The 165,668-nt window shown below is 45.8% G+C and carries 148 protein-coding genes, 1 tRNA gene, 1 pseudogene and 1 riboswitch (1 of these 151 only partly in view); of the genes and pseudogenes, 62 read left to right on the top strand and 88 right to left on the bottom strand.

Features of this window, described 5'->3' with window-relative positions; genetic code table 11:
• Positions 1 to 316, bottom strand: a 316-nt coding sequence (locus ATB78_RS12645; RefSeq protein ID WP_179946996.1) for a transposase, incomplete at its 3' end; no start/stop codon positions are given.
• Between the two features lie 149 nt (positions 317 to 465).
• Between ATB78_RS12645 and ATB78_RS12640 the strand changes: the two genes are divergently transcribed.
• From ATB78_RS12640 to ATB78_RS12630, 3 genes are all read left to right on the top strand, one after another.
• Complete coding sequence (locus tag ATB78_RS12640; RefSeq protein ID WP_061008824.1) at positions 466 to 942, top strand: three component ABC system middle component; 477 nt, start codon at positions 466 to 468, stop codon at positions 940 to 942.
• Positions 939 to 2,894, top strand: coding sequence for a DUF3732 domain-containing protein (locus ATB78_RS12635; protein ID WP_061008823.1), 1,956 nt, complete (start codon positions 939 to 941; stop codon positions 2,892 to 2,894). Before ATB78_RS12640 ends, ATB78_RS12635 begins: the two co-directional genes overlap by 4 nt.
• Before the next feature lie 178 nt (positions 2,895 to 3,072).
• Positions 3,073 to 3,687: a 3'-5' exonuclease gene (locus ATB78_RS12630; protein WP_061008822.1), complete on the top strand. Its 615-nt coding sequence runs from the start codon at positions 3,073 to 3,075 to the stop codon at positions 3,685 to 3,687.
• A 55-nt stretch (positions 3,688 to 3,742) separates the two neighbouring features.
• Here the strand turns inward: ATB78_RS12630 and ATB78_RS12625 are convergent, their stop codons facing one another.
• From ATB78_RS12625 to ATB78_RS12585, 9 genes are all read right to left on the bottom strand, one after another.
• Positions 3,743 to 4,435, bottom strand: a complete 693-nt coding sequence (locus tag ATB78_RS12625; protein WP_010447408.1) for an ABC transporter ATP-binding protein — start codon at positions 4,433 to 4,435, stop codon at positions 3,743 to 3,745.
• Positions 4,436 to 4,457: 22 nt separating this feature from the next.
• The gene (locus ATB78_RS12620) at positions 4,458 to 5,741 is read right to left on the bottom strand and encodes an ABC transporter permease (protein ID WP_061008821.1); all 1,284 of its coding nucleotides are present in this window, start codon (positions 5,739 to 5,741) and stop codon (positions 4,458 to 4,460) included.
• 2 nt (positions 5,742 to 5,743) lie between these two features.
• Complete coding sequence (locus tag ATB78_RS12615; protein ID WP_020197208.1) at positions 5,744 to 6,958, bottom strand: ABC transporter permease; 1,215 nt, start codon at positions 6,956 to 6,958, stop codon at positions 5,744 to 5,746.
• Positions 6,955 to 8,226 (bottom strand): TolC family protein, encoded by a 1,272-nt coding sequence (locus tag ATB78_RS12610; RefSeq protein WP_061008820.1) that lies wholly within the window; start codon positions 8,224 to 8,226, stop codon positions 6,955 to 6,957. The genes ATB78_RS12615 and ATB78_RS12610 overlap by 4 nt, the downstream gene beginning before the upstream one ends.
• Positions 8,219 to 9,355, bottom strand: coding sequence for an efflux RND transporter periplasmic adaptor subunit (locus tag ATB78_RS12605; protein ID WP_061008819.1), 1,137 nt, complete (start codon positions 9,353 to 9,355; stop codon positions 8,219 to 8,221). Before ATB78_RS12605 ends, ATB78_RS12610 begins: the two co-directional genes overlap by 8 nt.
• A 407-nt stretch (positions 9,356 to 9,762) precedes the next feature.
• Complete coding sequence (locus ATB78_RS12600; protein WP_061008818.1) at positions 9,763 to 10,218, bottom strand: GNAT family N-acetyltransferase; 456 nt, start codon at positions 10,216 to 10,218, stop codon at positions 9,763 to 9,765.
• 50 nt (positions 10,219 to 10,268) lie between these two features.
• Positions 10,269 to 10,739, bottom strand: coding sequence for a GNAT family N-acetyltransferase (locus ATB78_RS12595; protein WP_061008817.1), 471 nt, complete (start codon positions 10,737 to 10,739; stop codon positions 10,269 to 10,271).
• A 39-nt stretch (positions 10,740 to 10,778) separates the two neighbouring features.
• On the bottom strand, positions 10,779 to 11,243 hold the full coding sequence (locus ATB78_RS12590) for an acyltransferase (RefSeq protein ID WP_039984293.1): 465 nt from the start codon (positions 11,241 to 11,243) through the stop codon (positions 10,779 to 10,781).
• A 30-nt stretch (positions 11,244 to 11,273) separates the two neighbouring features.
• Positions 11,274 to 12,122: an MBL fold metallo-hydrolase gene (locus tag ATB78_RS12585; protein ID WP_061008816.1), complete on the bottom strand. Its 849-nt coding sequence runs from the start codon at positions 12,120 to 12,122 to the stop codon at positions 11,274 to 11,276.
• Between the two features lie 257 nt (positions 12,123 to 12,379).
• On the opposite strand from ATB78_RS12585, the gene ATB78_RS12580 reads away from it, so the two are divergent.
• Both ATB78_RS12580 and ATB78_RS12575 read left to right on the top strand, forming a co-directional pair.
• Positions 12,380 to 12,919: a TetR/AcrR family transcriptional regulator gene (locus ATB78_RS12580; protein ID WP_039984296.1), complete on the top strand. Its 540-nt coding sequence runs from the start codon at positions 12,380 to 12,382 to the stop codon at positions 12,917 to 12,919.
• 107 nt (positions 12,920 to 13,026) lie between these two features.
• The gene (locus ATB78_RS12575) at positions 13,027 to 13,536 is read left to right on the top strand and encodes a GNAT family N-acetyltransferase (protein WP_045497078.1); all 510 of its coding nucleotides are present in this window, start codon (positions 13,027 to 13,029) and stop codon (positions 13,534 to 13,536) included.
• 60 nt (positions 13,537 to 13,596) lie between these two features.
• Here ATB78_RS12575 and ATB78_RS12570 read toward each other — a convergent pair whose 3' ends face one another.
• The 6 genes from ATB78_RS12570 to ATB78_RS12545 form a co-directional block, all read right to left on the bottom strand.
• On the bottom strand, positions 13,597 to 13,920 hold the full coding sequence (locus ATB78_RS12570; RefSeq protein ID WP_061008815.1) for a helix-turn-helix transcriptional regulator: 324 nt from the start codon (positions 13,918 to 13,920) through the stop codon (positions 13,597 to 13,599).
• A 4-nt stretch (positions 13,921 to 13,924) separates the two neighbouring features.
• Positions 13,925 to 14,293, bottom strand: a complete 369-nt coding sequence (locus ATB78_RS12565; protein ID WP_041058168.1) for a hypothetical protein — start codon at positions 14,291 to 14,293, stop codon at positions 13,925 to 13,927.
• Between the two features lie 249 nt (positions 14,294 to 14,542).
• Entirely contained in the window at positions 14,543 to 15,172 is a 630-nt protein-coding gene (locus tag ATB78_RS12560; protein WP_061008814.1) for a class I SAM-dependent methyltransferase, read from the bottom strand.
• 106 nt (positions 15,173 to 15,278) lie between these two features.
• The gene (locus tag ATB78_RS12555; RefSeq protein ID WP_038885079.1) at positions 15,279 to 15,791 is read right to left on the bottom strand and encodes a protein disulfide oxidoreductase; all 513 of its coding nucleotides are present in this window, start codon (positions 15,789 to 15,791) and stop codon (positions 15,279 to 15,281) included.
• Entirely contained in the window at positions 15,788 to 17,899 is a 2,112-nt protein-coding gene (locus ATB78_RS12550) for a protein-disulfide reductase DsbD domain-containing protein (RefSeq protein WP_061008813.1), read from the bottom strand. The genes ATB78_RS12555 and ATB78_RS12550 overlap by 4 nt, the downstream gene beginning before the upstream one ends.
• Positions 17,900 to 17,960: 61 nt before the next feature.
• The gene (locus tag ATB78_RS12545; protein WP_005438907.1) at positions 17,961 to 18,359 is read right to left on the bottom strand and encodes a hypothetical protein; all 399 of its coding nucleotides are present in this window, start codon (positions 18,357 to 18,359) and stop codon (positions 17,961 to 17,963) included.
• 139 nt (positions 18,360 to 18,498) lie between these two features.
• Here ATB78_RS12545 and ATB78_RS12540 point away from each other — a divergent pair, with 139 nt between their 5' ends.
• A complete protein-coding gene (locus ATB78_RS12540) occupies positions 18,499 to 19,404 on the top strand; it encodes a LysR family transcriptional regulator (RefSeq protein WP_061008812.1) in 906 nt (301 codons plus the stop codon).
• A gap of 66 nt (positions 19,405 to 19,470) precedes the next feature.
• Here ATB78_RS12540 and ATB78_RS12535 read toward each other — a convergent pair whose 3' ends face one another.
• The 4 genes from ATB78_RS12535 to ATB78_RS12525 all read right to left on the bottom strand — a co-directional run bounded on the left by ATB78_RS12535 (position 19,471) and on the right by ATB78_RS12525 (position 26,668).
• Positions 19,471 to 21,651: an HD domain-containing phosphohydrolase gene (locus ATB78_RS12535; RefSeq protein WP_240537396.1), complete on the bottom strand. Its 2,181-nt coding sequence runs from the start codon at positions 21,649 to 21,651 to the stop codon at positions 19,471 to 19,473.
• A gap of 10 nt (positions 21,652 to 21,661) precedes the next feature.
• Positions 21,662 to 22,603 (bottom strand): hypothetical protein, encoded by a 942-nt coding sequence (locus tag ATB78_RS30105; protein ID WP_240537395.1) that lies wholly within the window; start codon positions 22,601 to 22,603, stop codon positions 21,662 to 21,664.
• A 178-nt stretch (positions 22,604 to 22,781) separates the two neighbouring features.
• Positions 22,782 to 24,155, bottom strand: a complete 1,374-nt coding sequence (gene melB / locus ATB78_RS12530; RefSeq protein ID WP_005438913.1) for a melibiose:sodium transporter MelB — start codon at positions 24,153 to 24,155, stop codon at positions 22,782 to 22,784.
• A 395-nt stretch (positions 24,156 to 24,550) separates the two neighbouring features.
• Entirely contained in the window at positions 24,551 to 26,668 is a 2,118-nt protein-coding gene (locus tag ATB78_RS12525) for an alpha-galactosidase (RefSeq protein WP_061008811.1), read from the bottom strand.
• 838 nt (positions 26,669 to 27,506) lie between these two features.
• Between ATB78_RS12525 and ATB78_RS12520 the strand changes: the two genes are divergently transcribed.
• The 3 genes from ATB78_RS12520 to ATB78_RS12510 all read left to right on the top strand — a co-directional run bounded on the left by ATB78_RS12520 (position 27,507) and on the right by ATB78_RS12510 (position 32,876).
• On the top strand, positions 27,507 to 28,748 hold the full coding sequence (locus ATB78_RS12520) for a carbohydrate porin (RefSeq protein WP_061008810.1): 1,242 nt from the start codon (positions 27,507 to 27,509) through the stop codon (positions 28,746 to 28,748).
• 69 nt (positions 28,749 to 28,817) lie between these two features.
• A complete protein-coding gene (locus ATB78_RS12515; protein ID WP_061008809.1) occupies positions 28,818 to 29,693 on the top strand; it encodes a MalM family protein in 876 nt (291 codons plus the stop codon).
• 90 nt (positions 29,694 to 29,783) lie between these two features.
• Complete coding sequence (locus ATB78_RS12510) at positions 29,784 to 32,876, top strand: beta-galactosidase (RefSeq protein WP_061008808.1); 3,093 nt, start codon at positions 29,784 to 29,786, stop codon at positions 32,874 to 32,876.
• 97 nt (positions 32,877 to 32,973) lie between these two features.
• Here ATB78_RS12510 and ATB78_RS12505 read toward each other — a convergent pair whose 3' ends face one another.
• Both ATB78_RS12505 and ATB78_RS12500 read right to left on the bottom strand, forming a co-directional pair.
• A complete protein-coding gene (locus ATB78_RS12505; RefSeq protein ID WP_061008807.1) occupies positions 32,974 to 33,573 on the bottom strand; it encodes a response regulator in 600 nt (199 codons plus the stop codon).
• A complete protein-coding gene (locus ATB78_RS12500) occupies positions 33,566 to 35,458 on the bottom strand; it encodes a sensor histidine kinase (RefSeq protein ID WP_061008806.1) in 1,893 nt (630 codons plus the stop codon). The genes ATB78_RS12505 and ATB78_RS12500 overlap by 8 nt, the downstream gene beginning before the upstream one ends.
• Positions 35,459 to 35,629: 171 nt before the next feature.
• Between ATB78_RS12500 and dsrO the strand changes: the two genes are divergently transcribed.
• The 10 genes from dsrO to ATB78_RS12450 all read left to right on the top strand — a co-directional run bounded on the left by dsrO (position 35,630) and on the right by ATB78_RS12450 (position 47,955).
• A complete protein-coding gene (dsrO, locus tag ATB78_RS12495; protein ID WP_061008805.1) occupies positions 35,630 to 36,397 on the top strand; it encodes a sulfate reduction electron transfer complex DsrMKJOP subunit DsrO in 768 nt (255 codons plus the stop codon).
• A complete protein-coding gene (nrfD, locus tag ATB78_RS12490) occupies positions 36,394 to 37,491 on the top strand; it encodes an NrfD/PsrC family molybdoenzyme membrane anchor subunit (RefSeq protein WP_061008804.1) in 1,098 nt (365 codons plus the stop codon). The genes dsrO and nrfD overlap by 4 nt, the downstream gene beginning before the upstream one ends.
• A 17-nt stretch (positions 37,492 to 37,508) precedes the next feature.
• Entirely contained in the window at positions 37,509 to 40,601 is a 3,093-nt protein-coding gene (locus tag ATB78_RS12485) for a tetrathionate reductase subunit A (RefSeq protein ID WP_061008803.1), read from the top strand.
• Between the two features lie 176 nt (positions 40,602 to 40,777).
• Positions 40,778 to 41,401 (top strand): c-type cytochrome, encoded by a 624-nt coding sequence (locus ATB78_RS12480; protein WP_045405752.1) that lies wholly within the window; start codon positions 40,778 to 40,780, stop codon positions 41,399 to 41,401.
• Positions 41,398 to 42,459, top strand: coding sequence for a c-type cytochrome (locus tag ATB78_RS12475; protein ID WP_061008802.1), 1,062 nt, complete (start codon positions 41,398 to 41,400; stop codon positions 42,457 to 42,459). Before ATB78_RS12480 ends, ATB78_RS12475 begins: the two co-directional genes overlap by 4 nt.
• A 150-nt stretch (positions 42,460 to 42,609) precedes the next feature.
• Positions 42,610 to 43,614, top strand: a complete 1,005-nt coding sequence (locus tag ATB78_RS12470; protein ID WP_061008827.1) for a substrate-binding domain-containing protein — start codon at positions 42,610 to 42,612, stop codon at positions 43,612 to 43,614.
• A 133-nt stretch (positions 43,615 to 43,747) separates the two neighbouring features.
• A complete protein-coding gene (locus ATB78_RS12465) occupies positions 43,748 to 45,079 on the top strand; it encodes a paraquat-inducible protein A (protein ID WP_005438939.1) in 1,332 nt (443 codons plus the stop codon).
• Positions 45,072 to 46,718: an intermembrane transport protein PqiB gene (pqiB, locus tag ATB78_RS12460; protein ID WP_061008801.1), complete on the top strand. Its 1,647-nt coding sequence runs from the start codon at positions 45,072 to 45,074 to the stop codon at positions 46,716 to 46,718. Before ATB78_RS12465 ends, pqiB begins: the two co-directional genes overlap by 8 nt.
• Positions 46,718 to 47,287, top strand: coding sequence for an ABC-type transport auxiliary lipoprotein family protein (locus tag ATB78_RS12455; RefSeq protein WP_009707000.1), 570 nt, complete (start codon positions 46,718 to 46,720; stop codon positions 47,285 to 47,287). Before pqiB ends, ATB78_RS12455 begins: the two co-directional genes overlap by 1 nt.
• A 95-nt stretch (positions 47,288 to 47,382) precedes the next feature.
• The gene (locus ATB78_RS12450; RefSeq protein WP_061008800.1) at positions 47,383 to 47,955 is read left to right on the top strand and encodes a TetR/AcrR family transcriptional regulator; all 573 of its coding nucleotides are present in this window, start codon (positions 47,383 to 47,385) and stop codon (positions 47,953 to 47,955) included.
• 118 nt (positions 47,956 to 48,073) lie between these two features.
• Here the strand turns inward: ATB78_RS12450 and ATB78_RS12445 are convergent, their stop codons facing one another.
• Together ATB78_RS12445 and ATB78_RS12440 are read right to left on the bottom strand one after the other, a co-directional pair.
• Positions 48,074 to 49,576 carry an arylsulfatase gene (locus ATB78_RS12445; protein ID WP_061008799.1) on the bottom strand — a complete coding sequence of 501 codons (1,503 nt, stop codon included), beginning with the start codon at positions 49,574 to 49,576 and terminating at the stop codon, positions 48,074 to 48,076.
• 9 nt (positions 49,577 to 49,585) lie between these two features.
• Positions 49,586 to 49,972 (bottom strand): DUF4345 domain-containing protein, encoded by a 387-nt coding sequence (locus ATB78_RS12440; protein ID WP_039984351.1) that lies wholly within the window; start codon positions 49,970 to 49,972, stop codon positions 49,586 to 49,588.
• A gap of 438 nt (positions 49,973 to 50,410) precedes the next feature.
• On the opposite strand from ATB78_RS12440, the gene ATB78_RS12435 reads away from it, so the two are divergent.
• From ATB78_RS12435 to ATB78_RS12420, 4 genes are all read left to right on the top strand, one after another.
• Positions 50,411 to 51,190, top strand: a complete 780-nt coding sequence (locus ATB78_RS12435) for a hypothetical protein (protein ID WP_061008826.1) — start codon at positions 50,411 to 50,413, stop codon at positions 51,188 to 51,190.
• Positions 51,191 to 51,272: 82 nt separating this feature from the next.
• Positions 51,273 to 51,755, top strand: a complete 483-nt coding sequence (locus ATB78_RS12430; RefSeq protein ID WP_061008798.1) for an SRPBCC domain-containing protein — start codon at positions 51,273 to 51,275, stop codon at positions 51,753 to 51,755.
• Positions 51,756 to 51,911: 156 nt separating this feature from the next.
• Positions 51,912 to 52,151 (top strand): hypothetical protein, encoded by a 240-nt coding sequence (locus ATB78_RS12425; RefSeq protein ID WP_020197184.1) that lies wholly within the window; start codon positions 51,912 to 51,914, stop codon positions 52,149 to 52,151.
• 107 nt (positions 52,152 to 52,258) lie between these two features.
• Positions 52,259 to 52,711 carry a hypothetical protein gene (locus ATB78_RS12420; protein ID WP_061008797.1) on the top strand — a complete coding sequence of 151 codons (453 nt, stop codon included), beginning with the start codon at positions 52,259 to 52,261 and terminating at the stop codon, positions 52,709 to 52,711.
• 82 nt (positions 52,712 to 52,793) lie between these two features.
• Here the strand turns inward: ATB78_RS12420 and ATB78_RS12415 are convergent, their stop codons facing one another.
• A complete protein-coding gene (locus ATB78_RS12415) occupies positions 52,794 to 53,156 on the bottom strand; it encodes an HMA2 domain-containing protein (RefSeq protein WP_020197182.1) in 363 nt (120 codons plus the stop codon).
• A gap of 140 nt (positions 53,157 to 53,296) precedes the next feature.
• Here ATB78_RS12415 and ATB78_RS12410 point away from each other — a divergent pair, with 140 nt between their 5' ends.
• From ATB78_RS12410 to ATB78_RS12390, 5 genes are read left to right on the top strand one after another with little or no spacing between them, the layout of a single operon-like run.
• A complete protein-coding gene (locus tag ATB78_RS12410; protein WP_081096591.1) occupies positions 53,297 to 53,629 on the top strand; it encodes an HMA2 domain-containing protein in 333 nt (110 codons plus the stop codon).
• Positions 53,626 to 54,393 (top strand): YtxH domain-containing protein, encoded by a 768-nt coding sequence (locus tag ATB78_RS12405; protein ID WP_038870539.1) that lies wholly within the window; start codon positions 53,626 to 53,628, stop codon positions 54,391 to 54,393. The genes ATB78_RS12410 and ATB78_RS12405 overlap by 4 nt, the downstream gene beginning before the upstream one ends.
• Positions 54,386 to 54,691: a magnetosome protein MamC gene (locus ATB78_RS12400; protein WP_020197179.1), complete on the top strand. Its 306-nt coding sequence runs from the start codon at positions 54,386 to 54,388 to the stop codon at positions 54,689 to 54,691. The genes ATB78_RS12405 and ATB78_RS12400 overlap by 8 nt, the downstream gene beginning before the upstream one ends.
• Complete coding sequence (locus ATB78_RS12395; RefSeq protein WP_038895316.1) at positions 54,681 to 54,995, top strand: hypothetical protein; 315 nt, start codon at positions 54,681 to 54,683, stop codon at positions 54,993 to 54,995. Before ATB78_RS12400 ends, ATB78_RS12395 begins: the two co-directional genes overlap by 11 nt.
• Complete coding sequence (locus ATB78_RS12390) at positions 54,992 to 57,052, top strand: heavy metal translocating P-type ATPase (protein WP_061008796.1); 2,061 nt, start codon at positions 54,992 to 54,994, stop codon at positions 57,050 to 57,052. Before ATB78_RS12395 ends, ATB78_RS12390 begins: the two co-directional genes overlap by 4 nt.
• Before the next feature lie 84 nt (positions 57,053 to 57,136).
• Here ATB78_RS12390 and ATB78_RS12385 read toward each other — a convergent pair whose 3' ends face one another.
• The 7 genes from ATB78_RS12385 to cmk all read right to left on the bottom strand — a co-directional run bounded on the left by ATB78_RS12385 (position 57,137) and on the right by cmk (position 64,780).
• The gene (locus ATB78_RS12385) at positions 57,137 to 58,984 is read right to left on the bottom strand and encodes an extracellular solute-binding protein (protein WP_061008795.1); all 1,848 of its coding nucleotides are present in this window, start codon (positions 58,982 to 58,984) and stop codon (positions 57,137 to 57,139) included.
• Between the two features lie 423 nt (positions 58,985 to 59,407).
• Positions 59,408 to 60,109 carry an orotidine-5'-phosphate decarboxylase gene (gene pyrF / locus ATB78_RS12380; RefSeq protein WP_005438963.1) on the bottom strand — a complete coding sequence of 234 codons (702 nt, stop codon included), beginning with the start codon at positions 60,107 to 60,109 and terminating at the stop codon, positions 59,408 to 59,410.
• An 83-nt stretch (positions 60,110 to 60,192) separates the two neighbouring features.
• On the bottom strand, positions 60,193 to 61,368 hold the full coding sequence (lapB, locus tag ATB78_RS12375; RefSeq protein ID WP_005438965.1) for a lipopolysaccharide assembly protein LapB: 1,176 nt from the start codon (positions 61,366 to 61,368) through the stop codon (positions 60,193 to 60,195).
• A gap of 18 nt (positions 61,369 to 61,386) precedes the next feature.
• Positions 61,387 to 61,680 (bottom strand): lipopolysaccharide assembly protein LapA domain-containing protein, encoded by a 294-nt coding sequence (locus ATB78_RS12370; RefSeq protein ID WP_061008794.1) that lies wholly within the window; start codon positions 61,678 to 61,680, stop codon positions 61,387 to 61,389.
• Positions 61,681 to 61,820: 140 nt separating this feature from the next.
• On the bottom strand, positions 61,821 to 62,105 hold the full coding sequence (gene ihfB, locus ATB78_RS12365; protein WP_005438967.1) for an integration host factor subunit beta: 285 nt from the start codon (positions 62,103 to 62,105) through the stop codon (positions 61,821 to 61,823).
• Positions 62,106 to 62,318: 213 nt separating this feature from the next.
• On the bottom strand, positions 62,319 to 63,989 hold the full coding sequence (gene rpsA / locus ATB78_RS12360; RefSeq protein ID WP_005438969.1) for a 30S ribosomal protein S1: 1,671 nt from the start codon (positions 63,987 to 63,989) through the stop codon (positions 62,319 to 62,321).
• Positions 63,990 to 64,099: 110 nt separating this feature from the next.
• Positions 64,100 to 64,780: a (d)CMP kinase gene (gene cmk, locus ATB78_RS12355; protein WP_005438973.1), complete on the bottom strand. Its 681-nt coding sequence runs from the start codon at positions 64,778 to 64,780 to the stop codon at positions 64,100 to 64,102.
• A 293-nt stretch (positions 64,781 to 65,073) separates the two neighbouring features.
• Between cmk and ATB78_RS12350 the strand changes: the two genes are divergently transcribed.
• The gene (locus tag ATB78_RS12350; RefSeq protein ID WP_039842231.1) at positions 65,074 to 66,117 is read left to right on the top strand and encodes a polysaccharide lyase family 7 protein; all 1,044 of its coding nucleotides are present in this window, start codon (positions 65,074 to 65,076) and stop codon (positions 66,115 to 66,117) included.
• Between the two features lie 81 nt (positions 66,118 to 66,198).
• Here ATB78_RS12350 and sohB read toward each other — a convergent pair whose 3' ends face one another.
• Positions 66,199 to 67,260 carry a protease SohB gene (gene sohB / locus ATB78_RS12345; protein ID WP_005439550.1) on the bottom strand — a complete coding sequence of 354 codons (1,062 nt, stop codon included), beginning with the start codon at positions 67,258 to 67,260 and terminating at the stop codon, positions 66,199 to 66,201.
• 274 nt (positions 67,261 to 67,534) lie between these two features.
• Between sohB and ATB78_RS12340 the strand changes: the two genes are divergently transcribed.
• The 4 genes from ATB78_RS12340 to ATB78_RS12325 all read left to right on the top strand — a co-directional run bounded on the left by ATB78_RS12340 (position 67,535) and on the right by ATB78_RS12325 (position 73,615).
• Positions 67,535 to 68,281, top strand: coding sequence for a YciK family oxidoreductase (locus ATB78_RS12340; protein WP_061008793.1), 747 nt, complete (start codon positions 67,535 to 67,537; stop codon positions 68,279 to 68,281).
• 131 nt (positions 68,282 to 68,412) lie between these two features.
• The gene (imuA, locus tag ATB78_RS12335; protein WP_061008792.1) at positions 68,413 to 69,105 is read left to right on the top strand and encodes a translesion DNA synthesis-associated protein ImuA; all 693 of its coding nucleotides are present in this window, start codon (positions 68,413 to 68,415) and stop codon (positions 69,103 to 69,105) included.
• 4 nt (positions 69,106 to 69,109) lie between these two features.
• Entirely contained in the window at positions 69,110 to 70,513 is a 1,404-nt protein-coding gene (locus ATB78_RS12330) for a DNA polymerase Y family protein (protein ID WP_061008791.1), read from the top strand.
• A 27-nt stretch (positions 70,514 to 70,540) separates the two neighbouring features.
• Positions 70,541 to 73,615: an error-prone DNA polymerase gene (locus ATB78_RS12325; RefSeq protein ID WP_061008790.1), complete on the top strand. Its 3,075-nt coding sequence runs from the start codon at positions 70,541 to 70,543 to the stop codon at positions 73,613 to 73,615.
• A 316-nt stretch (positions 73,616 to 73,931) separates the two neighbouring features.
• Here ATB78_RS12325 and ATB78_RS12320 read toward each other — a convergent pair whose 3' ends face one another.
• Both ATB78_RS12320 and ATB78_RS12315 read right to left on the bottom strand, forming a co-directional pair.
• Positions 73,932 to 74,888, bottom strand: a complete 957-nt coding sequence (locus ATB78_RS12320) for a chemotaxis protein CheV (RefSeq protein WP_005439567.1) — start codon at positions 74,886 to 74,888, stop codon at positions 73,932 to 73,934.
• A 231-nt stretch (positions 74,889 to 75,119) separates the two neighbouring features.
• On the bottom strand, positions 75,120 to 76,337 hold the full coding sequence (locus tag ATB78_RS12315; protein WP_009707015.1) for an ROK family protein: 1,218 nt from the start codon (positions 76,335 to 76,337) through the stop codon (positions 75,120 to 75,122).
• A 319-nt stretch (positions 76,338 to 76,656) separates the two neighbouring features.
• On the opposite strand from ATB78_RS12315, the gene pyk reads away from it, so the two are divergent.
• The gene (gene pyk / locus ATB78_RS12310) at positions 76,657 to 78,099 is read left to right on the top strand and encodes a pyruvate kinase (RefSeq protein WP_009707016.1); all 1,443 of its coding nucleotides are present in this window, start codon (positions 76,657 to 76,659) and stop codon (positions 78,097 to 78,099) included.
• A gap of 67 nt (positions 78,100 to 78,166) precedes the next feature.
• On the opposite strand, the gene ATB78_RS12305 is transcribed toward pyk, so the two are convergent.
• Both ATB78_RS12305 and ATB78_RS29420 read right to left on the bottom strand, forming a co-directional pair.
• Positions 78,167 to 79,312, bottom strand: a complete 1,146-nt coding sequence (locus ATB78_RS12305) for a patatin-like phospholipase family protein (RefSeq protein ID WP_061008789.1) — start codon at positions 79,310 to 79,312, stop codon at positions 78,167 to 78,169.
• Between the two features lie 18 nt (positions 79,313 to 79,330).
• A complete protein-coding gene (locus tag ATB78_RS29420) occupies positions 79,331 to 79,423 on the bottom strand; it encodes a YnhF family membrane protein (RefSeq protein WP_005444835.1) in 93 nt (30 codons plus the stop codon).
• 127 nt (positions 79,424 to 79,550) lie between these two features.
• Here ATB78_RS29420 and ATB78_RS12300 point away from each other — a divergent pair, with 127 nt between their 5' ends.
• The 3 genes and pseudogenes from ATB78_RS12300 (at position 79,551) to ATB78_RS29415 (ending at position 82,180) form a co-directional block, all read left to right on the top strand.
• Complete coding sequence (locus tag ATB78_RS12300; protein ID WP_009707019.1) at positions 79,551 to 80,141, top strand: outer membrane beta-barrel protein; 591 nt, start codon at positions 79,551 to 79,553, stop codon at positions 80,139 to 80,141.
• A 481-nt stretch (positions 80,142 to 80,622) separates the two neighbouring features.
• Positions 80,623 to 82,082 (top strand): annotated as a pseudogene (locus ATB78_RS12295) (sodium-dependent transporter).
• Positions 82,082 to 82,180: a MetS family NSS transporter small subunit gene (locus tag ATB78_RS29415; protein WP_005536518.1), complete on the top strand. Its 99-nt coding sequence runs from the start codon at positions 82,082 to 82,084 to the stop codon at positions 82,178 to 82,180. The pseudogene ATB78_RS12295 and the gene ATB78_RS29415 overlap by 1 nt, the downstream one beginning before the upstream one ends.
• Before the next feature lie 69 nt (positions 82,181 to 82,249).
• Here the strand turns inward: ATB78_RS29415 and ATB78_RS12290 are convergent, their stop codons facing one another.
• From ATB78_RS12290 to yceD, 15 genes are all read right to left on the bottom strand, one after another.
• Positions 82,250 to 82,651, bottom strand: coding sequence for a hypothetical protein (locus tag ATB78_RS12290; RefSeq protein WP_009707021.1), 402 nt, complete (start codon positions 82,649 to 82,651; stop codon positions 82,250 to 82,252).
• 251 nt (positions 82,652 to 82,902) lie between these two features.
• Positions 82,903 to 84,333: a PTS glucose transporter subunit IIBC gene (ptsG, locus tag ATB78_RS12285; protein ID WP_005439576.1), complete on the bottom strand. Its 1,431-nt coding sequence runs from the start codon at positions 84,331 to 84,333 to the stop codon at positions 82,903 to 82,905.
• A gap of 445 nt (positions 84,334 to 84,778) precedes the next feature.
• Positions 84,779 to 85,546, bottom strand: a complete 768-nt coding sequence (locus tag ATB78_RS12280) for a YchF/TatD family DNA exonuclease (RefSeq protein ID WP_005439577.1) — start codon at positions 85,544 to 85,546, stop codon at positions 84,779 to 84,781.
• Complete coding sequence (locus ATB78_RS12275; RefSeq protein WP_005439578.1) at positions 85,537 to 86,499, bottom strand: DNA polymerase III subunit delta'; 963 nt, start codon at positions 86,497 to 86,499, stop codon at positions 85,537 to 85,539. Before ATB78_RS12275 ends, ATB78_RS12280 begins: the two co-directional genes overlap by 10 nt.
• A 24-nt stretch (positions 86,500 to 86,523) precedes the next feature.
• Positions 86,524 to 87,156 (bottom strand): dTMP kinase, encoded by a 633-nt coding sequence (tmk, locus tag ATB78_RS12270; protein WP_045411765.1) that lies wholly within the window; start codon positions 87,154 to 87,156, stop codon positions 86,524 to 86,526.
• Entirely contained in the window at positions 87,153 to 88,169 is a 1,017-nt protein-coding gene (mltG, locus tag ATB78_RS12265) for an endolytic transglycosylase MltG (RefSeq protein ID WP_020196398.1), read from the bottom strand. The genes tmk and mltG overlap by 4 nt, the downstream gene beginning before the upstream one ends.
• Positions 88,166 to 88,981, bottom strand: a complete 816-nt coding sequence (gene pabC / locus ATB78_RS12260) for an aminodeoxychorismate lyase (RefSeq protein WP_061008788.1) — start codon at positions 88,979 to 88,981, stop codon at positions 88,166 to 88,168. The genes mltG and pabC overlap by 4 nt, the downstream gene beginning before the upstream one ends.
• A 107-nt stretch (positions 88,982 to 89,088) precedes the next feature.
• Complete coding sequence (gene fabF / locus ATB78_RS12255; protein ID WP_061008787.1) at positions 89,089 to 90,336, bottom strand: beta-ketoacyl-ACP synthase II; 1,248 nt, start codon at positions 90,334 to 90,336, stop codon at positions 89,089 to 89,091.
• Between the two features lie 93 nt (positions 90,337 to 90,429).
• Entirely contained in the window at positions 90,430 to 90,663 is a 234-nt protein-coding gene (acpP, locus tag ATB78_RS12250) for an acyl carrier protein (RefSeq protein WP_004406112.1), read from the bottom strand.
• 245 nt (positions 90,664 to 90,908) lie between these two features.
• On the bottom strand, positions 90,909 to 91,643 hold the full coding sequence (fabG, locus tag ATB78_RS12245; RefSeq protein WP_005444803.1) for a 3-oxoacyl-ACP reductase FabG: 735 nt from the start codon (positions 91,641 to 91,643) through the stop codon (positions 90,909 to 90,911).
• A 34-nt stretch (positions 91,644 to 91,677) separates the two neighbouring features.
• Positions 91,678 to 92,601 carry an ACP S-malonyltransferase gene (gene fabD, locus ATB78_RS12240; RefSeq protein ID WP_009707028.1) on the bottom strand — a complete coding sequence of 308 codons (924 nt, stop codon included), beginning with the start codon at positions 92,599 to 92,601 and terminating at the stop codon, positions 91,678 to 91,680.
• A gap of 75 nt (positions 92,602 to 92,676) precedes the next feature.
• Positions 92,677 to 93,627, bottom strand: a complete 951-nt coding sequence (locus tag ATB78_RS12235) for a beta-ketoacyl-ACP synthase III (RefSeq protein ID WP_009707029.1) — start codon at positions 93,625 to 93,627, stop codon at positions 92,677 to 92,679.
• A gap of 5 nt (positions 93,628 to 93,632) precedes the next feature.
• Entirely contained in the window at positions 93,633 to 94,658 is a 1,026-nt protein-coding gene (gene plsX, locus ATB78_RS12230; protein WP_061008786.1) for a phosphate acyltransferase PlsX, read from the bottom strand.
• Positions 94,659 to 94,668: 10 nt separating this feature from the next.
• A complete protein-coding gene (gene rpmF / locus ATB78_RS12225; protein ID WP_005396978.1) occupies positions 94,669 to 94,839 on the bottom strand; it encodes a 50S ribosomal protein L32 in 171 nt (56 codons plus the stop codon).
• Between the two features lie 59 nt (positions 94,840 to 94,898).
• Complete coding sequence (gene yceD, locus ATB78_RS12220; protein ID WP_005439592.1) at positions 94,899 to 95,423, bottom strand: 23S rRNA accumulation protein YceD; 525 nt, start codon at positions 95,421 to 95,423, stop codon at positions 94,899 to 94,901.
• Between the two features lie 149 nt (positions 95,424 to 95,572).
• On the opposite strand from yceD, the gene ATB78_RS12215 reads away from it, so the two are divergent.
• Entirely contained in the window at positions 95,573 to 96,154 is a 582-nt protein-coding gene (locus ATB78_RS12215) for a nucleoside triphosphate pyrophosphatase (protein WP_061008785.1), read from the top strand.
• Positions 96,155 to 96,531: 377 nt separating this feature from the next.
• On the opposite strand, the gene rluC is transcribed toward ATB78_RS12215, so the two are convergent.
• Positions 96,532 to 97,476, bottom strand: coding sequence for a 23S rRNA pseudouridine(955/2504/2580) synthase RluC (gene rluC, locus ATB78_RS12210; RefSeq protein WP_009707033.1), 945 nt, complete (start codon positions 97,474 to 97,476; stop codon positions 96,532 to 96,534).
• 638 nt (positions 97,477 to 98,114) lie between these two features.
• On the opposite strand from rluC, the gene rne reads away from it, so the two are divergent.
• Positions 98,115 to 101,123, top strand: a complete 3,009-nt coding sequence (gene rne / locus ATB78_RS12205) for a ribonuclease E (RefSeq protein ID WP_061008784.1) — start codon at positions 98,115 to 98,117, stop codon at positions 101,121 to 101,123.
• A gap of 325 nt (positions 101,124 to 101,448) precedes the next feature.
• A complete protein-coding gene (locus ATB78_RS12195) occupies positions 101,449 to 103,008 on the top strand; it encodes a SulP family inorganic anion transporter (protein WP_005439600.1) in 1,560 nt (519 codons plus the stop codon).
• A gap of 80 nt (positions 103,009 to 103,088) precedes the next feature.
• Here the strand turns inward: ATB78_RS12195 and ATB78_RS12190 are convergent, their stop codons facing one another.
• Positions 103,089 to 103,538, bottom strand: a complete 450-nt coding sequence (locus ATB78_RS12190) for a low molecular weight protein-tyrosine-phosphatase (protein WP_061008783.1) — start codon at positions 103,536 to 103,538, stop codon at positions 103,089 to 103,091.
• Positions 103,539 to 103,655: 117 nt separating this feature from the next.
• Between ATB78_RS12190 and cobO the strand changes: the two genes are divergently transcribed.
• Positions 103,656 to 104,261 (top strand): cob(I)yrinic acid a,c-diamide adenosyltransferase, encoded by a 606-nt coding sequence (gene cobO / locus ATB78_RS12185; RefSeq protein WP_038896040.1) that lies wholly within the window; start codon positions 103,656 to 103,658, stop codon positions 104,259 to 104,261.
• Positions 104,262 to 104,336: 75 nt separating this feature from the next.
• On the opposite strand, the gene ATB78_RS12180 is transcribed toward cobO, so the two are convergent.
• From ATB78_RS12180 to apbC, 3 genes are all read right to left on the bottom strand, one after another.
• Positions 104,337 to 106,427: an AsmA family protein gene (locus tag ATB78_RS12180; protein WP_061008782.1), complete on the bottom strand. Its 2,091-nt coding sequence runs from the start codon at positions 106,425 to 106,427 to the stop codon at positions 104,337 to 104,339.
• 189 nt (positions 106,428 to 106,616) lie between these two features.
• Entirely contained in the window at positions 106,617 to 107,258 is a 642-nt protein-coding gene (gene udk, locus ATB78_RS12175) for a uridine kinase (RefSeq protein ID WP_005439612.1), read from the bottom strand.
• 181 nt (positions 107,259 to 107,439) lie between these two features.
• Positions 107,440 to 108,516: an iron-sulfur cluster carrier protein ApbC gene (gene apbC / locus ATB78_RS12170; RefSeq protein ID WP_061008781.1), complete on the bottom strand. Its 1,077-nt coding sequence runs from the start codon at positions 108,514 to 108,516 to the stop codon at positions 107,440 to 107,442.
• 157 nt (positions 108,517 to 108,673) lie between these two features.
• On the opposite strand from apbC, the gene metG reads away from it, so the two are divergent.
• Together metG and ATB78_RS12160 are read left to right on the top strand one after the other, a co-directional pair.
• Positions 108,674 to 110,734: a methionine--tRNA ligase gene (gene metG / locus ATB78_RS12165; RefSeq protein WP_005439615.1), complete on the top strand. Its 2,061-nt coding sequence runs from the start codon at positions 108,674 to 108,676 to the stop codon at positions 110,732 to 110,734.
• Positions 110,735 to 110,946: 212 nt separating this feature from the next.
• The gene (locus tag ATB78_RS12160; RefSeq protein WP_041058032.1) at positions 110,947 to 111,753 is read left to right on the top strand and encodes a hypothetical protein; all 807 of its coding nucleotides are present in this window, start codon (positions 110,947 to 110,949) and stop codon (positions 111,751 to 111,753) included.
• Positions 111,754 to 111,838: 85 nt separating this feature from the next.
• Here ATB78_RS12160 and fadR read toward each other — a convergent pair whose 3' ends face one another.
• Positions 111,839 to 112,678 carry a fatty acid metabolism transcriptional regulator FadR gene (gene fadR / locus ATB78_RS12155; protein WP_005439619.1) on the bottom strand — a complete coding sequence of 280 codons (840 nt, stop codon included), beginning with the start codon at positions 112,676 to 112,678 and terminating at the stop codon, positions 111,839 to 111,841.
• Positions 112,679 to 113,317: 639 nt separating this feature from the next.
• On the opposite strand from fadR, the gene nhaB reads away from it, so the two are divergent.
• Both nhaB and dsbB read left to right on the top strand, forming a co-directional pair.
• The gene (gene nhaB / locus ATB78_RS12150) at positions 113,318 to 114,904 is read left to right on the top strand and encodes a Na(+)/H(+) antiporter NhaB (RefSeq protein ID WP_005439621.1); all 1,587 of its coding nucleotides are present in this window, start codon (positions 113,318 to 113,320) and stop codon (positions 114,902 to 114,904) included.
• 86 nt (positions 114,905 to 114,990) lie between these two features.
• Positions 114,991 to 115,527: a disulfide bond formation protein DsbB gene (gene dsbB, locus ATB78_RS12145; protein ID WP_061008780.1), complete on the top strand. Its 537-nt coding sequence runs from the start codon at positions 114,991 to 114,993 to the stop codon at positions 115,525 to 115,527.
• A gap of 83 nt (positions 115,528 to 115,610) precedes the next feature.
• On the opposite strand, the gene ATB78_RS12140 is transcribed toward dsbB, so the two are convergent.
• The gene (locus tag ATB78_RS12140; RefSeq protein ID WP_061008779.1) at positions 115,611 to 116,219 is read right to left on the bottom strand and encodes an SEC-C metal-binding domain-containing protein; all 609 of its coding nucleotides are present in this window, start codon (positions 116,217 to 116,219) and stop codon (positions 115,611 to 115,613) included.
• A gap of 156 nt (positions 116,220 to 116,375) precedes the next feature.
• On the opposite strand from ATB78_RS12140, the gene dusC reads away from it, so the two are divergent.
• Entirely contained in the window at positions 116,376 to 117,335 is a 960-nt protein-coding gene (gene dusC, locus ATB78_RS12135; protein ID WP_061008778.1) for a tRNA dihydrouridine(16) synthase DusC, read from the top strand.
• Positions 117,336 to 117,402: 67 nt separating this feature from the next.
• On the opposite strand, the gene ATB78_RS12130 is transcribed toward dusC, so the two are convergent.
• The 6 genes from ATB78_RS12130 to yfbV all read right to left on the bottom strand — a co-directional run bounded on the left by ATB78_RS12130 (position 117,403) and on the right by yfbV (position 124,462).
• Entirely contained in the window at positions 117,403 to 118,863 is a 1,461-nt protein-coding gene (locus tag ATB78_RS12130; protein ID WP_061008777.1) for a GGDEF domain-containing protein, read from the bottom strand.
• Positions 118,864 to 118,977: 114 nt separating this feature from the next.
• Positions 118,978 to 120,804, bottom strand: coding sequence for a maltodextrin glucosidase (malZ, locus tag ATB78_RS12125; RefSeq protein WP_061008776.1), 1,827 nt, complete (start codon positions 120,802 to 120,804; stop codon positions 118,978 to 118,980).
• Positions 120,805 to 120,945: 141 nt separating this feature from the next.
• Positions 120,946 to 121,740, bottom strand: coding sequence for an ABC transporter ATP-binding protein (locus ATB78_RS12120; RefSeq protein WP_061008775.1), 795 nt, complete (start codon positions 121,738 to 121,740; stop codon positions 120,946 to 120,948).
• Positions 121,737 to 122,672: an ABC transporter permease gene (locus ATB78_RS12115; RefSeq protein WP_020196380.1), complete on the bottom strand. Its 936-nt coding sequence runs from the start codon at positions 122,670 to 122,672 to the stop codon at positions 121,737 to 121,739. The genes ATB78_RS12120 and ATB78_RS12115 overlap by 4 nt, the downstream gene beginning before the upstream one ends.
• Positions 122,673 to 122,727: 55 nt before the next feature.
• Positions 122,728 to 123,693 (bottom strand): ABC transporter substrate-binding protein, encoded by a 966-nt coding sequence (locus ATB78_RS12110; protein WP_009707271.1) that lies wholly within the window; start codon positions 123,691 to 123,693, stop codon positions 122,728 to 122,730.
• 316 nt (positions 123,694 to 124,009) lie between these two features.
• Positions 124,010 to 124,462 carry a terminus macrodomain insulation protein YfbV gene (yfbV, locus tag ATB78_RS12105; protein ID WP_005439638.1) on the bottom strand — a complete coding sequence of 151 codons (453 nt, stop codon included), beginning with the start codon at positions 124,460 to 124,462 and terminating at the stop codon, positions 124,010 to 124,012.
• 345 nt (positions 124,463 to 124,807) lie between these two features.
• Here yfbV and ATB78_RS12100 point away from each other — a divergent pair, with 345 nt between their 5' ends.
• Positions 124,808 to 126,004 (top strand): acetate kinase, encoded by a 1,197-nt coding sequence (locus ATB78_RS12100; protein ID WP_005439639.1) that lies wholly within the window; start codon positions 124,808 to 124,810, stop codon positions 126,002 to 126,004.
• 138 nt (positions 126,005 to 126,142) lie between these two features.
• Entirely contained in the window at positions 126,143 to 128,308 is a 2,166-nt protein-coding gene (pta, locus tag ATB78_RS12095; RefSeq protein WP_061008774.1) for a phosphate acetyltransferase, read from the top strand.
• Between the two features lie 60 nt (positions 128,309 to 128,368).
• Here the strand turns inward: pta and ATB78_RS12090 are convergent, their stop codons facing one another.
• The 13 genes from ATB78_RS12090 to moaA all read right to left on the bottom strand — a co-directional run bounded on the left by ATB78_RS12090 (position 128,369) and on the right by moaA (position 140,636).
• Positions 128,369 to 128,989, bottom strand: coding sequence for a hypothetical protein (locus ATB78_RS12090; protein ID WP_020196378.1), 621 nt, complete (start codon positions 128,987 to 128,989; stop codon positions 128,369 to 128,371).
• A gap of 160 nt (positions 128,990 to 129,149) precedes the next feature.
• A complete protein-coding gene (locus ATB78_RS12085) occupies positions 129,150 to 130,421 on the bottom strand; it encodes an MgtC/SapB family protein (protein ID WP_061008773.1) in 1,272 nt (423 codons plus the stop codon).
• Positions 130,422 to 130,556: 135 nt separating this feature from the next.
• On the bottom strand, positions 130,557 to 131,501 hold the full coding sequence (locus ATB78_RS12080; RefSeq protein ID WP_061008772.1) for a glutathione S-transferase family protein: 945 nt from the start codon (positions 131,499 to 131,501) through the stop codon (positions 130,557 to 130,559).
• A gap of 184 nt (positions 131,502 to 131,685) precedes the next feature.
• Positions 131,686 to 132,678 carry a murein tripeptide/oligopeptide ABC transporter ATP binding protein OppF gene (gene oppF, locus ATB78_RS12075; protein WP_005439644.1) on the bottom strand — a complete coding sequence of 331 codons (993 nt, stop codon included), beginning with the start codon at positions 132,676 to 132,678 and terminating at the stop codon, positions 131,686 to 131,688.
• A complete protein-coding gene (locus ATB78_RS12070) occupies positions 132,675 to 133,646 on the bottom strand; it encodes an ABC transporter ATP-binding protein (RefSeq protein ID WP_009707275.1) in 972 nt (323 codons plus the stop codon). The genes oppF and ATB78_RS12070 overlap by 4 nt, the downstream gene beginning before the upstream one ends.
• A 30-nt stretch (positions 133,647 to 133,676) precedes the next feature.
• Positions 133,677 to 134,579 carry an oligopeptide ABC transporter permease OppC gene (oppC, locus tag ATB78_RS12065; protein ID WP_020196374.1) on the bottom strand — a complete coding sequence of 301 codons (903 nt, stop codon included), beginning with the start codon at positions 134,577 to 134,579 and terminating at the stop codon, positions 133,677 to 133,679.
• Positions 134,580 to 134,594: 15 nt separating this feature from the next.
• A complete protein-coding gene (gene oppB, locus ATB78_RS12060) occupies positions 134,595 to 135,515 on the bottom strand; it encodes an oligopeptide ABC transporter permease OppB (protein WP_061008771.1) in 921 nt (306 codons plus the stop codon).
• 108 nt (positions 135,516 to 135,623) lie between these two features.
• Positions 135,624 to 137,255: an ABC transporter substrate-binding protein gene (locus tag ATB78_RS12055; RefSeq protein ID WP_009707278.1), complete on the bottom strand. Its 1,632-nt coding sequence runs from the start codon at positions 137,253 to 137,255 to the stop codon at positions 135,624 to 135,626.
• A 561-nt stretch (positions 137,256 to 137,816) separates the two neighbouring features.
• On the bottom strand, positions 137,817 to 138,272 hold the full coding sequence (gene moaE / locus ATB78_RS12050; protein WP_009707279.1) for a molybdopterin synthase catalytic subunit MoaE: 456 nt from the start codon (positions 138,270 to 138,272) through the stop codon (positions 137,817 to 137,819).
• Position 138,273: 1 nt separating this feature from the next.
• On the bottom strand, positions 138,274 to 138,531 hold the full coding sequence (gene moaD, locus ATB78_RS12045) for a molybdopterin synthase sulfur carrier subunit (RefSeq protein WP_009707280.1): 258 nt from the start codon (positions 138,529 to 138,531) through the stop codon (positions 138,274 to 138,276).
• A complete protein-coding gene (gene moaC / locus ATB78_RS12040) occupies positions 138,531 to 139,007 on the bottom strand; it encodes a cyclic pyranopterin monophosphate synthase MoaC (protein ID WP_061008770.1) in 477 nt (158 codons plus the stop codon). The genes moaD and moaC overlap by 1 nt, the downstream gene beginning before the upstream one ends.
• Before the next feature lie 26 nt (positions 139,008 to 139,033).
• Positions 139,034 to 139,546, bottom strand: a complete 513-nt coding sequence (moaB, locus tag ATB78_RS12035) for a molybdenum cofactor biosynthesis protein B (RefSeq protein ID WP_005433210.1) — start codon at positions 139,544 to 139,546, stop codon at positions 139,034 to 139,036.
• 100 nt (positions 139,547 to 139,646) lie between these two features.
• Positions 139,647 to 140,636 (bottom strand): GTP 3',8-cyclase MoaA, encoded by a 990-nt coding sequence (gene moaA / locus ATB78_RS12030; RefSeq protein ID WP_005439665.1) that lies wholly within the window; start codon positions 140,634 to 140,636, stop codon positions 139,647 to 139,649.
• Positions 140,625 to 140,758, bottom strand: a riboswitch (molybdenum cofactor riboswitch). (Overlaps the previous gene by 12 nt.)
• A gap of 175 nt (positions 140,759 to 140,933) precedes the next feature.
• Here moaA and ATB78_RS12025 point away from each other — a divergent pair.
• Entirely contained in the window at positions 140,934 to 141,827 is an 894-nt protein-coding gene (locus ATB78_RS12025) for a YvcK family protein (RefSeq protein ID WP_005439666.1), read from the top strand.
• Between the two features lie 97 nt (positions 141,828 to 141,924).
• Here ATB78_RS12025 and luxU read toward each other — a convergent pair whose 3' ends face one another.
• From luxU to uvrB, 3 genes are all read right to left on the bottom strand, one after another.
• Positions 141,925 to 142,269 carry a quorum-sensing phosphorelay protein LuxU gene (luxU, locus tag ATB78_RS12020; protein WP_039842196.1) on the bottom strand — a complete coding sequence of 115 codons (345 nt, stop codon included), beginning with the start codon at positions 142,267 to 142,269 and terminating at the stop codon, positions 141,925 to 141,927.
• Positions 142,266 to 143,669: a quorum-sensing sigma-54 dependent transcriptional regulator LuxO gene (gene luxO, locus ATB78_RS12015; protein WP_061008769.1), complete on the bottom strand. Its 1,404-nt coding sequence runs from the start codon at positions 143,667 to 143,669 to the stop codon at positions 142,266 to 142,268. The genes luxU and luxO overlap by 4 nt, the downstream gene beginning before the upstream one ends.
• Positions 143,670 to 143,994: 325 nt before the next feature.
• A complete protein-coding gene (uvrB, locus tag ATB78_RS12010; RefSeq protein ID WP_061008768.1) occupies positions 143,995 to 146,025 on the bottom strand; it encodes an excinuclease ABC subunit UvrB in 2,031 nt (676 codons plus the stop codon).
• A 559-nt stretch (positions 146,026 to 146,584) separates the two neighbouring features.
• Between uvrB and ATB78_RS12005 the strand changes: the two genes are divergently transcribed.
• From ATB78_RS12005 to ATB78_RS11955, 11 genes are all read left to right on the top strand, one after another.
• Positions 146,585 to 146,660: transfer RNA gene (locus ATB78_RS12005), tRNA-Asn, on the top strand.
• Between the two features lie 389 nt (positions 146,661 to 147,049).
• Positions 147,050 to 149,347, top strand: a complete 2,298-nt coding sequence (pflB, locus tag ATB78_RS12000) for a formate C-acetyltransferase (RefSeq protein WP_061008767.1) — start codon at positions 147,050 to 147,052, stop codon at positions 149,345 to 149,347.
• 311 nt (positions 149,348 to 149,658) lie between these two features.
• Positions 149,659 to 150,237 (top strand): electron transport complex subunit RsxA, encoded by a 579-nt coding sequence (rsxA, locus tag ATB78_RS11995; protein WP_005425202.1) that lies wholly within the window; start codon positions 149,659 to 149,661, stop codon positions 150,235 to 150,237.
• Between the two features lie 3 nt (positions 150,238 to 150,240).
• On the top strand, positions 150,241 to 150,834 hold the full coding sequence (gene rsxB / locus ATB78_RS11990; protein WP_029790465.1) for an electron transport complex subunit RsxB: 594 nt from the start codon (positions 150,241 to 150,243) through the stop codon (positions 150,832 to 150,834).
• Positions 150,835 to 150,842: 8 nt separating this feature from the next.
• Positions 150,843 to 153,686 carry an electron transport complex subunit RsxC gene (rsxC, locus tag ATB78_RS11985; RefSeq protein ID WP_061008766.1) on the top strand — a complete coding sequence of 948 codons (2,844 nt, stop codon included), beginning with the start codon at positions 150,843 to 150,845 and terminating at the stop codon, positions 153,684 to 153,686.
• Positions 153,686 to 154,732, top strand: coding sequence for an electron transport complex subunit RsxD (gene rsxD, locus ATB78_RS11980; RefSeq protein ID WP_009707287.1), 1,047 nt, complete (start codon positions 153,686 to 153,688; stop codon positions 154,730 to 154,732). The genes rsxC and rsxD overlap by 1 nt, the downstream gene beginning before the upstream one ends.
• A gap of 7 nt (positions 154,733 to 154,739) precedes the next feature.
• The gene (gene rsxG / locus ATB78_RS11975; RefSeq protein ID WP_005536427.1) at positions 154,740 to 155,378 is read left to right on the top strand and encodes an electron transport complex subunit RsxG; all 639 of its coding nucleotides are present in this window, start codon (positions 154,740 to 154,742) and stop codon (positions 155,376 to 155,378) included.
• Complete coding sequence (locus ATB78_RS11970) at positions 155,371 to 156,063, top strand: electron transport complex subunit E (RefSeq protein WP_005439683.1); 693 nt, start codon at positions 155,371 to 155,373, stop codon at positions 156,061 to 156,063. Before rsxG ends, ATB78_RS11970 begins: the two co-directional genes overlap by 8 nt.
• 79 nt (positions 156,064 to 156,142) lie before the next feature.
• Positions 156,143 to 156,784 (top strand): endonuclease III, encoded by a 642-nt coding sequence (nth, locus tag ATB78_RS11965; protein ID WP_005439684.1) that lies wholly within the window; start codon positions 156,143 to 156,145, stop codon positions 156,782 to 156,784.
• A 31-nt stretch (positions 156,785 to 156,815) separates the two neighbouring features.
• Complete coding sequence (gene gloA, locus ATB78_RS11960; protein WP_020196364.1) at positions 156,816 to 157,232, top strand: lactoylglutathione lyase; 417 nt, start codon at positions 156,816 to 156,818, stop codon at positions 157,230 to 157,232.
• Between the two features lie 150 nt (positions 157,233 to 157,382).
• On the top strand, positions 157,383 to 157,817 hold the full coding sequence (locus ATB78_RS11955) for a DUF2753 domain-containing protein (RefSeq protein WP_005439686.1): 435 nt from the start codon (positions 157,383 to 157,385) through the stop codon (positions 157,815 to 157,817).
• A gap of 103 nt (positions 157,818 to 157,920) precedes the next feature.
• Here ATB78_RS11955 and ATB78_RS11950 read toward each other — a convergent pair whose 3' ends face one another.
• The gene (locus ATB78_RS11950) at positions 157,921 to 158,802 is read right to left on the bottom strand and encodes an OmpA family protein (protein WP_009707290.1); all 882 of its coding nucleotides are present in this window, start codon (positions 158,800 to 158,802) and stop codon (positions 157,921 to 157,923) included.
• Positions 158,803 to 159,109: 307 nt separating this feature from the next.
• On the opposite strand from ATB78_RS11950, the gene rnt reads away from it, so the two are divergent.
• Positions 159,110 to 159,754 carry a ribonuclease T gene (gene rnt, locus ATB78_RS11945; RefSeq protein ID WP_005439693.1) on the top strand — a complete coding sequence of 215 codons (645 nt, stop codon included), beginning with the start codon at positions 159,110 to 159,112 and terminating at the stop codon, positions 159,752 to 159,754.
• 28 nt (positions 159,755 to 159,782) lie between these two features.
• Positions 159,783 to 161,108 carry a Na+/H+ antiporter family protein gene (locus tag ATB78_RS11940; RefSeq protein WP_005444668.1) on the top strand — a complete coding sequence of 442 codons (1,326 nt, stop codon included), beginning with the start codon at positions 159,783 to 159,785 and terminating at the stop codon, positions 161,106 to 161,108.
• 88 nt (positions 161,109 to 161,196) lie between these two features.
• On the opposite strand, the gene ATB78_RS11935 is transcribed toward ATB78_RS11940, so the two are convergent.
• The 6 genes from ATB78_RS11935 to ATB78_RS11905 all read right to left on the bottom strand — a co-directional run.
• Positions 161,197 to 161,826, bottom strand: coding sequence for a DsbA family protein (locus ATB78_RS11935; RefSeq protein WP_054824057.1), 630 nt, complete (start codon positions 161,824 to 161,826; stop codon positions 161,197 to 161,199).
• A gap of 971 nt (positions 161,827 to 162,797) precedes the next feature.
• Positions 162,798 to 162,995: a hypothetical protein gene (locus ATB78_RS11925; protein ID WP_061008764.1), complete on the bottom strand. Its 198-nt coding sequence runs from the start codon at positions 162,993 to 162,995 to the stop codon at positions 162,798 to 162,800.
• A 1-nt stretch (position 162,996) separates the two neighbouring features.
• Positions 162,997 to 163,692, bottom strand: a complete 696-nt coding sequence (locus ATB78_RS11920; RefSeq protein ID WP_061008763.1) for a hypothetical protein — start codon at positions 163,690 to 163,692, stop codon at positions 162,997 to 162,999.
• Positions 163,683 to 164,372 carry a hypothetical protein gene (locus ATB78_RS11915; RefSeq protein WP_061008762.1) on the bottom strand — a complete coding sequence of 230 codons (690 nt, stop codon included), beginning with the start codon at positions 164,370 to 164,372 and terminating at the stop codon, positions 163,683 to 163,685. Before ATB78_RS11915 ends, ATB78_RS11920 begins: the two co-directional genes overlap by 10 nt.
• Positions 164,373 to 164,381: 9 nt before the next feature.
• Positions 164,382 to 164,918: a hypothetical protein gene (locus tag ATB78_RS11910; RefSeq protein ID WP_061008761.1), complete on the bottom strand. Its 537-nt coding sequence runs from the start codon at positions 164,916 to 164,918 to the stop codon at positions 164,382 to 164,384.
• Between the two features lie 9 nt (positions 164,919 to 164,927).
• Positions 164,928 to 165,668, bottom strand: partial view of a phage tail protein gene (locus ATB78_RS11905; protein WP_061008760.1) — the 3' portion only. 1,833 nt of this gene lie beyond the right edge of the window; 741 of the gene's 2,574 nt are visible here — the last part of the coding sequence; the start codon falls outside the window, past its right edge; it ends in the stop codon at positions 164,928 to 164,930.

Below are 165,668 nucleotides of genomic sequence, written 5' to 3'. Positions count from 1 at the left end.
ATGAAACCTCAACTTCCTTAGCTCGGCGGCTTATACAGGTGTAGTGCGGGCAAACAAGCGGGATGTTAGCCAGCTTAAATACAGAGTCTAGAAAACCTTGTAGCGCTCTCAATGGCATAGAGAAAATGCGTTTCACCATCAGTGCGGTAGTAATGGCTAAGTCGCTGAATCGGCGAGGTCTACCACGCTTGCCTTGTTTGTTTTGTTTCCACTCAGCTATCGTTTCCTCATCAATCCAAAAGGTCAGAGAACCACGGTTGATTAAGGCTTTGTTGTACTGCTTCCAGTTAGTTGTTTTGTAACGAGGTTTAGGCATGAGGCTACGACGATTGATGGGGGTAGCCGATCAGATCGTAGCTTCTAGATTTAGTTCCATCGATTTAAGCAACAAAGCCTGTTTGGGAAGTCTTATTATGCAATAGAGAAAAATGAATTCAAGTGGACCTATGAAAAGGATGATCTGGAGTGATTAGCACAGAAGACATGGTTGATTTAGTTTATTCACCAGAGTTTGTGGCCAGAATAATACATCGATTTATTTCGGGAGCAATGAGTGTGTCTAATATAGGCATAAAATTTGAACTTGTATACTTTTTGCTACCTTTGGTTATGAACGAAAGCATCAGAAAACAACTTTTAAGGGTAAATAAAGCAAGCTATTTTGATAAAATCTCCGATTTAGAAGAAATGAAAGAGCAATTATTTAATTTGAAGGAAAATGTAGGTGAAACAAAAAAATTCACTTCAAATGGTATTATCTTTTTATCAAATATCCATAAATTAGAACTTGCCCCATATCTTTCAATAGATCAGACCGTAAGTTATAAAGATGAGAGTCAAAAAAAACAAGAGTATTACAGAGCATCGTATTACTTAGGTTTGTTATTTGCGAAAGAAAACCATATAGACATATTATTAAAACTAAGGCCAAATTGTAAATGAAAGCTATTATAAGTGAAATTGTACTTTTCTCACATCAAGGAGAAAGGAGAAGAATATCATTCAATCAAGGGCTTAACATAATAACTGGTGACTCTAAAACTGGTAAAAGTGCACTAATAGAAATAGTTGATTATTGTCTATTCTCTAAGAGGTCAACTATTCCTGTAGGAAAAGTTACTGATTGGACAGAAATATTTTGTGTCATATATCAATTAAATAATAAAAAACTAATTATTGCTAGACCCAAAAATACTCTACAAAAATGTTATTTCTCAGTAGAAACTGATTTTGATACCGAAAAATTATTGAATAGAAGTTACTTCGATAGCCAAAGTCTTAAAGATATCAATAAAGCTCAGTTGTCATTTGAGCAGCATTTGGGACTTTCTGTATCAACAACAAGAACATCTTCTGAACAGATGAGAACTTCACACTCAAAGGCAACCATTAGAGATGCTTCTAGCATCATGTTCCAACATCAAAACTTGATTGCAAATAAGCACAGTATTTTCTATCGATTTGATGATTACTATAAGCGTTCAAAAGTAATATCAGATTTTCCCATCCACCTAGGATGGGCTGACGGAGATTATTTTCTTTTAAAAAGAGAACAAGAAGAGATATTAAAAAAACTAAAGAGAAGGAAAAACAATAAGATTACTGAAAAGAAAGAAAGAGATTATCAAATCAATCTAATAAAGGAACCAATTGAGTTCTATTATAAGAGTCTTAACCTCGTACTAGATGAAAGCAATTTCAATTTAAAAAGATTAAAATTCATAGCTGAAAATCTGCCTAGTGTGCCTAACACTGCTTATGAGAACAGCGATATTGAGAATCAAGTATTATTTCTAAAGAAAGAGCGAGTTGAGCACCAAAAAGAATTAACTAAGCTTACTAAATATATAGACAGACTCTCATGTGGAACAAGTGACGCATTTGAATATGATAATACTCTAAGCACAATCCTAGATATTACACATCCAGAAATTCAAACTGAAAAAAAAGTATTTTGCCCACTTTGTGAAACAGAGTCAAAAGGCATCCAATTAGCCTTAAATAAAGTATCAGAATCTCATAATGTATTAAAGCAAGAGTTAGCTAGAATTGGTACGTTTAAGAGAGACAGCTCAGAATACTTAGAAAAGCTCCTGAAAGATAGACAAGAGACAAAAAGAAAAATTCGTTCAACCACATTAAAGATCAGACAGTTGGAAAACGCTCATGCAATAAGCAAGAATTCTGATCTATCCGCTACCTTATATACTCTTAGAGGTATGATAGCCTCTAATCTAAAAATAATCTTAGATGAAAGCAAAGAGAATTTAAAAGAAGAGCATGAAGAATCATCTTTAGCTGAAAGATTATTCAAAATAGAAGAAAGGATTGCGGGCTATGACCTAAAAGCTAAAATTCAAAAAGCGAATGAATTGATAAATACCACAATGGAATACTTAAAAGAAAAGCTAGATTTTGAAGAAGAGCTTCGAGACGGGGAAATGCGTTTTGATTTGAGCACTTTTGATTTCCATTACTTTTATAAAAAGAAAAAGATCATGCTCTCTGAGATGGGAAGTGGTGCTAACTGGTTAGCCTGTCACTTGGCCATATTTTTATCACTACTAAGATTGTCTGTTCGTGAAAAATCTTCACTTCCTGCAGTCTTATTCATTGACCAACCAAGCCAGGTTTATTTCCCAAAAGTACGAGAAACATTTTCTACAACACATAAAGATGAATTATTAATCGATGAGCAAGAAGAAAAGGTCGACGAAAATATTAAACAAGTTGTAAATATATTCACTGTAATCAATGATTTCCTTGACTACTTAGTAGATAAGGAAGGGTTGAAATACAAACCTCAAGTCATTGTACTTGAACACGCAGATGAACCGAGCTTATCTCCTTTCATTAGGGAGCGCTGGTCTAAGAATGGCCAAAAACTAATATAACATAATGCCCTTGAGTGAATACTTAAGGGCATTATGTAAAAATGTAAAAATATAGAATTATCTAAAACAAACATCTTCCATAATAAGTCACGCGTGCTTTATTATTTCAGGTGGAACCTTCCCTTTTCCACCACTTTCAACGATACTCTTGCGCCTTATTGTTCAGTTGGAAAACTTCATGCCTCAAGCTAACTCCGTTGTCGTACTCGACTTTGAAACCACAGGTCTGTCTCCGAATATGGGGGATCGCGCGATTGAAATCGGTGCGGTTAAGATCGTCGATGGTGAGGTGGTCGATAGTTTTCAGCAACTTATGAATCCTGGCTTTCGTGTTAGCTCATTTATTGAGGGGTACACAGGCATTACCAATAACATGCTGCGCACTGCGCCTAGCTGCGATGAAGTGATGGCTTCGTTCAGTGAGTTTATTGCGGGTGAGAATCTTATCGCGCACAACGCATCGTTCGATAAGCGATTTCTGGATGCTGAATTAGAGCGAATCGACTGCGGTTACTCTGGCGAGTTCGCTTGTTCTTTATTGGTAGCAAGACGCCTTATTCAAGATGCACCGTCACACAAGTTGGGTGAGTTGGTTCGTTACAAGAACATCGAAAACGACGGTGTATTCCACCGCGCGTTAGCCGATGCACAGGTAACGGCAAAGCTATGGTTGCTGATGGTGGAAGAGCTTGAGCAATCGGGCATTGCAGCGCCAAGCTTCAAGTTTATGCAGACGATAAGTAAGACAGCCAAAGGAAAAGTGGATCAGTTGCTGGCTAAAAGCCGCGCTTAATCCACTCGAGTATTCACGCTTTATCGTTCGAGAGATTATTTCCAACGCTGGAGCGTTATTGCGGCACTCTATCCGAAATCACCTTGCCATCTTTGATGGTGATGATGCGTTTGGTGCGCTCTGCTAGGGCGTTATCGTGCGTCACTATGATCAATGTTCTGCCTTCGGCGTGGAGTTGATTGAACAAGGCTTCAATCTCTGCGCCGGATTTCGAATCCAATGCCCCTGTAGGTTCATCCGCTAAGATGATTTGCGGATCGTTGACCAAGGCTCTTGCAATCGCGACCCTCTGTTTTTGACCGCCAGAAAGCTGGTTTGGTTTGTGGTCGAGACGATCCCCTAGCCCCACTTGTTCTAACAACTTCGCAGCACGTTGACGGCGCTCTTTGGCTTTGATGCCAGAGTAAACCAACGGCAGCGCCACGTTATCCAACGCTGTCGCGTATTCCAACAAGTTGAAGCTTTGGAAGACAAACCCTATCTTTTGGTTGCGAATACCCGCTAGGTCGTTCGCGCTTAAACTTGCCACGTTTTGACCACCCAGTTGGTACTCGCCATCGGTTGGTTTATCTAAGCAGCCGAGCATGTTCATCAACGTTGATTTGCCCGAACCAGATGGGCCAAGAATCGAAAGAAACTCACCTTGATTGATGGTTAAGTCAACGCCGTCTAGCGCACGAACTTCCGCCTCTCCGCTTGAGTAGTATTTGCAGATGTTGGTTAGCTCAACAAGTGGTTTGTTCGACATTTTCTCTCCAGAATTCTTATTATTATTCACTTTGCAGTGCCTCCAACGGGCTCACTTTGGCAGCTCGGTTTGCAGGCAACCAAGCGGATGCGACACCGATGATCACCAAGGTGGTAATCACAATCGCGACCACAATCCATGACAACTCTGGGACTGGCTTGCCAAGGTGCTCATAGAATACGTTACCTTCTAGGTTGATGGCGCTGATTGCCGATACCAACGCGTAAGTCACGCCTAATCCCAATACGCCACCTAACATCATGGTCATTAGTGATTGCACCAAGTAGTGCAAGCGAATCGCCGCTGGTGTAGCACCGACCGCCATTCGCACGCCGATATCTCGGGTTGAACGTTTCACAGTCGCGTACATAACGTTTGCGATCCCCACACCCGCTACGGCAAGGGTGACAAAGCCGATGATGCCAAGGAAACTTTGCAGGCCAATCAAGAACTGCTGCATGCTTTTCTGTTTGAGGAACATGTCTTCCACTTGCACCACTTGCTCATCGCTGACACTAGCACCATGTTTGCGAGCAATGACTTGACGAATGGTCTCTGCGAGCTTTTTGCGGTCAGTATTGGCTTGTGGCTCCACGTTGATGCCACCAATATCGCCATTGGTATGAAAGCGTTGCCACGTTGCTAACGGTACAAAGCTGGAATAGTTGATTTGGTCGCCCTGCTCAATCTCGGCGCTGCTCTTCTTCAATACACCAATCACGGTGAATTCTTCGCTGCCAATCTTGACCTTTTCCCCCACGGGATCGGTTTGCAGTGTCACTGGCGCGAACCAGCTAAAGTCATCGACAGGGTTGAACAAGTCAGCCGCGAGCGAATAACCCAGTACGACCACTTTACGCATCTGCTTTTGGTCGAGTGGATTTAGCCAACGTCCGCCATCCATTGGCGTTAGATTAGTCATTGACGCAAAGTCTGTGGTGACGGCTAATGGTTCTTGCCATGAACCTCGGTCGCCCACGGTAATGCGTTCATTCCAAATTGCGGTCGGTGCGACGCTCTTCACTTCTGGAAGGGCTTTAACCACATCGGTATCGTCGACTTTTAAGGTTAAGAATTTGCCTTGGTGAAAAGCGCCATAATCGACCGTCGCCATACCACCCGTTAGGTAAATCAGGTTCCCATTACCATTTTGCGCGGTTCTTAATACGCCCTGACGAATGCCCTCGCCCACGGCCAGCATTGCTGCGATACACAAGGTCGCCCATGCCACAGCAAGAATGGTTAAGCCTAAGCGAAGCTTTTCTGCAGCCATTTCCTGAAAGATTTGTCTCATTGGTAGCAACATGATTATGCCCTCGCGCTCAAAGCGATTACTGGAGTGAGTCGCGATGCTCGTCTCGCCGGGAAGTAAGACGCCAACAACGCCAGCACTAACGTCACCAACAGTGACCAAGCAATAGAATCCGGTGTGATAACAGGGAAACCTAGCCACTCCGGCAAAGTGATGGAGCCTAACAACGCGACCACCATATACGCGACTAATAAGCCAAGTGCCGTGCCAACAGCCACCAAGAACAAGCCCTCAAGAATGAACTGACTGAGGATGGATTTTTGTGTCGCGCCTATTGCCAAACGCACGCCGATTTCTCGCGTTCGCTCTGTCACTGAGAGGAACATAATGTTTGCGACGCCGAGCGCCCCAACGGCCATGGTCATTGCGCCACTTGCCCCAAGGAAGATTTGAATACCTCGGAAAATACCCGTGATTAACGCAGCGCCTTCACTAAAGTCCGGTAGGTTGATCGCTTCTTTATCGGTTGGGTCAAAGTGCAATTGCTTAGCGTAGAAGTTGACAATGGCTTGTCGGAAAGCGGGACCGTTCATGCCTTCAGTTGGCTTAAGCAATAACATCCACGGTTTGGCATCCCACAAATCGAGATATGTGGTTTGTGGAATAAAGACTTTGCGGCTGTCGCCAAATGAAATGCCTGCGTCTTCATCTTTGATGATACCAATCACCAAGAAAGGAATGCCGTTCACTTTGACCATTTGCCCAATGCCGATTTCACCCATCTTGGCAATTTGATCACCAAGCACGGCAACACGCGTGTGGTTAGCAATATCAGTTGGTGAAAGGTTGCGCGAGCCAGACTCCAACTTACGTTGAATGAGGGAGAAGTAAGACGGGTCAATACCGCTGACGTTACTGGTCAAGTTCTGCCCTTTGTCATTGGTGACGCTCGCGTCCCATTTGGCATAAACGCTCGATGCCGCTTCAACAAAACCAGACTGCTTAATCATATCGACTTTGTCTTGCGGGATCTGAATTTGACGCCTTGAAGGTAAGCCGTGCCATGGTTTGCTGGTGCTCGACGGAAACGCGATTTGCACGTTGTTGACCATAAACGACAACTGCTGGGTTTGATGGCGATAAAAACCCTCACCCAGTGCTATCAGCACCACCACGGATATCACGCCCCAAGCAATGGCAATGATGGCGAGCATGCTTTTCATGCGATGCGCCATCAGCGTTTGCCATGTTTGTTGCAATAAACTGGTCATGAATTAAAAGCTCGGGAGATCAGTGCCATGGTGTCGTCGTCTAGCTTGCCTGCGGTTTGCAGCAGACCGATGCGCTGACGCCAGTAGTTGTACAAGTTGCTTTGCAGGCTATTTTTGGCCTCGAACAAGTTGTTGTGGGCGCTAATGACTTCCGATACTTCTAACATACCTGCATCGTAAAGTTTCTCTTTGCTGCGCAGTACTTTCTCACGAGAGATAACGAGTTCGTTTGCCATCAAGACTTGGTTCCAGTTGATGTCGACTTGAGTAAACTGCTGGACAACGCGCTTTTGAATGTCGATTTCGACTCTGCGTAGATCTTGTTTGGCACTGAGGATATTCAAGGATGCTTCGTCGACTCTTGCGCGCGTTGCACCATTGAGATCGATCGGCACGCTTAGGGTAATACCCGCGTTGAACTCGCCGTCTTTGCGTCGGTCATCATCGTTGTAGCCGACGTTCCCTTTTACGGTTGGGTAGTAACCACCTTGAGCGGAGTCTTTGGCAAATTCACTGGCTTTCACATTTTGCGCAGCCACTAACAGCTCCGGGCTGCTATCTTTGGCAAGCTTTAACCATTGCTCTTGAGAGTCCACCATCATTGGCGGTTGAATAAGAGAATCGGTACGAATTTGGTCAACGCTTTGTGGGATCTGATTGATCAACGCAGCAAGCTCAGCACGTTTGACTTCCAAATCAGCTCTTGCGCTCAAGATCCCTGCTCTGTCTGCTACTTGAGTCGCACGGATCTCTTCGACATCAACGGATTTCACCTTACCGGCGCGGTAACGCTTCTCGATGATCTTCAGCAGTTTGTTGCCTTCTTCCAATTTGGATTGCGCCAATTGCAAATCGCCTTGTGCACTCGCAACATCCAAATACGATGAAAGCAGTCTTTGTGCTAATTCATTGTGCGATTGAGCCAGTTCTAATTGAGCCTTGATGTAGTTGGCATTGGCTTGGTCTAGATCGGACCACAAGCTGCTGTCCCAAATGGTTTGAGAAAGCGATGCACCGTAGCTGTTGGTGTTATCGGCCGATTCACTCCAATCCGCCGATGCCGTCGCACTCAAACCTGGCAGTAATGAACTGCGGCTCGCATCCACACCGACTTCACCGAGTTGCACGCCAATCTTGGCTTTCTCGTAATTTGGGTCACTCTGTTTCGCTTGTTGCCACGCTTGTTCAATCGAAATCGCATAGCTTGGTAAGCTAAGTGTTGCGGCTAATATCGCACAACCAATTTTAGACAAATGCAGCTTAGCCATGCGCGGCTCCCATCATCATACTGTTGTCGATGATCTCTTCGTTGAGCTCAACGCCATCCAAGACTTCTACATTGATGCCGTCTGACAAACCAAGCTTCACTTTCTGTTTGTGGAAGCCTTGTTCTGAACTATCTGGAATCAACACGTTGGGTGTATCGCCATCAAATTGCAGCGCACGCTCAGGCAGCGTTAATACGTTCTCTGATTTCTTCAGCGTGATTTGCGCATTGGATGAGAAGCCTGAGCGAAGCAGTACTTCTTGTGGGATCTTCAGCTCACCCACTTCCACTTCAAAGCCGTTATCAAAACTTTTTGCCGATGCGTTGCCTTCTGGCGAGTTTAGGTTCTCTGATTGAATCGCAACTTTAGTCAGCACGCCGGAGATTTCTGCATCTGGATACGGCGCAACGGTCAGTAATACCGGCATGCCCGGAGAAAGCTGCGCTGCATCATGCTCGCTCACGCTGCCTTTGAAGATCAGGCTGTTCATATCGGCCAGAGACATCATTTCTGTCGCGGCTTGGCTGGATTCGGTTGAGATGATTGGTTCACCTACTTCCACTTTGCGGTTCAATACTGTGCCGTCAATCGGTGCGTAGATGGTCGAGGTCAAACGCGCGTTACCGATCGATGCTTCACCACTGCGGATCAATTCGAGATTCTGGCGTTTTTGAAGCACGTTCGCTTGAGCCGATTTCACTGTCGAGCGCGCGCTAACGTATTCATCGTAGTTGCTTGGAATGATGTCTTGCTTCACCAAGCTCTCTAGGTTGGCGAGCTTTTGCTTAGCGGATTCGAGATCTGCTTCACTGCGCATCAAATCCGTAGATGCATCCGTAAGTGCCTGTGGGGTCGGGTTCGGACGAACCTTAATCAATGGCTGGCCTTGCTTCACTTTCTCGCCAACTTGAACGTAAATCTCGCCGACGATGCCGTCAATTTGCGACTTAATCGAAACTGAGTGTGCAGGGACAATGTTGCCGACTGCGACCGCTTGTTTCTCAATGGTTCCCTTTTCCACTGCCAGAGTCGGAAATGCCTCTGGTTGAGCTGAAGATTGCAGATAGAAATACGCACCGCCGCCAAGCAATGCAACGCTCACCGCAGCGACAAGCCAAGTTTTTGCCATCATTGATTCCAATTATTGTTTTGTAGTCTTGTGACCATCTCATGAACATTAAGTTCTAAGGATATCGTGGTTTGAAGCCGCTAAGATTGTCATATTTAGTAAGGTTTTGTCAGGGCGCTTTGACAATAAGCAGGATGAATAGCTGAAATCGGCGTTAAACGGTTAGATGTTGTACTTATTTGAACAAGATGGAACTCGCAGAGATGACGCTAACCTAGAACCTAGAAATAAAGAGGCAGAATAAAGAAAACCTCAAGCGCACGGATTAACGTGTGAAGGACTTGACCATATCGTACTGATGCAGCCCTTCGCCAAAGCCATTTTCAACAATGCTCACTGTGGTGAATCCGTATCGATTGAAGAGTTTTTCCATACCGTCGAGGCTTAACCATCTGGTTAGTAAGTATTTACAACGCCAGTTTGAAGCCTTCGTGCGTGGCCTTAAAACCCAACTTTTCATAGAAGCGCAGCGCATCAGGGCGTTGCTTATCACTGGTCAGTTGAACGAGTTGACAACCTTTGTCTTTCGCCTGCTTTATCGCGTATTCGAACATCTGCTCACCAAAGCCACGTCCGCGATAATCTTGATGAATTCGGACGCCTTCAATCAGGCAACGCCAACTGCCAATGTGGGTCAGATAAGGGATAAAAGTCAGCTGTAACATGCCAACCAAAGCACCCTCTAGTTCTACCACCAGCAATTGGTTGTTTGGGTCTTTGTCGATCGCTTCGAATGCAGCAAGATAAGCCTGATTCAGTGGCGAGCTTGCGTCTTCCCTCTTGCTTCCTAACGGGTCATTAGCCAGTAATGCAACCAAGCTGGTTAAGTCTTCAAATGTCGCGCTGCGGTATGTCAGTGGCATCGATTCTTCCTTGTATTTTTGCTTTTAGTGTTGTGTTAAGCGAGAGTGGCTTACTTCGTTCGTACCATTTGAGGAAAACCGCTTTGCGCGATTTCATAGGTGACGAATCCAAACTTCTCATACAGCTTTTGTGCGGCTTCATTTTTAGGATGAACGCCAAGACGAATACCATCACAAGCACCTTCTACTCTCTGTAATAGTGCTTTCATAAGTGCAGAAGCGACACCTTTACCACGATGGCTGGCATGAACCGCCATTGCCAATTCTGGATACTCAGCATATTGGACAGTTTGGCTCGATTTATAGCGAATCTGAACGATGCCAATTGGCTCATCGAATTGGTTTAATGCGAATAATCCGAGGTCGCCCGCTCTGCCCCATTCTTCAAAATAGGCTTTGATATGCGCCAGTTCGAGCACTTTTGGATCGTGGTCGGGTTCATCATCCGGCGTCCAAAGCGCCACCAACAATAGCTCTTTTTGCAGCGCTAAATCCGACGCTGTCACTTCTCTAAACTTCATTTTTTTCCGTGGATGTTCCGTGGATGCTCGTGTTCTTCGTCAGGGTAAATCTCTCAACTTCTTCGCTGGATTCCCTGCATAGATGCCTTTCTCTGTGATGTCTTTCGTCACCACGCTACCTGCGCCAATAACCACACCTTCACAAATTTTCACGGCAAGTATCGTGGCATTCGAGCCTATGGTTACGTTATTGCCAATAACGGTGCGCCCCCAGCTGTCTGGATTCGCGTCTGGTTTTCCGTCTTTGAACAGGTCGTTGGCAAACATTACCCCATGACCAACAAAACAATCACTGCCGATGGTCACGTATTCGCAAATAAAGGTATGAGATTGGATTTTGGTTCGCTCACCAATCACTGTGTTCTTCTGGATTTCGACAAAGGGACCAACGAATACGCCCTCTTTTAGCTCGCAGCCATAGACGTTTGCGGGTTCGATGATGGTGACGTTTTCACCACAAGTCACATCTTTGATTTGTGCGTGTAAGACTTTTGGACTGTACATCTATTCTCCAAAATAAAAATGAGCGATTGATTAGATTTCAACACGACGCCCAGTTGGTAAATGCTCTAAACGATCATCAAGTACTTCTTTCAGCAAATGATACGCTTTCATGCCCGTGCAGTGGCCCGTGTAAAACATTTCAACAGGGTATTCAGACAGGGCTTTACCTAATGCTTTTATGTCGTCTTTAGTACCGCCGATGCCATTAAATACAGGTAAGCCCACGAGATGAAAGCCCCCCACTACCGCTTTGATTCTGCAGTTTGGAAATAATTCAATGGCGGTTTCAATCATATTCAATACTCCGCTGTGCGCACATCCTGTGAACACAACCAAACCATCTTCTTCCTTGATCACCAAAAGTAACTCGTGTTCAAAAGCGTCTTGCTCACAACCGCCATCTTTCGATTGGGTATAGAGGTACTGATTTCCTTTGGGTTGTGGGTACTTGTCGCTGATCTTGGTAATCACATGAACATTCGGAGCAACTTGCGTCGTTTCGCTTACCTGCACTATGCGGTCATTGGTTGTGTCTAACAAAGCTTTGTCGATACCAACATCACTCTTGAAACCAAAAGCTCGAAAGTAATAGTCCTGATCTCCACACGATTTTAAATAGACTTTGGCTACATCGTTTTGCTCTAGAAAGTGAGAAGTACCGTTGCAATGGTCATGATGCCGATGAGAAATAACCGCGAGATCAACTTCTTGGATATCGATATTTAGTAAAGGCGCGTTGTCGCAAAACGTTCGCCCACTGCCCATATCGAACAACAGTTTGGTTCCTTCTGTATCGATATGCAGCGATAAACCGCGCTCAACACAGAGATCGGCTCGGTCCTCAACACGAGAATTATCAACGAGAGTGGTAACGATCATGGTGTCTCCTAATGACGTTGAACCGCTTTAGTGGATGAGACAATAACGAGGTTTGATGCTTGTAGAAAAAAGTAATGGTAATTGTGTGATTAGACAGAGGTTTACGGTATCCGTTTTCGATCGTGCTTGATTTTCGTTTCCCTCCTAAAACATCAATCAAGTGGTTTTGATCCTATTAAGACTTGACGGAAGATCAATAAACGCACTATCATTCGCAAAACTGACCAGTTGGTCAGTCGGTATGTAGAGTGAACACGATGGACAAACGACACCAGATCATTGAAGTTGCAACGCAGTTATTTGCGGAACACGGTTTTGAGAAAACGCCCGTCTCCACCATTTGTGAGAAGGCTGAGATTTCAAAGGGTTTGGTGTTTCATCACTTCAAAAATAAAAACGAACTGTTAAGAGAAGTTTTTGTTCATATCACTCAGATTATCGAAGAAGCCGACAAAAATGATGAACACGTAACAGAGAGTGATGATCGCCTAGAAGCCATGATCCACTCGATCTTCGATGGCATGACGGTTCCTGAACATCGCAAGATTTACCAGTTCAACTTTAGTGTGATGGTTCACCCGACAACCAGAGCGATTGTTGTCGACCTAATAGATGAACGTTACCAAGGTTTACAGACATCTACTGAAGAAGTCTTCCGCTCGCTAGGACACGCAAACCCGGCAGTGGTGACAAAAATGTTCATCGCAGAGATAGACGGCATTGCCATGAACTACTTACTGAATGAGGACTTCCCTATCGAAGAAATCAGACAAGAGTTCATCAAAAAGTACTGTTAGAAATACCAAAAATCATGCACATATCGATGCGTGATTTTTTTGGCCAAACACACTGACTGCACGGTCAGTCAGTGTGTTTGTTAAATTTAAAAACGAAGGAGAAACCAATGAATACACCTTATCAAATTCAATACGAAGCGTTCGCAAAAGCAGGTGGACTATACGACGAGAGACACGCCAAACTCTATGCAGAATTTGCCGACAATCTTATTGCAGATGGGAGCTTTTCCATCGTCTACGAAGGCGTGGCACACGCATGCTATACCCCTATCGTGATTGACGCAGCACCACACCTAAAATGCTATGTGCTTGCGCCACTAGCCGTACTACCTGAATACCAAGGCAAAGGCTACGCGACAAGATTGATGGAAGAAGCAGAAAAGCAGTTAGATGCTGACGTTATCTTTGTGATGGGTGAGCCGTTCCACTACGGAAACCGCTACAACACGCCGCACAATGTGTTGCCACCAGTAAGAACTCAAGCTCCTTTGGAGTGTTGGTTTGCACGTGAGCTTACACCAGGCGCACTAGATGGTATCGGCGAATCAACCTCATCCATCAAAGGTCCTTACGCAGAACCATTGATGTGGGGTCACCCAGACGAGCAAGTCGCCTAATATAAACATCAATCTGTCATGCCCAGAGCACACTGCTTTGGGCATGCAGCGTAACCCAGTTTATCTCAATAGAATCATTGCAAGCGCACCGACCAATACACCAAACGTAAACATCCCTACACCAATAAATATAAGGTTAGAAGAATTGCTAAAAGATGAGGGGTCATTACTCCCGTGGCTATCAGGTTTGGCATTTACCAAAAGTGCAGTGTATTCAGTATCAAATGCAGCCGCCAGAGAACGCCCCGTCTCCAAAGAAGCGCTTCCGTGAAGCTCAACACGTTGTATGGTGCGTAAACTTAAGCCACAGATATCAGCGAGTTGCTGTTGAGTCCATGCTTTGTGCTGCCTTAGGTGGCGGATTTTTGAGGTATCTAATTGCATCCATTCACCCTTTCCCACCAAAAAACACAGCAGTAGTTACAAAACCAACAATCAAACCACATGCAAAAGCAACACCAATGCCTTTGAGAATTTGGAGATGAGTTAACCCAAATTCATACTCATCAATACTTCGATAACCCTTTTTCAGGAAGACCGTTATCATCCACTTACCGTTTAAGCAAATTTGGACTTCCAATTTCTCTCCTTCAATCTCAATCATATGACTGGATTTAAAGTACCAATTGGACTTTTGGGATACGAGTTCGCCATCGACGTAAACCCACTCTTTACCACTTAACATTGAGATTTGAACAGTAATGTCATGTCCTTTCCATTCAAAGTAACTGGTTAAAATTGTTTTCCCTGTTTGCATCACATATCCCTATTCATTCAATGATGTTCACATCGTGCCGCAATATCGACGCTATAAAAACGACGCACAGACGACAGTCGCCTTTTTGTCATGTGACACCATGGCGACAATGGTATGACAGTTCTTTATTTTCAATAAGTTAATGAATTAATTGTAGGGCAATGTCTACTGTTTTCATTACTCCATATCTACTATTTGGGGCATAGAAAAACAACGCTTGTGCTTCTAGAAGCGCTCCATGAAAGTTGATTAACTTGGCTTTCTTAGCTCTAAGAGCAGGTAACGACATACATAACCTGCACCTGATGTGTAGCCGACGAGGTTTTCTAAAGACACCACTTCTAGCCCTGCATTTTGGCTGAATTCGCGGACTTCACTCTCGGTGTAAGCAGTATGCACAACGGTGCCACTGTAGGTATTTCTCGGTAGGTCTTTTCCATCTGGGTCGTGACATTGGAAACTGATAAAACAGCGTCCGTCAGCATTGAGCTTGTTTGCAACGCATTGAAGTAGCGACTGGGGATTGATAAGGAATTCCGTGAAACCGAGAGCGGTGATGATGTCGAAGGTTTGATTGAAAATCGGAGAGAAAGGTTGGTCAAGATTATGAACGTTGACGCTTTGATAGAAGTTTGTCTCGCGTGCTTTATCGACCATTTTGGATGAAATATCCAAGCCGTGAAGAGTAGCTTCTGGGTAATGCGTTTTGATGACCTCCCCGATACTGCCTGTGGCACAAGCCAAATCGAGAGCAGAGACTTGTTGGAGATTGAGCGTTTTTAGCTTTCCATCTATCCAGCGCGGACCAACGTATTGGCTGTCTTCGATTAATTTCTGATAGCGCTCAGATACGTCATCATACATTTTAGCAACGTCCATGATTCCTCCTTGATCTTTGAACGTTTGCCAATGTAGCACGCCATACTCACCTGCACACTTATGTCATTGTAAAAGCGTGAAAAAAGTCGACGTGCTACGCATTGATTTAGGCCATCCAGATCCTTGCCAGAATGCCCATTGGCGTTGTAACGCCTGTGGTAATTGAGCTCACTTCTCCATCTTTTAGTACATAGATGGTCGGAGTCACGCTGATGCTCCATTCTTGCATGATGGCGCTTTTCGGATCGTTGATGTTATCGAACTGGTAGTCTTTAGACTGCATGAACTTTTGCACCCGTTCTTGCGGGCCAGATGCGCCAGATACCGCAACCACTTCGTAGTAATCGCTTAACCAACTCACGCTTGGGCTAACAAACTTACACGCTGGACACCACGTTGCCCAAAAGTACACCACAACGGGTTCTTCATGGCTTTTGGCAATCACATCGACAAATTCGCCATCGGCCATGATCGCACTCAGAGGTGGTGCTTGCTCTTTAGGGATGTCTTTAGTGCGATACCAATCCATGGCGACCGAAATCACGGTCACCATAAGGACAAGTTGTAGCGCTTGACTGAGCCAGTATTTGAGCGACTTGCGCTTTTTTACTGTGTTCACTTAATAGCGCCTCCACTTGCTTGTTCGATTGCTTTCACCACTACATCGTCAGTCAGAATTACTGGCAGAGGAATGCCCTCTGGCGCTGCTGGGCCATACACGATGTTAAATGGCACACCAAAGCGACCGTGCGCACGCAAGAAATCGGTCACTGAGCCATTCGGATGTGTCCAATCGCCTTTCAGTGTCGCCACGTTCGGGCTTTGCAACAGTGAGTAAACCGGATCTTGCCAGATCACGCCGATCTTGTTGGCTTTACAGGTCACACACCAATCTGCCGTCACATCGACAAACACCACACGGCCATTTTTCACGTGATCTGCAATCGCTTCGTTTGACAGTTTTTCCCAAGCCAAATCTTCTGGCAATGGCGTCGCCCAATGATTTGCAGTCACACTGCCTAGTACCAGACCACCAGCAATCAGAATCAACGAAACCGTGCCAGAAATCGCCAACGCTTTATTGCCATAAATACGCTTAACACGCGCCATGATGACGATGAACGCAATAAGGCCAATCAGAATGACCCAAAATACCGGCAAGTGATTCGCCATCAATGACAACAACCACGCACTGGTTGCCAACATCATGATGCCGAATACGATTTTCACGACATTCATCCATTGGCCTGGCTTTGGTAGCTTGAGTGCAATCCCCGGGAAGATAGCCACTAAGATCCAAGGCAGTGCCATACCCAGAGCTAACGCAGTGAAGATAGCAAACAGAGTCACTACGTCTGCACCCAGTGCAAACGCCACCGCAGTGCCTAAGAAAGGTGCAGAACAAGGCGTTGCTAGCAGAGTCGCGAACATACCTTGAACGTAATGCCCAAGTAGTGAGTTATCCCCTTTGGAAGCTAGCCAAGTGTTCGTCCCCGAAGACAAGCGAATTTCAAACAAGCCAAGCATGTTGGCACCAAACAATCCGGTCACCAACAGCATTAGACCTAAGAACCAAGGGCTTTGGAATTGCACGCCCCAACCGATGGCGTTACCAGTGAGCTTCAACACTAAGATAAAGCCAGCCAGCAACCAGAACGAAGTAAGAATACCTAGCGAAGAAGCCACGAACTGAGTGCGAATCTGACGACGCTCAACCCCTTGCGCCGCTACGATGCTGCTTAACTTCATGCCGAGAACTGGCAATACACAAGGCATGATGTTGAGAATCAAACCACCGAGTAACGCGAACAAGAAAATGTTCACCAGTGATGTACTTGGTAAGGCTTCAGTAATCACACCCGCTTTGGCTTGCGCGGTTTCTTGCGCCAATAAGTTGTTGTCTTTGATTGAGACATAAACCGATTGGTTATCCAGCTCTACGTCACCCAACCAAGTATTCACTAGGTAGTTGGCCGTAAGCGTGTTGCCTTCTTGATGCAGCCCTTCCAATTTGAAGCTGTAATCGCTGGTTGTTTCGTCAACGCCATCAACCAACACTTCTGGTTTTTGCCAACCTTGTGAGTTAGTCAGTTTGATTTGCAGCTTAGATTGGTTTGCATCCCAGTTCGCTTCTGTCACTTCAACAAATGGTGAAGCTTGAGGCACACTGCTTACCGCTTGCGCGTAAGTGAACATCACATCTTCATCGACTTGTAGGTCGGAAGGTAGGAAAGACAGTTGAATGTGGTAATCCGTCAGGACACAAATCGTTGTACATGAAGACAGCGTCAGCGTCGCATCAATCGTGACTGGCTTGTTCATGTCTTCGACGTGCAGCGTCATTGGGAAGACAGTGTCACCTTTGTAACCGAGCGTCTCGATGCCAAGCAGTTCGTATTTCTGTGGGTACGGCCATTGCCAATCCACTTTGGTCAGGTTTTGTGATTTTTCCCAATCAATGGAAGGTGCAACACCGCCCTCACCTGGCGAGCGCCAATAGGTTTTCCAGTCACCGGTCAGTTTGACATCAAGGTAACCTGTGATGGTGTTGGTATTCGGGTCTTGCTGTCCGGTTAAGACAAATCGTGTCTGCACAGGTGGGTGCTGAGGATTGGTCAGCCAACCTGTGTCCGTCGTTTGTGCCTGGGCAAACAGTGAGAATAAGCTCAGTGCCAACGTCATGATGAGCATCAACGCGGCTTGAGTCGTTTTTTTCATGTGGTTCATAGTTATTCCTAGTTAAAACAAGTGTAGAAAATCGCTGACGAAACTCGTCAGAAATCACTTGTCATTCGCGGAATACACACAAGGTGAGATGGACTCGATACTTTCGGGCTATCGGTTCGGTCCATTGCCTTTTGCTGGCGAACGCACAGCAGCGCCACACGACCAGCGCGAGGATGCCAACAAACAAAACAACGACCAAGGTTTCCAGTTGTTGCTGAGCAAATTGAATCAGCTTTTCAGACAACTCACATTTGCCAGATTTGTGTCCACTCTCTGCTTTTACGATTTTGACTTCATCGCCAACGACCGCAGAAGTAGAGCTCGCGTCATATTGCATGGCACAACTGAACATCAAGCCAGAATTTTTCATCAGACACACCACGATCACCCAGCCAATTAACGCTAGGAGCCATTTGCCCTGTTGTCGTGACGCAGCAGATTGTGAGGTGGATGAATGCATTCTAACTTCGATAAATGTGGAAACGCCGGAAATCATACGCAAGTTAGCATAAACCTCAAGTGGTATGATTTTTTGCGTCGCTCTCATTAGTAACTAATTATGATAGTCTTATGACTACCGTTTCCGTAAATAATTCAACATGCTCAATAAAGTTAATCTTGCTGATATTCGCTCGTTCGTTTTGATCGCTCAACTGGGTAACTTCACCAAAGCGGCAGAAGCCCTTTCGGTGTCGCGTTCTCATGTCTCTCGCCAAATCAGTGGGCTTGAAGCGCAAATGGGCGTGACCTTGCTAACTCGCACGACAAGAACACTGCGCCTGACTCATGCTGGAGAGCGTTTCTACCAAGAATGTGAGAAGGCACTGCACGATATCGACCAAGCGTTGATCGCCGCGGTCGACGACACTCAAGAAGTGCGCGGTTTGATTCGCGTAAACTGCGTGGGTGGTTATATCGGTGAAGACATCATTGCTAAATACGTCAATGAGTTCATGTTGGAATACCCGAACATTACGGTCGATCTCGACTTCTCTTCGCCACGCATTGATTTGATTGAAGATCAGTTCGACGTTGCGATTCGTATGGGTGAGTTGGAAGACGCAGGCTTTGTCGCACGTAAGCTGATGATGATTGATATGGTGACGCTTGCAAGCCCGAGATACTTGAAGACTTACGGCGAGCCAGTCACCCCAAAAGAGTTGGCGAAACATCGCACGCTAACGGGCTCAGTCACTCGCTGGAGTTACCGTAACGTTGCCAATCCAAAAGAGCACAGTGACGTAATTGTGAAAGGCAATCTGCGTTGCAAGAACGGCCGCGCACTTGTGATGGGCGCACTACACGGTAACGGAATTATTCGTGTGCCATTGAGTTACTGTGACGAGGAAGTCGAGCAAGGCCAACTGGTTAAAGTGATGTCGGAATGGGAGATCCCGTCTGTGCCGCTGTCCGCCATTTTCCATCGTGATCGCTACCAACCTAAACGTCTTCGTACCTTCATCGATTTCGTCAAAACCAAATTTGAGCAAGACTTTGATGTTTAAGTTTGGCGCATAAAAAAGTGCGTAAGAACCGAAGCGCTTACGCACATTATGCAAACTTGATAAAAGCTAAGATAGCTTCTCTAAATAGCCCTCAATATCGACATCATCAATCAACGCTTCCGGCAAGTATTGCTTCGCATAACGCAAATACGTTCCACTAGTAAGCAAAAGTCGGAACACGTCTTTATCGATGTGCCCACCCATCGCCATTTTAGACATGATATCGATCGCCTCACTCAGCGTTTTGGCTTTCTTGTAAGGTCGATCCGCCGCGGTTAACGCTTCGAAAATGTCTGCTACTGCCAGAATGCGTTCAGGGATCGATAGTTCCTCTCCCATCAAACCTCTCGGATAGCCGAAGCCTTCCATCGCCTCATGGTGAGTCGTGGCATAACGAGGAACGCGCTCAAGTTCGGGTGGGAACGGTATGCTTTCGAGCATCTTGATTCCGCTGATCATGTGCTCATTAATCTTAAAGCGCTCTTCTGCTGACAACGTACCGCGCTGCACGGCCAAGTTATACAGTTCACCATGGTTGTAGAGCTTCTCTGGCACTTTCATATTGATGCCAAATTCAGGGTCTATCTCAAATGCCTGCTCACGCTCAATCACATGCTCAGGACGATCAGAAAGCAGCTTCTCCGTTGCTGGCGTTGGTTGTGGTTGATAACGCGTTTCTTCTAATGGCGATAAACCAAGTCCGCAATCGAAGTAACGCGTCCACTCTTTCTCAGCCAACTTGTGTAGACGTTCGATGTCTTGATCTGACATAAACTCCGCCCCCACGTTCGCATTGGCGACAAATTCGAACTCTTCTTTCAGCTCCGCAAATTCTTGTTCCAATGCTTTCTCGGGTTGCTCATCGACACCCATCGTTTTTAGCTTTTTGAGTAGATATTGAACCTGCGCGTCTCGCCACAGCACCTCGAATCGCATGCGAACTTCGTGAATGCGGTTGTAGTTGGTTTCTAGCTTACTGCCTTTATCAACCACATACTCAGGCGTCGCGATCTTGCCACAATCATGAAGCCAAGCAGCGATGCGGAACTCACGACGCTCTTCATCGCTTTCAAAAGCAAACGACTCAAACGCCCCTTGATCTGACTTCTCGGCTTCTTCCGCCAGCATCAAAGCAATCTCCGGCACACGGTTACAGTGCCCCGCCGTATACGGAGACTTTTCATCGATCGCGCGTGCGATAAGCTGAATGACAGATTCAAAGAACTCATTTTGTCTTTGTTCAAACTGCTTAAGCGAGTTGCTGCCTCGCATCACTGAAAGACCAAGTTGGTGAATCTCTTCAATGCGTGAGTGAACACGCTGCACTTTGTCGTATTCGCGATCGCGTACAAACCTGACTTGCTTTCTCAAGGCATTAATGGGCTCGGAGATCGGTTTCGCCATCGTCCAGGCCACAGGAATCAGTAGCGCAAGCACAAACAGGGAAGCGCCAACCGCGTACAAAGTCACCTCATTAACCCCTGACATCACATAAGCTTCTGGTATCACTACGGCAAAATAACGTTCTTCTTTGTGGGTCAGTTTAGCCACGTAAACATACTTATCGATGCCATTCACTCGAACAAGGCGTACCGAATTGATGAATGTTGGATCCTGCGTGAACGCCACCAGCTCTTCATAAGGCATAAAGGTATAGGTGGATTGCGCTGCCCCGCCCTCAAACCATTTATGGCGAAGTTCTTTACGTTGTTCTGGTGTAATCGACTTAATCGCATGGTTAATGATCTCGACATACGCCTCTTGCCCTTTATTCATCAAATAGTAAAAAGCAGTCGGTAGATGAGCATCAGTGACTTGGCTAATCGTAAGATGCTGACGAAACTTCTCTCTCACCTTATTCATTAAGATTTGTTCAAGATCGAGCACAGCGACGACGTCATCGTTCAGCACCCCATCAATCGCATCATGAAGCGAGCTGTACGAAATGATGGTCATCTCTGGGTAGGCTTCTCTGAGATCGTCTTGGATACTCCAACCTTTCAACAAGCCAATTTTGTCCTGTTTCACTTGTTCTATCGTTGTGATGTGATGGTTCTCCTCCTTGGTTAAGAGGGCAAATTTCCCGTTGTACATTGGGGTGCCAACAACACTGAAGTTGGAAAGATCATCTTTATCGGCGATAGATTGAAGAATATCGATATTGCCTTTTCGAAAGTCTGCGACGAGCTCATTCCAGGTTCTTCCGTTTACAAACTTAAACCTAAGCCCGGTCATCTCGGAAATCATCTTAAACAAGTCAATCGTGAAACCATTTGGTCGGCCACCAACCGTGTAATCCAGAGGCCCAGTTATTTTGGTTTGAAACTTTTAACTCCGGCGCACGCGCAATTAATGCTCGTTGCTCATTGGTCAATTTCAAAGAAGACACCAAAGGCAATCGCTCTTCAATGTCGACCATTTTGTTGGTAGCAATTAAGCGACCATTCGCCTGAAAAATAAAGGCTTCTGCCGCTGGATCATTTTTGTTTTCAACAAAACGATTGGTCAATTGCTGTTCTAATGAAGAGAGTAAAATGTCCACGCCAACAACGGTGTCAGAGTCTGGCACCTTGATTGAGAACGTTTCTCCCGAGAGTTTCAGCGTGTTAAACAAATAAGGGGCTGTGTTGTACACCTCATCGTACTGCGCATTTTCGTACCAACTACGTTGAGTCGGAATGAAATTACTGAATTCTATGGCCGAGTGCCTAGGGACAAAGTTCGCATCGTAATAGATGCCCGACTTTCGGCGATTCTGCTTATCTCCACTGTGCACAACAAGCAGCCATTGGTCGCCTTTTCTCGCCTTTACCCGTGCTCGAATGTCATCTGATGTTAGGCTAATCAGTTGGAAGAAATCGTTATTCGCTTTTGCAACGAAAATACTGTGTAGATTGGAATCCCTTGCCAATAACTTGGACAACGGAATAACAATGCTTTCTTCAGGTGTATCAACGTCAATAAGGGAAACCAATTGAGCACCGCTTCGCGTTACGCTCTCGGCTAAACTTTGTAAATTAGAGAGGTGAGATGAGACACCCGTAGCAATGGCTTGATATCGAGTGAGGGTGTGTTGCAACTCAGCTTTTCTTGCAAAATGGTATTGCAAAGTTATCGCCACACCTGCTGTCACTAGGGTACAGAAGACAAACATCAACCCTAGCACTGTCCTTAACGAAATGCGTTTACGTTTTTTCATCGTTTTACCTTGGAGTAATCCAAGCGCCTTAATCCTTTAACCAACTGAAATTATTGTCTAAAAAATGGATTTCAGCCAATCAAGATATTTTATCGAAGCAAACAAAAACGCCTCCATTTGGAGGCGCTTTATCTTAGTGACTAAATTGAGTTGGGGTACTTAAGTGAAAACGCAACGATTATGCTTGTGCTGGTACGCTTTCAACTTGAGTTTGTTGCTCAGCTTCTTCTTTGTTGAAGCCTTCGTGCAGATGGTAGTAACGTTGGTAAATCACGCCACTGATGGTCATCATGATTGCAGGTAGACCAATCATCATAAATTCTAAGCCCATAATGGTGCTTGCTGATTGCTCTACGTTTGGTACGTAACCCACAACAGACAGACCAACACCCACGATGAAGCCACCTGCTGCGCCTGCGAATTTCACAAGCATGGTTTGTACTGAGAAGATAACGCTTTCGCTACGACGACCTGTTTTGTGCTCGCCGTAGTCCACAACGTCAGCCAGCATTACAGTTTGCAGCGCGTTCGCGATACCCACACCAAATTTAATTGCCGCACCCGCCATACCAATCATTAGCGCATTTGCTGGAGCGATGAAGCCCATCAATAGAAGAAGTACACAAGACAGAATTGGGAAGCCACAAGCGATAGGCCATAGAAGCTTACGTGGTAATAGAGAAGCGATACGAGGGAACAAGAACACGCCCGCCACTTCTGCTGCACCTGCAACCGCCATGTAAACTGGGAATAGTTCTGCGTTGCCCAGTGCGTAAGAGAAGTAGTAAATAGCGAAGCCACCAACCAATAGGTTCGCAATTTGGAAAGACAGAACCGTGCCGATTAGCGCTTTAAGCTGGTCGTTTTTACCGATGATAGTTAAAACGTCTTTGAAGCTGAATTTCTCTGCTGGTTTTGCGTTAGCTGGTGCTGCTTTCTCTTTTACGTTACGAGCAATCAAGAATGCACTCATTACAAACAGAACCGCAATCAGCATCGCAACATTGAAGAAACCGTCGCCTTGGTTGCCGTTACCTAGTTCGCCCACGATGTGCAGACCGTAAGTACCAGTAATGAACCATGCAAGGCTCGCGAACAGACGTGGCCACACCACCAACTTTTCACGTTCTTGGCGAGAGCTTGATAGCGCCGGAATCATTGACCAGTAAGGGATATCCATAATGGTGTACGTTAGACCCCAAAGGATGTATGCCGCTGCTGCGTAGATGTAAAGCGTAGTACCTTCAAACATGTGAGTACTGAAAAGGCCAACCAGTACTACTGCGTTTAATAACGTACCAATCACAATCCAAGGACGGAATTTACCGAATTTTGATCGCGTGTTGTCCACGATCACACCCATCATTGGGTCAGTAATCGCATCAATAATACGAGCGGCTAAGAAGATGGTACCAACGAAAGCAGCAGACAAGCCGGCTACGTCAGTGAAGTAGAACATTAAGAAGATGTAGATAGGTGCACAGGCAAAGTCTTTACCGAGTGCGCCAAGACCGTAGGACAGCTTGGTTTGTAGCGTAATTTTATCAGACATAATAGTTCCTTAGTGTCGTACTGCTATTCATTCCCCTAACTAGAATTCATAACGTCGACGTCTTTTATTTATATTTCGATGCTAATGCTACTCACACACTGAATGCCTTACTGTGATCAAAAACCGCTTTATGGAAACGTTTACAGGCAAGTTTTCAAAATGAGACATCGAACAATATTTAGACCTATTAATGCGAGGAGATCGTGTTATTTACGCCATTTTATCAACACTTTACGCTCATTAAGCATGAGAACGATTTCAAAACGGCCATTTAAAACCAACGCAAAAAGCCGTACAAACCTGATGTCTGTACGGCGATAGAAAACCAATGAGAAACGATGAAATCGTCTAAATAGCTATGATTCTAAATAGGCAAGGTTCTAAATAGATATGGCTTAGTGGATACGTTCGAATTTCACCAACATGGCACTTTCAGCGTCAAGGATTGGCATGGTTAAGCCAACCTCTTCACACCATGCGCCAGATAGCTCACAACCCGATTCAGTCCAAGGCGGTTGGTAATTCACGATGTCATCGTAGTTAGACGGTTTATCCAATACCGTCACTCGATATGTTGCTTGTGGATCCAAGCCCGGTACACGCAAATGCCCACTTAAAGAGTTCGTTGGCATCGCGAGCTGAGCGATCATCACCACGGCTTCCGATTGATCGTTTGAGACAACCGCATGAATTTGATGTGCTTTATCGTCCGTTGGGATTCGCCAAGTTCTGCCGCTGTGTAGCAATGGGCGCAGCATCTTGTGCAGCTTGATGTAGCGCTCAAAGCCTTCTTTTTCCGCTTGTTCTTCTTTCACTGGGTCAAGCTCAATCCCCATATGACCGAACAGTGCCGTAAGCCCACGGAACTCGATGCTGTGACGACGGCGCGTGCTATGACAATGGCTTGCACCAATATGGCTGCCCATCACTTCTGGCGGGAAGAAGTAGCTCATACCGCGTTGAATGGTTTGACGCTCAAGTGCGTCGTTATTGTCTGAAGCCCAGAATCGATGCGTGCGTTTCAGAACCTCAAAATCAATACGACCACCACCTGCCGCACAAGATTCAATCTCCACTTTCGGGTGCTTTTCACGAACTTTATCAACTAACTGGTAGTAACGTTGGGTTTGATTATGCGCCGCAGCCTGACCTAAGTGCGCTGGCTGAACGACTTCACGGTTCATATCCCACTTGATGTAAGCGATATTGTAAGTCGAGAGGAAATGATCCAATCGCTCAAACAGGAAGTTAAACGCATCATCGTTTTGTAAGTTGATCACGTATTGGTTGCGACCGGTTGGCTGATCGTAACCGTTTACAGCCAATAACCAATCAGGATGCGTACGGAACAATTCGGAATCTTTGTTGATCATCTCCGGCTCAAACCACAAACCAAATTCCATGCCCAATTTGTTTACGTGTTCCACAATCGGGTGCAAGCCATTTGGGTACTTAGCTTCACACAGGAACCAATCCCCTAGCCCTGCTTTGTCACCGTTACGCCCTTTGAACCAGCCATCATCAATGATAAAGCGTTCTACACCCATCTCTGCCGACTGAGTTGCCAACGACATGATGTATTCTGGATCGTGGTCGAAGTAGATGCCTTCCCACGTGTTGAGGTGGATTGGGCGAGGTTTGTCCGTGAAATCACTCGGCAAAATCATTTCGCGTACATGAGAGTGGAAGTGATGGCTCATACCATTCAAACCACAATGACTGTGGCTCGCGTACAGCCAAGGCGTTGTAATACTTTCCCCTTCTTTTAGCGCCACTTCACCAGGCAAGTAAATGACTTCAGCCTGCATGTAACGGCGGCCATCGGCTTTCACGTCTACACGCAATCTGTGGTTGCCACTCCATGCGAAATGGAAGCCCCACACATCGCCATTCATTTCATCAAAGTGAGTCGTGCCGGCAACAAGCGCAGGATAGTGCTCATGAGAAGTACGTCCACGACGGTTTTCTTGTTGGTAGCCGCCTTGCAGCAATGGCTGGCGCACCGTTTGGAACTCATGAACCCAGCGGCCGTAGTAAGTCATCAACTCATTCGCACGAGCTGGCAAAGGCAACGTATTGGCAAGACGGTTCACATGATAAACGCCTGCTTTTTTGTTGGTGAGCGTATGACGCGTTTTCACCACATCGTTGCTATCAAGCTTAAGCTCGGTTTGTAAACGAAGACCTGCGATTGCATCTTCGCTCTCAATCACAATACTGTCTTGCTGTTGTTCAATATGGGAGATGACAAACACTGGAGCCCAATCTTGACCATCGCGATGCCCTTCCACACCAGGGCTGCTGAAAACGCCACGACCAAGCTCTGGGTGTAGAGTCATGGATACGTCGCTGTCCAAACGACCGTATGGCACGGGACGATGTAAAGCCATGCGGAAACCACTAAGGTCACCAACTACTTTTTGTCCCCAATGCAGAATCTCTGCATATTCGCCCAACTCTACAATCAATTGAGTTTGCTGACCGGTTAGCTCAATCAGTGTTTTGTCCGTCATCTTGTCTTACCTTGAAACTGGAAATTACGCTGCATCATAATGAAAAAAACAAAAGAATCTGTGAGCCACTCCAAAATCATGGAAACGTTTACAGTTAATTTTCCAAACTTGTGCCATCGCCCGCTACGCCTTATTCCTTCTTATATTACGCAGCGATCAGCTCCTCAAACCTCAGATTCTTTGGTAACTGAGCTCTTTAAAGTACTGCACGTAAATTCGAATACTAAACTGATTTATAAAGGATTTTTCGTTATTTAATTCATTACCTTACAACAACAAAATCATAAATAAGGTTACAGACCGCTCAGTTGAACTCCTCACCTCTTGAAGTGGTTAACCGACAACCGTATTCTTGAGGCTTCGAGATTCTTTATGAAGTGTCTCTCTTGGGTCCTAACTCAAAATCCCAGTTTGACGATACCGCAAATGCTCGTGTGCAGTGCGCCCGCGAACCACTTGTTGTATATACTTCCTTGTCTCACATGCCCAGTTGATTTCAATTGGGCTCTCTTTCCTCTTCTTCCTAATAACTTCCTTTTCTTAGAAAAAATCCAATTTAAATCATCACCTTAAATAACATCTAGCCCATTATCCAAACCCAAACACTGCCCAACCAAAGTAAACGATTCCAACTTGCGTGGTTAGAAATCAATCTAAAATCGCGCTTAAAACCTCAATTTAAGAGATCATAATCACACAAAATAGTAATAACCCCCTCATTACGACAAAAATGCCAACCTCATCATGAAAACGTTTCCAGAGTTTATTTACACTGCGCAGCGAGTTAGGACTCAAACCAATAAAAAATAAATCCATAAAAATAGAATGGAGACACTTCATGAAACAAAAGACGCTTGTAAGAGCGCTTGGGTTAACCCTCGCCCTAGCACCGCTTGCTGGTATGGCTGCAGTGGAGAACATCACTTACTTCGGCTACGCCAAGTGGGGCAACATTTACACCGATAACGATGAACACAATGGTGGCAAAGGCGAACGCAACGATGTGATTCGTGCTGGTCAAAGTTACGGTAACTACCGTTTGGGTAACGAACTGAACTGGTGGGAAGCGGGCCTCAAAGCCGACGTTTGGCAACAAGGCGACGCGTACTTTGATACCACTCTTTACCTTGGTAGTGGCGAAAGCTGGGGTGACGTTAGCTTGATCCAAATGTGGTCAGCAGGTCATGGTCTGTTTGAAGGCCAAGCGGATGCCACCGTTTGGGCGGGCGAACGTTTTTACCGCCGTCATGAAGTGCACATGATCGACATTAAATACTGGGACACATCGAGCACAGGTATCGGTATTGAAAACTGGGATCTTGGCTTTGCTAAAGGTCACATCGCATGGATGGCGCCAAACTCTAGCGCAGATGGCCGCAGCTTACACAACATTGACGCACGTTTAAGCGGCATTGAACTGAGCGACAGCGCAGATCTTACGGTCGGTTTGAACTACGTGTTCACGCAAAACTCTAGTTATGACGAAAGTGACATCACCACTTCTGGCGCCATGCTTTCTGCACTTTACCGTCAAGCTTGGAACTATGGTTCAAACACATTCGCTTTCCAATACGGTACGGATGCGCTTGCGGGCGGCTTGATGAGTGCTGAAGGCGGCTCAAACCGTAAATACAACACAGGCGTTGAGCACGATGGTTACAGCTGGCGTATTTTCAACTCTGGCGATCTTAACGTGAATGAAGATTTCCAAGTGATGTACTCCATCGCTTACCAAGACAAAAATCTGGATAACAACGAAGGTGAGAAATGGTTCAGCGTGGGCGCTCGTCCTCAGTACAGCTGGACAGAATACATGGCAACCGCACTTGAAGTTGGCTACGAATCAGTCGAAGCACAAAACGGCGCTGGCACCAACGACATGTACAAAGTGACGGTGGCGCAAATGTTCCAAGCAGGCAAAGGCGTTTGGGCTCGTCCATCATTGCGCTTGTTCGCGACCTACTCAGAGAAAACCGATGAGTGGAACCGTGGTGGCGAAGTCTACGGCCATGCTCGCAGTACTGGTGGACAAAACGTCGACGAAATCACCTTCGGCTTTAACGTCGAAACATGGTGGTAATCCAAACCCGCTACTATTTATGAACCCAACGGGGTGAGTAATACGCTCACCCCACAAAGGACAACGCAGATGAAACTAAAACCGCTAGCAACTCTATTCATGGCTCTGTCTCTTGGCGCGTGCAGTGGATTACCAGAGCAAACCTTTAATACCGATTTGAGCCAGCCACAATGTTGCTCAACGTTAGATGCTTTGCCTCTGACCGCCCTATCGATTCCTTTCCACCAGCAGGTGGTTATGGATGCAAATCTGCCAAGTATGAGCAGTGCGGTTTTACTTTCTTCAGATTCTGCTTCATCCAAACCGCTCCCAGTGATGAGCTATCAAATCACTTCTGACGCACCATTTTCGCTGCTTGTTCGCTCTTATGTTGATAACAATGCGCTATTTGCTGCGAACGTTCTTATTTATGACGCGAAATGGCAGCTTCTAACCGATTACTCAGCAAAAGACTTTAGCTACCACACAACGGGCATGCGCGGCTTAGAACGTGTTGAACAAGTGATCACGGTGAACCCACAACTTAATGGCGCGAAATACGTGGTCATCGCTTCAGATTCGACACTGCTTGGCACCGAATTGACTCGCAAGCACCCAGAAGAAGTCTACGCAGAAACACAAAACGTTATTGGCAGTAAACAGCTTCCGCTCACTGCTCAGTTCCAACCTTTTGGCGTTATTGATGTCACGGCGAGCGCCTCCGACAACAACGCGGTGTTAACGCTTTTGGCGGAATTGGGCACACAAACCAACGACACCGCAAAAGCAGAGTTAACCCCTGCCGCATCACCTGAAGCACAAGATGAATGGACGTTGTACCAATCTCAAATCGATGCAGCGCTCAAAGACAACGACGTAAAACAAGCTGCGGCGATTGCCAACCAAGCAGCTGAGCAAGGCTTTACCCAAGCAAAAGATTATCTCGTGAAGCAATTAGCGAAATAACGCTTCACAACAAGACGAAAGACACTCTCGCTGCGGATTCAAGTTCCGTAGCGAAACAAAATTAGAAACAAAAAGTTAAGTAGGAAAACCATGAAGGCATTTTCAGAAATTCTCCAAAGACGCGACTGGGAAAACCCGCAATCAGTGAACATTCACTGTCTTAAGGCTCACAGCCCTCTTTCCAGTTTCCGCGATATTGACCATGCCCGCGAAGGTATTCAAGCCCAGCGTCAATCGCTGAACGGACAATGGAAATTCAAACTGTTTGATACGCCAGAGCAAGTTGACGGCGAGTTCATCGAGTCACAATTCAATGACAAAGACTGGGATGAGATTACTGTCCCTTCAAACTGGCAAATGCAAGGTTACGACAAGCCTATCTACGCCAACGTGAAATACCCATTCGAAGTAAACCCGCCGTTTGTACCAAGTGATAACCCAACGGGTTGCTACCGCACTACCGTGTCACTTTCAGCAGAAGATTTAGCCAATACGCAGCGCATTATCTTTGATGGCGTGAACTCGGCTTTCCACCTTTGGTGTAACGGCACTTGGGTTGGCTACAGTCAAGATAGCCGTCTGCCTTCTGAATTCGACCTAACGCCTTACCTTGTGGCGGGTGACAACAGCCTAGCCGTCATGGTGATTCGTTGGAGTGATGGCAGCTACCTAGAAGACCAAGATATGTGGTGGTTAAGTGGTATCTTTCGCGACGTGACTTTGCTGTCTAAACCACAACACTGCATTGAAGATGTGTTCATCACACCGGATTTAGACGCGTGTTACCGCGATGGTTCACTGTCGGTTGTGACTTCGATTTCTGCGCCGGACACCTACCAAGTTCAAGTGCAGCTGTTTGATGGCGAACAAGCCGTGACAGAGCCACGCATCAACCGCCCACACAACCGTCGCATTGACGAACGTGGTACGTGGGATGACGTGGTATTCCAAACATTGCACGTACGCGAGCCAAAGAAATGGACAGCGGAAACACCGAACCTTTACCGGTTAGTCGTTTCATTGATGGATGAAAATGGCACGCACTTAGAAAGCGAAGCGTACCCTGTGGGCTTCCGTAAAGTCGAAATCACCGATGGCCAATTGAAGCTAAACGGTAAGCCTTTGTTGATCCGCGGCGTGAACCGTCACGAACATCACCCAGAGCTTGGTCATGTGATGACGGAAGAAGACATGATCCGCGACATCTGCTTGATGAAACAATACAACTTCAACGCGGTACGTACAGCGCACTACCCGAACCACCCTCGTTGGTACGAACTGTGTGACCAATACGGCTTGTACGTGTGCGATGAGGCGAACATCGAAACTCATGGCATGCAACCAATGAACCGCCTATCGAGCGATCCACAATGGGCGCACGCTTACATGAGCCGCTACACCCAAATGGGGATGCGCGATAAGAACCACCCTTCGATCATCATCTGGTCTTTAGGTAACGAATCCGGTCACGGCAGCAACCACAATGCGATGTACGCTTGGTCTAAAAACTACGACCCGTCTCGCCCAGTACAATACGAAGGCGGCGGTTCAAACACCACGGCAACCGACATCATTGCGCCAATGTACGCGCGTGTGAATACGGTCATCGAAGATGAAGCCGTGCCTAAATGGGCAATCAAGAAATGGGTGTCGTTACCAAATGAAACTCGTCCTTTGATTTTGTGTGAATACGCACACGCGATGGGCAACAGTCTGGGTAGCTTTAATGACTACTGGGATGCGTTCCGCGATTACCCTCGCCTACAAGGTGGCTTTATTTGGGATTGGGTGGATCAAGGCTTGAGCCAATGGGATGAAAACGGCCAACACTTCTGGGCTTACGGCGGTGACTTTGGTGATGAAATCAATGACCGTCAGTTCTGCATCAACGGTTTGATCTTCCCAGATCGCACGGTTCATCCAACGTTGGAAGAAGCAAAATACTGCCAACGCATGATCACCGTATCACTGCAAGAACAAAACAAAGAAGCTTGCACACTATTGGTAACTAACGAGAACTTGTTCCGCGCGACCGATAACGAGCAATTGAACTGGTCTCTGTTGGAAGATGGCAAAGTCATCCAAACGGGTTCATTGGCGCTTAACGTAGAAGCAGACAGCCAAGCAAGCATTGAGATTGCCCTTAATTTCACGCCAAAAGCGGAAGCGCAATATCACTTAAATACCGACATTACTCTGATTGCTGCAACGCCTTGGGCTGACGCAGAACACTTCGTCGCTTCTGAGCAAATGTCACTACGCAATACAGCAGGCCTTGCTCTGCCAACATTGGAAACGCAACCAGCGCCAATGCTAACGCAGCAAGACAACACCGTTTTGGTATCTAGCTTGGATGAAAAACATCAATGGCGTTGGGATAGCCAAACGGGCTTGATGACCGACTGGCGTGTCGATGGTGAAGTACAAATGCTTGCAGCACCACAAGATAACTTCTTCCGTGCACCACTGGATAACGACATCGGCGTGAGCGAAATCGACAACGTCGATCCAAACGCTTGGATGTGTCGTTGGGATATGGCGGGTATCGGCCAGTGGGACCGCCAATGCGTCGCTTGCCACAGTGAAACTCTGGCACATGCGGTGAAAGTGACTTCGACGTTCGCTTACCACTTTAATGGTGAAGTACAAGCGATCACGACTTGGACGCACACCCTGAGCAATAACGGTGAGATGGCATTGGCTGTCGACGTGAAATTGGCTGATGATTTACCACCAATGCCACGCATCGGTTTGGAGTTCGAACTGCCATTGAATGAGCAAAATGCTCCAATAACATGGCAAGGCTTAGGCCCATTTGAAAACTACCCTGACCGTTTGGCAGCAGCGCGCTTCGGCCAGCACACACAAACACTTGAACAAATGCACACGCCGTACATTTTCCCAACCGACAGCGGTCTGCGCTGTGGTACGCAATGGTTGAAGGTGAATGAGTTAGAAATCTCGGGTGACTTCCAGTTCAGTGTGAGTCAGTACGCTCAGCAGCACTTAGCTGCAGCGAAACACACCAACGATTTAGTCGCAGAAGAGAAGATTTACGTGCGCCTAGATCATAAACACATGGGCGTTGGCGGTGATGACTCTTGGAGCCCAAGTGTGCACAAGGAATTCCAGTTAACGGACAATCAATACGCTTACAAAGTGACGTTTAAACCCGCTCAGTAATCGATTGATACCCTAAACAAAAAAACACGTCAGTGTGGCTTAATCCCCAAGTTTCGGCTTGGGGATTTTTTATTTGAGCATAAGTTTTATGCCTGTTTTATTGCGCCAGCTTGCCGTAGATGTAAGCCAGCTCTGCCACGGTTTTTGCCGAGAACTTTTTCAACAGACTTGCGCGATGCACTTCCACTGTTCGCATCGCAATACACAACTCATCGGCAATGCGAATATTGCGCTTACCTGCGATGATCAAACGAAGAATGTCTTTCTCTCTTGGCGTCAGTAATTCATACGCGGCTTTCGCGCCCGCGATATCCAGATTCGCCGCAGATTGAACTTGGCCTTTCAGAATCGCTTGTGCCAGTTCATCCCCTTTTACTGGCTTTTGGAAAAAATTCACCGCGCCAGCTTGCAGCGCATCCACCGCCATTGGTACATCGCCATGTCCGGTTAAGTAAATCACTGCCAATGGACTTTTGGCTTCATTGAGAATTTGATGCACTTGTTGGCCACGCAAATTGGGCATTCGGCTATCCAGAATCACACAGCCTGCTTGATGGATATCCACGCCATCAAGAAATGCCTGCCCATCGGCAAACGTCGTCACAGAGAAGTCATGTTCTTCGAGCATAAATGCCAACGAATCTCGCACCGACTCATCATCGTCGACCACAAATACGGGCAGTTGCTTATCACTCATTCACTTCTCCTGTGTTTCTTTTTGTTTGCTCTTCGTCGTTGCGTTTTGCATCGGTTGTTTTCATGGTTTGATACGGCAAGGTTAATACCACCAAGCAACCGTGTGGCTGAGTAGATTGGATAACGAATTCACCACCGTGCATCTCCATAACATCACGACAGATCGCCAGGCCCAGCCCTAGCCCTTCCTGTTTTGTGCTCACAAAGGCGGCGGTTGGGTTCTCATGCTCCAAGCCCGTACCGTTATCCAACACTCGAATCGACATACTTTGGGCTTGATAATCCGTGTGAAGCGCAATTTTGCCTTGATAACTATTAGGGTGATTTTCTGCGTACATCACACAAGCATCTATCGAGTTGTTCATCACGTTCACCAGCACTTGCTGCAGACCTACGGCATCAGCTTCGACCCTTTGGGGTTGTCCTTCGGTGCTGCGAACCACTTCAATGCCTTGTTTCTGCAAGCGGAAATTCAGCAGCTCAACCGTATCCGAGATCAGTTGCTCCACATCGCACGCAGCCATGTCGACGCTGCGCTTTTTAATCAAGGTTCGTAGGCGACAAACGATCGCGTCGGCGCGTTCTACTTGAGTCTGGATCTTTTCTAATACCGGCACGATATCTTCATGAGGACGCTTCTTAGCTAATCGTAACAAGCCACCTTCGCTGTAGTTTCGGATCGCCGCTAAAGGTTGGTTAATCTCGTGCGCAAGACTGCTGCCCAATTCACCCACAATGGCCACTCGTTGTGAGTGCTCTAGCATTTCACTCTTCTCTTTTAAGCGCAGTAAGGTTTTCTCTAGCGCTTGTTTACTCTTGCTGAAACGATACTCCAGCCAGAAGTGGTAAATGTTCAACACAATAACAAACAGAAACAACGCCCACGCCCATTCTTGATGGAAACGCAACCAGCGCAACGCCTCTTTCCACCAAGGTTGCTGCAATGGGTGCAAGTCCATCGCTTGGTAGAGTTTATCTATCGACAACAAGCTGACTGGTGATGTCCAACCGGATGCTTTAGCTGCAATCGCAGCGGGATTATCAGCAGGCATCGCAAGTAAGGCTCGACTGATCTTCTTAGCTAATTGGGACGATCCACGCTCCGTTTTCGCAAAGGACCAGTTTGGATACAGAGGCGTCGACACTGCACACTCGGTTTGAGGAAGTTTAAGCGGACTTAAAACCCGCAGTTGCCCCTCTTCCAATAGTCCTTCGCCTTCCATTTGCTCAACCAAACAAGCTGGAACCACGGCGGCTTCCACATTGTGATCACGCAGTTGGTAGAGGTTGGCATCAATTGGGAAACCTAAAAAGCGCACGTCCGAGAAGAAGTCATTCGGATCTAACCCTTTCTCTATCACTTGATAACGCAATGTGAGGTAACCACCAAAGGCTTTCTCTGACACCGCTGCAATCGGCAAACCGGACACATCATTGAGTGTGGAATAAGGCGAATCAGAACGCACCACCAGCGCCGATCCAATGCCGTAATTGGAGTTTTCTGGCGCTTGGCTGGTCAACGTCGCTATCCAAGACAACGCGTACTGACGCCCCAAACGCACCGCTTGTCCGGGGTTAGTGAGAATGAAGTCCATGCTTTGGTTTTCGACTGCTTTGGTCATGCCATCGAGATCTAGCGGATGGAGAACAAACCGCACTTCAGGGATCTGTTGATTGAGCCAGTAAATCGTCGGTTGCCAACGCTGCTCCGCATATAAATGGCCACGTATGGCTAGCACACCCACATCGACTTGCGGTTTAGAGAAAGCGCTGGAATCTAATGTTTGTGTTGGAGCTGCATGTGCCAAAAAAACCGTGAGGCAGCCGAGCATAAGACTGATAAAAACAATCCATAAGCGAATGAAGTTTAGCGATTTTTTCAGCATGAATTGTTTCTTAATCCTCGGTATTGGGAGCATCAGAATAACAGCAACATAGCGGAATCCACATTTGTTTTAGATCAACTTTGCTCTCGGTATGTGGAAATCCACTATATCGGCAAAGGGCTGCAATTCTGACAATGAAAACAAGCTCTAATCAATCTTAGCAGGTGAGTTATGGATTCCACCAAACGCCGTTTTCTCAGTGCCGTTACCGCTGGCGCTGCGCTGATTCCGATCGCCGGAATTGGCACAGCCACAGCAGGCACGGTGATCAGAAACAACAATGAACCCGACCGCAAAGGCCAAGTCGGTAAACGCTACGCCATGGTTGTCGATTTGCGTAAATGCGTTGGCTGTCAGGCTTGTACTGTCGGTTGCAGCATCGAGAACCAAGCCCCTATTGGCCAGTTCCGAACCACAGTAAAACAGTATGAAGTCACCCTCGATGATGGCTCAACCGCAACGGAAGAAGTGAAATCTTTCATGCTGCCACGCTTGTGTAACCACTGTGATAACCCGCCGTGTGTGGCCGTTTGTCCAGTGCAAGCCACCTTCCAACGAGAAGACGGCATCGTGATGGTCGATAACAGTCGCTGTGTGGCGTGTGCTTACTGCGTTCAAGCCTGCCCTTACGATGCGCGCTTCATCAACGAAGAGACCCTAACTGCGGACAAATGTACTTTCTGCGCACATCGCCTTGAAGAAGGTTTGCTGCCTGCTTGTGTGGAAACGTGCGTCGGTGGTGCCCGTGTAATTGGTGACATCAACGATCCGAACAGCGAAGTTCGTCGCCTGATAACAGAGCACCAAGACGACATCAAGGTGCTAAAGCCAAACGAAGACACCAAACCTCACGTGTTCTACATCGGCATGAATGAACGCTTCACTCAACACATTGAAGGTCAGCCTGCGATTTACGATCCACAAGGAGAAAAAGCATGAACATAACCGAAGTGCTCGTACAGCCTCAGGCCATCGCTTGGCTTCCGTGGGCAGTGCAATATTTCTTCTACATCGGCTCAGCTTATGCGGCGGCTATTTTGTTCTTAATCGCGCTGTTGTTTGAATCTCACACCAGCCATCGTCTGCGCGCTGCATTGGTGCTGACTCTGGCGATTGGCGCGATCGTTGGCCCGCTCGCGTTAACAGGCGATCTCCACCAACCGGGACGTGCTTGGCATTTCTACGCACACCTCACCCCTTGGTCTTGGATGTCATTAGGTTCGTTGTTCTTACCGCTGTTCTCAGGCTTGGCTGTGGCAACAGCATGGTTATATCTGCGTCATGATTTGATCAGCCTTGAAGCCCAACCGGGCAAAGTGCTTCGTCTAATTTCTAAGTTGTCACTTGGTCGCTGGCAAACCAGCCGCAAATTGATGATGGCCTCCGCTGTAGCAACAGTTCTGTCTGGATTGAGCATTGCACTCTACACTGGCGCTGAAATCGCCATCGTGAAATCTCGTTCATTGTGGCACCAACCAGCATCGCCTGTGCTTTGGTTTGTCACGGCATTTATCGGTGCCGTCGGCTTTACATTGCTTACTTGGTTACTCATCCCATCTAAAACTGAAAAGTTGAGCTTTGGCGATACTCGTCTGTTACGTCAAACAACAGCGATGAGCAGTGTATTGGCATTGTTACTGATCCCGATTTGGGCCTCAAACAATACCGTCTTTTCGCTCTACGCAGCGCCTGAATGGGTCAACCATATCGCACTGCTTACTGCCTTGCTGCTAGCGTGCGTGTTGCTTTCGCTGTTTATATTACGCGATTCAAGCACGAACCTTATTCGCTTGTTGATTATGTCTGCGATGACCCTCACCACAGCATGGACTGTTCGTTGGATCACCATGATGGAAGTACAAACCATCGCTAAGTTCGATGTTGGTTCATATCCATATGACTTACCAATTGGCAGCAATGGTCTGCTCGGCATCATCGGCATGTTTGGTCTGTGGATGGCTCTCGCTCTGCTTGGTTCAGAGCTGGTTCAACCAAAGCATGAATCAACACCTTCAACCCTAACTCAACACTGATCTAAGAGGATTTCATTATGGATAACAAACGCCGTCAGTTTTTGAAATCTGGCCTTGCAGTGGGAGGGCTTGGTGCCTTTGCTGCGGGCTACGCAACCACCACCAAACACATGGTAGAAGGTGCTATTCACGGCACTGCGGGTGAGAAAACCCGTGATATTCACCACGGCAACTCACTGGAGCCCGAATACAAGGTGAACGACAAGGGCAACTTAATCCCGAATCCGAATCAGCGTGTTGCGCCATCAATGTGTTTTGGTTGTTGGAGCTTATGTGGCTTGCGCGTTCGTATCGACAACCGTAACGACGAGATCCTGCGCATTTCGGGCAACCCATACCATCCGTTATCACATCAGCAGCACATTCCATTTGAGACGCCAGTAAAAGATGCTTACTTGAGCTTGGCGGGGGAAAACGGTTTAGAGGGCCGTTCCACAGCGTGTGCTCGCGGTAATGGCATGATGGAAATTCGTAATAGCCCTTATCGTATTACTCAACCATTGAAGCGTGTGGGCAAACGTGGTGAAGGCAAATGGGAACCAATCAGCTACGAGCAATTGGTGGACGAAGTCGTCAACGGTGGTGATCTGTTTGGCGAAGGTCATGTTGAAGGTTTGAAAGACATTCGTGACCTCAACACACCCGTTGATCCACAAAACCCAGAATACGGCCCGAAAGCCAACCAACTGTTGATGACCAACGCCGGTAACGAAGGCCGAGATGACATCTTCAAACGTTTTGCTTTTAATAGTTTTGGTACGCGTAACTTTGGCCATCATGGTTCTTATTGTGGCTACGCTTTCCGCGCAGGCAGCGGCGCGTTTATGAATGATTTGGATAAGAACGCCCACTTAAAGCCAGACTTCGATAATGCCGAATACGTTATTTTTATTGGCATGTCACCGGCACAAGCGGGTAACCCATTCAAACGTCAGGCTCGTCAGCTAGCCAACGCACGTACCGAAGGCAAACTGGAATACACCATTATCACGCCGAGCTTGCCAGCAGGTTCATCCAGCCTTGCCGCGGGTGATAATAACCATTGGATGCCTATCAAACCGGGCACCGATTCTGCCTTGGTTCTTGGCATGATTCAGTGGATCATCGCCAACGAACGCTACAACAAAACCTTCCTTGCGCAGCCTGGAGCAACGGCGATGCAAAGAGCGGGCACGGCACATTGGTGTAATGCTACTCACCTTGTGATCAGCGATGAATCTCACCCACGTCACGGGCACTTCTTACGTGCATCTGAAATGGGTATGCCATTTGAAGGGGAAGCACTGTCAGAGACAGATCCATACGTGATTGTCGATGCGCAAAGCGGTGAGTTGAGCGTACACAAGCAGGCAGGTGAAGCATCGTTGTTTGTCGACCAAGATGTAGAGCTGGCATCTGGTGTCGTTCGCGTAAAATCATCCTTGCAACGTTTGAAAGAAGAAGCGTTTAAATACGATCTGGACTTCTACAGTGAGCAATGTGAGATCCCAGTGGATCAAATCATCGCGCTAGCAAAACGCTTTACCAGTCATGGCACTAAAGCGGTGGTTGATACTCACGGCGGCAACATGCACACCAACGGCTTTTACAACGCCTTTACCATCATGATGCTTAATGCTCTGATTGGTAATATCAACATGAAAGGCGGCGCAATGGCGAAAGCGGGTGGTTATCCGACATCTGCCGCTGGCCCTCGCTACGACTTCACTCAATTTGAAGGCAAAGTGGGACCAAAAGGTGTGTTCCTTTCACGCAGCAAATTCCCTTACCAGAAAACCAGCGAATACAAACGTCGCGTGGAGGCGGGAGAACCCCCTTACCCGACTCGTGCACCTTGGTATCCGTTTGCAGCGCCTTTGCTTACCGAGCATCTCTCGGCGGCGATCGATGGTTATCCATACCGAGTGAAAGCTTGGATCAACCATATGGCGAACCCAATTTATGGCGTACCGGGTTTAAAAACGCTGCTTGAAGACAAGCTAAAAGATCCAAAGCAGCTTGGTTTGATTGTTTCTGTCGATGCCTTTATCAACGAGACAACGGCACTATCGGACTACATTGTGCCAGATACCGTCACTTACGAAAGCTGGGGCATGGCATCACCTTGGCATGATGTTCCAGTAAAAGCAGTGACGGCTCGCTGGCCAATCGTGGAAGCGCGCACAGAAAAAACCGCCGATGATCGCAGTATTTGTCTGGAGAACTTCCTGATTGATATCGCCAAAAAGATGCAGCTAGGCGGCTTTGGTGACAACGCCATCAAAGACACGCAAGGTCGTTTGCACGGCATTCACTCTGCTGAAGACTTCTATCTTCGCTCAGCAGCCAACCTTGCCTACGTGAAAGGTGGCGTTCCGGAAGTGAGTGCAGAAGACATTGCTTGGTCTGGTCTTGAGCGTCTACTACCAAGCATGCAAAAAGCACTAACACCAGATGAGATGAAGCGCGTGGCGTACATATTTGCTCGTGGTGGTCGTTTTGAAAACGCCACAGAAGCCTACAAAGGTGAGCAAATGAAGTACAAGTGGACGCGTCCAGTCGCGATTTGGAACGAGCGTGTTGGCAGCGCAAGAAACACCATGACAGGCGAGTTCTACAGTGGCTGTCCGACTTGGCATCCACAAAAGCTCGCAGATGGCACACCACTTGAGACTCAGTACCCGAAAGCCGAGTGGCCATTCAGCCTGACCAACTTTAAATCGAACATTCACAGTGCGGTATCCAATTTGTCACCACGCTTGAACTCGATTAAAGGCGTTAACCCTGTTTATATCCATCCAACGGATGCCGCTGCAGCTGGTATTCAAACTGGCGATCATTTCGTGATTGAAACTCCGGGATCCAGCACTACAGCACTTGCAATGGTCATGTCTGGTATTCGCCAAGGGACGCTCGGTTTTGAACATGGCTTTGGCCACACAGAGCTTGGTCAACGTGCGCACTGGATTGGTGATAAACAACAACCAGTCAAAACCAGCGGCCATGATGGCGTCAACATCAACGACGTGGGTTTGATTGACCCTACTCGTGAAGGTAAAGGCGTGATGCTTGATTGGGTAGTTGGTGCGGCAGCTCGTCAATCTCTGCCAGCGAAGATTCGCAAAGCGTAGCGGATTCAGCCACCGTTCATTTGTTAGGCTTCTTCCCTTTTAGGGTGGAAGCCTTTTTTATTTCTGCAGCAAGCCGCAATGCCTCTCCACAGGATTTATGTGGATTTCCACAATAGCCACAACTAATAACAATACTCACAATAATGCGCTCAAATAATAATCAAATGTGAGTCAGCATGTTTCGTAACTTATCTTTGGCTGCGCTTTGCTTGAGTGCCGCCTCTTTCGCAGCCTATTCTGCACCACTCCCCGAACACGGTGAGATCTGTACCGGATGCCATGGTGTCGACGGTAAAGGCCAAGCAGGTATCGCACCTATGCTTGCCGGACTGAATGCCGACTATATGGAAAGCCAGCTCGAGCTGTTCTCGAACGACAAGCGCCACAATGTCATCATGAAAGGCATGGCCGATGAGCTTAGCGACCCGACACTTCGTGCAGAAGTTCTGCAATATTTTGCTCAATTGCCGACTTGGGAATTTACCGACCTTGAGCAGCGCGGTGATCAAGCGGATATCAGTAATCCTTATCGAAAATTGGTTTATCAAGGAGACTGGGATAGAAACATTCCCGCTTGTTCAACTTGCCACGGCGCAAGTGGTATGGGCGTAGATAAATTTCCCCGTCTTGCGAGCCAACAAGCCGATTACTTACAAAACCAACTTCATGCTTGGAAGAACGGCACACGTAGCGGTGATCCGCTCAATATGATGGGCAGCATTGCGAAAAAGCTCACTGATAAAGAAATCGAAAACTTGTCTTACTACTTCGCTTCTTTGCGTTATGAGGAATCGAAATGAAACTGATTTATTCCCTGCTGCTTGCAAGCACCTCTGCCCTTGCACACGCCAGTGATGCAGCAAACCATGAACTGCCAGATCGCCAAACCGAATTGCCAGCGGTACAAAAGCACGCTGACACGCAGTACCTTAAACCTCGCGATTTAAGCACCATCGAAAACGACGAATTTGGTCAGAAAGTAAAATTCGGCTACTCACTGTTTGTGAACTCCCAGCAAATGCGTGGGCGTTATGTGGGTAACGAGCAAAACTGTGTGAATTGCCATATGGAAGCCGGACGTAAAGCCAACGCCGCACCTCTTTGGGCAGCTTATATGGCCTACCCTGCTTATCGCAAAAAGAACGACAAAGTAAACAGTTACGCCGACCGTATTCAAGGTTGTTTCACCTATTCGATGAACGGTAAGCCACCAGCAAAAGACTCGAAAGAACTAGAGGCGCTTAGCGCTTATGCCTACTGGCTCGCAATGGGAGGCTTATTGGACCAATACGGGATGCAAGATGAGCCAGTTCCTGCCATCAGTACTGAACAATTATTGACGGGCGGTAAAGCAGAAGATTTCCCGTTGCCAGAAAAAATCGCTAACGCTTTGCCTGCGGAGAAACGTGGCAACCTAGCAGGCCGTGGCTATCCAAAAATCGATAATCCTGAGCTTGAGCCTTCACCAGAGCGCGGGGCGCAAGTTTACGTCGACAACTGCGCGGCCTGTCATGGCGAAAGTGGTCAAGGTATTCACGATGAAAGCGGCCGCTCTTACATTCCACCTTTGTGGGGCGAATACGCTTACAACTGGGGCGCTGGTATGCACCGCATCAACACTGCGGCTTACTTCATCTACGAGAACATGCCTTTGGGCAAAAGCGTTCAATTGAGTAAACAAGATGCATGGGATGTTGCGGCTTATATCAACAGCCACGAACGACCACAGGATCCTCGCTACAAAGGTGATTTGCAAGCGAACGCAGCGAAGTACCACAACCACCAAGGGTACTACGGCAAAAAAGTGAATGGTCATGTTTTAGGCAGTAAAGCCTTCCCGCCAACTACGGTAGATTAAGGCGTAACTTCAATTCGACTAAAAGCGTGTTCACCTGAGCACGCTTTTTTGTTTTAAAACCTTGATACACCGCCACTATTCTCAATTGGGTGTTTGAGTTCATCCGCTGTGCATTGTTAAATGAAGCAAATTTCAGATCCTGAGTTCCCTATGGCTACCATCAAAGACGTCGCAAAAGAAGCTGGCGTATCCATTGCAACCGCATCTCGCGTCATCAATAACGCACCTCACACCAGTGAATCCGCGATTGTCGCCGTCAAAGAAGCAATGAAGAAACTGGGCTATCGGCCGAATGCCAATGCGCGTGCACTGGTCAGTAAATCATCCAACGCTATCGGGGTATTGGTGAACGACGTTTCTGCGCCCTTTTTTGGCACTATGGTCAAAGCCATCGATACCATAGCCAGTGAACAAGAGAAACAGCTTCTTATTGGCAGCGGCTATCATGATGCTGTGAAAGAGCGCAACGCGATCAACTTGCTGATCAACAGCCGCTGTGAATCTTTGGTCGTCCACAGTAAAGGCATGACGGATGCCGAGTTAACCACGCTTGCCAATGAAATTCCGGGCATGGTACTAATCAACCGTATCGTGCCAGACATCGCTTCACGCTGTATTGCGTTGGATAACCGCAAAGGTTCTTACATTGCCACGGAGCATTTGATTCGCAATGGACACGAACACATCGGCTATATCTGCTCTGGTCATGATATTGAAGATGCAAGAGATCGCCGCGACGGTTACCTTGATGCTCTGCGAGATAACGGCATCAAGATTCGTGAAGAATACATCGAGTACGGCGAGCCAGATGAAACCGGTGGCGAGCAAGCTATGGTGAACCTGATGGCTAAGAACACGCCCATCACCGCTGTTGCTACCTACAATGACTACATGGCTGCGGGTTGCATGACCTTGCTGCAAGAAAATGGCATCCGTATTCCTGAAGACATGTCAGTGATTGGATTCGATGATGGTCATATCGCGCGCTACATTTACCCTCGCCTAACGACCATTCGCTACCCAATTCAAGTCATGGCCAACGAGGCGGTGAAGCTCTCACTTCAGTTGGTCAATAACGAAGAAACAGAACGCACGAAACACAAATTATTCATGCCAATTCTGGTCAGACGCTCTTCTGTTGGCAGCATCAAATAAAGCTCAAACCAGTCTCCGAGACTGGTTTTTCCATCTAAACAGGTTAGAAGCTTGTAAAACATCCCCGCAAAAACAAGCGCCTAAGAAGAAAAAGAGTTATTCTTAGTTATTAAAAGTACGAAATAATAACTGAATGAGCACTCAACCAAATTCACGTCAACTGATCTCCTGTGAGGAGTGCGGCTTGGTCGTTCGTATCCCCGATATTGAACAAGGTCAAAAAGCCCAATGCCCTCGCTGTGAGCATTCGCTAACCAAAGTCAACGCCAAGCCGTATCAAAGCGTTATCGCTGTGTCGGTGGCTTGCCTGATCACCTTGGTTTTAAGTGTCTCCTTCCCATTCATGTCATTCAGTGTTCAAGGTTTATCCCAAGAGATCACCTTGATGCACGCGGCGAAGATGTTGGCGGAATTTCATAACGCGCTACTCGGTGCGTTGCTGCTCGCGACAGTGGTCGTGTTACCCGCTATCTATGTTGGTTTGATCCTCTTTCTTCACCTTGAAGCCTTAAAATCACTCAAACATCCGTTGGGTAAAAAACAAATCCGCATGGCGAAAACGCTGTGTCGACTCTTATTCCGAGTCGAGCCTTGGCTGATGGTTGATGTATTTTTGATTGGCGTTTTGGTGAGCTTGATTAAGATTGCCTCGCTGGCAGAAATCGGTATGGGCAGCTCATTCTGGGCATTCTGTGTGTACACCGTGCTGGTCGTGAAGTGCATTTCGATGGTCGATAAGAGTTGGCTGTGGGGACACTTCATTCCTGCGATTGAATTACCAAACGTGAAAGAAGGTGACACACACCATAACGAAAACCACATCGGTTGCCACACGTGTCATCAACTCAACCCAATTGAAGATAAAAAGCACCAAAAGTGTCTTCGTTGCGATAGCCCTGTGCACAGATACAACCCAAAAGATAACATGCAGAAAGCTTGGGCTTTGCTGTTTGCAGCGGTCATTTTCTACATTCCTGCCAATTTATATCCAATGATGTATACCGTTAGCCTTGGTCATTCAGAAGGTTCGACCATCATGGAAGGCGTGGTTCTCCTGTGGCAACTGGGTTCTTACCCTATTGCAGCGGTTATCTTCTTCGCTAGCGTGTTTATCCCTATGGCAAAAATGCTGGCATTGGCGTGGCTTTACTACAACGCTCAAAAAGCACAGTACTTACCACCGGAAGAAAGCATCTCCCGTTTAAAGGTCTATCGAATTACAGAATTTATCGGTCGTTGGTCAATGATTGATATTTTTGTTGTCGCGATTTTGGTTGCGCTCGTACAGTTGCAAAACCTAATGGCGATTTACCCTGGTCCAGCTGCACTCTCATTTGCTGCAGTGGTCATACTAACCATGCTCTCTGCAATGATTTTTGACTCGCGTTTGTTGTGGCAATTACCACAAAACGAAGCGCAGGAGCCAATGAACAATAACTTAACTGAGAAAGCCAAATATGAGTGATGAGAACAACGCAACCGCTCAAATAAAACCTCAAAAGCAGGTCTCTGCGATTTGGATCATCCCGATCCTTGCGCTAGCGATGGGAGCGTGGATGCTGTTCCAATACATCAACAGCACTGGACCAGAAATCACGTTAAAACTTCCTACAGCGGAAGGCATTGAAGTCGGCAAAACCGAAATCAAAGCACTGAACGTGAAAGTTGGGGTGATCACCGACGTCAAGCTTAGCGAAGACTATGACCACATCATTGCAACAGCGCAAATGAACAAAGATGCCAAACGCATGCTGCGTGAAGACTCGATGTTCTGGGTGGTAAAACCGCGCATCGGCCGTGAAGGTGTATCTGGCTTAGAGACCTTGTTATCGGGTGCTTATATTCAACTGCAACCGGGCAATTCTGAGATAGAGAAAGATCATTTCGACGTACTCGATGTGCCGCCAGTAGCCTCCCCTGATGCAGAAGGCCTGCGTATCGTGTTAACTCACCGTGAAGCCGGAAAACTTGGTGTTGGCGATCCCGTTATCTACAAAGGCTTTACCGTAGGTCGAGTGGAAACAACCAGCTTTGATGTTGAAACTCGTCGTGCACTGTACCAGTTGTTTATTTTCAAACCATACGACAGCTTAGTACGCACCAAAACCCACTTCTGGTTAAGCTCTGGCGTCGATTTACAGCTTAATGCAGAAGGCTTTGAAGTGAAGTTTGGCTCATTAGAAAGCCTCATTACAGGCGGTGTCACTTTTGACACCCTTCCAGGTCAAGGCGCTGGTGATGAAGTCAAAGAAGATATGTTGCACTTCCGCCTTTTCGATGATGTGAAGCAAGTACGCGAAGGCATGTACGACGACTACATTCAATTCGTCATGATGTTTGAAGAATCGGTACGTGGTCTAAAACGCAAAGCACCTGTGGAATATCGCGGCCTTCGTATCGGTACAGTAATGAAAGTGCCAATGCGTATGCCAACACCGGAAGAAGATTTCTCGGCGAAAAAAATCCCAGTACTTGTGCGTATTGAGCTCGGTCGCGTTTATGAAAACCTACCGTCTAGCGAACTACCAAGATTCAAAGAGAAGCTCAAAGAAGAGTTTGCTAAAGGACTTCGCGGTACACTGAAAACCGGTAACTTACTAACGGGTGCTCTGTACATCGACACCGACTTCTACCCAGATGAAGACCCATACGTGCCGAGCAAATTCGAAGACTTTGACGTGTTCCCAACCAAACAAGGTGGCTTTGCTCAGGTTCAACGCCAAGTGAATGACTTCCTAACCAAGCTAAATAGCTTACCAATGGAAGACACGTTGAACTCACTTAACAGAACACTGAAGAACTCAGAAAAAACGCTGGCTTCGGCAGAGCGTGTTGCAAGCAGTGTGGATCGTCTTCTCAACCAAGACGACACCAAAGCGATTCCTGCAGACATTCGCAAGAGCCTAGAGCAACTGCAAAGAACGTTGGATGGCTACGGTCCAAACTCCACCATGTACAGCGAAATGGAGTCAACACTGAAAGAGCTTGAAAAAGTAATGACTGAGTTCAAACCGGTACTAAAACAATTGAATGAAAAACCAAACTCATTGGTGTTTGGTGAAGATGAAGTGAGCGATCCAATTCCAGCGAGAGGGCAAAAATAATGAAACGCGGACTTTTATTGATTTCTGCCCTACTGGCAGGCTGTAGTAGTGCACCTGAAGACACAGGCGCTTTGTATGTCTTACCGGAAGCAAGCTCAGCCAAGGTAAGCGATACTATGATTGCACAACGCCCACAACTTGTGGTTCGCCCAGTTGAATTGGCAAGCTACCTTGCCGACAGTGGCATTGTGTATCGCGCTTCAGAGACTCAGATCATCCAAGCAAAACACAACCAGTGGGCGCACAGTATCTCTGAGCAAATCACGACGCGTGTAATCGACGAACTGCGTAGCAAGCAAAGCCAATACTGGCCGGTAGAAGTAAATAACCTGCTCGACCAAAGTGACGAGAGCAAGCTTCAATTGTCGTTAAGTAAGTTCAATGGCAGTTATGAAGGCAACGCTGAAATCGAAGGTGAATGGCTCCTTGTTGATGCTAACGGCAAAGTGAAGACCAGTGCTCCAGTCAAAATCAGCATGCCTTTACAAGATGAAGGCTACGATGCACTTGTCGATGCACTATCGGTAGGTTTGAACAACCTGACAGATCAAATCGCAGCGCAGCTATAACACTCCTCGCCCATTCAGTTCTCTGAGTGGGCGGCTTTTTCTCCCCTTGTTTTCCCGATACACTGTAACCCTGCCCTTTTAGTGAGTGATAAAGAATGAAAGACATGCGACAAGCGTTGCTCGATGCCGGATTGCATTTGATCAATGAACACGGCTTTGCTGGTGTGGGTTTAATGAAGATCATTAACGAAGCAGAAGGTACTAAAGGGTCGTTTTATCACTACTTCAAATCAAAAGAACACTTCGGTGCGATTTTGCTGCACGACTACTTTGAAACGCACCTTGGGCGTCTCGAAGGCTTTTTGAGTGACGAGTCCAAAGCGCCAAGCGAACGCGTGCAAGCTTACTTTGATGATTGGTGCGTCGTTAAGTTGACCGAAGACTTTCGTATTCAATGCTTGGTCGTCAAACTCGCAGGTGAAGTCTCTGGCCACGACACTGAAATGCAAAGTGAAATGGCAGCCGGCACTAAAAAAATGATTGAGAAAATGACGACTTTCTTTGAGCGCTGCAATCAAGAAGGTACGATTAGTTTGTCTGCACCGGAACAAACAGCAAAAACACTGTTTAGCTTGTGGTTGGGTTATACGTTGCTTGCGGCAATGCAAAAAGATCGCGCAATTTTAGATGATGCGATGCAAACCACCGTCAAGCTGCTAAACGAGTAAGCAGAACCTCTCACATACTCGGCAAAACACAGCGCAGCACATATATCGAGATAAACCATCAAGATAAAGACAACAAAGCCAGCATTTCGCTGGCTTTATGTTTATTAGATGGGTAATGCTAATTTCCGACTCCACCGACGGTTTCTGCAGGTGTTTCTGGCGTCACTGGAGGCCACTTTTTAAAAGTTTCCAAATGCTGCTGAACAGCGGCTTGGGCAGGACCAAAGGCCCACATTTTCTGCCCCATCCATTTTAAGTACATACCGGATTCTTCTTCCGCACGTTCATAAGGATCTTGGCGTAGGTTGAATAACAGTGGCGCATTCAACTCTTCTTTCGGACCACTCCAACCGTGGTTTTGTACCACAAAATGCGCTTTCCAATCCCCTACACGGACGGCTTGCAGTTTATCGCGCTCGTAGTAAAAGATTTCGTTGCGATTAGATTTGCCGTTGTTGGTTAGCATTTCCATTTGGTTGTAGCCATCAAGGTGTGCTTTGTGGCCTTTGTAACCTTTCAGCATCTGCTGTTTTAAATCAGCAGGGCCACCAGCAGCTTCGACCAACGTCGGCAGTAGATCCATCCCATCAAACATACCATTGCTGACTTTATTTGCTGGGATTTTTTCAGGCCAACTGATCAAGAAAGGTGCTCTAACCCCACCCTCCCATGTTGTGCCTTTCTCACCGTGGAAAGGCGTCATGCCTCCGTCTGGCCACGTCATTATTTCAGGCCCATTATCGGCGGTGAAGATCACTATGGTGTTGTCAGCAACGCCGAGCTCTTTAAGCTTCGCAAGCATTTCTCCAACGTGGTCATCGAGGTCTTTCATTACGACCTCTTGCAATCCCCAACCGTTAGTACCAAGCATCGCTTCATATTTCGGAGAGAGATGCGTCCATACATGGCCTCGTGATGGGCAGTACCAAGTAAAGAACGGTTTTTCAGCCTTCACCGCACGCTCAATAAAATCGATCGCATGCTTGTTGACCTCATCATCAAGAGTACGCATTCGCTCAATGGTGAGAGCGCCATCATCTTTAATCGACTGGCCACCTTTTCCATCGGCTTTCGCATGAATGACATTACGTGGCGCAAACTTCTGGAAAGCTTCATCTTTTGGCCAATCAGGGTCTTCGGTGTATTCCATTGCGTTTAGGTGGTAAAGCCAGCCCCAATACTCGTCAAAGCCGTGCATAGTTGGAAGAAACTCATCGCGGTCACCTAAATGGTTTTTACCAAACTGCCCCGTGACGTAGCCAAGCTCTTTAAGTAACTCAGGTAGAGTTGGAGTATTTTGGTTGAGCCCAACAGGACCACCAGGTAGGCCGACAGTGTGCATGCCTGTTCTTACTGGTAATTGCCCAGTTAGAAAAGCAGAACGCCCAGCAGTGCAAGATGGCTGGGCGTAATAATCGGTAAGTAACATGCCTTTTTCAGCAATGCTATCGATGTTTGGCGTCTGGCTACTCATCAACCCGCGGTGATAAGCGCTGACGTTAGAGACACCAATATCATCAGTAAATATCACGAAGATATTGGGTTGGTCCTGCGCTGCAGTTGCAGCGAAGGACATCAATGAAGCCAACCCTAGCGCTATACGACGAAGTATCCCTTTCATAGATTTTCCTTATGCTGTTTGCTCTTCTTTTTTGATCATCTTCAGCCCCACTAAGCCAAAGCCGAACTCCAAAAATAGATACACGACTAACAACCAATGCGGCATTCCGTCTACTAACAAACTCAAGAGCCTTCCCATCGCTAAGCCCCACATAAAAATGACCAAGCTATACAGTGCAGGTAGACGATATTTGGTGCTCATCGCCCCCATTACCCAAAACATGGCGAGCGCTAAATACAATCCCATAACCGCTCGAAAAATGTGACTAACGTTCACCGAGGATGCATCTATCCCAAATAAAAATGAGAGCGAGTCAACCGGTGAAAAACCATAAGAAAGTGCAATTGGGGTAAGACCTGCCGCAGCTAAGAGAAGAAAAATACTTTGAATTTTCATGACATCTCCTGATTCGCTGTTTCACATACAGCGTAGTTAAATTAACAAATTAAACAAGTTGCATAACTAATGCGTTTTTGAAAGAGGCTTGATGAAGCCTGTGTGTCCTTAAGCAAACATCAATAAAGGCGCCAAAATACACAAACCGGATAGCAGGACGTTTTCGATTTTCATCTGGGATTCTCCGTCAAATGTCATTCCATCGACGTTGAATGTTGAGCGTTGCCACGCTCTTCGATGGTTAAAGAATACACAATACAAACCGGTCGGTCTAGTGTTATTTACAAAAAAGATCTTAGCTCGATCATAGAGAATCGGTATCACGCTGAATTGAAAAGAAACTTATCCATAAACCTGAGATTTTGAATTACTGCAATCCATGCTCTACGCTAATTTTGTGCAATTCATTTAATAACGATTACAAACATGGACGTTGATATGGCTAAGATGACCTTCCCTTCTATCGCCCTTATTTCCTCGCTTGCAGTGGCGCCAAACGCAATAGCAGAAGAGACGCAATCCCCACCAAGTAACTGGCAACACAGTGTCGAGATCTACATGCTCGCCCTAAATATCAATGGTGATACCACCATGGGTAACTTCTCTTCCAGTCTCGATGTCGATCCAAAGTTCATCATGGATCATCTCGACATTGGTGCTATGGCAAGACTTGAAGGGGTATATCAAAACAAATGGGGTTACTACATCGATTACAGTTTTATGGACCTCAGTGGTGACGTAAATAACCTGTCAGGTATTCTCCCTAATGTCAGTTATCGTGCTGATTTGGAAATCCGCCAAGGCGTTCTCGAAGCAAAAGCATTTCAGCGAGAAACCTACTCCTTCGGCATGATCGATTACATGTTTGGCTTACGTTGGTGGGATAACGACATCAAGGGCAAGGTTTACCGCAACGATAACCACATTCTGGTGGATAGGCTCAACATCAAAGAAGACTGGGTTGATTTTCTAATGGGTGTTCGATGGATCAATGACCTAACCAAAGATTGGCGCTTTCACGCCAGCTTGGATGCCGGTTTAGGTAAAGACACCAACTTTACCTATGCGACCCAATTTGGTTTGCGTTACCACATTAATGATTGGTCAGACGTTAATCTGGCTTACAAATCCACTTGGGTTGATTACGTAAACGAAGGAACCTTTGAATACGATACCGCTTCGCATGGCTTCTTAATCGGTCTTGGTTTGTACTTTTAATCACTTTAGGGCGAAGTGTTTCGGCACTTCGTACCGGATTCTCCTAAGCTAATAAGAACGAGTGTCATAAGGTGTTGCTTAGATGAACAAATCGGAAGTTATCTGGCCGGATTATTATCATCCCAAACATTCCCACATTCATGTGCGTAGCCAAATCGAAATCCCCGAGCGTCCCGAGGTTGTTTGGCAGCACTTAGTTCGTGCTCATGAATGGCCTGCTTGGCGAGACGGAAAAACCATGGTGCAGATCCTAAGTGGCGACAGCACATTGTGCAAAAACACCATGTTTCGTTGGAAAGCCTCTTGGCTAGACTTCCATTGTACGGTTGTCGAATACACACAGCATCAGCGCTTGGCTTGGAAAGGGAAAAAAGGCGGCGTTGATATGTATCACGCGTGGGTGTTGGAACCAACCAAAACCGGTTGCAGTATTGTCACCGAAAGCACGCAACGTGGTGGCATGACTTGGCTTACCAAATACTTCGCGCCAAAAAGGTTGAGAAAATACCATCTCAAATGGCTAGAAGAGTTATGTCGTCAATCTCATGGTCACTGCGGCAAATAAACACCAATGCCACCTCTTACCGACGGATATGTACAATAAATGCTCCCTCCCTGATCTCAATCATATTTGAGGCACATTGCATGAGATACCCTTAGCGAAAACTATAAAACCCAATCATATGACCACATGGTCAATAGATAAGGCGCTTGAGCAGCAATGTCGATTAACATTTCAGATCTAACCACCGCATTAAGCAAGGTGGAGCACATCCACAAAGTTCAATTGGAAAACGTGCATCAGTTTTTCAAGTCTAACGAAACTTTCTCGGTAAAAGCCTTTAGCCAAATTGTGGCAACGGACTCTATTGATGAACGTTTTAAAGCTATCGACAAAGAATTTGCTTTGTTGGGCGATGCTAAAACTTACCTGCTAGAGGCTTCTTACTTAGTTGCCTAGAAACAAAGCCAACTAAAGTAAAAAATTGCGCTTTCAAACCTTAAATGAGATTTATTTTTAATCGCATTACTGCTAAATTATCAGCAGTTATCGTATGAGGTTTTGCAATGAACGCGAAGAAAGCGCTCAAAAAATTGAAGAAGAAAGCGGTCAAGAAAGTCGCCTCTTCTTCAAACAAACAACTTAATGCATTAAAAAACAATGCACTAGGTCGTTCTGTCACATCTCAATCCCGCACTTCTTCATCACAAAGTGAACTCGTTAATGAGCTAAAAGGCGTAGCAAACCAAGCTGCAATGAGCGCGGCTTATGAACTTGCCGCCCCACTCAATCCGCTGTTGTCTTGGTTTAACGATGCTGGAGGTGTGGTCGATTTCACGACTTCAACTAAAAAAGCATCAACACCACGACCTAAGCAATCTGCCAATGATGCAGCACCTGCATTTTCGGTAAAATCAGTGGGACATTTACCCTTAAAGTCACCACCTTGCAAACGATGCCCTGCTCTTTCTAACGGCATTTGTAAATGTGCAGCTAAAAAGTTTAGGTTGAGCGCATAAATTAACGCGCTAGCAACCACAGATTAGATCAAAAAAGCCCGACATCACGCCGGGCTTTTTGCTATTCATTTTTCGCGGTCATTTATGCCAAGTTCATGATCACTCGGCTGACAGATGGGCCAACAATTCGGGTTAACGCCACCCCAGTTAATCCTTTTACGAGACTCTTCGTTCCACTGACCATCGCTTTCTCAACAAAAGATGGTTTTTCGCTACTCTGCGTCCAATGGTGACTTTCTAGAATTTCCATCAGGCTATCACAATCAAGCTCTTCACTATCAAAACTGATAGCAACCGAACCTGCGTATCGCTTGTGCTTAATTTCGTGTACGGCATCAATCTCTTCCAACTGACAAATCAGTTCCGCAACCTCATTAGGGTGATCTTTAATGTAGTCAGAACGAACTCTAAGTCGCTGATTTGTCTTGTGAATGTAAGTATTCATGCTAGCACCAATCCAAATGATAACTATTACTGTTTGCAACAGTACCACTGAAATTGATTAAGCGCAAAACATTTGTAATTAGTTTGTCACATGATCGTTTTTCCCAATGAATCGCACTTTGCTTACCGTATAATTTTTTTATGAAACAGTACGTCGACCAGGCCTTAAAACTAAGAAAGTGGGTATCGATTGGCCACCATATCCCGGGAAGAGTAAGACTCAAATACAAGCTGAGCATCGTAGCGCACCTTGCCAAATTCCGTAGTGACGACATCGAGAAAGCTATTTCTTCTATTCCTGCGTTCAAAAACTACAAGTTGAACAGTGCGACGGGAAGCATCGTCATCGAATACGACCCAATGACAGTCAACCCTAAGGCGATTGACGCGTTGTTTTCGGATTCAGAACAAGCTGCGGAGCAAGCATGCTATTCGATCGCTGAGCAATTGGACCTAAATGGAGAACGTTCATGAGTGACTCATTGAACAATGCAAATCCATACGAAGCCTACTTCAAGGCCATGATGGAAATGCAAAAGGAAATGGCGAATGCTTACATGGCAAGCATGCAAAACGGTGAAATGCCGCCAATGATGATGCCTCATCAAATGGGTATGATGCCGCATTTCCCACATCCTGCATTTTGTCATCCCCACCAAATGCCACCGGGCATGGGGGCACAATTCCACCCAGGAATGATGCCACCGCCTCCACACTGGCCACATCCGGGGATGATGCAACACCCACCTCAACCTCAACAACCACCACAGACTCCTGAAACACCAGAGAGCGATCCATTATTCGAGCAGGCTCAGGCAATGCTAGAAGGCGCTCTAGGTGAAGAAGCAGGCATGTTTAAAGAGATATTAGGAACTTTCGGTATGAACGATAAAGAGTTTTGGAAAGGCGCTATGGTAGGCGCTGCAGCAGCACTTCTACTTAGCAATGAAAATGTGCGCGGCAAACTAATGGGCTTGGTATCAGGTGCTGGCGATATGCTGAAATCTGGTGGTTCGAGCGTAAAAGAAGGCGCTGTGAATACCGCAAGCGCAGTCAAAGAGAACGTTTCAACAGGTAGCGAGATCTTCAAAGATACTTACGCTGCCGGCAAGCAAGGCTTTCAAGAGTCTGTAGAGCGCCACAAAGAAGAACCTGCAATCAAAGAAGTAGCAGAAAAAGCGCCTCGCGAAGAAAGCGAAGGTGAAGATGGCCAACCCGTTATTAAAGAACATGAGTAATTCAGCCAATAAACTCAGTTCTGCCAATCGCGCTATGCTCGTTGGTGCTATAGCCGGCGGTAGTGCAACGATTGCCAGTCAATGGAAAGAGCACAAAGCTGGCAATATCGACACCAATGAAATGGCGACTAACGCAGCGAAATCCGCGCTAAAAACCGCAGCTATCGCTGGTGCGACAACTTATGTGGCAGAAAAAATGGCGGGCCGCCCTGCACTCTCCATGCTGACGATTCTCAGCGTCGGTGCAGCAGGCCTTTACCTTATGGATCAAGCTTCGGACTCTAAAAATGAACAATAACAACCCATACTACGGCTACCCTTATTACGGATATCCGCAACAACAAAACCAAGCGGCTGAACAACAACCTGCAGAACAACCTTACAAAAAGCAAAACACCAAAACCCATTTTGCTATGGGTGTGGCTGCAGGAGCCGCAGTTGCTTACCTCCTAACCAATAAAAAGTTCCAACAAGGCGTTGCAACGACTGGCGAAAAAGCGTGGTCTGCGGTTCGTGGTGAAGTTGAAGAACTAAAAGAGCGCTTGGAAGACACCCAAGCAGAGCTGGAATACTACCGTAACCTTTACAAAGGCGAAGAATGATCTCGATTCAGGTAAAGCATCACTTTCCCGGTCGAATCCGCTTTAAAGCATCAGCACTGAGACATCACAAAGATGTGGGTACTTGGATTGAAACCAGTTTAATGGCGATCCAAGGCATTAGTGCGGTACGAGTAAACGAGTCTGCCCATTCTGTTGTAGTGGAATACGACACGCAATTGCTGCAAGCAAAAACTGTCGAAGAGCGTTTAAACCAGCTTGATTTAAACGACGCAACGCAAGAAGAAACGGAACATAAGTTCACTCGCGGCGATATTGCAATGAACGTGATTGGCACTATTGCTGCGGCTTTGTTGCCAAACAAATGGGGCGCACTTTCAACGGCTACCTTAATCGCCCCTACGTTGTTTGAAGGTGTGAGCGACCTAAAAGACAAAAACATCTCGGTTGAAGTTTTGGATGCGATTGCGGTTGGTCTCTCAGCTTGGCGCGGTGATTATCGTACCGCAATGATGACGCAAAGCTTGATCAGCCTTGGGGAATACATGGAGCAGAAAACCAGTCGTAATAGTGACCAACTATTGGCTGATTTAATGCGCCCTCAAGAGTCGATCGTTTGGCGTGTCGATGGTTCAGAACGCACTCAAGTCAATTCGACGGAACTGAATGTTGATGACATCATCGAACTGGCGCCTGGCGTATCGATTCCTGTTGATGGCACCATTGTAAAAGGCGCGGCGTTAATCAACCAATCATCTCTTACTGGTGAGAACGTGCCTGTTCGTCGTGAAGAGAGTGCGGTTGTTTACTCTGGTACTAGTGTCCATGAAGGCACTATTCAAGTTCGTGTTGATAAAGTCGGAAGTGAAGCGACAACCGCAAAAATTGCTAAGTTGATTTACGACTCGTTGAGTGAAAAAAGTGAAATTCAACAAGTCACACAAGACATGGCGAATCGTCGTGTAAAAATCACTTTAGGGATTGGTGCAGCTGTCTTCGCACTCACTCAAGACATCAACCGTGTTGCATCGGTGTTTCTTGTCGATTATTCCTGCGCCTTGAAACTGAGTACCCCAGTAACGTTCAAGTCCATCATGTACCGTGCTGCCCAACAAGGCATCTTGTTTAAAGGCGGCAGTGCAATTGAGAAGCTAGTGAAAATCGACACTTGTGTGTTCGATAAAACGGGGACACTCACACATGGTGATATGCAGGTAACGGATGTCATTCCCCTCTGCGACTCGAACTCTGCACGCGACTTGCTAGCGATTGCTGCCTCGGTAGAAGAGCACAGTAACCACCCACTATCTCAGGCTGTGGTAAACGCAGCCAAGCACAACCAACTGCCGCACATTGAGCATGGTGAAGTGGAGTACGTGATTGCACACGGCCTCAAGAGCACAATGAACGAACATGAGTTGGTTATGGGTAGCCGTCACTTCCTAGAAGTGCATGAGGATGTCGACTTCACGCCATTTGAAGATGTGATTAAGAAATACGAGGCGCAAGGTCGCCACCTTATTTTTATCTCTCATCAAAATGTCTTGATTGGCATGATTGGCTTGCGTGATCACTTACGTGAAGATGCGTTAGAAACCCTGAGTGCCCTTCGTCAGTTTGGTGTAAAAGAGCTGATCATGATTACGGGTGATAGCCAATTCAAAGCCAGTATCCTTGGCAATGAGTTGAAGCTAGATCGTATCTTTGCCGAAGCGGTACCTTCTGAGAAATCGACCATTGTCGAAGCGCTTCAAGCAGAAGGTCGCACTGTTATGTTCGTCGGTGATGGGGTTAACGATGCTCCAGCACTCACCGCGGCAGATGTTGGTGTTGCGATGGGCCGAGGAACCGAACTCGCCCGTCAAGTCGCCGACGTAGTTCTGCTTCGTGACCAATTGTATGGATTAGCAGAAGCGCGCGAACTTGCTAACATCGCCATGCATGTTATCAACTCCAACATTAAAATTGCTGAGTACGTGAATAGCGGGATCATGCTTGCAGCCGCACTAGGGTGGTTAAACCCAGCGATGAGCGCCCTGCTCCACAATGGTACGACATTGTCTATTCTTGGTCGCTCTGCGGCGCTAAGACATGGGTAATCCCTGTATTTATCGTCCACTTAGATAGGAAAAGCCCCGACGCAATCAAGCATCGGGGCTTTTTACTGTCTACCTACTAAATAACTAATTCGCTGAAAGCTTATAACGGTCGTCGATAACCGTCACTTCAGGGAAAGATTTACCCGCCTTCATTGCTTTCTCAGTTTCTTCTTTCACTGATTTATCAATCCAGAAGTTCGCAATGTCCATTGGGTGAAGAATTCGTTCAGTATTTTTTGTCATACCGTTTTTCGGGATCTTAACCCAACGCCAGTGCGCATCACGCGTGTAAGGTACCATGTAGCCAGGAACGATCACGTTCGCATCACCCACGTATTTTTGAATCTGACGCGACAAATCGTAACGTTTTTGCTGTTCAAACTCATTATCATACGCTTCAATCAGTTTATCTAACTCTGGGCTACTGTAGTTGGTGTGTGCGTTTGTCTGCGGCTTGTTCGCGTTATCTGAGTGGAAGTACTCCCAGTACGCAGGGATCTCACCAGAACCCATGTTCAAGAACGCCAATTGATGCTTCTTCTCGAGGATGTATTTGAATGCCGAAGAGCCATCAACCAGATTCAGAGTAAACTCCAAGCCTGCAAGTTTTGCTTGCTCTTTTAGGTAAGCAATACGCGGCGTGTGTGAGTTGTAACCGTAGGTAATTGCAAAGCTTAGACGCTCGCCTTTGTCGTTTACACGGATACCATCAGAGCCCACCTTGGCAAAGCCTGCTTTTTCGAAATGCTTAATCGCTTCTGCAGGATCAAACTTCGGTGGCTTGTTGTTTGGATCATCGTAATCACCATGACCGAAACCAAGGCCATGTGGTTTACGAGAGTAGTCACCACGCATGATGTTTTCGATCATACCGTCGTAATCTGTCGCCGCCATGATACCTTTACGCACTTCTAGACTATCCAGCATTGGCATCGCGGTATTCATCCAGAGGCCACCCGCACCTTGAGGTGCTTGGTTAAAGCCCCAGTATTTTTGCACATAGCCCTTCTTGTAGACTTCACTATCTGTTTTATCGTGCCAGAAGTTTGGTAGTACCATCTCAAAGTAATCTAAATTACCCTTCTCAAAGTGCTTCATTGCGATGTCTTCATCACGAATGACTGTGATGCGTACTTTGTCTACGTTGTAACGGTTTTTGTAATAACGGTTGTTGTAGCCCCACCAATCTTCACCAACGTGTTTGAATGTCACGCTCTTACCTTTCTTCACTTTATCAATGTAGTAAGGCGCAGCGGTAGGCTCAGATTTAAAGTTGAACTTACGTACGAAGTTGTCTGGCATACCATCGTTGTTCGCGTCTTTTTCACCCTCGAAGAAGTGCTCTGGACGAGGTTGGAAGCCATTACTTGGCATATTGATCAGAACCATCAACGCATCTTGGCTCTGTTCCACAGCAAGATTTACTTTTATGGTGTAATCATCAATTTTCTCGACACCTAAGATGCTCGTTTTAAAGAAGTCGTTGTACCACGGATCAATGATGTCTTCTGAGGTGTAGTACTTCATCATGAACCCGTAGTCGCCCGCCGTGATCTTTTCACCATCCGACCATTTCGCTGTTTCATCTAATTGGAAGTAAACGGTTTTGTTATCTTCACCAAATGCCCATGCTTTCGCAAGCTGTGGAATCCATTTGCCTGTGTCTGGATGGCGTTGCGCCAGCTTCGGTGTGCCATCCATTAGGTACTGACGAAGACCTGAGTTCGCATCAGGGCCAACACTGCGAAGCGTTTGAGGGAAACTACGGATAGAAGTGCGGTAAGTACCGCCACGAACCGCTTCTTCTGAAGCAAAAAGTGGTTCGTTGTTGTTCGAAGTCCATTCGATATCTGCAGGTAACTCAGCTGCGTTTAGCTGAAAACTTCCTGCAACCAACATTGCCAGTGCCGAAAATGGCAGGGTCTTTATCATTGTTTTCTTCCTTGTTGTGTTTGCGCAGTACGGCAGGAAGAGCGACAACAAGTGAACCTCAGAATGACTGCGCGCGATACACAGCAAAGAAAATAAAGGGAGCGAATACAAAGTGAAGTCCTGTCCACTTCCGTATTAATATCAGAGAGTTTCACTAGGTCATCCTGACCTTACAACGCAGTGAATGCATCCACTCCATAGTATTCGTTACACATTTGTAACGCAACCCATCCATAACACATGGTTGCACATTCCGACTATCACAGCGATTTATGTTAGAGAAGTGTGATCATAACAGTACCATCCGCTAAGCCATTACTGCCCAGCGATATAGTGTCTTTATGTTGAGCATGTTTGTGTTACAGGTAATAAAAAAGGCGAAGTGTTTACCACTTCACCTTTCGTTTTAGCCCCAAACCAGTCTTACATGTTCGCTAGGCTGTCGTTGATAGACTTAAGCACAGCCGCTGGATCTGTTGCTTGAGTAATTGGACGACCAATCACTAAGTAATCAGAGCCAGCTTGAATTGCATCGACTGGCGTCATGATACGGCGTTGGTCACCTTGTTCAGAACCTGCAGGGCGAATACCAGGTGTCACTAACTTGAACTCTTTACCCAATTCATTCTTAAGCAAAGAAGACTCTTGCGCTGAACATACCACACCATCAAGGCCAGAGTTTTTAGTCAGCGTAGCTAGACGAATCACTTGCTCTTGAGGCGCAACGTCCAAGCCAATACCAGCAAGGTCGCTTTGCTCCATACTGGTCAATACCGTCACACCAATCAGCAGCGGGCGGTCTTTACCGTAAGGCTCAAGAATTTCACGTGATGCCGCCATCATGCGTTCACCACCACTCGCGTGTACGTTCACCATCCATACACCCAGTTCAGCCGCAGCGCGAACTGCTTTTGAACACGTATTCGGGATATCGTGAAACTTCAGGTCTAGAAATACAGAGAAACCACGTTGATGAAGCTCACGTACGAAATCAGGACCAAATAGCGTAAACATTTCCTTGCCTACTTTTAGGCGACATGACGCAGGATCAATTCTATCTACAAACGCAAGCGCATCTGCTTGGTTATCATAATCCAGTGCGACAATAACTTTTTGGTCGATCATTTCATCTCCTAACTGTTTTTGGTTCTTATTAAATAAAGGTCAAAAAAATGCAGCGGACAGAAACTCTGCCAGCTGCATTAAAATTATTCACCGTCCAATCCTCGGATTGGCTTGATCGTCCCCCATCCTTTACATGATGGACAATGCCAGTAAAGAGAATGGGTGGAGAAACCACATTTCCTGCATCGGTAATGCGGTTTAACTTTTAACTGTTCACCAACCATCGCTTGTAGCGTCGACAAGCTGTCTTTCGCACGACCATCTTCTGCTTCAGCAATATGGTAGTCGATAAGGCGGTAGAAGCCTTTCATGGTTGGGTTTTTCAATAATTGCTTGGTCAACAGCTCTTGTGCTGCCCCAACGCTCTCATGATGCGCGACAAGCTGCGCTAGCATCAATTCAGACGATACGCCCGCTTTCTTATCAATACACGCACGCAAGAATTCCACCAGCTCGTCTTCTTGGCCTAAGTGGTGATAACACTCTGCAATGGTCGGTAGAACATCACTAATGAAATCTTTATCTTGCTCAAGCACGCCCGTCAGATATTTGATGGTGTGTTTGTAGTCTTCTGACTCAAGATAGATACGACCAAGCGCAATGCTTGCACGCACACATTTTGGATCTTCTGATAGTGCTTTTTTAAAGTGTTGAATCGCTTTACTGGTATTGCCATCGGCTTGATCAAGCATGGCCAGCTCACACCAGAAATGCGCAATATTGGCGCGAATACGAGTGCGCTTCTTACCCATCTTAGCCAGTTGGTTGGCGTAATGAATGGCTTTTTCCCACTCACGCGTTTGCTGGTAGATGGTGACAAGTTGCTGAAGTGCACTTTCACGGTGATCGGGTTCTTCCACCAATTGCTCAAAGATTTTCTCAGCACGATCTAAAAAGCCAGACGCCATGTAGTCCTTCGCGAGCTGTTGAAGCGCTAAGTTTTTCTGATCTAGAGTGAGCCCAGAACGGGAGATGAGGTTTTGGTGGATACGAATTGCACGGTCGACTTCACCACGAGAACGGAAAAGATTACCCAACGCTAGGTGTGTATCTATCGTTTCGTTGTCAACTTGGAGCAATTCAATAAAGTGGTCAACCGCCTTATCTGACTGATCAGATAAGAGCAGGTTAAGACCCGTCACATACTGACGGGATATTTGATGAGATTGCTTCTGCTTGTCTTGCTGAGCGCTGCGATGGCCCATGTACCAGCCATAAGCGGCGGCTATCGGCAATAACAAGAAGAGTAGTTCAAGCATTAAAGTTAAGCCTTATCCTTATGCCTGTTTTTCTACTGCTGGTTTTGCAGGTTTCTCTGCTTCAGCGGGCTCATACTTTTTAAGTTTCTTTTTCAGACGACGAACTTGAAGTTGAGTCTTAAATTGGATGCTAGCAAAGATAACCCACGCTAGACCAAAGCCAGCCACGAATACCACACCCAATAGCGTTGATAGGTGGAACTCGCCTTTCGCCAGAAGATAATTAAAGGTTACGATCTCTTGGTTTTGAGAACCTAAAGCCAGTGCAATTAAAAAGAGAGCTAAAACAGCAATGATTTTTATAATTTTCATGTTACATCACCCTTCGAGGAGTAAGTAGGTAAGATTATGCAGTAAAATGTTTCTTCAGACCATGTATATTACCAATAATCTAGTTATAAAAAAGCGGCATACACGAGAGTATGCCGCTTTTTCAAACTAATAAGAGAGCCTTAGCTATCGATATTTACGCGCTCACGAAGCTCTTTACCTGGTTTGAAGTGAGGAACGTATTTACCTTCCAACTCCACTTTATCACCCGTTTTAGGGTTACGACCTACGCGAGGTTCGCGGTAATGAAGAGAAAAACTACCAAAGCCACGGATCTCGATACGATCACCGCTCTCTAGTGTAGAGGCCATGTGCTCTAAAATATCTTTTACAGCATCTTCTACCTCTTTCGCTGATAAATGTGTTTGCTCAGCGCAGAGTCTTTCAATCAGTTCAGACTTAGTCATAGTTGCCCTCTTTGAGTATCTTTATCACTCATTATAGTAAGTAATACTAATTCCAACAAACACTTGCTATCAATTCTAGACAAATTTTACACAAAATGCGCAATCAAAAAATGTCTTTTTTTAGCATAGTTTATCAACATTAGTATTACTACTCGGAAAGTAGCAAGCATAAAAAAGGAGCCTTGCGGCTCCTTTTTAGCTTAAGCGAGTAAATTATTCGCCTTTAGCAGCTTTGAAAGCGTCAGCCATTGCATTACCAAAAGCAGCTTCGTCTTGCTTGTTGATAGATGCCATTGCTTCTTGCTCTTCAGCTTCATCTTTAGCTTTGATAGATAGGTTGATTACGCGGTTCTTACGGTCTACACCTGTGAACTTAGCTTCAACAACATCACCAGCGCTTAGGATTAGAGAAGCATCTTCTACGCGATCGCGTGATACTTCAGAAGCACGGATGTAACCTTCAACGCCTTCTGCGATTTCAACTGTAGCGCCTTTAGCGTCAACAGCAGTTACAGTAGCGTTAACTAGAACACCTTTCTTGTTGTCAGCAACGTAAGCATTGAATGGGTCGTTTTCCATTTGCTTAACGCCTAGAGAAATGCGCTCACGCTCAGCGTCTACTGCTAGAACAACTGCAGAGATCTCGTCGCCTTTCTTGTACTCACGTACAGCTTCTTCGCCAGCAACATTCCAAGAAATGTCAGATAGGTGAACTAGACCGTCGATGCCGCCTTCTAGACCGATGAAGATACCGAAGTCAGTGATAGACTTGATCTTACCAGTAACTTTGTCGCCTTTAGCTTGTGCTTCAGCGAATGACTGCCATGGGTTAGCTTTACACTGTTTCAGACCTAGAGAAATACGACGACGCTCTTCGTCGATCTCAAGAACCATAACCTCAACTTCGTCGCCAACATTAACAACTTTAGATGGGTGGATGTTCTTGTTAGTCCAATCCATTTCTGAAACGTGTACTAGACCTTCAACGCCTTCTTCGATTTCAACGAAGCAGCCGTAGTCAGTTAGGTTAGTTACGCGACCAGTTAGTTTGTGACCTTCTGGGTAACGCTTAGCGATTGCTACCCATGGATCTTCGCCTAGTTGCTTAAGACCTAGTGATACGCGAGTACGCTCACGGTCGAACTTAAGAACTTTAACTTGGATCTCGTCACCAACGTTAACGATTTCAGATGGGTGCTTAACGCGCTTCCAAGCCATATCGGTGATATGTAGAAGACCGTCAACGCCACCTAGGTCAACGAACGCACCGTAGTCAGTAAGGTTCTTAACGATACCTTTAACTTCAGAACCTTCTTGTAGAGTTTCTAGAAGCTCGTCACGCTCAACGCTGTTCTCAGATTCGATAACTGCGCGACGTGAAACAACTACGTTGTTACGTTTTTGGTCAAGTTTGATAACTTTGAACTCTAGCTCTTTGTTTTCTAGGTGAGCAGTGTCGCGGATTGGACGTACGTCTACTAGAGAGCCAGGAAGGAAAGCACGGATACCGTTTAGTTCAACAGTGAAACCACCTTTAACTTTACCGTTGATGATACCAACAACAGTTTCAGCTTCTTCGTAAGCTTTCTCAAGAACGATCCAAGCTTCGTGACGCTTAGCTTTCTCACGAGAAAGTTGAGTTTCACCGAAACCATCTTCAACAGCGTCTAGAGCTACGTCTACTTCAGCGCCAACTTCAACTTCAAGTTCGCCAGCAGCGTTCTTGAACTGTTCAGCAGGGATAGCAGATTCAGACTTAAGACCAGCGTCAACAAGAACGAAACCGTTCTCGATAGCTACTACAGTACCTTTAACGATGCTGCCTTGTTGGAATTCTGTTTCGTTTAGAAACTCTTCAAAGAGTTGAGCAAAAGATTCAGTCATTTATTTAATCTTCAATAAATTAAACGTCCACGGGTATCCTACCGCATGGGGTTATTAAATTCGCCAGTCATCATCCTTGCGACCAACGCTCTTAGCCTAGCCGAGCGTAATTACTCAGCTAGCTTCGATTCGATATATTGTAGTGCCTTTTCTACTACTTCGTCGATAGTCATCGACGTAGAATCTAGCACAAGCGCATCCTCTGCAGGGCGTAGTGGCGCCACTGGGCGGTTACGATCTCGGTCGTCACGCTCTTGGATCTCGCTCAAAAGGTCAGCAAATCTAACATCTAACCCTTTATCTTGCAACTGTTTAAGGCGTCGATTTGCACGCTCTTCTGCGCTCGCATCAAGGAAAATTTTCGCTTGTGCATTTTGGAATACAACCGTCCCCATGTCACGACCATCAGCAACCAGACCCGGAGCGGTCTCAAATGCACGCTGACGACGCAATAATGCTTCACGAACGCGTGGCAGTGCAGCCACTTTAGACGCTGCCATCCCCGTTTCTTCTTTACGAAGTTCACCAGAGACATCTTCGCCTTCTAGAATCACTTTTACTAGGTCACCTTCAGCAACAAACTGAACGTCTAAGTGAGTAGCCAGTGGAACAAGCGCATCTTCTGACTCAGTGTCTACGCCGTGGTGAATCGCTGCGAGTGCAAGAACACGGTAAATGGCGCCAGAATCAAGAAGTTGAAAGCCTAACTTCTTCGCTAGCAACATACATAAAGTGCCTTTACCTGCACCACTAGGTCCATCTACGGTAACAACCGGAGTTTGAGAGGACATGTTTTTCTCCACGTTGATGTGCGAATTTCGGTGCTTCCACCCAAATTCATTTCATTCTTAATTTTACGGTGCGGGAGTATATACCTAATAGTCTCAGGATACCATTTCTTTGCCCTCTCCCCGGTTCAGAATTTGCCGTTTTCTCTGTTCTGATTCTTTCTCTTTAAAGCGCAATACCAAATGGCAAATTTTCTCTAAGTTTCATTTTTCCGACCCGATCACATATTAGTAATACAATATTATTGTATATTAAATCATCTTATCGACGACCCTATAAAAATTGAGAACACAATATGAAGAAATTAGCGCTTACTTTTCTTGCTGCCAGCATTGCCTCTGCGTCTGCTATGGCTGCAACTTCGTCTAATGAATTAGCGAGCAAATATGAGCTAGATCCGACAAAGGCTCCAGCTCAAAACTTTGATATGACGAATTGGAAAATTACCTTGCCTGAACTGACTAAAGAAGGTGAACGCAAAGGTAAAGCATTAGAAATAGCCAAAGATGAGTTGGGCAATACAGAAACCCCTTATGTTCACCCTGAGTGGTTCTATACCAACAAAGAAACAGGCGCCGTGGTTTTTGTTGCTCCAAACGAAGCACCGACGACTCCTAACAGCAAGAATACCCGTAGTGAACTTCGTGCCATGCTTGCAACGCATTACGGTGAGCCAAAAAACAACTTTGTCGTCGCTTCTCACCCAAATGCCGCTGAGTATGGTGCGATTGGTGGCGAGCTAAACGCGACCCTATCTGTTGACCAAGTCAGTACAAGTGGTAACTACAAAAAGAATGGTGCATTCGCTGTTGTTATTGGACAAATTCATGGTTCTGACAATGAGCCTTTAAAGATTTCTTACCGCAAACTGCCTGAGCATGAATACGGCTCTCTTTCATGGAACTACGAGTTAAACCCAACCAAAGAACTTCAAGACGCGAAAGATGAAAATGGTAAGAAGCTTCGCCAAGACATCCGCCACAACGTGTTCGGACAATACAACTTACGTAAAGGCGACGCAGACCCACAAGACGGTATCAAACTAGGTGAAATCTTCTCATACAGCGTGAATGTGGAAGGTGACATCATGCACCTGACTTTCACTAAGAACCCTGGTGAGAAAAATGAAGTCACTAAGACATTTGATGTGAATCTAGCAGAAGGCAAATACCAAGGTCATGAAGTAGACCAAGGCTATGGTAACGATTGGATGTATTACAAAGCCGGCGCTTACAACCAATGTAATACGAAGAAGAGCAGTTCAGACTGTGAATGGCGCGGCATGGAAGCGGGTGATTATGCTCAAGCAAGCTTCTATCAGTTAGAACTGAAACAATAACGGTTAGAGCTGAACTAATAACCCACCGCTGAAACAAAAAAACCAACTAAACAGTTGGTTTTTTTTGTTATTTCTTAAGCATTACACAATTGGCTTTTGACCACGTTCAGCTAGCTTAAGCACGACACTGTCTGCCACTTTACTTGCAACACCGGCAAGCTTGTCTGCCAGTTTTTTCTTTTGCACGTAGTGCACTGCTAGTACGGTTTTCTCTTTGCATGCTGCGACAACTAGATCGTCGGAAGTACTGATTTCATCTACCAGTCCTAGCTCTTTCGCTTGCGTACCAAACCAGTGCTCACCTGTTGCGACTTTCTCAAGTTCTAGTGCTGGGCGGCGTTCACTGATGAAGTCTTTGAACAGTACGTGTGTTTCTTCAAGTTCTTGTTTGAACTTATCGCGCGCTTTGTCGGTGTTCTCACCAAACATCGTTAGTGTGCGTTTGTACTCACCTGCTGTTAGCTGCTCATATTCGATATCGTGCTTTTTCAACAGCTTGTTGAAGTTAGGGATCTGCGCGATAACGCCGATAGAACCGACAATTGCAAACGGAGCTGAAACAATCTTGTCTGCCACACATGCCATCATGTAGCCACCACTTGCAGCCACTTTGTCGACAGAAATCGTCAGAGGCAAACCGGCTGCTTTGATTCGGTCAAGTTGAGAAGATGCCAAACCATAGCCATGAACCATGCCGCCACCAGACTCTAGACGAAGTAGCACTTCATCGCCTTCACGAGCGACTGCTAATACTGCAGTGATCTCTTCACGCAGTGAACCCACTTCTTTTGCATCAATGCTGCCATTGAAATCCAACACGAACAGATGCGGTTCGCGCTTGCTATCAAGAGAACCTTCTTTGCTCGCTTGTTTGATTTCTTTCTCGCGAGATTTGTTCTTTTCTTTCTCTTCCTTCTTAGCCGCTTTATCACGAGCTTTGATGAAAGCGTCATCGTGTAGGTGATGCTCTAATTGTTCGATTGCATCTTTGTGACGTTCAGAAAGATTAGTGACTTCCAATTCGCCCTTCGCAGCACCCGATTTACCACCCGCTGATTTTGCAATAATCAGCAGCACAACTACTGCCGCAACAACGGTGACAATCTTGGCTAAAAACAGACCGTAATCTAATAAAAATTCCAATGAGAGTTCCTCTATCTCATACCAGTAATAGTCATCAATATGTTACGTAGAAAAATCAGAGAGAAGGCAAGAAAATCGGTAACCTCTTGTTCTGATTGATGGCGTTCAAATAACATACCGGACAACCGTTCTGGAATTGGTATAACACATGAATTGGTGTATTGTAACCAACTTGTCACGATTACCAAGATTTTCCATTGAGAAACAGGCGCATTTCTACACTAAGATGACGTCTGTTCGTCGGAATTAGATACAATAATAAGGATTAACTACCGTGAACTACTCCGTTTCAGCAGATGCCCTAAAAGGTAAAGTCATTCTTGTCACTGGTGCAGGCAATGGTATCGGTCGCCAAGCGGCACTTTCTTACGCTCAGCACGGTGCGACTGTGATTCTACTTGGTCGAAACGTTCAAAACCTTGAATCCATTTACGATGAAATCGAATCTGCAGGTTACCCTCAACCCGCGATCATTCCACTTGATCTGAAAGGCGCAACTAAGCAGCACTACATCGATATGGCAGAAACCATCGAAGGTCAGTTTGGTCGTTTGGATGGTCTGTTGCACAACGCTGGCGTTTTAAGCACGCTGTGCCCGTTTGAGCAAATCAATGAAGAAGACTTCGACGACATCATGCAGATTAACGTGAAAGCAGAAGTCCTAATGACTCAAGCGCTACTGCCTATTATGCGTAATTCAGACGCAGGTCGTATTATCTTTACGTCTTCAACGGTGGGCCATTCTGGCCGTGCTTTCTGGGGTTCGTACGCCATCTCCAAATTTGCCGTAGAAGGTATGATGCAAGTATTGGCAGATGAACTTAGCGATACACCAATGCGTGTTAACGCGATTAACCCAGGTGCAACTCGTACTCGAATGCGTGAAAAAGCTTATCCAGGTGAAGATGCAAACACGCTAAAAACACCACTGGATATCATACCGCTTTACCTTCACTTGATGGACCCAGCGGTTACAGATGTAAACGGTCAGTGCATCGACGCTCAACCCAAGCGTAAGTAACCTCTTCAGGTCACCTCACATAATCGATTGAAAAGGCAGCAAACGCTGCCTTTTTTCGTATTTCTGCCTATAAAAATCTTGCGACTTTCCATCACAGAAATATACTGTACATATATACAGGTATTTTATTTATGCAAGACATCATCCAACACTTAAAAAGCCAACACCTTGTTTGGCAAGCAAATTTGACCAAAGCAGACGAGCATCAGTTCCTGAATAGCTCAGGTTTCCCTGAACTCGACGCCCTGCTTGGCGGCGGCTTTCCTCCTCATGGCGTGGTGGAAATGGAATCTGTTGGCAGCATTGGCGAACTGCGCTTGCTTGCGCCTTATTTAGAAGCGTCTCTTTCGAGAGGGGTGACGGCATTCATTCAACCACCAGCGTTGATGAATTCATTGTTCCTACACAGCATTGGCTTGGACATCAACCAAGTATGGGTAATCACGCCTGAACATCAACGCGATGCGCTGTGGGCAGCAGAGCAATGCCTCAAGAGCGGCGTGTGTACCAACGTTTTGCTATGGCAAGATGAGCTAGAGCTCCACCAGGTAAAACGTCTGCAAGTGGCAAGTGAGCAAGGCTCTTGTCCTCTGTTTATGCTCAAACCTAACATGACAAATCGCTTGTCTTTGCCTGTTTCATTGAGCCTAAAGCTACAAGGTCATGAACAAGGTGTGAGTGTAGAAGTTCTCAAACGAAAAGGCGGTTGGAGCAAAGGCTGCGTTAATATCAACTTCCAGCACCATTACCCGCAATTGGTGATGCCAAACGCAACTCGTATTCCATCCACAGTGGTCAATTTCCCATTGGTGAACCAAGGTTAGTGATATGGCTTTGTGGATATATTTGCACTTCCCTCGCCTACAGTTAGATGCACTCTTTGGTGATAACCAAGAGCAGCCTGTGGTGATTGTAGAAAGCCAACGTTGTCGGATCATTCAATACAACGAGATTGCCGAGCAACAAGGCATTAAGCCAAATATGGGCTTGGGTAGCGCGGCTTCTTTGTGCCGAGATCTGCAAGTGCATCCTTATCATCCGCAAACCGAACTGAGCAAGTTACAAGAAATTGCTCAATGGCTGTATTTGATTACGTCTGATGTCGTATTGATGCCAAACCAAGGCATTCTGCTACGCGCAACCCCGATGCTTAATCTGTATGAAGGGCTACAAAACTATTGGACTAAAGTCAGTGCTCATTTATCGGAGCTGAAACTGAGTTTTCAATTCGGGTGCGGCTTTTCGCCTTTTTCTGCCAAATTGATGGCATTAGCAGGAGCGAACTTCATCAGTGAAGATAAGTCTGTCATGCAACAAGCCTTATCACCGCTGCCACTAACATTGACGGATTTATCAAACACTACCGTAGAGAAACTACAACGTGTAGGTGTCACCACACTGCAAGGGTTACTTGAACTACCACTGCAAGACATTGCGCGTCGATTCGACAGTGACTTGGTGAACTACGTTGGTCGCCTGACAGGGCAATTTAAACATCCTGTCGACTTTTATCACCCAACCGAATCTTTCCAAGTCTATTTAGAACTGTTGTTTGAGATTGAAAACGTCCAATGGGTGGAGAAACCACTGGCTACATTGCTTCGTCAACTCGAAACCTTTCTCAAACTGCGCGATAAAGTCGCGTTTGAGCTGTGTTTAACCCTGCATCAGCGGGACAAACAAGCACAGCACCTTCAACTCACATCCGCGCAAGGCGATTACTTGTGCCAACGCTGGCAACAATTGGCGAGTTTGAGTTTGGAATCCGTCACGTTAAACGGTCCTGTTATTGGCCTGACGTTAAAAGTAGAGCGCCAAGGTGAACCTTTAAGCTCTGCACGCGATTTCTTTGCTGGGCAAAAAGGGCAAATGAACGCGTTAGAGCTGCTCTCTTTACTGCAAGCTAAGTTGGGCAAAAGCGCGGTACTCAAACCCAATATAGCCTGCGATCCAAGACCAGAGAAAGCCAGTCAATATCGCCCAGCCGATGAGCCGGATGTCCCGATTAACACCATCCCTGCTCTGCTGCGCCCAGCGATGCAATTACCCGCACCTATCTCGCTACAAGAGCAAGTCTCTCTAGTGCATGGGCCTGAGCGGATTGTCTCTGGATGGTGGGATGGTGACGAGATCATGCGTGATTACTACATTGCGCACACCAAGCAAGGTCGCTGGTTATGGGTGTTTCGCGATCAGCACAAGCATTGGTTTCTTCATGGCTATTTTTGTTAAATCGACAGTTATTTTTGTTAGGTCGTTATGAGTTACGCAGAACTGTTTTGTCAGTCCAACTTCTCCTTTCTCACTGGCGCTTCTCATGCAGAAGAGTTGGTGCTGCAGGCGGCGTTTTATCGCTATCAAGCCATTGCGATCACCGATGAGTGCTCAGTTGCGGGCGTAGTGAAAGCCCATGCGACCATCGAGCAACACAAACTCGACATCAAACAAATCGTCGGCAGCATGTTTTGGCTCAATGACGAGTGCCAAGTCGTGCTGCTTTGCCCTTGCCGTAAAGCTTACGCTGAGCTGTGCCGTATCATCACCAATGCAAGACGACGCAGCGAGAAAGGCACTTATCAACTGTCGGAGTGGGATTTGATGTCGATTCGTCACTGCCTTGTGTTGTGGCTCCCGACTCATCAAGAGAATGACCATTATTGGGGACGTTGGCTCCAGCAGCATCACGCTCATCGCTTATGGGTCGCGATTCAGCGTCATTTAGGTGGTGCTGACGATGCTTACACCACACACTGTGAATTATTAGCAAACGAGTTCCAATTGCCGATTACCGCTTGTGGTGGCGTTTTGATGCATGCTGTTGAACGCTTACCGTTACAACATGTCCTGACAGCAGTAAAGCACGGTTGTAGCGTTGATAAGCTCGGCTTTGGTCGTTTATCCAATGCCGAACGAGCATTGCGTCCATTGAACAAACTGTCTCGAATTTACAGAGCCGAATGGTTGGCAGAAAGCTCCCATATTGCGAGCTTGTGCGAATTCAACCTCTCAGATCTGAAATACGAATACCCAACAGAGCTCATCCCTGACGGTCACACCCCAACCTCTTATCTGCGTCTGTTGGTAGAGCGTGGTAAAAAACTGCGCTTCCCTAAAGGTGTTCCCGCAGACATTCATCAGACCATCGAGAATGAATTAACCCTCATTGAAGAGCTGGAATATCATTATTACTTTCTGACCATTCACGACATTGTAATGTTCGCTAAGCAGAAAGGCATTCTCTATCAAGGGCGAGGCTCTGCGGCAAACTCGGTAGTGTGCTACTGCTTAGAAATCACTGCCGTCGATCCTAGGCAAATCTCGGTCTTGTTCGAGCGCTTTATTAGCCGAGAAAGAAAAGAGCCGCCAGACATTGATGTCGACTTTGAACACGAGCGCCGCGAAGAAGTGATTCAATATATCTACAAAAAGTATGGCCGCGAGCGTGCCGCTTTGGCAGCCACCGTAATCAGCTATCGCTTTAAAAGTGCCGTGCGTGAAGTGGGTAAAGCGTTGGGGATTGAAGAAACTCAGCTAGACTTCTTCATCAAAAACGTTAATCGCCGTGATCGTAGCCAAGGTTGGCAAGCGCAAATCATCGAGTTAGGGTTACAACCAGAGTCGTTAAAAGGCCAACAATTTATCCAGTTGGTGAACGAGATCATCGGATTCCCACGCCATTTATCTCAGCATGTAGGCGGCTTTGTGATTTCATCTGGCCCTTTATATGAACTGGTGCCTGTCGAGAATGCTTCGATGGAAGATCGCACTATTATTCAATGGGATAAAGATGATTTAGAAAGCTTAAAGCTGTTGAAAGTCGATGTTCTTGCTCTCGGCATGTTGAATGCGATCCGTAAATGCTTTCAATTGGTCGAGAAGCACCACCAGCGATCCCTGTCGATTGCTGAGATCACGCGCCTGCAAGACGATCCGCACGTATACCGCATGATCCAAAAAGCCGATACCGTTGGCGTATTCCAAATCGAGTCTCGCGCGCAGATGAGCATGCTGCCACGCTTAAAGCCTGCACGTTACTACGACTTAGTCGTGCAGATTGCTATTGTCCGTCCGGGGCCTATTCAAGGTGATATGGTCCATCCGTTTCTAAAAAGACGAAATGGTGAAGAGCCGATCAGCTATCCATCGGAAGAAGTGAAAAGCGTACTAGAGCGCACTATGGGCGTACCGATTTTCCAAGAGCAAGTGATCAAACTCGCGATGGTCGCTGCAGGGTTCAGTGGTGGTGAAGCCGATCAACTGCGCCGAGCAATGGCAGCATGGAAGAAGAACGGCGATCTTGCCAAGTTCAAACCTAAGTTGATCGACGGGATGCGTGAGCGTGGTTATGACTTGGAGTTTGCGGAGCGAATCTTCGATCAAATCTGCGGCTTTGGTGAATACGGTTTTCCAGAAAGTCACTCAGCCTCTTTCGCAGTATTGGCTTACTGCTCTGCATGGTTGAAGTTTTACTATCCTGCTGAGTTCTATACTGCCCTACTTAATAGTCAACCGATGGGGTTTTATAGCCCTTCGCAATTGATTCAAGATGCGCGCCGACACGGTGTCGAAGTGCTGCCTGTTTGCATCAATCACTCGTCGTATCAGCATCATTTGGTCAAGCGCCCTAATGGCCGTCTTGGGGTACAACTGGGCTTTCGTTTAGTAAAGGGCTTTAATCAAGAAAGCGCTTCTCGATTGGTTGAGCTCCGACCAACAACTGGGTATCGCTCTATTCAAGAGGTGAAACAGATCTTAAGAAACCGTCGTGATATTGAACTGCTCGCTTCTGCCAATGCGTTTCAGATCCTTTCAGGTAATCGCTATAACGCTCGCTGGGCTGCGATGGATTCGTTATCAGATTTACCCTTGTTCAATCACATGGAAGAACCAATGGCGAACTACCAAGCTCAACCTTCTGAATACGAGAACTTGATTGAAGATTACGCCAGTACCGGGTTGTCACTGAGTCGCCACCCGATAACCTTGCTAGAAGAAGCCGGTAAGTTACCGCGCTTTACTCGGATGAAGCAGTTAGTTGAAAAGGAGCACAAATCTTTAGTGACGGTCGTTGGTGTCGTAACAGGTAGGCAATCTCCAGGCACCGCAGCAGGTGTGACTTTTTTCACTTTAGAAGACGATACGGGCAATATTAATGTGGTGGTCTGGCGAGCAACCGCCCGCGCTCAAAAGCAAGCGTATCTCACATCAAAAGTCTTGATGGTCAAAGGGATTTTAGAAAGAGAAGGAGAAGTGACACATATAATTGCAGGAAAGCTCATCGATTGCACACACAACCTTGCAGAGCTGAAAAGTAAATCACGCGATTTCCATTAAGCCATCATGTTTTGGAGACAGGAAAACACATTTCGCCGAAAAAAGTAAAGGGAGGTAAACCCTCCCTTTTTCGATTCTGCTGAATTAATCCTCAGCCATCGTTTCCGTACGCTTACTCTTGTATTTCCTATACAGTAACAAGGATAAAGTCATAATGACTTTAGATGTTAGCCATATCATTAAACGGAAGTACCCTAGGTTAATAGGTGAAAAGTGACGTGATATACCTACATATTTCATTGTCAGAAATATGTAAAATAGTATAGCAATCGCACTTCAATTAATCACCTACCCTTATGGATTAATTCTTCGCCGATTAATTAACGCCCGTATATAAAACTTGACGCATTCTATCTTGTGAAACTTCGACGAGAAGATCCGGTTGGAACTTAGAAATAAAGCGGTCGCAGCCCACTTTCTGCACCATGGCCTCGTTGAAACTACCACTTAAGGAGGTGTTCAACGTAATGAACAGTTTGGACATTCGGGGGTCAGAGCGCACTTCATGCGTCAGTCTGTAACCGTCCATTTCTGGCATTTCTGCATCCGTGATCATCATCAGTAGTTCTTTCTCGACGTCTTTACCTTCATCACACCAACGTTTAAGGACCGTCAATGCTTCTAGACCATCGCGGCATTCAATGATGTTCAAACCAAGCTGAGACAAGGTATCTTTCACCTGATTACGGGCCGTTGAAGAATCATCAACAATCAGAACATTACGACCAATCATGGCTTGAGCTAGCTCTTGATCTAAAATGCCATCAGAAATGGTGACGTCGTAATGGACGATTTCCGCCAACACTTTTTCTACATCAATGATTTCAACGATTTGTGATGAATCACCGTCCTTCACTTGCGTGATTGCGGTTAGGTAGTTAGAGCGGCCAGATGTCGATGGCGGCGGCTGAATCTCTGTCCAAGCGGTATTGATGATGTTGCGCACGGGCCCGACAAGGAAACCCTGAATAGAGCGGTTGTATTCGGTGATGATCAAATTTTCTTCTTCTGCTTCGCCACGCAGTGGTGGGAAACCAATCGAGCAACGCAGATCAATCACTGGCACAGCTTCGCCGCGCAAAGACGCTACACCACGGATGTTGTAATGAGAGCCCGGGAGTTTAGTCAGTGGAGGCAGCTTAATCACCTCTTTCACTTTAAAAACGTTAATCGCAAACAATTGGCGACTATTCAGTGTGAACAGCAAAAGTTCCAGTCGGTTTTCACCCACTAGATTCGTACGCTGATCAACCGTATTTAACACTCCGGACATACCACTACCTAACTTTGAACGACAACCTATCACTCTTTACAGAAAACCGTGTTGAAACAACAAAGTAAACCTTTTGTATGAGTGCTCTACATTACTTACGAAAATTACATTAATGCTATAGATATAGCAATGAAACAGCGCCCAGATTGGCGTTTTCGGCACTGAGAAGATCAAAAAAGGGCGAACTGTAACGTTCACCCTTTTCTTCAAGTTGAGTTGATGCAAGAAAGATTAACCTTCAATCACCTTCATCAACAGTTGTCCATCGTATAGCGCCTGTTTCACTAGCGCAGCGCCCGGCATCGTCGCTTGCTTATAAAAACGAGATTCCACCAGCTCAAGGTCTTGATGATAAACAGGTAAACTTTGCTCTTCGATACAACGACGAATCGCAGGATAAAGCACATCTTTAGCTTGGTTGATTACCCCACCAATCAAGATTTTCTCTGGGTTGAATAGGTTAATCACAATCGCAATCGCAGAGCCTAAATAGCGACCCAGTTTCTCAATCACATCAACCGCAAGAGGATCACCGTTCGCCGCAGCTTCACAAATGCTCTCGATGCTCATTTCTTCGTGCTCAGCAAGAATAGAAGCTTCACCGTTAGCAATACGAGTAACCACCTCTTCGCGGATTGCCTGAGAACTCGCCACCGTTTCAAGACAACCAATGTTGCCACAATGACAGCGCTTGCCGTTTGGATCGATTTGGATATGGCCAAGTTCGCCGATGTTACCGTGACGACCTTGCAGCACGCGACCATCTAAGATGATACCCGCACCTAAACCGTGGTGGATGGAGATAAGTACCGAGTTATCGTTCTCTTGAGAATGTCCGAACAGCTTCTCTGCCAGCGCCCAAGCACGCGTATCGTTGGCAATAAAGACAGGTAAGCCCGTTGCTTTATAGATTTCAGGGCCTAACGCCAAGTTCTCAACATTGTAGTGCGGCATTTGCAGTACGATGCCCTGCTCTGAGTTCACCAGACCAGGCAAAGTAATCGCGATACTGGTGACACGATCGAGTTGATCAGCGTAGGTTTGGAAGAATTCATCAATTTCGTAGAGTAAGCGTTCAAGTACATCGTCTTGGTCGCGTTCATGGATATCGATTTTGGTATCGATAAGAACATCACCGCCAAGCTCGTGCAGTGCGATGGTTAAATAACCTCGACCTAAACGCATCGACAAGAATTGCCAACCTTCATTATTGACCTGCAAACCCACTGCAGGACGACCACGGCTCGTCGCTTCCTGAACAGTAGTTTCATGAATCAGATGGGCTTCAATCAACTCTCGAGTGATCTTAGTGATACTCGCAGGCGCAAGCTCACTTTGCTTGGACAAATCGATTCGAGATATTGGACCCTTCAGGTCAATTAGTTTGTATACACGACCAGCATTGACCTGTTTGATATGATCAATATGGCCCGGTTGAGCCATGTACATCTTGCACTCCGAAATTCTATAACGGGATAATTTTTTTACTTTGCGAAGTAATTGTGAAGTGAATTGATAAATCCCCGTGACAAGCATCACGTATAAACATGTTTGTTTGTGTATTCAATCAAATAACCAGAAATCTACTCCTGTTAAATTGTTTGAAAAATAACTTATTTTATTCATCAAATTAGGTAACAAAGCCTGCGCCTTAATGTTTTTTCAGCACTTTGACCTAAATGCGAACAATCTGCGCATACTGTGCATATACTTAGCGAGAATAGAATTCGAGTTATCTAGTCCTACACCTGCATTCTTCGGAGAATCTATGACTTCCATATTAAGAAGAACAAAAATTGTCACAACGCTTGGCCCATCAACCGATAAAGACAATGTCCTTGAGGAGATAATCAAAGCTGGAGCAAACGTCGTTCGGATGAACTTCTCACACGGTACCAGCGATGACCACGTTCAACGTGCAGAAAAAGTAAGAGCTATCGCGGCGAAGCTTGGTCGCCAAGTGGCGATACTTGGTGATTTACAAGGTCCAAAAATTCGCGTTTCCACGTTCAAAGACGGCAAAATTCATCTCAACGTCGGCGATAAATTTACGCTAGACAGTGACTTACCAAAAGGCGAAGGCGATCAAGACTCCGTTGGCTTAGATTACAAAGAGCTACCACAAGACGTCTCTCCTAATGACATCTTGCTGCTTGACGATGGTCGCGTGCAATTGCAAGTGACTAGCGTTGAAGGCAACAAAGTCCACACCCGAGTAACGGTCGGTGGCCCTCTTTCCAACAACAAAGGCATCAACAAAAAAGGCGGCGGCCTATCTGCGGATGCACTTACTGAAAAAGACAAAGCAGATATCCTCACCGCTGCCAAAATCAAAGTCGATTACCTCGCTATCTCATTCCCTCGCAATGGCGAAGATATGCATTACGCTCGTCGTTTGGCGCGAGACGCAGGTCTTGAAGCGAAACTTGTGGCAAAAGTGGAGCGTGCTGAAACCGTCGCTACCACAGAATCCATTGATGACATCATCTTAGCGTCTGACGTTGTTATGGTTGCTCGTGGCGACTTGGGTGTCGAAATTGGTGACCCAGAGCTTATCGGTGTACAGAAGAAGCTGATTCGCCGTGCTCGCAGCTTAAACCGTATCGTGATTACTGCGACCCAAATGATGGAATCAATGATGGCTGCGCCAATGCCGACTCGTGCAGAAGTCATGGACGTAGCAAACGCTGTTCTCGACGGCACGGATGCAGTGATGCTTTCTGGTGAGACTGCAGCGGGTCTATACCCAGTGGAAACCGTGAAATCCATGGCTGAAGTGTGTATAGGTGCAGAGAAGATGTCGGAAGCAAGCCTGTCGACTTACCGATTGGACCGCACATTTGCGACCGCAGAAGAGACCATTGCGATGTCGACCATGTACGCAGCTAACCATATGGAAGGCGTCAAAGCGATGGTTTCTCTGACCGAATCAGGCCGAACCGCTTTGATGATGTCTCGCTTAAGCTCTGGTTTGCCGATTTTCGCACTATCGCGTAATGAATCAACACTAAACCGTGCAGCACTATACCGTGGTGTTACTCCCGTATTCTTTGACTCCAAAGGTGGTGCTGGCTTAACCACGGCTCACGCAGCAATCGTAACACTGAAAGAGCAAGGGTTACTGGATGAAGGGGACTTGGTGATCTTCACTCAAGGTGATGTGATGGATGTAGTAGGTTCAACCAACTGCATGCGTATTTTGTCCGCTTAGTACTTTCCCAAAAAACCATAAAGGCTCCAAACGGAGCCTTTTCTTTTTTCAGATACTTGATTTCAATCTAAGCCGTTTCTCGACCATCTATGTTCAATTTGTCATAGAGCTGAATCAAATTGAAACCCGTTTGCAGACCAAGTTGATAATCGTGCTCTAACGCTTCTGGATCGCTCAACAAAGACGATGACTGTAACTCTTCTTTAGGAGCCAATTGCAGAATAAAGGTATCGTCGGGCGGAGCGGTTAAGAACGCTTGTGTCAATTCGAAGGTTTGGTAGTGAATCATCAACATGTCAGCCAAGCCAGAATCGAAGTTTTCACCAATCAGGTGGCTCAAGCGATAAAGATTATCCGCCCCAAACAACCAGCGTCCGCCATTGAGCAGCTTTCTACCAGACAATTTCGACTGATGAGCCGCATTAATTTTCTGCTGCAAGAAGCTATTCCAGTCCTCTTTCCATTGGTGAACCTTGTGTTGCCAAGACTCTTGCACAGAGTTAATAGACTCGCGGTACCATTTGATACCCTCTTCACCAATCTCGGCTTGTACTTTGGCTTCAGCCTCAGAGAAAGGCTCCGTACGAATCACAATAATATTACGCGCATTCTTTCTCCATGCTTCTTGCACAGGAATCGAGGCAGAGACCCCACCATCAACATAAGGATGCCCATTTACATCCACAGGCCCCTGATACAATTTAGGGATCGCGCAAGTGGCAACCATGGTATTGACCCAGTCCCCACCGAGTATCGGCAAGTATTGATCAGAAAGAGTATCGACATTTGTCACCGCAGCAAACGCGCCACGGGCACCTAACGCAGTTTTCCCCATATCGAGGTCAAGTTTATAAGGGTAATCTTGAATGCGCTCTAAGGCCCATTCCAAGCCCAAATATTGCTTCTTGCGGATATAACGGAAAAGATTAAAGAATTCGCTGGAAGTAGTGAGGTCCGTAATGAAAGCCTTGCCCATGCCATGTTGACGACAAAGGTAAGCACACAAATTCAGAGCTCCGGCTGATGTACCGTAGAATTCATCGAATGGATCGAAATTGGAAAGAAGGAATGCATCCAACACTCCAGCGGTAAAAATCCCTCTCTGCCCTCCTCCTTGTGCGACAAGGGCAGTTTTGCCATTTCTATAGCGCTCATACATCTCAATGTCGAGCTCTGCATGACGATCAGTGATAATACCGCTGTTGCGTGTCATAGGCGTATCGCCAATGCATTAAGCCGTAGTAATCGCAATGATGCCGAAAGAGAGTAAAACTGCGAATACTGTAACGACGATGAGTAGGGCTGATTTTAGATCGTGTTCCATAGACACCTCCTTTAGTTGTAACAAATTAATAACACCAGTGTGAATTATGTTCAAGAATTGCCTAATTTAGTCGCACGATTTTGGCTAAGGCATCACAATTAGCTTAGTCATAATAAGGAGATAGCAAATGAACTATAAAATTGGCTGGCTAGTTGGGAGTGTATTATTGAGCTGTTCTATGGCTGCTCAAGCGACGGTTATCGTCACGCCCTATGTCGGCTTTACAGGAGGCGGTAAAGTAGAGGATGAGAATGACCGCACCTACGATTTGGACCCTTCAATCAATTATGCTTTGTCAGTTGAAACCCCTTTTGAGATGGGTCGCATCGGCTTTTTCTATTCCAATCAGTCGTCAGAATTGCAAGACATTAATAACTCTGCAGACATTCACTATCTTCAATTTCAAAGCAGCATTTACTACCCTCTTGCTCAAGGGTGGCAAACCTACGTTGGATTGGGCATAGGCGCGTCATACGCCGACGTAGACTGGGTAAACGACAAGTATGGCTTTTCTGGTAGTGCATTCGCCGGCCTTGAGTATGAATTCTCGAAAACCTTTGCAATGACCGCGCAAATCCGTTGGTTAGGCACAGTTGTAGACAACGACACCTCAGGTGCTTGCGTCGTACCAACGGACGGTTCGTCTTGTATCATCAAGTTTGAAACCGACTGGATGAACCAATTCCAATCCAACATTGGCTTTCGTTTCCGTTTCTAACGACTTTCACTTCTAATGTGTCGTTTTAACGAAATATTCTCTATTGGGTGTGTCTATCGCAGAGATACACCCTAATAGCCAAAAATAGTTTATTTGACCAAGATCACATCGACCATACAGTCATTTATTTCAAAACCTACCCAAGCTTACCGATCAGATAGCCTACCAAATCACTAATTAACAATATTTAAACCAGATAAAATATCGACATTAACATTTAGAATCTATTGCGCTAAATAATGTAAAAAGTTAGTCTGAACACAGAAAGCAGAAGAATATTTCAGCTTTTGCAAACACACATCAAAATTTAAAGCATTTAATTCTATTTCTTGTTAGGTAACACAAAGCAAAACACCGGGATTTTATAACAATACCGAACATCGAGCAGAAAACTGACGGATAACAGTTGCTCTTTGCTCTGCTGGTGTTGCACGTTGCCGAGAAGAGCTTCATTCCTTAGGGAGTTGTACAGGAGTCAAATATGAAGCGAGAACAATGGGGATCCCGCGCGGGATTCATCTTAGCAGCAGTCGGATCAGCTATCGGCTTGGGTAACATCTGGCGTTTCCCATACAGGCCTATGAGAATGGCGGCGGTGCCTTTTTTATTCCTTACCTTTTCGCCATGATCACCGCAGGTATTCCATTCATGATCCTTGAGTTCAGTATGGGTCAAAAATACCGTGGTTCTGCACCAAAAACATTGGCAAAAATCCACGCAAAATTTGAATGGCTTGGTTGGTTCCAAGTTGGCGTTGCTGCCGTCATCGCCGTTTACTATGTTGCGGTTATTGGTTGGGCAATTTCTTACTTTGGGATGTCGTTCACTCAAAGTTGGGGTTCCGATACCAACGCCTTCTTCTTTAGTGAATATCTAAAACTTGGTGATAACTCTCCAACGGATTTAGGCAGCATTCAATGGAAGATCGCCGTATCCATGCTGATTGCTTGGGCAATTACTTATACAGCGATTGTGAGCGGTGTTAAATCAGGTATTGAACGCGCATCTAAGATCATGATGCCTATATTGTTCATTATGGTGATCTTCTTGATCGGTCGCATGATTTTCCTTCCTGGTGCGCTAGACGGTGTGAACTACATGTTCGAGCCAGACTTCAGCAAAATCTGGGACGTAAAAGTGTGGGCAGCGGCTTACGGTCAGATCTTCTTCACACTAAGTATCGGCTTTGCCATCATGCTGGCTTACTCGAGCTATCTGCCAGAGAAATCAGACATCACCAACAACGACTTCATGACGGTATTGATCAACTGTGGCTTCTCTATCCTTGCCGGTATCATGATTTTCTCGGTATTGGGTTATATGGCTCAAGAACAAGGCAAACCGCTTACTGAGGTAGTCTCTGCGGGTGTGGGCTTGGCATTTGTGACGTTACCTGCTGCAATTAACCTACTACCAGCGCCATACATCCTTGGTCCTCTATTCTTCTTTGCTTTGGTTGTTGCAGGCTTAAGCTCGCACATCTCAATCATGGAAGCGGTAACCTCAGCCGTTATCGACAAATTAAAATGGAGCCGTAAAAAAGCTGCAAACGTAGTGATTGGTATTGGATTTGTTGTCTCGATGGCATTCGCGACCAACGGCGGATTGCTTCTTCTGGACCTTGTCGACCACTTCGCAAACAACGTTGGTATTATGGTTGGTGGCCTAGTAGAAATCGTTCTAATGGCTTGGTTGTTGAAACAAGTGCCTGAAGTTCGTAACTACGTAAACGAGCGCTCTGACTTCTCTGTTGGTCAATGGTTCGAAATCTGTTTACGCTTTGTCACACCAATCATGTTAGCAATTATCTTGGCAACCAAGCTGTACGCCCTTCTCATCGAAGGCTACGGTGGCTACGACCTAACGCTAGGTTGGGTAATGATTGCCGCACTGTTTGTGTTTGGCGTATTGATTAACGTAGCGAGCAAGGAGAAAGCATAATGACTACAAGTGCAATCATCATGATGGTTATCGGACTTGGCATCACTTGGGGTGGCGCTGCGGTATGCATCAAACGAGCAATGAATAAACAGCAGTAAAGCTAACTGCCAGAGAAATTAAGGCTCAAAAAACAAAATGCCGGCTCAGTGCCGGCATTTTTGTGTCTATTAGAAATTGTACTTGATACCAAGCGCCCCACCGATTTGCAGATCAGGCCCTTTGTAGAAGTCCACTTCAGGATGGATTTGCGCGTACAGATCCCAGCCTTTTGATAGATCCCAATTTAAACCCAGTGGGACACGAACACCGAATTCATCATCCCACTCGTACCAGCCACCAACACCGACATACCAAGTTAATGGCATGCTTTGATCAAATGTACCGCGCTTCGCTATGTAATCAAACGCCATACCATCGTTACCAATAATACCGCGGTACTTGTCATCAATTTCAACGACAACGCTGAGCTCTTGATCGACCGCCATACCAACAGAAAAATTCTTCGCTCCATCCGCCGCCATTACGGCACTCGGCAGCATTGTTGCCGCCAATAAAATTCGCTTTTTCACAGCCTTCCCCCACTTAAAAAAACAGCGTGCATAATTCAAACATGTTGTCATTTTGTTGTGTCAGTAATGAGTAAGAATGACGTACGAAAAAAGCCACAAACGTAAGGGTGAGCGTGAGATCACGGCTAAAACACCAAAAGTAAGTGCTAGTGAGAAAAAGATTAGAGATTAGAGAAGAATAAATACTGAAGGGAAAGATACAGAAAGCAAAAAGGAGGCCGAAGCCCCCTTTTTCTTATGAATGACTGAGATTAGCCGTGGTTACGAATCCACTCATCCATTTCAGTTTTCAGGTTGTCAGACTTAGTACCGAAGATAGCCTGAACACCACCTGCTACAACTACAACACCAGCAGCGCCTAGTTGTTTTAGTTTGTCTTGGTCAACTGCAGCTGTGTCAGCTACTGCTACACGTAGACGAGTGATACATGCGTCTAGACCAGTGATGTTTGCTTTGCCGCCGAATGCTGCAACAAGCTCACCTGCCATGTCAGAACCAGAAGTTGCAACAGCTTCTTCAGATTCATCTTCACGACCTGGAGTTTTAAGGTCAAGAGCAGTGATTACTGTGCGGAATACTACGTAGTAGATTACTGCGTAAACTAGACCAACAGCTACCATCAGACCCATCTTCTGAGCGTGGCCAGATAGGACTAGGAAGTCGATCAGACCGTGTGAGAATGATGTACCGTGTACGAAGCCTAGAGTGTTAGCAACAACGTATGCAGAACCAGCTAGTAGAGCGTGGATACCGTATAGTACTGGAGCAACGAATAGGAATGAGAATTCGATTGGCTCAGTAATACCTGTTAGGAATGAAGTCAGAGCAGCTGACGCCATGATACCCATTACTTTCGCGCGGTTTTCTGGTTTAGCACAGTGAGCAATAGCGATTGCTGCAGCTGGTAGACCGAACATCTTGAACATGTAACCACCCGCTAGCTGACCGAAGCCATTACCAGCAGCGCGAGAAGCATCATCTGCAACTAGGTAACAAGTTAGTACGCCGTTTTGAGTTTCACCAGCCGCGTTCACACAAGTACCTGCTTCGAAGAAGAATGGTACGTTCCATACGTGGTGTAGACCGAATGGGATTAGAGAACGCTCAACTACGCCGTAGATACCGAACGCAAGTTGTGGGTTTTGGTGCGCAGCCCAGTCAGAGAATGCAGAGATTGCACCGCCGATTGGTGGCCATACGATAGATAGTACAACACCTAGGATGATCGCAGCGAAACCAGTGATGATTGGCACAGCACGCTTACCAGCGAAGAAGCCAAGGTACTCTGGAAGCTGGATTTTGAAGAAACGGTTGAATGCCCAAGCAGCAACACCACCGACAAGGATACCACCTAGTACACCTGTATCGATTTTCTCAACGCCCATGATGCCAGCCATAACGCCAAGCGTTGCTGTCATGATGCCGTAACCAACGATTGCAGCAAGACCTGCTACACCGTCGTTGTTTGTGAAGCCAAGTGCTACACCAACAGCAAATAGAAGTGCCATTTGGCCGAATACTGAACCACCAGCTTGTTCCATTAGGTTAGAAACAACCTCTGGAATGAAGCTTAGGTGGGCAGCACCAACACCTAGTAGGATACCTGCGACTGGCAACACTGATACTGGTAGCATCAGAGCTTTACCAACTTTTTGCAGGTTTGCAAAAAGGTTCTTAAACATGTTTATGCTCCTGATAAATTATAAGTATTATTTGGGCACTAACGGCACACCCCCGTAGCCTAAATGTTAGCACCCAATGAAAATGTAACCACACGTTGCATTATATTTTCCGGCTCTAAATATATATTGATGGCCCTCAAACTTTCCACACAGTTACGAAATTTAGTTTCAAAACAAGCCGCAGATCACACCCAAAAACAGTAGATGAAAAGGTTTGCATTAAACTTATATTACTGTTTTATAACGATTTTATTATCAACATAATTAATTTTAAGGCGTAAATAAAATAAAGGCCGATGTTATTTTTAGTAACAAAATTACATTTGAGAGATTTGATTGCGGTTAAATCAACAAATTTAGTAAACATTAAACTAAATGATCTTTTTGGCGTATTTCTAAACAAAAAAGGGGCAATAGCCCCTTTTTTAAACCGTCTATTGATTTTTCATCGCAAAAAAAGATTTCGGAAGTTTTCGGTTGTTTTTTGCCCTACTTCAGCAATCGAGCACCCTTTTAGCTGCGCAATATAGGCTGCAACTTCGACAACATAAGCAGGCTGGTTCTCTTTTCCACGATGTGGAACGGGTGCTAAGTATGGAGAATCCGTCTCAATAAGCAGCCTTTCTAAAGGCAAAGCTTTCACGACTTCTTTCAATTCTGTCGCCTGACGGAAGGTTACAATGCCTGAAATTGAGATGTAGAACCCTAAATCTAATGCAGCTTCTGCAAATGGTAGATCTTCGGTAAAGCAGTGGATCACACCACCACATTTTTCAGCGCCACCATTGCGTAGAATTTCTAATGTATCTTCACGAGCGTTACGGGTATGAATGATAAGCGGCTTGTTAAACTCCACCGCTAAATCTACCTGCTGTTCAAAACGCTCTTTTTGCAGCGCTGCAGTCTCTGGTTTGTAGTGATAATCCAGACCTGTTTCACCAATCGCTACCACTTTTTCGTGCGAAGCGTGTTGGCGTAAGGTCTCCATAGAGAACGCGCTCTCCACATCAAGCGGATGCACACCGCAAGACGCATAAACGTTGTCGTATGGCGTAATCATTTCCAACATTTTTGGAAATGAATCTAACGTAACGCCTACCGACAGTAGCTCTTTTACGTTCGCTTGTTTTGCTTTGTTAATAACGTCTTCAACATTGATGTGAAGATCATCGTAATTCAGTTTGTCTAGATGACAGTGCGAATCTACGAACATAATGCCTCTCGTGATTCAATTAACCAATTCATTGATAGTAGTTCAAGGTTCAAGCCTGGAAAGCGTTGAATTTGCCCTTTTAGCTCAAGCAGCTTCTTCGACGCCAGGTATAAACCGTCATAACTGTGTGTTGGGAACAGAGTTGCGCCCGGAAGTTGAGCCGCTTCCGCCACCCCAAATTGGGCTTTCTGAGCGTCCGTTAATAGATACCAAGCCCAGTCGAATGCTTTGTCTGGGTTCTTTGCCATTAACGATGCACACTGGAATACATCTGATACCGGCGAAGATAGCGTCTCAATAAAACAACGCTCAAACGCTTGGTACTCATCAAGCTCACCACTTTTCACCGCTTCTAGGGTATTAATTGGCGACCCTAAATTCAGTTTAAGCGCATAAGCTGGTACTTGTGATGCTCCCTGTTCGCTCATCCAATTCATCGCCTGCTCTGTTGATGGTGGTGTCACCACCCATTGTTGGCAACGACTCTGGATAGTTGGCAGCAATCGCTCTTGGTTGTGCGTGACGAGCAAGAACAAGCATTTCTGTCCCGGTTCTTCGAGTGTTTTCAACAACGCATTGGACGCAGACTCATTCATCGCATCGGCTGGCTCTATGATGAACACGCGATAACCGTTTAGTTGTGAAGATTCATGCGCAAGCCGATTACATGCTCGAATCTGATCAACGGTGATCGACTTTCCTTCTTTCTCTGGCTTAATCCAGTGTAAATCAGGATGGCTATGAGATTGAGTCAACTGGCAACTATGGCAGAAACCACACGCTTCACTGGTGTAATTTTGACACAGCAACGAGTGGCTAAAGAGCTCAACCAGTTTCTCTACCGCTAATCCCTTGTCACTTTGCAGCAGCAGTGCGCCCGGAATTCGTTCTGAATCCAAGCTTGTTTTGAGGTTATCCCAAACGGGTAGTAACCATGGAAAGTCATTTAACATGAGCGACCTCAATCCGCATTCTGCTTACAGTGACGCTAGCCATTCGTTTAGCGCAGCTTTGATGTCTTGTGCAACCTCTTCAATCGACTGCTCAGCGTTGATCACCACGATGGAATCATCGGCATTAGCCAACGCTAAATAACGTTCACGCGTGCGTTCAAAGAAGCTGATGTCCATTTTTTCAATACGATCTAGTTCGCCACGTCCACGAGCACGTTCAAGTCCAACTCGAGGATCGATATCCATGTACAATGTGAATGCAGGCTTAAACTCACCTAGAGTGGTATCGCGCAGGTTCTTCATCAGTGATGCGTCGATTTGGCGGCCACCACCTTGGTAAGCTTGAGAAGACAAATCATGACGGTCGCCAACTACCCATTGATCGTTTGCTAGCGCTGGCTTAATCACGTTCTCAACTAACTGAACTCGTGCTGCATAAAGCAAAAGCAATTCAGTCATGTCTTTTAGATCTTCACCTTCGTGCTCTTCTTTTACTAGTGCACGCATCTTCTCTGCTAGCGGCGTACCGCCAGGTTCACGAGTATTAACGATATCTTTGATACCTGCAGCTTTCAGCGTATCTAAAACGGTTTTGATCGCAGTGCTTTTACCCGCGCCCTCTAGGCCCTCAACGACAATAAAGTTTGCTTTCATCATTTGTTCTTTCTTAGTTCTCTTAAATAGGCACGTACAGCACGGTTGTGCTCAGCAAGGGATTTCGAAAACACATGTCCGCCCTTTCCACTTGCTACAAAATATAGGTAATTGCTGTTTTCTGGGTTGAGAGCAGCTTCAATCGATGCTTCACCGGCCATGGCAATTGGCGTTGGTGGCAACCCATTAATGGTGTATGTGTTGTATGGCGTTGGTGTACGCAAATCTTTCTTACGGATATTGCCATCGTACGCATCCCCCATCCCGTAGATAACGGTTGGGTCAGTTTGTAAACGCATACGTTTGTTGAGGCGGTTAACAAATACCGATGCAACACGTTCGCGCTCAGCATCAATTGCCGTCTCTTTCTCAATAATAGAAGCTAGGATCAGCGCTTCGTATTTATCTTTCAGTGGTAACTTCTCCTGACGCGCTTCCCATTGTTCATCAAGAATCTTGTTTAGCTTGCTGTGTGCACGCTCTAAGATCTGACTTTCACTTGCGCCAGCAGTGTAATGGTAAGTCTCCGCAAGGAATAAACCTTCAAGCTTCTCACGTTCAATACCCAGCTTTTCCGCCATTTCTTTTTCAGACAAACCAGTTAAGTCATGTTTTACATGAGGTGCGGCTCTTAGCTGTTCAACCCACTCAGAGAAACGGCTGCCTTCGACAAAAGTAATCGCAAATTGATGCTCTTTGCCGGTATTGAGCTGTTCTAACGTTTGATAAAGCGAAACTTTTGGCTCAAGTTGGTAAGTGCCTGCTCGCACCTGAAGAAGCTCTGGGTAAAGGTGGGGCATTAAACGAATGTAATCAGAAGCTTCTATGATGTCGTCTTTTACAAGATCACGCATCACTCGGTGAAAGCTGGTGCCATTTTCTACGGTAAACAGCTGAGGCTGCTCTATAAGAATTGGCGAGTTAACATATTGCTTAGTCTGTGAAACAACGTAAAAAACACCTGCTGCACCAATAACGGCAATCAGTACAACAAAAGCAAACAGTTTTTTAATCACGAATTTAGATTCCCTTGAAGTCGTCGAGTCAATTTTCCAATTGGAAAGTCAATCTTGTTATCTGGTGTCGAAATACCGCTGACCGGTGCCACACCCAATAGTGAATTACACATCCACACCTCGTCTGAATTAAGCAAATCAGAGAGTTCGAATGTTGCTACCTGCACTGGGTAGCCATTGGTTTGGAGAAATTCCAATACCTTACGGCGCATTACGCCAGCCACACCAGACAAACTCAAATCGGGTGTGTATACCTTTTTATCTTTAACCCAAAAAAGGTTTGCCATTGTAGTTTCAATGACATGATTTTGCACATTTAACGTCACAGCATCGGTAAATTCTGTGCCTTCAATTTCCGCTTTTGCGAGAACCTGTTCGATTCGGTTGTTATGCTTATGACCAGCCAGAAGGGGTTGAATGCCAAGGCGGATTTCGCAAACCCCTAACGGCACGCCATTTTCTTGCCATGAAGAGTAATGAGAAGGAAATACAAAATTCGAAATAGTCACGACGGGCCCTTCGATACCGCTAGGACTATACCCTCGCCCTCCAGTGCCGCGACTGATATGAATTTTGATTCCGGCAAGCTCGTCATTCAAAACCGCTTTCATTACCCAATCGAATACTTGGCTCCAATCAGGAAAAGGGATGTGTAATGTTTTCAGGCACGCTTCCATTCGCTCAACATGCGCTTGCCAATGCTCTAATTCACCCTTCTTAGTTTTAATAGTGGTGAAACAGCCATCGCCATATTGAAACGAGCGGTCGCCAAGCGAAATGTGTGTTTGTGGCAATCCATTGACCCAGAACATTCAGATACCTTTACTTTCCGATCGACATATAAAACAAAACGGCTCAATGCTAAGCATCGAGCCGTCAGAATACAAGTATCGCTTCTCTAAAACAGTGTTAGAGATTTTTACTCAGCGAATTTTTTGAATACTAGCGAACCGTTTGTACCGCCGAAGCCGAACGAGTTACAGATTGCGTATTCCATATCAACTTTGCGCGCTGTATGCGGAACAAGATCGATATCTAGACCTTCTTCTGGATCATCTAGGTTGATCGTTGGTGGAACGATTTGGTCTACCAAAGAAAGAACTGTGATGATCGCTTCAACTGAGCCAGCAGCACCTAGAAGGTGACCAGTCATAGATTTAGTTGAAGATACTAATACTTGCTTAGAGCCATCTTCACCAAGAGCACGTTTAACACCCTTGATCTCAGCCACATCACCAGCAGGTGTCGATGTACCGTGAGCGTTCACGTAACCAACTTGAGTACCAGTGATGTTTGCGTCACGCATTGCCGCTTCCATTGCTAGAGCGCCACCTGAACCATCTTCACTTGGAGAAGTCATGTGGTAAGCGTCACCAGACATACCAAAGCCAACTAGCTCTGCGTAGATCTTAGCGCCACGTGCTTTTGCGTGCTCGTACTCTTCAAGAACCATCATGCCCGCACCGTCACCAAGAACAAAGCCATCACGGCCCTTATCCCATGGACGAGAAGCTTTTTGAGGCTCATCGTTACGAGTTGAAAGTGCTTTTGCTGCACCGAAACCAGCCATACCTAGTGGTGTAGATGCTTTCTCTGAACCACCAGCAACCATCGCATCAGCATCACCGTATGCAATCATACGCGCTGCGTGGCCGATGTTGTGTAGACCTGTAGTACATGCCGTAGAGATCGCGATGTTTGGACCACGAAGACCACGCATGATAGATAGGTTACCTGCAACCATGTTTACGATGGTCGAAGGAACAAAAAATGGGCTAACTTTGCGAGGACCTTTTTCAACAAGCGCTGTATGGCCTGTTTCGATTAGGTCAAGACCGCCGATGCCTGAGCCGATTGCTACACCAACTCGAGCTGCGTTTTCTTCGGTAATTTCTAAGCCAGAGTCATCCAGTGCTTGGATACCCGCTGCAATGCCGTACTGGATGAATAAATCCATTTTACGAGCATCTTTCTTAGACATGTACTCTGTGCAATCAAAATCTTTCACAAGACCAGCAAAACGAGTCGAGAAGTTCGTTGCATCGAAATGTTCGATGTTCACGATACCGCTTTGACCTTCTAGCAGGGCTTTCCAAGATGATTCTACTGTGTTGCCTACCGGTGACAACATACCCATGCCTGTGACAACTACACGACGCTTGGACACGATATAATTCTCCGGGAATTGAATGTTTCTATGAGAGGATAGAAGAAGTTAGAAAGAACACAGGCGGTCTAGGAGACCGCCAGGGAGAGATAATTACTGAGCGCTGTTTACGTAGTCGATTGCAGCTTGAACAGTAGTGATTTTCTCAGCTTCTTCGTCAGGAATCTCAGTGTCGAATTCCTCTTCTAGAGCCATTACTAGCTCTACAGTGTCTAGAGAATCAGCACCTAGATCGTCAACAAATGAAGCTTCGTTTTTAACTTCTGCTTCGTCTACACCTAGCTGTTCAACAATGATTTTCTTTACGCGTTCTTCGATGTTGCTCATTTTTCTTTTCCTTTACAGATTTCGCCTAATGCGATGATTCCGTAGTTTATTCGAACTATTGAAAGTTGCAAGGGGGTCCTTGCTGGTCAAACCACAAAATTAGCGAATTTAACCGAATTTCAATACATTTTTGACTTAAATCATGCACAAATCTTGCGCATAAGCATGACAACTTAATGACAGTTAACAGCAACTATAGGCTATTTTTCACAAAGTAAAACAGCTTATTTTGCACGAACTGTGCATTAAACCATGTACATGCCACCATTTACATGCAAAGTTTCACCAGTAATGTAAGCCGCTTCAGGTGAAGCTAGGAATACAACTGCTGATGCAATTTCACGTGGGTCACCTAGACGACCTGCCGGCACGTTCGACAACGTTGCTGCACGTTGGTCATCATTTAGCGCCTTAGTCATGTCAGTTTCGATGAAACCAGGTGCGACTGTGTTTACTGTTACGCCACGCGAAGCCACTTCACGAGCCATCGATTTAGTGAAACCGATAACGCCTGCTTTCGCTGCTGCGTAGTTAGTTTGACCAGCGTTACCCATTGTACCAACAACAGAACCTACGTTGATGATGCGACCAGCGCGTTTTTTCATCATGCCGCGTAGAACCGCTTTAGACATGCGGTAGATTGGCGTTAGGTTTGTGTTGATGATGTCGTTCCACTCGTCATCTTTCATACGCATTAGTAGGTTATCGCGTGTGATACCAGCGTTGTTTACTAGAATATCGATTGCGCCAAACTCATCGTTGATGGTTTTTAGGGTTGCTTCGATAGACTCAACGTCAGTTACGTTAAGTGCTAGACCTTTACCGTTTTCACCTAGGTATTCGCTGATAGCCGCTGCGCCACCTTCTGAAGTTGCAGTACCGATTACCGTTGCACCGCGCTCAACAAGAAGTTCAGCAATCGCACGGCCAATGCCACGGCTCGCGCCTGTCACTAGAGCGATCTTACCTTCTAGATTCATCATGTTGTGTTTTCCTTTTCTTATCGTGAACGAATTACTTCGCGGCTTCTAGCGACGCTACGTCGTTAACTGCTGCTGCGCTTAGTGTTTTCACGATACGTTTAGTCAGACCTGTCAGTACTTTGCCAGGGCCAAGCTCAAGAAGATTTTCTACGCCTTGTTCGCTCATTAACTGCACGCTCTCAGTCCAACGAACTGGGCTATGAAGTTGACGAACAAGTGCGTCTTTGATTTTTGCCGGATCAGTTTCAGCCGCCACATCAACGTTGTTGATAACAGGAAGTTGTGGTGTATTGAATTCGATAGACTCTAGCGCAACGGCTAGTTTCTCTGCTGCTGGCTTCATTAGTGCGCAGTGTGAAGGTACTGACACAGGAAGAGGAAGTGCACGCTTAGCACCTGCTTCTTTACATAGTGCACCAGCACGTTCTACCGCGTCTTTACTACCTGCGATAACAACTTGACCAGGTGAGTTGAAGTTTACTGGAGAAACGACTTCACCTTGTGCTGCTTCTTCACAAGCTTTTGCAATTGCTTCGTCATCTAGGCCGATGATCGCGTACATTGCGCCAGTACCCGCAGGTACCGCTTCTTGCATCAGTTGACCACGTAGCTCAACCAGTTTGATTGCTTCTTTAAAGTCAATCACGCCAGCACACACAAGCGCTGAGTACTCACCTAGGCTATGACCCGCTAGGTTTGCTGGTTGCTCAAGACCAAGCTCTTGCCATACACGCCAGATAGCAACAGATGACGCTAGCAAAGCTGGTTGAGTACGGAAAGTTTGGTTTAGATCTTCTGCAGGTCCATTTTGAACAAGCGCCCATAGGTCGTAACCTAGTGCGTCAGATGCTTCTGCAAATGTTTGTTTTACTACGTCATATTGTTCGCCTAGATCAGCAAGCATACCGACAGCTTGTGAACCTTGACCTGGAAATACGATAGCAAACTTGCTCATGTTGTTTTCCTTTAAGCAAAGTAAAAAGAAATAAGATGCACCGTAGCGCATCTTAAATTTTGAATCTTGTGAAACTTAGAATTTCACCAGGGCAGAACCCCAAGTGAATCCGCCGCCAAACGCTTCAAGAAGTAGAGTTTGACCACGTTTAATACGACCATCACGTACCGCCTCATCCAGTGCTGTTGGCACGGTTGCAGCTGATGTGTTGCCGTGTTTATCAAGTGTGATCACGACTTGGTCTAGTGACATCGAAAGCTTTTTCGCTGTCGCTGAAATAATGCGGTAGTTCGCTTGGTGCGGAACCAACCAGTCTAGTTCAGACTTGTGCATATCGTTCGCTTCAAGCGTGTCTTTAACCAGCCTTGATAGCTGAGTAACGGCTACTTTGAATACCTCGTTACCGGCCATATGAAGCCATTTATTTGCATCTTTACCACGTTCAGGAACAGGAAGGCTCAATAGATCACCAAACTGGCCGTCTGAATATATGTGCGTAGAAATAATGCCAGGCTCTTCGCTTGCACCAAGAACAACGGCACCCGCAGCATCACCAAACAAGATGATGGTTGAGCGATCCGTTGGGTCACATGTTTTCGACAATGCGTCTGCACCAATCACAAGCACGTTTTTGCACATGCCAGATTTGATGTGTTGGTCAGCAACAGATAATGCGTATACAAAACCTGAACAAGCAGCGGCTAAGTCGAATGCAGGACAACCTTTAATGCCAAGCTTTCCTTGCACCTGACACGCAGATGAAGGGAAAGTATGGCTACTGCTAGTAGTAGCAACGATAATTAGGTCGATATCATTTTTATCAATGCCGGCCATATCGATAGCGTTTTCAGCTGCGTAGAATGCCATGTCCGCAACAGTTTCATCTTCTGCTGCAATTCGACGCTCTTTAATACCAGTACGAGCTACGATCCACTCGTCACTTGTATCTACCATTTTCTCTAGGTCTGCGTTAGTACGCACCTGAGATGGCAGGTAGCTGCCAGTACCTAAAATTTTGCTATACATGAAGACTAATAATGCCTCTCGAGTAAAACCGCTTCCAAACGATCGCTAATACGGCTTGGTACTTGTCGTTTGACCTCGTGTACTGCCTCGCCAAGTGCATTGACAATCGCAGATACATCCGCACTTCCATGGCTTTTTATGACAATGCCGCGCAATCCTAGCAAACTTGCGCCGTTATACTGGTCGGGGTTCAGTGTTTTTAGTTCATTAAATAGCCGAGAAAACAGTTTTCTAGCAATCCATCCCTTTATCGTTGATGCCATCATGCTGGTTTTTAGTTTTTCGATAAAGAGTTGCGCTGTTCCCTCGCTGGCTTTTAAGCATACGTTACCGACAAAGCCATCACAAACAATGACATCGGCAACGTCATGCAAAATTTGATTACCTTCAATATAACCCACAAAATTAATTGCGTCGGTTTGAGAAAGCATTTCTGCACAGCGTTTGACTAAATCGTTTCCTTTAATTTCTTCAGCACCAATATTCAGCACCGCCACACGAGGTGGATGACCGAGGTGTTCCTCGGCTAACGCACTGCCCATCACTGCAAATTGAAATAAGCTGTCTGCATCGCAAGATACATTCGCACCAAGATCTAACATCCAAGTACGTTTGCCACTAATGGTGGGTAATGCGGAAACTAAAGCAGGACGCTCAATACCAGGAAGCAGTTTAAGAATGAATCGTGAGAGCGCCATCAAGGCTCCGGTGTTACCACCGCTCACACACGCATCTGCTTCGTTATCAGAGACCAGATCAATGGCCATACGCATGGAGCTATTTTGGCTATTACGTAATGCTAAAGACGGTTTTTCTGAGTTAGAAATTACTTTCTCGCTATGAAGAATGCTTAAACGAGAACTGGTAGAGGCACCTAGTTGAGATAATTGAGACGTGATCAGAGGTTGATCACCTATAAGAATCACTTTTAGCTCTGGGAAATGAGACAGTGCCTGCACGGCGGCAGGCACTGTTACGCGTGGACCGAAATCCCCGCCCATTGCATCAAGTGCAACGGTAATACTTTGCAAAGGTTCAACCTTACTTGTTGATAACCTTTTGACCACGGTAGTAACCTTCAGCAGTTACGTTGTGGCGTAGGTGAGTTTCACCAGAAGTCGCGTCTACAGATAGTGCAGCTGTAGTTAGCGCATCGTGTGAACGACGCATACCGCGCTTAGAACGAGTTTTACGGTTTTTCTGTACGGCCATTGACCCTACTCCTATACTATTGGGTTAAAAACCTAAAGAAGAAGCGGCTACCACACCAGTTACTTTTTCAGATTTTTCAAAACGTCGAATGGATTCGGTTTTTCTTCCTCAATTTCTTCAGGAATCTCACCAAAAACCATGTTATTTGAATCAACGCTACAATCCGCTTCATCGTGCATTGCGATTTGAGGTAATGTTAAGATGAACTCGTCTTCAACTAGTTGTATAAGGTCTAATTCACCGTACTCATTTAGATCTACCAAATCATAAATTTCTGGTGCTTCCTCTTCTGTCTTCTCACCGTAGTAAGGAGTGTAAAGGAATTCAACTTCACACGGATGTGTGAATACCTCATTACAACGCTGACACTCTAAATCGACTTCGATGTTAGCTTTACCAGAGATAACAACAAGTCGCTGTTCATCAATATCAAATGACAATGAGACTTCTGCGTCGCGTTTTACGCCTTCAGTTGTTTCCGCTAAGCGCTTGAAAAGACTAGCTTGGATGATGCCATCGTAATCTAATCGTTTCTGTGCGGACTTCGCCGGATCAACCGTTCGCGGTATTTTTACCTTTTGCATAGGGCGCGAATATTATCTTCCAAATCAAAATTAGTCAAAGAAAAAGGCAAAAAAGTTGTACTTTTTTACGCTTAATATAGAGAGCATTAGCCAGAATCGATTTTGATCGATTATCCTATTGGAAATGCTTGTGCGAATTGTAATTCAAAATGAAAAATTACCAACTGGTTTTAGCCTCAACCTCCCCTTTTCGTAAACAACTGCTGGAAAAACTAGCAGTACCTTTTACTTGCTTGTCACCCAACTGCGATGAGACCCCTTTAGCTAACGAAACACCTTTAGAACTGGTACAAAGGCTTGCTATTGGTAAAGCCACTTCTTGTGACACAACCCATGACAGTTTGGTCATTGGCAGTGACCAAGTCTGTGTCATTGACGGCAATATCGTAGGTAAACCGTTAAACCGAGAAAACGCCATCAAACAATTATTGGCTCAAAGCAGTAAAACCATCACTTTTTATACCGGACTAGCTGTCCACAACACAGTAACTAATCATACCGAAGTCAGCTTCGATACTTTTGAAGTGCACTTTAGAGATTTGACGCGTGAACAAATCGAACGTTATGTCGACAGAGAAGAGCCTTTTTACTGTGCTGGTAGCTTTAAAAGCGAAGGGATGGGAATTTGCCTGTTTAAGAAGTTAGTCGGCAAAGATCCGAATACGTTAGTCGGCCTGCCACTTATTGATTTGATCGACATGCTGCAAAAACAAGGGTTAGAGGTTTTGTAGGGAATACAGAAGACTCCAAAGGGCTGATATGGACGGTTTAAGCAGTAACATCAAGCTAGTGACTTTGCATCGCAACCAGAGATTCCCGATATCGCTCCTTCGTCGCTTTCGGGAATGACGCCGTATAACCTCATCCATCAAAAAGTAAGTCATAACCCACTTAAATTCAGAATTCACTGCACGTCATCCTCAAGATTGAGGAACGAGCGAGTTGGGGATCTCTTTCAACGGTACTGCTGAGCACAAAGTTCTCATAACTCAACAGACAAAGCTGCCGCCACTCTCTAAAAAGCTTTCTACGATCAAAAAAGCCGATGTCTTAACATCGGCTTTTACATAGCTTTTTGCAATAGCGAGGGATGTAGATACGCTTGCCTCTACTTTTTACGCAAACCCGCCAAGACTTTCTCTAATTTCGCTTCCATCGGCGCGTTGATTTCCATCCACTCATCATTCGACGGGTGCTGAAACTTGATGTTCGCTGCATGTAGGAACAAACGATTCAAACCAACCTGACCCGTGTACGCATCAAAACGACGATCGCCATAGCGGTCATCCCATGCAATCGGATGCCCTGTGTATTGAGTGTGCACACGAATCTGGTGAGTACGTCCCGTAATTGGACTTGCTTGAATTAACGTTGCTTGTTCGAATTTCTCCAATACTTTAAAACGCGTCTCAGACGGTTTGCCGTTTGGATTCACTCGTACAATACTGTTCACTTCGTTTTTAAGCAGTGGCGCGTTAACGACTTTGCAGCTGTTTTTCCACTCACCCATGACAAGCGCGAAGTAGAACTTCTTCACTGTCTTTTCACGGAACTGTGCTTGTAAATGACGTAACGCAGAACGCTTCTTCGCAACCAGCAAGATGCCAGATGTATCACGGTCGATACGGTGAACGAGTTCAAGAAAGCGAGCTTGTGGTCGTAATGCTCGGAGCGCTTCAATCGCACCAAACTTTAAACCACTACCACCGTGCACTGCTGTGCCAGATGGCTTGTTGAGAATCAATAGATGATCATCTTCAAAAATGATCTTGTCTTCCAACTCTGCCACTTTATTTAGCTTCGTGCTCGGCGCGACGTCGTCTTCTTTCTTTTCTACCGTGACCGGAGGAATACGGACAAGATCGCCTGCTTTTAGTTTGTACTCTGCCTTAATGCGCTTTTTGTTTACGCGCACTTCTCCCTTGCGCACGATTCGATAAATCATGCTCTTTGGGATGTCTTTTAATTGGTTACGCAAGAAATTATCAATGCGTTGACCCGCCATATCTTCGTCGATATCAACGAACTGGACTTGTGTTCTTATTTCGCTCATGGGCGCTATTGTAAACTCAAATCTGTACGACTTCACATTATTCTTGCTGCAAAAGAAACACTTGTTGCCATAAATAGTTCCAAAACACGCCAAGCTTTTGTTTAGATTATTAAAAGTCTTTATCAACTTCTCTATTTGTTTCTCGTCTTTCTCAGTTTGCGAGACTCAAGTGCTTATGAAACAGCCAGTTATAAATTACAAAATTTGAATTTAGCGCCAAATTTTCCATCGTTTGCGCTAAAGCAGATTGCTGATATCAACCTGCGCTGCTATAGTTCACAGCTGCTAAGGAAGGTTTGGTTACATTTTGTTCATTACCAATCATTTATCCCCAAGCAATGTGAGTAGGTTGTTGAATGTCAGGTGCAGCATTGGCGTAAGACACATTGAGTTCAACACACTTGTCACTCTACTCCTCGCATATTCACGTTGAGTATCTACCGCCCGATATAGCGGGTCACAAGTTTCCGTTTCCAACGAAACCCAAAAGAATTTGTGATGACTGAAGTGCCCTAGAGCATCCCCTTCCAGCCGGGAGGCTGCAAAATATAAGCCATGGGATCAGGCACCGTGAAAGAGCGAAACAAAAGTGGCAAGTTGCAAAGAAATATAAAAGAAAAGACAACGAGAAATTTTCAATGAAAAGAATGTTAATTAACGCAACTCAAAAAGAAGAGTTGCGTGTCGCTCTGGTTGATGGCCAGCGACTTTTCGATCTTGATATCGAGAGTCCAGGTCATGAATCTAAAAAAGCGAATATCTACAAAGGACGTATCACACGTATCGAACCAAGCTTAGAAGCCGCATTTGTTGATTACGGTGCTGAGCGTCACGGTTTCCTCCCTCTCAAAGAAATTGCCCGCGAATACTTCCCAGAAGGTTACACTTACCAAGGTCGCCCAAGCATTAAAGAAGTGCTGACTGAAGGTCAAGAAGTAATCGTACAAGTGGAAAAAGAAGAACGTGGTAGCAAGGGCGCAGCTCTTACTACTTTCATCTCTCTTGCGGGTAGCTATCTTGTTCTTATGCCTAATAACCCTCGTGCCGGCGGTATTTCTCGTCGTATCGAAGGTGATGAGCGCACTCAACTAAAAGCCGCTTTAAGCACGCTAGAACTACCGCAAGGTATGGGTCTAATCGTACGTACTGCTGGCGTAGGTAAGAGTGCCGAAGAACTTGAGTGGGACTTGAACGTACTACTTAACCACTGGGGTGCGATTAAGGGCGCGGCAGATTCTAACCCTGCTCCTTTCCTAATCCACCAAGAAAGTAACGTAATCGTTCGTGCGATCCGTGACTACCTACGTCGTGATATCGGTGAAATCCTAATCGACAGCAACACCATCTATGAACGTGCACGAGAGCACATTCAATTGGTACGCCCAGATTTCATCAGCCGCGTTAAAAAATACGAAGGCGAAGTACCGCTATTTAGCCACTACCAAATCGAAAGCCAAATTGAATCCGCTTTCCAACGTGAAGTGCGCCTACCATCAGGCGGTTCTATCGTAATCGACCCAACAGAAGCTTTAACTTCTATCGATATCAACTCTGCTCGCGCAACAAAAGGCGGCGATATCGAAGAAACAGCACTGAACACTAACCTAGAAGCAGCAGACGAAATCGCTCGTCAATTGCGTCTACGTGACCTTGGTGGTTTGGTTGTTATCGACTTTATCGATATGACGCCAGTTCGTCACCAACGTGAAGTAGAAAACCGTCTACGTGAAGCCGTTCGTTTAGACCGTGCTCGCGTTCAGATCGGTCGCATTTCTCGCTTTGGTCTTCTAGAAATGTCACGCCAGCGTTTGAGCCCTTCTCTAGCAGAAGCAAGCCACCATATCTGTCCTCGTTGTAGTGGTACAGGTGTTGTTCGTGATAATGAATCTCTAGCTCTGTCTGTTCTTCGTCTAATTGAAGAAGAAGCACTGAAAGACAACACAGCGCAAGTTCTTGCCGTTGTACCTGTTCCAATTGCATCTTACCTTCTGAACGAAAAACGTCGCTCAGTGAACCACATTGAACGCATCCAAGAAGTGAAGATCACGGTTGTTCCTAACTCTGATATGGAAACACCACACTTCGAAGTGATTCGCGTACGTGAAGGTGAAGAGTTCGATCTGCTTTCTTACCTACTTCCTAAGAAACTGGAAGCAATGAAAGAAGCAGAAGGCAAAGAGCCTGCAGAAGCTGACATCAAGCCTAAACGTATTGAAGAACCAGTTCTAAAAGGTTTCGCTGCACCAGCTCAAACTGCGCCAGCTCCTAGCGCGACTTCTAAGCCTGCTCCGGCAGCGAAGAAGAAAGAAGTGGCTCAAGAAGAAAAGCCTGGTCTATTTAGTCGTCTATTTAAAGCGATTGGTAGTTTCCTATTCGGTGGTTCTGAAGAAGTAAAAGAAGAGCCTAAGAAAGAAGAAGAGAAGAAACCAAGCCGCGATAACAAACGCAACAAACGTGACCGCAACGACCGTCGTCGTAACAACAACCAACGCGATAATCGCGAAGGTCGTGACAACCGCGACAACAAGCGTCGTCGTAAGCCACGTGAAGAGCAAGCGACTGAGCAAAACGAAGCGCAGCAGCAACCTAACAAGCAGCAAAACCGTAACCAGAAGCGTAAGCCAAAAGCTCAGCAAGCTGAAAAAGCACATGAGCCAAAAGCAAATGCTAAGGTAGCGGAAAAAGGCCTGCAGCTTGCTGCTGAAGCACGCACCGGTTCAGAAGCGAAGCCTGAAGAAAGCAAAGCGAAGCCAAGCGCAAAAGCAGAGAAAGTGAAAGAGCGTCGTCAACGTCGCAAACTAAACAAATCTGTACGTGTGAAAGACCAGCAAGCGGCTGAGCAAGCTGAACAGGAAACACCAGTACAAGCAATTGAAGCAGTTGAAGCACCTGTTGAGAAGCCAGTAGAGGCGGCAGCAGAAGCGCAACAAGACAAAGCTGAATCGAAACAACGCCGCAACCGTCGTTCACCACGTCACCTACGTGCAAGTGGTCAACGTCGTCGTCGTGGTCGCGATCGTCGCCCTAACCCATTCCGCCTGCGTAAAGGTGGTGTAGCCTCTCCTGAGATGGCTATGGGTAAAGTGATGCCACGCTACATTCCAAAACCAGCGCCTAAAAAGGAAGAGCGAGTGAAGGAAGAAGTAGCAGTAACAGCGACATCTGTACCTGCAATGCAAGGTGGCTTTGCTTGTCCAGAAATGGCAATGGGCAAAGTGATCATTCGCCGCGAGCAACCTGCAGTAGTTGAAGCGCCAGTGGTTGAAACAGTCGTTGCACAAAAAGCGGAACCTGCAGCAGTAGAAGCAGCGCCAGTAGAGCCAATCATTGAACCGGTTGAAGCACCTGTCGTTGAAGTTACAGAAGCAGCTCAAGAGCCAGTGGTTGAAGTGGTAGAAGACACTGTAGAGCAAGTTGCAGTAGAAGCGCCAATCGCTACACCAGCTCCTAAAGCAGAAGTTATCAAAGTCGCAGCTAAGCCACGCGCTAGCGCTCCGATGACTAAAGCGCCAGGTCCTCAAGAGCTTCGTGAAATCACGGTTTCAGCAGCACCGTTTAAAACAGACCGCTACGCTCCAAAAGGCGCAGGTAGTCAAGTTGCAACAAACCGTGCATCAGCACAGATGACAAAACCAAACTTTAGCTAAGCTAGAATTTGTCCTCGCGAACGCGAGAGTTAAACGAAAGGCTGCCAATTGGCAGCCTTTTTTGTTGCTGTGAGTGTTAACTATAATTGTTCATATTAATATCAACGACTGATCACATTTGTGCGTCAATATCCCCTTCATTGTTGAACTTAATCACACTTTTCGGTAGCATTCGCCGACTTAAGTTTTCGACACCATTCTGCTGCTGCTCTTTTTTTACTACTGTTTGTGCTGATAAAAGTAAAGACACTTTGCCCTTCAGCGCTCGTGCAAATACGAATATGTGTCGGGAGAAATTCATCGCCAAGAGAACTCAATACAAAACATGTTCGAATTTCCTCAATTTTCTAAGCACTCCGTAAAAAACGATGTGCTATCAGGTCTTACGGTTGCGCTAGCACTGGTTCCTGAAGCTGTAGCGTTTGCATTCGTTGCTGGTGTAGACCCTATGGTTGGTCTGTACGCAGCCTTTATCGTCGGTCTTATCACCTCTATCTTCGGTGGCCGTCCAGGTATGATTTCTGGAGCAACGGGCGCTATGGCTGTTGTAATGGTGTCGCTAGTTGCGACTCACGGCGTTCAGTACCTATTCGCGGCAATCATGTTAGCCGGTATTCTTCAGGTCGCAGCGGGTCTATTCAAGCTGGGTAAATTCATTCGAATCGTACCTCATCCAGTAATGATCGGTTTTGTAAACGGTCTGGCTATCGTTATCTTCCTTGCCCAGTTAGGTCAGTTTAAAGCGCCTGACATCAACGGCATGCTGACTTGGCTACCACAAGACCAAATGCTGCTAATGCTTGGCCTAGTTGCGCTAACAATGGGTATCATTCACTTCTTACCAAAAATCACCACAGCTGTACCATCTTCACTTGTTGCGATCGTGACAGTAACAGCTCTAGTGGTTGGTTTAGATCTAGAAACACGTACGGTAGTCGACTTCCTACGTACTATGTCTGGTGACGAAGCAGCGACTTTGGCGGGCTCTCTTCCGACCTTCTCAATTCCAGCGGTTCCTTTCACTCTTGAAACACTGCAGATCATCTTGCCTTACGCAATCATTCTTGCAGCTATCGGTCTGATTGAGTCTCTACTGACGCTAACGGTACTAGATGAAATGACCAACACTCGTGGTCAATCAAACCGTGAATGTATTGGTCAAGGTATGGCAAACATGACATGTTCAGTGTTTGGTGCAATGGGTGGTTGTGCGATGATTGGCCAGTCAATGATCAACGTAAACTCAGGTGGTCGTGGCCGTCTATCAGGTATCGTTGCAGCTATTGCACTATTGATGTTCATCCTGTTTGCATCTTCTTTGATTGAGATGATTCCACTTGCTGCGCTTGTAGGTGTGATGTTCATGGTGGTTATCGGTACGTTTGAATGGGCAACATTCAAACTTGCACGTCGTGTACCTAAACAAGATTTCTTCGTTATCGTTCTAGTAACGGTAGTGACGGTTCTGACTGACCTAGCGGTTGCTGTAGCGGTTGGTGTTATTGCCTCTGCACTTATGTTCGCATGGCAACACGCTAAACACATCTACGCAGACACGCGCCTAAACGAAGAAGGCTCAAAAGAGTACAAAATCCACGGTCCTATCTTCTTTGGTTCTGCGGCTAACTTCTTAGAGTTGTTCAACGCACACGACGATCCAAAAGACATTATCGTCGATTTCGCGGACTCTCGTGTAACAGACCACTCTGCGATCGAAGCGATCGAAACGCTGGCTGAACGTTACGCTGCACTAGGTAAAACGCTTCACCTACGTCACTTGAGCCCAGACTGTCGTAAGCTACTAGACAAAGCAGGCAGCTTGGTTGAAATCAACGTGAAAGAAGACCCAAGCTACAAGGTTGCGACTGACATACTTGCTGGCTAATAAAATTAAAAAGGGATGAGCATGACTCATCCCTTTTACTATCCAGCTTTCGGGCTCTTCGCCCTATCTAAACTATTTGATTAAAGCTTCTTTAGAATCGTTTCTGACGCGTCTTCAATCAAATCCAATACCAATTCAAAACCTGCATCACCGCCATAGTATGGGTCTGGGATCTCGTCATAGTCGGAATCACCGTGACTTAAAAATAACGATACTTTATGGCGATGTTCTACCGGGCAAATATCCAATAGATCGGCAAGATTCGCTTTATCTGCCGCTAACACCATATCAAATTCATCGAAGTCCCCTATCGTTACCTTACGAGAGTGCATCCCTTTGAACGAATAACCTCGTTGCTTTCCTGCTTGCATGGAGCGTGCATCAGGCGGATTTCCGGCGTGGTAACCAATCGTTCCTGCCGAGTCCACTTCCACTGAAATACCCAACTCTTTAGCTTTTGCTCTTAATACTGCTTCACCAGTTGGCGAACGACAAATATTTCCCATACAAACAACGAGTAGTTTCTTCATTTTATTCCCTGAATTATCGATGGTTTTTCTTCACGATATGTTGGTCTATCATAGCGAGATAATTCGATGAACCCAAGTTAGCACGGGCAAAGCACACAACGGAATTGAGGAAGTACTATGTCTATCGAAGAAAACAAAGAAGCACGCCATAAGGCTCGCCAACAAAAAGTAAAAGAACAGGTAGACGCAAAAATCGCGGCCGCCCAAGAAGAGAAGGGCCTACTGCTGATCATTACCGGCAATGGTAAAGGCAAATCGACTTCAGGTTTTGGCACGATTGCTCGCGCTGTTGGTCATGGGTTGAAGTGTTCCGTTGCTCAATTTATCAAAGGCACATGGGATAATGGTGAACGCAACCTACTCGAAAAACTCGGCGTTGAGTTTCAAGTAATGGCAACAGGCTTTACTTGGGAAACGCAAAACAAAAGCGCAGATACCGAAGCCGCACAACTGGTTTGGCAGGAATGTAAACGCATGCTTGGCGATGAATCGATTGATGTCGTCTTGTTTGATGAACTGACGTACATGGTGAGCTATGGTTACATCGACTTGGATGAGGTCGTAGAAGCCCTAAACAACCGTCCTAAAATGCAGTCTGTTGTGATCACTGGCCGCGGAGCACACCGCACTCTGATTGAAATGGCCGATACCGTATCGGAAGTAAAGAACGTCAAACACGCTTTTGAATCTGGCGTAAAAGCGTTAAAAGGTGTGGATTGGTAATCTATTCATCGTGTAATGAGTAATAAAAAGGGTTGGCACATGGCCAACCCTTTCTCTTTTGGATTTAGACCGCTGTTAATTGAACAAGCCTTTCAATAGACCATCAACGGCCTCTTTGGTCTTCTCATCTTTGATCTTGTCCGTTAGCTTCTCTACGCCACGATCAATTTCTTTCTGTGCTTTTTGCTTCAACACATCGTCAAAGACCAACTTAAATTTAGGCTCAGCCCATTTGCCAGAAACGTTGATAGGAATAGTGATGTCTTTAAGCTCATCGATATTCTTACCGCCCTGACCTTCCAGTGAACCTACAATCGAGGTGCTGATGGTAAAGTCGACCGTTTCGTTTAGGTAGTTCGCTTGACCTTTACCACGAATGCGAAGAAGTGGAGACTGCGCTTTCATGTTATCGGTAGAAACCACACCTTTGTTCAACTTCAAGGTCGCTGTCATCGCGCTGAAGTCCGTTTTCTTGACTTCATCAGTGCCATCTACGCTCTGGCCTTTGAATCGCGCGTAGTTTTCACGGATAAGCTGAGCGACGTTAATGCCATTAACAGCGCCATCCGCAAAGTTAATCACAACCGTGCCTGTTAGATTTTTCTTGATGCCTGTTGGCGTTAGGCTCTTACCACTGACGTTCACATCAATGTTACCTGTGCCCTCTAGCATGTCGTTATTTGCTACATCAACAAGTAACGGTTGGACTTGCACGCCTTTGATAGATTTCTTCGCAGAGTAAGTGGCTGGCGATTTACGCGCATCCAGTTTGGCTGTTGCGGTGATCGTGCCTTGGTACAACTTAGAGCTGAATGAAGTAAGATCAAATACACCACGATTAACAGAGAAGCTTGCTTTTACCGCTTCCATCTTCGCGTTCGCTGCTTTGAACTTATCAATCGTAATATCACCCTTCACATCAAGCGTTTTTAGTGCCGATAAGTCTGGTTCAACTTCTGGCCCTGCTGCTGGTGCTTTGCTACCACCTGATGCTGGTTTATCACCCGCAGACGCTTGATTATTCAAGCCTAGGAATTCATCCAAATCGATATTAGGACTATGCACTGCAAAACGTACTTTCGGAATATCACCCAGAGTGACATCCGCTTTACCATCTAGTGCGATGGCGTTCGCCGTCAGCTTCTCCAACACAAAGCTCAGGTGGCTCTTAGTTAGGTCGAACGAAAGATCCGAAGCCATATCCACTTTCATTGGTGATTGCGGCAGCGCATCCCCCTCAAAAGTTGAGTTGAGCGTCAACTTGTTCAGCTGCACTTTGCTGATGGCTTTATCGACCGTTAATTCACCGCCACCCTGCATATCCAACTTCATACCACCAGCTTCGCCTTTCAATGCATAGCTTAGGTTGTTTACTTTATCGAATTCAAACGTTTCCAAACCAATCGTTGCTGATTCAATCTTGTTTGTCGCATCTGAATAGGTTGCATCGAAGTTGATGTTTTTCAAAGCGTAGCTTGCAAGGCCTTTTGCCAATTTGAAGTCTGCTTTACCTTGCGCGGTGAAGGTTTGCTCATTCATCTCACCTTTCACACCAAAGTCTGCGGTTGTCCAGTTATCGAAAGCAAACTGAGAAAGGTTTAGTGAGATATCAGAAAGCTTGGTGTAGCTTCCGGCTTGTTTATCTTGGATTTCAACATAGCCATTTGAGATGCTGACACCGGCAAGATTGATCGTCCAATCAGAAGCGGCGCTTTGTGAGTCTGCGGCTTGCTCTGGTGCTGCATCCGTCGTTTGTTCTGCTTGTTGAGTTTGTGCTTTGGTTAATGCATCAATGTTCTTGGTGCCATCTTTCAGTGTTTCAAGGTAGAACTCTGCACCATCAAGGGTGACGTTACCAATTTCTAGCTGTTTGCTTAATAGCGGGGTAACCGAGACATCAACACCGACCGTCTCGACTTTAAATAGATTTGGCTGGCTAAAACCTTGTGGGTTTCTTAGCTCAGTACGACCCAATTCGAAGCCAATCGATGGGAAAAACTGCCAACTAATATCCCCTTCAATGACTAATTCCAAACCGGTTTGCTTTTGCGCTTGCTCCACAATAAGTGGTTTAAACTGGTTTGGATTGACAAAAATCACTAACCCTAAAATAACAGCCAAGATCGCCACAATTGGGATGGCAATGATTAAGAGCAGTTTCTTCATTCGCTTTTTCCTTGCTCGAGTGTTTTTACAATTATAAGCGCAGACTTGTTTTATCGCCGACAGTTCCACAAAAGCGTGAAAAATGTCCGGTTTTCCGTTGCAACTGACTAATTTAAAAACAAAAAAAGAAGTGGCACCTAAGGTGCCACTTCTTCATACAAAAATAAAGCGATATAGCCGTCTAAAGGCTTAAGCTTTCAGAAGTTTTGCAATGTGCGCTTTAAGAACGTCGATTGCGATACGGTTTTTACCACCGCGAGGAACGATGATATCCGCGTATTGCTTAGAAGGTTCGATAAACTGCATAAACATCGGACGAACAGTCTGTTGGTATTGCTTAAGAACAGACTCCATAGTACGACCACGTTCTTCAACGTCACGCTTAACACGGCGTAGTAGACAGATATCAAGTGGTGTATCCATAAATACAGTCGCGTGCATTAAATCACGTAGACGAGGGTCGGTTAACAGCAAGATACCTTCAAGAATGATTACCTTTTTAGGGGTCATTGGAGTGGTGTTGCTTGTACGAGTGTGCTCTGTGTAGCTGTATTCTGGAACTTCTACAGCTTCTCCACGCACCAATTTCTCTAGGTGTTCACAGAGTAGGTCGTGGTCCAACGCGCTCGGGTGATCGTAGTTAGTCTTTACACGCTCTTCCATGCTTAGGTTGCTTTGGTCGTTGTAGTAGCAATCTTCCGTGATGACACCGATTTGATGATCGCCCACTTTCTCGCGAAGCTCATTGTAAATTGTGCTCGCGATCAGACTTTTTCCCGAAGCAGAAGCGCCAGCAATACCGACGATGACGCATTGATTATTATCAGACATTAATTTGCACCCGATGATGATTTTCTAGTCACATAAAAAGATAAACTGCCTGATTATAGGGAGTTCACCCCCTCGTGACTAGCTGGAATTAGGGTTTCGTTATAAGTTTCTGTCAGCTCAGAGGATTAACCTCCGAGCAAACGTTTAAATGTGTAATATTCAACCAGCGTTGATATTAAACTCAGTTCACCATAGTAAAACTGATTGCATCCGGTTTGGCTTTACCCTGCCAATACATGGTGCCACAAACTCGGTCAGCAAGCTGTTTGTAGTAGCCCGCATGCTCACTATCAGGGCGTCTCGCCACTGTTGGGATACCGGCATCGATATCTTCTCGCATAGAGATATGAAGCGGAATTTGCCCAAGCAGCGCCAAGCTAAATTCTTGTGACATTTTCTCTGCACCACCAGTACCGAAAATATGCTCAACAGCCCCACACTGACTACAAATGTGGTAACTCATGTTCTCAACGACACCAACAACTGGCACGTTAACTTTATGGAACATAGCCGCACCTTTACGTGCATCCGCTAACGCAAGATCTTGTGGTGTAGTAACAAGGACAGTACCTGTTACTGGAATCTGCTGTGACAACGTTAGCTGAATGTCACCCGTACCCGGCGGCATATCGATAACCAGATAATCAAGCTCCGGCCAATCCGTTTCGGTTAGCAGTTGTGACAGCGCTTTAGAAGCCATAGGGCCACGCCAAATAGCCGCTTCCGCTTTATCCACCAAGTAACCGATAGAATGAGTATAGATGCCATAAGCAAAAATTGGCTCCATCCATTTGGCGTCACGAACTTCAGGCTTTGCGTCTTCTTGACCTAACATCATAGGAACCGATGGGCCATAGATGTCAGCATCTAACAAGCCAACTTTTGCACCCGACTGTGCAATAGCTAAAGCAAGGTTAACCGCGGTTGTCGATTTACCCACACCTCCCTTTGCTGAGCTAACTGCGATAATGTTTTTCACGCCTTTGACAGCATTGGTAACTTGCGTCTCGAGCGCTTTGATATTCTGTTCGATGTGAAAATCAAACGCTGGAACATCACCCGATGACTGCTGCCCTTTAATCCAACTGCTCAACGCCACTTGGAGTTCGTTGCTCGCAAACGGTAAGGTAATTTGAATACCACCTTGTGCGGGGATCGTAACCATACCATTAATATCTGCCCAGTTTTCCACCAACTGTGGATGTTGAAACTGGTTAAGCCAATGACAAAAATCTTGTTTTGAAGTGAACTGATGCATGAGGCCTCCTTTATGCATCTAATCGTAGCACCCAGCGGCGAGATTCAGAACCCCAAAAAAACTAAGGCAATCCATGGTTTGATGCCTTGGCGTTAGGGAACTCATGGGGTAGTATTAGTCTCTATTTTTTATACCTATCAAAAAGCGATTATTAAGTATGGCAAACGATCCAAGAAAACTGCTGGTAACTTGTGCCCTTCCGTACGCTAATGGTTCGATTCACCTAGGTCACATGCTTGAGCACATTCAAGCTGACATCTGGGTTCGCTACCAACGCCTACGTGGCAACACTGTAAACTTCATCTGTGCTGACGATGCTCACGGCACGCCAATCATGCTAAAAGCACAACAGATGGGTATTACGCCAGAAGAGATGATCGCTGCAGTGAGCGAAGAGCATCAAAAAGACTTCGCTGGCTTTGATATTAGCTTTGATAACTACCACAGCACACACTCAGAAGAGAACCGTGAACTGGCTTCTCACATTTACCTTGAGCTGAAGAAAAACGGTTTTATCTCTAGCCGCACGATTTCTCAACTGTTCGACCCTGAGAAAGAAATGTTCCTACCGGATCGTTTCGTAAAAGGTACTTGTCCTAAGTGTAAGTCGGAAGATCAATACGGCGACAACTGTGATAACTGTGGTGAGACGTACAGCCCAACTGAACTGATTAACCCGAAATCAGCAGTATCTGGCGCAACTCCAGTAATGAAAGACTCTGAGCACTTCTTCTTCGATCTACCTCAGTTCGAAAGCATGCTAAAAGAGTGGACTCGTTCAGGTTCTCTACAATCTGAAACGGCTAACAAGATGCAAGAGTGGTTCGAATCTGGTTTGCAACAGTGGGATATCTCACGCGATGCACCTTACTTCGGCTTCGAAATCCCAGGCGAGAAGAACAAATTCTTCTATGTATGGCTAGACGCACCGGTTGGTTACATGGCTTCTTTCAAGAACCTATGTGACAAGACTGAAGGTCTAGACTTCGACGAATACTGGAAGAAAGACAGCACAACCGAGCTTTACCACTTCATCGGTAAAGACATCGTTTACTTCCACTCTCTATTCTGGCCAGCAATGCTAGAGGGCAGCGGTTTCCGTAAGCCAAACAACGTATTCGTACACGGCTACGTAACGGTAAACGGCGCGAAGATGTCTAAGTCTAAAGGTACGTTTGTTAAGGCAAGCACATACCTGAATCACCTAGATCCAGAGTGTCTGCGTTACTACTACGCGGCAAAACTAAACAGCCGTATCGACGACCTAGACCTTAACCTTGAAGACTTCACTCAACGTGTTAACGCTGACGTAGTAAACAAGATTGTTAACCTAGCTTCTCGTAACGCTGGCTTCATCTCTAAACGTTTTGAAGGCAAGCTTGCTGAAAACTTTGCAGAGCCTGAGCTATACAACGAATTCGTTGCAGCAGCAGACCGTATCGCAGAGCTTTACGAGACTCGTGAGTTCGGCCGTGCGATCCGTGAAATCACAGCACTAGCAGACAAAGCAAACCAATACGTTGACGAAAAAGCACCTTGGGTTGTTGCAAAAGAAGAAGGTAAAGATCAAGAACTACAAGAAATTTGTTCTGTAGGTATTAACCTGTTCCGCGTTCTAATGACTTACCTGAAACCAGTTATGCCTGCACTAGCAGCGCGTACTGAAGCATTCCTAAACGAAGAGCTAACTTGGGAAGGCATTGCTGCACCACTGACCGGTCACGAGATCACTAAGTTCAAAGCGCTGTTTAACCGTATCGATCCTAAGAACATCGAAGCGATGATCGAAGCATCGAAAGAAGACGCTGCGGCAGAAATGGCAGCAAAAGAGAAAGCGGAAGCAGAAAAGAACAAAGCTAGCCAAACTGAGCTAGATAAAGATCCAATCGCTGAAGAGATTGAGTTCGATGCTTTCGCAGCGGTTGATATGCGTATTGCTCGCATCATCTCTTGTGAAGAAGTACCAAAAGCAAACAAACTGCTTAAGTTCCAACTAGACATCGGCGGTGAAACTCGTCAGGTGTTCTCTGGCATCAAGTCAGCGTACAAACCTGAAGAGCTAGAAGGCAAGCTAACGGTAATGGTAGCGAATCTAAAACCTCGTAAGATGAAGTTTGGTATGTCTGAAGGCATGATCCTAGCCGCTGGCCCTGGTGGTAGCGACCTGTGGATTCTTGAGCCACACGAAGGTGCTCAACCAGGTATGCGTGTAATGTAATTCGTTACTTCGCAACGAAATTAAAAAATCCCTGCCCGATTCGGCGGGGATTTTTTTGACCAAATTCACACTTTTGGGGAGATTACGCACCAAATTTGTACAGCTTCTTTTTCTAACTAAATATAAGTTATTGTTTTAATTAACTTTGATTATTGGCATCAAAACTGCTCTTTCATAGTTGCTAGGTCAAAAGCACTAACAAGGAGTTGGTTATGTTTGTTTTGATTTCTACTTTGATCTCAATTGCCATTCTGGCAGGGATCTACCATTTAGCTGCGAAGCGAGAAAAGCAACATGCTCGCAAATATCAATTACTCACCTTATTACGCGATGTGGTTCACCTACTGCGCCGTCACCGAGCGGTGACCCACTACTCTATCCAATACCAACAACATCATGAAAAAGAGATAGAGCAAATTCATCAGGAGTTAGGCTATAAATTGCATCAGCTAGTGGAAACTTCTCGCTTTGAGAACAAACCCATGTATCGCGTGCTGCAAATCAAAATCGATAAGTTGATGGAACAATGGCAGGACAACACGGTAGCGCGAAATCAGATGGAGCATGGCAAACTGATCCGTCATAGTTTGTTCTTAATGGATGAAGTTACCATCGCATGGCTCGCTATTGCCCAGAGAGACGAGTTACATGACGAGTACCATATGAACTGGCAAACCGTGATTGATAGCTTAGAAACGCTGACACAGCTTCGTATCAGCATTCAAGACTTGCAAGACAGAGGTGGACCTGAACGGATGAGAAATTACGCATCGGTAATGATTAGAAGGCTTAATCAATTGGCAGTAATTAGCCCCTTGAGCGTTGCCTCTCCGATGTCTGCAAGATCGATTCAATCCCTAAATGAATATATAGAAGGTGAAATACTGTCACTGAGTGAAGAGGAGTTATACGACATTACCTCTGACTTGTCCCTTACTGTGTTCAATACCTATGACCAGATGCTATCAGACATCATTGAGACCCTTTACCTACCATTACCCAGACTGTCCTTAGCCTAAATCGAGCTTCGGAAAAGCAAACACAAAAAAACCGCAGGGTGATACCTGCGGTTTTTATATGAAATCGTTGGACTTCAACAATCGATTAGCTGTCGTCTTCTGTAAAGTTCGTTGGCAGCTGTTGTTTCATCTCATTCCAGATTTGCGCACTTTCCATACCGTAATGACGAATCACGACTGGAAGTTGCTCACGCTGGCCTGTTTCACAGGTTTCTAGAAGCTGGCGGTAAAAGCGTAGTGCTAAATCACGCGATGCAGGGTTCGAGAAGTAGTAGCTACCTACACGGTCGTATAGCTTTCTCAAGCCGTTAAAAATCAAACCGTAGATCTGGTTGCCTGAGTGGAACGCCAAGCGTTGGAACAGCATGTAATCGTAGAAGTTGAACGTCTTAGCAATCAGAATTTCCTGACGCTTGGCTTCATCCTTCTCGTTGTCTTCTTTCACGCTTTGCAGAATCTTATCGGCATAAGGAGATGCTGCAATAAAGTCATCCCATGAAGGTGCTTTCACTAGCGCTTCACATGAGTCGATAACATTTTGAATGGTACGCTCAGACGCCTCTTTATTCGCTTTAAACGCGTAACGCATAAAGATTGGGCTGATGTTAGTACGTGCAGCAAGCAAATCTTCCACAATGTTCGTTGCATTATCAACATCAAGTGTCATCAGTGTATCCAAAATATGCAGACCTGACGTCTCCATGAATTGGTTCACTTTAGTTGGCTTACCGTGCTGGATGGTCAACCAACCGTCGCGTGCAAGGCGCTGAAGCACTTCACGTAAAGTCGTACGGGTAACACCAATAAGTTCAGATAGCTCACGTTCAGCGGGTAATATTGAGCCAGGTGGAAAACGGCCGTTCCAAATGCTCTCGATTATGTATTTTTCTGCGAAACCCGCAGGGCTTTTAGCCTTAATGACCATTCTGTTTTTATCCAATATTGATTTCTAAGGGTCGATGCGACTCATCATACCACTACTTAACGATTTGCGAAAATTAACGATCAACAAATGAAACGAAATCTCAATATAGAGTTAATACTCTACATATATCCTTAATTTAAAACCCTAATCACTTGGAACCAAACGCGCAAAATTTATATTTTGCAAAAATTGGAACAGCCACAAACTCGCGGAAAATAAAGCCTACCCCGTCACATTTTTCTGCTCAAAATATGCAAAATAAATTTGTGTTTTACGATTAATATTCTTTCTTAATTTATCTTTTCTCGTAATTGACTTTGTTTTAAATTCCAAGGTGATTTTTTTTAATCTTTTCGTGGTATAGTAACGCCGTTTTGATCGCGTTATTACAAATAAAAAGCAGTTTTAGTCGGCAGCATCACGTTTTGTTATTGACTATAAAATGCCGAGGTGTAGAGTTGCGGTCGAAAGTGAGCGGTGCTTAAGTTCAGGGGAAGTAACTTGGCAAGACTACAGTAAAACAATGGATTGTTGTTTTTCTAAGTTATTGTTTTAAAAGACTAGGTAATAAGTCTAACAAACAGATACTTAAGCACTATTGTAGTGTCTATTCATAATTTTGTTATAAAGAGAATTATCATGCCGATGTCGCTCGGAAATGCCTTTATCAAGAACTTCCTTGGTAAAGCGCCTGATTGGTACAAAGTTGCCATTATAGCCTTCCTAATTATTAACCCGATTGTATTCTTCCTAATTGACCCATTTGTTGCAGGTTGGTTGCTAGTTGCGGAATTTATTTTCACGCTAGCAATGGCGCTGAAGTGTTACCCACTTCAACCAGGCGGTTTGCTTGCAATTGAAGCGGTTGCTATCGGTATGACCAGCCCTGCCCAGGTGAAGCACGAGCTGGTAGCGAATATCGAAGTACTTCTACTGTTGGTATTCATGGTTGCGGGTATCTACTTTATGAAACAGCTTCTGCTGTTCATTTTTACAAAGATCCTGCTTGGTATTCGTTCGAAAACGTTACTTTCACTCGCATTCTGTTTCGCAGCGGCGTTTTTGTCAGCATTCTTGGACGCGCTGACCGTTATTGCCGTTGTAATCAGTGTTGCAGTTGGTTTCTACTCGATTTACCACAAAGTGGCTTCTGGAAACCCTATCGGTGACCACGACCACACTCAAGATGACACCATCACTGAGCTAACGCGTGATGACCTAGAGAACTACCGCGCATTCCTACGTTCATTGTTAATGCACGCAGGTGTTGGTACAGCACTAGGTGGCGTTACTACCATGGTTGGTGAACCGCAGAACTTGATCATCGCTGACCAAGCGGGCTGGTTCTTTGGTGAGTTCTTGATTCGTATGTCTCCAGTAACTTTGCCAGTATTCATCTGTGGCTTGATCACGTGTGCGGTTGTAGAGAAGCTAAAAGTGTTTGGCTACGGTGCTCAACTGCCTGATAACGTTCGCCAAATCCTAGTCGACTTCGACCGTGAAGAACGCAAGACTCGTACTAACCAAGACGTAGCGAAACTATGGGTTCAAAGCCTTATCGCTGTTTGGTTGATTGCCGCACTTGCACTTCACTTAGCAGCAGTTGGCCTGATTGGTCTTTCTGTAATTATCCTAGCGACTTCGTTTACTGGTGTTATCGAAGAGCACTCGATGGGTAAAGCGTTTGAAGAAGCTCTGCCATTTACAGCACTACTTGCAGTATTCTTTGCGGTGGTTGCCGTTATCATCGACCAAGAGCTATTCAAACCTGTTATCGATGCAGTACTTGCTGTTGAAGATAAGGGCGCTCAACTTGCTCTGTTCTATGTTGCTAACGGTCTGCTTTCGATGGTTTCGGATAACGTATTCGTGGGTACAGTTTACATTAACGAAGTGAAGACAGCACTTATTGAAGGCCTTATCACTCGTGAACAGTTCGACCTACTAGCCGTTGCAATCAACACAGGTACTAACCTACCTTCAGTTGCAACGCCAAACGGCCAAGCTGCGTTCCTATTCCTACTGACATCAGCACTAGCACCTTTGATTCGTCTATCATACGGTCGCATGGTTATCATGGCGCTTCCTTACACGGTTGTATTAGCGCTTGTTGGCTTGATGGGCATCATGTTCTTCCTAGAACCAGCAACAGCATTCTTCTACGATGCGGGCTGGATTGTGCCAAGTAGTGGTGATCTAACTCCAGTTGTGTCAGGTGGACACTAAAAATTTGAGTTGATTAGGAAACTTATCCAAGTTAAAAAGCTCTGAGTAATCAGAGCTTTTTTATATTTTCAGACAGGATTGTAACCGTGAGTATTTTTGCATCACTTAACCAGTTTTCGAAGGGACGCTTATCTTGGCTCCTACTCCTTTTGGCCATCGTCTTTTTTGAAGCTTGTGCCCTATTCTTTCAACACGTCATGATGCTAGCACCATGTGTTATGTGTATCTATGAACGTGTCGCTATGATGGGAATTGGTGTCGCGGCAATGATTGGTCTTATTGCACCAAACAACCCTCTCGTGCGCTGGATAGCGTTAGCTGCATGGGGAGCAAGTGCTTATAAAGGTTTGATGCTGGCGATGCAGCACGTCGACTATCAGTTCAACCCATCACCATTCGCAACGTGTGATTTATTCGTGACTTTTCCAAGCTGGGCACCGCTTAACCAATGGGCGCCTTGGATGTTCGAAGCGTATGGCGACTGTGCGAAGATTGTTTGGCAATTCTTTGGCCTTTCAATGCCTCAGTGGTTGGTTGTCATCTTCGCAGGTAACTTGGTTGCACTTGCATTCATCGTGATTGCTCAGTTCTTTAGTGGTAAGCGTAAAAATCCAATTCAGTAATCGGTAATAACTTTTCACGCTGAATACCGATCAAGTAGATCAAAAAAGCCGACCACAAGGTCGGCTTTTTATTTATATTGCCATTACTTACCGCAACACTGTTTGAACTTCTTACCACTTTCACAAGGACAAGGGTCGTTACGGCCAACGTCTTTAAACGGGTTCAAGCTCTTAGATTTTTTGCCTACCATCAACTCATCAGCACCAAGCGCGACTTCGTTAATCATGAGATCAAGTTGATCAACAAAATCGGCTAACGCTGGCGGGTTCTCAATACCTGCATCACGCATTTGCTGTTGTGTTTGCTCTTCATCAATCGCCAACATCATGGTGGTCAATAATGCTTGCAGCATACGCTCTAGACCATCGTTGAGCACAACCTCGTGCCATTGCTCTTCAATCATTGGCCACACAGACATAAAGCCTTCAGCAAAGTCTGCGAGCTGCTCTGCGTCACTATTGGTCAGCGTAAGAATCGAGTACTCATTACGCAGAATGTAGTTATGCTGTTTGTGAATCTGCTCTTCAACAGCTGGCTGAATGGCTTTAAAACCTTCACCAAGTAGTGGCTCTAGCCAGCTTTCTGGTGTTAGCGGTTTTGTCATCAGGTTTGCAGCAAATACTGCACCTTCCAAAAACAGTGAAGATTCGTCTAGCTGAACTTCACCTTTCTCAATTAATGTGTATTGCATGACATCTGGTTTCCCATGAATTTGGCGGCATTATACCCTAGAGCTAATAAGATGCTAGTTGATGTCGCTCGATGCTGATGAGTCTTTTAATGACAAACTTCACTCACATCGCTACAATCGCCCTCCTTTTTACCACCAAACTGTATTAGGCAAGCTATGCGAGTTGTATTAGGCCCGATGGAAGGCGTTTTGGACCATTTGATGCGCCAAATCCTGACCGAGATAAACGACTATGATCTGTGTGTGACAGAGTTTGTTCGAGTGATCGATCAGCTGTTACCTGATCACGTATTCCATCGTCTGTGCCCTGAGCTTCTTCAAGGCTCACAAACTGCATCTGGCGTACCTGTTCACGTACAATTACTTGGTCAAGAACCAAATTGGATGGCAGAAAACGCAATCAAAGCCGCTGAGCTTGGTGCGCGCGGTATCGACCTTAACTTCGGCTGCCCGGCTCGCTTGGTGAACAAGAGTAAAGGTGGCGCGGCACTTCTTCAACATCCAGAACTGATTCATAACGTGGTAAAAGCATGTCGTGACGCTGTTCCAAACGATATTCCTGTTAGCGCTAAAATTCGTCTCGGATGGGAAAACCCTGAAGACTGTTTTGAGATTGTTGATGCCATTCAATCTGCTGGGGCAAACGAACTGACGGTCCATGCCCGTACAAAACAAGGCGGCTACAAAGCCTCTGAAATCAAGTGGGAATACATCACCCAAATCCGTGAACGCTTTGACATTCCATTAATTGCGAATGGTGAAATTTGGAACTACGAAGATGGTCAACGCTGTATTGAAACCACAGGCGTTGATTCCCTGATGGTGTGTCGCGGTGCATTCAATATTCCAAATCTGGGTAATATGGTGAAATACAACCATAAGCCAATGGTTTGGGAAGAAGTCGTAGAGCTACTGATTTACTACTCTCAGTTTGAAATGAAAGGTGACAAAGGTTTGTATTATCCGAACCGCGTAAAACAGTGGTTCTCTTACTTACGCCAAGCTTACCCAGAAGCAAATGATCTGTTCCGCGAGATCCGCACGTTCAACAAAGCGGCACCAATCGTTGAACACATTCAGCGTTATCGTGACGAGTTGCAGTCTCGCGTCGCGTAAAGCAAGTTAGAGCAGTTTTAAAGATCAAAAAAGGGCGATGAATTCGCCCTTTTGTTTTATCTGCGTCTTAGTAGCAAATCTTATTCTTGCCGGTGCTCTTTGCTTCATAGAGCTTTTCATCGGCCACTTTGAACAGTTCGTCAAAGCTTTCCAATTGAGAAGAAGACTTGAACTCGACACCGCCTGATACTGTAAAACCACCAGCAACCACCCTTTTCGAGTTTTTACTAATCGCACTTCTAACGCGCTCCAATATACGTAACATGCTATCGAAATCTTCATCGTAGATGGCAAGAACAAACTCTTCACCACCAAAACGCGATGCCACATCCGAATGACGAATATTGTCACGAATACACTTAGCCACAAGACGAATCGCATCATCACCGACATCATGCCCATAGGTATCGTTAATCGCTTTAAAATCATCGATATCAAAAACGGCAAGCGCGACGTGCTTCTTGGTCATTTTGTTGCGCCATACCGCTTGCATGCCACGTCGATTCAGTAAACCCGTCATCGGGTCTTTCGCCGCCAACTCTTTGAAGTAACGGCGCTCTGTTTGTGTATTGACCAAGAATAGAGCAACGGTACTCAACACATAGATAAAGAATGCAACCGCAACGCTGTATTTCTCGAACGCCAACAGATTCTTGAACTCGCTCCACAGTTTGTATTCGTAATAAATGCTGTGGTCAGCACTTAAACGGTCGTGCTCCACAGGTTGAATTCGCATTGCGTTTTGAGGTATCGGCGTGACGTTAGAAATGATATGCAGCTTACCCGCGAGATTCTCATTGGTCTTAAGTAGTTCATCAACATCAAAATCAATGGATAGAACCCCTTGATGAACAGCCTTCTCATAAATAGGTACTGTCAAGCTGATGACTTGACCATCACGACGAGCCAGCATTGGCGCAGGACCTGACATGGTGACTTTTACGGTTTCTTGAGCTGTTTTTTGCCAAAATGGTCGCGCTTTTAGCGTATTCCATAGCTCTTGGGAAAAGTTTTCAGCATAGGTATCTGGCGATGAGATAACGTAGCCACGCTGGTCGATATAGTGGATACCTATAATGTGCGATTCAATATCGTGCAAAAACGACAATGACGGCGCAAAACCCGCTTTCTTTTCTGCCAAATTAAACAGAGCGGAGCCTTGCTCACATAATTCTTTTTGACCAACAATCATGTAATCCAGTTCGACCGCAGGTAAACCTCCCGAATGTTTGTTTTCTAAGAGCAATACGTCAATGGGCCATACGTAACACATGCCATTTCTTATCATATGGTTGTGTTCTTGAAACAAAGGATGGGCTGGATTTGAATAATTAACAAAGCTGTAGTCTAAAGCGGTAAGCACTTTAATCGCTCGGTTCAGCGCACGATCAATCTGCGCATACTCCAACGTGATGTAATGATTCATCGCATCGTAATAGTTCTTCGCAGTCACGATCATAACTGCGACAAACAAAAATAGAGGGAAGAAGATGACAAACTTGAGGCTAAATCGCCTTTTATTACCCATTGAACACCATTGGCTTTTAATAATTTCAGCCCTTCGAAAGTACTGATTATCGAAGGGCTATTTATAGTTTTTCACTTATGTATTCATAAATTTTAATAAATAAGGCATCAGGTGTCACTTCACTTGCCATATTTTGCAGTTCAATGCTGGGATATTGACAGAAAAATGACGTTCAGCCACCTCGACTTCACCTTTGTCTAATATTTGATGCAAGTGTGTTGCATTTAAGCCAAGTTGCCATAAAGGCAGGTTAACATTTTGTTCGTATTTACTTAGGTTAAATGCCACAACTATTGTTTCTTCTTTCCATTGTCGAGCGTATACCATGACCTGCTCATCACAGTGTAGCCATTGCAAACTACCGGACTGTAGTGCCTTGTATTGCTTGCGAATTCTTATCCAGTCACGATACAAAGGCAGCCACTCAGACTCGGCAACCTGATCCCACGGGAAGCAGCGGCGGTTGTCAGGATCAAGCCCACCTTCTAATCCCACTTCACTCCCGTAATAGAGGCAAGGCGTACCTATGTAAGTCATGAGTAAAGCCAGTGCGATTCGCATTTTTTCGTTATCGCCGTCTAAAAGCGTCAGAAAACGGGCGGTATCATGACTATCTAACTGATTAAGCTGAGACAATTGGTTTGCAAATGGGACTTTGGCTCGCGCCTCATCCATCCACTCTTTAAAATCTAAAGCATCGATGTCAATCGGGTCATACATGATGTCTTGCTTAGCAATCAGAGCACGAACTGGATGAGCAAAGCCGTAGTAGTTCATTGCGCCATCTTCTTGCCCACCTTGTAACCATTGTGTCGCCTCAAAGAAATGCTCACCTAACACATAAGCACTAGGGTTGATCGCTTTGGTTGCTTTGCGGAACGCTTCCACATAATGCGCATTGTTCTTTGCGCCATCGCCTTCACCCAACATGTGAATAACGTCAAAGCGCCAACCATCGACAGAATATGGTGGTTTGAGCCAGTGTTTAATCACCGCCTCTTCACCTTGGTAGATGTGATCGCGAACTTGCTCGTTCTCAAAGTTCAGAACCGGCAAATTGCCAATGCCTTTCCAGCCAATGTAATTGTTGGTTTGTCCCTCGAAGAAGTAATAGTCGCGAAAGTCCGAGTCCGGATTGCCGTAAGCCCCCTGACCTTCTTGTTTAATATCGAACCATGGGTGATGAACGGACGTGTGGTTAAATACGGCATCCAAAACAATCTTCATCTGTTTGCCACGAATTTGCTCACACAACTGCGCAAACTGTTCGTTAGTGCCAAACATTGGATCAATATTAAGGTAGTCTTTCGTATCGTACTTATGGTTGCTTGGCGCCGTGAAAATAGGATTGAAATACAACGCAGTCACACCTAAGTCATCTAAATAATCGAGTTTCTCTTCAACGCCTTTCAAATCGCCGCCAAAGAACTCGCGCGCGCCCGTATTTTGATGAGAACCTACCGCCTCTCCCCAAGATTTCACCATGGTATCTGGGTTGTATTGCGCATAAGCATTTCGAATTGCTTGCTCATCTTGGCTAGCTGCAAAACGGTCTGGGAAGATTTGATAGAAGACTTGTTCTTGCACCCAACTCGGTGGCTGAGACTGCGTGTTCAGCTTAAAGTGGAATTCTTTTGGTGGCATACGTTTATGTACACCTCGCCCATCCAACCAAAGTTGCTGATTGCCTTTGATGAGTTTGAATACGTAATGAGTGACATCACGATCTCGGTTCGCCGCGAACTGTGCTTGCCATAGTTGAAGCTCACCAGCCTTGCCGCAAGGTAGCATTTCAATTAGATATTCTTCGTTGTCAGGCTCACAGCGTACGTGCACGCTATCAAACTTAACGTTTTCAGTTTTCAGAGTGACGGTCAGCAGTTCACCATCAAATACAAAGCCATCTTCAGTCTGGCTATGGAAGATAAATGGAAGGGTCATGGTAAGTGCTCTTAGTATTGGAATATTCTACTATTTTAATAAAGAGTATTTACCGAAAAATCCTCCTTTCGACATTGCCTTAAATGCAATTTTCTCAAGGAGGATCACGTTTGGTAGGCGTAGTTTCGCGCTTTCTTTAAGTTAGCTCAGTAACAAGCTGTCATCTGCCAACTCTTCACCACGCACTTTAGAGAACATTTCTAGTAAGTCTGGGACTTGCATATTGGCACGTTGCTCACCTGCGACATCAAGAACAATCTCACCTTGGTGCAGCATGACCGTTCTGTCACCGCAAGCCAGCGCGTCTTTCATTGAGTGCGTCACCATCATTACTGTGAGGTTGAACTCGCTGACGATACGCTTTGTTAGATCGATAACAAAAGCCGCCATGCGCGGATCTAACGCAGCGGTATGCTCATCTAACAACAACAGCTTACTGTCTGCTAGTGTTGCCATGACCAAACTGACCGCTTGTCGTTGTCCGCCGGAGAGCAAACCAATACTGTCACCAAGACGATCCTCAAGCCCTAACCCAAGAGTACTAATGCGCTCTTGGAAAAGCTTGCGACGTTGAGAAGAGAGCGCCATTCCCCAACCACGACGCTTACCCCGCATGTAAGCTAATGCCATGTTTTCTTCAATGGACAAATCCCCACAAGTACCCGCTAAAGGGTCTTGAAATACACGAGCACATTGAGTCGCTCGTTGCGCCACGGTTTTCCGGGTTACATCTTGCCCATCAATGATCACCTGGCCGCCAATCATCGGCGTTTCCCCAGTCACCGCCCCGAGCAAGGTCGATTTCCCTGCGCCGTTGGAGCCAATGACGGTGAGAAACTGATGTTCGGGTACTTCTAACGAGACACCTTTCAAGGCTCTGTTTTCCAAAATGGTTCCGGGATTAAAGGTCACTTGGATATTGTTTAATTCAATCATAGCGCCTCCTCCGAACCATTTTTTGATGCGGCTTGTTTCGCACTGGTCGCGCGTTGTTTTGCTTTCATTCTCTGTTTCAGTTTTGGCGCAATCAACGCCACTGCAACGAGCACAGCCGTCACTAAGTTTAGGTCCGATGCTTGTAGACCAAACATGCCGGAGCTCAACGCAAAGGCAACAGCCAGACGGTAAAGCACTGAGCCGATTATTACCGCACAAACCGCAACCCAGATTTTGCGCCCTGGTATCAGAGTTTGGCCGAGGATCACTGCAGCTAAACCAACTACGATTGTACCCACACCAGAAGTGACATCAGCAAAGCTGTTGGTTTGAGCAAATAGAGCACCAGCAAAACCGACAAAGCCATTAGAAAGCGCGAGGCCAAAGTAGGTATAAAAAGCGGTACTTGCTCCTTGTGCGGCCACCATTCGAGCGTTCACACCCGTCGCTCTTAGCCCTAAACCAAAGTCACTGTTAAGGAGACGTACGACAAACAAAGCAGAGAGCAAGACTAGTACACCGACAACTAACGGCCGGATGTACATAGAATCTCCCATGGCTTCAAACGGAGTAAGAATGGTGTCCTCCCCTAGCAGGGCCATATTGGGCTTACCCATGATGCGAATATTGATAGAGAACGCCGCAATCATGGTAAGAATAGAAGCCAATAGGTGGAGAATTCCGCATCGAACCGCAAGAAAAGCGGTCACCCACCCAGTCATCCCACCAGCAATAACAGCCATTCCGGTTGCGATCCAAGGGTTGATGCCGGCGACGATTGCAGTCGCGGCAACGGCGGCGCCCATCGGGAAACTGCCGTCGACACTTAAATCAGGAAAATCAAGAACACGAAACGTAAGGTAAACGCCCAAAGCCACTAAGCCGTAAATGAGGCCAATTTCGAGCGCACCAAAAAAAGCAAATGCAGACATAACTGCTCCTTTCTGCACAAATCAGGTCGGCATTACGCCGACCTGAACGTCACTCTTACTGCATGCTGGTCGCACGTTTTACAACTGAACTTGGTAACTGAATACCAAGCTTGGTTGCCGCTCCTTCATTGACAACAAGGTCTGAGCCCGTTGCGACTTTTACGTCTAGCTTGCCCGGCTCTTGTCCTTCCAAAATAGCCGCAACATACTCAGCGGTTTGAACACCGACTTGGTAGTAATCAAAGCCCAAGCTTGCGATCGCGCCTTTTTCTACATAAGACGTCGCTCCACCAAATACTGGTTTCTTAGCTTGATTTGCAGCCACGATCATGCCCTCTATCGCACTGGCTACCGTGTTATCTGTCGGTGCATAAATCACATCTGATTTAGCAGCAATGGCTTGGGTCGCGGATTGAACATCTGCGCTTTTCAGTGCCGTCGCTTCAACCACTTTAAGTCCATTTGCTTCTGCACTCTCTTTTAACAGTTGCACCAAAGTCACTGCATTGGCTTCACCAGGGTTGTAGACCACGCCAATGGATTTCGCTTCTGGCAAGATCTCTTGAATCAAAGCAACATGTTGAGCAACCGGAGATAAATCAGAAAGACCCGTTACGTTTTTGCCCGGTTGATGCATGGATTTCACAAGCTTTGCGCCCACCGGATCCGTTACCGCAGTAAACACCACTGGAATAGAACGCGTTGCGGACACCAAAGCTTGAGCCGATGGTGTGGCAATACCCACTAGCACATCAGGACTCTCCCCCACATACTGACGCGCAATCTGTACTGCTATAGCTGGGTTACCTTGTGCGGTTTTGTAGTCAAATTCTAGGTTCTTCCCTTGCTCATATCCTTTCGCTTTCAAGCCATCTAATAAGCCTTGGCGAGTCGCGTCGAGCGCAGGGTGCTCCACGATTTGTGAAACAGCAACCGTCGCAGTGTTAGCAAGCACATTAGCTGAGGAAAAAACCGTGGTCGCGGCAAGAATAGCAGTGGCGAGTAAACGTTTCGTTTTCATCATGACTCCTTGATGTCTCTTCGTCCTTGAACTGAAAGCCTCATCGAAAATGAATGCTCAACAGAAATAATGCGGAAGATGGGATGTTGTGTTTATTGCTGCGCACTTTTTGTGCATCTAATTGTCATTATTAACGCTAAGTGTTGGGAAAGAAAAGTAAGATTTAACAACAAAGTAACATTTGTGATCTCGCAATCGGTACGAGAGGCGGTTATTGCAAACTAAGATAAGGGCGAAAAGTCATGTTGCAGGCATAAAAAATGGAGTGGCTAGAAAGCACACTCCATTTCAATGAGTTAATTGTAGATTTGAGGAGTTAGAACCAACGCTCTAATGCAGTCTTATCCAACTGGCGGAACGCTCGGTTTAGGATCACCGCAAGTTCTTTGTATCTTGGACGAGCTTTTGCTGGCTCTAGTGCAAATCCTGATTCCGTAATTTTTTGGTGCAGTTCGCGATACCAAGAGGCCAACGCTGGCGGCAATTTGGTGTTGGAACGACTGCCTAACCACCACATACCTTGCAGCGGCATGCTGATTGCGAACAGCGCAACTACGATCGCTTGAGGAAGTGCGTCATAGTTATTAAATGCCATTTGAGTGAGCACACCGATCGCGGCGACCGCTGGCATCACTTTAATGCCAAAGCGCGTTGCTTTAATAATGCGTTGTTCGGGAAAAATGGCGTTCAGCTCTTTACGAACCGGCCAGATCTCCATGTAACTTTGGCCGTCTTTCAGGCTATGGATCAATCCGACTTGTTTGCTCATACCGCTCTCTCACTAAAAAATAGTTGAACATTTCAACTGAAGGCGCAAAAAATTGATGAAAGTTAATATTCTTTCAAAATTTTTTTGTTATCATTGCCTATTATCGCTATCCTTTGCAGACCCTCAATCTCATTGTTGCTGTTATTTACAATTTAAGCAACTCCGAGATTTTATTCTGCACGGATCGCTTCATAGTGGTGGATGGGTTCATCACTATTCATTTATACGGAATTAGAACAATTTTTGACCAAGATTAGTACGCACCCTTGGCGGTATCGTCTATTCTTGTGATTAATTTTTCATCCTTTAACTGATTTTGATCAGACGAATAACAGGTAGTCACACATGTCTAAGCTAGTTTTAGTTTTAAACTGCGGTAGTTCTTCTCTTAAATTTGCTGTTGTTGATGCAGAAACAGGTGCAGAGCACCTATCAGGTCTTGCTGAATGTCTTCACCTTCCTGAAGCACGTATCAAGTGGAAACTTGACGGTAAACACGAAGCTCAACTAGGTAACGGTGCAGCACACGAAGAAGCACTAGCGTTCATGGTTGAAACTATTCTTGCTTCTAAGCCAGAGCTTAAAGCTAACCTAGGCGCTATCGGTCACCGTATCGTACACGGTGGTGAGCAGTTCACTCAATCTGCACTAATCACTGATGACGTACTAAAAGGTATTCAAGACGCTGCGACTTTCGCACCGCTTCACAACCCAGCGCACATCATCGGTATCGAAGCTGCTAAGCATAACTTCCCAGAGCTTCAAAACGTTGCTGTATTCGACACTGCGTTCCACCAAACTATGCCTGAAGAGTCTTTCCTATACGCTCTTCCATACAAACTATACAAAGAGCACGGTATCCGTCGTTACGGCATGCACGGTACTTCACACCTATTCATCACTCGTGAAGTTGCAGGCCTACTAAACAAGCCAGTTGAAGAAGTAAACATCATCAACTGTCACCTAGGTAACGGTGCTTCTGTTTGTGCAATCAAGAACGGTAAATCTGTAGACACTTCTATGGGTCTTACTCCTCTTGAAGGTCTAGTAATGGGTACTCGTTGTGGTGATATCGACCCAGCTATCGTATTCCACCTACACGACGCTCTAGGTTACTCTGTTGAAGAAATCAACAACATGCTAACTAAAGAGTCTGGTCTTGCTGGTCTAACTGAAGTGACTTCTGACTGTCGTTTCGTTGAAGACAACTACGGTGAGAAAGAAGAAGCAACTCGTGCAATGGACGTGTTCTGTCACCGTCTAGCTAAGTACGTAGCGGGTTACACTGCTTCTATGGAAGGTCGTCTAGACGCAATCACTTTCACTGGCGGTATCGGCGAAAACTCTGGTCCTATCCGTGAAATGGTTCTAAACCGTCTAGGTATCTTCGGTATCGAAGTTGATGGTGAAGCTAACCTTAAAGCACGTTTCGGCGGCGAAGGTACTATCACTACAGCTAACAGCCGTATCCCAGCAATGGTTATCTCTACTAACGAAGAGCTAGTAATTGCTGAAGACACTGCACGCCTAGCAGGTCTTTAATAGATTTAACTGGCTAGCCACTCGGCTAGCCAGTTTTTCTTCCAAAAGAATTTCTTAGGGGCTTAACTCCTATTCTCTGAATTATTCATGGAATAAGAGTTGAGCTTTTATCCCCCAATAGCTAAAGGTACTCTACGAATGTCTCGTACTATTATGCTTATCCCTGCAAGTGCTGGTGTTGGTCTAACTAGCGTAAGCATGGGTGTTCTTCGCGCAATGGAGCGCAAAGGCGTTAAGGTTTCTTTCTACAAACCAATTTCACAGCCACGTTCTGGCGGTGATCAACCTGATCTAACTTCAACTATCGTTGGTTACAACAGCGATATGAAGATCGGTCAACCACTAGCGATGTCTGTTGCTGAAAGCCTAATCGGTAACGACAACATGGACGAGCTGCTAGAAACTGTTGTTGAGCGTTACAACCAAATCAACAAAGATGCAGACGTAACGCTTATCGAAGGTCTAGTACCAACTCGTAAGCACCCATTCGCTAACCAAGTGAACGCGGAAATCGCAGCAACTCTAGGTGCGGAAATCGTTCTTGTTGCAACTCCTGGTACAGACAACCCAGCTCAACTTAAAGAGCGCATCGAAGTAGCATGTTCTAACTTCGGTGGTACTAAGAACAAGAACATCTCTGGCGTAATCATCAACAAGCTAAACGCACCTGTTGACGAAGCTGGCCGTACTCGCCCTGACCTATCTGAAATCTTTGACGATGCAGACAGCGCGAAGCAAAACGAAATGAAAGTGATGGAAATCTTCAACACTTCTCCAATTCGTGTACTAGGTTGCGTGCCATGGAGCATCGATCTTATCGCTACTCGTGCAATCGATATGGCTCAGCACCTAAACGCTGATATCATCAACGAAGGTGACATTGCAACTCGTCGTATCAAGAGCATCACTTTCTGTGCACGTTCTCTGCCAAACATGATTGAGCACTTCAAACCAGGTTCTCTACTTGTTACTTCAGCAGACCGTCCAGACGTAATCGTTGCAGCAGCACTTGCAGCAATGAACGGTGTTGATATCGGTGCAGTTCTATTGACTGGCGGTTACGACATCCCTGAAGAGATCACTGGTCTTTGTAAGCCAGCGTTCGAAACTGGTCTACCGATCTTCAAAGCACAAGGTAACACTTGGCAGACTTCTCTAAACCTACAGAGCTTCTCTATCGAAGTACCTGCAGACGATAAAGAGCGTATCGAGTTCATCAACGAGCACGTTGCAGGTCACATCGACGGTAACTGGATCGAGTCTATGACTGAAGGCACTCAGAAGTCTCGTCGTCTAAGCCCACCAGCATTCCGTTACCAGCTAACTGAGTTCGCTCGTAAAGCTGGCAAGCGTATCGTTCTTCCTGAAGGTGACGAGCCACGTACAGTTAAAGCTGCGGCTATCTGTGCTGAGCGCGGTATCGCTGAATGTGTGCTTCTAGGTAACCCAGACGAAATCCGTCGCGTTGCTGCACAACAAGGCGTTGAGCTAGGTGCTGGCGTAACTATCATCAACTCTGATGAAGTTCGTGAAAACTACGTTGCTCGTCTAGTTGAGCTACGTGGCGCGAAAGGTATGACTGAAGTTGTTGCTCGTGAGAAGCTACAAGATTCAGTATTCCTAGGCACAATGATGCTTGAGAACGACGAAGTAGACGGCCTAGTTTCTGGTGCTGTTCACACCACAGCAAACACTATCGTTCCTCCGTTCCAAATCATCAAGACTGCACCTGATGCGTCTATCGTATCTTCTGTATTCTTCATGCTGCTACCTGACCAAGTATTGGTTTACGGTGACTGTGCGATCAACCCAGATCCAACAGCGGAACAGCTTGCTGAAATCGCTATCCAATCTGCTGATTCTGCAGCGGCATTCGGTATCGACCCTCGCGTTGCTATGATCTCTTACTCTACTGGTGAATCTGGTAAGGGTGCAGACGTAGATAAAGTACGTGAAGCAACTAAGATTGCTCAAGAGAAACGTCCAGCTCTAGTGATCGACGGTCCTCTACAGTACGACGCAGCGATCATGGAGAACGTGGCAGCTTCTAAAGCGCCTAACTCTCCAGTAGCAGGTAAAGCAACAGTATTCGTATTCCCAGACCTAAACACTGGTAACACGACTTACAAAGCGGTACAACGTTCAGCTGACCTAGTATCTATCGGTCCAATGCTGCAAGGTATGCGCAAGCCTGTAAACGATCTATCTCGCGGTGCACTAGTAGACGATATCGTGTACACAGTTGCTCTAACTGCGATTCAGGCAGATCAAGCTGACCAAGCAAAAGAAAAAGCAGTTAACTAATTAACCGCACCTTTCTGAATGAAAAAACCTCGCCGTGGCGAGGTTTTTTATTTCATGTTGCTAGACAAGAATCGGGTCCATTGGACGATTTAATTGATACTGCACGTTCAAATTCGTATTACTCGATCCAATATCCCTATACTTCCAACGAACACCTTCATTGAGCTGGCGAGCAACGACGGACTCTACGGTAAGCAAGTTATCATTTTCTATGATGAGCCTATCGCTATCGCTGCCACTTGAGGCTGCGCGATAGTGCGTCATGAACCAATCTCGTTTCAACATGTATTGACGCGCGTGACCAAACTCATGAATAAGTCCAACTGCTGGTGACTGCGTCCCTCTAGATACATTTTTGTTTGGCACACGACTGCGCCCAACGGGTTTGTTGCGCTTAATGTCGTTTACATTCAAGCTATCAAAAGGATTCCAAGTCACTAAACTGCCGCGAACATTGCAGCCTGCTTGTTTTACGATTTCTGCAGGAAAAAAGCTGCTGGTTGTGTCAGTTGTACAAAGCAACGTGACCTCTTCGCCTCCCGAAAGAAAATCTAATAGTGCTGCCGCCGCACTAGATTGGCGTAAATAGGCCACAGCGTCGTTATATTTAGTAATAGGTTGTTCCACGGTTTTCCATTTAAAGCCCGTACCTTCGACCACTCCTGGAAATACAGTAATCATATCGTTTCTTCCTTGTTCAGATTCCTAGCGCTTAGCACGAAAGCTCAGCACTTGGTGAATCAGTATAGAAAAAGGAATGAGTTTTACTTGATTGATAATTACAGATTGGAACCTAGCTCGCGACCTAATAAATTGTTTTTGCATCAGACGGTTATTTGTTCTAAAGCGCCAAATAGACAAGCCCACCCAAACAAACCGAACTCAACATGGGTGGAACAACCTTAGCCCACAGTTGACGAGCGCCTATCATAAGTACCATCCCCATCTTAACAATGGTATTCACTGAAGCCGCGATAAATATCCCGAGCACAGCAACATCGATCGCCAAAGACTGAGTACTTTGACGCCCTAAAGTCAGTGAAATGGCGTCAACATCCGTAATCCCTGACACCGCAGATAGAACTAAGATACCTGCACTACCAAACCAATCTGAAAGTGCATGAGATAACAACATAATGATCGCCAACACAACACCAAAGAACAGTGCTGATTGAAGCGCCAACGGGTTAGTCTGTTTGTTTGATTGCTCTATCTTCTCGACTTCACTTCGACGCCATATCCACCAAGCCGGCAAATAAAGTGCAATCATCATGACTAAGACAATCGGCCATAACAAACTAACTAATTGAGGATTGAGAACAGATAGGACAATCAACAAGCGAGGAAACATAGTGCCGCAACTCAATAAGATTCCGCTTGCCAGCAGAGGACTGATGCCTTCCTGCTCACGTGAAAGATGAGAGAACTGCAACGTCAGTGCGGTAGAAGAACTTAAGCCAGCGAAGACAGACGTAAACAATATGCCCCGCTTCGCTCCGCCGATCTTAATCGCGAAATAACCGACAAATGAAATACTGGCGATCAGTACCACCATCCACCAAATCTCATAAGGGTTCAGCGCCTTCCAAGGACCGTAAGCTTGGTTGGGTAAAAGAGGCAATAAAACGATGGAAATAAGCAGTAGACGCAAAGCTGCATCGAGTTCGTACTCTTGAAGGCGCTGCAAAGCCTGATGAAGCTCTTTCTTGTTATCCAGCACGACAGCTGTGATGACTGCTGCTGCCGCAGCCAGCACCGCTTCACCTGAAACAGCCAGACTGCCAAGTACAAAGGTGATCACCAAACTGACCACGCCGGTGATGCTGATATCCTCGCTCTTTTTTTGCTGAATAACAAATGCAATGCAAGCAAGAATAACCAAAGCAATAAGAGCAAAGCCGAGTAGCAAAGGCGTATACAGATTGGCAAGAATACCAACCAAGCCACCAAGCAAACCGACTAAAGAAAAGGTGCGAATACCTGCAACGCGACTGCCTTCGACACTGTTACGCATCACCCAGCCACGTTGAGTTCCCACAATCGCCCCCAAAAGCAGAGCAACAAACAGATTCCAAATTAGATGCTCGCCACTGACAAACTCATTGATATCCATACCCCACCTCAGTCAAAGTTCGGTTGTTATATCATCAGTTTATGTGATCGGTAGGAAGAAGCTGTGATGGTGAGAAGATATTGAGAAAAAAGAAAAGCGCCACATCAAGTAGCACTTTTCTTAGCGGTTTGAAACTTAGATAGATTCTCGACCATAAGGCGAATCCAAATCTAATTCAGGGCCTTTTGGTACCACTTGTGTTGGGTTGATACCAGTGTGACTGAAATAGTAGTGACGCTTAATGTGGTAGAAGTCTGTGGTTTCTGCCACGCCTTCTACTTGGTATAGCTCTTTTAAATAACCCTGAATATTTGGGTAATCCGCAATGCGTTGTTTATTACATTTGAAATGACCTACGTATACCGCATCAAAGCGAACAAGGGTCGTAAACAAGCGCCAATCCGCTTCGGTGATTTTATTACCCGCTAGATAACGATGCGTTGCAAGGTGAGCATCGATTTTATCCAGTGCGGCAAACAGTGAATCAAACGCCTCTTCATAAGCTTCTTGCGTTGTCGCAAAACCACAACGGTATACGCCATTATTCACGTTCGGGTAAATGTAGTCATTCCACTCATCAATCACGCTTTGAAGTTGCTCTGGGTAATAATCATCGTTATTACCGGTGAGTTCGTTAAACTCAGAGTTAAACATACGGATGATTTCAGACGACTCATTCGACACGATGGTGTTGGTCTTTTTGTCCCACAAAACCGGAACGGTAACGCGACCAGTGTAATCGGGCTTAGCTTGAGTGTAGATTTGGTGCATACGAGTATGGCCAAACAGTGGCTCAGGTAAGCCCATCTGCCAACCTTCGCTGAGCATGTCTGGGCAAACGACCGTGACATCGATGTGATTTTCCAAACCTTTGAGTTTGCGGAAGATCAGCGTGCGGTGCGCCCACGGACAAGCAAGAGAAACGTAAAGGTGGTAACGGCCCGTTTCAGGCTGGAATATCGCATCGGGTTTGTTCTTTATCCAATTACGAAAGCCTGCATCTTCACGAACGAACTTACCGCCATTAGATTTAGTCTCGTACCATACATCGTGCCAAACGCCCTCAACTAACTTACCCATGACTGCTCTCCTCATAATTTGTTTTCCACTATATTAGCGAATCACGCAAAGCTTATAATCCGGCCACTTAGTCCATCTTGTTCAAGAATTTCGAATGAACTAATTCCGGCCAATATCGTAGGCATAAAAAAAGCGCGACCCTATAAAAGGAGCCGCGCTTAAGCCCGTCACAGGCTGAATTTAATTACACTGCTACGTGTAGACAAGATACCGCGTGAACGTCTGAACCTTCGATGTGTGGTCTGGTCTTCGCACACTCATCCGTCGCTTGAGGACAACGAGTACGGAACACACAACCAGAAGGAGGATTAATTGGTGATGGTAGATCACCTTCTAGCATCTGAATCTTCTTGCTGCGTTCAATTTCCGGATCCGGAATTGGAACCGCTGACATCAACGCACGTGTGTATGGGTGTTTTGGATCGGCAAACAATGCTTCCGCCTCACCCAGTTCAACAGCGTTACCTAGGTACATAACCAATACGCGGTCAGAGATGTGTTTCACCACTGACAAATCGTGCGCGATGAATACCAATGAAAGACCAAGCTCTTTCTGAAGCTCTTTCAATAGGTTAACAACCTGAGCTTGAATCGATACGTCCAGTGCTGATACCGGTTCGTCACAGATGATCATCTTCGGCTTTAGAATAAGCGCACGAGCGATACCAATACGTTGACACTGACCACCTGAGAACTCGTGTGGGTAACGGTTGATAACGTTTGGCAGTAGACCTACCTTCGCCATCATCTCTTTAACGCGGTCTTTCACTTCTTGCTTAGTCAGTTCTGGGTAGAACGTCTCTAGCGGCTCAGCGATGATGTCGCCGACTGTCATACGCGGGTTCAAAGAAGCCAAAGGATCTTGGAAAATCATTTGGATTTCTTTGCGTGTTTCACGACGTTGGACGTCTTTCATCTTCGTTAGGTCTTGGCCTAACCAAACTACTTCGCCATCTGTTGCTTCAACCAAACCAATGATCGCGCGAGCAAACGTCGACTTACCACAACCAGACTCACCTACTACCCCAAGAGTCTCACCTTCGTATAGACGAACGTTTACGCCGTCTACCGCTTTTAGGCTTGAAGGTTTTGCCCAAGGCCATGCAGATTTTGATGCAATGCTGAAGTGAACTTTCAGATCAGATACATCCAGAATTAGTTTTTTGTCTGTACTCATTTGCTCCAAGCCTCCCATTCAGAAAAACATGCACGCTGACGACCATCACCAAACGGCGTCAGAATTGGTGCTTCACGCTTACAACGATCCATCACGCGGTGGCAGCGATCTTGGTAAGGGCAGCCAGGTGGTAGACGAAGCAAGTTAGGCGGGTTGCCAGGAATCGTCGGTAGAATCTCGCCTTCTGTATCCAAACGAGGAATCGCCTTCAATAGACCTTCCGCGTAAGGGTGGCTTGGGTTGTAGAAGATTTCGTTCACAGTGCCGTACTCCATGGTACGACCTGCGTACATCACCAGTACTTTGTCACAAGAACCCGCTACGACACCAAGGTCGTGCGTGATCATGATGATTGCAGTGTTGAACTCAGATTTCAGTTCGTTCAGCAGATCCATGATCTGCGCTTGAACCGTAACGTCCAATGCCGTCGTTGGCTCATCCGCAATAAGCAGTTTTGGACGACACAGTAGTGCCATTGCGATCATTACACGCTGACGCATGCCGCCTGAGAACTCGTGTGGGTACATGGTGATACGCTTACGAGCTTCTGGGATTTTTACTGCTTCAAGCATGCGAACCGACTCTTCGAACGCTTCTGCTTTGCCCATACCTTTGTGCAGCATCAGTACTTCCATCAGCTGATCGCTCACTTTCATGTATGGGTTAAGAGACGTCATCGGGTCTTGGAAGATCATAGCGATCTGTTCCGCACGAACCTTGTTCAGCGCTTTTTCTGGAAGGTTAAGAATCTCATTACCTTCGAATTTCGCACTACCAGAGATAATACCGTTCTTAGCCAGTAGACCCATGATTGCGAATACAGTTTGTGACTTACCTGAACCAGACTCACCTACGATACCTAGGGTCTCACCTTGATTCAGAGAGAAGTTCAAATCGTTTACTGCGGTTACGATACCATCTTGCGTGGTAAATTCGACGCGCAGATCTTTGACATCTAATAAACTCATCATTGCTTCCTTTATTCTTTCTATTTTTAATTATCTGTCTTTTGGATCCAGCGCATCGCGCAGACCGTCACCAACGTAGTTGAAGCAGAATAGAGTCACAACCATGAATGCTGCTGGGAACGCCAGCTGCCAGATTGCCACTTCCATTGTTTGCGAACCTTCTTGTAGAAGTGCGCCCCAACTTGTCATTGGTTCCTGTACACCAAGACCAAGGAATGAAAGGAATGATTCAGTCAGAATCATGCTTGGGATAAGTAGAGTTGAGTAAACCGCTACGATACCCAGTACGTTTGGAACGATGTGGCGAGTGATGATCTTCCACTTGCTCACACCACAAACGTGTGCCGCTTCAATAAATTCTTTACTACGTAGACTTAGCGTTTGACCACGTACGATACGAGCCATATCTAGCCACGCAATAGCACCGATAGCGACGAAGATAAGAACGATGTTACGGCCAAAGAATGTTACCAGTACGATAACTAGGAACATGAACGGAACCGCGTATAGGATTTCAAGAATACGCATCATGATACGGTCAACTTTACCGCCGATAAAGCCAGAAGCCGCACCGTAAAGCGTACCAATCACAACCGCAACCAACGCACCTAGAACACCAACCATTAGAGAGATACGACCGCCAATCAGCGTACGTACGTAGAGGTCACGACCTAAGCTGTCAGTACCAAACCAGTGCTCAGCACTTGGACCAACGTGCATAGCGTACCAGTCTGTATCGTCAAATGTGTAAGGTGCCAGCATTGGCAGGAAGATTACCGCAAGGGTCATCAATGCAAGAATGAACAAGCTCACCATCGCCGCTTTGTTACGCATAAAGCGGATGCGGGCGTCTTGCCACAAACTACGGCCTTCAACTTCCAGGTTCTCTGCAAATTTCTCGACCGCTTCAAGATTCTCTTTTTTCGTTAACATAACCATACTTCCCTGTTAGTAGCGAATTTTCGGGTCAATCATTGCTAGCAGAATATCAACGATAGCGTTGAACAAGATGAATAGGAAACCAATCAAAATGGTTACACCCATTACTAGCGAGTAGTCACGGTTGAAGGCTGCGTTTACAAACAGCTTACCAATACCTGGCAGACCAAAGATGGTCTCAACAACTACCGAGCCGGTGATAATGCCGACAAACGCAGGTCCCATGTAAGACACTACAGGAAGCAGGGCTGGTTTTAATGCGTGTTTCAGGATGATGTAACGGTAGCTTAGACCTTTCGCACGGGCAGTACGGATAAAGTTACTGTTCAATGTCTCGATCATTGAACCACGGGTGATACGAGCAAACGTGGCGACATAAAGCAGTGACATTGCAATCACTGGCAGCACCAAATATTGCCATGAGCCATCATGCCAACCGCCTGCAGGGAATAAATTCCAGTGGAGCGAGAACAAGTAAATCAAAGCTGGCGCCAACACGAAGGATGGCATTACTACCCCAAGCATCGCCGTAGACATAATGGTGTAGTCAAGCCACGAGTTTTGTTTGAGCGCGGCTATGGTCCCGATCGTCACCCCGAGAATGACCGTGAAGATAAAGGCAATGAAACCTACCTTCGCCGATACTGGTAGTGCTACCGAGATTAGCTCGTTTACTGTGTAATCTAAGTATTTGAATGAAGGACCAAAGTCGCCTTGGACAACGTTAGTCAAGTACGTGGTGTACTGCTCAAATACTGGCTTATCTAGGCCGTATTTGGCTTCAATGTTCGCCATAACTTCTGGCGGTAATGGACGCTCGCTCGAGAATGGGTTACCCGGTGCGAAACGCATAAGAAAGAAAGATACGGTGATCAAAGCCAACATTGTTGGGATCGCCTCAAATATCCTTTTTGCGATGAATTTAAGCATAAACTCACTCTTTCAGTCTGTGACAGTTAAAAAAATTGATGATAGGCACCGCACGTCCCGTTGTTGGGACGTGTGGGCCTTATTCTTATAGTCTTGAAGCGACTTTAATTAGTCTGCTTTGATGTAAAGATCTTTGGTGTAGATCTTTTCTTCCGCGTTGTTAGCAGGGAAACCACCAACGTGCGGGTTTAGTAGACGAGAACGAACGTACTGGTAGATAGGCGCGATAGGCATATCTTGAGCCATCAGTTGCTCAGCTTCTAGGTAGATCTTGGTACGCTCCTCTTCTGAAGTTGACTTGATCGCTTTGTCGATCAGTGCATCGTACTCTTTGTTACCCCAGTGCTGACCACCAGTTGTGTTCGAGCTAACCATAAGGGTTAGGAATGAAGATGCTTCGTTGTAGTCGCCACACCAACCAGCGCGTGCTACTTCGAAATCACCTTGGTCTTTCGTAGATAGGTAAGTTTTCCACTCTTGGTTTTCTAGTGTTACGTCTAGACCTAGAGTTTTCTTCCACATAGAACCAAGCGCTACGGCTAGTTTCTTGTGGTTCTCATCTGTGTTGTATAGGAGAGAGAACTTAAGAGGGTTGTCTTTGCCGTAACCCGCTTCTGCCAATAGGCGTGCCGCTTCTTCGTTACGCTCTTTTTGCGTCATCTTGCCGTAAGCTGGTAGCTCAGGGTTGAAGTGCGCAGTGATTTCAGGCGTTAGGAAGTAAGCAGGCTTCTGACCTTGGCCAAGAATCGCGTTTGCTACGATGTTACGGTCGATAGCGTAAGAAATCGCTTTACGAACGCGAACGTCGTTGAAAGGCTCTTTCTTAGTGTTGAATGAGTAGTAGTAAGTACACAGGCTGCCTTCAACCGATACTGACTCTGGGTGCTCTTTCTTCAGACGCTTAAAGTGCTCAGTCGGCAGTTTAGACGTGAAGTCGATTTCACCAGATAGGAAACGGTTCATTTCAGCAACGCCGTTTTCGATTGGAAGGTACGTTACTTTGTTGATAACAGTTTTGTCGTTATCCCAGTACTGTTCGTTACGAACAAGCTCTAGACGCTCGTTCACAACCCAGTTGTTTACTACATAAGCGCCGTTACCTACGAAGTTTTCTGGTTTCGTCCATTGATCACCAAACTTCTCAACTGTCGCTTTGTGTACTGGTTTCATTGTTGTGTGACCAGCCATCATTACAAAGTAAGGAACCGCTGTGTCTAGCTCAACCACAAGTGTGTGGTCGTCTGTCGCTTTAACACCTAGCTCGCTCTTGTCTTTCTTGCCCGCAACGATGTCTTTCGCGTTTTTCATCTTGGTGTATTCCATGTACCAAGAGTATGGCGAAGCGGTTGCAGGATCGACTGCACGCTGCCAGCTGTAAACGAAATCTTGTGCTGTTACAGGATCGCCGTTAGACCATTTAGCGTCTTTACGTAGGTGGAAAGTGAAAGTTTTGTTGTCTGAGGTTTCCCAGCTCTCAGCTACACCAGGGATAGTGTCGCCGTCTGCATTTTGGTTCACTAAGCCTTCAAGGAGATCACGAATCACATGCGACTCTGGAACACCTTGAGATTTGTGCGGGTCAATTGTTGCAACTTCGGTACCGTTACCGCGAACGATTTCTTGTTTCTCAGCAAGTTTAGTGCCTGCTGGAACGTCAGCAGCGAAAGCGGTAGTAGAAGAGGCAGCCACTGCCAGACCAGCACCTAGAAGAAGGGCTTGGGTGATTTTGTTCTTATACATGCGTAAAACTCCAAGTTTTTCATTAGCATCCATGACTTCTCTGCAAGGGACTGGAACGGTCAGAATTTTAGAATTTTTTAGCGCACTTTTTGAGCACAAAACACTAAAACCTTACAAAGACTGCGGCACACATTAGCAACCATTGAAGTAATTTGCCATAAAAATGTAGCAAAAAAACTAATAATTCTGTAAATAGTGCCCATATTTAGCAATAAATACCGCACAAAAAGTATTGAGTAGAGAAATACAGATTCGCATGGTCATTTGACAGGCAAAACTTTCGATAAATCTAAATTCAAACTCTTTGATAGCATCTTATGCTAGATATATGTACAAAAATTAACATTTATGACACATTGAGTCTAATTAATAATTGCATATATCTCGTTCGATATTTTTTATTGTGAACAAGGTCACCGAGAGGAGAAAGAGAGGAAAAATGGTGGTTTTGACGGCAAGTGAGAGTAGAAAATGAGCTCGCTTTTTATGCTAAAAAAACAAAAAGCCAGACGCTATTAACATCTGGCTTTGAACGATTTGCTAGCAGAATAAAAAACTACCCTACTTTTCCCAACGCTGTGCAGCTTGATGATCGGTATCGCGAGACTCAATCCAGCGGTTTTCACTGGTGGTGCGCTCTTTTTTCCAGAATGGTGCTTTAGTCTTTAGAAAGTCCATAATGAACTCGCAAGCATCAAATGCCGCACCACGGTGTGCACTAGACACACCAACAAAAACGATTTGGTCACCAGTATCGAGATCACCAATACGGTGGATAACACGAACGCCTAACAAAGGCCAACGTGATTCCGCCTCATCACAGATGTCGATCAGACTTTTCTCCGTCATACCCGGATAATGTTCTAGGTGAAGACCAATCACGTTATCGCCAAGGTTCATATCACGAACTTTACCGATGAAGGTCACTACGGCACCAGAAGACGTGCCTTCTGATAGGCGTTGGTACTCTTGATCGACCGAAAAGTCTTCAGCTTGTACAGAAACGCGAGGATCCATATTAGCCCCCTGTTACCGGTGGGAAGAAGGCAACTTCATCACCCGCTTTCACAGCTGTATCTAAAGGCACGATAGACTGATTTACCGCTGCCAGTAACTTACCTGGTTCTAGCGCTAAATCCCACTTGCCTTCTTTGTCAGCACCTGACTCAACAAGGTGAGCTCGAATGGCTTCTACATTATCAAACTGGCCTTCAAGTTCTAGACCATCCATACCAACTAGCTCTCGCGTTTGAGCAAAGAAAAGTACTTTAATCATTATTCCTCCTTGAAGTGTCCAGATTTACCGCCCGTCTTCTCTAGAAGACGAACTTGTTCAATAACCATGTCTTTCTGCACCGCTTTACACATATCGTAAATCGTTAACGCCGCCACTGAAGCCGCCGTCAGCGCTTCCATTTCCACGCCCGTTTTACCCGCTAGCTTACATACAGATTCGATACGTACTTTGTTTTCTGCTTCGATAGCTTCCAGTTGAACTTCAACCTTAGAAAGCAACAGAGGATGACAAAGAGGAATCAAGTCCCATGTTTTCTTAGCTGCTTGAATACCAGCAATACGAGCCGTCGCAAACACATCACCTTTGTGGTGTTGGCCTGAAACAATAAGTTGCAGTGTTTCTGGAGCCATGTGCACGAACGCTTCAGCACGTGCTTCACGAACGGTTTCCGCTTTTGCTGATACGTCCACCATGTTAGCTTCGCCAGACGCGTTGATATGTGTAAATTGGGTCATTGTTTTTCCTTCGCTTTTAGGAAAGGTTATACAGATAGGTGTGGCATGAAGTTACAAGGACGATGGCTTGCATCTAGCTGTTGCTTGATGATCTTCGTCCAACCAGTACGGCACGCACCAGTAGAACCTGGCATTGCAAAGATAACAGTGTGGTTAGCGAAACCAGCGATCGCACGAGACTGAATGGTTGAAGTACCAATCTCTTCGTAAGAAACCAAGCGGAATAGCTCACCGAAACCTTCTACTTCTTTATCAAATAGTGGCTTAAGTGCTTCTGGCGTGCTGTCACGTGAAGTGAATCCCGTACCGCCAGTGATCATGATTGCTTGTACATTTTCGTCAGCAATCCATTGAGAAACGATCGCACGGATCTTGTACATGTCATCGATAACGATCTGCTTATCTACTACGTTGTGACCCGCTTCTTTTGCGTGTTCAACTAGGTAACCACCAGAGGTGTCGTTTTCTTCAGTACGAGTGTCAGATACCGTCAGAACGGCAATGTTTGCAGGTTGAAATTTGCTTTCAGCGTGACCCATTAGTTCACCTATTCTCTATTTTTGCTTTGATACGCAGAGTATCGATTCTGGAAAAATCATCGAAAGCCACGTCAGCTCCCGATGTGAAATCTGATTGGAATTAACCGCCGATAGACGCGAGATGTGGCGTCATACCTGTGTTGCCATCGTGCAAGAAGTGACTCACGGATTTCGTTTGCAGCTGCGCTTGAATACGTTCAATCAATTCATTTTCTTGCTCGTCACGCTCTAGTAGGTCACGCAGTTCCACGCCATGGTCACCGAACAGACACAGATGCAGTTTACCCAAAGCGGAGACACGAAGTCGGTTACAGCTCTCACAGAAGTCTTTTTCGTATGGCATGATCAGGCCAATTTCACCCTTATAATCTGGATGAACAAATACCTGTGCAGGACCATCATTATGAGAACGTACTTTGAGTAACCAACCATTGGCAATTAATTGATTGCGGATAGCGACACCAGAAACATGGTGCTTAGCAAACAGATCATCCATTTCTCCCGTCTGCATTAGCTCGATAAAACGCAGTTGTATAGGACGGTCTTTAATCCAGTTGAGGAAAGCAGGTAGCTCGTTGTGGTTGAGGTCTTTCATTAGTACCACATTAACTTTAACTTGCTCATAACCCACTTCAAATGCACGTTCGATACCATTCATCACTTCAGTGAACTTATTTTCACCTGTGATTTGATGGAACATACGCGGGTCAAGGCTATCCACACTCACGTTGATGTTGGTCAAGCCAGCTTCACGCCAGTCAGCAACTTGTTTTGCCATACGGTAACCATTGGTCGTTGTCGCGACCTTTTTGATACCCGGCGTGGTTGCTACTGAGTGGATAATGTCAGTAAAGTCTTTGCGTAAACTCGGCTCACCACCTGTGATACGTACCTTTGAGGTACCACAATCTGCAAACGCTTTTACAACACGTTTGATCTCTGGGAGAGAAAGAAATGACGAGTTTTTATTGCCCGATGGCTTGTAGCCGTCAGGAAGGCAATAGGTACATTTAAAATTACATACGTCAGTCACTGACAGACGCAAGTAATAGAACTTACGATGAAATTTGTCTTCGAATTGTTGCGCCACGGAACACCTTTCCAAACACGGGAGGCATAATCATTTCCAAGTATGCCCTTGTGACAGTATGTCACTGGCTCAAGACGCTTATCCTAGGACTTAGCATAGTGAGCTCGGAGTTATGGCAACCAGAGGAGATAAACCCCTGATAGCTTTGCCGTGTAAAATACTTAATATTTGTAATGGAATCCAGACTTGAGTGATAAAAAACTCTCTAGAAACACAATTTACCGCTTAGTGAGTACCCCTTTGGCACTCATTAAGTTAAATTGTAGTCGTTTTTTACAAGATTATTAGAAGAACGTAATGAATATCTACACCGATAAGAAAGTGGTCGCAGTTGGCGGTGGTCACGGTTTGGGCCGTATGTTGGCGGCGTTAAAAGATTTTGGCAGCAATGCAACGGGCATTGTGGCCACAACCGATAACGGCGGTTCAACTGGCCGTATTCGTCATTGTCAGGGTGGCATTGCTTGGGGTGACACGCGTAACTGTATCAACCAGTTGATCACCGAGCCATCGATCAGTTCGATGATGTTCGAGTACCGCTTTAAAGGTACTGGTGAACTCGACGGACACAACCTCGGTAACCTAATGCTGACCGCACTGGATAACCTATCGGTACGCCCTCTCGATGCGATCAATCTTATCCGTAACATGCTCAAAGTGGACGTTCACATTCTTCCTATGTCTGAGCACCCTTCCGATCTCACCGCGTTGTCAGTGGATGGGCAGTGGGTGACAGGTGAAACCAACGTTGATGAGATGGACACCGATTTACGTCGCCTCGATCTGTCGCCAGAAGTTCCTGCAACGAAAGAAGCGGTGACTGCACTGGCAGAAGCAGACGTAATTATTCTTGGCCCTGGTAGCTTCTTAACGAGCATCATGCCGCCACTACTATTGCCAGAACTTGGTAAAGCGATTGCCGCTAACCAAAAAGCAAAAGTCATTTTTGTAGCGAACTTAAGCCCGGAATATGGCCCTGCAGGTCGAATGACGATGAAGCAAAAGCTTGAATGGTGTGAGCGCGCTTGCCAAGGCAGAAAAATAGATGTCGTATTAGCCGAAGAGACCGAACAAGAAGTTCTAGATAACTGGAACGTTGTCACTGAATCATTGGCGTCGACTAACCGCGATTGGCGTCACGACCGCGAAAAGCTGAAGCTTGCAATTGAGAGCCAGTTACTCACTGATTAATCATCATTAAGCAAAGTTCATAAAAAAGCCCTTCTACATCGGAAGGGCTTCTTGTTTATATACAGCTGTTATTGCTTTATTTGGTTATCTGAGTTGGTTACTTTGTCCAAGAGCGGTAAGTCTCGCGAGTCACATGCAGTAAATCGAGCATCTCACCAACTTCACTCCCCTGCTCTGCCAACTGATTTGCTTTGGCTTGCTTATCAATGGCAATAGCCAGTTCACACAATCGATCAGCACCAAAACTTGCTGCACTGCTCTTCAACGCGTGGCTTATCTCTTTTAAGTAAACCAACTGCTCAGTACCTACAAGAGTGGATAGGTTGCTGATGTAGGTATCCATTTCCCCAAGAAAAATATCAAGCAAAACAGGAACATTATCACGGCCAATTTCGGCAGAGAGTTCTTCAATTTTTTGCTGATTTAATACGTCCGTACTCATACGTTCTGTTTTTCGTCCTTGCTATTCCAAGCTTGCAACTTGCGATAAATCGTCGATGGGCTGACATCTAAGTAGCCCGCAGCGCGTGGAATGTTGCCTTCACACGCCTGAATCGCCTGCTCGATGGCCATTTTTTCAGTCATCCAAAGCGGCATAATGTCTGACACCGTCATGATTTCAGGTTCAATAAATTTTGAAATCGATTGACGAACCACTGGTTGATTCAGTGGTGGTGGCAGCATGTCCAACGTAATTTCTTTGCCGTTGTTCAGTACCACTATATTGCGCAACACGTTTTGCAACTGACGAACGTTACCCGGCCATTCGTAACTGTTGAAACGTTCAATCACATCTTGTGCAAAACGGATAAAACTCTTGCCTTCCTCGTGAGACATATAGCCCAGTAGCGAATACGCAATTTCAATCACGTCTTCGCCACGCTCACGCAGCGGTGGAAGGTGCAATGGGATCACGTACAAACGATAGTACAAGTCTTCACGAAAACGCCCTTCTTGCACTTCCTTCCAAGGGTCGCGGTTCGTTGCGCAAACAAAACGTACGTCCACACTCTTCATCTTCGAAGAACCGACTTTTTGGAACGTCCCCGTTTGAATGAATCTTAGTAACTTTGTCTGGAGGTCTAGGTCCATCTCACAAAGCTCATCAAGAAACAAAGTGCCACCGTCAGCAAGCTCAGCCGCACCTTGTCGGTCATTTGCCGCGCCAGTAAATGCACCTTTTACGTGACCAAATAGCTCGCTCTCAATCAGATCTTTAGGGATGGCAGCACAGTTAATGGCGATAAACGGCTTATCACCACGTTTGCTTTCTGCGTGAATTGCCTCGGCACACACCTCTTTACCAGTACCACTTTCACCCGTGATGAAAATACTTGCTTTACTGCTCGCCGCCGAGTCAATAGTGCGGTAAACCTGCTGCATGGTTTGGCTACTGCCGATAAAGCCTTGGTAATTTTGGTTGCCCGGATTATCCGCTTCATTTTTAAGCTTGGTAGCTTTACGGATCGCATTATTTACCGTGACGCGTAAACGGTCAGCTTCACATGGTTTAATTAAGAAATCTTGAGAACCATGACGCATTGCTTCTACCGCAGTATCGATAGAGCCATGGGCAGTCATAAAGATAATTGGCACGTCTGGGTGACTTTTCTTCACTGCGTGCAATACATCCATCCCCGTCATATCAGGTAGACGAAGATCGAGCAGAATAAGATCAGGAATACGGTGGTTCAGACTTTCGATTGCGTCTCTGCCTGTACCAACAATATTGATATCGATGCCGAGTGGCGTTAGGTAAGAACGGTACAATGCCGCGACAGATGCGGTGTCTTCTACCATTAGTAGATAACGAGACTTTTGACCTTCTGTTATTTGTTGCATAGCCTAGCCGATTTTTTGTTGTGTTTTAAATAATAATCGCATTACGCTTTGCATTTTGCAAATAATCATTCGTAAGATTGTGGGTATTCTAAATAAACTAAACCGAATATCAACAGGTTAAATTATGGCACAAACCATGCTCTTAAACTAATGACCCCTCGGGTCACCTAGCCAACTGACGTTGTTAGTGAACGATATGTTCACAAAACGAGCCAATAGATCCGACTGCCTATTGGCTTCTTTTTTGTCTGTTGAGTAAGGGGAAAGAAAGTGCCCAAGCGATTTATGTAAACACAAACACTTGGGCATGGAATGAAGCAATCAATCAACTGTTAGCGATGAACTGCTCGCGTAACTTCTCAATCTCGTCACGCTTTTGCGCTGCTAATTCAAATTCCAGATCTTGAGCATGTTGGTACATCGCCGCTTCTAGACGACTGATCTCTTTCTCCAACTGCTGTGGAGACATAATTTCGTAGGTTTGCGAAGGCTCTGCCACTTTCGATAACGGAACTTGCTTAGTGTTCCGTTGACGTTTGGACTTAGTGATATCCCCCAGCTCCATAATGTCTTTGATATTGCGCTTCAAGGCTTGAGGTTCAATGCCCATCTCTGCGTTATATGCTTTTTGCTTCTCACGGCGACGATCCGTTTCGTCCATTGCTTTCTTCATCGATTTAGTGATCGAATCTGCGTAAAGAATCGCTTTACCTTTGATGTTACGAGCTGCACGCCCAATGGTCTGAATCAATGAACGCTCTGAACGCAAGAAGCCTTCTTTATCTGCATCCAAGATCGCCACCAGCGATACTTCGGGCATATCGAGACCTTCTCGCAACAAGTTGATCCCTACCAACACGTCGAACTCACCTAAACGAAGGTCGCGAATAATTTCGACACGCTCAACGGTGTCGATATCTGAGTGAAGGTATCGAACTTTTACATCGTGCTCGTGAAGGTATTCGGTCAAGTCTTCTGCCATGCGCTTGGTTAACGTTGTCACCAGAACGCGCTCATCTTTCGCCGCTCGAATGCGAATTTCAGACAACAAGTCATCAACTTGAGTCGATACCGGACGTACTTCCAATTCCGGATCGAGCAGACCCGTTGGGCGTACAACCTGATCAGCAATCTCATCGGCTGATTTTTCCAGCTCGTAGTTACCTGGTGTCGCTGATACAAATATCGTCTGTGGAGAAATCGCCTCAAATTCTTCAAACTTCATCGGACGGTTATCCAATGCTGAAGGTAAACGGAAGCCAAACTCCACCAACGTCTCTTTGCGCGAACGGTCACCTTTATACATCGCACCAATTTGTGAAACCGTAACGTGCGATTCGTCGATGATCAGTAAACCATCATGAGGTAAGTAATCGAATAGTGTTGGGGGCGGCTCACCCTCCGCTCGACCACTTAAGTAACGGGAGTAGTTTTCGATACCTGAACAGAAGCCTAGCTCGTTCATCATCTCAATATCGAACTGAGTTCGTTGGCTGATGCGTTGCTCTTCTAGAAGCTTGTTGTTATCTAGCAACTGCTTCTTGCGAACTTCAAGCTCATCTTTGATGCTTTCAATCGCATCAAGGATACGCTCACGCGGAGTCACATAGTGAGTCTTTGGATAGATGGTATAACGTGGTAAGTCACGCTGTTTCACCACTCCAGTCAGAGGGTCGAATACGCTAATGCAATCCACTTCATCATCAAACATTTCGACACGGACCGCATCTTGGTCTGATTCTGCCGGAAAGATATCAATCACTTCACCACGAACGCGGAACTGACCGCGTTCGAATGCAACGTCATTGCGAGAATATTGCAACTCTGCAAGACGGCGCAGCATATCACGCTGATCAATCACATCTCCACGACGCAGGTGCAACATCATTTGCAAATACGATTCCGGATCACCCAAACCATAAATAGCCGATACCGACGCTACGATGATCGCATCTTTGCGTTCTAGTAAGGCTTTAGTGGCCGATAAACGCATTTGCTCAATATGAGCGTTAACTGAAGCATCCTTTTCAATAAAGGTGTCCGTCGTTGGAACGTATGCTTCGGGTTGGTAGTAATCATAGTAAGAGACGAAGTACTCTACGGCATTATTTGGGAAGAAGGCTTTCATCTCACCATACAGCTGAGCTGCCAGCGTTTTGTTGGGTGCAAGGAGGATGGCAGGACGCTGCGCTTGCGCAATCACATTTGCCAACGTGAATGTTTTACCTGAGCCAGTTACACCCAATAGCGTCTGATGAGCAAGACCTGCGTCTAACCCTTCCAATAACTGTTTGATAGCGGTTGGCTGATCACCGGATGGTTGATACTCAGAGACCAGTTCATAAACTTTACTCATACCCTTCCTCAAATTTACTGCACTTTGGCTGTATATATATACACCTTATTAGATGAAATCTACGTCTATTTTAGATTTATAGCTCATTGTTACTAATTTTTGTGCTTTCTCTATTTTGATCTAGCCTTAGTCTGGTGACTCTGTTATAGTCTTTCGCCCTACTTGGTGATACTCCCCAAATCATCACAATTTAATTTCCACAACTTTTCCCCAGAAAGACCTAATATTATCCTTTATCCCCAAAAGGCTAAATTTTATCCACTTTAACTAATTCTGCGTCAATCTAAATAAATCACTGTTTTATTTGCTTATTCAGTGCCTATTTCTGCTTAAAAATTCAAAACAAAACAACACTGTTGCATATAAAAGATCTTTACTCAGATCTCATCAACATAGTTATCCACAAATTTGGTGGATAAGTAACTCCAGCCCTTTACTGGCAAGGATTACAAGAAAGTAAAGATAAAATTCCATTATTTTTTACTAGAAATGTGTTTTTTAGGTGTTGACAGAAATATAGGTGCTCGGTAAGATTCGACCCGCTTTCAAGCAAAGCAATTCCTCCTTAGCTCAGTCGGTAGAGCGACGGACTGTTAATCCGCAGGTCGCTGGTTCGAATCCAGCAGGAGGAGCCAAATTCCAGACAAAGCCGTGTCGAAAGACGCGGCTTTTTCGTATCTGCTCCTCTAGAATCTCAGCACAAATAAGCTTAGTAAATACAGTTACACAATCTCTTCATACACACCGCTTCTTCCTAATTCGAATGACGGCAAATCTGCTCATTACTCTGTTTTACTTTTAATTCGCCGATAAATTCACGATACCAAGCATTAAATGTGTGGTTCCAAAAGCAAAAGCCAACCATAAACCTATGATTTAAATATTAATGCATTTTAATCATTTAAAAAATGAAAAGCATTCATTTTACTCATAGATGGTAAGTCCATACGATTGAAAGGGTTAAGAATGGTTCCGTCCTACTCGTCGCCTCCATTCTATTTATCAATAACTTAGGGATTTACTAATGACTATTCCGACGACTGATATGCTTGACGCATGGACTGGATTCGCTGCTGGTGAATGGCAAAATGCTGTCAACACTCGTGACTTCATCCAAAAAAACTACACCCCTTATGAAGGAGACGAGTCCTTCTTAGCTGAGGTAAGTGAATCTACGTCAGCATTGTGGAACCAAGTGCTTGAAGGCATTAAACAAGAAAGCCGCACACACGCGCCTGTTGATTTCGATACCGATCTGCCATCAACGATTACTTCTCACGATGCGGGTTACATCAACAAAGATTTAGAAAAGATCGTTGGCTTACAAACCGAACAGCCACTCAAACGTGCCATTATCGCCAATGGCGGCATTCGTATGGTGAAAAACTCGTGCGAAGTGTACGGTCGAGAGCTAGACCCAACCGTAGAAAAGATCTTCACCGAATACCGCAAAACTCATAACAAAGCGTGTTTCGATCTGTACACCAAAGAGATCCTAGCGTGTCGTAAATCAGGCATCATTACTGGTCTTCCAGATGCTTATGGTCGTGGACGTATCATCGGTGATTACCGACGTATCGCCCTTTACGGTATCGAATTCTTAAAAGCAGATAAAAAAGAGCAATACAACTCAACACAAACTTTCCTAGAGCGTGGCAGTGATCTTGAAAAGACACTTCGCCTGCGTGAAGAGATTGCCGATCAAGTTCAAGCACTTGAAGACATTCGTCAAATGGGTCTGAAATACGGCATTGATATGTCGCTACCCGCAAAAACAGCACAAGAAGCGATTCAATTTACCTACTTTGGCTACCTAGCGGCGGTTAAATCACAAAATGGCGCTGCAATGTCATTGGGTCGTACATCAACCTTCTTAGACGTTTATCTAGAACGCGATATCGCAAATGGTTTGATTGATGAATCACAAGCGCAAGAGATGATCGACCACTTCATCATGAAATTGCGCATGGTTCGCTTCCTGCGTACACCAGAATACGATTCACTGTTTTCTGGCGACCCAATCTGGGCAACAGAAGCCATGGCTGGGATGGGGGTAGATGGTCGCACGCTCGTAACTAAAACGACATTCCGCTACTTACATACATTGCATACTATGGGACCAGCACCAGAGCCAAACATGACGATCCTGTGGTCAGAGCAATTACCAGAGACGTTTAAGCAATACGCAGCAAAAGTGTCAATTGATACGTCTTCCGTTCAGTACGAAAATGACGATCTGATGCGCCCAGATTTCAATAACGACGATTACGCGATAGCTTGTTGTGTGAGTCCACAGATTGTTGGTCAACACATGCAGTTCTTTGGCGCACGAGCCAACCTTGCAAAAGCGCTGCTATACACAATCAACGGCGGCATAGACGAGAAATCTAAAGCGCAAGTAGGTCCATCTGTAGAAAAAGTTCAAGATGAAATTCTCGACTTTGACGCACTAATGCCGCGCTTCGATAACATGTTGGAATGGTTAGCGACTCAATATGTCACTGCGTTGAACATCATCCATTACTCGCATGACCGTTACAGCTACGAAGCGTCATTAATGGCACTGATGGATCGTGACGTACATCGAACCATGGCGTGTGGTATTGCGGGTCTATCTGTGGTGGCAGACTCTTTAGCTGCAATCAAATTCGCAACAGTGAAACCGATTCGCGACGAGAATGGCATCGCCGTTGATTTTGAAATCGAAGGCGACTACCCGAAATTCGGTAACAATGATCCACGCGTTGATGACATCGCTTGTGATCTAGTAGAGCGCTTCATGAAAAAAATTCAGAAGATGCACACTTATCGTGAAGCTGTGCCAACTCAGTCGATCCTAACCATCACATCTAACGTGGTTTACGGCAAAAAAACGGGTAACACGCCAGATGGTCGCCGCGCAGGTATGCCGTTTGGTCCAGGTGCAAACCCAATGCATGGTCGTGATGAAAAAGGAGCGGTTGCTTCGTTAGCTTCGGTTTCCAAACTGCCGTTTGCTTACGCGAAAGATGGCATTTCTTACACCTTCTCAATTGTACCCAATGCATTAGGTAAAGATGAGTCAAGCCAGAAGAAGAACCTTGCAGCACTAATGGATGGGTACTTCCATCATGAAGCAAGCAATGAGGCTATTGCGATTGAAGGTGGTCAGCATCTCAATGTTAATGTTCTCAACCGAGAGATGCTGTTAGATGCGGTTGAACATCCTGAAAAATACCCTCAATTGACGATTCGAGTGTCTGGCTACGCAGTGCGTTTTAACTCGCTAACGAGAGAGCAGCAACAAGACGTTATCAGCCGCACCTTTACAGAAAAACTGTAAATCAATCTAGAAACGTTAACCTTAGCTCATCCCCCTAGCTCATTAGGGGTATGAGCATTTTCTATTTCGTTTTATCCAAGAAATGAAGAGTGAAGCCGCCAGCAAAGCGTGCGTTAAATCAGTGACGAAAATTGCGTTTTCCTTTGTTAACAACCATTCACCAAACTTTTCAATTTCTTATTAATCCATCCACTCACATCACATACACGTATAATTTTCCATCGGGTGCATAAAACCACACCGTTCTTTGGTTGTTATTGGTGTCACAAAACACGATAATATTGGGATCGGATTTTAAGAACGTAATAACTATGACCGAATATATTTTGTTGTTGGTCGGCACTGTGCTGGTGAACAACTTTGTACTGGTGAAGTTTTTGGGCTTGTGTCCTTTTATGGGCGTGTCTAAAAAACTGGAAACAGCAATTGGCATGGGCTTAGCTACAACTTTTGTACTAACGCTCGCGTCTGTGTGTGCATACTTAGTGGAAAGCTATGTTTTACGTCCACTGGGCATCGAATATCTACGAACCATGAGCTTTATTTTGGTGATCGCTGTTGTTGTACAGTTCACCGAAATGGTCGTGCACAAAACCAGCCCGACGCTTTATCGTCTGTTGGGTATCTTCCTACCATTGATTACAACGAACTGTGCTGTTTTGGGTGTTGCCCTGCTTAACATCAATGAAAACCACAACTTCATTGAATCGATCATTTACGGTTTTGGTGCGGCAGTTGGCTTCTCTTTGGTATTGATCCTATTTGCCTCAATGCGTGAACGTATTGCTGCAGCTGACGTACCTGTACCGTTTAAAGGTGCTTCGATTGCAATGATCACCGCAGGTCTTATGTCTCTTGCCTTCATGGGCTTTACTGGTTTGGTGAAGTAGACAATGAGTACTATTTTAATTGCGATCATTGCCCTTGCAGCGCTTGCCGCTGTATTTGGGGCCATACTCGGTTTTGCGTCGATTCGCTTCAAAGTAGAAGCCGACCCGATCGTCGATCAAATCGATTCTATTCTTCCTCAAACTCAGTGCGGTCAGTGTGGCTACCCAGGTTGTCGTCCATACGCAGAAGCGATTGCTAACGGCGATCAAATCAACAAGTGTCCCCCAGGTGGTCAAGCGACCATTGAAAAACTGGCGGATTTGATGGGTGTCGAAGCGGAAGAGTCGGCACACGACCTCGACAACAAAGTCAAAACGGTTGCCTTCATCCATGAAGACATGTGTATCGGTTGTACAAAGTGCATTCAAGCGTGTCCTGTAGATGCGATTGTTGGTGGTACTAAAGCCCTTCATACCGTAATCAAAGACGAGTGTACGGGTTGTGACTTGTGTGTTGCGCCTTGTCCAACTGACTGTATTGAAATGATTCCTGTGGAAACCACCACAGAGAGCTGGAAGTGGAAACTTAACGCCATTCCAGTGGTTAACATTACGGATGCTGCCAATGCAGCGAACGTGACTGATTCAATTAAATAAGGTTTCGTATGTTGTCTTTGATTGAACAAATTCGTACTGGTTCGCTCTGGGATTTCCCAGGTGGCGTGCATCCGGCAGAAAACAAAAAGCAATCCAACAAAACTGAATTGGTTCATGCAGCCATTCCGTCGGAAATCGTCCTACCTCTAAAACAACACATAGGTAAAGCAGGTAATCTATTGATTGCTGTTGGCGACAAGGTGTTGAAAGGTCAGCAACTAACGGCGTCAGACAGTGGCTTTACCGTTCCGGTTCATGCACCAACTTCCGGTCAAGTGACGGCTATTGAGCCACGAACCGTTGCTCACCCATCGGGTTTGAGCGAACTGTGCGCAGTGATTACACCTGATGGTAACGATGCTTGGTGTGAGAAAACGCCCGTTGCCGATTACACTCAAGAATCCGCTGATGCGTTAATCGATGTGATTCGCCTTGCTGGTATCTCTGGCATGGGTGGCGCAGGCTTCCCTACTGCTAAGAAGATCCAATCGGGTATCGCACGTACCGAAATTCTTATTGTCAACGCAGCCGAATGTGAGCCTTACATCACCGCCGATGACAAACTCATGCAAGAACATGCTGACGAATTGATCCAAGGGATCGAGATCGTCGAGCATATCCTTAAGCCAAAACTGACCATCATCGGTATTGAAGATAACAAGCCAGCAGCAATCAAAGCACTGGAACAAGCGGCGATGAACAAAGACATCGTGATCCGCGTTATCCCAACCAAATACCCTTCTGGTGGTGAGAAGCAGCTCATTAAGATTTTGACCAATAAAGAAGTTCCTAGCGGCGCTATCCCTGCCGATATTGGCATCCTGGTTCAAAACGTTGGTTCTCTATACTCAATTAAACGTGCAGTGATCGATGGCGAACCTATGGTCAATCGCATCGTGACGCTTACAGGTAAAACCTTCAAACAACCACGTAACGTTTGGACGCTTCTTGGCACGCCAGTACAAGCACTTTTAGACGAGTTTGGCTACAAAGCAGATAAAAAACTGCAGCGTCTGATCATGGGTGGTCCAATGATGGGCTTTACCCTACCTCACGCTCAGGTTCCTATCACTAAAACGGCAAACTGTATTCTGGCACCGAAACGTCGTGAGATCGCCTCTGACCAACACGAAATGGAATGCATTCGTTGTAGCCAATGTGCTGAGGCATGCCCTGCGTCACTACTGCCACAGCAGCTCCAGTGGTATGCGAAAAGCCAAGAATACGACAAGCTGGAAGAGCTGAACTTAAAAGACTGTATTGAATGTGGTGCGTGTGCATTTGTGTGTCCAAGTGAGATTCCACTGGTTCAATATTATCGTCAAGCGAAAGCTGAAATCCGTACTCGCGCTCAAGAAGCGGCAGCCGCTGAACGAGCTAAACTGCGCTTTGAAGAGAAAAAAGCGCGTATGGAACGCGAAAAAGCAGAACGTGAGAATCGCTTCAAGAAAGCCGCGGATGATCGTCGTAAAGACATGAAAGCATCTGGTGGTGACGATGCGATTGCAGCAGCGATCGCTCGTGTGAAAGCGCAAAAAGAGAACGCTGAAGCGAAAGCCGAGCCAGCAGTGAAACCAGCGGTTGCTGCCGCGATTGCCAAAGCAAAAGCAAAACAAGCTGCAGCGGCTCAATCTGGCGCAGCCGAGCCTGATAACTCAGAAATGGCGAAGCTACGCGAAGAACGCAAACGTCTTGCTCGCGAACGCAAAGCGCAAAAAGAACAAGGCGACGCATCTACGGATAATGCTGACGACAAGAAGTCAGCGGTTGCAGCAGCGATTGCCCGTGCTAAGGCGAAGAAAGCTCAACAAGAAGACGCATCAACACCTGCTGAAGCCGGTGACAAGAAAGCGGCAGTCGCGGCAGCTATCGCCAGAGCTAAAGCGAAAAAAGCACAACAAGAAGATTCGACCGAATCTGTAGAAACGGAAGCTCCTGCTGAACGAGCTGAAGATCCGAAAAAAGCCGCTGTTGCCGCAGCCATTGCTCGTGCAAAAGCGCGCAAAGCTCAGCAAGAAGAATCAACTGAATCTGTAGAAACGGACGCGCCTGCTGAACAAGCAGAAGATCCAAAGAAAGCTGCTGTTGCTGCTGCCATTGCTCGTGCTAAAGCACGTAAAGCTCAACAAGAAAGCCCTACTGAATCTACAGAAGCGGAAACACCTGCTGAACAAGCTGAAGATCCAAAGAAAGCAGCTGTTGCTGCTGCCATTGCCCGTGCTAAAGCGCGTAAAGCTCAACAAGAAAGCTCTACTGAATCTGCAGAAGCGGAAGCGCCAGCTGAACAAGCTGAAGATCCGAAGAAAGCCGCTGTTGCCGCAGCCATTGCTCGTGCCAAAGCACGTAAAGCTCAGCAAGAAGCACATACAGAATCTGTTGAAGAAACGCCTTCTGAAGAATCAGAAGTGGACCCAAAGAAAGCCGCGGTTGCCGCAGCCATTGCTCGTGCCAAAGCACGTAAAGCTCAGCAAGAAGCACAAACAGAATCTGTTGAAGCGGAAGCTCCTTCTGAAGAGCCAGAAGTGGATCCAAAGAAAGCTGCGGTTGCCGCAGCCATTGCTCGCGCTAAAGCACGCAAAGCTCAGCAAGAAGCACAAACAGAATCTGTTGAAGCAGAAGCGCCTGCAGAGCAAGCTGAAGATCCAAAGAAAGCCGCAGTTGCCGCAGCCATTGCTCGTGCTAAAGCACGTAAAGCTCAACAAGAAGCACATAAAGAATCTGTTGAAGAAACGCCTTCTGAAGAGCCAGAAGTGGATCCGAAGAAAGCCGCGGTTGCCGCTGCTATTGCTCGTGCTAAAGCACGCAAAGCTCAGCAAGAAGCGAATAAGAACAATACTGAGGAGAACGAGTAATGTCGTTTTTTATTGCCAGTTCACCACACGCTCACAGCCGTCGCAGCACGCCTGATTTGATGAAATGGGTAGCGCTGTGCGCTATTCCTGGCTTAGTGGCTCAAACCTACTTCTTTGGTTGGGGCACCATCATTCAACTTGTGTTCGCTATTGCGGTCGCAGTGTCACTTGAAGCATTGGTCATGCTTGTGCGTAAGCGCTCTCCAATGCGTGCGCTGCGTGATAACAGTGCCATCGTGACAGCATGGCTATTAGCCGTAGCAATCCCACCATGGTCTCCTTGGTGGATCATGGTTATCGGTTTGATTTTTGCCATCGTTATTGCAAAGCACTTATACGGTGGTATTGGCCAAAACCTATTTAACCCGGCGATGGTCGCTTACGTTGTATTGCTTATCTCCTTCCCTGTCCAAATGACAAGTTGGAGCGCGCCTGTTTCATTGATGTCTGAACACGTGACTTTTGCAGACGCGTTGTCTCTGATCTTCACTGGCTATGACTTTGATGGTTTGTCACTGCAACAAGTTCGCGCTGGTGTGGATGGCGTAACAATGGCAACCCCATTAGATGCATTCAAAACCGGTATTCATACTGGTGCAACGCCAAGTGAGGTGCTTTCACAACCAATGTTTGGTGGACTTGCGGGTATCGGTTGGCAATGGGTAAACCTAGCTTACTTGGTTGGTGGCCTAGTGATGATCAAAAAGCGCATCATCCAATGGTACATTCCAGTTGGTTTCCTAGGCAGCTTGGCACTGTTCAGTACCGTGTTTAGCTTGATCATGCCGGGAGAAACCGCGTCACCAATCTTCCACCTACTTTCAGGTGCAACGATGTTAGGCGCATTCTTTATCGCAACCGATCCTGTTTCGGCATCAACGACCGTGAAAGGTCGTTTAATTTTTGGTGCTCTGATCGGCGCGTTGGTATTCATTATTCGTAGTTGGGGTGGCTTCCCAGATGGCGTTGCGTTCGCCGTTCTGCTTGCCAATATGTGTGTACCGTTGATCGACTACTACACCAAACCAAGAACTTACGGTCACTGAGGTAAACATGTTAACCGCTATTAGAAAAAATGGTCTGACATTGGCGATCTTTGCCTGTGCAACAACCGGTCTTGTTGCACTGACTCAGTACCTAACAAAAGATCAAATTAAGCTTCAGGAACAAAAGCAATTGCTGTCGGTTCTTAACCAAGTGATTCCGGAAGAAATGCATGACAACAATCTTGTTGCGGCATGTACTATGGTCTCTGCGCCCGATCTAGGTACGGTTCGCTCGATGCCAACTTACATTGCCACCAAAGATGGTCAACCAACGGCAATGGCGATTGAGTCCATTGCACCAGATGGCTACAACGGTGAAATCAAAATCATCACCGGCATCGATAACCAAGGCAAAATCCTTGGTACTCGTATCCTAAGCCATCAAGAAACGCCGGGATTGGGTGATAAAATTGATTTACGCGTTACGGATTGGATCTTGAGCTTCACTGGTAAGCAAGTGACAGAAAGTAACTGGAATTCTTGGCGAGTTCGTAAAGATGGTGGCGATTTCGATCAGTTTACTGGCGCAACCATTACCCCTCGAGCGGTAGTGAAAGCGGTGAGAAACACAGTAAACTACGTAAATAAGTCTCGTGATGAGATTCTGAATCAGCCCCTAGACTGCGCAGGAGGCAACCATGAGTGAAAATAAACTGCTAATGAAAAACGGCATGTGGAGCAACAACCCTGCCCTAGTGCAACTTCTGGGTTTATGTCCTCTACTTGCGGTTTCTTCGACCATTACCAACGCCCTTGGTTTGGGTATTGCGACTTTGTTGGTACTTGTCGGTTCAAACCTGACAGTTTCACTGATTCGTAACTACGTTCCAAAAGAAATCCGTATTCCGGTTTTCGTTATGATCATCGCAGCCTTGGTAACTTGTGTTCAACTCTTGATGAACGCTTATGCCTACGGATTGTATCTATCTCTGGGCATCTTCATCCCACTGATCGTAACCAACTGTATTATCATCGGCCGTGCGGAAGCTTACGCCTCGAAGAATGATCCATTGCCAGCAGCATTGGATGGTTTCTGGATGGGGCTCGGTATGACAACGGTATTGGTTGTACTTGGTGCTATGCGTGAACTTATCGGTAACGGCACCTTGTTCGATGGTGCAGACCTATTATTGGGTGACTGGGCTGCGGCACTGCGTATTCAAGTTTTCCACTTCGATAGCAGCTTCTTACTGGCATTGTTGCCGCCAGGTGCGTTTATCGGCGTAGGGCTTTTGATTGCGTTGAAAAACGTTATCGACAGCTCAATTCAGGAACGTCAGCCGAAAGAAGAAAAACCAGCCATTGAGCGCGCCCGCGTAACTAACGCATAATATAAGAATTCTAAAATCAAGGCTCTACCACTCGTAGGGCCTTTTTCATAAACCGCAAAGACGGGTTTGGAAGTCAGCAATGAACAAAGTCAAAAGAATTGAAATTCTCGAACGACTACGAGAAAACAATCCCAATCCTCAGACGGAGCTTAACTGGAGCACACCGTTTGAGTTGCTTATCGCCGTACTGCTTTCTGCGCAGGCGACGGACGTAAGCGTAAACAAAGCAACAGACAAGCTCTACCCTGTTGCGAACACGCCACAAGGCATTCTTGATTTGGGTGTCGATGGTTTAAAGGAATACATCAAAACCATCGGACTGTTTAATTCAAAAGCCGAAAACACCATCAAGACTTGTAAGATCCTACTAGAGAAGCATAACGGCGAAGTACCAGAAGATCGTGCAGCGCTTGAAGCTTTGCCGGGTGTCGGTCGTAAAACCGCTAACGTGGTACTGAACACCGCCTTCGGTTGGCCAACTATCGCGGTGGACACGCACATCTATCGTGTTTCTAACCGTACAAAGTTTGCGATGGGTAAAACCGTCGACGATGTAGAAGAAAAACTGCTAAAAGTGGTGCCAAAAGAGTTTAAGCTTGATGTACACCACTGGCTGATCCTTCATGGTCGTTACACATGTGTGGCAAGAAAGCCGCGCTGTGGTAGCTGCATCATTGAAGATCTCTGTGAATACAAAGAAAAAGTGTACCCAGACGAATAAACCCGTCTGAAACAATCGCTAGGAGCAAATAATGTCAAACGGTCGAATTCTTCACACCATGCTACGCGTGGGTGATCTAGACAAATCTATCAAGTTCTACACTGAAGTAATGGGCATGCAGCTACTTCGTACCAATGAAAACAAAGAGTACGAGTACACGCTGGCATTCCTAGGCTACGGTGATGAGTCTCAAGGTGCCGTCATTGAGCTGACTTACAACTGGGGTACAACCGAGTACGACTTAGGCTCTGCATTTGGCCATATCGCAATTGGCGTAGACGATATCTACTCAACTTGCGACGCAATCAAAGCAGCAGGTGGCAATGTCACTCGTGAAGCTGGCCCAGTAAAAGGCGGTACAACGCACATCGCTTTCGTGAAAGACCCTGATGGCTACATGATTGAGTTGATTCAAAACAAACAAGCGTCAGCAGGTCTAGAAGGCTAACAAGCTCTTTTATTGAAACACGCTATATTGAAACACGCGATGTTTTTGCAGGCAGGTCTGAGACCTGCCTTTCTTTTATCAACAAATTACTTTACTTGATAATAATTATCGTTTAGATTTGTCCGCAACATCGATATGTGGGACACGATAATGATCAGTGAATGGGAAAAACACACACTTCTAGCCGATACTGCACTTCAACTAGATGACCCTGTTCGCAGCATTCTTCATTACCAGCAAGCCCTTAGCCTGAGTGAAGATATTAGCGAATGCGTGGAAATAGAAGCCGACGAGAGATTATTGATTTCGGTGATTTCATGCCATAACCTCGCGCAATTCTGGCGTTGGGCTGGTGATACCGAATATGAGCTCAAATATCTTCAACTGGCTTCGGAAAAAGTACTCACTCTGATTCCTCAATGCCCAAACAAAGATTGTGCAAGCTTTATTGATTCCATTGGCTGTTGCACAAAAGCACTGATTGATTTCATGAAGCGCCACCCCAACCCTGCAATCGCAAAACAAGTCGAGAAAATCGATACCGCGACCAATTGTGAAATCATCGCTAAGTTCCGCCTAAACTAAAACACATGACACAAAGCTAAGCGGCAACGAATAAAATAAACAACGTCAAACGGATACAAAAACGCCAGAGTCAAACTCTGGCGTTTTTATTGGTTAACTTCAGTTAGACCTGAGTACGTCCCAGCGAAATTACTACACGACGGTTTTTATCTTTACCAATTGGCGAACCATTGTCTGCAATTGGACGACGCTTGCCGTAACCTTGCACTTGAATGCGATCTCCAGATAGCCCTAGCGACTCAAAGTAAGTACGTAATGATTCAGCACGTCGCTCCGATAAGCTTTGACTTGCGCTCTTACCATCCGTTGAATCGGTGTAAGTCGCCACCAGCACCAAATCGATATCTTGATTATGACGAACATAATCAGCAATTTGCGACAAACGTTTCTTCGAGGCTTTAGTTAACTGGTCGCCTTGGCGTTCATAGTGAAGAATCGTGAAGGCGATATCTTCGAAACTGTACTTCAACAAGTTAGCAATACAGTTACTAAAAGCGTTGTATTTGCTTTGGAACAATACCGAGGACAAAGCGACTTCAATGCGTTGATCACGGCTCTGCCAATCTTGGTAGCTAAACGTTGGGTAGCGCCCTTTTTCTAGCTCAGACAGAATGCCCCAAGCGGTTTGCCCGCCAACATAACCATCAAACTGCTTAAAGAACTTCAGGTTAGTAATACGATCGGCATTCTCACCCGGACGCCAAGGTGGTGGCATAGAAATCAAACTAACGTTACGCGTTTCCCCCATAGGGCGACGCATCTTTAGCTCAAAATCCAAGTTAATCTTTTTACTCGCACGAGACGAAAATACCGCGTCACCAAATCCAGGGATAGGATGCACAAGCTGGCATTCCAATGGCGTATTCATCACCATTTCCCATTGTGATTGCTGCGGTGTAGCAACATAACGCTTCCCCATCGACGCAAAACTGTTCGCGCTAAGTAAAGACATCACGATACCACTGGTTACTAGCCATTTATTCATCTAAGTACTTCTCTCAAACGGCAGTCTATTGCCGCTTACATGAATCAATTAAAAACATGCAGAACAATGCAAAAATCCCGCCAACATGAAATTTGCAAGGGGTTATAAGGAGTTAACACTCACTTTGGCAAGTGTATAAAATGGTAAATAACATCGCGAGAATAACAGGTGACCGACTACCTTGTTTTTGGTTATAACCCTTACTGGTTAACGGAGGAATAGAATTCTACATTTCTCCGAAATTGCGGTTTTTCTCATCGGTAGAATCTGCAATAATGCAGCCTTCGTCACACAAATATAAGCCAACATGACAATAGAAAATGAAGCTCTGACCCTGAAAAAACGTTTTCGTGGTTATTTTCCAGTGGTAGTTGATGTTGAGACCGCAGGTTTCAATGCTCAAACTGATGCACTTTTAGAAATCTGCGCCGTTACCCTTAGCATGGATGAAAATGGCGATTTGCATCCTGCCTCGACCATTCATTTTCATATCGAACCTTTCGAAGGCGCGAACTTAGAAAAAGAAGCCCTTGAATTCAATGGTATTCGTGACCCATTCAGCCCTTTACGTGGAGCAGTTTCAGAACAAGAAGCCCTCAAAGAAATCTACAAGCTGATCCGTAAAGAACAAAAAGCGGCCGATTGTTCACGCGCCATCATGGTGGCACACAATGCCGCTTTCGACTTAAGTTTTGTTAATGCAGCTAACGAGCGCTGCAAGCTAAAAAGAGTCCCTTTCCATCCATTTGCCACTTTTGATACCGCAACATTAAGTGGGCTTGCTTATGGTCAAACTGTTCTCGCTAAAGCATGTAAAGCTGCAGGGATGGAATTCGACAATCGTGAGGCACATTCAGCCCTATACGATACACAACAAACTGCAGAGTTATTCTGTGGCATCGTCAACAAATGGAAGGCCCTAGGCGGTTGGCCGCTTGTCGACGAAGAATAATAAATAAACACAACATATTAGGAAAAGTATGAATCCTGTCGTTATATCTGTGTGCGTCATGCTCGTGTTAGCATTGATGCGCGTAAACGTGGTGGTTGCCCTCACGTTTAGTGCCATCGTTGGTGGCCTTGTTGCAGGCATGAGCCTTGGGGATACGGTTGCTGCATTTGAAAGCGGTCTGGGTGGCGGTGCGACTATCGCACTAAGCTACGCAATGCTAGGTACTTTCGCTGTTGCGATTTCTCGTTCTGGCATCACTGACCTTCTGGCAAAAAGCGTTATCAAACGCCTAAATGGTAAAGAGAGCTCTGCGTCGACTACGGGTCTAAAATACGCAGTATTGGTTGCTCTTGTACTTGTTACCATGTCATCTCAAAACGTGATTCCGGTACATATCGCCTTCATTCCAATTTTGATTCCACCTCTTTTGGGCGTATTCGCTAAGCTGAAGCTGGACCGTCGTTTGGTTGCTTGTGTGCTTACCTTTGGTTTGATCACGCCATACATGGTTCTACCAATCGGTTTTGGTGGCATCTTCCTAAACAACATCCTATTGAAGAACTTACATGACAATGGTCTAACAGACGTTGTGGCAAGCCAAGTACCGACAGCAATGCTGTTACCGGGCGCAGGTATGTTGTTTGGTCTTCTAACTGCGATCTTCTTTAGCTACCGTAAGCCTCGTGAATACAAAGAAACTGAACTAACCGTTGTTCAAGAATCTGAAGAGAAGCTAAACAAAAAACATATCGTGGTTGCAGGCTTAGGTATTCTTGCTGCGCTAAGCGTACAGCTATACACGGGCTCAATGATCATCGGTGCACTAGCTGGCTTCATGGTATTCACTTTCGGTGGTGTTATCGCATGGAAAGAGACGCACGACGTGTTCACTAAAGGTGTACACATGATGGCAATGATTGGCTTCATCATGATTGCGGCGGCAGGTTTTGCTGCGGTAATGAAACAAACTGGCGGCGTTGAGACGCTTGTACAATCGCTATCAACCAGCATCGGTGACAACAAGCCTCTTGCAGCACTACTAATGCTTATCGTTGGTCTGTTGGTAACAATGGGCATCGGCTCATCGTTCTCTACGATTCCAATCCTTGCAACTATCTATGTGCCACTTTCACTAGCATTTGGTTTTTCACCGATGGCGACAATCGCGCTAGTAGGTACAGCAGCAGCCCTAGGTGACGCGGGTTCTCCTGCTTCTGACTCAACGTTAGGTCCAACATCGGGTCTAAACGCCGATGGTCAGCACGAGCACATTTGGGAAACCGTAGTACCAACATTTATCCACTACAACATCCCTCTGATCATCTTCGGTTGGATTGCTGCAATGGTGCTGTAATCGCGTCATTGAATGGATACAATTCGTTACGAAAAAGCCGCTCATTGAGCGGCTTTTTGTTGTTTTGGCTTTGAAAACCGGTTTCGGATTATTGCGCTGGCATGTTGTCGATAATGCGCTCGCGAATGAGCTTCAACGTGTTTTCTGTCGACACATAATCCACTTCAATCGGGAAGTAAGCGTCGTTAATTTGCAGTACCAAACTCGGGTAAGAATTTACACCAAGACTCTTAGCAAGGCTCAGTTGGTCTTGGAAAACACCTTCCAGCAAAGTGCCATCCATATCGTTCTTGAACTGCTGAACGTTTAAGCCAATCTCTCTTGCGAGTTGCAGGTGGGTTGCCTCTTCATGAGGCGGCATCGCACGTAAGTAGTAAGCGTGTTGAATCGCCTCTAGCATCTGTTCATAAGAATCTTGGAAGCCTGCAGCGATAACGGCACGACAAGATTGGTAAGTGCTACGTACTGGTGTGCACAACGTCCAGAAATCGTAGTTAAACTTGGTACCAAGCTGACCTTCGATTTGCTTCCAAATTTGCTCAATTTTCTGCTGCATTTCCGGTGGCATAGGCAGATTAGTATCTGGCGCGAGCCCACCCACAACATACTCAAACTGAATCACACCCGGCAGTTGCTGCTTCAATTTTTCGATGGTTGGTTTGTAGCCCCAACACCAGCTGCACATAGGATCATGTACGTAGTAAAGCTTTATATCCACTTTAATTTTTATACCTATAAAATCAATTAGTTAAATCAAACAATCTTTAATAGTGGCGATTAAGTGGCGACATATTTTATTTTGTTTGCTTTGAAGTTTCCTAAAGTTTAGGAGCTATCCGGCAAAGGATCAGGTCTTGGTACATGTTTGTCCAACACGAAATCTTCGCCCTTGTACTTTATCGTTGGGAACGGTCTTGCCAGCTCTGCCTCATAATCACAATGCGAACATTTATGATGCCATGTTTGCCGCGGTTGCTTGCCATTATCGACGCGCAAAACGCCTTGCTCACAGCTTGGACAGATGAACTCCACCAACTCTGCCTGTACTGGTATGTATTTATGAACCTTAGTTCTTCCCATGCAACCTCCACGAAAACGGGGATTTTTTGCGTTAGTTTTGACTGATTTGCTGTCTTTTCGTCAAATTATACTGTCTAGAAAATTGAAAAACTGTTTTATCTTCAAAAAACTCTTTCACGCCTTATGGCAAAAGGCTTCTTCGCCTTTCTTTCTGATCTTCAATTTCAACAACAGATCATCACAAACCCTCACGGAATCTATACGTAACACATATATTTCAATCACTTACATGTAAATGAGAGATCTTTTCTAATCGTCTAAATCTCAATTCTCTGAAATTTTTTTCAAATTTTGAAATTTTTAAAAGCGCTCTAGAAGCGATTCTCAGAGGTCTTTTATTTTCTCGAAGCCCGCTATTGCTAAGGCTTTAGCGTGTAGACTGTGCTTTTCTCTGGTGCCTTAATTTCGACATTTAGAAACTGCAAAAAACGCGATCCGAAAACGTCGCAGGTGGGGAGGAGGAGTGCGGATTACGTCACCGAAAGGTGCGTTTACGTGGCTCAGCGTTTCTGGTTGCCACTCAGACGTTCGGCACTTGGGATTGCGGTCGATGTTCAGACAAAAAGAAAAGCGCCCGTTGTGGGCGCTTTGGCGTGGTTAGAATACTTTCTAGATGATTGAATACTGTCCTTTTGAACTACCACTCGTTACATCTGCTTTAGCATTCTGTGTGATTTCATCATACACAGCATTGGCAATCGCCTCAACCATCTTGCCTGCCATTGCGAATTCACCAGTAAGGACAAAGCCTTGTGCTTGCAATTCATTTTCTAACTTTTGTTTGAGTGACTCTTTACCCATTGCCATGTTACTTACCTGCCTTAACTGTTTTAGATACATCCACATGATTCTTACCAGAAAACGGGCAAATCGTTTGCCCAGTGCAAACACCCGTGCCGCCGTTCATGGTGATGAGATCAGCCTCTTCAATGATTTTCTTTGCGGACGTGGACTTTAGGTTTTTGACGACTTCCGTGTGGTTGTTGTTGATTTGAACAATCTGGTCTTCCAATACTTTCACTCGCTTGTTCAAGCATTCGATGATGTCGTCTTTGTCGGTCTTACGTTCAAAGTTGCCTTCTTTATCGACTAACTGATAAACACCTTGGCGTTGTTGGTATCGGCTTTCACCTTCTTTGATACCAGGTAACTTGAACCCAAGCGGAATAACGCAACGGATAAAAGGTTTATCTGGCTGTCCGAACATGAACCCAATTTCTACGATACTTCCGATCGCAGGTGGTTCCAGTCTTCCTGCATGCTCACCAACACCTGGTATCGGTAATGGCACCGCTTGAAGTGGTGCTTTGTTCTTGAACTCCACGCCCCTTTCATCCAACAGTTGAACATCTGCTGCGTAATGAGGATAAAATCGATCAGAGATATCTCCTTCTTCTGGCAGCTCTGGTAATGCGACCACCTTTCCCCATCGTGGCAAATGCCATCGTCCAGTTAATTCTGGGAACAAACGAAAAATGATGCGCTGAATCGCGTTTACATCCATGTTAGTTTCACCTCTGTTCCTTGAAAATCAACGCCAACTAAACGGTGACCGTTGACTATCGCACCGGGTCTTAGTTTAGGAATGGCAGGAACTTTCACTGATTTAGACGCTGTTCGGTTGGTCATTAAGTTATCTTGGATGCTAACCGGCTTATCTGCCCAATATGAATCTTTCCAACTTCCCACGTAAATCTGACCATTGCCTTGTTGCTGCCAAAACAAGTCATCAATGCTAAAAGCTTGCGCCAATTCATCCATGACACGGTAACCATTACCGTCACTGTAAAAGCAAGGGATTGACGTTTTGCTGTAGGCTGCTTCTGGCACCACGAACTGCAACCCAGTTTTATTGGTCACATCACTGAGCAATTGCATTAGGGTTGGGTGTCTGAGCGTGACATCGAGTGGCTTGAAAAGTAATGCCGCTAGTTCGCGGCAAAACAATTCTGACCATCCTTTTTCAGCAGGTTGAACTCTCTCAACATACCCTAGAAACACACGTGATATGCTGTCACCCCAGCCGATATCGACTGCAACGATAGTATTCACTTTCGGTGAACCTTCCACTTTGATGGAGCAACGAGCTGGCGTGTTCACATCAAAAAGAACACGGTGGTCTTTCGTCTTTACCTTTTGGCTACCGAGATAAGCACGACATGTGAATTTGTTGTTTATCGTCATGATTCACCTTTAAGCCAAAGCATCATCAATAGACTTGAGCATTTTCATTACACCTGTTAACTCAATGCTTGTGTCCGGTGGTACGTCTTCACTCTGTCCGGCTTCAACCGGAGTGGTTACCCCTTGGACTTGTTGCTGTGTCGCAGGTTGGTCTTGTTGACGTTGTTCAACTCGTTCCGGTACCGAAAGATGCTCAACCAACTCAAACGCAACGCTCCATTGCCTCAGGCTTTCTTGTTCATCGGCTCGAATAGTGCCTTGAAACTTTACCTCACGAACTTTGAGCGTTGACGCTGTTTTGTTACTAATGCGGTAGATTTGGCGGGCACTTTCTTGCTGCCCCCCTGCCATATTGAAAAGGTTGCTCAGGATCTCAGGTTTACTGAAAGGGATGATGCCACTCACTGCCAACACTTTGCCCTTGTTACCTGTTTCCGCTTGGTCGGTTGCCGAGGACTGACCGGACATATCCTGTCCGGCCAATTGCTGACGAACGCTAATGCGTAAGTTTTTTAGTGGGAGTAGAGTTCCGTGTAGGGTTAGCATCGTTACACCTTAATTTGATACTTGGTTTGAGATACTAAGTAGCCTCTTATTCATGCGGTTTAACTCTCTCCGCATCAGTGCCGACTCTAGACATAACGCCTCTTCATATCTCACACCATAACGACTGCCTGCTGGCACGAACTCTTGCACAATCTCAACACGTTCCGGTGCTTCTGGCGTTATAACGCCCCCTGTCTCAGGATCATATTCAGCAGCAACGGCGGGATGGACAATTTTAATTTCTTCTTGCTCTTCCCATTCGTCAAAACAGAGCAATCCAAGCTCGAACGCATTTAATCCATGAGATGCAAATGCCTGTTCAACTTTTTGAGCAATAACGCCAATATGCCAACGTGCAGAATCGCCTTTGTTTGATATGGCATCTAAGAATTTGTATTTTTCAAATTCAACATCCGCCCACGCATCCAAAACAGAATCATCGATAGGTTCCGGGGTGGTTTTACAGGTAGCATCGGATGTATTTACAACTCCTGACGCTGCATAAATATTCGACCATCTAAATGATGGGTGACCTAGAATAGCGACGTCATCTCCAGAGGGTCTAGATATACTCGGAAGTACAGCTTGAGAGGCTGCAATTTGCATCGTACCGGATCCAGCCTCGCCAGTACCGCCAGAAAATTTCAGACTAACATCATAATGATGCGAAGTATTATCAGTAAATACATCAATGTTGCAACCTGCCGAACCATTGCCTAATTTTAAGCTTCCATCATTTCTCACAGCGAA

Origin of the sequence: Vibrio sp. CUB2 (assembly GCF_001557945.1) — a bacterium.
In the GTDB taxonomy this organism is placed as follows: Bacteria; Pseudomonadota; Gammaproteobacteria; order Enterobacterales; family Vibrionaceae; genus Vibrio; species Vibrio owensii.
The sequence above is the reverse complement of the archived record's forward strand: the minus strand, read 5'-3'. Positions and strand labels throughout refer to the sequence as shown.

Coding starts and splice junctions, on each gene's coding strand:
- ATB78_RS12465 (WP_005438939.1), top strand. CDS start 43,748: ATGAGCACTCAACCAAATTCACGTCAACTGATCTCCTGTGAGGAGTGC.
- rsxG (WP_005536427.1), top strand. CDS start 154,740: ATGTTAACCGCTATTAGAAAAAATGGTCTGACATTGGCGATCTTTGCC.
- ATB78_RS12470 (WP_061008827.1), top strand. CDS start 42,610: ATGGCTACCATCAAAGACGTCGCAAAAGAAGCTGGCGTATCCATTGCA.
- ATB78_RS12305 (WP_061008789.1), bottom strand. CDS start 79,312: ATGACACGCAACAGCGGTATTATCACTGATCGTCATGCAGAGCTCGAC.
- ATB78_RS12235 (WP_009707029.1), bottom strand. CDS start 93,627: ATGTATAGCAAAATTTTAGGTACTGGCAGCTACCTGCCATCTCAGGTG.
- nhaB (WP_005439621.1), top strand. CDS start 113,318: ATGCCGATGTCGCTCGGAAATGCCTTTATCAAGAACTTCCTTGGTAAA.
- rne (WP_061008784.1), top strand. CDS start 98,115: ATGAAAAGAATGTTAATTAACGCAACTCAAAAAGAAGAGTTGCGTGTC.
- moaB (WP_005433210.1), bottom strand. CDS start 139,546: ATGGGTCACGCTGAAAGCAAATTTCAACCTGCAAACATTGCCGTTCTG.
- dsrO (WP_061008805.1), top strand. CDS start 35,630: ATGGATTCCACCAAACGCCGTTTTCTCAGTGCCGTTACCGCTGGCGCT.
- ATB78_RS12475 (WP_061008802.1), top strand. CDS start 41,398: ATGAAACTGATTTATTCCCTGCTGCTTGCAAGCACCTCTGCCCTTGCA.
- ATB78_RS12180 (WP_061008782.1), bottom strand. CDS start 106,427: ATGAAGAAACTGCTCTTAATCATTGCCATCCCAATTGTGGCGATCTTG.
- ATB78_RS29420 (WP_005444835.1), bottom strand. CDS start 79,423: ATGGAACACGATCTAAAATCAGCCCTACTCATCGTCGTTACAGTATTC.
- ATB78_RS11950 (WP_009707290.1), bottom strand. CDS start 158,802: ATGAATAAATGGCTAGTAACCAGTGGTATCGTGATGTCTTTACTTAGC.
- ATB78_RS12435 (WP_061008826.1), top strand. CDS start 50,411: ATGGCTAAGATGACCTTCCCTTCTATCGCCCTTATTTCCTCGCTTGCA.
- ATB78_RS12450 (WP_061008800.1), top strand. CDS start 47,383: ATGAAAGACATGCGACAAGCGTTGCTCGATGCCGGATTGCATTTGATC.
- ATB78_RS12535 (WP_240537396.1), bottom strand. CDS start 21,651: ATGATTTCCGAGATGACCGGGCTTAGGTTTAAGTTTGTAAACGGAAGA.
- yfbV (WP_005439638.1), bottom strand. CDS start 124,462: ATGAGCAAACAAGTCGGATTGATCCATAGCCTGAAAGACGGCCAAAGT.
- ihfB (WP_005438967.1), bottom strand. CDS start 62,105: ATGACTAAGTCTGAACTGATTGAAAGACTCTGCGCTGAGCAAACACAT.
- ATB78_RS12090 (WP_020196378.1), bottom strand. CDS start 128,989: ATGATTACTGTATTTCCAGGAGTGGTCGAAGGTACGGGCTTTAAATGG.
- ATB78_RS12580 (WP_039984296.1), top strand. CDS start 12,380: ATGGACAAACGACACCAGATCATTGAAGTTGCAACGCAGTTATTTGCG.
- pqiB (WP_061008801.1), top strand. CDS start 45,072: ATGAGTGATGAGAACAACGCAACCGCTCAAATAAAACCTCAAAAGCAG.
- ATB78_RS12525 (WP_061008811.1), bottom strand. CDS start 26,668: ATGACGGACAAAACACTGATTGAGCTAACCGGTCAGCAAACTCAATTG.
- malZ (WP_061008776.1), bottom strand. CDS start 120,804: ATGACCCTTCCATTTATCTTCCATAGCCAGACTGAAGATGGCTTTGTA.
- ATB78_RS12620 (WP_061008821.1), bottom strand. CDS start 5,741: ATGTTGCTACCAATGAGACAAATCTTTCAGGAAATGGCTGCAGAAAAG.
- rpsA (WP_005438969.1), bottom strand. CDS start 63,989: ATGACTGAATCTTTTGCTCAACTCTTTGAAGAGTTTCTAAACGAAACA.
- ATB78_RS12395 (WP_038895316.1), top strand. CDS start 54,681: ATGAACAATAACAACCCATACTACGGCTACCCTTATTACGGATATCCG.
- pta (WP_061008774.1), top strand. CDS start 126,143: ATGTCTCGTACTATTATGCTTATCCCTGCAAGTGCTGGTGTTGGTCTA.
- ATB78_RS12600 (WP_061008818.1), bottom strand. CDS start 10,218: ATGCCACTGACATACCGCAGCGCGACATTTGAAGACTTAACCAGCTTG.
- acpP (WP_004406112.1), bottom strand. CDS start 90,663: ATGAGCAACATCGAAGAACGCGTAAAGAAAATCATTGTTGAACAGCTA.
- uvrB (WP_061008768.1), bottom strand. CDS start 146,025: ATGAGTAAAGTTTATGAACTGGTCTCTGAGTATCAACCATCCGGTGAT.
- gloA (WP_020196364.1), top strand. CDS start 156,816: ATGTCAAACGGTCGAATTCTTCACACCATGCTACGCGTGGGTGATCTA.
- nrfD (WP_061008804.1), top strand. CDS start 36,394: ATGAACATAACCGAAGTGCTCGTACAGCCTCAGGCCATCGCTTGGCTT.
- ATB78_RS12070 (WP_009707275.1), bottom strand. CDS start 133,646: ATGAGTTTATTAGATGTCAAAGATCTGCGCGTCGAATTTACCACGCAA.
- ATB78_RS12160 (WP_041058032.1), top strand. CDS start 110,947: ATGTTTGTTTTGATTTCTACTTTGATCTCAATTGCCATTCTGGCAGGG.
- ATB78_RS12330 (WP_061008791.1), top strand. CDS start 69,110: ATGGCTTTGTGGATATATTTGCACTTCCCTCGCCTACAGTTAGATGCA.
- ATB78_RS12120 (WP_061008775.1), bottom strand. CDS start 121,740: ATGATTGAATTAAACAATATCCAAGTGACCTTTAATCCCGGAACCATT.
- ATB78_RS12325 (WP_061008790.1), top strand. CDS start 70,541: ATGAGTTACGCAGAACTGTTTTGTCAGTCCAACTTCTCCTTTCTCACT.
- dusC (WP_061008778.1), top strand. CDS start 116,376: ATGCGAGTTGTATTAGGCCCGATGGAAGGCGTTTTGGACCATTTGATG.
- pflB (WP_061008767.1), top strand. CDS start 147,050: ATGACTATTCCGACGACTGATATGCTTGACGCATGGACTGGATTCGCT.
- ATB78_RS12025 (WP_005439666.1), top strand. CDS start 140,934: ATGAATATCTACACCGATAAGAAAGTGGTCGCAGTTGGCGGTGGTCAC.
- ATB78_RS12560 (WP_061008814.1), bottom strand. CDS start 15,172: ATGGACGTTGCTAAAATGTATGATGACGTATCTGAGCGCTATCAGAAA.
- metG (WP_005439615.1), top strand. CDS start 108,674: ATGGCAAACGATCCAAGAAAACTGCTGGTAACTTGTGCCCTTCCGTAC.
- ATB78_RS12430 (WP_061008798.1), top strand. CDS start 51,273: ATGAACAAATCGGAAGTTATCTGGCCGGATTATTATCATCCCAAACAT.
- ATB78_RS12390 (WP_061008796.1), top strand. CDS start 54,992: ATGATCTCGATTCAGGTAAAGCATCACTTTCCCGGTCGAATCCGCTTT.
- ATB78_RS12485 (WP_061008803.1), top strand. CDS start 37,509: ATGGATAACAAACGCCGTCAGTTTTTGAAATCTGGCCTTGCAGTGGGA.
- ptsG (WP_005439576.1), bottom strand. CDS start 84,333: ATGTTTAAGAACCTTTTTGCAAACCTGCAAAAAGTTGGTAAAGCTCTG.
- ATB78_RS12085 (WP_061008773.1), bottom strand. CDS start 130,421: ATGGATATCAATGAGTTTGTCAGTGGCGAGCATCTAATTTGGAATCTG.
- lapB (WP_005438965.1), bottom strand. CDS start 61,368: ATGCTTGAACTACTCTTCTTGTTATTGCCGATAGCCGCCGCTTATGGC.
- ATB78_RS12315 (WP_009707015.1), bottom strand. CDS start 76,337: ATGTACATGGCTCAACCGGGCCATATTGATCATATCAAACAGGTCAAT.
- ATB78_RS12445 (WP_061008799.1), bottom strand. CDS start 49,576: ATGAAAGGGATACTTCGTCGTATAGCGCTAGGGTTGGCTTCATTGATG.
- ATB78_RS12455 (WP_009707000.1), top strand. CDS start 46,718: ATGAAACGCGGACTTTTATTGATTTCTGCCCTACTGGCAGGCTGTAGT.
- cobO (WP_038896040.1), top strand. CDS start 103,656: ATGTCTATCGAAGAAAACAAAGAAGCACGCCATAAGGCTCGCCAACAA.
- ATB78_RS12405 (WP_038870539.1), top strand. CDS start 53,626: ATGAGTGACTCATTGAACAATGCAAATCCATACGAAGCCTACTTCAAG.
- ATB78_RS12300 (WP_009707019.1), top strand. CDS start 79,551: ATGAACTATAAAATTGGCTGGCTAGTTGGGAGTGTATTATTGAGCTGT.
- cmk (WP_005438973.1), bottom strand. CDS start 64,780: ATGTCCTCTCAAACTCCGGTTGTTACCGTAGATGGACCTAGTGGTGCA.
- ATB78_RS12215 (WP_061008785.1), top strand. CDS start 95,573: ATGAAAAATTACCAACTGGTTTTAGCCTCAACCTCCCCTTTTCGTAAA.
- ATB78_RS12130 (WP_061008777.1), bottom strand. CDS start 118,863: ATGGGTAATAAAAGGCGATTTAGCCTCAAGTTTGTCATCTTCTTCCCT.
- oppB (WP_061008771.1), bottom strand. CDS start 135,515: ATGCTTAAATTCATCGCAAAAAGGATATTTGAGGCGATCCCAACAATG.
- ATB78_RS12420 (WP_061008797.1), top strand. CDS start 52,259: ATGAACGCGAAGAAAGCGCTCAAAAAATTGAAGAAGAAAGCGGTCAAG.
- ATB78_RS12545 (WP_005438907.1), bottom strand. CDS start 18,359: ATGCATTCATCCACCTCACAATCTGCTGCGTCACGACAACAGGGCAAA.
- ATB78_RS12630 (WP_061008822.1), top strand. CDS start 3,073: ATGCCTCAAGCTAACTCCGTTGTCGTACTCGACTTTGAAACCACAGGT.
- rpmF (WP_005396978.1), bottom strand. CDS start 94,839: ATGGCCGTACAGAAAAACCGTAAAACTCGTTCTAAGCGCGGTATGCGT.
- ATB78_RS12565 (WP_041058168.1), bottom strand. CDS start 14,293: ATGCAAACAGGGAAAACAATTTTAACCAGTTACTTTGAATGGAAAGGA.
- ATB78_RS12280 (WP_005439577.1), bottom strand. CDS start 85,546: ATGTTCGTAGATTCGCACTGTCATCTAGACAAACTGAATTACGATGAT.
- ATB78_RS12350 (WP_039842231.1), top strand. CDS start 65,074: ATGAAGAAATTAGCGCTTACTTTTCTTGCTGCCAGCATTGCCTCTGCG.
- ATB78_RS12595 (WP_061008817.1), bottom strand. CDS start 10,739: ATGAAGTTTAGAGAAGTGACAGCGTCGGATTTAGCGCTGCAAAAAGAG.
- ATB78_RS12400 (WP_020197179.1), top strand. CDS start 54,386: ATGAGTAATTCAGCCAATAAACTCAGTTCTGCCAATCGCGCTATGCTC.
- ATB78_RS12635 (WP_061008823.1), top strand. CDS start 939: ATGAAAGCTATTATAAGTGAAATTGTACTTTTCTCACATCAAGGAGAA.
- ATB78_RS11910 (WP_061008761.1), bottom strand. CDS start 164,918: ATGCTAACCCTACACGGAACTCTACTCCCACTAAAAAACTTACGCATT.
- ATB78_RS11970 (WP_005439683.1), top strand. CDS start 155,371: ATGAGTGAAAATAAACTGCTAATGAAAAACGGCATGTGGAGCAACAAC.
- ATB78_RS12080 (WP_061008772.1), bottom strand. CDS start 131,501: ATGGGTAAGTTAGTTGAGGGCGTTTGGCACGATGTATGGTACGAGACT.
- ATB78_RS12440 (WP_039984351.1), bottom strand. CDS start 49,972: ATGAAAATTCAAAGTATTTTTCTTCTCTTAGCTGCGGCAGGTCTTACC.
- ATB78_RS12115 (WP_020196380.1), bottom strand. CDS start 122,672: ATGTCTGCATTTGCTTTTTTTGGTGCGCTCGAAATTGGCCTCATTTAC.
- ATB78_RS11940 (WP_005444668.1), top strand. CDS start 159,783: ATGAATCCTGTCGTTATATCTGTGTGCGTCATGCTCGTGTTAGCATTG.
- ATB78_RS29415 (WP_005536518.1), top strand. CDS start 82,082: ATGACTACAAGTGCAATCATCATGATGGTTATCGGACTTGGCATCACT.
- rnt (WP_005439693.1), top strand. CDS start 159,110: ATGACAATAGAAAATGAAGCTCTGACCCTGAAAAAACGTTTTCGTGGT.
- ATB78_RS12415 (WP_020197182.1), bottom strand. CDS start 53,156: ATGAATACTTACATTCACAAGACAAATCAGCGACTTAGAGTTCGTTCT.
- ATB78_RS12410 (WP_081096591.1), top strand. CDS start 53,297: ATGAAACAGTACGTCGACCAGGCCTTAAAACTAAGAAAGTGGGTATCG.
- rsxC (WP_061008766.1), top strand. CDS start 150,843: ATGTTGTCTTTGATTGAACAAATTCGTACTGGTTCGCTCTGGGATTTC.
- tmk (WP_045411765.1), bottom strand. CDS start 87,156: ATGATGAAAGCAAACTTTATTGTCGTTGAGGGCCTAGAGGGCGCGGGT.
- pabC (WP_061008788.1), bottom strand. CDS start 88,981: ATGTTCTGGGTCAATGGATTGCCACAAACACACATTTCGCTTGGCGAC.
- ATB78_RS12275 (WP_005439578.1), bottom strand. CDS start 86,499: ATGTTAAATGACTTTCCATGGTTACTACCCGTTTGGGATAACCTCAAA.
- oppF (WP_005439644.1), bottom strand. CDS start 132,678: ATGAGTACAGACAAAAAACTAATTCTGGATGTATCTGATCTGAAAGTT.
- ATB78_RS12625 (WP_010447408.1), bottom strand. CDS start 4,435: ATGTCGAACAAACCACTTGTTGAGCTAACCAACATCTGCAAATACTAC.
- pyk (WP_009707016.1), top strand. CDS start 76,657: ATGACTTCCATATTAAGAAGAACAAAAATTGTCACAACGCTTGGCCCA.
- ATB78_RS12055 (WP_009707278.1), bottom strand. CDS start 137,255: ATGTATAAGAACAAAATCACCCAAGCCCTTCTTCTAGGTGCTGGTCTG.
- ATB78_RS12605 (WP_061008819.1), bottom strand. CDS start 9,355: ATGGCAAAAACTTGGCTTGTCGCTGCGGTGAGCGTTGCATTGCTTGGC.
- ATB78_RS12140 (WP_061008779.1), bottom strand. CDS start 116,219: ATGCAATACACATTAATTGAGAAAGGTGAAGTTCAGCTAGACGAATCT.
- ATB78_RS11915 (WP_061008762.1), bottom strand. CDS start 164,372: ATGACGATAAACAACAAATTCACATGTCGTGCTTATCTCGGTAGCCAA.
- ATB78_RS30105 (WP_240537395.1), bottom strand. CDS start 22,603: ATGAAAAAACGTAAACGCATTTCGTTAAGGACAGTGCTAGGGTTGATG.
- ATB78_RS12320 (WP_005439567.1), bottom strand. CDS start 74,888: ATGTCCGGAGTGTTAAATACGGTTGATCAGCGTACGAATCTAGTGGGT.
- ATB78_RS12190 (WP_061008783.1), bottom strand. CDS start 103,538: ATGAAGAAACTACTCGTTGTTTGTATGGGAAATATTTGTCGTTCGCCA.
- luxO (WP_061008769.1), bottom strand. CDS start 143,669: ATGCAACAAATAACAGAAGGTCAAAAGTCTCGTTATCTACTAATGGTA.
- ATB78_RS12195 (WP_005439600.1), top strand. CDS start 101,449: ATGTTCGAATTTCCTCAATTTTCTAAGCACTCCGTAAAAAACGATGTG.
- ATB78_RS12520 (WP_061008810.1), top strand. CDS start 27,507: ATGAAACAAAAGACGCTTGTAAGAGCGCTTGGGTTAACCCTCGCCCTA.
- rluC (WP_009707033.1), bottom strand. CDS start 97,476: ATGAGCGAAATAAGAACACAAGTCCAGTTCGTTGATATCGACGAAGAT.
- ATB78_RS12615 (WP_020197208.1), bottom strand. CDS start 6,958: ATGACCAGTTTATTGCAACAAACATGGCAAACGCTGATGGCGCATCGC.
- moaC (WP_061008770.1), bottom strand. CDS start 139,007: ATGACCCAATTTACACATATCAACGCGTCTGGCGAAGCTAACATGGTG.
- oppC (WP_020196374.1), bottom strand. CDS start 134,579: ATGTTAACGAAAAAAGAGAATCTTGAAGCGGTCGAGAAATTTGCAGAG.
- ATB78_RS12505 (WP_061008807.1), bottom strand. CDS start 33,573: ATGAGTGATAAGCAACTGCCCGTATTTGTGGTCGACGATGATGAGTCG.
- fabD (WP_009707028.1), bottom strand. CDS start 92,601: ATGAGCAAGTTTGCTATCGTATTTCCAGGTCAAGGTTCACAAGCTGTC.
- yceD (WP_005439592.1), bottom strand. CDS start 95,423: ATGCAAAAGGTAAAAATACCGCGAACGGTTGATCCGGCGAAGTCCGCA.
- ATB78_RS12515 (WP_061008809.1), top strand. CDS start 28,818: ATGAAACTAAAACCGCTAGCAACTCTATTCATGGCTCTGTCTCTTGGC.
- ATB78_RS12610 (WP_061008820.1), bottom strand. CDS start 8,226: ATGGCTAAGCTGCATTTGTCTAAAATTGGTTGTGCGATATTAGCCGCA.
- nth (WP_005439684.1), top strand. CDS start 156,143: ATGAACAAAGTCAAAAGAATTGAAATTCTCGAACGACTACGAGAAAAC.
- ATB78_RS12110 (WP_009707271.1), bottom strand. CDS start 123,693: ATGAAAACGAAACGTTTACTCGCCACTGCTATTCTTGCCGCGACCACG.
- ATB78_RS12510 (WP_061008808.1), top strand. CDS start 29,784: ATGAAGGCATTTTCAGAAATTCTCCAAAGACGCGACTGGGAAAACCCG.
- rsxD (WP_009707287.1), top strand. CDS start 153,686: ATGTCGTTTTTTATTGCCAGTTCACCACACGCTCACAGCCGTCGCAGC.
- ATB78_RS12550 (WP_061008813.1), bottom strand. CDS start 17,899: ATGAACCACATGAAAAAAACGACTCAAGCCGCGTTGATGCTCATCATG.
- rsxA (WP_005425202.1), top strand. CDS start 149,659: ATGACCGAATATATTTTGTTGTTGGTCGGCACTGTGCTGGTGAACAAC.
- ATB78_RS12500 (WP_061008806.1), bottom strand. CDS start 35,458: ATGCTGAAAAAATCGCTAAACTTCATTCGCTTATGGATTGTTTTTATC.
- ATB78_RS12385 (WP_061008795.1), bottom strand. CDS start 58,984: ATGATAAAGACCCTGCCATTTTCGGCACTGGCAATGTTGGTTGCAGGA.
- ATB78_RS12480 (WP_045405752.1), top strand. CDS start 40,778: ATGTTTCGTAACTTATCTTTGGCTGCGCTTTGCTTGAGTGCCGCCTCT.
- ATB78_RS11955 (WP_005439686.1), top strand. CDS start 157,383: ATGATCAGTGAATGGGAAAAACACACACTTCTAGCCGATACTGCACTT.
- ATB78_RS12100 (WP_005439639.1), top strand. CDS start 124,808: ATGTCTAAGCTAGTTTTAGTTTTAAACTGCGGTAGTTCTTCTCTTAAA.
- imuA (WP_061008792.1), top strand. CDS start 68,413: ATGCAAGACATCATCCAACACTTAAAAAGCCAACACCTTGTTTGGCAA.
- ATB78_RS12370 (WP_061008794.1), bottom strand. CDS start 61,680: ATGAAAATTATAAAAATCATTGCTGTTTTAGCTCTCTTTTTAATTGCA.
- apbC (WP_061008781.1), bottom strand. CDS start 108,516: ATGCATCAGTTCACTTCAAAACAAGATTTTTGTCATTGGCTTAACCAG.
- moaE (WP_009707279.1), bottom strand. CDS start 138,272: ATGGATCCTCGCGTTTCTGTACAAGCTGAAGACTTTTCGGTCGATCAA.
- ATB78_RS12590 (WP_039984293.1), bottom strand. CDS start 11,243: ATGTACAGTCCAAAAGTCTTACACGCACAAATCAAAGATGTGACTTGT.
- luxU (WP_039842196.1), bottom strand. CDS start 142,269: ATGAGTACGGACGTATTAAATCAGCAAAAAATTGAAGAACTCTCTGCC.
- ATB78_RS12585 (WP_061008816.1), bottom strand. CDS start 12,122: ATGATCGTTACCACTCTCGTTGATAATTCTCGTGTTGAGGACCGAGCC.
- fabG (WP_005444803.1), bottom strand. CDS start 91,643: ATGAATCTAGAAGGTAAGATCGCTCTAGTGACAGGCGCGAGCCGTGGC.
- fadR (WP_005439619.1), bottom strand. CDS start 112,678: ATGGTCATTAAGGCTAAAAGCCCTGCGGGTTTCGCAGAAAAATACATA.
- melB (WP_005438913.1), bottom strand. CDS start 24,155: ATGTCTGATAAAATTACGCTACAAACCAAGCTGTCCTACGGTCTTGGC.
- udk (WP_005439612.1), bottom strand. CDS start 107,258: ATGTCTGATAATAATCAATGCGTCATCGTCGGTATTGCTGGCGCTTCT.
- pyrF (WP_005438963.1), bottom strand. CDS start 60,109: ATGATCGACCAAAAAGTTATTGTCGCACTGGATTATGATAACCAAGCA.
- ATB78_RS11925 (WP_061008764.1), bottom strand. CDS start 162,995: ATGGCAATGGGTAAAGAGTCACTCAAACAAAAGTTAGAAAATGAATTG.
- ATB78_RS12575 (WP_045497078.1), top strand. CDS start 13,027: ATGAATACACCTTATCAAATTCAATACGAAGCGTTCGCAAAAGCAGGT.
- ATB78_RS12570 (WP_061008815.1), bottom strand. CDS start 13,920: ATGCAATTAGATACCTCAAAAATCCGCCACCTAAGGCAGCACAAAGCA.
- ATB78_RS12425 (WP_020197184.1), top strand. CDS start 51,912: ATGTCGATTAACATTTCAGATCTAACCACCGCATTAAGCAAGGTGGAG.
- moaD (WP_009707280.1), bottom strand. CDS start 138,531: ATGATTAAAGTACTTTTCTTTGCTCAAACGCGAGAGCTAGTTGGTATG.
- ATB78_RS11920 (WP_061008763.1), bottom strand. CDS start 163,692: ATGGATGTAAACGCGATTCAGCGCATCATTTTTCGTTTGTTCCCAGAA.
- ATB78_RS12540 (WP_061008812.1), top strand. CDS start 18,499: ATGCTCAATAAAGTTAATCTTGCTGATATTCGCTCGTTCGTTTTGATC.
- rsxB (WP_029790465.1), top strand. CDS start 150,241: ATGAGTACTATTTTAATTGCGATCATTGCCCTTGCAGCGCTTGCCGCT.